Annotated in this window: 196 protein-coding genes and 4 tRNA genes; 109 read left to right on the forward strand and 91 right to left on the reverse strand. The window is 71.1% G+C overall.

Annotation, left to right across the window (positions count from 1 at the left end; genetic code table 11):
• Positions 1–856: 856 nt before the first annotated feature.
• Positions 857–1,441: a recombinase family protein gene (locus EDF23_RS13875; RefSeq protein WP_131921971.1), complete on the reverse strand. Its 585-nt coding sequence runs from the start codon at positions 1,439–1,441 to the stop codon at positions 857–859.
• Between the two features lie 516 nt (positions 1,442–1,957).
• Between EDF23_RS13875 and EDF23_RS13880 the strand changes: the two genes are divergently transcribed.
• Together EDF23_RS13880 and EDF23_RS13885 are read left to right on the forward strand one after the other, a co-directional pair.
• Positions 1,958–2,512 carry a hypothetical protein gene (locus tag EDF23_RS13880; protein ID WP_123291680.1) on the forward strand — a complete coding sequence of 185 codons (555 nt, stop codon included), beginning with the start codon at positions 1,958–1,960 and terminating at the stop codon, positions 2,510–2,512.
• A 23-nt stretch (positions 2,513–2,535) separates the two neighbouring features.
• Positions 2,536–2,994 carry a hypothetical protein gene (locus EDF23_RS13885; RefSeq protein WP_131921972.1) on the forward strand — a complete coding sequence of 153 codons (459 nt, stop codon included), beginning with the start codon at positions 2,536–2,538 and terminating at the stop codon, positions 2,992–2,994.
• On the opposite strand, the gene EDF23_RS13890 is transcribed toward EDF23_RS13885, so the two are convergent.
• On the reverse strand, positions 2,984–3,352 hold the full coding sequence (locus EDF23_RS13890) for a hypothetical protein (protein WP_131921973.1): 369 nt from the start codon (positions 3,350–3,352) through the stop codon (positions 2,984–2,986). The two genes, EDF23_RS13885 and EDF23_RS13890, sit on opposite strands and share 11 nt — an antisense overlap.
• A 153-nt stretch (positions 3,353–3,505) precedes the next feature.
• Between EDF23_RS13890 and EDF23_RS13895 the strand changes: the two genes are divergently transcribed.
• Together EDF23_RS13895 and EDF23_RS13900 are read left to right on the forward strand one after the other, a co-directional pair.
• Positions 3,506–4,042 carry an AAA family ATPase gene (locus EDF23_RS13895; RefSeq protein WP_131921974.1) on the forward strand — a complete coding sequence of 179 codons (537 nt, stop codon included), beginning with the start codon at positions 3,506–3,508 and terminating at the stop codon, positions 4,040–4,042.
• A gap of 74 nt (positions 4,043–4,116) precedes the next feature.
• Positions 4,117–4,377: a hypothetical protein gene (locus tag EDF23_RS13900; protein ID WP_131921975.1), complete on the forward strand. Its 261-nt coding sequence runs from the start codon at positions 4,117–4,119 to the stop codon at positions 4,375–4,377.
• A 292-nt stretch (positions 4,378–4,669) separates the two neighbouring features.
• Here the strand turns inward: EDF23_RS13900 and EDF23_RS19655 are convergent, their stop codons facing one another.
• The 4 genes from EDF23_RS19655 to EDF23_RS13915 all read right to left on the reverse strand — a co-directional run bounded on the left by EDF23_RS19655 (position 4,670) and on the right by EDF23_RS13915 (position 9,026).
• Positions 4,670–5,035: a DUF1214 domain-containing protein gene (locus tag EDF23_RS19655; RefSeq protein ID WP_279388203.1), complete on the reverse strand. Its 366-nt coding sequence runs from the start codon at positions 5,033–5,035 to the stop codon at positions 4,670–4,672.
• A 27-nt stretch (positions 5,036–5,062) separates the two neighbouring features.
• Complete coding sequence (locus EDF23_RS13905; RefSeq protein ID WP_243648928.1) at positions 5,063–6,190, reverse strand: DUF1254 domain-containing protein; 1,128 nt, start codon at positions 6,188–6,190, stop codon at positions 5,063–5,065.
• 284 nt (positions 6,191–6,474) lie between these two features.
• The gene (locus tag EDF23_RS13910) at positions 6,475–7,647 is read right to left on the reverse strand and encodes a hypothetical protein (RefSeq protein ID WP_131921976.1); all 1,173 of its coding nucleotides are present in this window, start codon (positions 7,645–7,647) and stop codon (positions 6,475–6,477) included.
• Between the two features lie 68 nt (positions 7,648–7,715).
• A complete protein-coding gene (locus EDF23_RS13915) occupies positions 7,716–9,026 on the reverse strand; it encodes an MATE family efflux transporter (RefSeq protein WP_131921977.1) in 1,311 nt (436 codons plus the stop codon).
• Positions 9,027–9,200: 174 nt separating this feature from the next.
• Between EDF23_RS13915 and EDF23_RS13920 the strand changes: the two genes are divergently transcribed.
• Complete coding sequence (locus EDF23_RS13920) at positions 9,201–10,382, forward strand: ATP-binding protein (protein WP_123294496.1); 1,182 nt, start codon at positions 9,201–9,203, stop codon at positions 10,380–10,382.
• A gap of 164 nt (positions 10,383–10,546) precedes the next feature.
• Here the strand turns inward: EDF23_RS13920 and EDF23_RS13925 are convergent, their stop codons facing one another.
• Positions 10,547–11,884, reverse strand: coding sequence for a solute carrier family 23 protein (locus EDF23_RS13925; protein ID WP_131921978.1), 1,338 nt, complete (start codon positions 11,882–11,884; stop codon positions 10,547–10,549).
• Positions 11,885–11,982: 98 nt separating this feature from the next.
• Here EDF23_RS13925 and EDF23_RS13930 point away from each other — a divergent pair, with 98 nt between their 5' ends.
• From EDF23_RS13930 to EDF23_RS13940, 3 genes are read left to right on the forward strand one after another with little or no spacing between them, the layout of a single operon-like run.
• Entirely contained in the window at positions 11,983–13,431 is a 1,449-nt protein-coding gene (locus tag EDF23_RS13930) for a hypothetical protein (RefSeq protein WP_131921979.1), read from the forward strand.
• Positions 13,432–13,470: 39 nt separating this feature from the next.
• Positions 13,471–15,435 (forward strand): M13-type metalloendopeptidase, encoded by a 1,965-nt coding sequence (locus tag EDF23_RS13935; protein ID WP_131921980.1) that lies wholly within the window; start codon positions 13,471–13,473, stop codon positions 15,433–15,435.
• Positions 15,435–16,373 carry a serine hydrolase gene (locus tag EDF23_RS13940; RefSeq protein ID WP_131844979.1) on the forward strand — a complete coding sequence of 313 codons (939 nt, stop codon included), beginning with the start codon at positions 15,435–15,437 and terminating at the stop codon, positions 16,371–16,373. The genes EDF23_RS13935 and EDF23_RS13940 overlap by 1 nt, the downstream gene beginning before the upstream one ends.
• Before the next feature lie 9 nt (positions 16,374–16,382).
• Here EDF23_RS13940 and EDF23_RS13945 read toward each other — a convergent pair whose 3' ends face one another.
• The 3 genes from EDF23_RS13945 to EDF23_RS13955 all read right to left on the reverse strand — a co-directional run bounded on the left by EDF23_RS13945 (position 16,383) and on the right by EDF23_RS13955 (position 19,068).
• Positions 16,383–17,738, reverse strand: a complete 1,356-nt coding sequence (locus EDF23_RS13945) for a hypothetical protein (RefSeq protein ID WP_131921981.1) — start codon at positions 17,736–17,738, stop codon at positions 16,383–16,385.
• A gap of 59 nt (positions 17,739–17,797) precedes the next feature.
• Positions 17,798–18,217 (reverse strand): GNAT family N-acetyltransferase, encoded by a 420-nt coding sequence (locus tag EDF23_RS13950; protein WP_123294502.1) that lies wholly within the window; start codon positions 18,215–18,217, stop codon positions 17,798–17,800.
• Positions 18,218–18,354: 137 nt separating this feature from the next.
• Positions 18,355–19,068, reverse strand: coding sequence for a DUF4232 domain-containing protein (locus EDF23_RS13955; protein ID WP_131921982.1), 714 nt, complete (start codon positions 19,066–19,068; stop codon positions 18,355–18,357).
• Between the two features lie 99 nt (positions 19,069–19,167).
• Between EDF23_RS13955 and EDF23_RS13960 the strand changes: the two genes are divergently transcribed.
• Entirely contained in the window at positions 19,168–19,443 is a 276-nt protein-coding gene (locus EDF23_RS13960; RefSeq protein ID WP_123294504.1) for a hypothetical protein, read from the forward strand.
• Between the two features lie 3 nt (positions 19,444–19,446).
• Here the strand turns inward: EDF23_RS13960 and EDF23_RS13965 are convergent, their stop codons facing one another.
• Entirely contained in the window at positions 19,447–19,887 is a 441-nt protein-coding gene (locus tag EDF23_RS13965; protein WP_279388209.1) for an NUDIX domain-containing protein, read from the reverse strand.
• Positions 19,884–21,206, reverse strand: a complete 1,323-nt coding sequence (locus EDF23_RS13970) for a glutamyl-tRNA reductase (RefSeq protein WP_131921984.1) — start codon at positions 21,204–21,206, stop codon at positions 19,884–19,886. Before EDF23_RS13970 ends, EDF23_RS13965 begins: the two co-directional genes overlap by 4 nt.
• Positions 21,207–21,253: 47 nt before the next feature.
• On the opposite strand from EDF23_RS13970, the gene hemE reads away from it, so the two are divergent.
• From hemE to EDF23_RS14030, 12 genes are all read left to right on the forward strand, one after another.
• On the forward strand, positions 21,254–22,351 hold the full coding sequence (gene hemE / locus EDF23_RS13975; protein ID WP_131921985.1) for a uroporphyrinogen decarboxylase: 1,098 nt from the start codon (positions 21,254–21,256) through the stop codon (positions 22,349–22,351).
• Positions 22,348–23,688 carry an FAD-dependent oxidoreductase gene (locus EDF23_RS13980; protein ID WP_131921986.1) on the forward strand — a complete coding sequence of 447 codons (1,341 nt, stop codon included), beginning with the start codon at positions 22,348–22,350 and terminating at the stop codon, positions 23,686–23,688. The genes hemE and EDF23_RS13980 overlap by 4 nt, the downstream gene beginning before the upstream one ends.
• Positions 23,689–23,788: 100 nt before the next feature.
• Complete coding sequence (locus EDF23_RS13985; RefSeq protein WP_017887727.1) at positions 23,789–24,043, forward strand: hypothetical protein; 255 nt, start codon at positions 23,789–23,791, stop codon at positions 24,041–24,043.
• Positions 24,040–24,498 carry a phage holin family protein gene (locus EDF23_RS13990; protein ID WP_123339231.1) on the forward strand — a complete coding sequence of 153 codons (459 nt, stop codon included), beginning with the start codon at positions 24,040–24,042 and terminating at the stop codon, positions 24,496–24,498. Before EDF23_RS13985 ends, EDF23_RS13990 begins: the two co-directional genes overlap by 4 nt.
• A gap of 32 nt (positions 24,499–24,530) precedes the next feature.
• Positions 24,531–24,761, forward strand: coding sequence for a DUF3618 domain-containing protein (locus EDF23_RS13995; RefSeq protein WP_111083767.1), 231 nt, complete (start codon positions 24,531–24,533; stop codon positions 24,759–24,761).
• A gap of 67 nt (positions 24,762–24,828) precedes the next feature.
• On the forward strand, positions 24,829–25,572 hold the full coding sequence (hemQ, locus tag EDF23_RS14000; protein ID WP_228505515.1) for a hydrogen peroxide-dependent heme synthase: 744 nt from the start codon (positions 24,829–24,831) through the stop codon (positions 25,570–25,572).
• Entirely contained in the window at positions 25,569–26,804 is a 1,236-nt protein-coding gene (locus EDF23_RS14005) for a ferrochelatase (protein ID WP_123294509.1), read from the forward strand. Before hemQ ends, EDF23_RS14005 begins: the two co-directional genes overlap by 4 nt.
• Entirely contained in the window at positions 26,801–27,760 is a 960-nt protein-coding gene (gene hemC / locus EDF23_RS14010; RefSeq protein ID WP_131880877.1) for a hydroxymethylbilane synthase, read from the forward strand. The genes EDF23_RS14005 and hemC overlap by 4 nt, the downstream gene beginning before the upstream one ends.
• A 35-nt stretch (positions 27,761–27,795) precedes the next feature.
• Entirely contained in the window at positions 27,796–28,512 is a 717-nt protein-coding gene (locus EDF23_RS14015) for a uroporphyrinogen-III synthase (protein WP_279388210.1), read from the forward strand.
• On the forward strand, positions 28,509–29,564 hold the full coding sequence (gene hemB / locus EDF23_RS14020; protein ID WP_279388204.1) for a porphobilinogen synthase: 1,056 nt from the start codon (positions 28,509–28,511) through the stop codon (positions 29,562–29,564). Before EDF23_RS14015 ends, hemB begins: the two co-directional genes overlap by 4 nt.
• On the forward strand, positions 29,561–30,892 hold the full coding sequence (gene hemL / locus EDF23_RS14025; protein ID WP_131921988.1) for a glutamate-1-semialdehyde 2,1-aminomutase: 1,332 nt from the start codon (positions 29,561–29,563) through the stop codon (positions 30,890–30,892). The genes hemB and hemL overlap by 4 nt, the downstream gene beginning before the upstream one ends.
• 68 nt (positions 30,893–30,960) lie before the next feature.
• Positions 30,961–31,425 (forward strand): DIP1984 family protein, encoded by a 465-nt coding sequence (locus EDF23_RS14030; protein ID WP_123339224.1) that lies wholly within the window; start codon positions 30,961–30,963, stop codon positions 31,423–31,425.
• Between the two features lie 226 nt (positions 31,426–31,651).
• Here EDF23_RS14030 and EDF23_RS14035 read toward each other — a convergent pair whose 3' ends face one another.
• From EDF23_RS14035 to EDF23_RS14055, 5 genes are all read right to left on the reverse strand, one after another.
• On the reverse strand, positions 31,652–32,245 hold the full coding sequence (locus EDF23_RS14035; protein ID WP_131921989.1) for a hypothetical protein: 594 nt from the start codon (positions 32,243–32,245) through the stop codon (positions 31,652–31,654).
• Between the two features lie 142 nt (positions 32,246–32,387).
• Complete coding sequence (locus EDF23_RS14040; RefSeq protein ID WP_243648929.1) at positions 32,388–33,218, reverse strand: ATP-binding cassette domain-containing protein; 831 nt, start codon at positions 33,216–33,218, stop codon at positions 32,388–32,390.
• Positions 33,219–33,237: 19 nt separating this feature from the next.
• Positions 33,238–33,945 (reverse strand): GntR family transcriptional regulator, encoded by a 708-nt coding sequence (locus tag EDF23_RS14045; protein ID WP_123294516.1) that lies wholly within the window; start codon positions 33,943–33,945, stop codon positions 33,238–33,240.
• 88 nt (positions 33,946–34,033) lie between these two features.
• A complete protein-coding gene (locus EDF23_RS14050; protein ID WP_131880885.1) occupies positions 34,034–35,011 on the reverse strand; it encodes an MDR family oxidoreductase in 978 nt (325 codons plus the stop codon).
• A 142-nt stretch (positions 35,012–35,153) separates the two neighbouring features.
• Entirely contained in the window at positions 35,154–36,182 is a 1,029-nt protein-coding gene (locus EDF23_RS14055; RefSeq protein ID WP_111083779.1) for a 6-phosphofructokinase, read from the reverse strand.
• Positions 36,183–36,270: 88 nt separating this feature from the next.
• On the opposite strand from EDF23_RS14055, the gene EDF23_RS14060 reads away from it, so the two are divergent.
• On the forward strand, positions 36,271–37,287 hold the full coding sequence (locus tag EDF23_RS14060; RefSeq protein WP_243648930.1) for a DNA-3-methyladenine glycosylase 2 family protein: 1,017 nt from the start codon (positions 36,271–36,273) through the stop codon (positions 37,285–37,287).
• 96 nt (positions 37,288–37,383) lie between these two features.
• Here EDF23_RS14060 and EDF23_RS14065 read toward each other — a convergent pair whose 3' ends face one another.
• From EDF23_RS14065 to EDF23_RS14075, 3 genes are all read right to left on the reverse strand, one after another.
• Positions 37,384–38,241 carry an NAD-dependent epimerase/dehydratase family protein gene (locus tag EDF23_RS14065; protein ID WP_131921990.1) on the reverse strand — a complete coding sequence of 286 codons (858 nt, stop codon included), beginning with the start codon at positions 38,239–38,241 and terminating at the stop codon, positions 37,384–37,386.
• A 71-nt stretch (positions 38,242–38,312) separates the two neighbouring features.
• Entirely contained in the window at positions 38,313–39,323 is a 1,011-nt protein-coding gene (locus tag EDF23_RS14070) for a TerC family protein (protein WP_131921991.1), read from the reverse strand.
• A gap of 108 nt (positions 39,324–39,431) precedes the next feature.
• Positions 39,432–39,764, reverse strand: a complete 333-nt coding sequence (locus EDF23_RS14075) for a hypothetical protein (RefSeq protein WP_131921992.1) — start codon at positions 39,762–39,764, stop codon at positions 39,432–39,434.
• Positions 39,765–39,838: 74 nt separating this feature from the next.
• On the opposite strand from EDF23_RS14075, the gene EDF23_RS14080 reads away from it, so the two are divergent.
• The 3 genes from EDF23_RS14080 to EDF23_RS14090 are packed head-to-tail and all read left to right on the forward strand — an operon-like array spanning position 39,839 to position 41,744.
• Positions 39,839–40,528: a YceI family protein gene (locus EDF23_RS14080; RefSeq protein ID WP_131921993.1), complete on the forward strand. Its 690-nt coding sequence runs from the start codon at positions 39,839–39,841 to the stop codon at positions 40,526–40,528.
• Positions 40,525–41,040 (forward strand): sigma-70 family RNA polymerase sigma factor, encoded by a 516-nt coding sequence (locus EDF23_RS14085; protein ID WP_123294523.1) that lies wholly within the window; start codon positions 40,525–40,527, stop codon positions 41,038–41,040. Before EDF23_RS14080 ends, EDF23_RS14085 begins: the two co-directional genes overlap by 4 nt.
• Positions 41,037–41,744, forward strand: a complete 708-nt coding sequence (locus tag EDF23_RS14090; RefSeq protein WP_131921994.1) for a zf-HC2 domain-containing protein — start codon at positions 41,037–41,039, stop codon at positions 41,742–41,744. Before EDF23_RS14085 ends, EDF23_RS14090 begins: the two co-directional genes overlap by 4 nt.
• 145 nt (positions 41,745–41,889) lie before the next feature.
• Here EDF23_RS14090 and EDF23_RS14095 read toward each other — a convergent pair whose 3' ends face one another.
• Positions 41,890–42,366 carry a MarR family winged helix-turn-helix transcriptional regulator gene (locus EDF23_RS14095; protein ID WP_131921995.1) on the reverse strand — a complete coding sequence of 159 codons (477 nt, stop codon included), beginning with the start codon at positions 42,364–42,366 and terminating at the stop codon, positions 41,890–41,892.
• Between the two features lie 153 nt (positions 42,367–42,519).
• On the opposite strand from EDF23_RS14095, the gene EDF23_RS14100 reads away from it, so the two are divergent.
• Both EDF23_RS14100 and EDF23_RS14105 read left to right on the forward strand, forming a co-directional pair.
• Positions 42,520–42,780 (forward strand): DUF4190 domain-containing protein, encoded by a 261-nt coding sequence (locus tag EDF23_RS14100; protein ID WP_165901134.1) that lies wholly within the window; start codon positions 42,520–42,522, stop codon positions 42,778–42,780.
• Between the two features lie 79 nt (positions 42,781–42,859).
• Positions 42,860–46,432 (forward strand): bifunctional proline dehydrogenase/L-glutamate gamma-semialdehyde dehydrogenase, encoded by a 3,573-nt coding sequence (locus EDF23_RS14105; RefSeq protein WP_131921997.1) that lies wholly within the window; start codon positions 42,860–42,862, stop codon positions 46,430–46,432.
• Between the two features lie 15 nt (positions 46,433–46,447).
• On the opposite strand, the gene EDF23_RS14110 is transcribed toward EDF23_RS14105, so the two are convergent.
• From EDF23_RS14110 to EDF23_RS14125, 4 genes are all read right to left on the reverse strand, one after another.
• Positions 46,448–46,645, reverse strand: a complete 198-nt coding sequence (locus tag EDF23_RS14110) for a hypothetical protein (protein WP_123339214.1) — start codon at positions 46,643–46,645, stop codon at positions 46,448–46,450.
• Positions 46,646–46,655: 10 nt separating this feature from the next.
• On the reverse strand, positions 46,656–47,198 hold the full coding sequence (locus tag EDF23_RS14115) for a dihydrofolate reductase family protein (protein WP_131921998.1): 543 nt from the start codon (positions 47,196–47,198) through the stop codon (positions 46,656–46,658).
• 92 nt (positions 47,199–47,290) lie between these two features.
• Positions 47,291–47,632 carry a hypothetical protein gene (locus EDF23_RS14120; RefSeq protein ID WP_131844960.1) on the reverse strand — a complete coding sequence of 114 codons (342 nt, stop codon included), beginning with the start codon at positions 47,630–47,632 and terminating at the stop codon, positions 47,291–47,293.
• Positions 47,629–48,624, reverse strand: coding sequence for an SDR family oxidoreductase (locus tag EDF23_RS14125; protein WP_131921999.1), 996 nt, complete (start codon positions 48,622–48,624; stop codon positions 47,629–47,631). Before EDF23_RS14125 ends, EDF23_RS14120 begins: the two co-directional genes overlap by 4 nt.
• Positions 48,625–48,715: 91 nt before the next feature.
• Here EDF23_RS14125 and EDF23_RS14130 point away from each other — a divergent pair, with 91 nt between their 5' ends.
• The gene (locus EDF23_RS14130) at positions 48,716–49,453 is read left to right on the forward strand and encodes a hypothetical protein (RefSeq protein ID WP_131844958.1); all 738 of its coding nucleotides are present in this window, start codon (positions 48,716–48,718) and stop codon (positions 49,451–49,453) included.
• Here EDF23_RS14130 and EDF23_RS14135 read toward each other — a convergent pair.
• Genes EDF23_RS14135 through EDF23_RS14150 form a run of 4 tightly spaced genes read right to left on the reverse strand, consistent with a single transcriptional unit; the run spans position 49,425 to position 51,873 of the window.
• A complete protein-coding gene (locus EDF23_RS14135; protein WP_207895503.1) occupies positions 49,425–50,198 on the reverse strand; it encodes a DUF2071 domain-containing protein in 774 nt (257 codons plus the stop codon). The two genes, EDF23_RS14130 and EDF23_RS14135, sit on opposite strands and share 29 nt — an antisense overlap.
• Entirely contained in the window at positions 50,195–51,028 is an 834-nt protein-coding gene (locus tag EDF23_RS14140; protein ID WP_123937216.1) for a nitroreductase family protein, read from the reverse strand. The genes EDF23_RS14135 and EDF23_RS14140 overlap by 4 nt, the downstream gene beginning before the upstream one ends.
• Positions 51,029–51,050: 22 nt before the next feature.
• Positions 51,051–51,425: a hypothetical protein gene (locus EDF23_RS14145; protein WP_131922000.1), complete on the reverse strand. Its 375-nt coding sequence runs from the start codon at positions 51,423–51,425 to the stop codon at positions 51,051–51,053.
• 10 nt (positions 51,426–51,435) lie between these two features.
• Positions 51,436–51,873 carry an Lrp/AsnC family transcriptional regulator gene (locus tag EDF23_RS14150; protein WP_111083794.1) on the reverse strand — a complete coding sequence of 146 codons (438 nt, stop codon included), beginning with the start codon at positions 51,871–51,873 and terminating at the stop codon, positions 51,436–51,438.
• Positions 51,874–52,119: 246 nt separating this feature from the next.
• On the opposite strand from EDF23_RS14150, the gene ddaH reads away from it, so the two are divergent.
• Both ddaH and rocD read left to right on the forward strand, forming a co-directional pair.
• Positions 52,120–53,022: a dimethylargininase gene (ddaH, locus tag EDF23_RS14155; protein ID WP_123294534.1), complete on the forward strand. Its 903-nt coding sequence runs from the start codon at positions 52,120–52,122 to the stop codon at positions 53,020–53,022.
• Positions 53,022–54,251 (forward strand): ornithine--oxo-acid transaminase, encoded by a 1,230-nt coding sequence (gene rocD, locus EDF23_RS14160; RefSeq protein WP_131922001.1) that lies wholly within the window; start codon positions 53,022–53,024, stop codon positions 54,249–54,251. Before ddaH ends, rocD begins: the two co-directional genes overlap by 1 nt.
• A gap of 105 nt (positions 54,252–54,356) precedes the next feature.
• Here the strand turns inward: rocD and EDF23_RS14165 are convergent, their stop codons facing one another.
• Complete coding sequence (locus EDF23_RS14165) at positions 54,357–55,349, reverse strand: SDR family oxidoreductase (protein WP_131922002.1); 993 nt, start codon at positions 55,347–55,349, stop codon at positions 54,357–54,359.
• A gap of 342 nt (positions 55,350–55,691) precedes the next feature.
• Between EDF23_RS14165 and EDF23_RS14170 the strand changes: the two genes are divergently transcribed.
• On the forward strand, positions 55,692–56,702 hold the full coding sequence (locus tag EDF23_RS14170; RefSeq protein WP_131922003.1) for an aldo/keto reductase family protein: 1,011 nt from the start codon (positions 55,692–55,694) through the stop codon (positions 56,700–56,702).
• A 68-nt stretch (positions 56,703–56,770) separates the two neighbouring features.
• On the opposite strand, the gene EDF23_RS14175 is transcribed toward EDF23_RS14170, so the two are convergent.
• The 3 genes from EDF23_RS14175 to EDF23_RS14185 all read right to left on the reverse strand — a co-directional run bounded on the left by EDF23_RS14175 (position 56,771) and on the right by EDF23_RS14185 (position 57,047).
• Positions 56,771–56,843 (reverse strand) — tRNA-Phe (locus EDF23_RS14175).
• Position 56,844: 1 nt separating this feature from the next.
• Positions 56,845–56,921: transfer RNA gene (locus EDF23_RS14180), tRNA-Asp, on the reverse strand.
• Positions 56,922–56,974: 53 nt separating this feature from the next.
• Positions 56,975–57,047 (reverse strand) — tRNA-Glu (locus EDF23_RS14185).
• Between the two features lie 258 nt (positions 57,048–57,305).
• Between EDF23_RS14185 and EDF23_RS14190 the strand changes: the two genes are divergently transcribed.
• The gene (locus EDF23_RS14190) at positions 57,306–58,583 is read left to right on the forward strand and encodes a M23 family metallopeptidase (protein WP_131922004.1); all 1,278 of its coding nucleotides are present in this window, start codon (positions 57,306–57,308) and stop codon (positions 58,581–58,583) included.
• Positions 58,584–58,616: 33 nt separating this feature from the next.
• Positions 58,617–60,092, forward strand: coding sequence for an NlpC/P60 family protein (locus tag EDF23_RS14195; RefSeq protein WP_131922005.1), 1,476 nt, complete (start codon positions 58,617–58,619; stop codon positions 60,090–60,092).
• Between the two features lie 201 nt (positions 60,093–60,293).
• Here EDF23_RS14195 and EDF23_RS14200 read toward each other — a convergent pair whose 3' ends face one another.
• Complete coding sequence (locus EDF23_RS14200) at positions 60,294–60,785, reverse strand: inorganic diphosphatase (protein ID WP_123294540.1); 492 nt, start codon at positions 60,783–60,785, stop codon at positions 60,294–60,296.
• A gap of 64 nt (positions 60,786–60,849) precedes the next feature.
• Here EDF23_RS14200 and tilS point away from each other — a divergent pair, with 64 nt between their 5' ends.
• From tilS to EDF23_RS14265, 14 genes are all read left to right on the forward strand, one after another.
• Entirely contained in the window at positions 60,850–61,869 is a 1,020-nt protein-coding gene (gene tilS, locus EDF23_RS14205) for a tRNA lysidine(34) synthetase TilS (protein WP_131922006.1), read from the forward strand.
• A 9-nt stretch (positions 61,870–61,878) separates the two neighbouring features.
• Entirely contained in the window at positions 61,879–62,430 is a 552-nt protein-coding gene (gene hpt, locus EDF23_RS14210) for a hypoxanthine phosphoribosyltransferase (protein WP_111086933.1), read from the forward strand.
• A 135-nt stretch (positions 62,431–62,565) separates the two neighbouring features.
• Positions 62,566–64,554: an ATP-dependent zinc metalloprotease FtsH gene (gene ftsH, locus EDF23_RS14215; RefSeq protein WP_123294542.1), complete on the forward strand. Its 1,989-nt coding sequence runs from the start codon at positions 62,566–62,568 to the stop codon at positions 64,552–64,554.
• A gap of 9 nt (positions 64,555–64,563) precedes the next feature.
• Positions 64,564–65,430: a dihydropteroate synthase gene (gene folP, locus EDF23_RS14220; RefSeq protein WP_207895504.1), complete on the forward strand. Its 867-nt coding sequence runs from the start codon at positions 64,564–64,566 to the stop codon at positions 65,428–65,430.
• Positions 65,427–65,816, forward strand: a complete 390-nt coding sequence (folB, locus tag EDF23_RS14225) for a dihydroneopterin aldolase (protein ID WP_123294543.1) — start codon at positions 65,427–65,429, stop codon at positions 65,814–65,816. The genes folP and folB overlap by 4 nt, the downstream gene beginning before the upstream one ends.
• Positions 65,813–66,370 (forward strand): 2-amino-4-hydroxy-6-hydroxymethyldihydropteridine diphosphokinase, encoded by a 558-nt coding sequence (gene folK / locus EDF23_RS14230; protein ID WP_123339201.1) that lies wholly within the window; start codon positions 65,813–65,815, stop codon positions 66,368–66,370. Before folB ends, folK begins: the two co-directional genes overlap by 4 nt.
• Positions 66,367–66,855, forward strand: a complete 489-nt coding sequence (locus EDF23_RS14235; RefSeq protein ID WP_111086937.1) for a DUF3180 domain-containing protein — start codon at positions 66,367–66,369, stop codon at positions 66,853–66,855. The genes folK and EDF23_RS14235 overlap by 4 nt, the downstream gene beginning before the upstream one ends.
• A gap of 58 nt (positions 66,856–66,913) precedes the next feature.
• A complete protein-coding gene (locus EDF23_RS14240; RefSeq protein WP_131922007.1) occupies positions 66,914–67,435 on the forward strand; it encodes a PH domain-containing protein in 522 nt (173 codons plus the stop codon).
• A 9-nt stretch (positions 67,436–67,444) separates the two neighbouring features.
• Positions 67,445–69,202, forward strand: coding sequence for a PH domain-containing protein (locus EDF23_RS14245; RefSeq protein ID WP_131922008.1), 1,758 nt, complete (start codon positions 67,445–67,447; stop codon positions 69,200–69,202).
• Positions 69,199–69,891, forward strand: coding sequence for a Rossmann-like and DUF2520 domain-containing protein (locus tag EDF23_RS14250; RefSeq protein ID WP_165901135.1), 693 nt, complete (start codon positions 69,199–69,201; stop codon positions 69,889–69,891). The genes EDF23_RS14245 and EDF23_RS14250 overlap by 4 nt, the downstream gene beginning before the upstream one ends.
• A 217-nt stretch (positions 69,892–70,108) precedes the next feature.
• Positions 70,109–71,635 carry a lysine--tRNA ligase gene (gene lysS, locus EDF23_RS14255; RefSeq protein ID WP_131922009.1) on the forward strand — a complete coding sequence of 509 codons (1,527 nt, stop codon included), beginning with the start codon at positions 70,109–70,111 and terminating at the stop codon, positions 71,633–71,635.
• A 29-nt stretch (positions 71,636–71,664) separates the two neighbouring features.
• The gene (locus EDF23_RS14260) at positions 71,665–71,868 is read left to right on the forward strand and encodes a hypothetical protein (protein WP_111086942.1); all 204 of its coding nucleotides are present in this window, start codon (positions 71,665–71,667) and stop codon (positions 71,866–71,868) included.
• A 146-nt stretch (positions 71,869–72,014) separates the two neighbouring features.
• Positions 72,015–72,146 (forward strand): hypothetical protein, encoded by a 132-nt coding sequence (locus tag EDF23_RS19750; RefSeq protein ID WP_258373406.1) that lies wholly within the window; start codon positions 72,015–72,017, stop codon positions 72,144–72,146.
• Positions 72,147–72,524: 378 nt separating this feature from the next.
• Entirely contained in the window at positions 72,525–73,583 is a 1,059-nt protein-coding gene (locus EDF23_RS14265; protein ID WP_123294550.1) for a sigma-70 family RNA polymerase sigma factor, read from the forward strand.
• A 149-nt stretch (positions 73,584–73,732) separates the two neighbouring features.
• Here the strand turns inward: EDF23_RS14265 and EDF23_RS14270 are convergent, their stop codons facing one another.
• Positions 73,733–74,665: an NAD(+)/NADH kinase gene (locus tag EDF23_RS14270; RefSeq protein WP_111086944.1), complete on the reverse strand. Its 933-nt coding sequence runs from the start codon at positions 74,663–74,665 to the stop codon at positions 73,733–73,735.
• Between the two features lie 70 nt (positions 74,666–74,735).
• On the opposite strand from EDF23_RS14270, the gene EDF23_RS14275 reads away from it, so the two are divergent.
• Entirely contained in the window at positions 74,736–75,212 is a 477-nt protein-coding gene (locus tag EDF23_RS14275; protein ID WP_165901136.1) for a Clp protease N-terminal domain-containing protein, read from the forward strand.
• A 222-nt stretch (positions 75,213–75,434) separates the two neighbouring features.
• Positions 75,435–77,954 (forward strand): ATP-dependent Clp protease ATP-binding subunit, encoded by a 2,520-nt coding sequence (locus tag EDF23_RS14280; RefSeq protein WP_123294552.1) that lies wholly within the window; start codon positions 75,435–75,437, stop codon positions 77,952–77,954.
• A gap of 85 nt (positions 77,955–78,039) precedes the next feature.
• Here EDF23_RS14280 and EDF23_RS14285 read toward each other — a convergent pair whose 3' ends face one another.
• On the reverse strand, positions 78,040–78,492 hold the full coding sequence (locus EDF23_RS14285; RefSeq protein WP_131922011.1) for an SRPBCC family protein: 453 nt from the start codon (positions 78,490–78,492) through the stop codon (positions 78,040–78,042).
• Positions 78,493–78,590: 98 nt separating this feature from the next.
• On the opposite strand from EDF23_RS14285, the gene EDF23_RS14290 reads away from it, so the two are divergent.
• Positions 78,591–79,133 carry an amino-acid N-acetyltransferase gene (locus EDF23_RS14290; protein WP_173170102.1) on the forward strand — a complete coding sequence of 181 codons (543 nt, stop codon included), beginning with the start codon at positions 78,591–78,593 and terminating at the stop codon, positions 79,131–79,133.
• A gap of 64 nt (positions 79,134–79,197) precedes the next feature.
• Positions 79,198–79,866: a hypothetical protein gene (locus tag EDF23_RS14295; protein WP_131922012.1), complete on the forward strand. Its 669-nt coding sequence runs from the start codon at positions 79,198–79,200 to the stop codon at positions 79,864–79,866.
• A 185-nt stretch (positions 79,867–80,051) separates the two neighbouring features.
• Here EDF23_RS14295 and EDF23_RS14300 read toward each other — a convergent pair whose 3' ends face one another.
• Positions 80,052–80,261: a cold-shock protein gene (locus tag EDF23_RS14300; protein WP_017887662.1), complete on the reverse strand. Its 210-nt coding sequence runs from the start codon at positions 80,259–80,261 to the stop codon at positions 80,052–80,054.
• A 281-nt stretch (positions 80,262–80,542) separates the two neighbouring features.
• Here EDF23_RS14300 and EDF23_RS14305 point away from each other — a divergent pair, with 281 nt between their 5' ends.
• Positions 80,543–80,926: an SseB family protein gene (locus EDF23_RS14305; RefSeq protein WP_131922013.1), complete on the forward strand. Its 384-nt coding sequence runs from the start codon at positions 80,543–80,545 to the stop codon at positions 80,924–80,926.
• 4 nt (positions 80,927–80,930) lie between these two features.
• Here EDF23_RS14305 and radA read toward each other — a convergent pair whose 3' ends face one another.
• Positions 80,931–82,292 carry a DNA repair protein RadA gene (gene radA / locus EDF23_RS14310; protein WP_243648931.1) on the reverse strand — a complete coding sequence of 454 codons (1,362 nt, stop codon included), beginning with the start codon at positions 82,290–82,292 and terminating at the stop codon, positions 80,931–80,933.
• A gap of 10 nt (positions 82,293–82,302) precedes the next feature.
• Complete coding sequence (locus EDF23_RS14315) at positions 82,303–83,268, reverse strand: SGNH/GDSL hydrolase family protein (RefSeq protein WP_131922015.1); 966 nt, start codon at positions 83,266–83,268, stop codon at positions 82,303–82,305.
• A 143-nt stretch (positions 83,269–83,411) separates the two neighbouring features.
• Here EDF23_RS14315 and EDF23_RS14320 point away from each other — a divergent pair.
• Positions 83,412–83,501: transfer RNA gene (locus tag EDF23_RS14320), tRNA-Ser, on the forward strand.
• 102 nt (positions 83,502–83,603) lie between these two features.
• Here EDF23_RS14320 and EDF23_RS14325 read toward each other — a convergent pair.
• The 9 genes from EDF23_RS14325 to EDF23_RS14365 all read right to left on the reverse strand — a co-directional run bounded on the left by EDF23_RS14325 (position 83,604) and on the right by EDF23_RS14365 (position 94,551).
• A complete protein-coding gene (locus EDF23_RS14325) occupies positions 83,604–84,023 on the reverse strand; it encodes a hypothetical protein (RefSeq protein ID WP_131922016.1) in 420 nt (139 codons plus the stop codon).
• On the reverse strand, positions 84,023–84,478 hold the full coding sequence (locus EDF23_RS14330) for a hypothetical protein (RefSeq protein WP_131922017.1): 456 nt from the start codon (positions 84,476–84,478) through the stop codon (positions 84,023–84,025). The genes EDF23_RS14325 and EDF23_RS14330 overlap by 1 nt, the downstream gene beginning before the upstream one ends.
• Before the next feature lie 71 nt (positions 84,479–84,549).
• Positions 84,550–85,158, reverse strand: coding sequence for a biotin transporter BioY (locus tag EDF23_RS14335; protein WP_131880939.1), 609 nt, complete (start codon positions 85,156–85,158; stop codon positions 84,550–84,552).
• Between the two features lie 45 nt (positions 85,159–85,203).
• Entirely contained in the window at positions 85,204–85,896 is a 693-nt protein-coding gene (locus EDF23_RS14340) for a TetR/AcrR family transcriptional regulator (RefSeq protein ID WP_131922018.1), read from the reverse strand.
• A gap of 23 nt (positions 85,897–85,919) precedes the next feature.
• On the reverse strand, positions 85,920–87,677 hold the full coding sequence (atzF, locus tag EDF23_RS14345; protein WP_131922019.1) for an allophanate hydrolase: 1,758 nt from the start codon (positions 87,675–87,677) through the stop codon (positions 85,920–85,922).
• Entirely contained in the window at positions 87,674–91,339 is a 3,666-nt protein-coding gene (gene uca / locus EDF23_RS14350; RefSeq protein WP_131922020.1) for an urea carboxylase, read from the reverse strand. Before uca ends, atzF begins: the two co-directional genes overlap by 4 nt.
• Positions 91,340–91,365: 26 nt before the next feature.
• Positions 91,366–92,070, reverse strand: coding sequence for an urea amidolyase associated protein UAAP2 (locus tag EDF23_RS14355; protein ID WP_131922021.1), 705 nt, complete (start codon positions 92,068–92,070; stop codon positions 91,366–91,368).
• The gene (locus EDF23_RS14360) at positions 92,070–92,909 is read right to left on the reverse strand and encodes an urea amidolyase associated protein UAAP1 (protein ID WP_131922022.1); all 840 of its coding nucleotides are present in this window, start codon (positions 92,907–92,909) and stop codon (positions 92,070–92,072) included. Before EDF23_RS14360 ends, EDF23_RS14355 begins: the two co-directional genes overlap by 1 nt.
• Before the next feature lie 13 nt (positions 92,910–92,922).
• Positions 92,923–94,551 carry an amino acid permease gene (locus EDF23_RS14365; protein ID WP_131844901.1) on the reverse strand — a complete coding sequence of 543 codons (1,629 nt, stop codon included), beginning with the start codon at positions 94,549–94,551 and terminating at the stop codon, positions 92,923–92,925.
• 224 nt (positions 94,552–94,775) lie between these two features.
• On the opposite strand from EDF23_RS14365, the gene EDF23_RS14370 reads away from it, so the two are divergent.
• Entirely contained in the window at positions 94,776–95,795 is a 1,020-nt protein-coding gene (locus EDF23_RS14370) for a phosphotriesterase (protein WP_131922023.1), read from the forward strand.
• Positions 95,796–95,841: 46 nt separating this feature from the next.
• Positions 95,842–97,296: an aldehyde dehydrogenase family protein gene (locus tag EDF23_RS14375; protein ID WP_131922024.1), complete on the forward strand. Its 1,455-nt coding sequence runs from the start codon at positions 95,842–95,844 to the stop codon at positions 97,294–97,296.
• Here EDF23_RS14375 and EDF23_RS14380 read toward each other — a convergent pair.
• Positions 97,283–98,485: an MFS transporter gene (locus EDF23_RS14380; RefSeq protein WP_159572869.1), complete on the reverse strand. Its 1,203-nt coding sequence runs from the start codon at positions 98,483–98,485 to the stop codon at positions 97,283–97,285. The two genes, EDF23_RS14375 and EDF23_RS14380, sit on opposite strands and share 14 nt — an antisense overlap.
• Positions 98,482–98,988 carry a RidA family protein gene (locus tag EDF23_RS14385; RefSeq protein ID WP_131844897.1) on the reverse strand — a complete coding sequence of 169 codons (507 nt, stop codon included), beginning with the start codon at positions 98,986–98,988 and terminating at the stop codon, positions 98,482–98,484. Before EDF23_RS14385 ends, EDF23_RS14380 begins: the two co-directional genes overlap by 4 nt.
• Positions 98,989–99,088: 100 nt before the next feature.
• Here EDF23_RS14385 and EDF23_RS14390 point away from each other — a divergent pair, with 100 nt between their 5' ends.
• The 5 genes from EDF23_RS14390 to EDF23_RS14410 are packed head-to-tail and all read left to right on the forward strand — an operon-like array spanning position 99,089 to position 106,451.
• Entirely contained in the window at positions 99,089–100,330 is a 1,242-nt protein-coding gene (locus tag EDF23_RS14390; RefSeq protein ID WP_131844896.1) for an aminotransferase class V-fold PLP-dependent enzyme, read from the forward strand.
• Positions 100,327–101,421 (forward strand): FAD-dependent oxidoreductase, encoded by a 1,095-nt coding sequence (locus EDF23_RS14395; RefSeq protein ID WP_131922027.1) that lies wholly within the window; start codon positions 100,327–100,329, stop codon positions 101,419–101,421. The genes EDF23_RS14390 and EDF23_RS14395 overlap by 4 nt, the downstream gene beginning before the upstream one ends.
• On the forward strand, positions 101,418–102,974 hold the full coding sequence (locus tag EDF23_RS14400) for a gamma-glutamyltransferase (RefSeq protein ID WP_131922028.1): 1,557 nt from the start codon (positions 101,418–101,420) through the stop codon (positions 102,972–102,974). The genes EDF23_RS14395 and EDF23_RS14400 overlap by 4 nt, the downstream gene beginning before the upstream one ends.
• 28 nt (positions 102,975–103,002) lie before the next feature.
• Positions 103,003–105,018, forward strand: coding sequence for a primary-amine oxidase (locus EDF23_RS14405; RefSeq protein WP_131922029.1), 2,016 nt, complete (start codon positions 103,003–103,005; stop codon positions 105,016–105,018).
• Entirely contained in the window at positions 105,018–106,451 is a 1,434-nt protein-coding gene (locus EDF23_RS14410) for an amidase family protein (protein ID WP_131922030.1), read from the forward strand. The genes EDF23_RS14405 and EDF23_RS14410 overlap by 1 nt, the downstream gene beginning before the upstream one ends.
• A 102-nt stretch (positions 106,452–106,553) precedes the next feature.
• On the opposite strand, the gene EDF23_RS14415 is transcribed toward EDF23_RS14410, so the two are convergent.
• Entirely contained in the window at positions 106,554–107,249 is a 696-nt protein-coding gene (locus EDF23_RS14415; protein WP_207895505.1) for a GntR family transcriptional regulator, read from the reverse strand.
• A gap of 110 nt (positions 107,250–107,359) precedes the next feature.
• Between EDF23_RS14415 and EDF23_RS14420 the strand changes: the two genes are divergently transcribed.
• The 10 genes from EDF23_RS14420 to EDF23_RS14465 all read left to right on the forward strand — a co-directional run bounded on the left by EDF23_RS14420 (position 107,360) and on the right by EDF23_RS14465 (position 118,100).
• The gene (locus tag EDF23_RS14420) at positions 107,360–107,860 is read left to right on the forward strand and encodes a hypothetical protein (protein WP_131922031.1); all 501 of its coding nucleotides are present in this window, start codon (positions 107,360–107,362) and stop codon (positions 107,858–107,860) included.
• A 141-nt stretch (positions 107,861–108,001) separates the two neighbouring features.
• The gene (locus EDF23_RS14425; protein ID WP_111086473.1) at positions 108,002–108,763 is read left to right on the forward strand and encodes an amidohydrolase family protein; all 762 of its coding nucleotides are present in this window, start codon (positions 108,002–108,004) and stop codon (positions 108,761–108,763) included.
• The gene (locus EDF23_RS14430; RefSeq protein ID WP_131922032.1) at positions 108,760–109,311 is read left to right on the forward strand and encodes a cytidine deaminase; all 552 of its coding nucleotides are present in this window, start codon (positions 108,760–108,762) and stop codon (positions 109,309–109,311) included. Before EDF23_RS14425 ends, EDF23_RS14430 begins: the two co-directional genes overlap by 4 nt.
• Positions 109,312–109,424: 113 nt before the next feature.
• Entirely contained in the window at positions 109,425–110,030 is a 606-nt protein-coding gene (locus EDF23_RS14435; protein WP_131922033.1) for an isochorismatase family cysteine hydrolase, read from the forward strand.
• Positions 110,023–111,414 (forward strand): amidohydrolase family protein, encoded by a 1,392-nt coding sequence (locus EDF23_RS14440; protein WP_131922034.1) that lies wholly within the window; start codon positions 110,023–110,025, stop codon positions 111,412–111,414. The genes EDF23_RS14435 and EDF23_RS14440 overlap by 8 nt, the downstream gene beginning before the upstream one ends.
• A gap of 110 nt (positions 111,415–111,524) precedes the next feature.
• A complete protein-coding gene (locus EDF23_RS14445; RefSeq protein ID WP_165901137.1) occupies positions 111,525–113,105 on the forward strand; it encodes an ABC transporter substrate-binding protein in 1,581 nt (526 codons plus the stop codon).
• A gap of 86 nt (positions 113,106–113,191) precedes the next feature.
• Entirely contained in the window at positions 113,192–114,253 is a 1,062-nt protein-coding gene (locus tag EDF23_RS14450; protein ID WP_111086468.1) for an ABC transporter permease, read from the forward strand.
• Positions 114,246–115,988 (forward strand): dipeptide/oligopeptide/nickel ABC transporter permease/ATP-binding protein, encoded by a 1,743-nt coding sequence (locus EDF23_RS14455; RefSeq protein ID WP_243648932.1) that lies wholly within the window; start codon positions 114,246–114,248, stop codon positions 115,986–115,988. Before EDF23_RS14450 ends, EDF23_RS14455 begins: the two co-directional genes overlap by 8 nt.
• A complete protein-coding gene (locus tag EDF23_RS14460; protein WP_131922036.1) occupies positions 115,985–116,803 on the forward strand; it encodes an ABC transporter ATP-binding protein in 819 nt (272 codons plus the stop codon). The genes EDF23_RS14455 and EDF23_RS14460 overlap by 4 nt, the downstream gene beginning before the upstream one ends.
• A 19-nt stretch (positions 116,804–116,822) precedes the next feature.
• Entirely contained in the window at positions 116,823–118,100 is a 1,278-nt protein-coding gene (locus EDF23_RS14465; RefSeq protein WP_131922037.1) for an amidohydrolase family protein, read from the forward strand.
• Positions 118,101–118,130: 30 nt separating this feature from the next.
• On the opposite strand, the gene EDF23_RS14470 is transcribed toward EDF23_RS14465, so the two are convergent.
• Both EDF23_RS14470 and EDF23_RS14475 read right to left on the reverse strand, forming a co-directional pair.
• Positions 118,131–118,817 carry an alpha/beta hydrolase gene (locus tag EDF23_RS14470; RefSeq protein WP_111086465.1) on the reverse strand — a complete coding sequence of 229 codons (687 nt, stop codon included), beginning with the start codon at positions 118,815–118,817 and terminating at the stop codon, positions 118,131–118,133.
• Positions 118,814–119,464, reverse strand: a complete 651-nt coding sequence (locus tag EDF23_RS14475) for a cyclase family protein (protein WP_131844886.1) — start codon at positions 119,462–119,464, stop codon at positions 118,814–118,816. Before EDF23_RS14475 ends, EDF23_RS14470 begins: the two co-directional genes overlap by 4 nt.
• A 77-nt stretch (positions 119,465–119,541) precedes the next feature.
• Between EDF23_RS14475 and EDF23_RS14480 the strand changes: the two genes are divergently transcribed.
• The gene (locus EDF23_RS14480; RefSeq protein ID WP_131922038.1) at positions 119,542–120,351 is read left to right on the forward strand and encodes an N-acyl homoserine lactonase family protein; all 810 of its coding nucleotides are present in this window, start codon (positions 119,542–119,544) and stop codon (positions 120,349–120,351) included.
• 42 nt (positions 120,352–120,393) lie between these two features.
• Here the strand turns inward: EDF23_RS14480 and EDF23_RS14485 are convergent, their stop codons facing one another.
• The 3 genes from EDF23_RS14485 to ppk2 all read right to left on the reverse strand — a co-directional run bounded on the left by EDF23_RS14485 (position 120,394) and on the right by ppk2 (position 122,437).
• Positions 120,394–120,909 carry a DUF6611 family protein gene (locus tag EDF23_RS14485; RefSeq protein ID WP_131922039.1) on the reverse strand — a complete coding sequence of 172 codons (516 nt, stop codon included), beginning with the start codon at positions 120,907–120,909 and terminating at the stop codon, positions 120,394–120,396.
• Positions 120,906–121,442, reverse strand: a complete 537-nt coding sequence (locus tag EDF23_RS14490) for a hypothetical protein (protein WP_131922040.1) — start codon at positions 121,440–121,442, stop codon at positions 120,906–120,908. Before EDF23_RS14490 ends, EDF23_RS14485 begins: the two co-directional genes overlap by 4 nt.
• A gap of 86 nt (positions 121,443–121,528) precedes the next feature.
• On the reverse strand, positions 121,529–122,437 hold the full coding sequence (gene ppk2, locus EDF23_RS14495; protein WP_240347528.1) for a polyphosphate kinase 2: 909 nt from the start codon (positions 122,435–122,437) through the stop codon (positions 121,529–121,531).
• Positions 122,438–122,596: 159 nt separating this feature from the next.
• Between ppk2 and EDF23_RS14500 the strand changes: the two genes are divergently transcribed.
• Entirely contained in the window at positions 122,597–123,598 is a 1,002-nt protein-coding gene (locus tag EDF23_RS14500) for an aldo/keto reductase (RefSeq protein WP_131922041.1), read from the forward strand.
• A gap of 151 nt (positions 123,599–123,749) precedes the next feature.
• Here EDF23_RS14500 and msrA read toward each other — a convergent pair whose 3' ends face one another.
• From msrA to EDF23_RS14515, 3 genes are all read right to left on the reverse strand, one after another.
• A complete protein-coding gene (msrA, locus tag EDF23_RS14505) occupies positions 123,750–124,271 on the reverse strand; it encodes a peptide-methionine (S)-S-oxide reductase MsrA (protein ID WP_131922042.1) in 522 nt (173 codons plus the stop codon).
• A 99-nt stretch (positions 124,272–124,370) separates the two neighbouring features.
• On the reverse strand, positions 124,371–125,192 hold the full coding sequence (locus EDF23_RS14510; RefSeq protein WP_131922043.1) for an aldo/keto reductase: 822 nt from the start codon (positions 125,190–125,192) through the stop codon (positions 124,371–124,373).
• 123 nt (positions 125,193–125,315) lie between these two features.
• Entirely contained in the window at positions 125,316–125,774 is a 459-nt protein-coding gene (locus EDF23_RS14515) for a DUF4383 domain-containing protein (RefSeq protein ID WP_111086495.1), read from the reverse strand.
• 177 nt (positions 125,775–125,951) lie between these two features.
• On the opposite strand from EDF23_RS14515, the gene EDF23_RS14520 reads away from it, so the two are divergent.
• Positions 125,952–126,308: a VOC family protein gene (locus tag EDF23_RS14520; protein ID WP_123294566.1), complete on the forward strand. Its 357-nt coding sequence runs from the start codon at positions 125,952–125,954 to the stop codon at positions 126,306–126,308.
• Between the two features lie 79 nt (positions 126,309–126,387).
• Here EDF23_RS14520 and EDF23_RS14525 read toward each other — a convergent pair whose 3' ends face one another.
• Genes EDF23_RS14525 through aztB form a run of 4 tightly spaced genes read right to left on the reverse strand, consistent with a single transcriptional unit; the run spans position 126,388 to position 130,644 of the window.
• Positions 126,388–127,569, reverse strand: a complete 1,182-nt coding sequence (locus EDF23_RS14525; RefSeq protein ID WP_131922044.1) for a hypothetical protein — start codon at positions 127,567–127,569, stop codon at positions 126,388–126,390.
• A gap of 26 nt (positions 127,570–127,595) precedes the next feature.
• Positions 127,596–128,525: a metal ABC transporter substrate-binding protein gene (locus EDF23_RS14530; RefSeq protein WP_131922045.1), complete on the reverse strand. Its 930-nt coding sequence runs from the start codon at positions 128,523–128,525 to the stop codon at positions 127,596–127,598.
• On the reverse strand, positions 128,522–129,769 hold the full coding sequence (locus tag EDF23_RS14535; protein ID WP_131922046.1) for an ABC transporter: 1,248 nt from the start codon (positions 129,767–129,769) through the stop codon (positions 128,522–128,524). Before EDF23_RS14535 ends, EDF23_RS14530 begins: the two co-directional genes overlap by 4 nt.
• Positions 129,766–130,644: a zinc ABC transporter permease AztB gene (gene aztB, locus EDF23_RS14540; RefSeq protein ID WP_131922047.1), complete on the reverse strand. Its 879-nt coding sequence runs from the start codon at positions 130,642–130,644 to the stop codon at positions 129,766–129,768. Before aztB ends, EDF23_RS14535 begins: the two co-directional genes overlap by 4 nt.
• 50 nt (positions 130,645–130,694) lie before the next feature.
• Here aztB and aztA point away from each other — a divergent pair, with 50 nt between their 5' ends.
• Positions 130,695–131,327: a zinc ABC transporter ATP-binding protein AztA gene (aztA, locus tag EDF23_RS14545; protein WP_243648933.1), complete on the forward strand. Its 633-nt coding sequence runs from the start codon at positions 130,695–130,697 to the stop codon at positions 131,325–131,327.
• A 15-nt stretch (positions 131,328–131,342) separates the two neighbouring features.
• On the opposite strand, the gene EDF23_RS14550 is transcribed toward aztA, so the two are convergent.
• The 4 genes from EDF23_RS14550 to EDF23_RS14565 all read right to left on the reverse strand — a co-directional run bounded on the left by EDF23_RS14550 (position 131,343) and on the right by EDF23_RS14565 (position 135,782).
• Positions 131,343–132,584 (reverse strand): MFS transporter, encoded by a 1,242-nt coding sequence (locus EDF23_RS14550; protein WP_131922048.1) that lies wholly within the window; start codon positions 132,582–132,584, stop codon positions 131,343–131,345.
• 49 nt (positions 132,585–132,633) lie between these two features.
• Positions 132,634–133,662 carry a Gfo/Idh/MocA family oxidoreductase gene (locus tag EDF23_RS14555; protein WP_243648934.1) on the reverse strand — a complete coding sequence of 343 codons (1,029 nt, stop codon included), beginning with the start codon at positions 133,660–133,662 and terminating at the stop codon, positions 132,634–132,636.
• Positions 133,659–134,678, reverse strand: coding sequence for a Gfo/Idh/MocA family oxidoreductase (locus EDF23_RS14560; RefSeq protein WP_131922049.1), 1,020 nt, complete (start codon positions 134,676–134,678; stop codon positions 133,659–133,661). Before EDF23_RS14560 ends, EDF23_RS14555 begins: the two co-directional genes overlap by 4 nt.
• Positions 134,679–134,759: 81 nt before the next feature.
• The gene (locus tag EDF23_RS14565) at positions 134,760–135,782 is read right to left on the reverse strand and encodes a LacI family DNA-binding transcriptional regulator (RefSeq protein WP_131881010.1); all 1,023 of its coding nucleotides are present in this window, start codon (positions 135,780–135,782) and stop codon (positions 134,760–134,762) included.
• A gap of 216 nt (positions 135,783–135,998) precedes the next feature.
• Between EDF23_RS14565 and EDF23_RS14570 the strand changes: the two genes are divergently transcribed.
• The 6 genes from EDF23_RS14570 (at position 135,999) to EDF23_RS14595 (ending at position 143,098) form a co-directional block, all read left to right on the forward strand.
• Complete coding sequence (locus EDF23_RS14570; protein ID WP_131922050.1) at positions 135,999–138,032, forward strand: beta-galactosidase; 2,034 nt, start codon at positions 135,999–136,001, stop codon at positions 138,030–138,032.
• The gene (locus EDF23_RS14575) at positions 138,029–138,940 is read left to right on the forward strand and encodes a sugar ABC transporter permease (protein ID WP_123294575.1); all 912 of its coding nucleotides are present in this window, start codon (positions 138,029–138,031) and stop codon (positions 138,938–138,940) included. The genes EDF23_RS14570 and EDF23_RS14575 overlap by 4 nt, the downstream gene beginning before the upstream one ends.
• Entirely contained in the window at positions 138,937–139,887 is a 951-nt protein-coding gene (locus EDF23_RS14580; protein ID WP_243648935.1) for a carbohydrate ABC transporter permease, read from the forward strand. Before EDF23_RS14575 ends, EDF23_RS14580 begins: the two co-directional genes overlap by 4 nt.
• A 64-nt stretch (positions 139,888–139,951) precedes the next feature.
• Positions 139,952–141,292, forward strand: coding sequence for an extracellular solute-binding protein (locus tag EDF23_RS14585; protein ID WP_131844876.1), 1,341 nt, complete (start codon positions 139,952–139,954; stop codon positions 141,290–141,292).
• 136 nt (positions 141,293–141,428) lie between these two features.
• Positions 141,429–142,556, forward strand: coding sequence for an XRE family transcriptional regulator (locus tag EDF23_RS14590; RefSeq protein WP_131881014.1), 1,128 nt, complete (start codon positions 141,429–141,431; stop codon positions 142,554–142,556).
• 2 nt (positions 142,557–142,558) lie between these two features.
• The gene (locus EDF23_RS14595; protein WP_131922051.1) at positions 142,559–143,098 is read left to right on the forward strand and encodes a hypothetical protein; all 540 of its coding nucleotides are present in this window, start codon (positions 142,559–142,561) and stop codon (positions 143,096–143,098) included.
• Positions 143,099–143,147: 49 nt separating this feature from the next.
• Here the strand turns inward: EDF23_RS14595 and EDF23_RS14600 are convergent, their stop codons facing one another.
• Genes EDF23_RS14600 through EDF23_RS14610 form a run of 3 tightly spaced genes read right to left on the reverse strand, consistent with a single transcriptional unit; the run spans position 143,148 to position 146,627 of the window.
• Positions 143,148–143,888 carry a copper homeostasis protein CutC gene (locus tag EDF23_RS14600; RefSeq protein ID WP_131881018.1) on the reverse strand — a complete coding sequence of 247 codons (741 nt, stop codon included), beginning with the start codon at positions 143,886–143,888 and terminating at the stop codon, positions 143,148–143,150.
• Positions 143,885–145,450, reverse strand: coding sequence for a M81 family metallopeptidase (locus EDF23_RS14605; RefSeq protein WP_207895506.1), 1,566 nt, complete (start codon positions 145,448–145,450; stop codon positions 143,885–143,887). The genes EDF23_RS14600 and EDF23_RS14605 overlap by 4 nt, the downstream gene beginning before the upstream one ends.
• On the reverse strand, positions 145,443–146,627 hold the full coding sequence (locus EDF23_RS14610) for an ROK family protein (RefSeq protein ID WP_111085915.1): 1,185 nt from the start codon (positions 146,625–146,627) through the stop codon (positions 145,443–145,445). Before EDF23_RS14610 ends, EDF23_RS14605 begins: the two co-directional genes overlap by 8 nt.
• Before the next feature lie 216 nt (positions 146,628–146,843).
• On the opposite strand from EDF23_RS14610, the gene EDF23_RS14615 reads away from it, so the two are divergent.
• From EDF23_RS14615 to EDF23_RS14635, 5 genes are all read left to right on the forward strand, one after another.
• Positions 146,844–148,640: a peptide ABC transporter substrate-binding protein gene (locus EDF23_RS14615; protein WP_131881022.1), complete on the forward strand. Its 1,797-nt coding sequence runs from the start codon at positions 146,844–146,846 to the stop codon at positions 148,638–148,640.
• Positions 148,641–148,733: 93 nt separating this feature from the next.
• Entirely contained in the window at positions 148,734–149,693 is a 960-nt protein-coding gene (locus tag EDF23_RS14620) for an ABC transporter permease (RefSeq protein ID WP_123294582.1), read from the forward strand.
• Complete coding sequence (locus tag EDF23_RS14625; protein WP_111085912.1) at positions 149,690–150,583, forward strand: ABC transporter permease; 894 nt, start codon at positions 149,690–149,692, stop codon at positions 150,581–150,583. The genes EDF23_RS14620 and EDF23_RS14625 overlap by 4 nt, the downstream gene beginning before the upstream one ends.
• Positions 150,583–152,271, forward strand: coding sequence for an ABC transporter ATP-binding protein (locus tag EDF23_RS14630; protein ID WP_131922052.1), 1,689 nt, complete (start codon positions 150,583–150,585; stop codon positions 152,269–152,271). The genes EDF23_RS14625 and EDF23_RS14630 overlap by 1 nt, the downstream gene beginning before the upstream one ends.
• Positions 152,268–153,191: an ROK family protein gene (locus EDF23_RS14635; RefSeq protein WP_207895507.1), complete on the forward strand. Its 924-nt coding sequence runs from the start codon at positions 152,268–152,270 to the stop codon at positions 153,189–153,191. Before EDF23_RS14630 ends, EDF23_RS14635 begins: the two co-directional genes overlap by 4 nt.
• 23 nt (positions 153,192–153,214) lie before the next feature.
• On the opposite strand, the gene EDF23_RS14640 is transcribed toward EDF23_RS14635, so the two are convergent.
• Positions 153,215–153,943 (reverse strand): hypothetical protein, encoded by a 729-nt coding sequence (locus tag EDF23_RS14640; RefSeq protein WP_131922053.1) that lies wholly within the window; start codon positions 153,941–153,943, stop codon positions 153,215–153,217.
• 122 nt (positions 153,944–154,065) lie between these two features.
• Here EDF23_RS14640 and EDF23_RS14645 point away from each other — a divergent pair, with 122 nt between their 5' ends.
• From EDF23_RS14645 to EDF23_RS14665, 5 genes are all read left to right on the forward strand, one after another.
• On the forward strand, positions 154,066–155,361 hold the full coding sequence (locus EDF23_RS14645; protein WP_131922054.1) for a HupE/UreJ family protein: 1,296 nt from the start codon (positions 154,066–154,068) through the stop codon (positions 155,359–155,361).
• 114 nt (positions 155,362–155,475) lie between these two features.
• On the forward strand, positions 155,476–157,611 hold the full coding sequence (locus EDF23_RS14650) for an Ig-like domain repeat protein (RefSeq protein ID WP_131922055.1): 2,136 nt from the start codon (positions 155,476–155,478) through the stop codon (positions 157,609–157,611).
• A 251-nt stretch (positions 157,612–157,862) separates the two neighbouring features.
• Positions 157,863–158,078, forward strand: coding sequence for a helix-turn-helix domain-containing protein (locus EDF23_RS14655; RefSeq protein WP_123937260.1), 216 nt, complete (start codon positions 157,863–157,865; stop codon positions 158,076–158,078).
• Entirely contained in the window at positions 158,075–159,337 is a 1,263-nt protein-coding gene (locus tag EDF23_RS14660) for a HipA domain-containing protein (RefSeq protein WP_131922056.1), read from the forward strand. Before EDF23_RS14655 ends, EDF23_RS14660 begins: the two co-directional genes overlap by 4 nt.
• Positions 159,338–159,434: 97 nt before the next feature.
• A complete protein-coding gene (locus EDF23_RS14665) occupies positions 159,435–160,472 on the forward strand; it encodes a carboxypeptidase-like regulatory domain-containing protein (RefSeq protein ID WP_131922057.1) in 1,038 nt (345 codons plus the stop codon).
• Between the two features lie 16 nt (positions 160,473–160,488).
• Here the strand turns inward: EDF23_RS14665 and EDF23_RS14670 are convergent, their stop codons facing one another.
• Positions 160,489–160,971 (reverse strand): hypothetical protein, encoded by a 483-nt coding sequence (locus EDF23_RS14670; RefSeq protein ID WP_131922058.1) that lies wholly within the window; start codon positions 160,969–160,971, stop codon positions 160,489–160,491.
• 148 nt (positions 160,972–161,119) lie between these two features.
• Between EDF23_RS14670 and EDF23_RS14675 the strand changes: the two genes are divergently transcribed.
• The 4 genes from EDF23_RS14675 (at position 161,120) to EDF23_RS14690 (ending at position 164,039) form a co-directional block, all read left to right on the forward strand.
• Positions 161,120–161,851 carry a S1 family peptidase gene (locus EDF23_RS14675; RefSeq protein WP_131922059.1) on the forward strand — a complete coding sequence of 244 codons (732 nt, stop codon included), beginning with the start codon at positions 161,120–161,122 and terminating at the stop codon, positions 161,849–161,851.
• Between the two features lie 121 nt (positions 161,852–161,972).
• Positions 161,973–162,860 carry an SDR family oxidoreductase gene (locus tag EDF23_RS14680; protein ID WP_123937265.1) on the forward strand — a complete coding sequence of 296 codons (888 nt, stop codon included), beginning with the start codon at positions 161,973–161,975 and terminating at the stop codon, positions 162,858–162,860.
• A gap of 29 nt (positions 162,861–162,889) precedes the next feature.
• Entirely contained in the window at positions 162,890–163,195 is a 306-nt protein-coding gene (locus EDF23_RS14685; protein ID WP_165901138.1) for a Dabb family protein, read from the forward strand.
• A 94-nt stretch (positions 163,196–163,289) separates the two neighbouring features.
• Positions 163,290–164,039, forward strand: coding sequence for a hypothetical protein (locus EDF23_RS14690; RefSeq protein ID WP_131922061.1), 750 nt, complete (start codon positions 163,290–163,292; stop codon positions 164,037–164,039).
• A gap of 10 nt (positions 164,040–164,049) precedes the next feature.
• Here EDF23_RS14690 and EDF23_RS14695 read toward each other — a convergent pair whose 3' ends face one another.
• Positions 164,050–164,898 carry a helix-turn-helix transcriptional regulator gene (locus EDF23_RS14695; protein ID WP_123294637.1) on the reverse strand — a complete coding sequence of 283 codons (849 nt, stop codon included), beginning with the start codon at positions 164,896–164,898 and terminating at the stop codon, positions 164,050–164,052.
• An 86-nt stretch (positions 164,899–164,984) separates the two neighbouring features.
• Between EDF23_RS14695 and EDF23_RS14700 the strand changes: the two genes are divergently transcribed.
• A complete protein-coding gene (locus EDF23_RS14700; RefSeq protein ID WP_131922062.1) occupies positions 164,985–165,767 on the forward strand; it encodes an SDR family oxidoreductase in 783 nt (260 codons plus the stop codon).
• A 91-nt stretch (positions 165,768–165,858) separates the two neighbouring features.
• On the opposite strand, the gene EDF23_RS14705 is transcribed toward EDF23_RS14700, so the two are convergent.
• Together EDF23_RS14705 and EDF23_RS14710 are read right to left on the reverse strand one after the other, a co-directional pair.
• Entirely contained in the window at positions 165,859–167,352 is a 1,494-nt protein-coding gene (locus EDF23_RS14705) for a putative Ig domain-containing protein (RefSeq protein WP_165901139.1), read from the reverse strand.
• Between the two features lie 141 nt (positions 167,353–167,493).
• Complete coding sequence (locus EDF23_RS14710) at positions 167,494–168,336, reverse strand: helix-turn-helix transcriptional regulator (RefSeq protein WP_131922064.1); 843 nt, start codon at positions 168,334–168,336, stop codon at positions 167,494–167,496.
• 101 nt (positions 168,337–168,437) lie between these two features.
• Here EDF23_RS14710 and EDF23_RS14715 point away from each other — a divergent pair, with 101 nt between their 5' ends.
• Positions 168,438–169,121, forward strand: a complete 684-nt coding sequence (locus EDF23_RS14715; RefSeq protein WP_123339147.1) for an SDR family NAD(P)-dependent oxidoreductase — start codon at positions 168,438–168,440, stop codon at positions 169,119–169,121.
• A gap of 123 nt (positions 169,122–169,244) precedes the next feature.
• Here EDF23_RS14715 and poxB read toward each other — a convergent pair whose 3' ends face one another.
• Positions 169,245–170,969, reverse strand: a complete 1,725-nt coding sequence (poxB, locus tag EDF23_RS14720; protein WP_131922065.1) for a ubiquinone-dependent pyruvate dehydrogenase — start codon at positions 170,967–170,969, stop codon at positions 169,245–169,247.
• 89 nt (positions 170,970–171,058) lie between these two features.
• Between poxB and EDF23_RS14725 the strand changes: the two genes are divergently transcribed.
• Positions 171,059–171,757, forward strand: coding sequence for a phosphatase PAP2 family protein (locus EDF23_RS14725; RefSeq protein ID WP_131844859.1), 699 nt, complete (start codon positions 171,059–171,061; stop codon positions 171,755–171,757).
• A 96-nt stretch (positions 171,758–171,853) separates the two neighbouring features.
• On the opposite strand, the gene EDF23_RS14730 is transcribed toward EDF23_RS14725, so the two are convergent.
• Positions 171,854–173,095, reverse strand: coding sequence for a multidrug effflux MFS transporter (locus EDF23_RS14730; RefSeq protein WP_131922066.1), 1,242 nt, complete (start codon positions 173,093–173,095; stop codon positions 171,854–171,856).
• Positions 173,096–173,141: 46 nt separating this feature from the next.
• Between EDF23_RS14730 and EDF23_RS14735 the strand changes: the two genes are divergently transcribed.
• Positions 173,142–173,582, forward strand: coding sequence for a MarR family winged helix-turn-helix transcriptional regulator (locus tag EDF23_RS14735; RefSeq protein WP_243648936.1), 441 nt, complete (start codon positions 173,142–173,144; stop codon positions 173,580–173,582).
• Here the strand turns inward: EDF23_RS14735 and soxR are convergent.
• From soxR to EDF23_RS14750, 3 genes are all read right to left on the reverse strand, one after another.
• Positions 173,579–174,061, reverse strand: coding sequence for a redox-sensitive transcriptional activator SoxR (soxR, locus tag EDF23_RS14740; protein ID WP_131922067.1), 483 nt, complete (start codon positions 174,059–174,061; stop codon positions 173,579–173,581). The two genes, EDF23_RS14735 and soxR, sit on opposite strands and share 4 nt — an antisense overlap.
• Before the next feature lie 99 nt (positions 174,062–174,160).
• Entirely contained in the window at positions 174,161–175,204 is a 1,044-nt protein-coding gene (locus tag EDF23_RS14745) for a YdcF family protein (RefSeq protein WP_131922068.1), read from the reverse strand.
• 50 nt (positions 175,205–175,254) lie between these two features.
• Entirely contained in the window at positions 175,255–175,710 is a 456-nt protein-coding gene (locus EDF23_RS14750; protein ID WP_131922069.1) for a DUF1801 domain-containing protein, read from the reverse strand.
• Between the two features lie 111 nt (positions 175,711–175,821).
• Here EDF23_RS14750 and mgrA point away from each other — a divergent pair, with 111 nt between their 5' ends.
• On the forward strand, positions 175,822–176,865 hold the full coding sequence (gene mgrA / locus EDF23_RS14755) for an L-glyceraldehyde 3-phosphate reductase (RefSeq protein WP_123294639.1): 1,044 nt from the start codon (positions 175,822–175,824) through the stop codon (positions 176,863–176,865).
• An 8-nt stretch (positions 176,866–176,873) separates the two neighbouring features.
• On the opposite strand, the gene EDF23_RS14760 is transcribed toward mgrA, so the two are convergent.
• A complete protein-coding gene (locus tag EDF23_RS14760) occupies positions 176,874–177,920 on the reverse strand; it encodes an aldo/keto reductase (RefSeq protein ID WP_131922070.1) in 1,047 nt (348 codons plus the stop codon).
• Between the two features lie 206 nt (positions 177,921–178,126).
• On the opposite strand from EDF23_RS14760, the gene EDF23_RS14765 reads away from it, so the two are divergent.
• Positions 178,127–179,392 carry an MFS transporter gene (locus tag EDF23_RS14765; protein ID WP_131922071.1) on the forward strand — a complete coding sequence of 422 codons (1,266 nt, stop codon included), beginning with the start codon at positions 178,127–178,129 and terminating at the stop codon, positions 179,390–179,392.
• Between the two features lie 3 nt (positions 179,393–179,395).
• Here the strand turns inward: EDF23_RS14765 and EDF23_RS14770 are convergent, their stop codons facing one another.
• The 7 genes from EDF23_RS14770 to EDF23_RS14800 all read right to left on the reverse strand — a co-directional run bounded on the left by EDF23_RS14770 (position 179,396) and on the right by EDF23_RS14800 (position 186,774).
• Positions 179,396–179,743 (reverse strand): monovalent cation/H(+) antiporter subunit G, encoded by a 348-nt coding sequence (locus EDF23_RS14770; protein WP_243648940.1) that lies wholly within the window; start codon positions 179,741–179,743, stop codon positions 179,396–179,398.
• 5 nt (positions 179,744–179,748) lie between these two features.
• Complete coding sequence (locus EDF23_RS14775) at positions 179,749–180,093, reverse strand: sodium:proton antiporter (protein ID WP_131844853.1); 345 nt, start codon at positions 180,091–180,093, stop codon at positions 179,749–179,751.
• Positions 180,090–180,674, reverse strand: coding sequence for a Na+/H+ antiporter subunit E (locus EDF23_RS14780; RefSeq protein ID WP_123294606.1), 585 nt, complete (start codon positions 180,672–180,674; stop codon positions 180,090–180,092). The genes EDF23_RS14775 and EDF23_RS14780 overlap by 4 nt, the downstream gene beginning before the upstream one ends.
• A complete protein-coding gene (locus tag EDF23_RS14785) occupies positions 180,671–182,362 on the reverse strand; it encodes a Na+/H+ antiporter subunit D (RefSeq protein ID WP_123339137.1) in 1,692 nt (563 codons plus the stop codon). The genes EDF23_RS14780 and EDF23_RS14785 overlap by 4 nt, the downstream gene beginning before the upstream one ends.
• Positions 182,359–182,811 carry a Na(+)/H(+) antiporter subunit C gene (locus EDF23_RS14790; protein WP_243648937.1) on the reverse strand — a complete coding sequence of 151 codons (453 nt, stop codon included), beginning with the start codon at positions 182,809–182,811 and terminating at the stop codon, positions 182,359–182,361. Before EDF23_RS14790 ends, EDF23_RS14785 begins: the two co-directional genes overlap by 4 nt.
• Positions 182,808–185,720, reverse strand: a complete 2,913-nt coding sequence (locus tag EDF23_RS14795; RefSeq protein ID WP_131922072.1) for a Na+/H+ antiporter subunit A — start codon at positions 185,718–185,720, stop codon at positions 182,808–182,810. Before EDF23_RS14795 ends, EDF23_RS14790 begins: the two co-directional genes overlap by 4 nt.
• Before the next feature lie 109 nt (positions 185,721–185,829).
• Positions 185,830–186,774 (reverse strand): zinc-binding alcohol dehydrogenase family protein, encoded by a 945-nt coding sequence (locus tag EDF23_RS14800; protein WP_131922073.1) that lies wholly within the window; start codon positions 186,772–186,774, stop codon positions 185,830–185,832.
• A gap of 81 nt (positions 186,775–186,855) precedes the next feature.
• Between EDF23_RS14800 and EDF23_RS14805 the strand changes: the two genes are divergently transcribed.
• Positions 186,856–187,263 (forward strand): MarR family transcriptional regulator, encoded by a 408-nt coding sequence (locus EDF23_RS14805; protein ID WP_111085883.1) that lies wholly within the window; start codon positions 186,856–186,858, stop codon positions 187,261–187,263.
• A 4-nt stretch (positions 187,264–187,267) separates the two neighbouring features.
• Here the strand turns inward: EDF23_RS14805 and EDF23_RS14810 are convergent, their stop codons facing one another.
• Complete coding sequence (locus EDF23_RS14810) at positions 187,268–188,017, reverse strand: SDR family NAD(P)-dependent oxidoreductase (protein WP_131922074.1); 750 nt, start codon at positions 188,015–188,017, stop codon at positions 187,268–187,270.
• 45 nt (positions 188,018–188,062) lie between these two features.
• Between EDF23_RS14810 and EDF23_RS14815 the strand changes: the two genes are divergently transcribed.
• The 6 genes from EDF23_RS14815 to EDF23_RS19755 all read left to right on the forward strand — a co-directional run bounded on the left by EDF23_RS14815 (position 188,063) and on the right by EDF23_RS19755 (position 193,204).
• Positions 188,063–188,785 (forward strand): SDR family NAD(P)-dependent oxidoreductase, encoded by a 723-nt coding sequence (locus EDF23_RS14815; protein ID WP_131881067.1) that lies wholly within the window; start codon positions 188,063–188,065, stop codon positions 188,783–188,785.
• Entirely contained in the window at positions 188,782–189,441 is a 660-nt protein-coding gene (locus EDF23_RS14820) for an FCD domain-containing protein (protein ID WP_131881069.1), read from the forward strand. The genes EDF23_RS14815 and EDF23_RS14820 overlap by 4 nt, the downstream gene beginning before the upstream one ends.
• A 66-nt stretch (positions 189,442–189,507) precedes the next feature.
• Positions 189,508–190,128 (forward strand): VTT domain-containing protein, encoded by a 621-nt coding sequence (locus EDF23_RS14825; RefSeq protein ID WP_165901140.1) that lies wholly within the window; start codon positions 189,508–189,510, stop codon positions 190,126–190,128.
• A 37-nt stretch (positions 190,129–190,165) separates the two neighbouring features.
• Complete coding sequence (locus EDF23_RS14830) at positions 190,166–191,044, forward strand: SMP-30/gluconolactonase/LRE family protein (protein WP_243648938.1); 879 nt, start codon at positions 190,166–190,168, stop codon at positions 191,042–191,044.
• Positions 191,045–191,051: 7 nt separating this feature from the next.
• On the forward strand, positions 191,052–192,203 hold the full coding sequence (gene rlmC / locus EDF23_RS14835) for a 23S rRNA (uracil(747)-C(5))-methyltransferase RlmC (protein ID WP_131922077.1): 1,152 nt from the start codon (positions 191,052–191,054) through the stop codon (positions 192,201–192,203).
• A gap of 302 nt (positions 192,204–192,505) precedes the next feature.
• Positions 192,506–193,204, forward strand: coding sequence for a transglycosylase family protein (locus tag EDF23_RS19755; RefSeq protein ID WP_123294616.1), 699 nt, complete (start codon positions 192,506–192,508; stop codon positions 193,202–193,204).
• 87 nt (positions 193,205–193,291) lie between these two features.
• On the opposite strand, the gene EDF23_RS14845 is transcribed toward EDF23_RS19755, so the two are convergent.
• Together EDF23_RS14845 and EDF23_RS14850 are read right to left on the reverse strand one after the other, a co-directional pair.
• Positions 193,292–194,332: an LCP family protein gene (locus EDF23_RS14845; protein ID WP_131922078.1), complete on the reverse strand. Its 1,041-nt coding sequence runs from the start codon at positions 194,330–194,332 to the stop codon at positions 193,292–193,294.
• A 78-nt stretch (positions 194,333–194,410) separates the two neighbouring features.
• Complete coding sequence (locus EDF23_RS14850) at positions 194,411–194,824, reverse strand: MarR family transcriptional regulator (protein ID WP_131844840.1); 414 nt, start codon at positions 194,822–194,824, stop codon at positions 194,411–194,413.
• Positions 194,825–194,936: 112 nt separating this feature from the next.
• Between EDF23_RS14850 and EDF23_RS14855 the strand changes: the two genes are divergently transcribed.
• A complete protein-coding gene (locus tag EDF23_RS14855) occupies positions 194,937–197,057 on the forward strand; it encodes an efflux RND transporter permease subunit (RefSeq protein WP_131922079.1) in 2,121 nt (706 codons plus the stop codon).
• A gap of 12 nt (positions 197,058–197,069) precedes the next feature.
• Positions 197,070–197,720, forward strand: coding sequence for a GntR family transcriptional regulator (locus EDF23_RS14860; RefSeq protein WP_111085873.1), 651 nt, complete (start codon positions 197,070–197,072; stop codon positions 197,718–197,720).
• Positions 197,721–197,940 lie beyond the last annotated feature (220 nt).

A 197,940-nucleotide genomic window follows, 5' to 3' on the forward strand; every position in this document is an offset into this window, starting at 1 on the left:
CACATCTCCACCTATCGAAGGTGCTCGGGCAGATCGTCGACATCGTGCAGCAGCATAGACACCACCACCGGCGCCCTCGTCTCACTGAACGATCGACTACCGGACTCCGTCTGGTCCCGCCTTCGACTCTCTGGTCACTCGGGGTGACCGAAGATCGACAGGGGGATCCAGATGATGCCAATCATCGCAGCCCTCCAGCGAGAACACGCACGAGCCCCGGAGTCATCGCACGCTTCGGACCGCGGCAGCTCTGCTGGGCGTCAACGAAATACTGCGCGATCGGCACCCGACGCACCAACGCGGCGACCGCTACCGCAACGATTGCCGGCCCAGCGATGAGTCCGGGGATCCACAGGGACTCCACCCAACCAGGTCGACTTGATGGCAGTGAGGTGTAGCTGTCCGGTGTCGATCGTCAAGCGGCCACAGGTCAGGAGCCGGCAACTGTAAGAGCCAGAACGATGACAGTCGCGCCGATCACGACTCCGATCGCGCCAGCCCCGATCATGCCCATGCGCGCGAGTCGCGGCCGGAACGGTACTCCGAACCTTCCCCAGGATGCCTCAGAGATGGCGCGCGCAAGTCCGCGTGAGGTTGTAATCACGCCAATGCCGGCGACGATCACAAAGCACCCCATGGTGACCATCTCGACTTGCTGTCCAGACATCGGGGCTCCGTTTCTGCTCCCAAGCACGCTACCCAAACCTGGGACGCTCGTGCTTTGAGCTGTCCCGAAAGCCGGTCTTGGGTTCAGCGGACGAGCTTGCTCGAAACTGTCTGGCCGCGTCCGTTACGGTTCCGGTCGCAGGTGAGGCTCCGCTCTCGAACGCCTGCGTTTGAGAGCGGAGCTGGGGGGTTAGCGGTTGGGATGTGCTTGTCGTTCGATGCAGCGGTAGACAGTGGCTCGTCCGATACCGAACAGCTCGGCGAGTTCAGCGACCGAGTGCGTGCCGGCTTGGTGGACCTCGAGGAGGTGGCGTTGTTGCGCGTTGCTGAGTTTGGGTTGCCGGCCGCGGAGATGGCCCTTGGCTTTCGCGATCTGCATCCCTTCCCGTGTTCGGGCTCGGATCAGGTCGGATTCGAACTCGGCCACCATGGCGAGGACGTTGAACAGCAGCCGGCCGACGGGATCGTTCGGGTCGTGGACGGAACCGCCGATGTTCAGCTTGACGTTCTTCGCAGTGAGCTCGTCGACGATGTCCTTCGCGTCGCGGAGGCTTCGTGCGAGCCGGTCGAGCTTCGCGATTACGAGAGTGTCCCCGTCACGACAAGATGCGAGCGCTTCGCGCAGCCCTGGTCGAGATCTGTTCGTGCCAGTCAGGCCATGATCGGTGTGGATGTTGGGCGGGAGGACTCCAAGCCGTTCAAGCGCGACTCGCTGAGCGGTGAGGTCCTGTTCGTAGGTTGAAACGCGGGCGTACCCGATGAGTAGAACGTTCATGGCGCGAGGATCCGCCGACTTCGAGGGTCCGCCTCGTCTCGCAACGCGATCGGCTACCGGACGCCCGTAGCGTCGTGATCATCAACTGCCGCTGAAGAGTTCGATAAGCAGGAGGGTGATGCCCGTCACCGCCACAGCAGCATTGCGCGCGCACAGCGCCTTCCGGGGGCGATGGCTCGGCTGCCTTCGCTGACGAGTTTGCTGCAACTCCGATCCGCGACCTCCGAAAGGGGTACAAGCTAGTGGGGCGAAACACCCGCTCGAGACATCGCGGCTCGTCTGTACGGTTATTCAGGTACGCCGACAGCAACGAGAAAGGCTTCAACGATGAAGTTCAGAACCGCCGCCTTCAGCGCAGCGACCCTTGTCCTCCTCAGCACTCTCGGGCTTGCTGGCCCCGCCAGCGCGGCCACGTCAGCGACCGACGACAACGGCGCAGCTGGTCAAGCCTGCGTCCAAGCGGCAACCGACCTCACCAGCAGCGGTGGAACAGGCGACTTCGCCTGCCTCATCACCATGTCCTCCGAAGAGGCGGCGAACCTCGCGCCACAGTCGAACGCCCGTGCCGACAGCGTCGGCTGCTATAACAGCACCCCCGTGCGCACGATCTGGGCTCCATCGTCGAGCGACATCGTCTACGGCGTGATCTACGGACAGGCGAACGACCCGACCAACGGCTCCTGGAGCAACTGCATCGACCTCACGTTCACCATCGGACTGCAGACCGACAAGCACATCTTCGGCCTGTCCGCTTTCTCCGTCCTCCGCAACTACAACGTGGACCTCAGCGGTGGCATCACTCTTGAGCAGATGGAAGGACTCCTGCCCAGCCGGACGGTGGACTCCACGGGGTACTCGAACCTCTCCGGCGACGGCTTCAACTTCACCGGCTCGATGGGCGGAACACACAACGGCACCTACATCTTCAAGCTCGGCAACATGAAGATCCAGGACTACGAGCGTGCGCACACGTTCAACCTCAACCTCGACCTCTCCACGTACCGTTTCCTGTGCACCCCGGGAGACAGCTGCCGGTACCCGGACGGCAAGGAAGCGCCGGTCTTCGGCTGAAACACCTAAGAGGAGGAGCGCACGTGAACAACCGCATCGAGGCAATTCGTGAAGCCATCAGAGCAGACACCGACCGTAGCGTCACCGCGACAGTCCTCATGCAGGACTTCAACGGTGTCGACGAGTGGAGTGTGAAGACCGACCTCCGGGACGCCAGCTGGACCGCCATCCACGTTGCAACGCAACGCACCATCGTCTCCGACGGCTACAACGAGCGCATCGGTGAGGGGCACAGCAAGCGCCCCCATCCGGCCGCGAGCCTCATCTATCCCGACAGCATGTTCATCTGGGGTGGTGATCAGTCCGACTGGCATCCGACCGACGCAGAAGACGGGGACGGCTTCACCGTGCTCGTCCTTCGACACCGATTGGACCGTTCTCTCCTTGCTTCCATCACCTACGACCAAGAGCTGAATCTCTTTAGCAGGTTCGACTCGCCAACCCGCCTCATCCACCTTCGAGACGCCGCAGTCAGCCGGTGACAGGTACGTACGCCGTCACCCTTTCGTTGGGCGATGACGAGGGCATGAGGTCGTCCTTCTTCCCACGGATGAGGAAGATCGCCAGGAGCGATGCGATGACCATGGCGATGCCGGAGGCGAGGAACGCGGCTGAGTATTCGTCGGTGAACGCAGTCAGCTGGTCACCACCGGCGGCGAGGGTGTGCTCGACGGCGCTGGCGTAGAAGACGGTAAACACGGCCAGGCCGATCGATCCGCCGATGTGGAAGGTCGAGTTGACGGTCGCGGAAGCGACGCCGGCATCCTCGGGCTGCACACCGGTGAGGGCGAGGTTTTGCAGCGGCACGAAGAGCATCGCCAGTCCAATCCCGAGGAGCACGAGCGCAGGGAGGCTGAACTAGGACCAGCCAGTAAATAGGCGGCAGGCCAACGAATCGAGGGGTGCGATGGACCTGTCTCGGTAGACAATCCCTCAACGGTCTCCTCTCCCGAGTGACCCGACATCTCTCCGTGTGCCTGCGAGACTCGCACGATGGACCTCGACGAGCTCGGTCAACGGATCTGCATTCTCGGGCCGTCCAACAGTGGCAAATCGACCCTTGCGGCCGCCGTCGGCCGAGCCCGCTCGCTGCCGGTCGTGCACCTCGACCAGTACCGACACCTACCCGGAACAGACTGGCTCGAGCGACCGGACCTCGATTTCGAGTACATGCACAACGAAGCAATGAGCACCGATCAGTGGGTCATCGAGGGCAACTATTCGCGTTGGTTGCCGGCCCGGTTGCAGCGAGCAACCGGTCTGGTGCTGCTGGATGTCTCGACCGCCGTGGGCATCGTCCGCTACTTTCAGCGCACCTTCTTCGAGCCCGACCGTGCTGGACGCTTGGAAGGCACTCGTGACCGAGTCCGCGTCGAGATGCTGCGCTTCATGCTCGGGCCTGCCAGGAGGAACCGGCTCCGTTATCAGCAGGCCTTCGACGAGTTCGAGGGGCCGAAGGTGTTCCTGTCGGACCGCGCTGCCTTGGAGACCTTCTACCGCCGCAACGGACTGGTCCGTCGAAGCCGATGACGCTGTCCGACAGCCGATCGATCACTGGACAGCAGTCTGGACGCGCTCAGACCCGTCGGAACAGTTGCTGTCCAGTGATCGATGAGTCACCGGACGCCGCTAGTGGAGAGTTGAATGCAAGCATGTTGTCCCGTATTCAGCCTCGCGTGCTCGGCCTTGCGATCGGCGTCGGGGCTCTGGTTGCGGGACTCGTCATGGCCGTCCTCGGCGCCGGCGTCGGTTACGTCGGGCTCGTAGCCGGCGGGCTGGTCATCGCTGCGATGGGACTGCTGGCGGCAATCGTTGGTGCGATCGGCTTCGCCCGACACGGGTCCGCCCGAACCGAGCGTGAGTGAACGAAGTGAATATGAGCGACTGATAGGCGTGTCCGGTAGTCCATGGGTCACCGGGCACCCTTGAGCACGCGCAAGGGCCTAAGTGCTCCGCCATCAAGGTTCCCGGCGGTCAGGTGCCCGTTGACGGGGATCTTGATGCTGAGCGCCGTGATAGCCACGCACACGATGCGTGATCATGCGGCGGCGTCCCGTCGGCGCCGCTAACTGTGGTGTCCAGCGGGGATTGGAGATGTGGATGCGCTGGCAACTGCAATCTGGTGCGATTTACGCAAGACGGGGACGCGGACGGGACTTACCGTTCGGTGCGCACGATCGCGGGCGGGGTCCAGCGCCCGTCGAGGACCTCGTCACCTGGCTCGTACATGCGCAGGACCGGACGGAATCGTCCCGCGGGGCTCGGCAACCAGTTCGCATCGGGCGACTCGGGCTGCTGGTGCGCGATGGTGACCGTGAGTGCACCGTCGGCGTCTTGGGCGACGTCCGGCGTGCGGTCGCCGATCGAGTAGCGGTTGATGGGGTTCGCGACGAGGAAGAAGTCCGGCACTCCGTACATCGTGAGTGACCAGAACGCGCCCACCGGTGGTGGTGGTGCGAGGCGGAAGGTGTACTCGTGCGTGCCGTCGAGCTGGTCGCCGTGATCGTCGACGAACGTCATCACGTAGGCCGCTTCGTAGGCGTGGTTACCTCACAACCCGCCGAGCGCCGCACCGGCACGCTCGGCGTAGCGAACGGTCGGATCCTCGATGCGGAACCGCTCGTCGTCGAGCGCGCCGACCTCGAAGAAGTCGAGGTTGTAGTCGAACACGTGCAGCGTCATCTTCCAGCCGTTCACCTGCGGGCTGGAGCCGGACTCGAGGATCTGCCGCAGTCGGGCCGAGGCCCCCTCGAGTGCGGACGTCAGCGCCGCCACGGCATCGTCGGGCAAACCAACGTACGGCGACGCCGCCGAATTCACGCCGAGCCCCGCGAAGGACCGTTGCACTGCGGCGTCACGCGGCGCCGGCGGGAACTGCTGCGACCAGACACGGAAGCGCTCGAGAAACGCCAGCGCGTCCGGCACCTCCGGGTCGGGAACGGCCAGCCCGTGCGGTGCAGCATCAGGCGTGCGGGGAGTCAACGTCGTCGCGTCTTGGAGCGCGTGCACCGTCGGGAGGTCGGTGTCGCCGTCGACTGCCCACCGTCCGACGATGGAGGCAACCGCGGTCGGGAACCTGATGACCGTGTCGTCATCGTCAGGTTCGCCGTCCCAGTCCGGTGGCACGAGCAGGTAGTCGCCTGCGGCGGTGCCGGTGGCGCGGTGTCCGACGTAGGCGAAATTGTTCGTCCAGGCATCGACGAACTGCAGCACGTAGTACCGCCCCGCCGTGTCGGGCACGTGCAACGCCACCGGCCCGCTGCTGAGGTCGACTTGAGCCATCGAGTAGAGCGTGTCGTTGTTGATCGTCACGAAGGTGTCATCGGGGCCGGCAAGGGTCCGTCCGTGGCTGAAGGTGTTGAACGCAGCGGCCGGTACCGCGCCGATGCCGTCCGTCGTGAACCGCAGCACCTGGAGCAGGTTGAACACCAATGGGAACCCGTAGATGTACGCGTTCGTGACGAGCTGCACATCGATCTCGCCTGTCAGGGGATCATTCGATTCGGCCATGCAGCTGAGTCCATCCGCCCAGCCCGCCGAGGTCGCCACCCAAAACAGGTGGTCTTCCGTGCGGCGGCCGCGCCGCTGGTCACAGGGAGCGCGGTGCAGATCACCACTCTCCTTGGGTCGCCGGCCAACGCAGAAGGCGGGGGCGAAGCTCGCCTTTAGAAGCCCCACCCCCCTCGGCACGGCACCTGACCACCACCGTGACAGCGCAAGCGACAGTAGGCGGGCAGCGTGTCAAGCGCGGCGACTGTCCGTCGTCCCTCTCATGAGAATCGAGCCAGCGCAAACCGTCCCGGTAGCCGGTCGACTACCGCGACTTCGTGCGCAGCGGTCCAGCTCCCCCTCGAACCCCGTGCTTCCTGATGGGGGCGTTCTCGGATAGGTGGTCCGAAACGATTCCGAATGACGGGACGTCAAACGAGGCGTTCCACCGACGCCCACCACGTGCGGAGGAATCAGCGCCGCCGCACCCCGAGCCCCACCACCGCCACGAGGTTGACAGCACTCCCCACCAAGAACCCCGTCGTCCCACCCGCGACGCCGGCCACCGGCCCGAGCACCGCCATGAGCCCAGCACCGACGACGAACCCGGCGACCGAGGCCAACGCCACCTGCCGTGACCGCCCCGATGCGAGCAGCAGCGCCGCAGGCACGAGCCCGACGGTGAACACCCACACCGCGACCATCAAGTACCGCAGGTCCGCCACGGCGGCAGCGCCCTCGGCGGGGTAGACGATCGGCAGGAACCACCCGGCGAGCAGCGCCACCAGACCGAACACAACGGCAGAAGCAGCGGCGAACCCGACGACGAGCATCAGCGCTCCGCGAGACCGCAAGGACCCACCATCCGTCTGGTGCGCAAACGCCGGTACGAGCACCTGCCCCAACGCCTGCCCGAGCATCGACGCCGGCGTCGCCAGGGTGAACGCCGCCGCGTAGACCCCGGCCTCGTGCGCCGACGAGGTCACCTGCGCCGAGATCATCGTCAACTGCAGCAACCCGTTCGAGGTCACCACCGCCAGCACGTTCCACGCCGCGAACCCGAGCGCCCCGGCAGCGGGTTCACGAGCCGCAGGGCCGAAGTCGTTCCCCCGAGGCCAGCACGCGATCGCGAACACCGTGTACCCGATGGCCAGCGGCAGCAGCACGAAGGGCTCGAGCCGAGTGACGCACGCCACCACGAGCAACCCGAGCGCGAGCACGCTCGTCACCGAGTCCCAGAGCGCGACCCGCGGTGCCCGACCGTAGCCGAGCTGCGCTCCGCGGGCGTAGCAGTACAGGCCGTAGCCGACGACGACCCCGACACCACCGAGCACCATGCCGGGGCCGTTGCCCCAGGCGACCGCGACCGGCACGGTGACCGCGGCGAGCACCACGGTCGACACCAGCATCGACAGCCCGAGCACCCGGTTCACCGCGGCGTCCGACCGCCGACCCAGCAGCGCGATCGCCAGGTACCGAGAGGCGGTGTTGCCCGCGGGGTTCGGCCAGAGCAGCGCGACGAACACCGACAGGGACAGCAGCGCCGTGGTCTGCCCGAGGGTCTCGGTGCCGAACACCCGACCGACGACGACGGTCACGAGCAGCTTCGCGACGCCCTGCACCCCGATCCCGACCGTGGCGAGCACGGCCGACGACGCCACAGAAGACGACGGAGCCACAGGCACAGAAGCCCCGCTGGAAGAACCAGGCCCGCTCACCGCGCCAAAGCCTGTTCCACCCATCCACGCCGATGCGCGCGCACCCCGAGCGTCACCGCCCGGACCCCGATGTACCCGAGGGCGAACGCCGCCCACAGCCCCGCGAGCGTCCCGCCTGCCCACCACAGCAGCGGCAGGTACACGACCAGGTTCACGCCTCCCGCGATCGCCAGGTACCGCGCATCCCCTGCGCCGATTAGCACCCCGTCGAGCACGAAGACGTACCCGGCGACGGGCATGCCGACGGCGATGAGCACCAGCACGAGCGGCAGCGCGTCCCGCACAGCGGACGAGTCGGAGAACACCGGCCCGAGCACTCCGCTCACGGCCAGGGTCAGCGCCCCGAGCAGCGCCCCACCGACGATCCCGAGCAGCACGAGCCGCCGCGTCACCAGCCGTACCCGGGCCGGGTCCCGCGCCCCGAGGCCGTGCCCGACGAGCGCCTGCCCGGCGATCGCCAGGGCATCGAGGGCGAACGCCAGCGTCGAGAAGACGGTCAGCCCGACCTGCGTGGTCGCGAGTCCCGCGGTCCCGAGCCCGGCAGCGGCCCCGACGGTCGCGAGCATCGCGATCCGCAACGACGCGGTCCGCAGGAACAGCCAGGCCCCGGACCGCAGCGCCCGGACGACGCCCGAGGCGCCGGGCCGCAGCGGCGCTCCCGACGATCGCGCGGCGCGCACCGCGATCCGGACGTAGACGATCGCCATGGCCCACTGCACGATGACGGTGCCGGCGGCGGACCCCTCGACGCCCCACCCCGCGCCGTAGATCAGGACGGCGTTCAACAGCCCGTTCGCGACGAACCCGATGGTCGCGACGACGAGCGGGGTCTTCGTGTCCTGCAGCCCGCGCAGCAGCCCGGTCGAGGCGGTGACGACCAGGATCCCGGGCAGCCCGATGAGCGACACCGTCAGGTACGCGGTCGCCGCCGCCGAGACGTCGGGCGACGCACCGAACAGGTCGACGAGCGGCCCGGCGAGCGGCCACCCGACGAGCGCGAGGACCACTCCCAGCACGAGCGCGAGCCACATCCCGTCGATGCCGGCGTGGACTGCGCCGCGACGGTCACCACCGCCGAGCGCGCGCGCCACGGCCGGAGTCGTCGAGTACGCCAGGAACACCAGCAGCCCGGTCACCGTCGACAGCACGGCACTCGCGAGTCCGACGGCCGCCAGGGGTGTCGCACCGAGGTGGCCGACGAGTGCGGTGTCGGTGAGCAGGAAGAGCGGCTCGACCACGAGCGCGCCGAGCGCGGGTACCGCCAGCCGCACGATGTCGCGATCGACCGCACGCCGTTCGCTGGTCAATGCGGGTCGCGTCGGTCGGGGCACCGGCCCATTCTGGCGGCGATGCGCACCCGTCGTGTCGGCAAGCAAGGTGAGTGTGGCCGCAGGGCGGGCAAGGGGCCTACCGTCGCGAGGAGTCCTGGTGTCGGACGCTCCTCCTCGATAGAATAAAATAAATACGATTCGGAGGCCCCGATGGTCGAGACAGCACCGTCCCCGTTCACACCGGGCTACGGCAGGAAGCCTGTCATCTTCGGCGGGCACAGGGAAGAGCTCACGGATCTCCGTGCCGTGTTCGACACGCTCGACTTCGGCGAGAACCATTCCGTCCTCGTCTCTGGACTGCGTGGTGCTGGCAAGACCTCGTTCATGACGACCCTCGAAGATCATGCCCGTGACGCTGGTTGGCTGGTCATCAGCGATGACGCCAGTGCGGGGCTCATGGGACGGGTGATGGACTCAACCATCCCTACCCTCATCAACGACATGACCCCGGCGAGTCGAGCGCGACTGACCTCGTTCGGGGTCTGGGAGTTCAGCGCGGACATCGAGTACGTGAACCGGCACCGCAGTGTGAAGCCGCAGCTGCGCTCCGACCTCACCGCCCTTTCTTCTGCGCTCGGAACGAGCGGGGGCATCCTCATCACCATCGACGAGGTGTCCTCCGGCAAGGTCCGTCTCCGTGAACTGAGCCGTTTCGCTCTGCAGATCTCGCACGCACTCCGTGACGGTGCGCAGATCATGGTCGTGTTCGCCGGGGTGAAGGTGAGCCTCGACGCACTTCTCGCAGAAGAGCACACCACCTTCTTGCGACGCTCACGCGAGGTGGAGTTCGAGCGCCTGACCGCACCGGAGACGCGGCGGGTGTTCGCCGAGACAGCGCGCGTCGGTGGTCGGCGCGTAGAAGATGAAGCGCTTACCAAGCTCGTCTCCCTCTCCCAGGGCTACCCCTACCTTGTGCAGCTCGCTGGCGACTACGCGTGGCGGAACAACTCGACAGCACCCACCATCACCCTCGCCGACGCCAGCGTCGCCCACGACAAAGCCATCAGGGCGGTCGAGAGTCGAGTCATTAGCCGTGTCTACGGCGACCTCTCCGATGTCGATCAGAAATTCCTTGACGCAATGGCCCAGGACGACGATCGCACGAAAGTCGCCGACATCGTCAAGCGCATGGGTGTGTCCGATGCGTACGTGCAGGTCTACAAGAAGCGCCTCATCGACAGTGGGTACGTCCACGCAGCCGGACACGGGTACGTGCAGTTCTCCCTGCCTTACCTCGGCGCCTACATCCGCCGCCAGCTTGCTGCCGAAGCACGCGACGGCGGTGGCAGCGGCGGGTGGGACGCCTATCCGGCGCCTGACTTGCCCTCGTGAGCAGACAGGGCACGGCCAGCGGCGTCGTTCCGTTCCGCGCGTGACGCGGGATCTCCGACCCGCGCCGTGACGGACGGGAGGCCCGTGGCCGTGTCCGCCACGGGCCTCCCGTCCGGTGGTCCCACGTCGTCAGGCCGGACGCGCGTTCCGGCCGACCACTCGCGTCAGTCGGCGCGTGGTTCGGCGGGGACACCGCCGGTGGCGGCGTGCGCGTCTTCGGAGGCGACGGGCGTCGCCTCGTCGGTGCCGCGCGCCCGCCCGATCAGGTCCATCAGGTGGTACACGACGATCGCGGCGATGGTGCCGAGGATGATGCCGCCGAAGCTCGCCTGGCCGAACGCGAACGTGAAGTCCGCGATGCCGATGATGAGCGCGATGCCAGCGGTCAGCTGGTTCTTCGGCTTCGAGAAGTCGACCCGGTTCTCGACCCAGATCCGGATGCCGATGACACCGATCAGACCGTACAGGGCGGTGGTCGCGCCGCCGAGCACGCCGGCGGGGACGGAGGAGATGACCGCACCGATCTTCGGGGAGAGGCCGAGCAGGACGGCGGCGATCGCGGCGACCCAGTACGCGGCGGTGGAGAAGACGCGGGTGGCGGCCATGACGCCGATGTTCTCGCCGTAGGTGGTGGTGGCGGAGCCGCCGCCGGCACCGGCGAGCACGGTGGAGATGCCGTCGGCGAAGAGCGCCCGGCCGGTGAGGGGCGTGAGGTCGCGTCCGGTGAGCTGTCCGACGCCCTTCACGTGGCCGACGTTCTCGGCGACGAGCGCGAGGACCACCGGCACGAACGCCAGGTAGATCGCGAGCTGCGACGGGTCGAACGCGGGAGCGGTGAACGTCGGCAGGCCGATCCACTTCGCGTCGGCGACCTTCGAGTAGTCGACCTGGCCGCCGATGAGCGCCGCCACGTAGCCGATGAGCACGCCGATGACGATGGACAGGCGACCGATCAGCCCCTTGAACAGGACGGTGACCAGGATGATCGCGGCGAGGGTGATGACCGCGACGACCGGGGCCGCGGTGAAGTTGTTCTTCGCCGCAGGCGCCAGGTTGAACCCGATCAGGGCGACGATCGCACCGGACACCACCGGCGGCATCAGGCGGTCGATCCACCCGGCGCCAGCCAGGTGCACGACGAGCCCGACGATCGCGAGCAGGGCGCCGACGACGATGATGCCCGACAGGGCGAGGGGGATGCCGCCGATCTTGGTGGCAGCACCGATCGGTGCGATGAAGGCGAACGACGAACCGAGGTAGCTCGGCAGCCGGTTGCCGGTGATGAGCAGGAACAGGATCGTGCCGATGCCGCTGAACAGCAGGGTCGTCGACGGCGGGAAGCCCGTCAGCAGCGGCACCAGGAAGGTGGCGCCGAACATCGCGACGACGTGCTGCACGCCGAGACCGATCGTCCGGCCCCAGGTCAGTCGCTCGTCCGGTGCCACGATCGTCGTCGCGGAGACGGTCTTGCCGTCGCCGTGCAGCTTCCACGGAAGTCCCATGCGATGACCGTACCGGCAGCCGTGGGCCCGTGACGTCCCGCGATTCCCACCTGTGGACAACTTGTATATGGTGTGTGGAGTACCACCGGAGGAGCACCATGCCGCATTCGTCCCCGTCCATCTCCCCAGCACGTCGCGCCCTGGCGACCGTCGCCGTCGCGGCGGTCGCGCTGTCGCCTGTCGTGGCTGCCACATCGGCCAGCGCCGCGAACGGGTCCAGTGCCGCTGCGACGCGGCAGACACCGCGGGCCGACTTCACCGCCGGCGTGCGGTCGATCGACCACGGACTTGGTGTCGTCACACTCGTCGGGACCGGGCCGGCCGGGGGCAGCGTGGGCATCACGGGCGACGGCGTCGAGACCAGGTGGACCGAGGCCGGCCCTGACGGGTCCTGGAACACCCCGGTCCGGGTGCGATCGGGCGCACGCGTGCTGCACGTCACCTCGCAGGTGACCGGACGACAGGTCGACGTCCCGGTGGACGTCCTCGTGCTCACCCCGCCGGAGATGCTCGCCACCGTCGACGGCCTCGCCCGCACGATCACCCTCGACGGCTCCGGGTACCCCAGGGCGCACATCGTGATCAAGGACGACGGGGAGACCGTCGCCGAGGCCGATGCGGATGCGGACGGTGCCTGGTCCGCCACCCTGCGGGACCTGGCCTTCGGCGACCACCACATCGAGGCGTGGCAGTACTTCGACGGCACGCACAACGGGGGTGTCGACGACGTCTACACGGTCTCGGGCGCCGCGATCGTGTCCACCGCGACCGCTTCGCGTGAGATGGAACGGGTGTCGATCGCCGGACGGGCACCGGTCGGGACGACGCTGCGGTTCGCGGACGCCGACGGGCCGGTCCTCGACCCCGACGGCCGCCCGGTGACGGCGACGACCGCGGCGGACACCTCGTGGTCCGTCGAGCTGCCCATCCCGGCCACGGCCCGCTTCTACTCCGTCACCGTGACGACCTTCGACGGCGCGACCGAGCTCGGCGCGACCGAGGCGCGGGTCACCGTCCCGCTCGCACTCACCGGCACGGTCGACGTCCTCGCCGACGGGTCCGTCCGGCTCGCGGGCACCGGCGAGATCGGTGGGGTCGTCGCGCTCGAGGCCGAGGACGGCACCGCGATCGAGAGCGCCGACGGACACCCGATCGCGACGTCGATCGGACGCGGCTGGGAACTCACGGTCCCGCGCACGCTGCTGCCGGGCGACGTGGTCGTCGCGCGACAGCGGGTGGACGGCGTCGAACAGGGCGCGCTCCGCCTGGTGCTGCCGAAGCTCCCGGTCCACCCGACGCCGCGGCCGGAGCCCGGCCAGGGCCCCGGTCACGGCACGGGCTCCGGACCCGAGGTGTCCACCGGGACCCACCCGACGGCCCAGCACGCGGCAGCGGGCCGGATCACCGTCGCCTCGGCGAAGCAACTGGCGTACACGGGAACCGACCCCGGCGTACCCATCCGGATCGCCGCTGCACTCCTGGCGTCCGGCCTCGGGGGGCTCGTCGTGGCCCGCCGGTTGCGTGGTCGCGCAGCCCACCGCGACTGACTCCGCTCGAACATGGCGTCGGTGGCTATCGTGGACGGCATGACCGACGTCGCACGTGCCTCCGGCATCCACACTGACGAACTCGACCCCGCGGTGCGCCCCCAGGACGACCTGTACCGCCACGTGAACGGCACCTGGATCGCCGAGACGCCGATCCCCGACGACAAGGCCCGCTACGGCTCGTTCACGGTGCTGGCCGAGGCCGCCGAACTCGCCGTCCGCGCGATCATCGAGCGCTCGCAGCAGGCCGCCCCCGGCACCGAGGAGCGCAAGGTCGGTGACCTCTTCTCGTCCTTCACCGACGAAGCACGGCTCGAAGAGCTCGCCACCGCGCCGATCGAGCCGCTGCTCGCCGAGATCACGGCCATCGAGTCCGTGCCCGAGCTCATCGCCACCGTCGGACGCATCGAGCGCCTGGGGCTGCCGAGCTTCCTGCAGCTCTTCGTCGACAACGACCCGGGCGACCCCGAGTCCTACGTCGTGTTCCTCGAGCAGTCCGGTCTCGGCCTGCCCGACGAGTCCTACTACCGTGAAGAGCGCTTCGCCGACATCCGGACGAAGTACCGCGAGTTCGTCGCGGCGATGTTCCCGCTCGCCGGGTTCGAGGACGGCGGCGACCGCACCGAGCACGTCATCGCGCTCGAGACGGCCCTGGCGTCGAAGCACTGGGACAACGTCACCACCCGCGACAGCCAGAAGACCTACAACAAGCTGCCCTGGGCCGAGGTCGCGGCGCTCGCCGAGGGCATCGACCTGCAGACGTGGTGGCAGGCCATCGACGCACCGGCCGGCGCGTTCGAGACGGTCGTGGTCCGCGAGCCGTCGTTCATCACGGGCCTTGCCGAGCTCCTGCGCGACCAGCCGCTCGAGGTCTGGAAGGACTGGCTGCGCTGGCAGGTCATCCGTGGCTCGGCCGCGTACCTGACGAGCGCGTTCTCGGCCACGAACTTCTCGTTCTACGGCACCGCCCTCACCGGGGCGCCGAAGCAGCGCGAGCGCTGGAAGCGCGGCGTCTCCCTGGTCGAGGGCGCGATGGGCGAGGCCGTCGGCCGGATCTACGTGCAGGAGCACTTCGACGAGACCTCGAAGGCCACGATGGACGACCTCGTCGCCAACCTGGTCGAGGCGTACCGGCAGAGCATCACGGCGCTCGACTGGATGACCGACGAGACCCGTGCGCGTGCCCTCGACAAGCTCGACAAGTTCACGCCGAAGATCGGGTACCCGGTCAAGTGGCGCGACTACTCGGCGCTGCCGGTCGTGCCCGACGACCTCGTCGCGAACGTCCGCGCCGTCGCGTCGTTCCAGGTCGACCGCGAGCTCGGCAAGATCGGCAAGCCGATCGACCGCGACGAGTGGTTCATGACCCCGCAGACGATCAACGCGTACTACAACCCCGGTTTCAACGAGATCGTGTTCCCCGCGGCGATCCTGCAGTTCCCGTTCTTCGACGCCGAGCGCGACGCCGCCGCCAACTACGGGGCGATCGGTGCCGTCATCGGCCACGAGATCGGGCACGGCTTCGACGACCAGGGCTCGCAGTACGACGGCGACGGCAAGCTCGAGAACTGGTGGACCGAGGCCGACCGGACGGCGTTCGAGGAGCGCACGAAGGCCCTCATCGCCCAGTACGACGCGCTCGTCCCGACCGAGGTGCCGGACGGCCACGTCAACGGTGCCCTGACGATCGGCGAGAACATCGGCGACCTCGGTGGCCTGTCGATCGCGTGGAAGGCGTACCTGCTGTCGCTCGACGGCCAGGAGCCCCCGGTCGTCGACGGCCTGACCGGTGCCGAGCGGTTCTTCCTGAGCTGGGCGCAGGCGTGGCAGATGGCGATCCGTCCGGAGGAAGCCGCGCGCCTGCTGTCGATCGACCCGCACTCGCCGAACGAGTTCCGGTGCAACCAGGTCGTCCGCAACATCGACGGCTACTACGACACGTTCGGCGTGACCGAGAAGGACGCGATGTACCTCGACCCCGCCGAGCGCGTCGCGATCTGGTGATGGTGGAGCCGGACGCGGCTCGGTCGTCACGCCGTCGGCGGCCGGAGGACCGCTCGGGTGGTGGCGGTCGGGCGCGCGGCCGGCACAGCGGTCGGCCGGACGACCGGTTCGGCGCCACGACCGAGGCCCTCGGCGCGCTCGCCCTCGACGGCGCCGGGGTCAGTGCCTCGGTGATCGACACCTCGACCGGCAAGGCCCTGCTCGCGATCGACGACACCGTCGTGCAGCCCGTCGCGAGCCTCGGCAGGGTGCTGCTGCTGATCGAGGTCGCGGCGCAGCTCGAGGACGGCCGCCTGCACGGTGACCGCCTGCAGCGCATGGCGCGGGACACCGCGACCGGCGCCGGCCTGTGGCAGTTCCTGCAGGAACCGACGATGCAGGTGCCCGACCTGGCGACCCTGGTCGGTGCCACCGGCGACACCTGGGCGATGAACGCACTCTTGTCGACGGTCGGCATCGACGCCGTCCGCGAGCGTGCCGAATCGCTCGGCATCGAGCGGACCGCGCTGATCGACCGGGTGCGCGACCGTCGTGGTCCCGATGACGCCCCGGATGCCTCGGTGGCCCCGACGGGTGAGCTCGCGTGGGTGATGCGCGGACTGGCGCTCGGAGAGGTCGTGGACGAAGCGGTCTCGAACCGGGTGCTCGGCTGGCTGTCGCTGGCGAGTGACCTGAACCTGGTCGCCGGCTCGTTCGGCCTCGACCCCCTGGCACACCGTGCGCTCGACCACGGGTTGCAGGTCGTCGCGGTCACCGGATCGAGCACCGGCGTCCGCGCCGAGGCCGGGATCCTCCGCGGCCCGGGCTCGTCGGTCAGCTACGCCGTGACGGTGACGTTCGACGACGCCTCGTTGCAGCGGCGCCTCGCGGTCATCGAGGCGTTGCGGACCATGGGCACCGAACTGCTCGAGGCAGTGCACGCCCCGGCGCGCCGCTGACCGGGTCGCTCAGTTCCCCTCGGACGTTGCGTCGGGTGGCGGCACGCAGGCCGACTCGGCGGTGAGGCTCAACCCGTCGACGGTGCCGCGGATGCTGGCGGTGGCCGGGTCTGCGCCGGAGGAAGACGACCAGGAGTCGCGGCCCATCGCGCGGTCACTGACCCCGAGGCCCTCGGACGTCCAGAGCGCGGTCACGGCGTCGAACGGCTCCTGGGCGTCGTCGACCACGTCGAACACGGGCACCACGCTGAGCGCCGTCGCCCGGGTGCCGGTCGGGTCGGACGACCCGGACGTCGCGCACTGTTCGGTGCCCGTCGTCACGGTCGCCGGGACCCCGGCGGCGGCTGCTGACCGCTCGAGGAACGCGCGGAGCACGGTGGCGCGGTCGTCGACGTCTGCAGGGACCCACGGGGTCGGCGTGGGACTCGTCGGTGCGTCGCCGTCCGGACCGGCATCCCGCGGCTTGGGTGCGTCGAGGGGGAGCCCGAGCCACCCACTGACCGCGCCGCTGCCCAGGTCGAAGGCGGTCCGCGGTGCGCGGTGTGCATCGGCTGCCTCGTCCGTCGTCGCGGCGAGGGTCTCGGCGACGTCGCCGAGCGGACGCACGCCGATCGACAGGGACGGCCGATCGGCCACTGCCGGGAGGCCGGAAGCGTCGTCGGGGGCCCGCGCCGCGTCTGCGTACGTCGTCCCGGGCGAGTAGTAGAGGCGCTCCACGTGGTGGTCGTCGGCGAGTGTGTCGATCATGCGCATCAGGGCCCGGCCGGGGTGCGTGGCCGTGACGTCGACGGACACGTCGCCGCGGCTCAAGGTCGTCGTCCTCGTCGTACTCGTGTTCGTCGGCTCTGGACCGGTGATCGTCCGCGCACGTTTCGCTGCATCGCTGAAGCTGACGTCCCGCACGAGCCCGATCCTCGAACCGGTCGGGGTCATCCACAGCTGTCGCACGAAGGTCCGCGTGCGCAGCCGACCGGCCAGGCCGACGACCCTGCGGTCCATCGGATCGAGGCTGACCGGAGCGGTCTTCCGCGCAGACGGCACGTCGAGTGTCACCTGCAGCGTCGTGCCGGTGACACCGCGCTCGGCCGTCCGCCGGACCCGCTCGGCGACGGCGAGGTCGGCGGTGTCCGCGGTGACCCGGAGCGAGGTGAGCCAGTTGTCCGGGTCGTCCTTGGCGTCGAACTGGCGGATCTCGCCCTCGGTCGAGCCCACGCCGGGCAGCCGATCGACGTCCGCGATCAGGTCCGCGAGCGCCGACTCCGACCCGTGCGGCGGCGGTGGCATCGTGCACGCTGCGAGTGCCAGCAGGGCCCCGAGTGTGGTCGCGATCGCTGCCGCGGACCGTGTTCGTCTTCGAGCCCCCATGCCGTGAGTCTAGGAACGGGCCGTCGCAGTGCGGTATCGGTCGCGAGACCCATCGGTGCTCAGCGGAGGACCACGAACGACCGCAGCGGCTGCGGGGCGACGTCGTGGACCTCGACGAAGCCACGTGACTCGTAGAACGCGCGCTGACCTGGCTCCGCATCGGTGAGCAGGACCGTCTGGCGGACACCCGCGTACCGCTCGAGGACGGCGTCGAGCAACGCGCCGCCGACGCCGGACCGGTGCGCTTCCGGCACCACGAGCAGGTCCTGGACGTAGACGATCGTCACGCCGTCGGACACCGTGCGGACGAGCCCGAGCATGCGGTCGTCGTCGTCGCGTGCGGTCAGCACGGTGTGGGAGCCGGCGCTCGCCCTGGCGAGGGCGGCGGGGTCCTGCGTGTACACGGTCCACCCGACGGCGTCGTAGAGGGTGAGGAGTTCGTCGGTCCCCGGTCGTTCGTCCCTGATGGCGAAGGTCATCGGTCCATCGTGCACGAGGCCCGAGGCGGCCAGGCCGAGGCCGACACCGCCGCCGGGCCTCCGGTGAACTGCCGGAGGTGCCCTTCGTGGGCATCACGGCGATCCGGCTGCCTGACGAGCCAGCCGTCACCCACCCGCTACGACGTCGCCTGCCCCTCCGGCACGAGCGCCTGCACGGACAGCAGCGACGCATCGGCGGACGAGCACGCCTGGTAGTCGGCGTCCTTCACGAACAGCGACTGCTTGGATCCGGGCGGGTACACGCGGAAGCCGTCCGGGGTCTTCGGTGAGCAGTCGGCCTTCGAGTAGTTCCCGGCCTGGACGATCTTGAGCGGTGCCACGGCGGTCTGCCCGGCGGCCAGGGTCACGGTCGGGTGCGGTGAGCTCTTCTCCTGCGTCGCCGCAGCACCGATCTGGGTGCCGTTGCCGCCGCCGACGAACGAGACGCCCGGCCAGCCCTGCAGGGTGCAGGTGGTCGACCCGGTGTTCTGCAGGGCGAGGTGCACGATGACGCTGCCGGCCGCACCGCCGCTGCCCGGCTCGATGCTGGCGGCGAGCGAGGACGCGGCACAGCGACTGCCGGCGGCCGACCCGGACCCCGACGACCCGGACCCCGACGAGCCGGATCCGGAGGACCCGGAACCGGTGCCGGCCGACGCCGACGAGCCGGACGACGGGGTCGCGGACGACGACGCCGCCGACGAGGACGACGACGCGGACGGCGACGGCGCGGGTGCGGTCACCGTCTCGGTGGCGGAGGGCTCCCCGCCGGAGGCACAACCCGCCAACGCCCCGACTGCGACGAGCCCGGTGACGGCGAGCAGGAACTTCGATCGACTGCTGCGTTGCATGGTGCACAGGCAACCACCACCGGGAGATCGCGGTTCGGTCGGCATCCAGGGACCGCGAGCACACTCCGGAGCAAGGAACCCGAGCAGCGGAGGTCGGACATGACGGGCAAGCACGAACAGGCACGTGGCGACGAGGGCCGAGCGGACGGGGTCGAGACCCGCGCAGGTGCCTTCACGGACAGCGACATCCCCGGCGAGGAGCGCGTCACGACGACGGAACCCGTCGGCGAGTTCGTCGCGAGCGACATCCCGGGCGAGGCCCGCCCGGAGTCGAGCGGACCCGACGGCGAGTACGTCGAGTCGGACATCCCCGGCGAGGCCGAACCGACGCAGGACGGCGAGACCGGTCACTACGTCGACAAGGATCAGGCCTGACGACTAGTCGATGCGCTCCGCCGCCACCAGGCGGCGGAGCGTCTCCACGCCCGCTGGCGGGCAGCGACCGGCGTCCGCCGAGGTCACCCACTCGACCTCGTCGACCTCTGCCGAGGCGACGGGCGTAGCGGAGTCCAACGGGCCTCCTGGTCGGACCAGGAACAGGGTCATCGCGACCATGGTGCCTGGTGCCTGCCCGTGGGCCGGCTCGAGGACGACGCCGAACGGGTCGACGTCATCGGCGGTCACCCGCAGGCCGGTCTCCTCGTGGGCTTCGCGGATGGCGGCGTCGAGGTCGGTCTCGCGCGGCTCGGCCTTGCCGCCGGGCAGGTAGAGCACGTCGCGCGATCGCGCGCGCACCATCAGCACACGTCGATCACGGATCAGCAGGAGCGCACTGACACGCAGCGTGGGTGGCTGGGTCGTGTCGGCCGGGAGGCTCAGCTCGCGTCCGCCTCGTCGGCGCGCTTCGAGACGGTCGGGTCCAGGGCGGTGCGGTCGGCGAGCGGGACGACGGGCGCCGGCAGCTCTGCCTCGGGCTCGGGTCGCACGCCGAACAGGGCGTCGATGGCCCCGACGAACTCCTCGCCACGGCCGGCGCGGCCGAGCTCGCGGGCGCGGACCGACGGGCGGTGCAGCAGGACGCCGACCAGGTGCCGGAGGGCGCGCTCGGTGTGCTCAGCGGACTCGCCGTCGGCGTCACCGCGGCGCTTCGCACGGTCGATCTCGTCGTCGAGGATGTCGAACACGTGCTTGCGGAAGGCGACGAGGGCCGGGGTGGTGGACTGCTCGAGCGCCTGCGCCCGGAAGCGGGACACGGCGTCGTCGACCATCGCGCGGGCCTCGGACTCGGCGTTCAGCTCGGAGATCGGGGCGTGCAGGCTGATGGTCTCGAGGTCGAGCAGCTCGACGCCGTCCACACCGGCAGCGGCCGGGTCGACGTTGCGGGGGAGTCCGAGGTCGATGACGATACGGCGGATGCCGTCGTCGAGGTCGGCCGGTGCGACGACCGGGAGCTCGCTCGACGTGCAGGTGATCACGACGTCGCTGGTGCCGATCGCGTGGCGCAGGTCACGGGCGGCGACGAGGTCGTGCTTCGCGGCGAACCAGGCGGCACGGCCCGAGGGCGAGAACACCTGGATGTGCACGGCGCCGCGGTCGCGCAGGGCCGCGATGGTGGTGGCCGCGTAGCTCCCGGTGCCGATCAGCAGCACGCGGGTGTCGGCCCAGTCGGTGACGCGCGACGACGCGAGCTGCAGGCCGAGGCGCACGAGCGAACGACCGGCGGCACCGATCCGGGTGCGGGTCTTGACGCCGCGCGAGGTGTGGGCGGCTTCCTGGAACAGCCGCTCGAGGTCCGAGGTGGTGGTGCCGTTGCTCCGGGCGTCCTCGAGCGAGCGGCGGACCTGGCCGGAGATCTCGGTCTCACCGACGACGACGGACTCGAGTCCGCTCGACACGGCGAACAGGTGCTGCACGACGTCCTTGCCGCCGAGCACGTTGACCGAATCACGCAGTTCGGTGGCGTCCAGGTCGCTCGCAGCGGCAACGGCCTGCACGGTGGCGGCGACGGCGGAGTCGCGGTCGTCGCCGGCGATGTCGAGGTAGGCCTCGAAACGGTTGCAGGTGGCGAGGACGACGGCGCCGTCCAGGACGTCGGAATCCGTCACGAGGTGGCCTGCTGCGGCCGGGGCAGCGATGCTCAGTCGCTCCAAGAGGTCGAAGCTGGCGTTGCGATGCGACGCCGTGAGACAGATGAGCACGTAGCCAATGGTAACGCGCTCGATGGGACAATCATCCGGTGACCGACGTGACGACCACATCCCTCCCCGACTCCCACCCCCTGGCATCAGGGCGGACGAGCGGGTCCCGCCTCGTCCGGGCCCTGCGGGGTGACCGTCCGGAGACGCTGCCGGTGTGGTTCATGCGGCAGGCCGGTCGGTCGTTGCCCGAGTACCGCGAGCTCCGGGTGGGCACGGCCATGCTCGACGCGTGCCTCGACCCCGAGATGGCGTCGGAGATCACGCTGCAGCCCGTCCGCCGGCACGGGGTGGACGCCGGCATCTTCTTCAGCGACATCGTCGTGCCGATCAAGCTCGCGGGCGTGGACGTCGAGATCGTCCCCGGTCGCGGCCCCGTGCTCGGCTCGCCGATCCGCACCGCGGCGGACGTCGACGCCCTCGAGCCGCTGGACGCGGCGGCCCTCGAGCCGATCCGGCAGGCGGTCGCCCGCACGGTCGAGCAGCTCGGCGACACCCCGCTGATCGGATTCGCAGGCGCACCCTTCACGCTCGCCGCGTACCTGGTCGAGGGCGGCCCGTCGAAGGACCACATCCGCGCACGCACCCTCATGCACGCGGAGCCGGAGACCTGGTCGCGGCTGCTGGCCTGGGCGGCCGAGGTGTCGGGGGCGTTCCTCCGGGCCCAGGTGCTCGCCGGGGCCTCGGCCGCACAGCTCTTCGACTCGTGGGTCGGGTCCCTGTCGCGCGCCGACTACGTCCGGTACGTCGCACCGCACTCGGCGCAGGCGCTGTCCCACGTGACCGACCTGGGCGTGCCGCGCATCCACTTCGGCGTCGGCAGCGGCGAGGTCCTCGCCGACATGACCACGCTCGGCACCGACACGGTCGGCGTCGACGCGGTCGGGGTCGACTGGCGGCTCCCGCTCGACGAGGCCGTCCGCCGCGTCGGCACCGGCGTCAGCGTGCAGGGCAACATCGACCCGGCGATGCTCGCGGCCCCGTGGGAGGTCCTCGAGGCCCATGTGCGCGAGGTCGTCCGCCGCGGTGGCGCCGCCCGCGCCCACGTCGTGAACCTCGGCCACGGTGTGCCGCCCGAGACCGACCCGACGGTGCTGACGCGCGTCGTCGAGCTGGTCCACTCGCTCGGTGACGGGTCTGCCGCGTGACCGACGTCGTCGTGGTCGGCGGCGGGATCGCCGGACTCGTCACGGCCCGTGACCTGGCGAAGGGCGGCGCGGACGTCGTGCTCGTCGAGTCGTCCGGCGTGCTGGGCGGCATGATCCGGCGGCACACGGTCGGCGGCCTCGACCTCGACATGGCGGCGGACTCCTTCGCGACCCGCACGGACGCCGTCGGCCGCCTGGCGATCGAACTCGGGCTCGGCAACGACGTCGTCGCCCCGGACCCGCGCGGTGCCTGGTTGATGACCCGTGACGGCCGGACGTCGCCGATCCCCGCGACCGGGCTCCTCGGCATCCCGAGCACCCCGATGGCCGCCGACGTGCTCGCCGTGGTCGGGCAGAAGGGCGGGCTCCGTGCACAGATGGACTCGCTGCTGCCCGGACCGGTCGGCGCCAAGGCAAAGTCCCTGGGCGAACTCGTCCGGCGGCGCATGGGGGAGCGGGTCCTCGACGACCTGGTCGTCCCGATCGCCGGCGGGGTGCACTCCACCCACCCGGACCAGCTCGACCCGGAGCGGGTGGCTCCCGGCCTCCGTGCGGCACTGCTCCGCGAGGGCTCGCTGGCCCGCGCGGTCCTGGCACTCCGGGCCCGCGCGGCCGCCGGTACCCCGGTGCAGGGGATCCGCGGCGGGATCGTCCGGCTCGTGGACGAACTCGTCGCCGACATGGAGACCTACCGCGTCGACGTCCGGCTGCACACCCGGGCAACCCGGATCGAGGCGCACGCGGTCGAGGTCGTCTCCGCCGACGGCACGGTCGAACGCCTGCCCGCGCAGCACACCCTGTCGTCGGTGCCCGATCCCGAGCGCACCGTGGCGCCGGACCGGACCGGGATCGAGCTCGTCACGCTCGTCGTCGACCAGCCCGAGCTCGACGCAGCCCCCCGCGGGACCGGGATGCTCGTGCACCCGGACGCGCAGGCCGTGTCGGCGAAGGCCCTGACGCACGCGACGGTGAAGTGGCCGTGGCTCGCCGAGGCGGCTGCCGGCCGCCACGTGCTGCGCCTGAGCTACGCGACGCCCGCCGACGCGACCAGCGCACCGGGCGCGAGCGGTCCCGACGACGCGGCCACGAGCCTCCCGGTCGACCCGGACGGACCCGTCGGCACCCGAGCGCTGCACGACGCGGCCACGCTGCTCGGCGTCCCCCTGACGGCGACGCACGTCGTGGGCGCTGCGCGCGTGCGCTGGCACGGTCCGGACCTGACCGCTGCCGGCCTCGGAGCAGGGGTCATCGGCATCGGTGAGGTCGCGACCGGACGGGGCCTGGCCGGGATCATCGTGGCCGCCCGCACCGCCGCTGGACAGATCCTGGATTCCTGAGCGGACCCCAGACCGCCCGGGGGCTACTGTTGGTGAGACCGTCGGACGTATTCCGTTCGGCGCATGACCACCGCACACTGAACCAACGGAGGAATCGCACATGCGCGGAAAGCTCCTGTTCGTCGCCGGCGCCGCACTCGGGTACGTCCTGGGATCGCGAGCCGGACGGGCGCGGTACGAGCAGATCAAGACCGTCAGCGGCAAGGTCTGGAACAGCAACGGCGTCCAGAAGGGCGTGCACGTCGCCGAGGACTTCATCGCCGACAAGACCCCGGACGTCGCCGAGTTCATCGGTGAGACGACCAAGAAGGCCGTCCGCAAGGTCGGTCAGAAGAAGGACACCACCACCTCATGACCGACACCCGCGACCGCAAGTCGCGTTCGCTGTTCGGTCTGGTGGGCGACGTCCCGAAGCTCGTCAAGGGCCTGGTCAAGGGTGAGATCGACCTGCTCAAGGCCGAGATGCTCACGAAGGCCAAGATCTTCGGGCTCGCCGCGGGGCTGCTGGTCGGAGCACTCGTCATCGTGCTCTACGCGATCGGTGTGCTCCTGACCGCCGCCGTGATGGGCCTGGCGACCGTGATGCCGGCCTGGCTCGCAGCGCTCGTGATCGCCGTGGTGATGCTGATCGTCGCCGCCATCCTCGGGTGGATCGGCTGGAAGCGCCTGAAGAAGGGCCTCCCGATCACGCCGAAGCGCACGATCGACAGCGTCAAGAACGACATCAACGCGGTGAAGGGGATGGGCAAGAAGCCCACTCCGCCGAGCCAGTACGGCAGCCGCAAGCCGGACGTCGGCGGCCGGTTCTGAGCCCCGACAGCCGCACCACCGACGGAGGAACCGTGACCGATCCGCACGACGATCTCGCAGACCGCGTCGCCGCGACCCGCGCCCAGCTGTTCGACACCCTCGACGCGATCGAGGACAAGCTCAACGTGCCGAAGCAGATCGGCATCGCGGCGTCGAAGGTCAAGCGTGGCATCGACGAGAAGCCGGTCCCGTACCTGGCCGGCCTCGCAGCCGGGGTAGCGGTGGTCGGGGGTATCGTCGTGATGGTGCTCCGACGGCGGTAGACCGCCCGAGCGCGGTCCACCGGGTGCGGGGCGGCCACAACCCTGGCAACCGATAGGACAAGGACCCATGAGTTCCGACGCGCCCGCTCCTGCAACCGCGCACACCTCTCCGCACGAGACCGACCCCGCGACGGGGATCGATCCCAACCTCATGACGGCGTACGCCCTCTGGGCCGTGTTCCGCAGGCCGCTCGGCCCGGTCCACCGCGTCGGTGACGACGCCGTGGCCGAGCTCGACGCCGTGGTCGCGTCCGCCGCTGAGCGCGGGGTGACCGTCCGTGGCTTCTACGACGTCTCCGGCTTCCGTGCCGACGCCGACGTCATGATCTGGCTGCACGGCGACGACGCGCAGGTCATCCAGGCCGTGCTGCGCGAGATCCGCCGCACCGGGCTGTTCCAGGACACCGAGCCGGTGTGGCACGTCATGGCGATGCACCGCGAAGCCGAGTTCAACAAGCGGCACACGCCCGCGTTCCTGCGTGGCAAGGACCCCGAGGCGTGGATCACGGTGTACCCCTTCGTCCGTTCCTTCGAGTGGTACCTGCTGCCCGAGGACGAGCGCTCGAAGATGCTGCGCGACCACGGGATCGCCGGCGCCAAGTACCGCCGCGTCCTGACGAACACCATCGCCACCTTCGCCCTGAGCGACTACGAGTGGATCCTGCCGCTCGAGAGCCCCGAGCTCGTCGACCTCGTCGACCTCATGCGCGACCTGCGTGCCACCGAGGCCCGTCTGCACGTGCGCGAAGAGGTCCCCTTCTTCACGGGTCGTCGCGTGACGACCGCCGAACTCCCGGAGGTGCTGTCATGACCGACACCAGCCTGATCACGAACGGTCAGCCCGTCCTCGCCGCCACCCCCGCGGCCGCTTCCGGCCCGGAGCACGTCGAGGTCCCGACCGCGTACGACGCGATCCTGCTCGCCGGCTTCGGTGGCCCCGAGGGCCAGGACGACGTCATCCCCTTCCTGCGCAACGTCACCCGCGGCCGCGGCATCCCCGACGAGCGGCTCGAAGAGGTCGCGCACCACTACCGGCACTTCGGCGGCGTGAGCCCGATCAACGCGCAGAACCGCGCGTTGAAGGCGGCGCTCGAGGCCGAGTTGGCCTCGCGCGGCATCGACATGCCGGTGCTCTGGGGCAACCGCAACTGGGAGCCCTACCTGGAAGGCGCCTTCACCGAGGCCGCCGACAAGGGCTACAACAAGCTCATCGCGATCGCCACGAGCGCCTACTCGTCGTTCTCGAGCTGCCGCCAGTACCGCGAGGACTACGCGCGCGTGCTCGACGAGACCGGTCTGCTCGGCACCATCGAGATCGACAAGATCCGGCAGTTCTTCGACCACCCCGGCTTCGTCCGCCCGTTCGTCGACGGCGTCCGTGACGGCATGGCGAAGGCCATCGCCGAGAACGACGGCCTCGACGTCGCGACCGAGCTGCACGTGCTGTTCTCGACCCACTCGATCCCGTCGACCGACGCTGCGAAGTCCGGCCCGGACTACCGCGGCTTCGACGAGCACGGCGCCTACGAGGCCCAGCACCTCGCCGTCGCGCAGGTCGTCCTCGACCAGGCATGGGCGGAGCTGCTCGAGCAGCCCGAGCACGCGCACCTGCAGGGCACGTCCAAGCCCGCGTGGAAGCTCGTCTACCAGTCGCGCTCCGGCCCCCCGACGCAGCCGTGGCTCGAGCCCGACATCAACGACTACATGAACGAGGAGCTCAAGGGCGGCTCGACCCGCGCCGTGCTCATCGTCCCGCTCGGTTTCGTGAGCGACCACATGGAGGTCATGTGGGACCTCGACGAGGAAGCCACCGAGACCGCGCAGGAGCTCGGCTTCTGGTCGGTCCGCACGCAGACCCCCGGTGTCGACCCGGCCTACGTCTCCGGTCTCGTCGACCTGGTGCTCGAGCGCGTCAACGGCACCCCCACCAGCGAGCGTCCGCACCTGACCGACATCGGCCCCTGGTACGACGTCTGCCGCCCGGGTTGCTGCGAGAACGTCCGCGCCGGCTTCAAGCCCGCCGCCGCTGGCGTCGCTCCGTGACCGACGCACCGACCCCGATCCGGCTGGGCACCCGCGCCAGCCGGCTCGCGGTCGCGCAGTCGCAGGACGTCGCCGACCGCCTGGCAGCGGCGTCCGGTCGCCCGGTCGAGCTCGTCACCGTCACGAGCGAGGGCGACACGAACCGCGCCTCGCTCGCGTCGCTGGGGGGCACGGGTGTGTTCGCCAGCGCCCTGCGTGAAGCCCTGGTCGCCGGCGAGGTCGACGTCCTGGTGCACTCGCTCAAGGACCTGCCGACCGCGCCGTACCCGGGCCTGACGATCGCGGCCGTGCCGAAGCGTGCCGACGCCCGCGACGTCCTCGTGGCGCGGAACGGCGCGACCGTCGAGAGCCTGCCCGAGGGGGCGAAGGTCGGCACGGGCTCACCGCGTCGCGTCGCGCAGCTCAAGGCGAAGCGCCCCGACCTGGACGTCATCGACATCCGCGGCAACATCGACACCCGGCTCGGTCGCGTCGACGACGACCTCGACGCCGTCGTGCTCGCCGCCGCCGGGCTCACCCGCATCGACCGCCTGTCGGCCGCCACCGAACTGCTCGACCTCGGTTTCTGGCCGAGTGCTCCGGGGCAGGGCGCGCTGGCGATCGAGACCCGTGCTGCTGAGACCGACACGAACCTGCTCGCCGCGCTGCGCAAGATCGAGCACGCCCCGACCCGCCTGACGGTGTCGGCCGAGCGCGAGGTCCTGGCGAAGCTCGAGGCCGGCTGTTCCGCCCCGATCGGTGCGACCGCGGTCGTGGACGCCGAGCTCCTGCTCGTCTCCGCCACCGTCTACAGCCCCGACGGCGCCGAGTACCGCACGGCGTCGCACGCGGCGGTGCTCGAGGGATCCGCGCAGGACCGTCTCGCCGAAGCACTCGAGGTCGGTGGCCGCGTGGCCGCCGAGCTGCTCGAGAACGGTGCCGGCGACCTGGCGGACCTCACCGACTCGGTGAAGTAGAGCCCGTCACGGACACGCCCGCTCCCGTCGTAGTCATCCCCCGGGGTGGCGCGTGGGGCGAGCGCGTCGCGACGGCGGCTCGGCAGCGCGGGCTCGACCCGCGGGTCGTCCCGCTCATCACGACCGAGCCGCCGCTCGACAGCGGCCCGCTCGACCGTGCCGTCGCCCGCGTGGCCGGGTACGCGTGGGTGGTGGTGACCAGTGCGACGGCCGTGACGGTGCTCGCAGAACGCGTGGCGGGCCTCCTGTCCGGTGTCCGCGTTGCGGCGGTCGGTGAGCCGACCGCCCGTGCCGCGCGTGCTGCGGGCTGGGTCGTCGACCTCGTGCCGGAGCAGGCCTCGGCCGCTGCCCTCGTCGACGCGCTGCCGGACACCGACGGCACCGTGCTCTTCCCGCGCTCCGAGATCGCCGCGCCGACCCTCGTCGACGGACTGCGGGCCCGCGGCATCGACGTGGACGACGTGGTCGCGTACCGTACCGTGGGGACCGGCGACGAGCCGATCACCCTCGACGCGGTGCCCGACGCGGTGCTCGTGACGAGCGGCAGCGTCGCCCGCGAGATCGCCCTCCGGATGACCCCGCTCGACCCCCGCACCCTCGTGGCCTGCATCGGCCCCGGAACCGCCGCCGACGCGCGCGCGGCCGGACTGCCGGTCCACGTCGTCGGACCCACCCGGTCCGCAGAAGCCCTGCTCGACGCCGTCGTCGAGGCCCTGAACCCCACCGCCCCCGAACAGGAAGGCCACCCGTGACCGGCCGTTTCCCCCAGGTCCGCCCCCGTCGACTCCGCGCCACCCCCGCGATGCGACGGCTCGTCGCCGAGACCCGGCTGCACCCCGCCGAGCTCGTGTTGCCGATGTTCATCCGCGAAGGCGCCACCGACGCCGTCGACATCTCGAGCATGCCGGGCGTGCAGCAGCACTCGCTCGACTCGTTCCGTCGCGCACTCGTCGAGGCCGCGGAGGTCGGGATCGGCGGCGTGAACCTGTTCGGCGTCCCGACCACGAAGGACGCCACCGGTTCCGGCGCGACCGACCCCGACGGCATCCTCAACGTGGCCATCCGCGTGGCGAAGGAAGAGGTCGGTGACGACCTGGTCGTGCAGTCCGACCTGTGCCTCGACGAGTTCACCGACCACGGCCACTGCGGCGTCCTGGCGGCGGACGGCTCCGTCGACAACGACGCGACCCTGCTGCGGTACCGCGACATGGCCGTCGCGCAGGCCGAGGCTGGCGCCGAACTGGTGTGCCTGAGCGGCATGATGGACGGCCAGATCGCCGCCGCGCGTGACGCGCTCGACGTCGCCGGGCACACCGGCACCGCGCTGCTGGCCTACGCGGCCAAGTACGCCTCCGCCTTCTACGGCCCCTTCCGCGAGGCCGTGTCGTCGTCGCTCGTCGGCGACCGGCGGACCTACCAGATCGACGCCGCCAACGGTCGTCAGGGGCTGCGCGAGGTCGCGCTCGACGTCGACGAGGGTGCCGACGTCGTCATGGTGAAGCCGGCGATGAGCTACCTCGACGTGCTCGCCGAGACCGCTGCGACGTCGCCCGTGCCGGTCTGGGCCTACCAGATCTCCGGCGAGTACGCGATGATCACGGCAGCCGCGCAGAACGGCTGGATCGACCGTGACGCCGCCGCGATGGAGTCGCTCATCGGCATCAAGCGTGCCGGCGCCGACGCGATCCTGACCTACTTCGCCGTCGACATCGCGCGGAAGCTCAACCAGGAGGCCGGTCTCCGCACCTCCGGCACCACCGCCGCTGTCGCCGGCATCGCCTCGACCGGGAAGGCCCCCGAATGACCACGAACGACCAGCTGTTCGGCCGCGCCAAGAACGCGATCCCCGGCGGCGTGAACTCGCCCGTCCGTGCCTACGGATCGGTGGGCGGCACCCCGCGCTTCCTGGTGTCGGCGAAGGGCGCGTACGTCACCGACGCCGAGGGACGCGAGTACGTCGACCTCGTGGCGTCGTGGGGGCCCGCGATCCTCGGACACGCACACGCCGGCACCGTCGAGGCCGTGCAGCAGGCCGCCGCGCGCGGACTGTCCTTCGGCGCCTCGACCCCGGGCGAGACCGAGCTCGCCGAGCTCGTGAAGCAGCGGGTGTCGGTCGACGGTGACGGCCCCATCGAGAAGCTCCGCATGGTCTCCACCGGCACCGAGGCCACGATGACGGCGATCCGGTTGGCCCGCGGCTACACCGGCCGCGACCTGCTCGTGAAGTTCGCCGGGCACTACCACGGGCACTCCGACTCCCTGCTCGCCGAGGCCGGTTCGGGTGTCGCCACCCTGGCCCTGCCGGGCAGCGCGGGCATCACCGAGGAGACCGCGGCGCAGACCCTGGTGCTGCCGTACAACGACCTCGACGCCGTCCGCCGCGCGTTCGACGAGCACTCCGAGCGCATCGCCGGCGTCATCGTCGAGGCCGCCGCGGCGAACATGGGCGTGCTCGCCCCCGAGCGCGGGTTCAACCGTGCGCTCGCGCAGATCGTGCAGGCGCACGGGGCGCTGCTCATCGTCGACGAGGTCCTGACCGGGTTCCGCGTCGGGTCGGCCGGCTGGTGGGGCCTCGAGGCGTCGAAGGTCGTCCCCGACGGCGCCGGGTGGAAGCCGGACCTGATCACGTTCGGCAAGGTCATCGGTGGCGGCATGCCCCTCGCCGCGCTCGGCGGCCGACGCGAGGTCATGGACTTCCTCGCCCCGCTCGGCCCCGTGTACCAAGCGGGCACCCTGTCCGGCAACCCGCTCGCGGTCGCCGCCGGCATCGCCACGCTCCGAGCCGCGACGCCGTCGGTGTACGAGTCGCTGAACCGCACGGCGTCGGTCATCTCCGCGGCCACGTCGGACGCACTGTCGGCCGAGGGCGTCGCCCACACCGTGCAGCGCGCCGGCAACCTGTTCTCGTTCGCCTTCACGGACACCGCACCGCGGAACTACGACGACGTGCGGGCACAGGACGTGTTCCGGTACGCCCCGTTCTTCCACGCGATGCTCGACGCCGGGGTGACCCTGCCGCCGAGCGTGTTCGAGGCGTGGTTCGTCACGGCCGCCCACGACGACCGGGCCGTCGGACGGATCCTCGACGCCCTGCCCGCCGCGGCGAAGGCAGCGGCCGCCGCGGCGGCGTAGGCAGGAGCCGCCGCGGCGGGATAGGGGTCGGTGCTCCGTGCCGGAGCCTCGGCTGGTTGACTGGCCGCATGCAACTCGCCGAGGCCCTGATCGAGCGCGCCGACCTGCAGAAGCGCATCGAACAACTGCGCGGCCGCATCGCCGCGAACGCCCGCTACCAAGAGGGCGAGGAGCCCGACGAGGACGCCCGCGAGCTCCTCGCCGAGGCCGAACGGTCGATCGACGCGCTCGAGGTCCTGCTCGCCCGCATCAACGCGACGAACGCCAGCACCACCGTGGCGTCCGGACAGACCGTCACCGCACTGCTCGCCCGACGCGATGCCCTCCGGCTGCGGCACGCGCTCGTCACCGGAGCGGCGGACGCCACGGCCGGCACGAACGGCGGTTACCGACAGCTCCGCAGTGAACTCCGCACGTTCGCCGCGCTGCCGACCGCCGAGCTCCGGTCGCGGGCCGACGCCCTGGCGAAGGAGATCCGCGAACTCGACGCGGTCGTCCAGCGCACCAACTGGGAGGTCACCCTGGTCGACTGAGCAGCGGGCGGTGCGTCGGTAGACGGACCGGGGCGGGTACGGACCCGACGACCGGCGGGCAACCCGGTCACCTGTCGGCGCAGTGGGCAGCGCCATGGCGAGAGCCGTGCACATCGCAGCCCAGCACGTCGCACCAGGTACGGTGCACACCGCACCACGCACAACCGCGTACCGACCGGACCGACGAGGGCGGGACAGGGGACAGCACCGCCCCACCCTCGACGGGTCAGGAGCAGTCGGCCTTGGTGAAGGTCGTGTCGAGCGTCTTCGAGGTGCCGTCGAACGCGTAGGTGTACCGCATGTCGACGCCCTCGTCGAGGAGGTCCTTGGTGTCGCTGTTCGAGCAGAGCGTCGGGCCGACCGAGTCGCGGATGGCGCTCTCGGTGATCGACGCCGGGTCGACGCTGGACGACACCGTGTAGTCGTAGTGGATCGCGTTGCCCTCGGCCTCGACGCCCGTCCACGACGTCACGGAGTCGACCTGCTTCGGCAGGTCGCTCTGCTCGCGGATCTGCACGACGGCCTTCGAGACCTTCTCCTCCGTCGAGTCGCTGAACGCGGCGGTGAGCGCCTGGCGGACCAGGAACGCGACGACCACGGCGACGACGACGCCGAGCAGCGAGATCAGGACGCGCTTGCCACGGGACTGCTTGGGCGGCGGGGCGTACGGAGCGCCGGCGGGAGCGGGCTGCGCGTACGGCTGCTGGCCGGGCTGCTGCTGCGCCCAGGGCTGCTGGCCCGGCTGCTGCGGACCGGGCTGCTGTGGGCCGGCGTTCGGCTGCGGCTCGGACCCCGGGTAGGGCGGCGGCGTGGTCGTCATGGTGTTCCCCCTCGTTGCGGTGCGCGGCCTGACACCGTCGTCCGGCATCGGGTCCCTCCCCGAAGCGGGCCGCGGACACCTGAGCAACCATCCAAGCACAGGCCGGAGCGCCGCAACGCGCCTGTCCGGCCCACGCGACGCGTCAGGCGGAACGGCGAGCTGCCCAGCGCCCCTCGGAGCGCAGGATCGCGAGCGGGAAGTCGAACGCGTGCGACACCGCCGACGACGTGATGACCTCGTCCGCCGTGCCCTGTGCCACCACGGCACCGTCACGGAGCAGCATCGCGTGCGAGGTCGACACCGGCAGGTCCTCGAGGTGGTGCGTGACCATGACGCTGCCGAGCTCGGGGTGTCGGTGCCGCAGCGCGTCGACGGTCTCGAGCAGGTGCTCGCGCGCGGCGACGTCGAGCCCGGTCGCTGGTTCGTCGAGCAGCAGCAACTGCGGCTCGGACATCAGCGCCCGGGCGATGAGGGTCCGTCCGCGTTCGCCCTGGGACAGCACGGGCCAGCGTGCGTCGCGTCGTGCGGCGAGCCCGACGTCGGCGATGTGCTGCTCGGCCAGTGCGACCTGCGCGGCCGTGGGCTCCCACCGCATCATGAGGTCGGTGGTGCCGGTCAGGCCCGTCAGCACCGTCTCGAGCACGGTGAGCGGGGAGAGCATCCGGTGCCGCGGGTCGACGTGGCCGATGTGCTCACGCAGCTCGCGGACGTCGACGCGTCCGAGGCGTCGGCCGAGCACCTCGACCGTGCCGGCGGTGGGGTGGCCCGTCGCGCCGAGCACCGCGAGCAGCGTCGACTTGCCGGCGCCGTTCGGCCCGAGGAGCGCCCAGTGCTCGCCCCGCCGGACCGTCAGGTCGACGTCGTGCAGCAGGTCGCGGCCGGAGCGCGTCACACGGACGCCCTCGGCACGGAGCAGGACGTCGTCGGCGCGGAACTGGGCGCCCGCGGCGCGGAACTGGTCGGTGTCGGTCACGACTCCATCGTGGCCGACGTCAGCGCCGTTCGGTGCCGTCGGCCAGCGCGCCGCCCTCGGCGACGAACGCGCGGGCCTGCACGGTGTGCTCCTCGACGGTGCTGCTGAGCGAACGGATCACCGCGGCCGCTGCTTCGCCGTCTCGCTTCGAGATCGCCGCACGGAGCGGGTCGACGAAGTGCTTGACGTCCCAGAACATGCCGCTCTGGTGGGTCAGGGCGAGGAAGTTCGCGCGGGGCAGCAGCGAGGTCGACAGCTGGACAAGCAGGTCGTTGTCCGCCGCACCGATCAACTGGGTGACGACCGCGCCGACCTGCGTCGAGACGTCGCCGGCGCGCTCCTGCTCGGCGGCAGTGCGCAGGGCTTCCAGCGTGTCGACGAGGCGTGTGGCCGCTGCGTCGTCGAGCTTCGGGACGGCCCAGCGGGCGGCGAGCTCCGTGACGCCGGCGAGCACCTGGATGGTGTCGTCGAACTGCTTGGCGGTGGGCGACGCGACCCGGGTGTACCGGTTCGCCTCCATCTCGACCAAGCCGTAGTCGACGAGCTTGGCGATCGCCTCACGGATGGGCGTGCGACTGACGCCGAGCCACTGGACCAGTTCGTCGTCGTTGAGCCGTTCGCCGGCCTGCAGCGTGCCGTCCTGGATCGCGGCCAACATCTTCTCGAGGACCACGTCGCGGAGCAGCTTGCGCGGCGAGTTCTCGACGGTCGACTTGGGTACCGGCATGACGGACTCCTCGTATCACGGACGTTTGGTATCCAAACCCTAACGTGTCAATATGCAATCGTTTGCGGAATAACAGCATCCCAGAACATCAGCCACGCACGTCGACCACCGTGCGTCCGTGCACCCGACCGGCGACCACCTCGGCGCCGATCTCGATCGCCTGCTCCGGGGTGACGGTCCGGGTGACACCCGCCAGCAGCGCCGGGTCGAGGTCGGTCGCCAACCGCTCCCACGCTCGGTGCCGCAGTTCCGACGGGGCGTCCACCGAGTTGATGCCGAGCAGCGACACCGCACGCAGGATGAACGGCAGCACCGTCGTCGGCAGCGCGGAGTCCTGCGCGAGCCCGCACGCCGTGACGGCTCCACCCCACCGGGTGCCGGCCAGCACGTTCGCCAGGGTGGCCCCGCCGACGCTGTCCACGGCGCCGGCCCACGCGGCACGCTGCATCGGCTTGCCGGGCTCGGACAGGGCACCCCGGTCCACGACCTCGGTCGCGCCGAGGCGTCGGAGCGAGGCCTCGTTGGTGCTCCGTCCGGTCGACGCGGTCACCTCGTACCCGCGCGCGGCGAGCAGGGCGATCGCCACCGTCCCCACCCCGCCGGACGCACCCGTGACGAGCACCGGCCCGGCACCGGGCTCGACGAACCGTTCGAGCGCGAGCACGCTGAGCATCGCCGTGAACCCCGCCGTGCCGATCGCCGCCGCGAACGAGTCCTCGATCGCCTCGGGCAGGACCACGAGGGAACCGGACGGCACCACGGCGTGCTGCGCCCAGCCACCGTGCCGGGTCTCACCGAGCCCGGCACCGTTCAGCACGATGCGGTCGCCGATCGAAACGTCGTGCACACCCGGTCCGAGCGCCGACACGGTCCCGACGACGTCGATGCCGGGCACGAGCGGGTCGACCCGCGCGACGCCGGGGTTCCTGGCGAGGGCGAGGCCGTCCTTGTAGTTGACGCTCGAGTACGTGACGTCGACGAGGGCTTCGCCCTCGGTCGGATCGGGCAGGTCGACGTCGGCGACGGTGGGCGGGGCTGAACTGGACACGACTACGGCGCGGGTCATGCGCCGGACGCTACCCCGGGCCTCCCGGCCAGCGGTCCGTTCTTTCCCAGAACGCGTGCGATCCCTGGCGGAACCGGGCGTACCGGGCCGGAAAAAACGACCAGGTACGCCCGAAACGGCCAGGTACGCGTGCAGCGAGCGCTCATCCGAACATGATGGCGGCCTCGTCGAAGCGCGCCTGCGGCACGGTCTTCAACTCGCCGAGCGCCTCGTCGAACGAGACGTGCACGATGTCGGTGCCCTTCAGGGCGACCATCCGGCCCCATCGTTCCTCGACCACCGAGTCGATGGCCGCCAGGCCAAGCCGCGTCGACAGCACCCGGTCGTACGCGGTCGGCGTTCCGCCGCGCTGGATGTGCCCGAGGGTCGTGGCACGCGTCTCGATACCCGTCATCTCCTCGATGAGCGGCGCGAGGCGCTCGCCGATGCCACCGAGCCGCGGACGCCCGAAGGCGTCGAGCCCGCGCTCGGTGTGCGCGTTGTCCTCGTGGTCGGGGACGAAGCCCTCGGCCACCACGACGAGCGGTGCACGCCCGCGGTCGTAGGCGGCACGCACCCACTTCGCGATCTGCTCCATGCTCGTCTTCTGCTCCGGGATCAGGATCGCGTGCGCGCCCGCGGCCATGCCGGAGTGGAGGGCGATCCAGCCGACGTGCCGGCCCATGACCTCGGCGACCATGCAGCGGGAGTGCGACTCGCCGGTGGTGCGGAGGCGGTCCATCGCTTCCGTCGCGATCGCGACGGCGGTGTCGAAGCCGAACGTGTAGTCGGTGGCGCCCAGGTCGTTGTCGACCGTCTTCGGGACGCCGACGATCTTCAGCCCGGCGTCGGTCAGGCGCTTCGCCGCGGCGAGCGTACCCTCGCCGCCGATCGCGACGATGGCGTCGATGCCGTGGCGGTCCAGGGTCTTCGAGATGTTCTCGACGCCGCCGTTCGGGCCCTCGAAGGGGTTCGTGCGGCTGGTGCCGAGGATCGTGCCGCCCTGCTTCGCGATGCCCTGGATGTCCTTGCGGCCGAGCGGGACGATGTCGCCGTCGACGACGCCGCGCCAGCCGTCCCGGAACCCGACGAACTCGTGGCCGTGGATGGCGATGCCCTTGAGGACGATCGCGCGGATGACCGCGTTCAGACCGGGGCAGTCGCCTCCGGAGGTGAGGATGCCGATGCGCATGGGAACTCCGTCGTCGGGTGGTGCGGGTGGGGGTCGTGGGGGACTGCGACCATCATGACTGACGGTGGTTGCGCATTACCATCCCGGTGTGACCCTGCTCGACTCCACCTCGTCGTCCGGCGACGCGTCCGGCGATGCGTCCGCCGGTGCGTCCGGCGACGCGTCTGGTGCTCCTGGTGCGTCCGTCGATGCGTCTCGCGTCGACACCGTGTACCGACCGGGAGGCCCGGTGAACGTCACGTCGACCCTGCGGCCCCTGCAGCGCGGCTCCGCCGACCCCGCCTACAAGGTGGTCGGGTCGGTCGTGTGGCTCGCCCTGCGGACGCCCACCGGCCCCGCTGCCGTGGCGATCCGGCCGGCTGGCGTCACCATCGCGGTCTCGGCCTGGGGCGACGGCGCTGCGTGGGCGGTCGAGCACGCGCCGGAGCTGCTCGGTCGCGGCGACGACTGGGACGGGTTCGACGTCTCCGGGCACGCGTTCCTCGCTGCCGCCCGACACCGGCAGCCCGGACTCCGGCTGCTCCGGACGAACACCGTCGTCGCGATGCTCGTGCCGGCGATCATGGAGCAGAAGGTGACCTCGCGGCAGGCGTGGGGCGCGTGGCGGTACCTGCTCCGCCGGTACGGCACGCCCGCGCCGGGTCCCGCGCCGGACGGTCTCATCGTGCCGCCGACGGCCGACGAGTGGGCGCGGATCCCGAGCTGGGAGTGGCACAGGGCCGGCATCGAGCCCGGACGGTCGGCGACGGTGATGCGCGCGGTGCGTGTGGCTCCGGCGCTCGAACGGACGCTGACGCTCGGTCGCGGCGGTTCGGTCGTGTCAGCGCGGCTCCAGTCGATCCCCGGCATCGGGAAGTGGACGGCTGCCGAGACCGCGCAGCGCTCCCACGGCGACCCCGATTCGCCGAGCGTCGGGGACTTCCACGTCCCCGCGCTGGTCGGGTGGGCGCTGACCGGGGGACCGGTCGACGACGACGGGATGCTCGAGCTGCTCGAGCCGTGGCGGGGGCACCGGGAGCGGGTCGTGCGGCTGATCGGCGGCTCGGGGTTCCGGAAGCCGTCGTTCGGGCCGCGGCTCACGATCCAGGACCACCGCGGGCACTGAGCGGTCGCGCGCTGCTCGCTTTCGTCCGCACCTGTTTCGCGACACGACACCAGGTGATCACGTGGTGTCGTGTCGGAGAACCGGTGTCGCGCCGGGTCAGGGGTGACGGACGCCCTCGCCGGCCAGCACGGCGCGGTAGCCCTCGCGGAACGTCGGGTACTGCGGCGCCCAGCCGGTGGACCGGAGCAGCGCGTTCGACAAGCGCTTGTCACCACCGGACTGCCGGGCACCGCCGTCACCGGTGACGGGCTCGGGAACGCCGAGCTCGTCGGCCAGGAACCGCAGCACGTCGTCGAGGCGGCTCGGTTCGTCGTCGGTGCCGAGGTACGTCGGCGCCGGGTCCTCCACGGTCGCCAGGTGCACGAGCGCGGCGGCGGCGTCGTCGCGGTGGATCCGGTTCGTGTGCGGCGAGGCACCCGGAGCCAACCGGGCCGAACCGGAGCGGACCTGGTCGATCAGACGCTCACGACCCGGACCGTAGACACCGGACAGCCGCACGAGCACGGCGTCGGGAGCACGGTCGCGCAGCAGTGCCTCGGCCTCGACCAGGACCTCGGCGGTCGGGGTCGCACCGTGCGCCGGGGTGTCCTCGGTCACCTCGCTGCCGTCGTCGACGTCGTACACCGCGGTCGACGACACCACGAGCAGGCGTGGATCGGCGTCCGAGGCGTCGATGCCATCGAGCACGTTCCGCAGGCCGTCGACGTAGGTGGCGCGGTACTCGTCGACGTCACGGCTGCCCGCGGCGAAGGCCACGACGACGACGGAGGTGTCGGCGGGGATCTCGGGGACCTCGTGCCGCAGGTCGGCGCTGCGGCCGGTGATCGGGGCCGGGACCAGTTCGGCGCGGCGTCGGAGGCCGATCACGTGGTGTCCCTGCTGCGCGAAGCGGAGGCCGGCTTCGGTCCCGAGGTCGCCGCAGCCGGCGATCACGACGGTGTCGTTGTTGTGCACCCGTCGACCTTGGCACGGGCAGCTGGTGGACGCTCCAGCGCCCGGCCTGCTGCCGCTCAGAGCGCCTTCCGTCAGTCCGAGGTGCGAGCGGGTTCTTCGTCCTTCGCCTCCACGCCGTCGTGGCGCATCCGCACGACGCTGGCCAGGGTCGACAGCGCCATCGCGGCGATGATCACGATCAAGGAGACCCACGTGTTGATCTCCGGCGCCCACTCGATGTGCTCGCCGCCGTTCAGGAACGGCAGCTCGTTGTCGTGCAGTGCGTGCAGGACGAGCTTCACACCGATGAACGCGAGGATCACCGCGATCCCGTACTTCAGGTAGACGAGCCGCTCGAGCAGGCCGCCGAGCAGGAAGTACAGCTGCCGCAGACCCATCAGGGCGAAGACGTTCGCGGTGAACACGATGAACGGGCTCTCGGTGATGCCGAAGATCGCCGGGATCGAGTCGAGTGCGAACAGCAGGTCGGTGGTGCCGATGGCGATCAGCACGATCAGCAACGGGGTGAAGTGCCGCACGCCGTCGTGGGTGGTCCGGAACTTCATGCCGTCGAACGTGTCGGTGAGGCGCACGCGACGGCGGAGCAGCCGGACGATGAAGCTGTCCTTCTGGTCGTCGTCATCGTCCTCGCCGCGGAGCTGCTGGATCGCCGTCCAGATCAGCCAGGCGCCGAAGATGTAGAAGATCCACGAGAAGTTCTCGATGAGCTGGGCGCCGACGAGGATGAAGATGCCGCGCAGCACGAGCGCGATGATGATGCCGAGCATCAGCACCTCTTGCTGGATCTTCTTCGGCACCGAGAACCGCGCCATGATGATGACGAAGACGAACAGGTTGTCGATGCTCAGGCTGTACTCGGTGAGCCAACCGGCCAGGAACTCACCCGCCGAGTCGCCGCCCGCGAACACGAGCATCAGGACCGCGAAGACCAGCGCGAGCCCCACGTAGACGCCCACCCACGTCGCCGACTCGCGCAGCGTCGGCACGTGCGGCCGGCGCGCGACGATGAGCAGGTCGGCGAGCAGGATCGCGACGATCGCGATCAGCGAGCCGACTTCGAACACGACGGGGAGTTCGGGCATCTGGTGCGTTCCTTGCTGGTGAGGGCGGGCACTCGAGCACGGCCGGGCTCGGGTGCTGTCCCCTCTAGTGTCGGGGACGTTCGCGCGCTGAGCGACCGCGTCCCGCGTTCAGCGACCGGGGCCGTCGATCGGTGGGCGCGGTGGGAACGGCCGTCGTGCGACCCAGATCTGTACTCCGACGAGCACACCGAGCATCCCGCCGAAGCACAGGAACACCCATCCGGCCGCCGGGTGGCCGCCACTGATGAAGACCGCACCGATGACGAACCCCGCTGCGGCTCCGAGCCCGTGGAACACCAGCGAGACCACCGTCCAGCCCGGACTCGCGTTCATCGACAGCTGAGCGTCCCGGACCCATCCCGCATCCCGCGTGCGCCGGAGCACGACGACCGTCGTGGCGATCGAGACGCCGACGGCCACCAGCAGCATGACCAGTTCCACGGCGCATCGACCTCCTCCGGCATCGTCGTCACGTCGACGATGAACGATCCAGCCTGCCACCTCGTTGACCGGGTATGGGACTCCGCACACGCACCAAGGTCATCATCGGCATCTCCACCGGCGTCGTGGTCATCGCGGCCGCCGCCGTCATCGCCGGTCCGTCCATCTACGCGAGCACCGTCAACGGACAGGCCGCCGCAGCTCCCTCCCTGGAAGCGACGTCGTCGGCCAGCCTCGACGCAGCGGACGCCGACGGCACCTGGACCAGCACGAAGACCTCGTACGCCGGCTACCGGGTGCACGAGGTCCTGCAGGGGAATGATGTGAACGTGGTCGGACGCACGAAGGACGTCGAGGGCACCGCCGAGGTCGACGGCGGCTCCCTCGCGACGGCGACGGTCACGGTCCAGGTCGCGAAGATCTCAACGCCCGAGTCCGCGCGCGACGCCTACTTCCGGGACACCGCGCTGGAGACGGACAAGTTCCCGACGGCGACGTTCACGCTGACGAAGCCCGTCGACGTCTCGAAGGCGCTCGACGGCAGCACGCAGGACGTCACCCTGACCGGCACGATGGACCTGCACGGCGTCACGAAGGCCGTCACCGCCGACGCGCAGGTGGCGGTCGGCACGGGAGGCACCGTCCAGGTCGCCGGCTCGGTGCCGATCACGTTCGCCGACTACGGCGTGAAGGCTCCCTCGCTCGGCTTCGTCACCGTGGACGGGAAGGGCTCCGTCGAGTTCTCCCTCGACCTGCAGAAGTGACCGTGTCGAGTCGTTCCGCCGACGAGCTGCTCGCGACGCTGTACCGCGAGCACGGTGACGCGCTCACCCGGTACGTCCGGCACCTGACGCGGGACGGCTCGGCGGTCGAGGACGTCGTGCAGGAGACCATGGTCCGCGCCTGGCAGCGCCCAGCGGTGCTGGAACGCGCGCCGGACAGCGCCCGCGCCTGGCTGTTCACGGTCGCGCGGAACCTGGTCGTCGACGACGCGCGATCAGCTCGGAACCGCCGGGAGTTCGGCACCGAACACCCCGTCGACCGCGCCGAGTCGGACCGCACCGACGCCGTGCTCGACCGCATCGTCGTGGCCGACGCGCTCGCATCGCTCTCCCCGGACCACCGCCGCGTGGTCGTGGACGCCTACTGGCTCGGCCACACGGTGCCGGAGATCGCACGACGACACGACATCCCCGAGGGCACCGCGAAGTCGCGGTTGCACTACGGGCTGCGAGCCCTGCGGCTCGCACTGCAGGAACGAGGAGTGACCCGATGAGCGACGACCGGCACGCAGAGTGGGACGCGGCGTACGTGCTCGGGTCCCTGAGCCCGGACGAGCGGCTCGAGTACGAGCAGCACCTGGAGACCTGCGACCGTTGCACGGCCGCCGTCGCCGAGCTGGTCGGCCTGCCCGGGCTGCTCGCCAAGCTGCCGGCCGACCAGGCGATCGAGATCGCCGAACCGGACGGGAGGCCCGACACCGGTTCCGAGAGCACCCTCGCCTCGGTCGCGCACCGCGTTCGACACCGTCGCCGCCGTCGCCGGGTCTGGGTCGCCGCCACCGCGGGGCTCGCGGTGGTCGCTGCCGTCCTGGGCGGACTCGCCGTCGGCACGGCGGGGGACCGCGGCTCGGTGCAGGCCGGTCGTGACGTCTCAGCATCGGCGACCGCGGACCGCTACGACATGACCGGCGCCCAGGGGCTCGACGTCGACCTGGCCGTCAGCGGTGAACAGTGGGGCACCCGCTTCGACTGGGGTTGCTCCTACGGCGGCAAGGAGTGGGCGGCGGACGGCTCGGTCATGTACGACCTGGTCGTGGTGCGGTCGGACGGCACCGCGCAGATCGTCGGCTCGTGGACGGCCGCAGGCGAGGACGCGAAGGGGCTGTCGGCGTCGACGGACATCCCGCGCGACGACATCGCGAGCGTGCAGGTGCGGCTCCGTGGCGAACAGGGAGCCCTCGCCGTCGTCGACCTCTAGCTCCCGTCCCGCCCCGCCGCCCGCCCGCCCCCGAGCCCCCGAGGTTCCGAAATCTCGGCATCTCGGCGCAGCTCAGGGGCGTTCGTGGAACCTCGGCGCTCCCCGGACGGCGAGTCGTGGAACCTCGGCGGACGTGCGGGGGCAGCTAGCCCGAGACGGCCTCGTCCGACACGTCGGGGCCGATCGCGTCCTGGACGCGCGCGCTGACGGACCGGAGGATGTCCGCGTCGGTCCCCACGGGCCTCCAGAACAGGTCTTCCAGCGCACCGGTGTGCGCGCGGATGCCGGCGAGCACCGCGCGGCGGCCGTCGGGGGTCATCTCCACCCAGCTGCCGCGGCCGTCGGTCGGGCAGTCGGCGCGTCCGACCAGGCCGCGGGAGACCATCCGTGTGACCTGGTGACTGACGCGCGACTTCTCCCAACCGATGCCAGCGGCGATGTCGCGGACGCGCAGCCGGTGGTCCGGCTCGCGCTGCAGCCCGATCAGGATCTCGAACTCGGGGATGGAGATGCCGGCGCCCGCCTGGACGGCCTGGTCGAGCGCTCGGTCGAGGCGTCGCCAGACGTCGTGGTAGGCGTCCCACGTCGCCCAGTCGTGGCCATCGTTGCCCTGCGTCGACATGCCGACCAGCGTATCCACCGTGGGGACCGACCGACCCCGCCGCCGCGTCTTTCATCCGTCCGGATGACCCGAACGGGGCGCTGCGGAGCGATCCGCACGGCCCGTACGATGACCGGGCCGTGCAGCGCTCGGCGCGACGAGACAGGAACCCGCATGACGAACCCGTACGCACAGCCGCCGATCACACCGGTCCGCCCGACGAACACCCTGGCGATCATCGCGCTCGTGCTGGGGTTCGTGGTGCCCATCGGCGGGGTCGTCGTGGGGCTCATCGCGCTGCCGCAGCTGCGGCGGACGGGCGAGGCCGGACGCGGTCTCGCGATCACGGGCATCGTCGTCGGCGCGGTCATCTCCGTCTTCACGGTGCTGCCGCTGCTGCTCATGCTGCCGGAACTGATCCGGGTCTTCGGCTGACGTCATCCCCCAGGACGGTTCCGAGCCGACGTGCGGCGCGCTCCAAGGTGAGGTCGGAGGTGCGGCATACGATCGGAGCATGCCGAGCGCCCGCCTCCAGGACTGCACCGACGACGCCGTTGCGCTGGTCCGCAAGTGGCTGGCGGCGTCCGCCGGGGCGAAGCCGGACGCCGGTGCCGCCCGTCTCGCCGAGGCCCTGCGCGACGAGCGTGGCCTCGACTTCACGCGCAGCTTCGTCGACAAGGTCATCCGCCCCGAAGACCCCCGGGTCGCGGCCCGCAACCTCGAGCAGGTCAGCCGCGACGTCCCCGACTTCCTCGCCTGGTACCTGCGCGGTGCGGTGACCCTCGGCGGCGGGTTCGCGACGATGGCGCCGTGGGCGGTCATCCCCACCGCACGGCGGATCCTGCGCCGGATGACCGGCCACCTGATGATCGACGCGAGCACGGCGAAGCTCGGTCCGGCGCTCGCCAAGGTCGGTGGGCCGGGCACCCGGCTCAACGTGAACCTGCTCGGCGAAGCCGTGCTCGGCAGCGCTGAGAGCGACCGTCGGCTGCAGGGGACGATGGACCTGCTCGCCCGCGACGACGTCGACTACGTGTCGATCAAGGTCAGCTCGGTCGTGCCGCAGATGTCGATGTGGGCGTTCGACCAGACGGTCGAGCGGGTCGTCGACCGGCTCGTGCCGTTGTACCGGCTGGCGGCGGCTCCGCTGGCCTCCGGCGGTCAGGCGAAGTTCATCAACCTGGACATGGAGGAGTACCGCGACCTCGACGTCACCCTCGCGGTGTTCCGGACCCTGCTCGACCGTGACGAGTTCGCGGGGCTGCAGGCCGGCATCGTGCTGCAGGCCTACCTGCCCGATGCCGCCGGGGCGCTCGAGTCCCTGACGACCTGGGCGCAGGAACGCCGGGCCCGGGGTGGCGCTCCGATCAAGGTGCGGCTCGTCAAGGGCGCGAACCTGGCGATGGAGCACGTCGACGCGATCGTGCACGACTGGCCGCTCGCGACCTGGGGCAGCAAGCGCGAGACCGACTCCGCCTACCTGCGGCTGCTCGACGCCGCGCTGACCCCGGAGCGCACCGACGCCGTGCGCATCGGGGTCGCCGGCCACAACCTGTTCGACCTGGCGACCGCGTGGGTGCTCGCCCAGCGCCGCGGGGTGACCGACGCGGTCGACGTCGAGATGCTGCTCGGCATGGCGTCCACGCACGCCGACGCCGTCCGCGCCGACGTCGGACAGATCCTGCTCTACACACCCGTCGTCCAGCCGGACGAGTTCGACTCCGCGATCGCGTACCTCGCCCGCCGCCTGCAGGAGAGCTCGAGCCCCGAGAACTTCATCGCCGCGGCGTCCGACATCGACCACGACGCCAGCGTGTTCGACCGCGAACACGGCCGGTACCTGGCGTCGGTCGCGGCACTCGACGAGCCGGTGCACGCGACGCACCGCACCCAGGACCGCCACCGGGCACTCGGCGAACCGGTGCTGCGCGACGCGTTCCGGAACGCCCCGGACACCGACCCCGCCGTCCCCGCCAACCGTGCGTGGGCGCTCGACGTCCTGCGCCGGGTACCGCGCTCGCAGCTCGGCGCGCAGACGATCCGCGGGGCCAAGGTGGCCGACCGCTCCAAGCTCGAACGGATCATGGCCCGCACCGCGCAGGCCGGCGTCAACTGGGGGCGGCAGGACCCCTCCGACCGTGCTGAGCTCCTCGACCTGATCGGGCACGAGCTCGAGACCCGCCGCGCCGACCTGATCGAGGTGATGGCGGCGGAGACCGGCAAGACGTTCTCCGAGGCTGACACCGAGGTCACCGAAGCCGTCGACGCCGCCCACTACTACGCCGAGCGCGCCCGCCGCCTCGGCGACATCGAGGGTGCCCGCTACGTCCCGCCACGCCTGACGGTCGTCGTGCCGCCGTGGAACTTCCCCGTCGCGATCCCCGCCGGTGGGGTGCTGGCGGCGCTCGCCGCGGGCAGCGGAGTCGTGCTCAAGCCGGCACCCGAGGCGAAGCGCAGTGGTGCGCTGCTGGCCGACGTACTCTGGGACGCCGGCGTGCCGCACTCGTTGCTGCAGCTCGTCGACCTGGCCGAGGACGAACTCGGCCGTGACCTCGTCGGACACCCCGCAGTCGACCGCATCATCCTGACCGGTTCGGCCGACACCGCGCGATCGTTCCGCTGGTGGCGCGCCGGTCTGCCACTGAGCGCCGAGACGAGCGGCAAGAACGCGATCGTCGTCACGCCGAGCGCCGACATCGACCTCGCGGTGCAGGACATCGTGCAGTCCGCCTTCGGCCACGCCGGCCAGAAGTGCTCGGCGGCGTCCCTGGTCGTCCTGGTCGGCACGGTCGGCGAGAGCGAACGCTTCCGTCGGCAGCTCGTCGACGCCACGCGCACGCTCCGGGTCGCCTGGCCCGACGACCCCACCGCCCAGGTCGGCCCGGTCATCGCCGAGCCCGAGGGCAAGCTGCGGCAAGGGCTCACCGAGCTCGGGCCGGGGGAGTCCTGGCTCGTGCAGCCGACGGCCCTCGACGACTCCGGGCGGCTCTGGTCACCCGGCATCCGTGACGGCGTCCGGCCGGGCAGCGACTTCCACCAGATCGAGTACTTCGGTCCGGTGCTCGGCATCATGCGCGCCGAGACGCTCGAGCAGGCGATCGCGATCCAGAACGGCACGGACTACGGCCTGACGGCGGGGATCCACTCGCTCGACGCCGACGAGGTGGCGGACTGGCTGGCGAGCGTGCGCGCCGGCAACCTGTACGTGAACCGCGGCATCACCGGTGCGGTCGTCGGCCGGCAGCCGTTCGGCGGCTGGAAGCGGTCGTCCGTGGGCACGGGCACGAAGGCGGGCGGACCGATGTACGTCGCGACGCTCGGCCGGTGGGAACCGGTCCCGCGCACGGTGCACAAGAGCATCCAGCTGCACGGTCTCCCGCCGCGCGTGACCTCGGTGATCGAGGCCGCACGCAGCGGCTTGTCGTTCGAGGAGTTCGACCAGGTGCGGGCCGGTGCGCTCAGCGACGTCCGTGCGCGCGAGGAGCTGTACGGCGGCTCGCACGACCTGTCGGGGCTCGTGGTGCAGCGGAACGTGCTGCGCCACCGACCGCAGTCCGTCATCGTGCGGCAGGCCGAGGACGCCTCGGCGGGCGACCTGGTCCGCGCGCTCGTCGCTGCCACGGCTGCACGCGCCCACGTCCTGCTCAGCACCGCCCGCCCGTTGCCCGGCCCGCTCAGTCAGCTGCTGGCCTCGAGTCGGTCGCCGCTGGACGTCGTCGACCACCTGGTCGAGTCGGACCAGGACTTCCACGCCCGCGCTTCGTCCGGCGCCGTGTTCCAGGCGAACTGGACGAGTGGTGAGGACGACGAACCCGTCGACGCACTCGGGGACATGCTCGCGCAGGGGCAGGACCGACCCGTGCACACGGCGTTCGGCGGCCCCGGAGCTCGGATCCGGCTCATCGGTGGCGATGCCCTGGCGCTCGAGGAGGCCCTCGGGGCGAGCATCGACGTCGCGATCCACGACGCACCCGTCGTCGAGGCCGGGTTGATCGAGATGCTCCCGTTCATCCGTGAACAGTCGGTCTCCATCACCGCGCACCGGTTCGGGGACGTCGACGCGGACTTCGCTGACCTGCGCGTCTGACGTCCCCGGCTCGGGTCAGTCCTCGGTGTCGCCTGCTTCTTCGTCCTCGACGCCGGTCTCGTCCATCCGGTCACGCAGGTGGTCGGCCATCGCTCCGGCGCCCTCGCCGTGGTGGTCGTGGTCGACCTGTTCGATCAGGCCGTGCAGCTTCTCGTGGTTCGTGGCCTCGTTGGCGCCGTCCATGACGGGCTCGGTCTGCTCGTTGTCGCTCATGGCTCGGACGCTACGCCGGGGTTGCTGCGGACCGGTAGTGCAGCTCGACGGCACCGCCGGTGAACGGCGTCGTCCCGACCAGCTCGAACACCTGGGTCGGTGCCGCGACCGGTAGCAGCGGCGCACCGGCGCCGAGCGCCACCGGCATCACGGTGACGCGGAGCTCGTCGAGCAGCCCTGCTTGCTGGTACTGCGCCGCGAGCAGTCCGCCGCCGACGACCCAGACGTCGCGCTCGCCGGCGGCCCGTTCGAGGTCGGCCTGGTGGTCCGCGACCTCGCCCGACACGAAGTGCACGTCGGCGCCGTCCGGCACCGGCAGGTCACGCGTGGTGAACACCCACGTCGCCAGGTCCGGGTACGCCCACGTGTCGTCGTGCTCGAGCAGCCACTCGTACGTGGTCGAGCCCATGACGATCGCGCCGATGCCCGCGAAGAACCGGTCGTGGTGCTCCTGGAACGGCTCGAAGCCGAACTGCAGCAGCCAGTCGAGGTCGTCGTCCGGTGCAGCGACGAAGCCGTCCAGCGAGGACGCGACGGAGTAGGTGGTACCCATGCCCCGGACGCTACCGAGCACCCCCGACAGATGTCAGCGCCGCCCGCCGTCAGCGCCGTCAGCGCCGTCAGCGCCGCCCGCCGTCAGCGCCGTCAGCGCCGGCTGCCCCGACCGACGACGGCGACCTCGGCGACGGTGAGCACCGTGGCGATCCACACCTGCTGCAGGGCGAACCCGCGGCGTCGTGGGTCGAGGGCGAGCGGCACCATCGTCACGCCGTGCACCGCGTCGACGGCTGCGCTCAGCGTGTGTGCGTTCCCGGTGCCCGTGCGTGCGACGAGGGCGGCCTGCACGAGCTGCCGGACGCCGAGCACGCCGTGCAGCACGGCCTGGTCGCGACCACGAGCCGCTCGGCCCAGGTGCCACAGGCCGAGTCCGGCCCGGCACAGCTCGACGACGGCTGCACCCCGCACCGACGATCCGTGGCGGCTCATCGTCGTCGTCCGGCCACGAGTGCGACGGCCCCGGCCGCGCCGAGTGCCGCCCCGATGATGCCGTTGCCGATCCGTCGGTGTTCCACCCACCAGGTCTGCGGCGACCAGGCGTGTGCGGACTCGTCGAACACACCGTGCGCGCCGTGGTCGCCCGGCACCGGCTCGTACAGGTTTTCCTGCAGCTCCTGCCCGTCCTTGTCGGGCGCCTGCTGCCCGGAGACGAGCGTCTTGGCGGCGTACCAGTCGGCGAAACGCCCGCTGATCCGGTTGCCGAGGATCGTGTAGACGGTCGACTCGCCGACCCAGGTGCGACGGCGCGGCCGCTCGGCCACGGCAGCGATCGCGCGGGCACCGACCTCGGGCTGGATGATCGGGGCGACCGGCTGCGGGTGGTGCGGCAGCTTCGACTTCACCCAGCCGAACTGGATCGTGTTCAGGGCGGGCATGTCGACCCGCGACACCTTCACCTTGCTGCCCTGTTCGAGCAGCTCGGAGACGACGGACTCGGTGAACCCGACGATCGCGTGCTTCGCGCCGCAGTACGCGGCCTGCAGCGGGATGCCCCGGAAGCCGAGTGCTGAGCCGACCTGGACGACGTGTCCCTGGCCGCGGGGCACCATCCGGGAGAGCGCGGCACGGGTCCCGTTGACGAAGCCGAGGTAGGTCACGTTGAGCGCCCGCTCGAAGTCCTCGGGCGCGGTGTCCAGGAACTTGCCGAACACCCCGACCATCACGCCGTTCACCCACAGGTCGATCGGCCCGAGTTCCTGCTCGACGCGGTCGGCCGCGGCCTCGACGGCCTCGCGGTCGGACACGTCGGCGACCAGGGCCAGCCCGCGACGCCCCGCGGCCTCGACCTCGGCGACCGCGGCGTCGACGCCGTCCCGTCCGCGGGCGAGGACGGCGACGTCCCACCCCCGCGCGGCGAGCTCCCGGACGGTCGCACGCCCCAGTCCTGCGGATCCACCGGTCACCACTGCCACTCGAGTCATGGCTCACTTGTACCTGCGGCCGACCATGCACCACTCAGCCGGTGTCCCCCGACGGCCCGTGCCTGCGGACGGTGGCGAGCATGATGGTCGCGTGGACACGCGAGACGACCCGGTGGAACCCGAGCCGGACGCGGAGCCGCAGCCGCGCTGGATCCGCCGGGCGCCGATCCTCCCCGAGCAGTGGTGGGGTCCTCCGATGGCCCAGGCAGTCGGGGCGCTGGCGGTCGTGGCGATCGGCATCTGGCTGCAGCGTCCCGCCCTGCCCGTCGCGGTCCTCGTCGGTGTCGTCGGGCTGGTCGGCGCGGTCGTGCTCGCGTTCGCCGGACGACGGGCGTACTGGTACCCGAGTTGCACGACGGCTTGGCGCTTGCACCGCACGCGTGTCGTCGTCTGGAGCGCCGCCGGAGTCGCGTTGGCGGTGTTCGCCCTCGCGGTGGGCGCGCAGACGCTCCTGATCGGCTACCTGGCTGCCGCGACGGGCCTGTACACGGTGCGGCGGGACGAGCCGACGCGGTTCGAGCTGTGGGGGCGTTCGGCGGCGTCGGCTGCTGTCGCGGTCGTGTCGGCTGTGTACGCGGTCGTGGCGTTGACGGTCCCGAGCGTCGACGAAGCACACTCATCGCGGTGGATCGGGTGGAGCATCGTCATCGTCCCGGTCGCTGTCGTCACTGCGGTCCTGCAGTGGCGAGCCGCCTCTGGGACGGCCGACCCCGACCAGAACGGAGCGGCGGCGGACGCCGGCGAACCGGAACCGGGACCAGAACAGCGACCGGGACCGGAGCCGCCGGCCGACGACCCGCTCAGCGCCCCCGACCGAACCGCGTCGTGACCCCCGCCGAGTAGAGCACCGAGTCCGGCTCGAGCTCCGTCAACCCGAACGGCAGCCCCGCAGCGCCGACCAGGTCGTCCCGCAACGACACGACCGAGGCCCGGTGCAACGGCCACGCGTCGTGCTCGTTCGGCCAGAACCGGGTCCGCCCGGCCCGGTGCACGTGCATGCCCCACCGCGCGGTCAGGAACGTCTCGAGCAGCCCTGGCTCGTCCAGTACCTCGCCCACGCGGACGTCTAGCATCGACCGCAGGTGCGTCCCGTGCCGCCGCATCGCGTACCCGACGCGGCCGTCGCCGCTCCGCGACTCGGCGTCCGCCCACCAGTAGGGCAGTCCGGTGGCCACGCGTGCGCCGAGGGTCGGCAGCAGCTTGCCGGCGTCGAGCGACAGGAACACGACACCGTGCTGGCCCTGCTCGTCGACCGTGTAGACGCGGACGTTCACCTCGACGAAGTCGCCGATCGAGCCGGTCCGCCCCAGCGCCCCGAGGGGCGGGAACCGGGTGTCCTCGAACCGGAACCCGATGAGGCCCACCCAGGTGGTCACCCCGTCGTCCGTCCCGTCGAGCGCCATCGTGTCGGGTCGCGTTCCGGCTGGCAGCAGCGGGGCCACCGCCGACACGTCGACGCGCCAGTGCACGAAGACGACGTCGAGCCAGTCCTGCGAGATCCAGGGGCGGCCCGGCAGGCCGGGGGCGGTTCCCGGGAGGCCCGGGGCACTCTGGGTGGGTCGGGTGTCGGTCACGATGTGGTCGCCTCCGGTTCGATGTGGCCCGCGACGGGCGCGTCGTCCCACCCCTGCTGCGGGGTGTCGCAGGTGCCGCGGAACACGTACTGCGATGGCCGCTTCCGCTCGCTCGACGTCCAGTCGATCGCGGGGCGGCGCCGTTCGGGCGGTAGGTACCCGATCCGGTAGACGGCCATGAGCTCGAGCGACTCGGGCACCCGGAGCAGCCCCTCGATCTCCGCCCAGGCGCCCGGGGTCTCCATCGGGAAGGACACGAACTGGATCCCCAGCCCGAGCTCGGTCGTCGCGAGCCAGATGTTCTCCATCGCCGCGCCCATGCTGAACACGGAGTAGAAGCCGGACAGCTCCTGCTGCCGGTACTCGTGGCGGTCGAGCATCACGCCGAGCAGCAGCGGCGACCCGGCGACGAGCTTCCGGTTCTCCTCACCCAGGCTCTGCGGCACGCGGAGGGTGTTCATGAGCAGCTGCCCACGCTTCGTGAACACCTGCTTCGTGAACGGCCGGAGCGGCCCGGGCAGCTTGTCGAACAGCATGCCGTCGCGCCGCTCGTCCATCTCGGCCTTCGAGAACCGGAAGTACGGCTTGTACCGCTCGAAGAACGTCCCCTCGGCCATGGTGCGGGTCATCGAGCTGCCGCTGATCGCGGCGACCCGGTCGATCGTGTCGCGCTCCTCGACCAGCACGAACCGCCACGGTTGGCTGTTCAGCTGGGACGGGGCCCGGCCGGCGAGCTCCATGAGCAGCCGTTGGTGCCCCTCGGACACCGGGTCGGGCAGGAACGCCCCGTTCGTGGTCCGTCGGCGTCGGATGGCCTCGAAGAGCTCCACTGCTTCCCCTCGTGTCTCGTGGTCACGGTCGGCGCCGCACCAACAGCGCCCCCAGGTAGGACGGCACGGCGGCCACCGCGATCTTCCAGTGTGCTCCGGAGCGCGGGTTCGTGCGGGGCGCGAGCGCGAGCGGGACGAGTGCGGGCAGCAGGAACAGCGCCGAACGGTCACGGGTCCACAAGAGCGTCGTCGCGGCGGCCCCGGTGAGCGTCGCCGTCACGACGAACAGGCCGTGGTGCACGACGCGGAGCTTCCTCGTCCGGATCAACCGGACGGCGACGGCCGTGCCCCAGAGGCAGTTCGCGACGTAGGCGAGGCCCGCAGCGGTGACCAGCCGACGGGCGGGACGCGATCCCGTGGGCGGTGATCCGCGCCTCCCGGTCGTGTTCCGTGCCATCTGCCGGACGTTACGCGGTGTCGCGACTGACCAGCTTGGAGAGCACGATCGCGGACCGCGTGTGGTCCACCTGCGGCGCGAGGCGGACCTTGTCGAGCGCCTCCTCGAGCGCGGACAGGTCCTTCGAGCGCATGTGCACGACGGCGTCGGCGCTCCCCGTGACCGTGCCGGCGTCGATGACCTCGGGCACGGTGTCGAGCAGCGCACGGAGCTCGTCGGGGGAGACGGTGCCGCGGCAGTACAGCTCGACCCAGGCCTCGGTGCCGCGGTCCTCGACGGCGGGGTCGACCTTGATCGTGAAGCCCTGGATGACACCATCGCCGACGAGTCGGTCGACGCGGCGCTTGACGGCCGATGCCGAGAGTCCGACCACCGACCCGATGTCGCCGTAGCCGGCGCGGGCGTTGTCCCGGAGTTGATCCAGGATGCGGTGGTCGAGCGAATCCATTGCACCCATCGTACGCGGACTTCTTGCGAGGTCGGCGGTTCGGACGCACGAAACGTGCGTCACCCGAACGGGTGCCACGACGCTTCGCTCCCGGTACTGCACTTGCCGGACGGTCTGTGTCAGGATCGACGTGGCGTCGACCTGGTCCGCTACGGCGAGTGAGCCTGCATCTCGCCGGAGCACCTCTCCTTCGTTCCGTTTCGGTTCCTGGCAGGCTCGGGCCCCGGTCCCTTCTCAGGAGGACTGATGTCGAACACCGCACCCTCGACCACCGATGCACCGGCCCGTACCGCCACCAAGCGGACGATCCTGATGTGCAAGCCGGACTTCTACACGGTGAGCTACCGGATCAACCCCTGGATGCACCCGGAGGAGCCGACCGACACGTCGAAGGCCGTCGCCCAGTGGCAGACGCTCGTCGACGTGTACGAGCAGCTCGGCTTCGACATCTCGTACATCGACCCCATCGACGGCCTGCCGGACATGGTCTACGCGGCCAACGGCGGGTTCGTGCTCGACGGCATCGCCTACGGCGCGAAGTTCCAGTACCCCGAGCGCCAGCCCGAGGGCCCGGCGTACATGGACTGGTTCCGTCAGGCCGGCCTGACGGTCGCCGAGCCCGAGCAGACCAACGAGGGCGAGGGTGACTTCCTGCTCATCGGGAACACGATCTTCGCGGGCACCGGCTTCCGGTCGGACAGCACCTCGCACGACGAGCTCGCGACGATCTACGGCCGTGAGGTCGTCACCCTGAAGCTCATCAACCCGAGCTTCTACCACCTCGACACCGCCATCGCCGTGCTCGACCCGGAGCCCGACGCTTCCGGCCGGTCGAACATCGCGTACCTGGAGAGCGCCTTCGACGAGCCGTCGCTGGCGATCCTGCGCGAGCGGTTCCCGGACGCGATCATCGCGACGGAGGAGGACGCTGCGATCCTCGGCCTGAACTCCTACTCCGACGGGTACAACGTCGTGATCGCCGCGCGGGCTGTGCGGTTCGCCGAACAGCTCAGGGAGAAGGGGTACAACCCGATCGGCGTCGACCTCTCCGAGCTGCTGCTCGGCGGTGGCGGCGTGAAGTGCTGCACGCTCGACCTGCACCCGGTCGGCACCGGCAACTCGGTCGCCCGCTCGCTCGGGGTCAGCTGATGTCGGCGGCAGCGTCGCTCGGGGTCAACACCGCGGCGGCGCTCGCCGTCGAGGACCGCGCCCTCGCGCACAACTACAGCCCGCTGCCCGTCGTCATCGCGTCGGGGGCCGGAGCGACCGTCACCGATGTCGACGGCAAGCAGTACCTGGACGGCCTCGCCGCGTACTCCGCGGTGAACTTCGGCCACGGCAACCCGCGGCTGCTCGACGCCGCCCGGGCGCAGCTCGACCGGGTGACGCTCACGAGTCGTGCGTTCGTGAACGACCAGCTCGGGCCGTTCGCCACGGCACTGGCGGCGTTGACGGAGACCGAGATGGTCCTGCCGATGAACACCGGTGCCGAGGCCGTGGAGTCCGCGATCAAGGTGTCCCGCGCCTGGGGCTACCGCGTCAAGGGGGTCCCCGCGGACCGCGCGACGATCATCGTGGCGTCCGGGAACTTCCACGGCCGCACCACCACGATCATCTCGTTCTCGGACGACCCCTCGGCCCGCGATGACTTCGGTCCGTACACCCCGGGGTTCCGCACCGTGCCGTACGGCGATGCCGCTGCCCTGCGCGCAGCGATGGACGAGACCGTCGTCGCCGTGCTGCTCGAACCCATCCAGGGCGAGGGCGGCGTGGTCATCCCGCCGGCGTCGTACCTCCCGGAAGTCCGGGAGGTCTGCGACGAGTTCGGTGCGCTGTTCATCGCCGACGAGATCCAGTCCGGCCTCGGACGCACCGGCCACACCCTCGCCGTGCAGCGCGTTGGTGTCCGTCCCGACCTCATCACGCTCGGCAAGGCACTCGGCGGCGGCATCGTGCCGGTGTCCGCGGTCGTCGGCTCGGCTTCCGTCCTCGGGGTGCTGCGTCCTGGCGAGCACGGTTCGACCTTCGGTGGCAACCCGCTCGCCGCTGCCGTCGGCGCCGAGGTCGTGGCGATGCTCGGTGAGGGCACGTTCCAGCAGCGCGCCCTCGACGGCGAACCGTTGCTGCGCGGGCTGCTCGACGACCTGCTCGGCAAGGGGGTCGTGTCGCACCGCGTCGCCGGACTCTGGGCGGGGATCGACATCGACCCCGCGCTCGGCACCGGCAAGGAGATCTCGAAGGACCTGGCCGACCGCGGGCTGCTCGTGAAGGACACCCACGGTTCGACGATCCGCTTCGCCCCGCCGCTCGTCGTCACCGACGACGAGCTGCGCACGGCGATCGGCACGCTCGCGTCGGTCCTGGCCGCGCGCGCCTGAGCCGCGTGCTCGGCGCCACGCGCTCGGCGCCACGCGCTCGCTTCGTGAGCAGAAATGGTCGGGTCGCCACACGGCGCCCGACCATTTCTGCTCACCAAGTGCGGCTCACACCGCCCAGCGCGCCGCCAACTCGTCCATGAGCGCATCGAGGCGCTCGTCGACGACCTGCGCGTCGGGGTTGGCCTCGAACCAGGCGATGACCTCGCGCACACCCTGCCGGTAGGGCGTCCGCGGCCGGTACCACGGCACGAGCGACCGGATCTTGCTGTTGTCGAACACCGAGCTGTTCGCCTTGTCGCCGAGCAGCGCCGCACCCCACTCCGGGTCCACGGCGTTGATGGCGTCCGCCGGCACGTGCACGATCTGCAGGTCGGACACCCCCGCCGCCGCCGCGATCTCGTGTGCGATGGCGTTCCACGTCGGCGCCTCGTCGCTCGTGATCGTGAAGGCCTCACCGATCGCCGACCCGTTGTCGAGCAGCCCGGTGAACCCGACCGCGAAGTCACGGCTGTGCGTCAGCGTCCACAGCGACGTGCCGTCACCGGTGATGATGATCGGCTTGCCGGCGCGCATCCGCGCCACCGCAGTCCAGCCACCGGTGAGCGGCAGCTTCGTCTCGTCGTAGGTGTGCGACGGCCGCACGATCGTCACCGGGAAGTCCTGCTCCCGGTACGCCTCCATCAGCAGTTCCTCGCACGCGATCTTGTCGCGCGAGTACTGCCAGTAGGGGTTCTTCAGCGGCGTCGACTCCGTGATCGGCAGGTGCGTCGCCGGCGTCTGGTACGCCGAGGCCGAGCTGATGAAGACGTACTGCCGCGTCCGTCCGGCGAAGAAGTCGATGTCGGCCTGCACCTGGTCCGGCGTGAAGGCGATCCAGTTCACGACCACGTCGAAGTGGCGGTCGCCGAGTGCGTCCGCCAGGGCGCTGCGGTCCGACACATCGGCCTGGAGGCGCGTCACACCCTCCGGGATCGGCCTGCCCCCGGTGGTCCCCCGGTTCAGGACGGTGACGACGTGGCCTTGTTCGGTCGCCTCCCGCACACAGGAGGCGCTGATCACGCCGCTCCCGCCGATGAACAACACGCTCGCTCCGGTCATGGATGCTCCCTCGCTCTCCGCGGCGCAGCCCTGCGCCGAACCCCTCCGATCCTGCACCTCCTTGTCGGAGCGGGCGCGGAGAACGGCGCGGAGCCGAGTGGCTTGTGTCCTACAGCGAGGTACTTGGAAGAGCAACTCGATGAGTCCATGGGCCGTAGCCCTGACTACTTCAGCTGTGACAGTTTCCATCATCTTTTCGAGGTCCATACCGATCATGTGCCCGGTTCCTCGAAAACCGCGGACGTGTGGTCGGGGGAGGACCGCTGTGCTTTGGCTCCGACCTGGGGACTACCGTCACGGGTCGAGCCGCACCGACGCGGCCACGACAGGAGTGACACGCACATGGAGTACCGCTACCTCGGCAACTCGGGCCTCAAGGTCTCCGAGATCACCTACGGCAACTGGCTCACCCACGCATCCCAGGTCGAGAACGATGCGGCCATCGCCTGCGTCAGGGCCGCCCTCGACGTGGGCATCTCGACGTTCGACACCGCCGACGTCTACGCCAACACCGGCGCGGAGACCGTCCTCGGCGAAGCCCTCAAGGGGGAGCGTCGCCAGTCGCTCGAGATCGCCACGAAGGTGTTCGGGCCGACCGGGCCGAAGGGGCACAACGACACCGGGCTGTCTCGCAAGCACATCCTCGAGTCGATCGACGGCTCGCTCGGCCGCCTGCAGACCGACTACGTCGACCTCTACCAGGCACACCGCTTCGACCACGAGACCCCGCTCGAGGAGACGATGCAGGCCTTCGCCGACATCGTGCGCCAGGGCAAGGTCCTGTACGTCGGCGTGAGCGAGTGGACCGCGGAGCAGCTCCGTGCCGGCGCCGCGCTGGCCAAGGACCTCGGGTTCCAGCTCATCTCGAACCAGCCGCAGTACTCGGCGCTGTGGCGGGTCATCGAAGAAGAGGTCGTGCCGACCTCGAAGGAGCTCGGCATCTCGCAGATCGTCTGGTCCCCGATCGCCCAGGGCGTCCTGACCGGCAAGTACAAGCCGGGTCAGCCGCTGCCCGAGGGCTCACGCGCCACCGACGACAAGGGCGGCGCGGACATGATCAAGCGGTTCATGCGCGACGAGGTGCTGTCCTCGGTGCAGGAGCTCGAGCCGATCGCGAAGGAGCTCGACCTGTCGATGGCACAGCTCGCCGTCGCCTGGGTACTGCAGAACGAGAACGTCGCGAGCGCCATCATCGGGGCGTCGCGTCCGGAGCAGGTGCACGACAACGCCGGCGCTGCCGGTGTCACGATCCCGGCGGAGCTGCTCACCCGGATCGACGACGCCCTCGGTGCCGTGGTCGAGCGTGACCCGGCGAAGACGAACGACAGCAGCCCGAAGACCCGCGAGGCCTAGCGCCGACCCGGGCCAGACGGCTCAGACAACGGAAAAGGCCCCCTGCCGAAGCAGGGGGCCTTCACCGGTGGCTGGACACGGCATCGATCCGTGGACCTTTCGATTTTCAGTCGAACGCTCTACCAACTGAGCTATCCAGCCGTGGCGACCCTGACGGGACTTGAACCCGCGACCTCCGCCGTGACAGGGCGGCACGCTAACCAGCTGCGCTACAGGGCCATGTTGAATTGCTGTGGTGTTGCTCAGTACTACTTGCTCGCTCACTCGGAGAGTGACCCCAACGGGATTCGAACCCGTGCTGCCGCCGTGAAAGGGCGGTGTCCTAGGCCACTAAACGATAGGGCCGCAAGTGGTGCTTCGCGCTACCGATGGACAAGCATACGGATGCCCCCGGGGGTTCGCAAATCGGGCCGCGTTCCCGCGGAATCCCCGGCGTGTCGCGCCCGCCCGGCACCGGGTGTCGAGGTTGCGGTGCGAGCATCGTCACCGGCTCCACGCCCCTCGTCCGAGGGGCTGTGGGGCTGCGACACCTGTTGTTACTGTTGCGTCTGTTAACAGTGTTACGTGCGTGAGCCTTGCCGCGCTGTTACGAAATCGAGATACATGTCGACCTCACCTTCGCTCTCCCTCCGCAACCGCAGCCGCCTCGTCGCCGCCGCGGTCGCCGTCGCGCTCGCCGGAAGCACCCTCGCGGTCCTCGCCCCGGCGACGTCGGCCAGTGCCGCGAGTTACCCGAGCTGGTCCGAGGTGCAGAAGGCCAAGTCCTCGACGAGTGCCCAGCAGGCGAAGGTCACCGAGATCAAGTCGCTCATCTCGACACTGAAGTCCGAGGCCGCTGCGAAGCAGAAGGCCGCACAGGCCGCCGGCGAGGCCTACCAGGCGGCACAGAACAAGTACGACGAGGCGACCCTCGAGCAGAAGACGCTCCAGTCCCAGGCGGACGACGCCGAGCAGACCGCCGCACAGTCCGAGGAGCAGGCCGGTCAGCTCGCCGCGCAGCTCGGTCGGGCCAGCGCCAACGACGTGACGACCGACATCCTCACGCACCCCTCGGACTCCGGTGACCTGCTCTACGAGCTCGGCGCCATGTCGAAGCTCAGCGAGCAGGCCGACGGCATCTACTCGCAGGCGTCGCAGGACCGGGGCACCGCGCAGGCGCAGGCCGACAAGGCGGACAAGGCAAAGGCGGCGCTGGGCGACCTCGCCGACGCGGCCCAGTCGAAGATGCAGCAGGCGCAGGGTGCTGCCGACGCGGCGCAGACCGCCGTCGACGCCCAGAACGACAACGAGTCGCGGCTCGAGGCCCAGCTGACCGCTCTCACCACGAAGCAGCGCGGTGTCGAGGCCGACTACCGCAAGGGCGTCGCCGCCGAGAAGGCCCGACAGGCCCGCATCGCCGCTGCTGCCGCCAAGGCAGCCGCGAAGGCCGCGGCGACCAGCCAAGGTGGTACCGGTGGCGGGACGGCCAACTCTGCCGGGTGGGTCCGTCCGGCCGGCGGCTTCCAGACCAGCGGCTACGGCATCCGCGTCGACCCGTACACGCACTACACGGCACTGCACGCCGGGGTCGACCTCGCTCCCGCCTGCTACGCCCCGATCTACGCGGCCCACGACGGCACCGTGACCTTCGCGGGCAACGGCGGCGGCTACGGCAACGAGGTCATCCTCGACAACGGCGGCGGCATCTCGACGGCCTACGGCCACATCGTCGACGGCGGGATCATGGTCGCCAGCGGCCAGCACGTCACCGCCGGGCAGCAGATCGCCAAGATCGGTTCGACCGGCTGGTCGACCGGGTGCCACCTCCACTTCGAGACCCGGATCAACGGTGCTGCCGTCGACCCGGTCCCCTTCATGGCAGCGCGGGGGATCTCGGTATGAGCATCAGCGCAGCCGGGATGCGTTGACCCCGCCATGACCCTGTCCGCTCGCTCGTTCTCCTGCGGGATCGCCACCGTCGCCGTGCTCGGCATCGGACTGTCGGTCGTCATCGCCGGACCCGCCCAGGCCGCGCCGTCGGCACCGTCCTGGGACGACGTCAAGGCCGCGAAGTCGGATGCCGCCGACGCGCAGCAGACGGTGGACGAGCTGAGCGACCGGCTGACCTCGCTGCAGGCCGCCGCGGACCGCGCCGGCATCGTCGAGCAGCAGGCCGGGCAGGCGTACGCCCTCGCCGCCTCGCAGCAGCAGGAGGCGAAGGACACCCTCGCCGACCTGTCCGCGCAGTCGAAGCGGGCCAAGGGCAAGGCGGACGACTCCGCGGGCCAGGTGGCCGCGCTCGTCGTCGAGCTGTCCCGCACGGGCGGCGGCGACCTGTCGACGACGATGCTCACGGACGCCTCGGACTCCGGCGACCTGCTCTACCGCGTCGGCACGATGTCGCACCTGTCCGAGCGGTCGGCGACGATCCTCGCCCAGGCCCGCTCCGACCAGAAGACCGTGGACTCGCTCGCCGACCAGCAGTCCGTCGCCACGACGGCGCTGAGCAAGGCGACCGAGGCGACGAAGACCGCCTTCGCCACCGCCAACGACGTCTCCGCCGACGCCCAGGCCCGGGTGCAGAAGCAGCAGGACCAGCAGGACGAGGTCCTCCGTCAGCTCGCGTACCTCAAGGGCACGAGCGTCGCGACGGAGAGTGCGTACTGGAGTGCGCAGCAGGCCAAGGCGGCCGAGACCGCCCTGGCGGCCCAGACGAGCAGCAGCGGCACCGGCACGGCCAGCGGCAGCGGCAGCGGCAGCGGCAGCGGCACCAGCACCGACAACGGCACCAGCGGCGGCACCAGCAACGGCAACACCTCGACCGCCAACCCGAGCACCGGCGGCGGTAGCGGCAGCGGCACGACCACCCCGTCGCGCCCGAGCACCCCGTCGAAGCCGAGCACGCCGGCGGCGCCCGCTCCCGCGCCCGCCCCGGCTCCCGCCAAGCCGAGCACGCCGACGCCGTCGAAGCCGAGCACCCCGGCGCCCAGCACTCCGGCACCCGCCCCGAGCAGCCCCTCGAAGGCCGCCGGTGCGATCTCGTACGCCCGCGGGCAGCTCGGCAAGCCCTACGTCCTCGGTGGTGCCGGCCCGAGCACCTGGGACTGCTCCGGCCTCGTCATGATGGCCTACAGCTCGCAGGGCATCGCGACCGGTGGGCACAACGTCGTCTGGCAGTACAACTACTTCGGCTCGATCGGTCGCCTCGTGCCGCTCTCGCAGCGCCAGCCCGGCGACATCCTCTTCTACTCGTCGAACGGAACCGCTTCCGGCGGTTACCACGACTCGATCTACACCGGCAACGGGATGATGGTCGAGGCGGCCCGACCGGGCGTCGGCGTGGTCGAGCGCGCGGTCTGGACCCCCAGCCAGCTCCTGCCCTACGTCGCCCGCCCGAGCGGCTCCCTGTAGCTCGCAGCCCGGTCTTTCCCAGAACGGCTGCGGTAGCAAGCGGGATCGGGCATACCTGCCCGGATCAGAGCACCAGGTACGCCCGTTTCCACCAGGTACGCCCCCGACCCCTCCCGACACCGCACGGCAAAGCACCCCACGAACACAGAACGGCGCCCGCCCTCCGGATGGAGAGCAGGCGCCGTTCGGCGTCCGGAAGCGTCAGTGACCAGCGGGCACGTAGGCCTTCTGGCCGGCCTGCACGATCGCCTCGGCCTCGGCGGCGTCGCCCCAGCCCTCGGCCTTGACCCACTTGTTCGGCTCGAGGTCCTTGTAGCGCTCGAAGAAGTGCGCGATCTCGGCCTTCGTCTGCTCGTCGACGTCCGAGATGTCCTGGATGTGCGTCCAGCGCGGGTCCTTCGCGGGGACCACGAGGACCTTCTCGTCCTTGCCGGCCTCGTCGCTCATCTTGAACACGCCGACCGGACGGACCTTGACACCCACGCCGGGGAACGTCGGGAACTCGAGGAGCAGCAGCGCGTCCACGGGGTCGCCGTCGTCGGCCAGGGTCTTCTCGAAGAAGCCGTAGTCGGTCGGGTAGACGAACGACGTGAACAGCACGCGGTCGAGGTAGACACGACCGGTCTCGTGGTCCACCTCGTACTTGTTGCGGCTGCCCTTGGGGATCTCGACGACGACGTCGTACGCGGCCATGTCTGTACTCCTGGTGTGTCGGTGGGGCTGTCGGTGGTCCCGAGAGCGCGGCTAACGTTACCGGGTGAACTCTCCGCGTCCCCGGCTGGACCCTGCCGTCGCCGAGACCCGCCTGGCGGTCCGCGACCTGCTCGCCACCGCGCTCGACGACGGCGTCGTCACCGCGGGTGACCTCGTGCTGGTCGCGCTGAGCGGCGGACCGGACTCGCTCGCGCTCGCCGCGGCCACCGCGTTCGAGGCGGGCAGGCAGGGGCTCCGAGCCGGGGCAGTGGTCGTCGACCACGCGCTCCAGGCGGGCTCCGAGGCGGTCGCGAGCCGCGCCTCCCGGCAGGCATCCGAGCTGGGTCTGGACCCGGTCGAGGTCCGCAGGGTCGCGGTCGGCTCCGACGGTGGTCCGGAGGGCGCCGCCCGGGAGGCCCGCCACGCGTCGATCGCCGAGGTCGCGTCCGCCACCGGGTCGCCTCTCGTGCTGTTGGGACACACCCTGGACGACCAGGCCGAGACGGTGCTGCTGGGCCTGCTGCGCGGCAGCGGGCCGGACAGCCTGTCGGGCATGCTGCCGCTCGCACGGCGCGACCAGGGGCCGGCCTACGGCCGCCCGCTGCTCACCGTGCGTCGGCACGCGACGCGGCAGGCGTGCGCCGCCGCCGGGCTGGCGCCGTGGCACGACCCGCAGAACGACGACGCGGCCTACGCCCGTGTCCGCGTGCGGAACACCCTCATGCCGGTGCTCGAGCGCGAGCTCGGTGCCGGGGTGCCCGAGGCGCTGGCGCGCACGGCCGACCAGCTGCGCGAGGACTCGGCGGCACTCGACCACTTCGCCGAGGAACTGGCGGAGGACATCGCCGAGCACTCCGAGGCCGGCATCTCCCTGTCCGTCCGGGCGCTCGGGGCGAACCCGCCGGCGCTCCGGCAGCGACTCGTGCGCCTGGCGGTGGAGAGCGAGTTCGGCGTGACGCTGTCGCGCGTGCAGACGCTCGAGGTCTGCCGGCTCGTCACCGACTGGAGCGGACAGGGGCCGATCGACCTGCCGGGCGTCCGGGCGTCGCGATCCGGTGACCGCCTGTCGTTCAGTGCCGGTTAGGCTGGACCGGTGGAACTCTCCGACGTCCAGGCAGACCTGTCCGAAGTCCTCTTCACCCCCGAGCAGATCGACGACAAGCTCGCCGAACTCGCGGCGGTCGTCGACGCCGACTACGCGGGCCGCGACCCCCTGCTCGTCGGTGTCCTGAAGGGTGCCGTCATGGTGATGGCCGACTTCTCGCGGCACCTCAAGATGCAGGCACGGATGGACTGGATGGCGGTGTCGTCGTACGGCTCCGGCACGAAGTCGTCCGGTGTGGTGCGGATCCTCAAGGACCTCGACACCGACCTGCACGGCCGCGACGTCCTCATCGTCGAGGACATCATCGACTCCGGTCTGACGCTGTCCTGGCTCAAGCAGAACCTGCAGTCCCGCGGCGCCGCGAGCGTCGAGATCGTCGCCCTGCTGCGCAAGCCCGAGGCCGCCAAGGTCGAGGTCGACGTCAAGTACGTGGGCTTCGACATCCCCGACGAGTTCGTGGTCGGCTACGGCCTCGACTACGACGAGCGCTACCGGAACCTGCGCGGTGTCGGCGTCCTGGCGCCGCACGTGTACTCGTAACCCGTCCAGGGGGTACTTGCCTCGGGTTGAGTTCGCCCGCAGAGGACACCCATTCTCGCCACAGAATCGCGGCCGTATGCTGACCTGCACGCAACTTCGGCAGAGAAAGGTGTCGGGCACTCGCGCCCGGATCACATGAACTTCAAGCGCATCTTCCGCGGCCCGTACCTCTACGTGCTGATCGCGCTGGCGGGCATCTTCATCGGCTGGAGCGTCATCAGCCAGGGCAGCACGACCGAGGTCAGCACCCAGAAGGGCCTCGAGCAGCTCGCCGACGGCAAGATCTCGTCCGTCATCGTCAACTCCACCGAGCAGCGGGTCGACATGATCACCCGCGACGGCGACAAGCAGGAGCAGTTCTACTACTCCACGCCCCGTGGCGAAGAGGTCATCCAGGCCGTCAACGACGCCAACCTGCCCAAGGGCTACGACGACCACGTGAACACGGGCAACTGGTTCCTGTCGCTCCTCGGCGTCCTGCTCCCCTTCCTGATCATCGGTGCCCTGTTCTGGTTCCTGCTCTCGAGCGCCCAGGGCGGCGGCTCGAAGGTCATGCAGTTCGGCAAGTCGAAGGCCAAGATCAACAACAAGGAGAACCCGCAGGTGTCGTTCGCCGACGTCGCGGGCTCCGACGAGGCGATCGAGGAACTCCACGAGATCAAGGAGTTCCTGAAGGAGCCGGCGAAGTTCCAGGCCGTCGGCGCCAAGATCCCGAAGGGCGTGCTGCTGTACGGCCCTCCCGGAACCGGCAAGACCCTGCTCGCCCGCGCCGTCGCCGGCGAAGCGGGTGTGCCGTTCTACTCGATCTCCGGTTCGGACTTCGTCGAGATGTTCGTCGGTGTCGGTGCGAGCCGTGTCCGTGACCTCTTCGAGCAGGCCAAGGCGAACTCGCCGGCCATCGTCTTCATCGACGAGATCGACGCCGTCGGTCGTCACCGTGGTGCCGGCATCGGCGGCGGCAACGACGAGCGGGAGCAGACGCTCAACCAGCTGCTCGTCGAGATGGACGGCTTCGACGGCAAGACGAACGTCATCCTCATCGCCGCGACGAACCGCCCCGACGTGCTCGACCCCGCGCTCCTGCGTCCGGGCCGCTTCGACCGCCAGATCGGTGTCGACGCCCCGGGCATGGCCGGCCGCAAGCAGATCCTCGAGGTGCACGCGAAGGGCAAGCCGCTCGCCGCGAGCGTCGACCTCGAGCTGCTCGCCCGCAAGACGCCGGGCTTCACCGGCGCCGACCTGGCGAACGTCCTGAACGAAGCCGCGCTGCTCACCGCCCGGTCGAACGCGCAGCTCATCGACAACCGTGCGCTGGACGAGGCCGTCGACCGCGTCATGGCGGGCCCGCAGCGTCGGACCCGGATCATGTCCGACCAGGAACGCCTGATCACCGCGTACCACGAGGGCGGCCACGCCCTGGCGGCAGCGGCGATGCGGCACACCGACCCGGTCACCAAGATCACGATCCTGCCGCGCGGCCGTGCCCTCGGGTACACGATGGTGCTCCCGCTCGAGGACAAGTACTCGGTCACCCGCAACGAGCTGCTCGACCAGCTCACCTACGCCATGGGTGGACGCGTCGCCGAGGAGATCGTGTTCCACGACCCCACCACCGGCGCCTCGAACGACATCGAGAAGGCCACCGGCACCGCCCGCAAGATGGTCACCGAGTACGGCATGAGCCAGGCCGTCGGGTCCGTCAAGCTCGGTTCCGGGTCGAGCGAGCCGTTCGTCGGCCGTGACATGAGCGGTGGGACCGGGCGCGACTACTCGGAGAACATCGCGCAGACCGTCGACGCCGAGACCCGTGCGCTGCTCGAGGCCGCGCACAACGAGGCCTACCAGGTGCTCAACGACAACCGCGACATCCTCGACCGCCTTGCCGGTGAGCTCCTCGAGAAGGAGACGCTGGACGCCCCGGAGCTCGTGGAGATCTTCAAGGACGTCCGCAAGCTGCCGGAGCGCCCGCAGTGGCTCTCCAGCGACAAGCGTCCGGTGAGCAACCTGCCCGCGATCGACGTGCCAGGGCAGGCCGCCGCCACCGCAGCGGACCAGTCGGACAGCGAGTCGACCTCGAAGCCCCGTCGTCGCCCCTTCGGCAACCCGGGTATCGCCCCGGCGTAGGGGGCCGGCATGACCGACCTGCCGACGAGACGTGCTCGTCGGCTCGACACCCGCGGCGGTCCGACACCGGACCGCACGCGGGTGTTGGGCATCCTCAACGTGACGCCCGACTCGTTCAGCGACGGCGGGCTGCACCAGGCCTACGACGCCGCCGTGCAGCACGCGCGTGACCTCGTCGCCACGGGCGCCGACATCATCGACGTCGGTGGGGAGTCGACGCGGCCGGGCTCGGAGCGCGTGCCGGTGCCGGTCGAGCACGAGCGCGTCCTGCCGGTCGTCCGACAGCTCGTCGCCGAGGGCATCCCGGTGAGCGTCGACACGATGAACGCCTCGACCGCCGAACGGGCCGTCGAACTCGGGGCCGCGATCGTCAACGACGTGTCCGGCGGCCTGGCCGACCCGGACATGGCCCGCGTGGTCGCGTCGACCGGGGCCGGGTTCGTGGTCATGCACTGGCGTGGCCACAGCGACCGGATGTACCGCAACGCCGAGTACGTGCACGCCGTCGACGAGGTCCGTCGCGAGGTCGAGATGCGGGTCGCCGAGCTCATCGTCCTCGGGGTGCGCCAGGAACAGGTCGTGATCGACCCGGGCCTCGGCTTCGCCAAGCAGGGCGTGCAGAACTGGGAGATCCTGGCCGGCTACGAACGGTTCGCCTCGATCGGCCTGCCGGTGCTCGTCGCCGCATCACGCAAGCGGTTCCTGGACGGAGTGGGCAGCCCCGAGGGCGCCCCGCCGAAGGACCGCGACCTCGCCACCGCCGCCATCAGCCTGCTCGCCGCCGAACGCGGCGCGTGGGGGGTGCGCGTGCACGACCCGGCACCGACCCGTGCCGTGCTCGACGTCTGGGACGCCTGGAGGGCAGCTCGCTCGTGAACGACACCATCCGCCTCGTCGGGGTCCGTGCCCGCGGCCACCACGGGGTCTTCGACCACGAACGTGCCGACGGTCAGGACTTCGTCGTCGACGTCGCCGTGGAGCTCGACGCCCGCGCGGCCTCGGGCAGCGACGACCTCGACGCCACCGTGCACTACGGCGTGCTCGCCGAGCAGGTCGTCGCCGAGATCGAACGCGACCCGGTGGACCTGATCGAGACCCTCGCGGAGCGCATCGCGGCCGCGGTGCTCACCCACCGTGCGGCCCTGGCGACCGAGGTCACCGTGCACAAGCCGCAGGCACCCATCACCGTGCCGTTCACGGACGTCTCGATCACCATCCGCCGTGCCCGCGGGGCGACCGTGCCGGACGAGGAAGAAGAGTGAGCCGCGTCGTCGTCGCGCTCGGCGCCAACCTCGGTGACCGGGGGAGCACCCTCCGCGCCGCCGCCCGAGCGGTCGCCGCGCTGCCCGGGGTCCACCCGGTGGCGTCGAGCCACGAGGTCGAGTCGGTCGCCGTGACCCTGGACGGCCGCGACGACACCAAGCCGCGGTACCGCAACGCCGTCGTGGTCGTCGACACCGACCTCGAGCCGCAGGCGTTCCTCGACGCACTGCACGGCATCGAGGACGAGCACGGCCGCACCCGCGACGTCCGCTGGGGCGACCGGACCCTCGACCTCGACGTCGTCGCCGTCGACGACCTGCGCATCGACACCGCCACGCTCACCGTCCCGCACCCCCGTGCCGCCGAGCGGGCGTTCGTGCTCGCACCGTGGCTCGACGCCGACCCCGCGGCCGTCCTGCCCGGCGCCGGGCCGGTGGCCGACCTGCTCGCCGCCGTGGGGGACGACACCGAGCGCGTCGACGAGCCGCGCCTGTTCGCGGACGTGCCCCGCGCCTCCCGGGCCACCACCGAAGGGAACGTGACCCAGCCGTGAAGCCGACCCGTCCCTCCACCCTGCTCAGCATCGCCGTCGTGACCGCGGTGGCGGGCTTCGCGTTCGACGCGGTGCTCGCGTCGCGACAGTCGCCGACGCTGCTGCTCGCCGTGCCGCTCGGCATCACGCTCGCGTTCATCGGCGTCGCCGTCGTGCTCATGGCGCGTCCCGTCCGCCGGCACGCCCGCGAGGGCGCCGGCCGGCAGCGCCCGGTCGACCCGCTCTACGCCACGCGCGTGGTGGTGCTGGCGAAGGCCTCGAGCATCTGCGGCGTCCTGTTCGGCGGCTTCGCGATCGGCCTGGTCGTGTACCTCCTGACCCGCTCGGTGACGCCTTCGCTAGGCTCGACCCTGCCGAACGTGGTCGCCGTCGGGGGCGGGATCGTGCTGACGGTCTGCGCACTCGTGGCAGAGCGCATGTGCATCGCTCCTCCGGGCGACGACGACGAGCCGGGCGACCCCCGGAACGGCACGACGGCGAACTGACCCGAGCGCACCCGGCACGACGGCGAACTGACCCGAGCACACCCACTGGAGGCCCGCGATGGCGCGTGAACGACTCGACGAGCCGGGCCTCGGCCTGACCGGCATCGACTGGACGAGGGTGTCCGCGAAGCTCGTGTGGACCGAACTCATCACGACCCTGGTGATCGGCCTCGTGGTGACCGCCGGCCTGGTCCTGATCGGGGTCGTGAACGACGGCTTCGGCTCGGGCGCCGGCACGGTCTGGCTGCTCATCGGCATCGCGGTGCTCGTCATCACGCTCGTCACCGCGGCGCTGACGCCCCGCCGGGTCCGTGCGATCGGCTACGCCCTGCGCGACGACGACCTGGTGGTCCGCCGCGGCCTGATGTGGCAGCGCTTCACGGCGGTGCCGTACGGACGCATGCAGCTCGTCGACGTGGCACGTGGTCCGCTCGACCGGGCGCTCGGCATGAGCGAGCTGAAGTTCGTGACCGCCGCGGCCGCCACGAACGTCCGCATCCCCGGCATCCCCGCGACCGACGCCGACGAACTGCGCGACCGGCTCGTCGAGCTCGCCGAGTCCCGCCGCGCCGGGCTGTAGGGGGTCGCGGTGACCTTCCGACCCGGCCCGCCGCCGCCCGCCCCGCCGACGCGTGGGAACGCCGCTGCCGCAGCGCCCCTGACCGACGGCGAGTGGCACCGCCTGCACCCGCTGACCCCGCTGCTCAAGGGCGGGATCTTCCTGATCGTCATCCTCGGCTACGTGCTGAACAGCCTGCGCGACCAGCTCGTCGAGTTCTTCATCCCGGGTGGCGAGCAGCAGGACGGCGACCCCGTCCGCTACGTCTACGAGCACGGCGTCGTCGGCTGGGTGCTGCTCGGCGTCGCGGTGTTCCTGCTCGTGCTGATCGGGCTCTTCTACCTGTCCTGGCGCATGCACGAGTTCCGGGTCACCGGCGAGATCGTCGAGGTCCGCTCGGGCGTGCTGTTCCGGAACCACCGCAAGGCCCGGCTCGACCGGATCCAGGGCATCAACATCTCGCGTCCGCTCATCCCGCGGGTGTTCGGCACGGCGAAGCTCGAGATCGCCCAGGCCGGCAACGACGCCAACGTGCAGCTCGCCTACCTCGGGGTGAAGGCCGCGGACGACCTGCGGCTGCGCATCCTCGTGCTCGCCTCGGGTGCGAAGGACGACGACCGTGGCAGTGGTCCGGCGCGCGCGTCGAACGGTGTGCTGCAGGACCGCGTCGACGAGATGTTCTCGCCCGAGCTCGACCCCGCCGCGGTGCAGGCCACCCGGATCGTCAAGGTGAAGCCCGGCCGGCTGATCGCGTCGATGCTGCTCTCCGGCACCACCGTCTTCATCCTGCTGGCCGTGGCGGCGATGATCGTCAGTGTCGCGCTCACCGGCGAGTACGGGATCCTGTTCGGCCTGTTCCCCGCCGTGATCGGTGCGGGCAGTTACTACGTCCGCAAGTTCTCGCGGTCGCTGCAGTACACGATCGCCGAGACCCGCGACGGCATCCGGATCGGGTTCGGGCTCGTCTCGACCTCGAACGAGACGCTGCCCCCGGGCCGCATCCACGCCGTCAGCGTCGCGCAGCCGCTGCTCTGGCGCCCGTTCGGTTGGTGGGACGTCCGGATCAACCGTGCGACGAACGCGGGCAACGGGGCGTCGAGCAACCAGCAGGCCTCCGCCATCGTGCTGCCCGTCGGCACCGCGGCCGACGTCCGCGAGGTCCTCGACATCATCCTGCCCGGCCTGGTCGGCACTGCCGTCGCCGGCCCCGAGGCGTCGCAAGAGGCCCTGCGGGAAGGCTCCGCCGAGGCCGTCAGCGTCGTCGACGACAGCCTCACCACGAGCGGCGACGAAGGTGGTTTCGTGCACTCCCCGCGCCGCGGTGCGTGGCTCCGGCCGTTCGCGTTCCGGCGCAACGGGTACCGGTTCGTGCAGGGCGCGGTGTTGCTCCGGCTCGGCGCCGTCTGGCGGTCGCTCGTCATCGTGCCGTTGCCCCGGGTGCAGAGCGTCAAGGTCGAGCAGGGTCCGCTCGAGCGTGCCCTGCGGCTCGCCGCCGTCCACGTGCACACCGTCGCCGGGCCGGTCTCGGCCCGCGTCGGTGCGCTCGACGCACGGGACGCGCAGCGTCTGTGGTCCGAGACCACCCACCGCGCCGTCGAGGCCGCTGCGGTCGACACGTCCCACCGGTGGCGCGAACGGGAGGCCCGTCCCGCGTCCGCCAGGCACGCTGCGGACGTGCCGTGGCCCGGGACCGGAGCCCCTGCCGGACCCGACGCCGACCACCGGCCCGGCACCGTGCCTCCCGGCCCGGGGTGGAGCGACGTCCCGCCCACCGGGGCCGTCCGATGAGGGCCGGGCGCCTCGGCGTCGGCGTCGTCGGGGCCGGACGGGTCGGACCCGTGCTCGGCGCCGCACTCGCGAACGCGGAGCACGCGGTCGTCGGCGTGACCGCCGTGTCCGCCGAGAGCCGTGACCGCGCCGAGGCGATGCTGCCCGGCGCTCCCGTGCTCGCGACGCCGGACCTGGTCGAGCGGAGCGAACTCGTGCTGCTCGCCGTGCCGGACGACCAGCTGGCCTCACTCGTGCAGGGCCTGGCGGACGCCGGCATCTGGCAGCCCGGACAGCTCGTCGTGCACACCAGCCCGGACCACGGCGTCGGCATCCTCGCTCCCGCGATGGCGGCCGGCGCCATCCCGCTCGCCATCCACCCCGCGATGGCGTTCACCGGCACCAGCGTCGACCTGTCGCGGCTCCGTGACGCCTACTGCGCGGTCACCGCTCCCTCGCCCGTGCTGCCGATCGCGCAGGCCCTGGTGGTCGAGATGGGCGCCGAGCCGTTCGTCATCGCCGAGGGGGACCGGCCCGCCTACGCCGACGCCGTCCGCGCCGCCGTGAGCTTCTCGACGGCGATCGTGGACCAGTCGGCGGGCACGCTCTCCGGCATCGGTGTGGACCACCCCGGCCGGGTGCTCGGTGCGCTCGTCCGCTCCGCCGTCGACAACGCGCTGACGGCCGCCGACGGGCAGTCCACGCTGTAGGGGCATGGCAGTCGGTCACGACTCCCCGCTCAGTTCCGCCGAGTGGTCACGAACCGTCGGCCCGCAGCGCTCCGGCCGACGGAACGTGACCGGTCGGCGCCGCGCCGGCCGGGAGTCGCGACCAGTCGAGGGGACCCGTCCGGGCACGGTTCGGGGGCGGGAGCGCGGCGCGGGTAGCATTTCCCCCGACCCCCACGACCATCGGAGCCGCACCCGCATGACCGACGAGACCGCCACCACCGACACCGCGATCGCCGACGCCGCCGCACTGGCCGAGCAGGAGACCAGCGAGCAGCGACAGGTCCGGCTCGACAAGCGCGCGAAGCTGCTCGAGTCCGGCATCGAGGCGTACCCCGCCGAGCTCCCGATCACGACGACGATCCCGGCGGTCCGCGACCAGTACGCGCACCTCGAGACCGGCGAGGAGACGCAGGACGTCGTCGGTGTCGCCGGCCGCATCGTGTTCTCGCGCAACACCGGCAAGCTCTGCTTCGCGTCGCTGCAGTCCGGCGACGGGTCCCGCATCCAGGCGATGGTGTCCCTGGCCGAGGTCGGTGACGAGTCCCTCGCGCGCTGGAAGGAGTTCGTCGACCTCGGCGACCACGTCTTCGTGCACGGCCGCGTGATCTCCTCGCGCCGCGGTGAGCTGTCGATCATGGTCGACGAGTGGGCGATCGCGGCGAAGGCGATCCTGCCGCTGCCGAACCTGCACAACGAGCTGAACGAGGAGACGCGGGTCCGCCAGCGCTACCTCGACCTCATCGTCCGCGACGAAGCACGCGCCACCGTCCGCGCCCGCGCCGCCGTGATGTCCTCGCTCCGCCAGACCTTCACCGAGCACGAGTACCTCGAGGTCGAGACGCCGATGCTGCAGACCCAGCACGGTGGCGCCTCGGCTCGTCCGTTCGTGACCCACTCGAACGCCTTCGACACCGAGCTCTTCCTGCGCATCGCACCCGAGCTCTTCCTGAAGCGCGCGGTCGTCGGCGGCATCGACCGGGTGTTCGAGATCAACCGGAACTTCCGCAACGAGGGTGCCGACTCGTCGCACTCGCCCGAGTTCGCGATGGTCGAGGCCTACCAGGCGTACGGCAACTACGAGCAGATGGCCGACCTGACGCAGGAGCTCGTGCAGCGCGCTGCGCGGGCCGTGACCGGCGGCTCGCTCGAGGTCACCCTGCCCGACGGCAGCACGTACGACCTCGGCGGCGAGTGGCCGCGCATCGACATGTACGGCTCACTGTCCGAGGCAGCCGGTCGCGAGATCACCCCGGAGACCCCGCTGTCCGAGCTGCAGGAGCTCGCCGCTGCCGAGGGCGTCGAGGTCGCGCACGCCACGCACGGCAAGTACGTCGAAGAGCTCTGGGAGCACTTCGTGATCGACTCGCTCGACCGCCCGACGTTCGTGATGAACTTCCCGGTCGACACCTCGCCGCTCACCCGCGAGCACCGCACCCGACCGGGCATCGTCGAGAAGTGGGACCTGTACGTCCGCGGCTTCGAGCTCGCGACGGCGTACTCCGAGCTCGTCGACCCGGTCGTGCAGCGGGAGCGCTTCGTCGAGCAGGCGAAGCTCGCAGCCGGCGGTGACCCCGAGGCGATGCGCGTCGACGAGGAGTTCCTGCGAGCCCTCGAGCACGCGATGCCCCCGTCGGGTGGCATGGGCATGGGCGTCGACCGCCTGCTCATGGCGATCACCGGCCTCGGCATCCGCGAGACGATCCTGTTCCCGTTGGTGAAGTAAGACCCGGTTCCCCGGGGTACGATGCTCCGGTGCCGCATGGAGTCGTGACCGGGATCATCTTCGCCCTGACGCCGACCATCGTCGTCGGCCTCATCTTCTGGTTCGTGATGCGCGCCATCATGCGGGCCGACCGCACCGAGCGTGCCGCGTACGCCAAGGTCGAGGCCGAGGAGCGTGCCCGGTTCGAGCGCGAGCACGGCGTCCCCGCGCCGGCACCGGCCTCGGCCGAGTAGCGCCGCCCGACCCAGTCCTGTCCGAAGGCCGTCGCCCCATCGTGGGCGGCGGCCTTCGACGTCGGTGCACCCTCGACGTCTGTGCGCCCTCGACCGGTCACGCGCCGTTCACCTCGCCGTCGCGCGCCGGGGTGAGCATCGTCCGCATGGCAACCACACACCCCTTCACGGGTCGCAGCCTCGTCGGTGACATCGAGAGCGAGTACGACGAGTTCGACCGAGACGCCGACCTCGAGGCGTCCAAGCGCCGGGACGGGTGGCTCGAACCCTCCTGGTGACCCCCACCCACTCGGTTTTCGGGGTACGACCACCGGATCGCATCGATCCGGCCGGACGTACCCCTTTTGCATGTCCGGAAGGCGCGGCGGTGCGGGGTACAGGTTCGGAAACGCGTGAGAAACACTCCTGCAACGCCGGAAACATCACGTCATACCCTTGATCCGCGGCAGTTCGGGGGACCACACTGGCAGCATCGCTGTACCCCACGGGGGACGGTTTCGATGACGAAGCACGGAGAAGCCTGAGAATCATTCCGATCGGTTTGTGGGGTACACCTCTGGACCGCTTTACTCGTGAACACCCCAAGCAGCACCCAGAAGCAACACCCCCAGCACCACCGCACGAAGCCATCACCGCCGAACGCAGGGAGCAACACCATGACGATCGCACCGGCTGCACCGAGCACCACCCGCCGCGCCACCACGAAGAAGGCAGCGGCATCGAAGACCCAGGGCGCCGAGTCCGCGACGACCTCCCTCGACACCGAGGTCGAGGCCGACGAGCAGCTCGCCGGCGTCCGCGGTGCCTCCGTCGACCAGGTCGGCGACTACCTGCGCCACATCGGTCGCCTCTCGCTCCTCACCGCCGAGGAAGAAGCGCAGATCGCCCGTCGCATCGAGGTCGGCCTGTTCGCGGAAGAGAAGCTCGCGACCGAGAAGGGCCTCGCGAAGACCCTGCAGCGCGAACTCCGCTGGCTCGTCCGCGACGGTGAGCGCGCCAAGGAGCGCATGATCACCTCGAACCTCCGTCTGGTCGTCAGCATCGCGAAGCGCTACTCGCAGCGTGGCCTGCCGTTCATGGACGTCATCCAGGAGGGCAACCTCGGCCTGGTCCGTGCGGTCGAGAAGTTCGACTTCACGCAGGGCTACAAGTTCTCGACCTACGCCACCTGGTGGATCCGCCAGGCGATCTCGCGTGGTCTCGCCGACAAGGCCCGCACGATCCGCATCCCGGTCCACACTGTCGAGCTGATCAACAAGATCTCCCGCACCGAGCGCGACCTGACCGTCGACCTCGGCCGTGCGCCGATGCCCGACGAGGTCGCCGCCGAGCTGAGCATGACGGTGGAAGAGCTCGTCGACCTCAAGGGCCGCTCGCACGAGCCGGTCTCGATCCACACCGTGGTCGGCGACTCGGACGACAGCGAGCTCGGTGACTTCATCGAGGACGAGGACGCTGCGTCCCCGAACGAGCTCACCGAGACCACGCTCCTGCACCGCGACATCCGTTCGATCGTCGCCGAGCTGCCGAGCGAGGAAGCCAACGTGATCCGCATGCGCTACGGCCTCGACGACGACAAGCCGATGACGCTCGACGAGATCTCGAAGATCGTGCACACGACCCGCCAGGCCGTCAGCCGGGTGGAGTCGCGCGCCAAGCTGCGTCTGTTCGCCAAGGCGGTCTCGCAGGACATGCAGCTGTACCTGACCGACTGAGGTCAGCAGGCTTCGGCCGGCGCTCGCGTCGGCAGGGGAACCCGGGTCGGTCTGTGGGAAGACGATCCGGTGGGGTGATGGGAAGGCCCGCTCGAGCACTGCTCGAGCGGGCCATTCACGTTCGTGGGCGTAGGCACCTGCCCGGACCGCTACTGGTCGAGTTCGCGCCCGAGCTTCTGCCGCAGGTCGCTCGGGATCAGCTCGATGAGCTGGTCGGGTCGTACCGGCAGGTCGAGCAGGCTCAGCTTCACCCGACCGGTGCGTCCGTGCCGCTCGGCGTCGAGTCGCACGACGCTGCCGGCGTCCTTGCGGAGGCGGACGTCGATCTGCGCTCCGGTGGCGACCTCGCCGACGACGAGTCCGTCGACCTCGAGTGCGGCGCTCCTGGTGCCCTCCGCGATGTCGAACCGGTAGCGCTCGCGGGCGGCGAGCACCACGGCGCGGTCGATGCCCGCCATCGGGGCGACCGGGGTGACGACGGACCCGGAGAGTGCGGGGGAGAGCACCGGGCCACCCGCGGCGTAGTTGTACGCGGTGGAGCCGGCCGGGGTCGCGGCGACGATGGCGTCGGCGCGGTAGTAGCCGTAGCCGAGCCCGCCGACACTGAGGTCCGCCGACACCTGGCCGGAACCGGGGCGCCGCACGATCGTCAGGTCGTTGAAGGCCAGGTAGTCCGTGCGCGCGCCGCTCCAGGACAGGCGGGCCTCGAGCGCGTGGTGCGGCTCGAGCTGGTACTCGCCGGCCGACAGCCGGTCGAGCGCGGCTTCGAGCTCCGGAGGTTCGATCTCCACCAGGAACCCGACGTTGCCGTAGTTCACGCCGAGCACCGGCACCGGACGCTTCGCCACGAGTCGCATCGCGCCGAGCATGGTGCCGTCGCCGCCGAGGGCCACGACGAGGTCGACGCGTGCGGTGAAGTCGTCGTCCTCCACGGCGGTGATGCCCCCGCCGATCCGCTGTGCGTCGGCTCGGCGGGCGACGAGCTCGCCCCGGCCGGACGCGTTCCATCGCTGCAGGGTCGTGACGGACTCCTGCACGTTCTTGGTCGGGTGGACGACGAGGCCGACGACGGGCTGATCCATGACCGGATGGTACCGAGCCGCGCTGAACCGAGGGCTGTTCAATTGCCATCGCATGCGATATTCTGAATACATGCAGATCGCTCAGCTGTCCGTCGCCCTCCCCACCGTCCGGCAGGGTCGCGAGATCGTGCTGCTCGCCGACCTCGAGTCCCACGAGACCGGCTTCGGCTTCGTCGACGCGGAGCACCTCCTGCTCGCCTCCGTCACCCTCTGCAACGGGATGCCCCGGTTCCGCCCGGTCCTCGAGGCGCACGGGGTCAGCCCCGAAGCCGTCCGCTCCGAGATCAGCGTCTTCGTCGGTGCGCGGGCGGCGTGCCCCGACGAGCACGATCGGGTCGCCTGCACACCGGCGGCCGCCCGGGTCCTCGCACGAGCAGCCGTCCTCGCTGGTCCGGCCGAACGTGTCCGCCCGGTCCACGTCGTGCTGGCCGTCCTCGACGGCGTCGACGACCCCTTCATGGGGTCGGCGCACGACGTCCTCGACGCCCTGGGCGTCGAGCCGCGCCGCTTCCGGCGTGCCCTGCGCCGGGCAGCGCGCCGCGCCTGACACGCGACCCAGGAGCGATCGGGAGGCCCGTGGCGGACGCCGCCACGGGCCTCCCGTCGTCTGTTCCGTTCGCTCACTGCGCACATCGCGCAGTGAGGTCACGCCCACGGCGAACAGGGGCAGCCCGCACGGGGAGCGCTGGTTACTCTCGGAGTACGTGACCGGACTCAGACGAGACCGGACCAGCTGTCGGCTCCGTCAGAAAGGGCCAAGGGAGAGCACATGTTCGAGAGATTCACCGACCGAGCCCGTCGTGTTGTCGTCCTCGCTCAAGAAGAAGCGAAGATGCTCAACCACAACTACATCGGCACCGAGCACATCCTCCTCGGCCTGATCCACGAGGGCGAGGGCGTTGCTGCCAAGGCGCTGGAGTCGCTCGGCATCTCGCTCGACGCCGTCCGCGAGCAGGTCCAGGACATCATCGGCCAGGGTCAGCAGCAGCCGACCGGGCACATCCCGTTCACGCCGCGTGCCAAGAAGGTGCTCGAGCTGTCCCTGCGCGAAGCGCTGCAGCTCGGCCACAACTACATCGGTACCGAGCACATCCTGCTCGGCCTGATCCGCGAGGGCGAGGGCGTCGCAGCCCAGGTTCTCGTGAAGCTCGGCGCCGACCTCAACCGGGTCCGCCAGCAGGTCATCCAGCTCCTGTCCGGCTACCAGGGCAAGGAAGCGGTCGCCGTCGGCGGCGAGCAGCAGCAGAACGCGCAGCAGGGTTCGCAGGTCCTCGACCAGTTCGGTCGCAACCTCACCCAGGCCGCGCGCGACGGCAAGCTCGACCCCGTCATCGGGCGCGAGAAGGAGATGGAGCGGGTCATGCAGATCCTCTCCCGCCGCTCCAAGAACAACCCCGTCCTGATCGGTGAGCCCGGCGTCGGCAAGACCGCCGTCGTCGAGGGCCTCGCCCAGGCGATCGTCAAGGGCGACGTGCCCGAGACGCTGAAGGACAAGCAGCTCTACTCGCTCGACCTCGGATCGCTCATCGCCGGGTCCCGCTACCGCGGTGACTTCGAGGAGCGCCTGAAGAAGGTCACGAAGGAGATCCGCACCCGCGGCGACATCATCGTCTTCATCGACGAGATCCACACGCTCGTCGGTGCCGGTGCTGCCGAAGGTGCGATCGACGCCGCATCGATCCTCAAGCCCCTCCTCGCCCGCGGTGAGCTCCAGACCATCGGTGCCACCACGCTCGACGAGTACCGCAAGCACTTCGAGAAGGACGCCGCACTCGAGCGTCGCTTCCAGTCGGTGCAGGTCAACGAGCCGTCGCTGCCGCACACGATCAACATCCTCAAGGGCCTGCGCGACAAGTACGAGGCGTTCCACAAGGTGTCCATCACCGACGGTGCGATCGTCTCGGCCGCCAACCTGGCGGACCGCTACGTGCAGGACCGCTTCCTGCCGGACAAGGCCATCGACCTGATCGACGAGGCCGGCGCACGCCTGCGCCTCTCGATCCTGTCGGCGCCCCCGGAGCTCCGCGAGTTCGACGAGAAGATCTCGACGGTCCGTGGGTCGAAGGAAGCCGCCATCGAGGAGCAGGACTTCGAGAAGGCAGCCAGCCTGCGTGACGAGGAGAAGAAGCTCCTGGGCGAGCGACTCCGCCTCGAGAAGCAGTGGCGTGCCGGTGACGTCGCCGCGTCCGGCACCGTCGACGAGGGCATCATCGCCGAGGTCCTGGCGCAGGCCACGGGCATCCCGGTGTTCAAGCTCACCGAAGAGGAGACCTCGCGTCTCGTCTTCATGGAGAAGGCACTGCACCAGCGCGTGATCGGTCAGGAAGAGGCCATCTCGGCCCTGTCCAAGACCATCCGCCGGACCCGTGCCGGTCTGAAGGACCCGAACCGCCCCTCGGGCTCGTTCATCTTCGCCGGGCCCACGGGTGTCGGCAAGACCGAGCTCGCCAAGGCGCTCGCCGAGTTCCTGTTCGACGACGAGGGCGCACTGATCTCCCTCGACATGTCGGAGTTCGGCGAGAAGCACACCGTCTCGCGTCTGTTCGGTGCCCCTCCCGGGTTCGTCGGGTTCGAGGAGGGCGGCCAGCTCACCGAGAAGGTGCGCCGCAAGCCGTTCTCCGTGGTCCTGTTCGACGAGATCGAGAAGGCCCACCCGGACATCTTCAACTCGCTGCTGCAGGTGCTCGAGGAAGGCCGTCTCACCGACGGTCAGGGCCGCGTGGTCGACTTCAAGAACACCGTCATCATCATGACCACGAACCTCGGTTCGCAGGGCATCGCCGGTGGCCCGGTGGGCTTCCAGGTCGAGGGTGACTCGGCCGTCGGCTACGACCGCATGCGCGGCAAGGTCAACGAAGAGCTCAAGAAGCACTTCAAGCCGGAGTTCCTGAACCGCGTCGACGACACGATCGTGTTCCCGCAGCTGTCGCAGCCCGAGCTGCTGCAGATCGTGGACCTGTTCGTGAAGCGTCTGGCGGACCGTCTGCTCGACCGCGACATGACGGTGGAGCTCACCCTCCCCGCCAAGGAGCAGCTCATCAAGGTCGGGTTCGACCCGTCCCTCGGTGCACGCCCGCTGCGTCGCGCGATGCAGCACGAGGTCGAGGACCAGCTGTCCGAGCACATCCTGCAGGGTGAGCTCACCGCCGGTGACCACGTCAAGGTCGACTTCGTCGACGGTGCGTTCCACTTCGAGACCGGGCGTCAGCCGGGCCGCGAAGAGGTCCTCGCCGGCGCAGCCGCGGTCGAGACCGCGACCGACGCGCCCCAGGGTGAGATCGAGTCCTAGGACACGACACCAGACAGACGGGAGGCCCGGTGCCAGCTGGCACCGGGCCTCCCGTCTGTCCGTGTGCGGACGTGTCAGGCCGTGATCACGCCTGCACGTCGCCGCGCCAGCCCGTGTCGGTCGGAGCCGACTCGACGCGCTCCTTGTAGTTCTGCAGGTCCTTCTTGATGGCGAGGCCACCGACGCCGACCGCAGCGCCGAGCTTCTCGAGGAAGCCGGACGGCTCCCAGTCGATCTGCGCGGTCACGCGCGTCTCGTCGTCGGAGAGCTTGTGGAAGGTGACGACGCCGGCGTGGTCGGTCTCGCCGTCCTTGACGGTCCAGGCGACACGCTCGTCGGGGTGCTGCTCGGTGATGACGGCGCGGAACTCGCGCTCCTGGCCGGCGACCTTCACGGTCCAGTCGGTGGTCTTGTCGTCGACCTGGACGATCTTCTCGACCTCGTCGAGGAAGTGCGGGAACTCCTCGAAGCGGGTCCACTGACCGTACGCTGCGGAGACGGGGACGTTGACGTCGACGGTTTCGATGATCTGAGGCATGGTGTGGACGGTAGGCGGCCGCGCCTGGGCGCAGTACAGCGGGATGTCCCCCGGAGCGGTCGGCTGCCGCTCGTCCACGCGCGGCTATGGTTGTCGGGATGACAGAGCACGGGAAGCACGCGTTCCACGAACGTGACGAGCACGGGATCCTGGTGCGTCCGGCACTCGCCTCGGACGTCCCGCACATCCAGCGGCTCATCGCCCCCTACGTCGACCGGCGCATCCTGCTCGGCAAGGAGAACGTCGCGCTCTACGGCTCGATCCAGCAGTTCCGGATCGCCGAGGGCCCAGACGGCGTCCCGATCGGCTGTGGTGCCCTCGCCGTCTTCTGGGACGACATCGCCGAGGTCCGCACGCTCGCCCTCGACGCCGACTGGATCCACAAGCGCGTCGGACACCGGATGCTCGAGGCGCTCGAACACGACGGCCGTGAACTCGGCGTCGCGCGGATCTTCTGCCTGACGTTCGAGGTCGACTTCTTCGCGAAGCACGGCTACCTGGAGATCGGCGAGCAGGTCGTCGAACCGGCGGTCTACGCCGAGCTGGTGCGGTCGTCGGACGAAGGGGTCGCGGAGTTCCTCGACCTCGCCCGGGTCAAGCCGAACACCCTCGGCAACACCCGCATGCTGAAGATCCTCTGACGCTTTCGCGCGGCACCCGGCGGGGGTCCCGCACCGGGCATCCGCGGTTGTCTACCCTGTGCGCATGTCGTCGTTGCGTCACCCCGTCGGGCCCGAGAAGCCGGTCGTGTACTGGCGCCGTCGTGCAGCCGTGCTCGGCGCGCTCGTGATCATCATCGTGGTGGTCGTGCTCATCGTCGTCGGACGAGGGAGCGCGTCGACCCCGACGGCAGCGCCCACGTCCTCTACGTCCGCTTCGGCCCCGGCTTCGGCCGGTGGTGCGTCGTCCGCTGCCCCGTCCCGTTCGGCGTCGGCATCCGCGTCGGCGTCTGGGTCGGGCGCTGCCGACGGGTCGACGTGCAGCAAGGACCAGGTCGTCCTGACGCCCGTGCTCGACAAGGAGGCGTACGGCCCCACCGAGGACCCGAAGATCGCCATGTCGATCAAGAACACCGGCACGAACTCGTGCCACCTCGACCTCGGGTCAGCGCAGCAGGTGCTGACGATCAGCTCGGGCGAGGAGCAGTACTGGTCGTCGAAGGACTGCCAGACCGGCGGCACGAACCAGGACGTCACGATCAAGTCCGGGCAGACCCTGACCACGCCCGCGATCGCTTGGGACCGCACCCGGTCGTCCACCACGACGTGCGATGCGTCCCGCCCGGCGGTCTCGGCCGACGGGGCGAGCTACCACCTGCAGGTCGCGGTGGGGAACCTCGAGTCGAAGGCCTCGGTGCAGTTCATCCTGCAGTAGCCCGGGCGTCGCGTCGCGTCGCGTGGCGGTTCGCGGTCCGGCCGGCGGAACCAGGTTCCGGACACGGCACCACGTGGATCCGCGGTGCTGTGTCCGGAACCTGGTTCCCGGAGCGCGGGCGACTCTGGGGACAGCAAACGACCCCGCCGTCCAGAGGACGACGGGGCCGTTCGAAGCTGATGTGATCAGCCGAGGACGGTGATGTTCTCCGCCTGCGGGCCCTTGCGGCCCTCGGTGATGTCGAACTCCACCTTCTGGTTCTCCTCCAGCGACTTGTAGCCGTTGCCGGCGATCGCGGAGAAGTGCGCGAAGACGTCAGCGCTTCCGTCGTCCGGGGCGATGAAGCCGAAGCCCTTTTCGTTGTTGAACCACTTGACGGTACCGGTAGATGCCATGATGGCGTTTCCTTAGCTTTCTTGCGTTCCGCCATGGTGCGATCGCACCTGCGGAGCCCCGACGTACGTCGACGGGGGTGATGCGCCACGCGGGCAGGTGCCGGCGGGACGGGTTCGGGGTCAGGCCTGATGGCCAGTGACCCTGGTAGTCCGAGTTGAGGGGCAAACCACCTCGCTCGAACGTTGAGCGCCGCCGAAGCGGTTCCATCAGGCTAGCGTGCTCTGGGCCGACTGGCTACCCGTGCGTCACTGAACGACGAAAATCTGGTGGAATTGCTCAGATGGCAGACAAGGAACAGCGCTTCCGGAGTGAACAACTCGAGGAAGCCCTCGCGAAGCAGGACGTCGCTGCGGTGGCGTTCGCGCTGCGCAACGACATCGTGATCGTCCCCCGGCTCGTGACCGGCAAGAAGGACATGCAGGTGCGGGTCTTCGGGCGCGAAGGCTCTGAACAGCGCATCCTGCTGCTGTTCTCGTCGGCGGACGCCTACACGGCGATGGTGCCGGACGAGAAGATCCGGCAGGTCATGGTCTACGACGGACCGCGGCTCGAGGAGTTCCTCGCCGCCCACCTCGACATGCTCGAGGGCGTGTTCTTCGACATCGCCGGGCCGAACACCATGCAGGCGACCCCGGGGGACCTGCTGGCCGCATTGCGCGCTTAGGCGATCAGAACGCGCGGTCGAGCTCGCGCTCACGGGCCGACTGCGTCATCGAGAACGCCACACGCAGTGCTTCGCGCAGATGCCCGGAGTCGGCACCGAGGACGGTCGTGAAGCCGAGTCGGCTCGCCTCGTTCACGCGCTGCTTGGTCCCCGTGGCCGGACGGATCTCGCCCGCCAGGCTGATCTCGCCCACGGCCGCGAGCGTGTGCGGGTACGGGCGGTCTCGTGCCGCACTCGCCAGGGCCAGGGCGATCGCCAGGTCGGCGCCGGGTTCGGTGAGCTTCATGCCGCCCACCGTCGAGACGTAGACGTCGGCATCGGAGAGCTTGAGGCCGGCTCGGCGTTCGAGCACCGCGAGCAGCATCGCCACGCGTGAGGCATCGACACCGTTCACGACCCGACGGGGCTGCGGCGCGGAGCTCGGCACGATGAGCGCCTGGACCTCGACCGGGAGCGCCCGACGCCCCTCGAGCGCCACGGTCACGCACGTGCCGGAGACCGGGGTCGCGTTCTTGGACATGAAGAGGCCGCTGGGGTCGGGGACCTCGTGGATGCCGTCGCCGCCCATGTCGAAGCACCCGACCTCGTCCGTGGGGCCGAAGCGGTTCTTCAGTGCCCGGACGAAGCGGAGCGCGGTCTGCCGGTCGCCCTCGAAGTGGCAGACGACGTCGACCAGGTGCTCGAGCAGGCGTGGCCCGGCGATCGTGCCGTCCTTGGTGACGTGGCCGACGATCAGGACGGGGAGGGCGCGGTCCTTCGCGATGCGGATCAGGGTCGAGGCGACCTCGCGCACCTGGGAGGTCCCGCCCGCGATGCCGTCGATCGAGCTGGACGAGATGGTCTGGACGGAGTCGGCGATGAGCAGGTCCGGCTTGACCTGGTCGATCTGGCCGATGATGACGCCGAGGTCGACCTCGCTCGCCAGGTAGAGGTCGTCGTGCATCGCCCCGGTGCGCTCGGCGCGGAGCCGGACCTGGTCGACGGACTCTTCCGCGCTGACGTAGAGGACGCGTTTGCCGGAAGCGGCCGCGCGCGAAGCGACCTCGAGCAGGAGCGTGGACTTGCCGACACCGGGTTCGCCGGACAGCAGCATCGCAGCGCCGGGGACGACACCGCCGCCGAGCACGCGGTCGAACTCGCCGATGCCGGTCTGCCAGCGCTGCACCGTCGTGCCGCGGGCTTCGGTGATGGGCCGTGCCGCTCGGGCACCCGTGACGGCGACGGCCGCGGTGCCACGAGTACTCGCCGAGACCGCTGAGGAGTCCTCGACCGTGCCCCAGGTCTGGCACTCGCCGCACCGGCCGACCCACTTGACACTGGTCCAGCCGCACTCGGTGCATCGGTAGAGGGACTGCGGGCGCGCCATGTCGTCGAGGCTAGGCCGTGCCGCCGACATCGCCGGAGCGGTGCACCGGCTCGTCGGGCAGGGCGATCGACCCCGTCATCCGGTTGCGGATCCGTTCGACGGGACTCGGTCGGTTGGCGTGGTCGAGTGCCTCGGCGCCGTCGGTGTCCTGCTCGGCACGAGCGTTCGCGACCGCCCCGGCCTCACGCCCGAGGTTCTCGGCCTCACGCGCCGAGAGGTAGTGCCGGATCGCCGCGACCGTGTCGACCCGGGCATCGGCCGCCGGCTCGAACGCGCTCGCCCAGACCTCGTATCCCCGGTCGTTCGGGTGGAACAGGTCGCCGTAGCTGTTGAAGAACGTGCGGCGCACCCCGACCCGCTTCGTGATGGTGTGCAGCGGCGCCACGGTCAGCCCGAACTCGGCGGCCACGCGGTGCACGATCTCGTTCGCCACCGCCACCTTGCGCTCACGGTCCGGCACGAACATGCACGGCAGCTCGGCGACCACGGCGTGCGACGGCACCGCGCCGTAGATCGCCCGGATGTTCCGCTCGAACTTGTCCGGGTCGAAGTCGGCGATGTCGTTCGCCCCGATCGACACCGTGCAGATGTCGGGCGTGTACTGCCGGAGCTTCGGCAACTGGTCGCGCTTGGCGCCCCAGGTCGTCGAGCCCGAGACGCTCAGGTTCACGACCCGCACCGACTCGTGGGAACGGTGCCGGATCCGTCGCGCCAACAGGCCCACGTACCCGCGCGACGGCACCGTCGCGCCGACGCCCTGCGCCGCCGAGTCGCCGATCGCCACGTACAGGAGCTGCCCCTCGTGCTGCTGTCGCTCGTGCCACCAGTCGGCGTGGATCGGCAGCATGTCGACCACCCGTTGCGCAGCCGCCCGTTGGCCCTTGACACCGGCCCGGGCCCCGACGGCGGCTGCCCCGAGGACACCGGCCCCACCGAGGACGGACGTCAGGAGTGCGATGAGCGTGCGGGTCTTCATGCCGTGGACGGTACGCCCGCAGGCCGAGTCGACGACGTGGGCGGCCTGTGGGTGTGGGAAGAGCCCTGAGGGTGACCGCCTGTGGAGGGCGAGCCGACGTCGGGTGGCGTGACGGGCCTCCCGGATCGTGTAAACTCTTTCCCGGTACCGTGTCCGAGCGGCCGAAGGATCATGTCTCGAAAACATGTGTGGGGGCAACTCCACCGTGGGTTCAAATCCCACCGGTACCGCCACCTCTCAGAAAACCCCCGTTCACGCGGGGGTTTTCTGCATTTCCAGATGCAGCACCGATCGTTCTCGAGGACGTGAGTGACCGGGGCGCTCTGCAGCCGGGCTCAGCGCCGCTTGCGGAGCGCGTTCGTCGCCCAGAGCGCGACGGCGATCAGCACGGGCTGGAACAGGAGCCGGACGAACCGCTTCGTGTCCGTGTCCAGGCCGAAGCCGTCACGGTGGTGCATCCACTGCGCGATGTTTCCGGGGAAGATCGCGGTGAAGAACACCGCTGCGACCCACCCGACGGTGGCCTGCCGGCGGACCAGCAGCATCAGGGCGGCACCGAGGGAGATCTCGGCGATGCCCGATGCCAGGACCGTGACGTCCGGGTCCAGGGGGACGAACTCCGGCACCTGGGCCCGGAACTCCTGGCGTGCGACCGTGAGGTGGCTGATGCCGGCCCAGGACATGGCCGCACCCAGCAGGATGCGGACGACGGTGCGGGGCTTGGTCGAGCGGGAAATGCGGCGGCGGGAGGTCATCAGGGGCACGTGCCTTTCACAGGGGAGGGTGGAGCGGTGCGTCGACCGACGCTGCGGATGCGACGCCGGCGGGTGAGCTCGAACACGATCACTGCACCGGTCGCCGCGAGGAGGCCGACGCGATGCGCGCGGGCCACCGCCGTCGCGCCGGAGACGGCCAGTGCTGCGGCGGCGACGGTTCCCGCGGTGACGGTGCGGTCCTCGAGGTCGATGCCGGTGCGCACTGCTCCGAGTGCGGTCGCTGCGGCAGCGGCAGCGACCGCTGTCGTCGACCGTCGTTGGCTTCGCACGAGGGCTGTGCCGGCGGCGATCTCCAGCAGGGGCACCAGCACGGCGTGCGGGAGGCCGGGGGCGAAGCCACGCTCCACCATCCGGTGCGCCCGGACGCGCAGGGGTCGCGTCGTCGACGTGCCCGCTCCGTGCAGGGCGAGGAGGATCCCGGCGGTCCGGGTCATCGGTTGTGCTCGATCATGTTGTGCACAACCTAACACGACGCCCGACCTCACACACCCCAGCGAGCGACGCTTCAGCGCCCGACGTCTCGACCACCGACGCGTCGCCGGACCGCCGCCGTCCACCCGAGCGAGATGATCCCGGCACCGAGCAGCGCCTTCACCGCACCGCCGAGGACGAACGGGTACAGCCCGAAAGCGAGCGTCTGCTGCAGGTCCAGCCCGAGCGACACCGCGAGCCAGACCATGCCGGCCGCGAAGGTCACGACGGTGCCGAGCGCGAAGGACAGCACGGAGTTGCGCAGGGGGCGGTCGCCGAAGCGTTCGGCGATCCACCCGACGAGGGCAGCGGCGGCGACGAAGCCGACGATGTACCCGCCGGAGGGACTGACGAGCACGCCGACCCCGGCCGAGCCACCCGCGAAGACCGGCAGCCCGACGACTCCGAGCAGTGCGTAGACGAGCATCGACAGGGCACCGCGGCGCGCACCGAGGGCACTGCCGACCAGCAGGACGGCGAGCGTCTGCCCGGTGATCGGGACGGGCCAGAGCGGGACGGACACCTGTGCGGCGCCGGCGGTGAGCAGCGCACCACCCAGGACGAGCGCGGTGCTCACGACCGCGGTGCGGGGGAGCAGGGCGTCGGCGAGTGGACGGTGTGCGGCGGGGGAGAGTGCGGTCATGGCAGAACCTCCAGATGGGGCGACGGAGACGAACGGAAGAGCTGGTCAGACGGTGACGGCGGCGAGCAGTGACCCGGCCTCGCGGCGGGCATCCGCCACGGCAGTGGTGTCGAGCCCGCACGCCCGCAGGCAGGTCGCGACGATGGCGTCGCGGTCGGCCTCCTCGACACCTCCGACGCGGCGGAGCTGGATGACGGTCTCGGCGAGCTGGATGAGGATCCCGCCGAGCCGGGCGGGATCAATCGAGGCATCGACGTCGGCGGCGGCGGCGAGCGACCCGAGGCGCCCGTAGGCGTCTCGCAGCTCGACCCGCTCGGCCCGGAACCCGTCGTAGCGCTCGCCCTGCACCTCGGGCAGCAGGTAGAGCGTGCCGATGTTGTGCGGGGTGCGGGCGAGGGTCTCCACGTCGATCAGGACGAGCGCGGCCAGGGCACCGGCGGCGGTGGCGGACGCCGGGACCCGCTGTTCGAGCTCGCGGACGAGCTCGAGACTCGGCCGGACCGAGGTCGTCAGGAGCTCGACGAGCATGTCGTCCTTGCCGGCGAAGTGGTAGTACAGCGAGGCCTGGCGGATGCCGACCCGCTCCGCGATGGCTCGGGTCGAGGTCGCGCTGATGCCGTTCTCGACGAACAGGGCGGCGGCGGCGTCGAGGATCTGGTCGCGGGGACTGAGCGCCGAGTCGGCGTTCGGGACGGCCCTCGGGCGACCGGGCTTGGCCGGTCGGTCGTCCGAGGACATGGAGTCATCCTCCCAGCGCGGCGTCATGCCTGCTCGCGGTAGGCCCGCCAGCCGCCGAACGCCGTGATGTCGAGTGCGCCCTCGACGGCGAAGGGTTCGACCAGGAAGCCGGTGACCTCGGCGCCGTCGTCGAGTGCCACGGTGCCGATGGCCATCGGCTCGGGCAGGGACGCCACGAAGGTGCCGAACCCGGCGGCGGGCAGCCGCCAGACCTCACCGGCGATGCCCGAGCCCGAGCCCGACCCCGAAGCCGACCCCGACTCGGGCGCGTCAGCGCCGGACGCGACCGGCCCCACCCGGACCAGCCCGGGCTTTGGCGGCACCGTGTCGAGGGCGTACAGCCGGTAGTCGGACGCGGTGCGGGCCTCCCGGACGAACGATCCGCCGGACGCGACCAGCTGGCCGTTCAGCGGCTGGTCACGGAGGTGCGCTCCGACGACCAGCAGGTCGACGGTGGGTGCGAGGAACGCGGCGCCGAGCGCCGCGAGCCGTCGGTCGGTGAACGCGGGACCGGTCAGCATGACCCCGAACGGCAGGCCGTCGACGAACCCGGCAGGGACGGCGAGCGAGGCCATGTCGAGCAGGTTGGCGAAGTTCGTGTACCGACCCATCCGGCTGTTCGCGCCGATCGGATCGGCCGCGACCTCGTCGAGGGTGGGGTGCCACGTCGTGGTGGGCGTGAGGAGCGCTGTGGTGCCGGCGAGGGCGGCGCGTCCCGCGGCGCCGAGCACGTCGAGGCGTTCCTGGTCCGCGAAGAGGTCCGCTGCCGTGGGTCGGGCGCCACCCAGGACGATCGTGGCGACCGACGGGTCCAGGTCGTCGCCGACCAGGTCGCGGTGCGCCTCGACGTGTGCGCCGACGGCGGCGTACCGCTCGGCGACGAACGCGCCGTCGTAGAGCAGCGACGCTGCGTCGAGCAGGGGTGCGATGTCGACCTCGACCACCTGGTGGCCGAGGGTGCGGAACCGGTCGACGGCCGCCGCGAACGCGTCGGCCCAGCCGGGGGCGAGGCCCTCGAGCTGCGACGGCAGCGGGACGGCGATGCGTGGGACGGCCGGCAGGTCGGCGAGGGCGAGATCGACGCGGGCGAGCGGGTCGACGTCGTCCGGGCCGGCCATCAGCTCGGCGGCGGTGCGGGCGAGGTCGAGCGACCGAGCGAAGACCGTGACGCAGTCCTGCGAGCGGCAGGCGGGGACGACCCCGGTGTTCGGGACGAGCCCCTTGGTCGGCTTCACGCCGACCAGGTTGCCGAGCGCGGCCGGGACGCGACCGGAGCCGGCGGTGTCGGTGCCGAGCGCGAAGTCGACGATGCCGAGGGCGACCACCGTGGCGGAGCCGCTCGACGAGCCGCCGGAGATGCGGGTCGGGTCCCAGGCGTTCCGGACGGCGCCGAAGGGTGACCGGGTGCCGACCAGGCCGGTGGCGAACTGGTCGAGGTTCGTCTTGCCGACGACGACCGCGCCGGCGGCGCGCAGGCGGGCGACGGCGGTCGCGTCGGCGTCGGGTTCGTACGCGTAGGAGCGGGCGGCTGCCGTCGTGGGCAGGCCGGCGACGTCGATGTTGTCCTTGACGGCGAACAGGAGGCCGGCGAGGGGGAGCGTCGGGTCGACGGCCTCGACCTCCTGCAGGACCGCGGCGCGGTCGCGCAGGGTGATCCAGACCTCGGGCCGGTCGACGGAGTCGATGCGGTCGAAGGCGTCGCGGACGCGGTCCGCAGCGGCGGTGGCGGCACCCGCCGCCCCGCCTGCGCGGGCGCTCGCCGTGCGGTTGGTCCCGCTCACGCTCCCGCTCCGATCGCGGCCAGGACCTGCCCCGGTGCGACCTGGTCGCCCGGCTTGATGTAGACCTCCAACACGTGGCCTTCCACCGGTGCGTGCACCATCGACTCCATCTTCATCGCCTCCACTGCCAACAACTTCTGTCCCTCGTCCACCCGGTCGCCCGGTCGCACGTCCACCTGCCACACCGTCGAGGTGAAGGGTGCGGTCACGGCCGTCGCCCCGGCGGGAAGGACGACCTCGTCCGCCACGACGGCGGCCGGTTCGTCGCGCACGTCGAACTCGCCGGAGGCTCGCCACCGCTCCTTCTCCTCGCCGAACGCTCGCGCTTGCTGCGCCCGGAAGTCCGCGATCGAGCCCGCGTTCGCCTCGAGGAAGCGGTTGTACGAGGCGATCGAGAACTCGCCGTCGACGGTCTCGAACGAGCCCCGTCCGGCGTCGGTCTCGGCCCGCAGCTCGAGCAGCTCGTCGGCACCGACCGGGTACCACTCGATGCGATCGAAGAAGCGCAGCGCCCACGGGTCCTCCTGGAACAGCCCGCCGCGGCGGAACCGGTTCCAGATCTGCACGGTGCGCCCGACGAACTGGTAGCCGCCCGGCCCCTCCATGCCGTAGATGCAGAGGTACGCACCGCCGATCCCGACGGAGTTCTCGGCGGTCCAGGTGCGGGCCGGGTTGTACTTCGTCGTCACGAGACGGTGCCGGGGGTCGAGCGGTGTGGCGACCGGGGCGCCGAGGTAGACGTCGCCCAGGCCGAGGACGAGGTAGCTCGCGTCGAAGACGGTGCGGAAGACGTCGTCGACGCTCTCCAGACCGTTGATGCGCCGGATGAACTCGATGTTCCAGGGGGTCCACGGAGCGTCGTTCCGCACGCCGTTCATGTAGCGCTCGATGGCGAGGCGTGTGGCGGGGTCGTCCCACGACAACGGGAGCTTGACGGTGCGCGACGGCACGACGAGCTGGTCGGTGGGCGGGATCTCGTCCTCGAGTTCGCGGAGGAGCCCGGCCACGTCACGGGCCTTCAGGACCGACGCGTCGGTGTGCACCTGCAGCGAGCGGATGCCCGGGGTGATGTCGAGGACGCCCTTCGGCGCCTCCTGCTGCAGCTTCGTCATGAGCGCGTGCACGCGCATGCGCAGCGCGATGTCGAGCGTCATGTCGCCGTACTCGACGAGCACGTTGTCGTCGCCGTCGCGTCGGTAGGCGACGCTCGGACGGACGTCGGTCGCCTCCAGGCGGGTGATCACGCCGTCGTCGCCGTCGCCCCCGGTGCGGGGGACGGTCCGGGAGGCCCGGTTCGCCTCGAGCGCGGCGGCGTCGGCTTCGCGGACGGGGACGAACCGGACCGTGTCACCTGGTCGGAGCTGGCCCAGCTTCCACAGGTCGCCGCTGGCGACCACGGCGGGGCAGACGAAGCCGCCGAGCGAGGGCCCGTCCGGACCCAGGATGATCGGGGTGTCGCCGGTGAAGTCGATCGCACCGACCGCGTACGGGGTGTCGTGGATGTTCGAGGGGTGCAGACCGGCCTCGCCGCCGTCCGTCCGCGCCCACTCGGGTCGGGGCCCGATGAGCCGGATGCCGGTGCGCGCCGAGTTGTGGTGCACGCCGTAGTCGGTGGCGTAGAAGACGTCCAGGTCCGCGCGGGTGAAGAAGTCCGGGGCGGCGTGCGGCCCCTCGGTCACGGCGATCTCCCACGCGTCGGTGAGTGCCGTGCGATGCTCGGCCGGGGTCGGGCCGCCGACCAGGCCCAGTCGGGCGTCGCCGGGGAAGGCGGGGTGCGCCGCGTCGGAGTCCGGGGAGCCCGGCCGCAGGACGTCGCCGGCGAGCAGCGCGCGACCGGCGTGGCCGCCGAAGCCGCCGAGCGTGAACGTGGCGGTGGAGCCGAGGTAGGTGGGGACGTCGAAGCCACCGCGGACGGCCAGGTAGGTGCGCAGGCCGGGCCCGGGCGCCGTCCCGACCGCCAGGGTCTGTCCGGCGCCGACGTCGATCGGCTCCCAGAGCGGGACGGGGTCGCCGTCGAGGGTCGCGGGCGCCGGTGCGCCGGTGAGCGCGACGACGGCGGCGGTCGAGAAGTGCAGCGTCGGACCCGTCGCCGTGATCTCGAGCGCGGGAGCGCCGTCGGGGTTGCCCACGGCGCGGTTCGCCTCGGCGAACGACGCGGCGTCGAACGGGCCGCTCGGCGGGACACCGACCTGCCAGTACCCGACCCGGCCGGGCAGGTCCTGGATCATCGTCATGGTGCCCGGTGCGAGGACGTCGATGCGCGGGTCCGGGTCGTCGGTCTCGTCGAGCGTCGAGGTGGAGTGCGTGGCGGTGCGGAGCTCGAGGTCGTCGGTCAGTGCTCGGAGCAGCCCGGTGTTCGTCACGATGCCGTCGATCCGCGTGGCGGCGAGGCCGTCGCGCAGCCGGTCGAGGGCGTCGTCGCGGGTCTCGCCGGTGGCGATGACCTTCGCGAGCATCGGATCGTAGAACGCCGAGACCTCGGAGCCGGTCTCGACCCAGCCGTCGACGCGGAGTCCGCTCGGGTCGCCGGACTCGGTGGTCGCGCTCGGGAACACGGCCTGGGTGACGAGGCCGCTCGAGGGCAGCGAGCCCTTCGCCGGGTCCTCGGCGTAGACACGGGCCTCGACGGCGTGGCCGTTCGGGGTCCAGGTGCGGTCGAAGACGTCGTCGCCGATGCCGTTGGCGCCGTCACGGGCCAGGCGGAGCATGAGGTCGACGAGGTCGACTCCGAACACCTCCTCGGTCACCGGGTGCTCGACCTGCAGGCGGGTGTTCACCTCGAGGAACGACGCCTCTTCTCGGACCGGGTCGTAGACGAACTCGACGGTGCCGGCGCTGCGGTACCCGACGCTCGCGGCCAGGCGACGGGCGGACTCGTGCAGCTCGCTGCGGACGTGCTCGGGCAGCGCGGGCGCCGGGGCCTCCTCGATGACCTTCTGGTTCCGACGCTGCAACGAGCAGTCCCGGTCGCCGATCACCGCGACGCGCCCGTGGCCGTCGCCGAAGAGCTGGACCTCGACGTGCCGGGCCGGTCGCACCAGGCGTTCGAGGAAGATGCCGGCGGACCCGAAGGCCGCGGTGGCCGTGCGGGTGACGCTCGTGTAGGCCTCGCGGACCTCGTCGAGGGTCGCGCACGCCTGCATGCCGATGCCGCCGCCGCCACCGGTGGCCTTGAGCATCACCGGCAGGCCGATGCGCTCGGCCTCGGTCACGGCGTCGTCGACGCTCTCGAGCAGGCCGGTGCCGGCGAGCATCGGGACCCCGGCTGCGGCGGCGAGCTCGCGAGCGGTGTGCTTCGCGCCGAAGCGGACGATCTGGTCGGCGGTCGGCCCGACGAACCGGATGCCGGCGTCCTCGCAGGCGCGGGCGAAGTCCGTGTTCTCCGACAGGAACCCGTAGCCGGGGTGGACCAAGCCGGCGCCGGTGTCCTTCGCTGCCTGCACCACGGCGTCGATGCGCAGGTAGGAGTCGCGGGCGGGCGCCGGGCCGAGGCGGACGGCGACGTCGGCTTCGCGGACGTGCGGCGCGGCCCGGTCGGCGTCGGAGTAGACGGCGACGGTGCGCATGCCGAGTGCCTTGGCGGAGCGGATCACCCGGCGGGCGATCTCGCCGCGGTTGGCGACGAGGACGGTGTCGGTGGAGAGCGCGGGTGGCTGGGGCACGGTGTCCTCCGTGTCGGGTGCGGCGATCACGGCTGGACCACGATCATGCGCAGCGGGGTGCAGGAGAAGTCGTTGCACGGGTTGTTCATCTGGGGGCAGTTCGACACGATGACGAGCACGTCGCGTTCGGCCCGGACGGCGACGCGCTTGCCCGGTGCGCTCATGCCGTCGACGATCCCGAGGGCGCCGTCGGCCTCGACCGGGACGTTCATGAACCAGTTGAGGTTCGAGACGATGTCGCGGGCGCCGAGGCCGTGCCGGCCGGCCTCGGCCAGGAAGTTCTCGCGGCAGCCGTGCTGGTACTGGGTGTGGTGGCCGTACCGCAGGGTGTTGGACTCCTTCGAGCATGCGCCGCCGATGGTGTCCTGCCGGTCGATCTCGTTGGCGACGACCGTCATGAGCGGGTGCCCTTCGTTCGACATCAGCACGGTGCCGGTGCGGACGTAGGCGTTCCCCTGGGCCGCGAGGGTGTCCGGGACGCTGTAGCGCTCGTCGGGGTCGTGCGCGTCGTAGACCAGGCAGTCGGCGCTCTGGTTGCCGCCGACGTCGACGATCGTGAGCACCTGGCCGGCGCGGACGACGGCGGACCACGGTGCGAGCGGCTCGACCCGGTCGTCGCGGACGACGTCGCCGGGCACGAGGGACTCGCTCCAGTCCAGGGCGACGTCGGGGGCGTGGACGGCGCCGACCGGGACGGTGGAGGTGCGGGTGTGCGTCGTCGTGTCGGGCATCAGAGGCCTCGTGCTTCCGCGTAGTCGATGGCGTTCAGGTAGGCGCGGGTGAGTTCCGGCGTCGCCGTGAACCGCTCGTCCGCGTCGGTCGTCGGTGCCCCACGCCAGGCGTGCACCCGGAGCGGGCCGACGGCGTACTCCGGCCGGGGGTCGATGGGGTGCGCGACGTTCGCGACGAGCACGAGCAGCGGCAGCTCGGCGACGAGGGTGACGTGGTGCCCGGCTCCGGCCGACCCCGTGAAGGTCATCGCCCCCTCGTCGTCGATCCGGACGCCCTGGAAGAACGAGACGCTCGGCGGCAGGTCACGCCTCGTCAGCCCGTGCTTGGCGGCGGCCTTCACGAAGAGCGACCGGCCGCTCGGGCTGGGCCCCTCGGGTGCCGCACCGCCGTACTTCCGCTCGTTCCAGGCGTCGGTCGACGTGCCGCAGAAGGCGTCGTGGTGCCCCGAGGTGTCCTCGACCACCGTCGCCAGGGCACGGCCGTCCCCGCTGAGCAGCGGCGTGCCGACACCGAGGTAGGCCTGCCACGGGATCTTCTGCGTGTCGGCGACGTTCAACCGCTCCCACGGTTCGAGCGCGTTGAACACCAGGAGGTTGGCGCATGCCTGCCCCGTCGGGTCGTCGAAGCGCAGCCGCGAGCCCCTGGCCAGGACCTTGTGCGTGTACCCGCCGGGAGCCACCGTCTCTGCCCAGACGAGCTGTGCGCGGTCCACGCCGTCGGGGGCGAACGGTGACGTCGAGGCCGGCAGGTACGGCATGTACTCGGACTGCGTCCCGGCCTGGGCGCGCGCATCGGAACGCGAGGCGAGCACGCTGTCGGTCTGGTGGAGGTCGCGCATGGGGTTCCTTCGGTCAGGCTTCGACGGTCGCGGTCGCGGAGGCGGGTGCCTGGACGGCGGGGACCGACGCGGTGGACGGGACCTCGGCGAGGGTGATCGGTCCGTGCGCACGGTGCCGCCGGGCCGACCACACCCAACCCACGAGCAGGACGGCGCCGATGAACAGCAGTGCGCTGTACTGCAGCCACCACGAGTTCCCGGTCAGGTCGTAGATCTCCGGGCGCGGCCAGATGAGGTTGACCGCCATGCCGATCTGGAAGGCGACGGCGAGGGCGTTGAGCGGGATGCCCCACCGGCCGAGTGTGAACAGCGGCTTGCCGTCCTCGTCCACGCCGGCGGGGAAGCCGGACCGTCGGAGCCGGATGCGTTGGACCAGCAGGGGGCCGGTGACGCCGAGGTAGGCCAGGTAGAGCATCGCGATGCACAGGCTGGACAGGGCGGTGAAGATCGCGGACTGACCGATGTTGACGGCGAGTGCGAGGCCGGCACCGACACCGACGACGATCGACGCGGCGATCGGGGTCCCGGTCCGGGGTGAGACCCGAGCGAGCGTGCGGTGGAACGGCAGGGCCTTCTCGCGGGCCATCGAGTAGACCATGCGCGCACCGGCGGTCTGCACGGCGAGGGTGCAGGCGAACACGGCGACCGCGACGGTGCAGAGCAGCAGCCGGCCGAAGACGTCGCCGAGCGTCGAGGTGATCACCCAGGCGAGTCCCTGCGTCGCCAGCTTGCCGTCGGTCAGGCTCGGGGCGGCAACCAGGGCACCGATGATGAGCAGCCCACCGCCGAGGCCGGAGACGGTGAGCGCGCGGACGATGGTCTTCGGGGTGGTCCGGCGGGGGTTGTGCGTCTCCTCGGCGAGCTCACCGGCGGAGTCGAAGCCGACCATCACGTAGGCAGCCATCAGGGACGAGGCCAGGAACGCCCAGACGTACGGTTCGGTGCTCGTCGAGCCGGCGGTCGTGAACACCACCGCAGGGCTGCGGTGCGGCAGCAGGAAGAGGGCGCCGATGAGCACGACGACGCCGATGATCTCGATCAGCACGCCGAAGCTCGTGACCCGCGCCATCAGCCGGACGCTCGTGATGTTCACCAGGGTCGTCACGACGAGCATCACGATGCCGAGCACCACCGCGTTCGCAGCACCGGTCGACGAGGCGAGGGAGGGGTCGGCTCCGGGGCCGCCGACGACCTGGAACCCGTTCCAGATCGCAGGGAGCACGGCCTGCACCGCGATGGCTGCGACGGCCACGGTGAGGATCTGCCCGATGATCATCGTCCACCCGGTGAACCACCCGAAGCGCGCGCCCGCCAGACGACTGGACCACTGGAAGATCGCGCCCGAGATCGGCCACCGGGCGGCGAGCTGCGCGAAGTTCAGCGCGACGAGCAGCTGGCCGCCGAAGACGAGCGGCCAGGCCCAGAAGAACGCAGCACCGCCGAGTCCGAACCCGAGGCCGAACAGCTGGAAGACGGTGGTCAGGATCGAGACGAACGAGAACCCGGCCGCGAACGACGAGAACGAGCCGACCCCGCGGTGGAGTTCCTGCTCGTAGCCGAGTCGGGCGGAGCCCTGGGTGTCGACGGGGTCGACGCTGGACGTGGCGCGCGGTGCGTGGAGCGGTGACTCTGGAGAGCGCATGGCTGCAGACCTTTCGCGGAGTACCTGTCGGGCGACAGGTAGTGCGACCAGTGTCGTGCGGACCCGTGTCGCCGTCGTTGCCCGGCTGTTTCGGGCACGTGACGGAAGGGGGCCGCGTGTAAACGTTCGGAGTCGAGCGAAGAGCTCGCCGACACGTGTGGACAAGAGGGATCCAAACCGATGTAGATTGGATCCGTCAAGTCCGCCACCGCGAAAGGCACGTCGTGATCCAGACCGTCCTCGGCCCCGTCGAGTCGTCCGGGATCGGTGCGGTGTCGATGCACGAGCACCTGCTGACCGACGCGAGTGCCCTGCAGCGACCCGGTGTCGAAGCGCTGGAACCGAGCCTCGCGGTCACCGCGGACCTGGCTGCCGCCCTCCGGTGGAGCCAGCTCGCACTCGCGGACAACCTGCGCCTCGACGACGTCGACCTGCTCGCCGACGAACTCCGCACCGCGCGGAGCAGCGGCCTCGGGCTCGCCGTCGACCTGAGCTCCCTCGGCTTCGGCCCCGACCACGCCCGGCTGCCCGAGCTGTCACGGGCGAGCGGCGTCGGGATCGTCGCCGGCTACGGGGCCTACCTGCCACGACTGCTGCCCGAGTGGTACCTCGACCTGGACACCGACGGGCGACAGGGGCTCTTCGAACGGGCACTGACGGACTCGGTACCCGGCGCCACGTACCGCGCCGGGCTGCTCGGCCTGATGGGGACGACGACTGCGTTCGCGACCGCCGACGGACTCGAGGAACGCCGCAGTCTCACGGCGGCTGCACGAGCGGCGGCGACCACCGGCGCGGCCGTCGTCGTCCGGCTGGCCGCCGACGCCCGGAACGGCCTCGAGGTGCTCGCGCACGTCGTGGCCGAGGGGGTCGACCCGAGCCGGGTCGTGTTCTCGACCGTCGACGAGTTCCTCGACCTGCCCTACCTGCGCGACCTCGGCCAGGCAGGAGCCGTGCTCGAACTCTGCTTCGGCAACGAGGGCTCGCACGTCGGTCGCATCCGCAACGCCAGCGATCCGCAACGGCTCGACGCCTTCCTGGCCCTGCGCGAGAGCGCCCCCGACACCCGCTGGGTCTTCGGTCACGCCACCTGGACGAAGGGCCAGCTCCGTCGGTACGGCGGACACGGCCTCGACCACCTGACCGCCCGGGTCGTCCCCGGTCTCCGCGCACTCGGCGTACCCGACGAGGTCCTCACCCGGATCACGGTCGATGAGCCCGCTCGACTGCTCGACCGTTCCTGACCGAGCACCCCGACCCACCGCACCCACGTCCCACGGAGGAACCGTCATGAGAGACACGCTCGCACCCCTGGCCCCGCTCGAGCCGTTCCTCGTCGACGGCACCTGGACCGCACCCGACGGCGCCGAACTCCTCGACGTGCTCGACCCCGCCACCGAGGTGCTGCTCACCCGGGTGCCGCAGGCCGGTCCCGCCGACGTCGACGCCGCCGTGGCCGCCGCGCGCCGGGCACACGAGGACCGCCGGTGGAGCGGGATGAGCCCGCACGACCGCAGCCGCATCCTGAACCGCGTCGCGGACCTGATCGAGGAGCGGCTCGAGGAACTCGCCGTGCTCGAGACCCGCGACAACGGCAAGCCGATCGAGCGCTCCCGCGCCGACACCGCGACCTCGGCCCGGGTGTTCCGCTACTACGCCGGCGCTCCCTCGCGCCTGACCGGCACGGTCGTCCCCGTCGACGGCGGAGCGCACCACGTGTACACGACCCTCGAACCGGTCGGCGTCGCGGCGCTCATCCTGCCCTGGAACTTCCCGATCATGACCGGCGCGTTCAAGCTCGCACCGGCGCTCGCCGCGGGCTGCACGGTGGTCGTCAAGCCGGCCGAGCAGACCCCGCTCACGATGCTCCGGGTCGCCGCGATCTGCGAGGAAGCCGGTGTACCCGCCGGCGTCGTCAACGTCCTGACCGGCGACGGCCGGGTCGGTGCCGCGCTCACCGCGCACTCCGGTGTCGACAAGGTCTCGTTCACCGGCAGCACCGAGGTCGGCCGCAAGGTGATGACCGCCGCGAGTGCGGACTTCAAGCGCCTGACCCTCGAGCTCGGCGGCAAGAGCCCGAACATCGTGTTCGAGGACGCCGACCTCGACGCCGTCGTCCTCACCGCCATGCGTGCGTCGTTCGGGCACTCCGGCCAGATGTGCACCGCGGGCAGCCGCCTGCTCGTGCAGCGGTCGGTCCTCGACGAGGTCACCGAGCGCCTGGTCGCCGCCGTCCGGAAGGTCCCCGTCGGCGACGGGCTCGACGGCGGGATCACCGTCGGACCGCTCGTGTCCGAGGAGCAGCGGCAGCAGGTGCTCGGGTACATCGAGCAGGGCAAGGCCGAGGGGGCGACGGTCGCGGTCGGCGGCGGCGTGCCCGAGCGCCCGGGCTACTACGTCGAGCCGACGCTCTTCACCGGCGTCTCGAACACGATGACCATCGCGCGCGAGGAGATCTTCGGGCCCGTCGTCGGTGTCATCCCGTTCGACGACGAGGACGAGGCGATCGCCATCGCGAACGACCAGACGTACGGCCTCGCCGCCGGGGTCTGGACCCGCGACCTGTCCCGCGCCCACCGGATGGGCCAGCGGCTGCACGCCGGCACCGTGTGGGTGAACACCTACAACCTGTTCGACCCGGCACTGTCCTTCGGCGGGGTCGGCGAGTCCGGCCTCGGTCGCGACCTCGGCGAAGAGGCCCTGCGCGCGTTCTGCGAGTCGAAGAGCGTCGTCATCGCGCTCTGAGGTCGCGACCGGTGCCGCCGCCGTCGTGCCTGCCGAGTGCGGGCACCGCGGCGAGCTGCAAGGCGGCGAGGACGACGAGCGCCCACCCGGAACCGACCGCCGACACCAGGACCCCGCCCACGAGTGAGCCGACGGCGTAGCCCGCGCTGGTGACGGCCGAGAAGACGCCGACGCCGGTGGCCCGGGTGCGGTCGTCGAGCGTCCGGGTGCTCAGGATCGTGAGCGTCGGGAACAGCGGCGAGTACCCGGCACCGACCAGGACGGCACCGGCGGCCGCGGTCGGGAAGTCGTGTGCGACCGCGAGGACGACCAGCCCTGCGGCGAGGACGACCAGGGCTCCTCGTGCGGTGCGGACGGGCCCGATCCGGTCCGGCAGTCCGCCGAGGAGCAGTCGCACCCCGACGACGCTCGCTGCGAAGACCGTGAAGACGTTCGCGGCCCCGGTCAGTCCCTGCGCGCCGACGCCCTGCCCGACCAGGTGCTGGATGAGGAACGCGATCATGAAGCCCTCGGCCGCCCAGGCCACGAGTCCCGCCGCGCCCGGTCGTACGACGGCCCGCAGCACCGCCGCGAGACCCGCACCGGCCGGTCGCGCCGGGCTGCGGTGCACCGGGGCCGATCCGCCCCGCGTGAGCAGTGCCACTCCGAGCCCGGCGAGCTGGATGCCGATCGCGACGACCCACACGGTGCGGTGTCCGGCCGACTGGTACAGGTTCTCGCCGACCACGGGCCCCAGGGCGAGACCGATCCAGACGGCGAGCCCGAACAGGCCGAGTGCGCGGCTCCGCTGGGTCACCGGCACCTCGGCGACGACCCAGGCAGTGAGGGCGGTGGCGGTGGCCGCGTTGCCGGCGCCGAAGACGAGCCGGCTGACCGCGAGGCTCGGGACGCTCAGCGCGACGAGCACGATGCCGAGTCCGGCTGCCGCCAGCAACCCGGCACCGAGGAGGACACGTCGTGGACCGAGCCGGTCGCTCAGGATGCCGGCGAGTGGCATCGCGCCGATCGCCACGAACCCCGCGAGCGACACGAGCAGCCCACCGACGGCGGGGTCGGCGCCGAGCTGGTCCGTCGCCACCCGTGGCACCACCGGGGTGCTCGCACCGTTGACGACGTAGCCGGCGGTCGACGCCACGACGAGGAGCCAGAACGCGGTCCCCCGCGTGCCGGTCTCGGCGAGCGGTCTCACTCCCCGGCTCGGCGGGGGCGGCACTCCAGGCTGAGCCAGAGCTCGAAGCAGGCGCTCCGTGACAGGGCGGTCGCACCGATCGACGCGCGGCCCATCCGGCCGACGTCCGGTCCGAAGACGTCGAACAGCAGGTCGCTGGCCGCGTTCGACACCTGGTTGAGCTGCTCGAACCCGGGCGGGCAGAGGACGAAGCACAGCCCGCGGGACAGCGCAGTGACCTCGTCGAGCGAGCCGAGGGCGTAGCGGATCATGCCGAGGGCGTTGACCGCGGTGTAGCGGGCCGCTTCACGAGCCTGCTCGAGGGTGATGTCGACCCCGACCGACCCCGGGTGCAGCATCGTGCCGTCCCGTGACTCCGGGGTCATGCCGCTCAGCTCCAGCAGGTCGCCGGTGCGGTGGAACGCGCGGAGCGAGCTGCCGTACCGGCCACCGTAGGGCGGGTTCGCGTAGTCCGGGATGACGAGTCCGAGTTCCTGCGCGCGGGCTTCAGCGGAGTGCTCCATGGGACAACAGTATCCGGCGGTGGCGGTAATGGATACAACCTGTTTATAATGGGATCCATTAGGCGTCCGGGGGTGACGCGCACGAGGGAGGACCCGCGACATGACGATCGGTCTCGAGGACGGCACGATGGCCGCCCAGGCAGTGACGGCGATCGACGTGGCCGCCGAGCGGTCCCGCACCGCCGGCACCGCAGGGCGCCACTACTTCAACGCGGCCGGCGCGGGCCTGGTCAGCGACGGCGTCCTGGAGGCAGTGGTCACCCACCTGCGCCGGGAACAGCGGGTGGGTGGGTACGAAGCCGCCAACCAGGTCGCCGACGAGGTCGCCGGCGTCTACACCGCGGCCGCCACCCTGCTCGGGTCGGCGCCGGACGAGATCGCCCTGTTCGACAGCGCCACGAGCGGCCTGCGCGGTGTCTTCGACGCGCTGCGGCTCGGTGCCGGGGACACCGTCGTCGCACCCCGCTCCAGCTACGTCAGCCAGGCGCTCCGGTTGTTGGCCATGCAGCGGCACGACGACGTGCGGCTCGAGGTCGTGCCGAGCGACGCCACCGGTGCCATGGACCTCGAGGCCCTGGACCGCGCCGTCGCCGGAGCGAGCGGCCGTGTCGTCGTGAGCGCGGTGCACGTGCCGACCTCGTCCGGCCTCGTCGAACCGATCGCGGAGATCAGCGCCGTCGCCCGTCGCCACGGCGCCCTGACCGTCGTCGACGCCACGCAGTCCGTCGGCCAGATCGACATCGACGTGCGCGCCGTCGACTGCGACGCCCTCGTCACCACCGGCCGGAAGTTCCTGCGTGGGCCGCGCGGCACCGGGATCGCCTACCTGCGCCGCGGGATGCTCGAGGGCGTCGGTGCGTGGGCGCCGGATGTCCGCGGAGCCGTCTGGACCGGCGAGGATGAGTGGACGATGGACGGCACCGCGCGACAGCTCGAGACGTGGGAGTGCTCCGTCGCCGCACGGCTCGGCCTCGGAGTGGCGCTGCGCGAGGCCCTCGACCGCGGGCCGGCGGCGACCGAGGCACACCTGGTCGGCCTCGGCGCCCACCTGCGCACCGCGCTCGACGCCGTGGACGGCGTCACCGTGGCGGACCCGTCCGCGTCAGCGTCCGCGATCGTCACCTTCACGGTCGACGGCGTCGCCGGCAAGGAGGTCTCGGCCCGGCTCCGGCAGCGCCGCATCGACTCCATCTCCGTCCCCGCGAGCCACGCGCAGTGGGACCTGGGCGCCCGTGGCCTGCCGAGCGTCGTCCGCGTCTCGCCGCACGTGTACAACGACGACGAGGACGTCCGGGTCCTGCTCGAGGGCGTCGCGGACGTCGTCGCCGAGGTCCGCGCGTGACGGCCGTGCACGACGTCGTCGTCCTCGGACTCGGCATCCACGGATCCGCCGCCACGTACGAGCTCGCGCGTCGCGGCCTCGACGTCGTCGCGGTGGAGCGCTTCGCACCGGGGCACGAGCGCGGCTCGTCGCACGGCGCCACCCGGATGATCCGCCGCGCCTACCCACACCCGGTGTGGAACGACCTCGTCGACCGTGCGTACCGCGGGTGGGACCGCTGGGGGACCGCAGCCGGCGCGCCCTTCCTGCACCGGACCGGTGGACTGTACGCGCACCGGGGCGAGCCGACGATGCAGGGTGGGGCGAGCCTCCCGGTCGACCGCGCAGCCTGGCCGACGCTCGCGCCCTCGCTGCGTCCGCCCGAGACGTACGGCGCGGTCCACGACCCCGACGCCGGTGTGCTCGAGGCCGCACGGGCACTCGCGTTCGCGCAGTCCGCCGCCGCGGCGGCCGGCGCCGACCTGCGGTACGGCGAGACCGTGCTCGACTGGCAGGTCGACGACGGCGTCGTCACCGTCCGGACCGACGCCGGCAGTGTCCGCGCGCGACGGCTCGTGCTCGCCGGCGGCGCCTGGGCGTCGCACCTGGTACCCGAGGCCGCCGCGTTCTTCGAGGTCTGGCGCATCGTCACGCTCACCGCGCCGACGGGGCAGACCGTGGCGCAGCCACCCGCGCTCGGGTGCTTCTCGGTCGACCTGCCGGAGGGGCTCGTCTTCGGGCTCCCGGAGACCGCCGGATCCGGCGCGAAGATCGGCATCGACGCCGGACCCGTGTGGGACCCGGACGTGCCCGTCGCACCGCCGACCGAGGCCGAGGTCGCGCACCTGGCCGAGCTCCTCGAAGGGTTCGTCCCCGGCATCGTCACCGACGGTGCCCAGGCAGTCGCGTGCCTGTACACGATGACCCCGGACAAGCGGTTCGTCGTCGGCGCCCTGCCCGAGCAGCCCGAGGTGCTCCTCGCCGCAGCCTGCTCCGGCCACGGCTTCAAGTTCGGGCCGGCGATCGGTGCGGCCGTCGCCGACCTGGTGCAGGGCATCGACCGCCCCGACCTCGCGTTCCTCAGCCCCGCACGGATGGTGACCACCGCATGACCGCCCCAGCAGCACCCTCCACCCGACGCGTCGCCGTCGCCGCACCGCACCCGGCCGCCCTCGACGCCGCCGCCGAGGCGGTCGCGGCCGGCGGGGACGCCATCGACGCCGCGCTCGCTGCGGCCACCGCACTGACCGTCGTCTACCCGCACCAGTGCAGCATCGGCGGGGACCTCGTCGCCCTCGTCCGTCGGCCAGGACAGCCCGTCGTCGCCGTGGTCTCCGCCGGCGCCGCACCGGCCGGCATCGACGTCGCGGCGCTCGCGCAGCAGGACCGGATGCCCCGGCAGGGTGCCCAGACCGTCACGGTCCCCGGCGTCGTCGCCGGGTGGCAGGCGATCGACGCACTCGGCGGCCGGCTCGGGCTCGGCGACCCGTTGACCCGCGCAGCACGACTCGCGGCCGACGGGGTCCCCGTCTCCGCCGGACTCGGCCGTGCGATCGCGGTCCGGACCGACGAGCTCCACGTCGATCCCGGGATGCGCGAGGTCTTCACCGACGACGCCGGGGCGCTCCTGGCCGAAGGCGACGCGCTCGTGCAGCCGGCACTCGCCGCGACCCTGACCGAACTCGCTGCCGACCCGGGCGCGATGTACCGGGGACGGATCGCCGCCTCGATCACCGCTCGGCTGCGGGAGCTCGGTGGCACCCACACCGAGGCCGACTTCGCCGCGCACGACGCCGAGCTCGTCGAGCCCCGCGGCACGACGATCGGCGGTGCCCGATGGTGGGTCGCGCCGCCACCCACGCAGGGCGTCGTGCTGCTCGGGATCCTGCCGGAAGCACTCGCCGGCGGCAGTGAGCACGGCACCGCGACCTCCGCGGCCGCCGACCTCGTCGACGCCGTGCACCGTGCCGCGCTCGTCCGCCAGGCCGAACTCGGCGACCCCCGCGGCGGCTCCATCGACGTCGCAGCGATGCTCGACCCACGCGACTCCGGTCGGGTCGGCGCACTGCCCCGCGCCGGCCGTGCCCTCGGCGACACGGTCGCGGTGACCGCTGCGGACAGCGACGGCACCGTCGTCACGCTCATCCAGAGCGTCTACCAGCTCTTCGGCTCCGGCATCCTCGACCCGGGGACGGGCGTGGTCCTGCACAACCGCGGCTCCGCCTTCAGCACCGACCCCGCGCACCCCGCCCACGTCGGAGCGGGCCTGCGACCGCCGCACACCCTGTTGCCGGTGATCGCCGAGACGGACGACCTGGTGCTCGGCCTCGGCTGCCAGGGCGGCAGCGCCCAGCCGTGGATCCTCGCCCAGCTCGCCCGTGACCTGGTCGCCGCGGGCAGTGATCCCGACGAGGTCCTCGGCCGACCGCGGTTCGTGATCGGTGCGCGCGACCTCGGGCACGAGGTGATGACGCTCGTCGCCGAACCCGGTTCCGAGGACGCGATCGCCGCGGCCGAAGCCCTCGGCCTGCCGGTCGCCCGCACCGACGGCCCCGTCGACGAGGCCGGGCACGTGCAGATCGTCCGGCTGCACGCGGACGGACACCTCGACGCCGCGAGCGACCCCCGCGCGGACGGCCGCGCCGTCGTCCTCGACGCCCACTGACCGCACGATCCACCCGAGAAGGAAGCCCATGAGCAGCACCCACGTCCTCGATCCGCTGACCTCCGTCGAGATCGCCTCCTTCGTCACCGCCGTCCGTGCCTCCGGGCGCATCGGGGCCCGGCCGCGCTTCTGGGGGATCGCGCTCGACGAGGAGAAGGCCAGGGGCACGACCGCCGGTGGCGCCCGTCCGGTGCGGATCGTCGTGATGGACCCGGACGCCCACGCCGCGTGGGAGGTGCGCGGGTGGACCGCCGGCCCGGACTCGCCCGCGATCGTCGAGCTGTGGACCGACGTGGACCACCGTCGCCCCGGCGTCTCGAGTGACGAAGCACGGCTCATCGCGCAGGCCGCACGGAAGTCGCCGCTCATCATCGAGGCGCTCGCGAAGCGCGGGATCACCGACACGTCGCTCGTCTGGGTCGACCCGGAGTCGATCACGGGCTTCGTGCCCGAGGACCTCGCCGACCGCCGCCTGAGCTGGGGCACGGTCTGGTACCGCGAGTTCCCCGAGGACAACGGTTACGCACGACCCGTCGCCGGGCTCGTCCCGATCCTCGACCTCGACACCCTCGAGGTCATCCGGATCGAGGACCACGGCGTCATTCCGATGGCGAGCGAGACCGGCGTCTACACCTCCGGCACCTGGGGTCCCGACCGCGAGGTCTCCGCGCTCGACATCGTCCAGCCGAACGGTCCCGGCTTCACGATCGACGGGCACGAGGTCCGCTGGCAGAACTGGACGTTCCGTGTCGGCTTCTCACACCGCGAGGGGCTCGTGCTGCACGACCTGTCCTACCGTGACGGCGACGTCGAGCGCTCGGTGCTGCACCGTGCGGCCGTCAACGAGATGTACGTGCCGTACCTGGACAGCGACCCGACCGCGTACCGGAAGAACTTCTTCGACTGGGGCGAGTACGGCGCCGGCCCGCTCACCGCGAGCCTCGAGCTCGGTTGCGACTGCCTGGGGGAGATCCGCTACTTCGACGTCGACTTCCTGGACGGCCACGGCGAACCGCAGACCATCGTCAACGGCATCTGCCTGCACGAGGAGGACGACTCGATCCTCTGGAAGCACGTCAACACCCGCACCGGCAGCGCCGAGGTCCGTCGCAGCCGCCGACTCGTGATCTCGAGCTTCGCGACCGTGGCGAACTACGACTACGGCTTCTACTGGTCGCTGTACCAGGACGGCTCCGTCGAGCTCGAGGTGAAGCTCACCGGCCTGATGTCGGTGTCCGGCATCGCCGACGGCGAGACCCCGCGGTACGGCCGGATGGTCGCACCGAACGTGCAGGCCCCGACGCACCAGCACTACTTCGCCGTCCGGCTCGACACCGCCGTCGACGGGCCGTTGAACCGGCTGGTCGAGGTGCACGCCGAGCCCGAGCCCGACGAGGCCCTGAACCCCTACGGCAACGCCTGCATCGCGGTCGAGACGCCGATCGGTTCCGAGGCCGACGGCGCCCGGATGACCGACCCGGCCCGCGCGCTGCACTGGCGCATCGAGAGCGAGTCCGCGCAGAACCGCTACGGCGAGAGCACGGCCTACCGACTGGCGGTCCAGAACACCGCGCAGCTGCACGTCCGCCCCGGCAGCATCGTCGAGCGGAAGGCGCCGTTCGTCGCGAAGCACCTCTGGGCGAGCGCCTTCGACCCCGAGGAGCGCTTCATCGCCGGCGAGTACCCGAACCAGGGCGAGCTCGGCGACGACGGGGTGCACGTCTGGCAGCAGGCGGACCGGTCCCTCGAGAACGAGCGCCTCGTGCTGTGGCCCGTCCTCGGCGTGCACCACTTCCCGCGTCCCGAACAGTGGCCGATCATGCCCGTCGACACGATCGGCTTCCGGCTCGAACCGGACGGCTTCTTCGACCGGAACCCCTCGCTCGACGTCCCGCCGTCGGCGACCGACCACTGCGCGCCGGGTTCCGGCCACGACCACGACCACGCGGCGCACGACCACGCGGCGCACGACCACCACACCGACGCCGCGCACGACGGGCACGTCCACGCCGAGCAGCAGCACGACCACGAGGGCGGCCGCTGATGCCCGCGCCCGAGCACACCCCGGAGCACCTCGCCGACTGGTCCGCCGTCCGCCTGGCCGACGCCGTCGCGAACCGCGAGGTGTCGGCGGTGGAGGTGATGCGCGCCCACCTGGACCGGATCGAGGAACGCAACCCGCGCCTCCAGGCCGTCGTCTCCCAGCAGCCCGACTCGGTCTCGTTGGCCGCGGCAGAAGCGGCGGACCGCCGCACCGCCGCGGCACGCGCCGCGGGCGAACCGCTCCCGCTCCTGCACGGCCTGCCCACCGCGGTGAAGGACCTGATGGACGTCGCCGGCCTGCCGACCACGAACGGGTCGGCGGCGTTCGCCGACGCGCGCCCCGCCGAGCACGACAGCGTCCTCGCGACGCTGCTCCGCGATGCCGGCGCGATCATCATCGGCAAGACGAACACGCCGGAGATGGGCCAGGGCGTGCTGACCTTCAACCCGGTGTTCGGCACGACCGTGAACCCGTGGGACACCTCGCGGCACGCGGGTGGGTCCAGTGGTGGCGCCGCAGCGGCCCTCGCCGGGCGGATCCTGCCGATCGCCGACGGCTCCGACAGCGGCGGGAGCCTGCGCTACCCGGCCGCGTTCTGCAACGTCGTCGGCGTCCGGCCGAGCCCGGGCCGGGTGCCGAGCGGCCGGACCGGCAACGCCTGGACGCCGCACGGCGTCACCGGCCCGATGGCACGCGACTCCGCCGACGCCGCACGCTTCATGGAAGCCCTGGCCGTCGAGAAGACCGTCTGGCCGATGTCCGCCATGACGCAGCACCCGGTCCGACCGGTGGAGCTCGACGGCCTGCGCGTCGCGTGGAGCGAGGACGCCGGCGGCCTGCCGATCGACCCGGCCGTGCGTGCCGTGCACCGCGCGTTCGGCGAGCAGCTCGCCGGGCTCGGCGCGGTCGTCGAGGCGGACGAGCCCGACTTCGCGGGTGCGGACGAGGCGTGGGAGACCATCGAGACGTTCGAGTTCTTCCTGGGTGGCCGGCACGCCGTCGACGCCGGTGCCAGCGGGTTCCGTCCCGACTACGTCCGGAACGTCGAGCAGGGGCGCGCCACCACGGCGGCGCAGCTCGCCGATGCGTACGAGCGTCGGACCCGGATGTACCGGGACACGGCTGCGGTGCTCGACCGGCACGACGTGCTCGTGCTGCCGGCGACGCCGGTGGTCGCACCGCCGGCCGAGGTCGAGTGGGTCGACGAGGTCGACGGCCACCGCTTCGACCGCTACTTCACGTGGCAGATGCTCGCGAACCGGCTGACGTTGACGGCGCACCCGGTCGTGGTGACCGCAGCCGGGTTCACGCCCGAGGGGCTGCCGGTCGGCGTGCAGGTCGTCGGGCGGTACGGCCGCGAGGACCAGCTGCTCGCGGTGACGCGCGCGATCGAGGAGGCCACCGGCTGGATCCGGCGGGCGCCGGTCCTGTAGACGGCCGGCGCGGTCCGGTCGGGAGGCGCGGGTCGACCCCGCCCCGTCGGTGCAGGGCCGCGCGGTCCGGTCTCTCGCGCCGCTTCCGCTGGTCGCGCCGGGTCAGCCGGTGAAGACGGTGGACGAGCGGCGCTCGTACCAGTGCGCCAGGTGCTCGCCGGCGCGCAGGACGTGGTCGCGCATGAGCTCGGCGGCGCGCTCGCGGTCCCAGGCGACGAGCGCCTCGATGAGCTCCTCGTGCTCGCGGAAGTTCTCCTCGCGGTGCCGGGAGTTCTCGCGGAGCACCAGGGCCGAGACGTTCCGGGGGAAGGCGTCGTTGATCTCGACGAGCATCCGGGTCAACCGGGTGTTGCCGGAGGCCTGGTAGATGAGCCCGTGGAACTGGTCGTTGTCGCTGCCCTCGCGCTGCTTCGGCTGCTCGCCCTCGGCCGCCGCCAGGGAGCGCTCGTACATCGCCTGGTTCACCGAGCGGAGCTGCGCGATCGTGGCGTCGTCGAGCCGGTCGACGGCGCGACGGGCTGCGAGCGACTCGAGCTCGGCGCGGACCTCGTACGCCTCGCGGACCTCCCACGGCACCGGCACCCGGACCACCGCGCCACGGTTCGGCACGACCTCGATGAGGCCGCCGGTCTGCAGCTGCCGGAGCGCTTCGCGGACCGGGGTGCGGCTGATGCCGAACTGCGCCGCGAGGTCGGCCTGACGGAGCGGTGCGCCGATGGGGATCTCGCCGGACATGATCTTCGCGCGGATCCGGGCGGCGAGGTCGTCGACGAGTGCATTGCCGTCGCTGGTGGTCACGTCGTGGTCTCCCTCGGTACGTCGTCACAGCGAACCCCCGCTGCGGATCCAATCCTGCCAGGTGTTGGATCCCGTTGCCGTATCCGACTCGCTCGTGATTGGATCCAATCATGTCCGTGTTGCTCGTCGTCATGCTCGTCGCAGCCGTCGGTGCGCTCGGGCTCGGCATCGCTGGCGGGCGACGGGTCGGGCCGGTCGCCCTCGTCGCCGAGGCGGTGATGCTCGTCGCGATGCTCGACGTCCACGTGCTGGCACTCCACGTGGTGCCGGCGCCGTTCTGGGCACTCCTGCTCGGTGGCTGCGCGATGGGCACGGCTGCGGTGGACCGGTGGCGTCGCCGGAGTCGGCCCGGTGGCGACCACCTGCACGCGCTCGGGATGCTGCTCGGCGCGGTGTTCGTGCTGCTCGCAGGTGGCCATGCAGGTGCTGGTGCCGGCGCGGGGCACTCCCACGGTGCGGTGCTGCTGCCGGTCGGGGTGGCGGTCGCGGTGCACGCCGGTGTGGTGCTGTGGAACGTCGTCGGCGGCCGGGTGCCGCGGGTCGAGTCCGTGCGCCGGGCGGCGTCACTGGTGAGCGTGCTGGCCATGGGCGCGATGGTCGTCGTGCACTGAGCCGGCGCGGCGGGGGTGTGTCGCGCCTCCAGGCTGGGTGTCTCGCACCCCAGTGCTACCAAATTGGATCCAATTCTGGCAGTATCGGATCACATGTGCGGGAGTTCCGCCCCACGAGCCGCCGACGAGGAGACGCCCACGATGATCATCGACGCCTACAACACCACGCAGGACCGCCGCGGCCGCAGTGACTACCTGAGCGGCGTGCGCCCGGGCGAGGAGCCGCCGGCGTACACGCCGTTCGACGCGAACCGGATCCTCGACCGCATGGACGCCGCGGGGGTCGACCGCGCCATGGTCTGCTCGCTCGCGCAGGGGATCGAGAACGACTTCCTGATGGACCTGGTCGCCGCGCACCCGGACCGGCTGTTCGGCTTCGGCCAGGTCATGCCGCAGTGGGAGAACGCGACCGACGAGATCCGTCGCTTCGCCGAGGGCGGGCTGGTCGGCCTGAAGCTGCACCCCAGCCTGCACGGCTACCACGTCGCGGACCACGGCCTGCTCGACCCGCTGTTCGAGGTCTGCGCCGAGCTCGGCCTGCCCGTGCTGATCAACGCACTCGACGACGCGTTCTGTGCACCGTTCTCCATCGAGGAGATCGCGAAGAACTTCCCGACGGTGCCGACGATCATCGCCCACATGGGTGCGGTGTGGAACGTGCCCGAGGCGATCATCGTCGCCGAGCGGAACCCGCACGTGTACCTCGAGACCTCGGCCACCCTGATGTCCGACGTCAAGCGGGCGTACGCGCGCCTCGGTGCGGAGAAGATCCTGCTGGGGTCGGAGTGGCCGGGCAGCGACTTCGACCTCGAGCGCATGAAGATCGCGAAGGCGATCCCGGACGAGGCCGACCGGGCCCTGGTCGAGGGTGGCAACATGGCGCGAATCCTGGGCTGGTCGTGAGCGACACGACGGGCGGGGCTCCGTCCGGCGGCAGTGACCGTCCGGTGCTCGCCGGCCCGCCGTCCGGCATGGACGCCGCGGACCAGGAGCTGCTCCGGATCGCGACGGACGTGCTCGACCGGCGGTACCGCACGGGGGTGCACGAGGTCGCCGCGGCACTCCGGCTCGCCGACGGCAGTGCGGTCACCGGGCTGCACGTCGAGGCATCGGCCGGTCGCGCGTCGGTCTGCGCCGAGTCTGCTGCGCTGAGTGCAGCCGTCGTCGCCGGGTCGCCGGTGGTGTCGGTCGTGGGGGTGCTCCGCAGGCCGGGCGGGACGATGCACCTGATCGAGCCGTGCGGGGTCTGCGCGGAGCTGCTCGGAGACCACGCGCCCGACGCCCGGGTGTGGGTCGCGGTCGGGAACGGGTTCGGGCCGGTCGGGGTCGCCGAGCTGCTGCCCTTCCGGCGGCGGCGGAGCGCGCGGGCGGCGGCTGGAGCGGTGACGGCGCCCGCGGGGACACCGCCCGGTTCGGCGACACCGCCCGGTTCGGCGACACCTGAGGTTTAACACCGCGGAAACACCCCGGACCCCTGCGGTGCCGGATCCCGCCAGAGGATGACGGCGACGGCGCGCACCGGTCCCCACCCGCTGCACGATCCGTCCCGGAAGGAACCACCAGCATGCTCGCCGTCTCCGGCAACCCCGTCCTGATCGTCGTCGACATCCAGGGCGGAGCTGCCTCGACGATGCCCACGCCCGGCATCCCCGTGATGGGCGGCCGTGCCGAGCGCGCACCGCGCGTCCGTGACCTCATCGAGCACTGCCGCTCCTCGGGTGTGCCCGTCGTCTTCATCCAGGAGGTCCACAAGCCGGACCTCGTCGACATCGGCCGTGAGCTCGACGGTGCCGAGGGCCCGCACTGCATCGAGGGCGAGGAGCAGACCGAGCTGGCCTCGTGGATCGACCCTCGGCCCGAGGAGTTCGTCATCCGCAAGCGGCGCTACTCGGCGTTCTTCGGCACCGAGCTCGAGATCGTGCTCAAGGCGTACAGGGCCGGCACCGTCCTGCTCGTCGGCGGACTCACCGACGTCTGCATCCACTACACGGCGGCCGACGCCCACCAGCACGACTACGCCGTCCGGGTCCTGACCGACTGCGTCGCCGGGTCGAGCGAACGCGCGCACGACGCGGCACTGGAGGCGATCGGGTACCTGCAGCGGGACGCCCTCGTGACCGCTGCGGACGTGCGCACCTGGCTCGACGAGCGGGAGGCCGTCGGTGTGTGAGGCGGCCGGCCGGTCCGCGCGGCTCGTCGTCGGACACGTCCGGACGATGGACCCCGGGGTGCCGACCGCCGAGGCCCTGCTCGTCGTCGGCGACCGGATCGCGGCGGTCGGGACGCTCGACGACGTGCGGGCGGCGGCTCCGGAGGGCACGGCCGAGGACCACGTCGAGGGCACCGTCCTGCCGGGGTTCACCGACGCCCACGCGCACGCGCAGCGCGCCGGACTCAAAGCGCTGCAGCTCGTGGACGGCGACGCCGACGCCGCGACGTTCTCGGCCGCGATGCTCGCCGACGGCGACGCGGACCCGGACGCCCCGGACTGGATCGGGGACGCACCGCCGACGCTCGGGGACCGGCTCGCCGCGATCCGCCGCATCCAGCCGCTGCTGCACGCGATGGGGTTCACCGGTGTCGTCGACCCGGCCGTCACGCTGCCCGAGCTCGAGGGATACCGGGAGGCGCACCGGCAGGGACTCCTGACCCTGCGCGTGGTCGCGATGCCCTACCCCGAGCTCGGCAGTGCAGCGGTTCCCGACGTCGATGCGGCCCTGGCGGTGCTCGACTCGATCGACGGCGTGACCGGTGACGGCGACGAACGCCTCCGGCTCGGCCCGGTCAAGGTCTACTACGACGGCGAGGGCATGAAGGGGCAGGCGCTGCTCGAACGGCCCTGGACCGGCGACGACCACGGCGTGCAGCGGATCTCGGTGGCTGACTTCGCACGCCTTGCAGCGTCGTGCGTGGCCGCGGGGTGGGGGCTCGGCGTCCACGCGGTGGGCAGTCGTGCGGTCGCCGAGGTGCTCGACGGGCTCGAGGCAGCGGAACGGGACACGGGACGATCGGTCGCCGGACTCCGCTGCCAGCTCATCCACGCGTACCTCGAGCCGAGCGTCGCGAGCGCCGACCGTGCCGCACGCCTCGGTGTCGTGGCGTCGCTGCAGCCCTCGATCGCCTGGAAGAACGCCGCCGGGCTGCAGCGCCGGCTCGGCAGCCGTGTCGACGAGGTCAACCCGATGCGGACCTGGGCCGACGCCGGTGCTACGGTCGCCATGGGCTCGGACGCGCCGTACTTCCCCTTCGACCCGCGCGAGGTGGTCCCCGTCGCCGCAGCCCGTCGGATGCGCGGCCTCGACGAGCCGATCGGCCCGGCACAGGCACTCTCGGTGCTCGAGGCGGTCGAGGCCTACACGCGCGGTGCGGCACACGCGTCCTTCGCCGAGGATCGCCGCGGCGTGCTGCGCGCCGGCGCCCTGGCGGACTGGGTGCTGCTCGATGTGGACCCGGCCGCGTGCACGGTCGACGAGTTCGCCGCGGCGCGGGTCCTGCGCACCGACGTCGGCGGCGTGACGGTCTTCGACGCCGCGGCTCGTCCCGGGCAGATGTAATCCACTCGAAACATAGTTGGATGCGGATTGTTCTAAATTGGATCCAAGTTGGACCCGCCCCTGGGACTGACTCCCTGGCATCACCCCGAATCCCACTGGAGGACAGCACCATGGTGAGGAAGCGCATCCTCGTCGGCGTCGCGTTGGCGACCGCCGTCGGACTCTCCCTGAGCGCGTGCACCGCGTCCGGCTCCGCTGACGGCGGCGACAGCTCGTCGAGCACCGACACGATCAACGCAGAGCTCTGGTACGCCCCGGCCACCTTCGACCCTGCGAAGGCCTCGGCCAGCTCGGACGTCGAGGTCGCACGACTCGGCTTCGACACCCTGCTCCGGCAGGGCGAGGGCGACGACGGCGGCTACATCGGCGGGCTCGCGACGAAGTGGGACGCCGAGTCGGCGTCGAAGTACGAGTTCACGATCCGCGACGGCGCCACGTGCTCCGACGGCACCGAGATCACGCCGACGGTCGTCGAGAAGTCCTTCGAGTACCTGGTCGGCCTCGACGACTCGGGTGCGCAGACCTGGAAGAACCAGGCCTTCGGCTCGGGTGAACCGAAGTTCACCGCCGACGACGCCGCCGGCACGCTGACGATCTCGCTCAGCGAGCCGTACTCGCAGCTGCTCGGCGGCCTGACCCGCCCCGGTACCGGGATCATCTGCCCGGCCGGTCTCGCCGACACGAAGGGCCTCGCGGCCGGCACCGTCGACGGCGCCTGGTCCGGCCCGTACACGCTCGCGAAGTCCTCGGCCGGCAAGAGCGTCTCCTACGCGCTGCGGTCCGACTACGACGCCTGGCCGGCGTGGAAGACCGTCACCGGTGAGCCGGCCAAGACGATCAACCTGACCGTGCAGGGCGACTCGAACACGAGCGCCAACCTGCTGCAGTCCGGCGGTGTCGACGTCGCACGCTTCTACGACTCGAACGCCGAGCGCTTCAGCGGCGACGACTACTCCACCGTGAAGTTCGCCAGCTCGGCCTACAACCTCGTGTTCAACGAGGCAGAGGGCTCCGGCTCGGTGTTCGCCGACGACCAGCCGCTCCGTGCCGCGGTCGCTCAGGCGATCGACACGAAGGGGTTCAACAACGCCGGTCTCGACGGACTCGGGGTCGAGCAGAACACGGTGAACGCGGCGAGCTACCGCTGCGCGGTGGACGACTCGTCGCTCGTGCAGTCCTACGACGCGAAGGCCGCGACGAAGGAGCTCACGGGCAAGACGATCCGCCTGCTCATCATGTCGAACTGGGACCCCGCCGCCGACTTCCTGGCGGAGTCGCTGCGGAACGCCGGTGCGACCGTGAAGGTCTCGGCACCGGACCCTGCCGACTGGACCAAGCAGATGCGCACCGAGCCCAAGACCTGGGACGTCGCCGTGGCGGCCGAGGACGCGCAGACCGGGCTGATCAACACCTCGATCGCGCGCTACGTCGGACCGACCTACGCCGAGGGCGGCACGAACGTGTCCTCGAGCGACAACCCCGAGGGACTCGCGGCCTACCAGGCGGCGATGGCCACGTCGGACGCCGACCAGCAGTGCGAGGACTTCGCCACCGCGCAGAAGTCGATCCTCGAGCGCGTCGACATGACCCCGCTCATCACGGACACGCACCGGTACGTCGCCCGCAAGGGCTTCGAGACCCACGTGTTCTCGGGCTACTGGGACGTCTCCGCGATGCGGATCGTCTCCTGATCGCCTGACCGAACGAGCACCACGCACCACGCACCACGCACCACCGCACCACCCCAGCCCGGACCGGAGCACCAGGAGGACCCGCGATGAGCACCACCACCGTCGACCATCTCCCCGTGCCCGGTCCGGGCACCCCCGGGTCTCCGGGAACCCCGACCGCCGCCGCACCCCGGGCCGCGAGTCTCGGTGGCGCATGGCGCCGCTTCCTGCTCCGCCGTGCCGTCGGACTCGTCATCAACCTGGCGCTGCTCGTCCTCGTGACGTTCCTCATCGTGCAGCTCATCCCCGGCGACCCGGCAACGGCCATCGCCGGCGACACCGCGACGCTCGCCCAGGTCGAGCTCGTCCGGCACCAACTCGGTCTCGACCAGCCGATCCCCGTCCAGCTGTGGCACTACGTCGCCGGCGTCGTGCAGGGCGACTTCGGTGACTCGTACAAGTACCGCGCACCGGCGATGGACATCGTCATGACGGCCGTGCCGTACACGCTGACGATCACGATCGCCGCGGTCCTGCTGCTGCTCGTCCTCGGACTCGCACTCGGCATGACCGTCGGTGTCCTCACCCGCGGCGACCGGCACCGCTGGCTCGACGTCTCGTTCTCGGCGGTCACCGGCCTGATCTCGTCGATCCCCACGTACGTGCTCGCCACCGGGTTCGTCGTCGTCTTCGCGGTCCTGCTGCACGTGCTGCCGCCCGCGTACTCGCCGGCCTACGACTTCGGCGCGGCGGCGGTCCTGCCGATCGCCTCGCTCACCGTGGGCGGCACGTGCTCGGTGGCCCGCATCGTCCGCCGTGAGACCGCCGTCATCCTCGAGCAGGACTACATGCGCACCGCCCGCGGGTGGCGGCTGCCGGCGCTGTCGATCTACGCCAAGCACATGCTGCCGAACCTGCTCACCACCGCACTGACGCTGTCCGGGATCATCCTGACGGCCCTGCTCGGCTCGGCACTCATCACCGAGGCGGTCTTCGCGTGGCCGGGCCTGGGCGGCGTCATCGTGCAGGCGATCGCGGTGGACAAGGACTACCCCGTGATCCGCGCCGCGGTCTTCGTGATCGGGCTCATCTCGCTCGTGATCACCCTGGTCATCGACATCATCCTGGGTCTCATCGACCCGCGCACCCTCGGGGAGAAGCGTGGCTGACACCATCACCGCCGTCCAGGCGGCCTCGACCGACCCGGCATCGCGTCCCCGCACCTTCGCGTGGAACGGCGGGCTGATCGTCGGCTTGGCGATGTTCGGGCTGATCCTGATCGTGGCGGTCGTCGCACCGTTCGTGTTCGGCGCCCAGGCCACGGGCATCGGCGGTACCTCTGGGCTGGGGTCCACCGCCGAGCACCCGCTCGGTACCGACACCCTCGGCCGCGACATGCTCGCGCGCACCCTGGTCGCCACCCGGGCCACGGTCCTGATGGCGCTCGCCGCCACGGCCCTGTCCGCGATCGTGGGCATCGCGCTCGGTATCGGCGTCTGGCTCGCCCCCCGCCGGGTGCGCGAGCTCGGGCTGCGCGGGATCGAGTTCGCGGTCAGCTACCCGACGATGCTCGTCGCGATCATCGTCGCCGCGATCCTCGGGCAGGGCATGGTGCAGGTCGTCGTGGCCATCGCCGTCGCGAACATCGCCGGCTTCGCCCGTCTGACCGCCAACCTGGCGGCGAAGATCTCCACCAGCGAGTACGTCACCACCGCACGCCTGATGGGGGTCCCGGCGCACCGGGTCGCCATGCGGCACGTCCTGCCGAACATGGCCGAGCCGACGCTGATCCTGATCGCCGGTGCCTTCTCCGGCTCGCTCGTCGAGATCTCCGGACTGTCCTTCATCGGCCTCGGCGCGCAGACCCCCGCGTTCGACTGGGGAACCCTGCTCAACGACGGGTTGGACCGGATCGTCGTGAACCCCGTCGTCATCGTCGGCCCCGCGGTCGCGCTGACCTTCGCCTCCCTCGCCGCCCTGCTCGTCGGGGACGGACTGGCCGCTGCCGCGAACCCGCGGTCGAACACCACGCGGTCCCGCACCACCCGCGCGACCGGCCCGTCGACGCTCGCGGTCGAGCACGACGCCGTGCTCGTCGCGGACGGCATCTCGGTGCAGCACGCCGCCAGTGGACGCGCCCTGGTCAAGGACGTTTCGTTCACCATCCGGCGGGGCGAGGTGCTCGGGATCGTCGGCGAGTCCGGTTCGGGCAAGTCGTTGACGGCCTCGCTCGTCGCCAAGCTGCTGGGCGAGGGGCTCGAGGGCTCCGCGCGGCGGCTCGAACTCGGCGGCGTCGACCTGCTCGGTCGTGTGCCGGACCGCGTGCTCGCATCCCGCATCGGCCTGGTCTACCAGGACCCGGGCACCGCGCTGAACCCGGCCATGGTGCTCGGCATCCAGTTGTCCGACGTGCTGCGGATGCGGCTGCGACACAGCCGACGGGACGCGATCCGACTCCTGACGCAGGGCTTCCGCGCCGTGATGCTGACCGATCCCGAGGGTCGACTGCGCCAGTACCCGCACCAGCTCTCCGGCGGCATGAAGCAGCGCGCGATGATCGCGTCGGCGATGAGCACGAAGCCCGACCTGCTCATCGCGGACGAACCGACCACCGCCCTCGACGTCACCGTCCAGCGCGAGGTGCTGACGGTGCTGAAGCGGATGAACGAGGACTCCGGCACCGCCGTGCTGTTCATCTCCCACGACCTCGGGGTCGTCCGAGCACTGTGCGACCGGGTCCTGGTGATGCGGAACGGCGAGATCGTCGAGCGCATCGACGACGTCGCCGGGCTCTCCCCGGACACCGTCGACCACCCGTACACGAAGCAGCTCCTGGCGGCCACTCCGGTCGTGACGCTGCCCACGGAGTCCACGCGCACCGAGCAGGCGGAGGCACACGCATGACCGACACCACGACGACGCGCGAACGCCGCGCAACCGACACCGGCACGGCCCCCATGATCGACGTCCGCGCCCTCGACGTCGCGTTCGGCTCGACGACCGTCCTGCACGGCGTCGACCTCCGCCTCGAGCGAGGTCGCACCGTCGGCGTCGTCGGCGAGTCCGGCTCGGGCAAGTCCACCCTCGCCAAGGTCCTGGTCGGCACCGTGAAGCCCGCCTCGGGCAGCGCCGCGGTGGACGGCGTCGACCTGACCGCGGCCGACCGGTCGACCCTGCGCCGCTACCGTCGCCGGATCCAGATGATCCCGCAGGACCCGTACTCGTCGCTCTCGCCGCGACGGACCGTCGCGCAGACCCTGGCCGAGGCGATCGACCCCGTCCGCCCCCGGGTCGCCACCCACGAGGACCGCATCGGCGGCTGGCTCGAGCGGGTCGGGCTGTCCCGGGACATGATGCACCGCTACCCGCACGAGTTCTCCGGCGGGCAACGGCAGCGCATCGCCATCGCCCGCGGTCTCGTCATCGACCCGCACCTGGTCATCGCCGACGAGATCACCTCGGCGCTCGACGTCTCGGTGCAGGCGCAGATCCTGGAGCTGCTCGCCGACATCAAGGAGTCCCTCGGCCTGACGATGATGTTCATCTCGCACAACCTGGCGGTCGTGCAGCGTGTGAGCGACGAGGTCGTCGTGCTGTACCAGGGTGAGGTCGTCGAGGCCGGTCCGGTCGAGCAGATCTACGCCGATCCGCAGCACTGGTACACGCGTCGTCTCCTCGACGCGGACCCCGGTTCCGCCCGTTTCAGCCTGGCCGGCTGACCGACCCGGAAGGCCCGCTGTGGCGGCACGACTCCCGACGACCCCGCACGCCGACGGCGTGCTCCGACTGGTCGGCGCGACCCTGGTCGACGGCACGGGTGCGCCGCCCCGCGCCGACGCCGAGGTCGAGCTGCGTGACGGCGACGTCACCTACGTCGGTCCACGGCGCGCCCCGGCCGCGGACGTGCCGACGGTCGACCTGACCGGCCGGTGGCTGCTGCCCGGCTTCGTCGACGCGCACGTGCACCTCAGCATGGTGCCGACGACGCCCGAGGAACAGCGGGCACGGTTCCCGGAGGAGCACGTGCTCGAGGTCGCCGAGGTGCTCCGGAGCACCCTGCACGCCGGCGTCACGACCGCGCGGGACCTGGACGGGCTGACCCCCGGCTACCGCGACGCCGTCGCCCGGGGCACCGTCGTCGGTCCGCGCCTGCACCTCGCGATCGCCATGCTCTCGCCGACCGGTGGCCACGCCGACCCGGTCCGGCCGAACGGGTCGCTGCCGGCCTGGGCCGTCCGGCCGGGCATGCCCCCGCCGGGCGTCGTCGACACCGACGAGGACGTCGTCCGGACGGTCCGCTCGCTGCTCCGCACCGGCGCCGACGCGATCAAGGTCTCCACGTCCGGTGGGGTCGGTTCGCCGACCGACGACCCGGACGACGTCGGCATCACCGAGGACCAAGTGCGGCTCGTCGTCCACCTGGTCGGCGAACGCGGCGGCCGCCCGGTCACCGCCCACGCGCTCACCGACGCCGCGGCCCGTGCCGCCGTGCTCGGCGGAGCCGCCAGCATCGAACACGGCTACGACCTGCACGACGACACCATCGCGCTCATGGTCGAACGCGGCACGGTGCTCGTCCCCACCCTCAGCACGCTCCTGCGCGAACTCGACCCGTCCACCGCCTCTGCGGAACGCCTCGCACAGCGCGCGGCACTGCACGCTCGCGGCCTCGACAGCGTGCGACGTGCCGTCGCCGCCGGCGTGCCCGTCGCGCTCGGCACCGACGCGGGTGTGCACCCGCACGGTCGGAACCTCGCCGAGCTCGCCCGCCTCGTGCAGGTCGGGCTCTCGCCGCTCGACGCGATCACGGCCGGCACGCTGCAGGGTGCCCGGCTGCTCGGTCTGGAGGCCCGGCTCGGCTCCGTCGAGCCGGGCAAGGCCGGTGACCTGGTCGTCTCGGGCGTCGACCCGCTCGCCGACGTCGGCGCGCTGGCCGACGCTGCCAGCGTGCGCGCGGTCCTGCAGGCGGGTCGTGTGGTCAAGGACTTGGACGGACTGGTGACCACGGCCTCCTGACCGTGGCACCACCCCCGCAGCCGACGGTGGTCAGCGCAGCGCGGCCACCGCGCGCTCGATGACGGCGACGACCCGGTCCGGAGCGGCGTGCGCGACCGCGTGGCTCGTGTCGACCTCGTCGACCACTGCACCCATCCGGGCGACGAAGTCGCGCTGGATCGCGGGCAGCAGGTGCCGGTCGCTCGTGGCGACCAGGTACCAGCTCGGGCGGGTCCGCCAGGCGGGCTCTGCCGTGGGCTGCTGGAAGGCGGCGTCGGCGGTGACCCGCCCCTCGGCACGTGCGGCGAGCAGCACGTCCTCCGGGACGTCCCAGGCGAGCGCCAGCCGCGACTCCTCGTCGTCCTGTGCGATCCACTCGCCGGCCGGGCCGCGGTGCATGTACTGCGAGACGAGAGCGGGTTCCCGGGTCTCGACGATCCCGGAGACCGACTCGCCCGCGTCCGGAGCGAAGGCCGCGACGTAGACCAGCCCGACGACGCGGTCGTGCGTGCCCGCGTTCGTGATGACGGCGCCGCCGTAGGAGTGGCCGACGAGCAGGACCGGGCCGTCGATGCCGTCGACCAGGGCGCGGACCGAAGCCTCGTCGTCGCGGAGCGAGGTCATCGCGTTGTCGGCGAGCGTGTACGGGATGCGGCGGTCGCGCAGGAGCGGGGCGACGGACGACCAGGTGGACGGCGAACCGCCGGCACCGTGGACCAGGACCACGTGGACGCTCATGCGTGGGTCGCCACGGCGAGGGGGAGCAGGACGGTCGGAGCGGGAGCGGCCTCGCGCCCCGCGAACGGCACCGGCTGGCAGACCATCAGGTAGTCGCCGGGCTCGACCTCGGACAGGTCCGCGTTCTCGAGGATCACGACGCCGGCGCCGCACAGGGCGACGTGTGTCGGCCACGCCTCGGTGTGCGCCGGGGCCTCCATCGTCATGTAGTCGATGCCGGCGAACCGGACCCCGCGGTCGACCAGCCACTGCGCGCCGCTCGGGCCGAGGCCGACCCACGTCTCCGACCGCTCGTTCCGGGTCAGCGCGTCGGTCGAGTTGCGCGTGCGGAACAGCACGCGCTCGGCGCCGGCCGCACCCGCCTCCTCGAGGTCGTCGGCGGTGATCTCCTCGACGACGTGTCGCAGGTCGAGGACGCGGACCGGGCCGACCACGCTCTCGAGCGCGATCTCGTCGACGGTCGTCGCACCGGGCACGAAGTGCGACGGCGCGTCGACGTGCGTGCCCGTGTGTGCACCGATCAGCCAGCGGGAGACGTCCGACGGGTACCCGTCCGCGATCTCCTCGACCATCTCGAAGGTGGGGCGCCGGCCCCAGTGCAGCATCTCGGGGGAGATGGGGATGTTGATGTCGATCGCGTCGGTCATGGCGTCCTCCCGGAACTCCGGCACAATGGATTCGGATTGGCACAAATTGTATCCAATCAAGCCGGAGGTGCAAGGGCATGGCGAAGACGTTCGACGGGGCGGTGTGGACCGGAGCCGCACTCGGGGGCCGGCCACGCGGGCTCGTGCCGCTCGTGCTCGGGTGGGAACCGATCCCCGAGTCGATCTCCCTGCGGGGCGGCGATCCCGCACGCTTCCTGCTCGAACCCGTCACCGCCGCGGCCGTCGTCTTCGACCACGGCTGGGTGCTCCTCGACGGCGGGTTCAACGTCGACCGCGTGCGCGACCCCGAGGAGCGGGCCGCGCACTACGAGTACGAGAGCTACACGGCGGTCGTGCCGCCCGGCGACGCGCTCGCCGAGGGGGTCGCGGCTGCGGGACTGGCGTGGGACGACCTGGCGCTCTGCGCGATCTCGCACGTGCACCTCGACCACACGGGCGGCCTCCGGCTCGTCCCACCGGGCACCCCCGTCGCGCTGCAGCGACGGGAGTGGGACTGGTTGCAGAGCGGCATCGGTCGGCGGGAGACGGTCGTCGTCGACGACGTGCTCGACGCCGACGTCCGGGTGTTCCTGCTCGACGGGGACACGGGACTGGCATCCGGCCTGACCGCACTCGACACCCGCGGTCACACGCCGGGGCACCAGTCGTTCCGCGTCGACCTGCCGGATCGGACCGTGGTGCTCGCGTGCGACGCCGCCGACCTCGAGCGGAACCTCACCGAGCGGACTCCGTGTGGGTGGGTGGGGAGGGCCGGGGACGAGCTCGAGGCGCAGCGTTCGATCGACCGGCTGGCGGACCTGGCCGCCGAGCCCGGCGTCGAGGTCTGGCCCGGGCACGACCCCGAGTGGGCGGCGTGGCGGCGCTGAGCCTGCGGGTCCGAGCCAGCGGGGCACCGTGCTCGGGATGGGTCACCCTGCCCGCGGTGGTTGCTCCGGCAGTGCGGCCCACACATCCGCCCAGACGAGCTCGAAGTCGACGGGCGCGAGCCGATGCGCCCGCACCGCCCGCTCCAGGATCGAGAGCGCGTCGAGCGACCCGGCGAGGAGCCGCTCGTCGCCGTGCACCTCCGGCCGACCGTTGCCCAGGAACGTGGTCACGGTGACCGATCGCACCCGCGGACGGAGCCGCCGGGTCGCCCGGCGGAGGACGACGAACCCCGCGGCGTACAGCGCGAGTCCGACGGGCATGCCCGCCGCCGGCACCGAGACCGCCAGGACCACGACCACGAGCGCGGTGAACGCCCCGACGGCGGGCCAGACGTGCCACGCCCGGAGCAGCAGGCGTTCACTCCTGCTGGTCCCGGGCGGGAACACGACGAGCGTCCGCGAGGCCCACAACGTGCGCCCCACCGGCCGGATCGTGTACCGGCCCCACAGGTGCGGCCCGTCGACCAGGCGGTCGCGGACGGCCGTCGCCGTGGTCACCGCTCCACCGGCAGGAGCTGCGCGCGGACGGGGACGACGTCGCGGTGCCGGACGGTCGTCAGGCAGGGGAAGCAGACCAGGTCGCCATCGCGGACGTCGGCCGGCAGCGGAGCCGGGAGGCGTTGGAACGGACCGTCGGCCTGACCGTCACATCGGGACACGACGTACATCGTGGCGAGGGGAGCGGTGCTCCGGCGTCCGATCAGGCGCACCTGGTCGAGCACGGCGCAGGTTGGCAGGACCGCGTCCAGTTCCAGGAGCACCACCCCGGTGCGCGGCCGTCGGACCCGGGTGACCGACGCGACCGCGACGCTGACGTCACGAGGGGTCCAGCCGCGGGGGCGGTAGCGCGGCGGCGACTGCTCCGCGGTGTGCACGCTCGGGGTGCCGGTCAGGTCGGCGAGCCGGACCATCGAGATCGCGGCGACCACCAGGTCGTCGGTGGTCGCCACGGTGTGGGCCGGCCACAGGACCGGGTCCATCGGATCCGGCAGGGACGCACGGAGCGTCGGCATGATCGCTGTCAGTGTCACACCGGACACGTTCCCGCGCGGACGGGCAAGGGGGAAGGCGCCCTGACGGAACCCCTACGCCCGAGTGCCGACTCCTGACGGTCCGCTCACTCGATGTCGACGTCCCGCTTGCCGCGCCGCACAATGAGCGGGTCCGGCTTGCCGATCACGTCGACCGCCTTGTCCGGGTAGTCGAACTGCGTCAGGAAGTACCGCATCGCGTTGAGTCTGGCGCGCTTCTTGTCGTTCGACCGCACGATGGTCCACGGCGCGTACCGCTTGTCGGTGCGCGTGAACATCGCCATCTTCGCCTCGGTGTAGTCCTCCCAGCGGTCGAGGGACAGCAGGTCGATGTCGGACAGCTTCCACCGGCGCACGGGGTCGAGCTGCCGCATCGCGAACCGGGTGCGCTGCTCGCGGCGGGTGACCGAGAACCAGAACTTCGTCAGGTGGATGCCGGAGTCGACGAGCATCCGCTCGAACTGCGGCACCTGGGTCATGAACGACTCGTACTGGTCGTCGTCGCAGAACCCCATCACCCGCTCGACGCCGGCGCGGTTGTACCAGGAGCGGTCGAACAGGACCATCTCGCCGGCCGACGGCAGGTGCTGCACGTAGCGCTGGAAGTACCACTCACCGCGTTCCCGTTCGCTCGGCTTGCTGAGCGCCACCACGCGCGAGGTGCGGGGGTTCAGGTGCTCCGTGAACCGCTTGATGGTGCCGCCCTTCCCCGCGGCGTCACGCCCCTCGAACAGCACGACGACCTTCTGGCCGGTGTCCTCGAGCCAGTACTGGCACTTCAGGAGCTCGATCTGCAGCTGGTACTTCGCGTACTCGTACTCCTCGCGCGGCAGCCGCTCGTCGTACGGGTAGTCGTCGCGCCACGTCAGGACGGGGTTGCCGTGCGGGTCGATGAGGTCCGGGTCGGCGGTGTGCCCGTCGGCGACGCTGTAGCCCTCGGTCCGGAGCTGCTCGATGTACTCCCGGAGTGGTTGCGAGTACGGCGCTGTGTCCACGGTGTCTCCTCTGCCCGCCGATCGGTCGGCTGGTCCCATCCTGTCCTGTGTGACCCGACAACTGCCCAACCGGACGTGTCCCTCAGGTGACCAAGCGGCTGCGTGACCCGAAGCGGTAGCGTTCTCGATGGCCTGTCCCCGACCCCGGATCGAGCAACGATGCCTGACGTCCACCTGCCTGCCGCCGACCGCTACGAGCAGCTCCCGTACCAGCGCGTGGGAAGGAGTGGCCTCATGCTGCCGCGCATCTCCCTCGGCCTGTGGAACAACTTCGGCGCCGACCGTGCACTCGCCACGCAGCGCGACATCGTGCTGCACGCCTTCGACCGCGGGATCACCCACTTCGACCTGGCGAACAACTACGGTCCGCCTCCCGGGTCGGCCGAGGAGCAGTTCGGCCGCATCCTCGAGTCGGACCTGCGTCCGTACCGTGACGAGATCGTGGTGTCGACGAAGGCCGGCTACGACATGTGGCCAGGCCCGTACGGTGACCGGGGATCGCGCAAGTACATGCTCGCGTCGCTCGACCAGTCGCTCGGGCGCCTCGGGCTCGACTACGTCGACGTGTTCTACTCGCACCGTCCGGACCCCGAGACCCCGATCGAGGAGACGGTCAGCGCGCTCGTGACCGCGGTCCGTTCGGGCAAGGCGCTCTACGCGGGCATCTCGAACTACGACCCGGCGCAGACCGCTGCGGCAGCCGAGGCGCTCGCCGCCGAGAACATGCACCTGCTCATCCACCAGCCGCGCTACAACATGTTCGACCGGGTCCCCGAGGACGGGCTCTTCGACGAGCTCACGCGACTCGGCACCGGTGCGATCGTGTTCTCGCCGCTGGCCGGTGGGCTGCTGACGGACCGGTACCTGGACGGATCGGTTCCGGTGGGGTCACGTGCAGCCGAGGGCCGCTGGTTCGGCGCGGACCGCATCGACGACGAGTACCTGACCACGGCGCGGGCGCTCAACGACATCGCTGCGGCCCGCGGGCAGACGCTCGCGCAGCTCGCGATCACGTGGGTGCTCCGGCAGCCGGCCGTCACGTCGGCGCTGGTCGGGGCATCGAGCGTCCGTCAGCTGGACGGCACGCTCGACTCGCTCGCGGGTACCCCGCTCACCGACGAGGAGCTCGCGGCGATCGACGCACTGGTGCCACGCGGCTGACGTGCGCCGGATGCAGTGGGCGTGACCCAAGAGCAGACGGGAGGCGCGGTGCCAGCTGGCACCGTCCCTCCCGTCACGGCCGTCGCCCCGCTGGCGCGGTGCGCCGGTACCGGCGGGTGGGGCCCACCTCCCGTCGCTTGGTGGGTTGCCCCTAGACCGCCGCGGTCGCCTCGTCGCGGTGCGGGAGCTTCCAACCCGGACGCACGAAGTGGCACGTGTACCCGGCGGGGTACTTCTCGAGGTAGTCCTGGTGCTCCTCTTCGGCCTGCCAGAAGTCACCAGCGGGCTCGACCTCGGTGACGACCTTGCCGGGCCAGATGCCCGACGCGTCGACATCCGCGATGGTGTTGCGCGCGACCTGCTCCTGCTCCGGCGAGGTGAAGAAGATCGCCGAACGGTAGGCGCGGCCGACGTCGTTGCCCTGGCGGTCCTTCGTCGACGGGTCGTGGATCTGGAAGAAGAACTCGAGCAGGTCGCGGTACGAGATCACCGACGGGTCGAAGACGATCTCGACCGCCTCGGCGTGATCACCGTGGTTGCGGTACGTCGCGTTCGGTGTGTCGCCACCCGAGTAGCCGACGCGGGTGCTGATGATGCCGGGACGGCGGCGGAGGAGCTGCTGCGCTCCCCAGAAGCAGCCGCCGGCGAGGATGGCGGTTTCGGTGGTGGTCATGGTGGCCTCCTGAGGTCGTCGTGCCGCTGGCTGCGGCACCGTGTGGTGCAACCGGCAACGGGGCTGCGGTGTTCCCGCGTCGCCCGATGTCCGATCGCGTCAGTTCGTGGTGTCCTCGAGTGCGTCGAGCGCGGCCACGTCGTCGGCGGAGAGCACGAAGTCGACGTCGGCGTTCGCGGCGATGCGCGACGGGGTCGTGGACTTCGGCAGCGGCAGGACGTCCTTCTCGAGCAGGTAGCGGATCGCGACCTGGGCGACGGACTTGTCGTACTTCGCCGCGATCTCGGCGATCTGCGTGTTCTCGAGCAGGCCACCGGTGGCGAGCGGCGAGTAGCCCTCGGTGAGGATGTCGTGCTCGCGGTCGAACGCGGTGGTCTCGTCCTGGGTGTTGCCGATGAACCAGCGGATCTGGTTGGCGTGCGGGACGACGTCGGTGCGGCCGAGCAGGTCCTCGAGGTCGGCGACGGCGAAGTTCGAGACACCGATCGAGCGGGTCCGGCCGGCGTCGTAGACCTCTTCCAGCACCTTCCACACCTCGACGTTGCCGTCGCGGTGGTCGGAGCCGATGGCGTCCCAGGGCCACGGTGCGTGCACGAGGTACAGGTCGATGACGCCGACGTCGAGGTTGCGGCTCGAGGTCTCGAAGGCCTCGCGGGCACCGTCGGCGGTCTTGATCTCGGCGGGCAGCTTCGTCGTGACGAAGACCTCGTCGCGGGGGACGGCGCTGTCACGGATGGCCTGGCCGACGCTCGCCTCGTTGCCGTACGCCAGGGCGGTGTCGATGTGGCGGTAGCCGGCTTCCAGGGCGGTCTTCGTGGCGTCGTAGGCGTCGTCGCCGGACGGGATCTGCCAGGTGCCGAAGCCGATCTTCGGGATGTGCAGGCCGTTGGACAGGGTGAACGTGTCGGTGAGAGCAGGCATGCGTCGGACAGTACGCCGCCCGGTTCCGGGGGCGGTCACGGGACGCAACGCGGAGACGGACGGGAGGCCCGTGGCGGTGTCGCCACGGGCCTCCCGTCGGTCGTCTGGTCGCGTCCGGAGCGATCAGCGCGTGCGCGCGCCGATGCGCGGCAGCACGAAGCCGAGGACGATCATCGCGACGGCCAGGAACGCGTGCAGGACGTTGTCCGCGCTGTTCAGGGGGACGAAGTTCGCGGGGTCCGCCATGCCGGCCGTGAACAGGCCGTAGACGAACAGCACCGCGTAGACGATGCCGCCGACGATCAGGTAGAGGCGAGCGCCGGATGCCGAACGGGCTGCGATGAGTCCGACGATGCCGAAGAGCAGGTGCACGATGTTGTGCAGGACCGACACCTGGAACAGGCCCAGGAGCAGGGCCATGGAGCCGTGACCGGCCATCGACATCGAGCCCATGTCCATCGTGAGTCCGGGGATGAAGCCGGCGATGCCGACGATCAGGAAGACGACACCGAAGAGGAGCGCACCCTTCTGGGTCCACGTCGAGCCGGTGCGGTTGCGAGCGGTTGCTGCGTTGCTGGTCATGGTGAGACCTCTCTTGTCGAGCGCGCCACGGATGTCGCGCACAGGGCATTCGAGGCCGATGCGCAGTCGGATTGCAGGTGCCATCCGATTTCCGAACGCGCGAGGGACCGCTGAGTCGGTGCGCATCGCGTGCTGCCTACGCTCCGCCGTACGGCAACACCGACGGAAGGCAGCACCATGGCAAGCGGAGTCGCAGCGGTATGGGTCCCGGTCACCGACATGCAGCGGGCGGTCGCGTTCTACCGCGACACCCTCGGACTGACGGTCACGGACGAGTCCGACGACTGGAGCGAGATCGACGCGAACGGTCTGATGATCGGGCTGAACGGCCGTGAGTCGGCGAGTCCGTCGAGCGGCGGGGGAGCGGTCATCACGTTCCAGCCGGACGGGTCGATCGAGGACGAGTTGGCCAGCATCCGCGAGCGTGGTGCGGACGTGCAGGGCGAGATCAGTGAGCACCCATGGGGCAAGATCGTGCCGTTCAAGGACAGCGAGGGCAACGACCTGCAGTTCTACGCGCCGCCGCAGGGCTGACGCGACCCCAGGACGGACGGGAGGCCCGTGGCGGTGTCGCCACGGGCCTCCCGTCCGTCATACGGTCCCGTCGAGAGCGCTACGCGACCGCGATCTCGTTGGGCACGCCCGGCAGTGCGTCGCTGGAGGCGACGACCTTCCCGGTGGTCAGGTCGACGGCGTGGACCTTCCGCTCGGCGGGGTCGGTGACGTAGGCGATGTCGCCGGTGACCTTCACGGCGGGGTGGGCGTCCTGCCACTCGGCCGGGCCCTCCCACGCGTCGATCACGGGGAACGAGTCGAGCTGCTCCCCGTTGGTCTCGTCGAAGGTGTGCAGGGCGCCGTCGTCGCCGAGGACCACCGCTTCGTCGCCGGGGCCGCGTGCGAGGTCGCGGAACGTGAAGCCGACGCCGTCGGGCATGTCCGCGACGGTGTACTTCCCCGAGGCCGCGTCGATCAGGGCGATCTGGTCGAGCAGGTAGCCCTCGCTGTCCGGGTCGTCGTTGTAGTCACCGACCGCGACCGACGAGTGTGGCGTGGTGAACAGGTTGCCGGTGCGGCCGTACTCGGTCGGGGCGTCGAGCTTCTCGAACGCGCCGTCAGCGTAGACGAGGGCGCCGTCGGTGCAGCCGAAGACCGCGACCTCGTCCTGGACCGCACCTTCGCCGTGCACGTCCGGGCACGATTCGGAGCGGGTGAGTTCCTCGCCGTCGGCGTCCAGGGCTCGGACGCCACTCCGGCCCTCCTCGGTGCCGATGGTGGTCAGGAGCGTGCCGTCCTCGAGCTCGATCGCGACGCCGTGGTGCGCCGCCTCGGACTCGGTGGTCCGGGCGTCGGGCAGGGCGTCGCCGTCGAGGTCGGTGTTGTCGAAGGTCGTCACGTCGCCGGTTCCGTCGGCGAACAGGGCGGTGCGGTCGCCGTGCACGACGGCGTGCCCACCGGTGTCGGCCGGGAAGACCGCGTCGGTGAGGGCCGGGTCCGCTGCGGTGTCGAGCACCCGGAAGCCCTCGGGCACCGTGACGAGCACGTGGCGGCCGTCGCCGGCGGGGTTCACGCGGGTGAAGCCGTCGACGGCGTCGTCGGCCACGACCTGCAGGTCCTGGTCGAGCACGAGCAGGCCGCCGTCGTAGGTCAGCGTGATGCGGGTGCTGTCCGCCTTCGGGGCCGAGGTGCTGCTCTCGGCGTCGGCGGCGTTCGTGGTGCACCCGGTCAGGGCCAGGGCAACGGCGCCGAGCAGCGCGACTGGCAGTGTCGCGGCGCGGAGGGTCTTGGTTCTGGTCATGGACAACACTGTACTGATTCTCATTCTCATCTAGAAATCGGAGCCGTCAGGCCGTCGACGATCGACTCGGTGTTCGAGCGCATCATCCCGAGGTAGGTCGACGTGGCGCCGTCCTCGGTCAGGGACTCGGTTGCCAGCGAGCGGATCGAGACCTGCACGTCGACCTCGTCCGCCAGGACCTCGGCCAGGCGTGCGGGTTGCGAGGCGTCGGCGAAGATCGTCGGGACGCCCGCCTGCTCGATCGCGTCCGCCAGGTCACGCAGGTCGGCGGCGCTCGGGGAAGCCAGCGTCGTGCCGCTCGGGATCACCGCACCCACCACGCGGAACCCGTAGCGGTCGGCGAGGTAGCCGAACACGTGGTGGTTCGTCACCAGGGCCTTGCGATCGGCGGGGATGGTGTCGAACGCGGCGGTCATGTCGTCGTCGAGGGCATCGAGCCGGTCGGTGTAGGCCGCGGTGCCGGGAGCGTCGATGCCGACGGCGTCCAGCTCGTCGTCGAGGGCCTCGACCACGTCGACCATGCGCGCGGGGTCCGTCCAGAAGTGCGGGTCCGGGCCGCTCTCGTCGTCGGCGGTCCACTCCAGGGCGTCGATCGCGTCGCCGGCGGTGAAGACGGGTACGCCGTCGTCGGCCGCGGCGCGGACGTGCTGGGCCACGCCTTCCTCGAGCCCGAGGCCGTTCTCGACCACCAGGTCGGCGCTCCGGAGTCGCGCCGCCTGCTGCGCGGACACCTCGAACGAGTGCGGGTCGCCGCCAGGGGGCATGAGCACCATGACGTCCACGCCGTCGCCGACGACCTCGGTCACGACGTCGCCCAGGATGTTCGTCGTCACGGCGACGAGTGGACGGTCCGACCCGGCGGCGGTGCAGCCGGCTGTCGTGACGGCAACGGCTGTGACGACGAGGGCCACTGCCACCGCCCGCGCGGTGCGCCCGACCGGCGTGGTTCCGCTCACAGTCCCACCTCGGCGAACGCGACGGGCGCGAACGGGAGCTCGATGGTCCGGGCCACGCGGGCGCCGTCCGCGAAGTCGATCTCGTGCACGACGGCGGCCGTGGGGTCGGCCACGTAGGCGCGCTGCGCGTCGACCTGCAGCAGCGGCGCGGTGTCGGTGTCGGTGTCGCTGTCGCTGTCGACCAGGGGATCAGTCGTCGCGACCTTCCCGGTCGAGGCGGTCACCACGACCACCCGACCGGTGTCGTCGACCCCGACCACGTGCTCGTCCTGGTCGTCGACGGCGACCACCGCACGCAGCGGTCGTTCGGTCGCGACGTGCTGCCACGCGCGTTCCCGCACGTCGAGCAACCAGAAGCCGGTGTCGCCCGCGAGTCCGGCGACCGTGGGGCGGCCGGCCCGTGCGGCGAAGGCGGTCGGACGCTCGGCGTCGTCCGGCAGTGCGACGAACGAGGTCGCGCCGGCATCGTCGACGACGACCGCTCCGTCGGCGCAGCCCACCACGGCGCCTGCGCGGGTGACGATCCCACCAGCGGGGTCGGTGCAGGCCTGTCCGGCGCTGGTCGACCCGGTCGGCTCGGTCGACCCGGTCTGCTCTCCGTCGGTGTCGAGGACGCGGACGGTGTCGCCCTCGGCAGCCACCAGGTGCTCGCCGAGCGGCAGCAGCACGGTCGCGTCGAGTCGTGCGGTCTCGTCGAGCTCGCCCTGCCCGAGTGCTGCGCGGTCGAGCACCACCGCCTCGCCGCGCTCCGGCCAGGCGATCGTGGTCATCGTCTCCGACGAGTGCACCTGGACCGGACCGCCGCCCTCGAGCGTCCCGACGACGCGCGGCTCGGCGGCGTAGTAGTGCGTGTGGTCGCCGTGGTCGACGGTCCAGGAGCCCCCGTCGATGACCGTGGTGCGGTTGCCGCCGCTCGTCACCAGGAACCGACCGTCGGTCGCGGAGTGCTCGGCGGCGCCGACGCGGTCCAGGTCGGTCGTCTCGCCGGTGAGCAGGTCGTGCAGCGCCGTCTCGCCGGTCGCGGAGACGGCCAGGAGGCCCAGCTGCGGTTCCTGGGACTCGGTCGCGCCCGCCACCCAGCCGTGTGGGGCCGTGGTCGCGCTGGCGTCGTCGGCCGGCGGTGTCGACGCGGTGGAGCACGCCGTGACGGTGAGCGCGAGGCCGGTCGTCAGGCCCAGGGCGCCCAGGAGTCGCGTGCGTCGTGCGCGTGTGTGTGGGCGGTCGGTGGTCGGGTCGTGGTTCATGGTGCCTCTCGTGCTGGTGCTCGGACGGGGTGTTCGACGGGCCTGGTGGTCGCGCGCGCGGTGCTGCGTGCGATGGCTGCCAGCCCGTGGGACAGGGCGACCCCGGCGACGGCGACGGCCGCGATGCTGGCGCCGGCGGCGGTGCCGGCGTGCCACGAGACGAGCAGGCCGACCAGGACGGCGACGACACCGAGCACCGCGCCGAGGAGCATCGTCGAGGCCACGTGCTTCGTCCAGGCGCGGGCCGCGGCGGCGGGCGCGAGCAGCAGCCCGACGACCAGCAGGGTGCCGACGGCACGGTACGAGGCGACGACGGCGAGTGTGACCAGTCCGATGAGGACCACCTCGGCGAGGCGGGGGTGCAGGCCGAGCGTCGCGGCCTTGCGGACGTCGAAGGCCAGTGCCGTGAACGGTCGGTGGAACACGGCGGCGACGAGCAGGGCGACGGCGACGGCGATCGCCAGGCCGACGAGGTCGGCGCGGGTGACGGCCAGCACGTCGCCGAACAGGATCGCGGTGACGTCGGTGGCGAAGGACCGCGATGCCGACACGATGATGACCCCGAGCGCGAGCATGCCCACGAAGAGCAGCCCGATCGAGGTGTCGTAGGACAGGCCACCGCGCCGTCGCAGCGCCCCGACGCCGAACACCATCACCCCGGCGCTCACGGCGGCGCCGAGCACTGCGGGGACTCCGGTGAGCGCTGCGATCGCGACGCCGGGCAGCATGCCGTGCGACAGGGCCTCGCCCAGGAACGCCATCCCGCGCACGAGCACCCACGTCCCGACGACGGCGCACAGGACCGCGGCCAGGGCGCCGCCGGTCAGGGCGCGCACCATGAAGTCGACGGTGAAGGGGTCGGTCAGCCAGGTCACGATCCGAGACGCTACATGAAAACGACTATCGATACTGATAGCGTGTTCAGGTGCCAGCAGCCGACACGCGACCAGTCGTCCGCCTCGAGCAGGTGACCGCCCTGCGCGGGGAGCGGACCGTCCTCGACGGCCTCGACGCGGCCTTCCCGGCCGGCCGGGTCACCGCGCTGACCGGACCCAACGGATCCGGCAAGTCGACGCTGCTCGACGTGGTGGCTGGCGTGCTGCGGCCGACCGCCGGGCGCATCACGGGCCTCCCGTCCGACGGCGTCGCCCACGTGAGCCAGTCCGTCCCGCCGACCACGCTCCCGCTCACGGTCCGCGCGGCCGTCGCGATGGGGCGGTGGCGTCACCGGGCCTGGTGGCGTCCGCTCGGACGCGACGACCGCGTCGTCGTCGACGCGCAGCTCGAGCGGATGGCGATCGCGGACCTGGCCGACCGGCCCCTCGACGCGTTGTCCGGCGGGCAGCGGCAGCGCACACTCGTGGCACTCGGACTGGCGCAGCGGGCTCGGGTGCTGCTCGTCGACGAACCGACGGCCGGCGTCGACGCAGCATCCGCGGCGCTCGTGGTGGCGGCGCTCGCCGCCGAGGCTGCCGACGGCGTGGTGGTCGTGCACGCCGCACACGATCCGGTGGCGATCGCCGCAGCCGACGCCGTGGTCACCCTCCCCGCGCTCTGACGGCGCGGATGGCGGTCAGGGGCAGGCGACGGCGACGGAACCCGTCGAGGTCGTCACCGGAACGGGTGCCGGAGCCTCGTCGGCGACCGGCGCTGCGCTCGAGCGGCGCAGCCCGAGGGAGACGAGCACGATCGCGCCCACGACGGCGACCCCTCCGGACAACCAGAAGTCCGCGGCGAGGCCGAACGACGACACCGCTGCGCCGCCGAGCACCGATCCCGCGGCGATCGCGAGCTGGATGGTCGTGACGAACAGCGCGAGCCCGGTCTCGGACCCGGCGGGCGAGGCGGTGGACATCCACGTCTGCATGCCGAGCGGCAACGCGCCCCAGACCAGCCCCCACACCACGAGCAGCACGAACACCCCGACGACGGAGTGCGCGAGCAGGGGGAGCAGGACCACGGCGACCGCGAGGGCGATCTTGGACACGCTGATCGTCCCGAGCACGCTCCGCCCCAGGGTGAAGCCGGCGGCGAAGTTCCCGACGATCCCCGCGACGCCGAACACCAGCAGCGCGAGCGTGACGGTGTCCGGGCCGACCCCGACCAGGTCCTGCAGGTACGGCGCGATGTACGTGTACGCGGCGAACTGTGCGGCGAACAGGAACGCGGCGGCGATCAGACCGACACGGGCACGGGGGACGCGGAGCAGCGAGCCGAGCGTCGCGAACCGGACCTGCTGCTGCGCGGGGATGCGCGGCAGCATCGCGAGCTGCAGGACGAGCGCGACCAGACCGAGCACGCCGCCGATGACGAACGCGAGCCGCCAGGTGGCGAGCGACGAGACGAGGGCGCCGAGCGGCAGGCTCACGACCGTCGCGACCGAGACGCCGGCGGTGATGAGCGAGGTCGCCCGGATCGTGGCGGCCGGCCGCACCAGTCGACCGGCGATGCCGGCGCCGATCGCCCAGAACCCGCCGATGCCGACGCCCAGGAGCATCCGGGCCACGAGCAGGACACCGAACGAGGGCGCGATCGCCGCGAGCCCGTCCGCCACCACGAGCAGCACGGTCAACGAGACGAGCACGACACGGCGGTCCACGCGCGAGGTCAGGACCGTGACGACCGGCGCCGCGACGGCACCGACCAGCCCGGTGGCGACGACCATGAGCCCGGCCGTGCCGATCCCGACGTCGAGGTCGGCGGCGATGGCGGGCAGGAGTCCGATCGGCAGGAACTCGGAGAGCACGAGGACGAAGGATCCGAGTGCGACGGACGTGACACCGAGCCACCCGCGGCGCTCTGCTGACGAGGTCATGGGTTCGTCAAGCAGTGCCGGTCGCGGGCCATTCCCGCGTGTCGTGTCGCTACTCGGCGGGTACCGGCACGGTGCGGCCCGACACCACCGACTCCTGCGCCGCGAGCACGATCGACAGGGTCCGCAGCCCGACGTGCACGTCCGGCTGCGGCTGCACGCCCGCCCGGACGGCGTCGACGAACGTCCGGAGCATCGCGGCATCGGGGTCGGCGCCGTAACGGGACTCGATCGGCAGCCCGGTCTCCGCGACGATCCCGCGAGCAGCCGCCCCGAAGAAGTCGAGCGACACCGTGCCGCCCGTCCCGGCGACGTCGAGCGTCAGTCCACCCCACACCGCCGAGGTGTCCGGCTTGCTCCACGAGCAGTCGATCGCGGCGACGACGCCGTTCGCGTACGTGATCGTGACGAGTCCGGCGGTCTCCGCCTGCGCCCGGGCCGCGTGCAGTGTGCGGTTCGCCACCGCGGTCACGGTGACGGGTGCCGACCCCATCAGGCCCTCGAGCAGGTCCGCGATGTGCACGACGTGGTCGACGATCGCGCCGCCGCCGGACAGCTCCGGCTCGGTGAACCACGACCGGGTCAGGGGGAGCATGCCGTTGTTCGCGCCGCGGACCGAGAACAGCTGCCCGAGTGCTCCGGAGTCGTGCGCCGCGCGGAGCTTGTCGAACGCCGAGGTGAACCGCACCGGGAACGCCACCATGAGCATGACGCCCGCCGCCTCGACGGCGTCGCGGATCGCGAGGCCGTCCTCCCACGTGGTCGCGAGCGGCTTCTCGCACAGGACGTGCGCACCGGCGGCGGCCGCGGCCTCGACGAGTTCGCGGTGCCGGGCGTTCTCGCTCGTGACGACGACGGCGTCCGGGCCCCAGGCGAGTAGCTCGTCGTAGGTGTCCGCGTAGTCGACCCCGAGCTCGTCGGCCAGGTCGCGGCCGCGGAGCTCGACGACCGTCTCGCCCGTGCTGACGCCGCCCGGATCGGCACCGCGGACCTCGACCCCGGGCATCGCGGCGAGGGCGGTGAGGTAGCCGATCGCGTGGGTGTGGGCGAACGACATCACGGCGATCTTCAGAGCGGTCACGCGCGCGCCTCCGTCGTCAGGGACACCGGCTGCCCGGTGTCCATCGACTCGAGTGCCGCGTTCGCGATCCGGACCGCCTCGGCGCCGTCCGCCGCCGTCACCCGCGGAGCGGCACCGCCGGCGAACGCCCCGAGGAACTCGGCCAGCTCGAGCCCGTACGGGTCGTCGGCGGGGTCGACCTCGGGCAGGAAGCCGTCCGCGGCGTCGGGCACCGCGAGGTCGGCGACGTAGTCCTGTTCGTCGAGCGACCGGTGCGCCAGGCTGCCGCGCGTGCCCGTCACCGAGTACTCGGTCGAGAACGCGAGGTGCTGCGGTCCCCAGATCCCGGCGACGTGGCTGATCGCCCCGGACTCGTGCGTGAGCAGGACGTGTGCTGCCTCCACCGGCTCGGCCTCGGTGCCGGCACGGACTCCGACCGCCGACACCGTGCTGACCGGCCCGGCGACCCACCGCGCGATGTCGAGGTCGTGGATCATCTGGTCCATCACGATGCCGCCGGACAGTGCCCGGTCGGCGAACCACGCGGTGCGGATCGGGAACGCCCCGGAGCGCACGAACCGCAGGACGGCCAGGTCGCCCAGGAGGCCCGTGGTGACGGCGTCGTGCAGGCGCACGTACGCGGGGAAGAATCGCACCACGTGGGCCGGGAAGAGCTGTCGGCCGGCGTCCCGCGCACGGGCCACCAGGTCCGCAGCGTCGGCGTCGGTCCGGGCGAGGGGCTTCTCCGACACGACGTCCTTGCCGGCGGCGAGTGCGGCCCGCACGACCTCGGCGTGGGCGAAGGTCGGCGTCACCACGTCCACGACGTCGACGGCCGCGAACAGGTCGTCGAGCGAGTCGACGACGGTGATCGACGACCCCGCGGCGGCGGCTGCCGCGGCGAACGCGGCGGCCAGATCTTGCGCACCGTCCTGCGCGTACACGACGACCGGGCCGAGCCGGAGCAGGCCGGGCATGTGCGCGTGGGCGATGCCGCCGGCGCCGACGAGGCCGATCCGGGGAGGGGTCGGGGGCATCGGGGCTCCTTCGCGGGCTGGACCGGTCGACGGTGACGGGGACCGGGCCATGCTACCGAGCCGACGGTCGGAGGGTGGTGCTCAGGCGGAGCCGCGCCAGACCACCTCGGTCGGCAGGATGAGTCCGTGCGGGCCCTCGTCGGCACCGGCGATCTGCGCGAGCACCTGCTGCGCCGCGCTCTCGCCGAGGGTGTGCGCGGGTTGCCGGACCGTCGACAGCGGCGGGTCGCAACGCAGTGCCCAGGCGCTGTCGTCGAAGCCGACGACGCCGACGTCGCCCGGCACGGACCGGCCGCTGCGCTGCAGGACGTCCATCGCGCCAGCGGCCACGGCGTCCGAGGCGGCGAACACCCCGTCGAGGTCGGGGGCCCGGTCGAGGAGCTCACGCATGCCGTCGGCGCCTGCGGTGTAGCTGAACAGGGGGTTCCGGGCCACCAGCTCGGGGTCGAAGCGGTCGCCGAGGGCCGCGGTGAAGCCGGCCAGTCGGTCCTGCCCTGAGTCGCGGTCGAGCCCGGACGCGAGCATGCCGATCCGCTTCCGGCCGGTGGCGACCAGGCGCCGGGTGATCTGCTCGGCGGCCGCGCGGTTGTCGATGCCGATGTACGAGATGTTCGCGGCGTCGGACGGGTGGCCGACGAAGCACGCCGGCATGCCGATCTCCTCGATCGCCCGGGTGATCGGGTCGCCGTCGCGGGCGGACAGCACGATGGCACCGTCGACGAACCCGCCGCGCAGGTACTCGACGACGCGCTCGTTGTCGCGGGCCGAGTCGACCATGATCGTGACGAGCTGCTGGTCGGCCTGCGACAACACCGTGTTGGTGCCGATCAGGATGTTGCCGATGTTCGGGTCGTCGAGCACCTGGACCGACGGCTCGTGCACGATCAGGGCGATCGCTCCGGAGCGTCGGGTGACCAGGCTCCGGGCCGCCGCGCTGCGCACGTAGCCGACGCGCCGGACGGCTGCCTGCACGGCTTCGCGGGCTTCGGGCGACACGTACGGTTCGTCGTTCAGGACCCGTGAGACGGTACCCCGGGAGAGTCCTGATTCGTCGGCGACGTCCTGGATCGTGGCGCGCTGGCGTGCGGTTCGGACCTCGGACATGCGGCAACCATATCCGCCCCACGACGGGCTCCAGCACGCGTCTTGTTGACAGCGGTCCGCTTCTGGTGTTCACTCTGGGAGCGCTCCCAGAACGATCCGGACCCGTTCGATCCGGCTGGACTGGGAGCGCTCCCAGAACCTGGGTGACCTTCGCCGTCGAAGGGGTCGTCAACGACCGGAGCGGCAGCGGTCGCCCCGATCAGCGAGGACCCTGACGTGACCACGACCACCCTGCCGACGCCCGCCACCGGGGCGCTCGGGCTCGGCTCGACCGGGCTCGCCTTCGGGTGCGACTACAACCCCGAGCAGTGGGACCCTGCGGTCTGGGTCGAGGACGTCCGGCTGATGCGCGAGGCCGGGGTGAACCTGGTCGCGATCAACGTCTTCGGCTGGTCGCACGTCGAGCCGCGTCAGGGCGAGTACGACTTCACCGCGCTCGACACCGTCATCGAGCTGCTGCACGGCGCGGGCATCGGCGTCGACCTCGGCACCGGCACCGCCTCGACCCCGCCGTGGCTCACCACGCTGCACCCCGAGGTCCTGCCCGTCGTGGCGGACGGCACCACGCGCTGGCCCGGCGGGCGGCAGGCGTTCTGCCCGAGCTCCCCGGTGTACCGCGAGTTCGCCCTCGCCCTGGTCCGCGCCACGGCGGAGCGCTACGGCGACCACCCCGCGGTGAAGCTCTGGCACGTGTCGAACGAGCTCGGCTGCCACAACGCGCACTGCTTCTGCGACGTCTCGGCCGAGGCGTTCCGTGGCTGGCTCCGTGCCCGCTACGGCACCGTCGACGAACTGAACGCCGCGTGGGGCACCTCGTTCTGGAGCCAGCGGTACTCGGCGTGGGAGCAGGTGCTGCCGCCCCGCGCGACGCTGTCGTCCACGAACCCCGCGCAGACCATCGACTTCGACCGGTTCTCGTCCGACGAACTCCTCGGCCACCACCGTGCCGAGGCCGCCGTGCTCCGTGAACTGAGCGACAAGCCCGTCACCACGAACTTCATGGTCGCCGCGCACATCACCGCGCTCGACTACTGGTCGTGGACGGCCGACATGGACGTCATCGCGAACGACCACTACCTCGACCACCGCCTGCCCCGCCCGCACGCCGAACTCGCCTTCGCCGCGGACACCACCCGCGGACTCGCCGGCGGAGCCCCGTGGCTGCTGATGGAGCACTCGACCGGCGCCGTGAACTGGCAGCCGCACAACGTCGCGAAGGCACCGGGCCAGATGCTGCAGGACACCGTCGCGCACATCGCCCGGGGCGCGGACGGCGTCTGCTTCTTCCAGTGGCGCGCGTCGGTGCAGGGCTCCGAGAAGTTCCACTCCGCACTGCTGCCGCACGCCGGCACCGATTCGCGCACCTGGCGCGACGTCGTCGCCCTCGGGTCGCTCGTCGAGCGGCTCGGCGAACTGCGCGGATCCCGGGTCGTCGCCGAGGTCGCGCTCGTCTTCAGCTGGGAGAACCAGTGGGCCGCCGACCTGGAGGCCCACCCCACCACTGCGCTCCGGTACCTGCAGCAGGTGCACGCGTTCCACGCCGCGCTCCGGGACCTCGGGGTCACGGTCGACGTCGTCGCGCCGGGCGCCCCGCTCGACGGCTACGCCGCGGTCGTCGTCCCCGAGCTCTACCTGGTGCGCGACGAGCACGCCGCCGTGATCGCCGACCACGTCGCCGCCGGTGGCCACGCGGTCGTCACCTTCTTCAGCGGGATCGTCGATGAACGCGACCGGGTCCGCACCGGCGGCTACCCCGGCGCCTTCCGCGACCTGCTCGGCCTCCGGGTCGACGAGTTCCTGCCGCTCGCCGCGGACCAGGCGATCGCGCTGTCCGACGGCACCACCGGCACCGTGTGGTCGGAGCCCGTCGCGCTGCGCGGCGCCACGAGCGTCGTCGAGTACGCCGAGGGCCCGCTCGCCGGCTCCGCCGCGGTCACCCGCAACGACCACGGCGCCGGATCCGCCTGGTACACGTCCACCGTGCTCGAGGCCGACGCGCTGCGCGACCTGCTCCGCCGCGTGCTCGCCGAGGCCGGCGTCTCCCCGGATCCCGCGACCGCACCGGGTGTCGAGGTCGTCCGGCGCCGCGACGACCAGCACGAGTGGGTGTTCCTGCTCAACCACTCCGACCAGCCTGCCTTGCACACCGTCACGGGCCACGAGCTCGTCACCGACCGACCCGTCGACGGCGTCACCGTCCTCGACGCCGGCAGCACCCAGATCATCCGCACCGACAGGAACCGATCATGACCACCACCACCCAGCGGCCCCGCGCCGTCCGTCGTCGGGGCGGGGGCTCCCGCTACCGCCTGGCGATCGCGATCTTCGTGGTCCCGTTCGCCCTGCTGTTCACCGCGTTCTACCTCGTCCCGATCCTGTACGCCGTGTGGCAGTCGCTGCAGAAGATCGAGCGCCAGGGCACGTTCGGCGCCCCGACACAGGTGTTCGGCGGGCTGAGCCAGTACGCGCTCGTGTTCCAGAACAGCGCGTTCTGGGACTCGGTGCTCCGCGTGCTGCTGTTCGGTGTCGTGCAGGTCCCCGTGATGCTCGGGCTCGCGCTCCTGTTCGCGCTGCTGCTCGACTCCCCGCTGCTGCGTGGCAAGCGGTTCTTCCGCCTGGCCTTCTTCGCGCCGTACGCGGTCCCCGGTGTCATCGCCGCGATCATGTGGGGCTACCTCTACGCCCCGGACCTGTCGCCGTTCTCCGCCGTGACCTCGAAGGTCGACTTCCTGGGGTCCGGCACCGTGCTCTGGGCCGTCGCGAACGTCGTGACCTGGGTCTTCGTCGGCTACAACATGCTCATCATCTACTCGTCGCTGTTGGCGATCCCGGCCGAGATCTACGAGGCCGCCAAGCTCGACGGGGCCTCGCAGCTCCGGATCGCGCTGTCGATCAAGATCCCCCTGGTCGTGCCGGCGATCGTGCTGACCGCGGTGTTCTCGGTGATCGGGACGCTGCAGCTGCTGACCGAGCCGACCGTCTTCCGGCAGTTCACCTCGACGATCTCGTCGACGTTCACGCCCAACATGCTCGTCTACTCGACCTCGTCGGTGCCGAACTTCAACCTGGCGGCTGCGTTCTCGGTCGTCCTCGCCCTCGCCACGTTCATCCTGTCGATCGGGTTCCTCCGACTGACCCAGCGGAAGGCCGCCCAGTGACCGTCCACGCACCCACCCCGGGCGACACCGTGCGCGACGCGGGCCGACCGCTCGAGCCGAACCGAGCCTCCCGTCCGCACCAGCACGGTGCACGCGGGCCGCGGGAGAGCGTCATCTCGCGCAGCGCCGCGATGATCGTGATGGGTGTCTTCACCCTGTACTTCCTGCTGCCGATCTTCTGGCTGCTGGTCTCGTCGACCAAGACGGCAGCGAACTTCAACACCACGTTCTCGCTGTGGTTCAGCGCGACCTCGGTGCAGGACTTCTTCGCGAACCTCGCTGAGCTGTTCACGCGGCAGGACGGCATCTACCTGCGCTGGCTGCTCAACAGCATCGCCTACGCCGGTGTCGCCGGGCTGCTCGGCACCGTGCTGTCGGCGATGTGTGGGTACGCCCTGGCCAAGTACCGGTTCCGCGGTCGTGAGGCACTGTTCAACACGTTCCTCGGCGGCGTCCTCGTGCCGGCCACGGCGCTCGCCCTGCCGCTGTTCCTCATCTTCAGCCAGGTCGACCTGACCGACACGTTCTGGTCGGTGTTCCTGCCGAGCATCGTCAGCCCGTTCGGCGTCTACCTGTCGCGGTTGTTCGCGGCGTCGAGCGTGCCCGACGAGATCATCGAGGCCGCGCGCATCGACGGCTCCGGCGAGGTCCGCACGTTCTTCACCGTCGCCGTCCGGCTCATGTCGCCGGCGCTCGTGACGATCTTCCTGTTCCAGTTCGTCGCCGTCTGGAACAACTTCTTCCTGCCGCTCGTGATGCTCCGCGACTCGTCGCTGTTCCCCGTCACGCTCGGCCTCTACACGTGGAACTCGAGCGTGAACCAGTACCCCGACCTGCGCACCCTCGTGCTCATCGGGTCCTTCGTCTCGATCATCCCGCTGCTCATCGCGTTCCTGAGCCTGCAGCGCTTCTGGCGCTCCGGCCTCGGGTCCGGCGGTCTGAAGTAGCCACCCGACCAGCACTCCCTCCGCACACCAGCCCTCCCCACACCACATCCCGAACGGAAACAGCATGAAGACAACGAAGTTCCTCAGCGTCGCCGCCCTGGCGGTCGCCGCGACCGTCGCCCTCGCCGGTTGCAGCGCCGGCGGCAGCGGCAGCGGCGGCGGTTCCTCCGACACTGCAGCCGCGAGCTGCAAGCCCTCGAGCGGCAAGGTCACGCTCGACTTCACGACCTGGGTGCCGAACATGGACAAGGTCGTCGCCATCTGGAACAAGGCGAACCCGGACATCCAGGTGAAGACCTCGATCGTCGCGAACGGCAACAGCGGGACGTACCAGAACTTCTTCAACCAGCTCAAGGCGAAGCAGGCGCCCGACATCGGCCAGGTCGAGTACGACACCCTGCCGGCCTTCCGGGTGCAGGGCGGCCTCGAGGACATCGGTGCGTGCTCCGGCATCTCGGCGGCGAAGAAGGACTTCTCCGACGGCCTCTGGAACCAGGTCACCTTCGGCGAGTCGAAGTCCGTCTACGCCGTGCCGCAGGACTCCGGTCCGATGGCGCTGTACTACCGCAAGGACCTGTTCGAGAAGGCCGGGCTCGACGCCCCGAAGACGTGGGAGGAGTACGCCGAGGACGCCGTCAAGATCAAGGCGCTCGGCGGCAACATCACGAACTTCGCCAAGGGTGACGTCAACCAGTTCGCCGGGCTCGTGTCACAGGCCGGCGGCCAGTGGTTCGCGAACTCGGGTGACTCGTGGAAGGTCGACCTGACCGACGCGAAGTCGAAGAAGGTCGCCGACTACTGGCAGGACCTGATCGACAAGAAGCTCGTCAACACCCTGCCGAGCTTCACCGACCAGTGGAACGCCGCGTACGACAGCGGCCAGGACTGGACCTGGGTCTCCGCCGTCTGGGGTGCGAACACCATCTCGAGCGGTGCGCCGTCGACCTCCGGCAAGTGGGCCGTCGCGCCGATGCCGCAGTGGAGCGAGGGCGAGTCGAAGTCGGCCGCCTGGGGCGGTTCGTCGAACGTCGTCTTCGCCGGCAGCGAGCACCCCGCCGAGGCGTCGAAGTTCCTGGTCTGGCTGAACACCTCGACCGAGGCGCTGTCCGCACTGAACAAGGAGGCCAACCTCTACCCGGCGTCCTCCACCGGCGCCGAGCTCCCCGCGCTGACCGAGGGACTCCCGTTCTACGGCAACCAGAAGATCTACGAGGAGTTCGCGACCGCAGCGAAGGACATCCAGCCCTTCACCTGGGGTCCGACGATGACGCAGACCTACTCGGACGTCTCCGACGGTTTCGGCTCGGCGGCGTCCGGTGACGGCACGCTGCTCGAGGCACTCGAGTCCGGGCAGTCCAAGACGGTGGCGGCGCTCAAGGCGCAGTCGATCCCGGTCAAGGGCTGACAGCGCTGACGCGCTGACGGCGGACGGGAGGCACGGTGCCAGCTGGCACCGTGCCTCCCGTCCGTTGCTCGGTCACGCTGGCAAGCGCGGCATGTGATGTGTTGCCGTTTGCGATAATCGCAAGTACGCTGGCGACATGGCCGGATCCCTGGAACAACGTGTCGAAGCCGTCATCACATCGGTCGACCTCGGGCGAGCGGACTTCGCAGCCTCCATCGGCATCGACGCGAGCAAACTCTCGAAGTCGCTCTCGGGTCGGCGACGGTTCTCCTCCCTTGAACTGGCCAGGATCGCCGACGTGGGCCGTCGCAGCGTCGATTGGCTGATCACTGGACGTGAGCCGTTCCGACCGGTGTTCGCCCAGCGCGCCCGGCTCGCTGGTGTCGATGACGAAGCGGGGGCGAGGACGGTCGAACTCCTCGCCACTGGCGTTCGTGGCCTCGCAGCGGTCGACCGCCCGTTGGTCCTGCCTGAGCTCCCGCAGCTCGCCCAACGGTCGAGCTGGTACACGGTCGAGGCGGCTGAGCTCGCGCGTCGCTTCGTCACGGAGATCGGTCGACCGCTCGGCGGCCTGTCGACGCACGATCTCATCTCGGCCATCGAACGCGTCTTCGGCGTGATGGTCGTCGTCACCGACCTGCCGGAGGGGATCGACGGTCTCTCGTACGAGGACGCGCACTGCCGGGTGATCCTCCTCGCGACCACCGACCGGCCCCTGCGTCAGCGGTTCACGCTCGCGCACGAACTCGCGCACATCGCCTTCGGTGATGCTCGTCAGGGCATGCTCCAGGAACGAATGGGGACGGCGCGCTCGAACGTCGAGCGGCGCGCGAACAGCTTCGCCGCGGCATTCCTCGCCCCCGCGGACGAACTCAGCGCGGCGATCGGCGGGCGCTCGACGGCAGCGGCGTTCCCGGAGCTGGTCGGGCACTTCCAGCTCTCGCCCGAGTCGATGGCATGGCGGCTCTTCAACGAGAAGCACATCGGCGAGACCGACCGAGCAGGTCTGATCGGCCTGCGCGCTCGCTCGATCTACATGCAGCTCGGGAAAGCGGCCGAGTACGTCGACCTGTCGCACGCTGCGGGGGAGCCACGTCCGAGTTGGCTGCTCGTCAACGCTGCCCTCGATGCCTACCGCGACGGTGACACGACGGTGAAGCCCGTCGCGACGCTCCTTGGGTGGGCACCGCAGGATGCCGAGGAGTTCTTCGCGCTGGACGACGGATCGACACCGGTCCCAGAAGCCGGCATGACCGAGAACTGATCGTGGCGCTCCACTGGTTTCCGGACAACTCGCTGATCTGCAACTTCGCTGCCGTCGACGAACTCGACCTCTTGCGTGCCAGCCTCCACGGTGCAGGGAGGGTTGTGGAAGCCGTTGCGTTCGAGATCGAGCGTTCCACAGCCCATGTTCCGAACCTCGCCCGGCTGGACCTCCACGACTGGTTCGGTCCGGCGATCGAGTTCCGCGATGTAGTCGATCAGCTGCAGATCGAAGCGGTGCGCACGGGCCGCTTCGGCGGTAGCGACGAGAAGCCCCTCGAACACCTCGGTGAGAGCCAGACGCTCCACCTGCTCCGGACCCGCGCGGAGTTCGCGGGAAGCGTCTGGATGAGTGAGGACGGCGGGTCGCTCAGAGTGGCCGGGCGCATGGGCATCGTCACTCGAGACACGCGTGCTGTCCTCGAGGAACTCGTCGCGTTCGGTGAGGTGACGGCGCAGCGGGCTTACACGATCGCCGTCGCGATCGAGCAGGCCGATCGGCCGATCCTCAGGATGCCGACGTCCTCCCGCGACCTGTCGTGATCGGACCGGAGGCGCGCTGCGAGCTGGCGCAGTTGTTCTGAGACCAGTGTCAGGCGTCGAGGGCGCGTCGCGCGGCCGCGACGACCTCGGCGTCGGTCACGAAGTGCGCGGAACCGTCGTCGGCGCCGCCCATCGGGACCCCGGCGTGGGCGCTGTCCGGCGCGGCACGCTTGGCCGACAGGTGCACGGCGGCGGCGCCCGTCGCGACCAACGCCCGGATGTCGGCCGGGGTGACACCGGCACCGGCCATGACCTGCACGGGCCCGGCGGCGTCGACCATCCGGGCGATCGTGGCAGCGCCGGCTCCCGCGGTGGGGGCGCCGCCGGAGGTCAGCACGCGGGTGAACCCGAGGGCGGCGAGCGTGGCTGCTGCGGCGACGGGGTCCACCGCGTGGTCGATCGCCCGGTGCAGGGTGATCTCGGCGGTCGTGCTGACCGAGCGGGCGGCGTCGACGAAGCGGCGCAGGGCGTCATCGTCGAGGGTCCCGTCCGGGCGCAGCGCACCGACGACGACACCGGCGGCACCGGAGCGCAGGACCGTCCGGACCTCGCGCACCATGAGCTCGACCTCGTCGGGGGTGTGCACGAACCCGCCGGGGCGGCACCGGACCAGCGCGTGCGCCGGGATCCCGGTCTCGTGGGTCGTCTCGACCAGGGCCTGCGACGGGGTCAGCCCGCCGAGCTCGAGCCCGACGCAGAGCTCGACCCGGTCGGCCCCGCCGTCCCGTGCGACGACCGCACCCTGCGGCGAGGTGACCGCGATCTCGAGTGCAACGGGCGAAGGGGTCATGCAGAGGCTCCGAGTGGCTGGTCCGAGGCCGGGATGATCCTGGCGGTCAGGTCCGGGGCCTCGGGGAACACTCGATCGTAGGGGAACATCGGCCGCTCGATCCTGTGGTGCCCGAGGCGGAGCAGGTCCTGGTCGACACCACCCGGGGTGAGCGCGAGCATCCAGTCGGCGGCCATGTCGAACAGCTCCGGCTCGAGGTACCCGATCTTCACCACGACGACGTCGGCCTGCCGTGGTGCGAGGTCGAGGTCGGTGAAGTCGTGCTCGTGGTGGTACGGCTTGCGCAGCTTCGTCAGGATCGCGAAGACGCTGCCGACCTGCAGCACGACCTCGGTCTCGGCGTCGCGGTCGCCGTGCTTGACCGCGTGGACCCGCCCGGTCATGGTGATCGGTCCGGCGTGCACGGCATCGACCGACGCACCGGCGGTCACCGTGACGGTCGCACCCACACCGGCCTCGACCGCGGTCGCCACGGCGGCGGCGCCGGGGACGCTCGCGTAGATCAGGGTGGGGCCGTCGGCGCTCGCGAAGGCCGGGTTCGCGAGCACCTGTGTCAGACCCCAGGTCATGTCGCCGGAGCCGCCCGCGGTGGGGTTGTCGCCGGAGTCGGACACGAAGTAGGGGTGTGCGGCGCCGGGCGCGAGCGCGGCGGCCAGGCACTCGTCGAACGTGCCGGTGGGTGCGACGAAGACGAAGTCCTCGCGGACGTCCCAGAAGGCACGGGCGAGGCGCTCGGCCCCGGCGGCGACGGCGGCCTCGTCCCACCCGGTGACGACGGTGACGGCCTGGTCGCGGGGCTGGTCCGCCCAGGCGTAGCCGACCCAGATCGCGGCGTCGAGCACGCCGTCGGTCTGCTCGACGAGCGGCACCTGGGCGTACAGCGAGGCGGCGGGTTCGAGGCGGGTCGAGGTCTGCTCGCCGGGCAGCAGGACGGGGATCGGGATCCAGGCCTTCACGGGGCGCTGCGCTCCGGCAGGACGCGCGGTGAGCACGTCGACCAGGTTCCGGACGGCACGTTCCTTGGTCTCCATGGCGTCCTCGTGCGGGGCCATCCGGTAGCAGGTGACGAGGTCGACCTGGTGGGCGAGCTCGCGCGTGACGTTGCCGTGCAGGTCCATCGACGCCGACACGATGACGTCCGGGCCGATCACCGCACGGATCCGGCCGAGCAGGTCCGCCTCGGCGTCGTCGAGGCCCTCGACGACCATCGCGCCGTGGATGTCGTACCAGAGGCCGTCCACGTGCTCGGCGTCGACGATCGCGCGCAGTCGCGTGACGATCTCGGCCGCGAGCTCCTCGTAGGACGCCCGGTCCACGATGCCGCCGGGCAGCGCGTGCCCGATGAGCGCCCCGCGGAAGTCCGCCGCGTCCGACATCGCGGACAGGAACGGGTACCGCGCCACGACCTCGTCGCCACGGTCTGGGTGGAACGCCGGTGCGTGGGTGCGGGTGGGGGTGAAGGTCGACGTCTCGATGGCCAGTCCGGCGATGGCGACGACCGGACGACGGGCACCGGCGGGGACGGCGGGGACGGCGGGGGTGGCGGGCACGGTCTCAGACACGGACGCTCCTGTTCCTGGTGGTGGACTGCGGGATGGGGGTGGACAGCTCCTCGAGCGACGCGGCGAGGCCCCGCTGCAGTGCGAACTGCCCGGCACCGACGAGCCCGGCATCGGCACCGAGCGACACCGGCTCGATGGCCAGGTGCTGCGTCATGAGCGGGTGGCAGCTCTCGTAGAGCTGACTGCGCACGGCCGCGATGAACGGGTCGAGGGTGGAGAGGATGCCGCCCAGGTAGACGGCGTCCGGGTTGAAGAAGTTCACGTTGGCCGCGAGCACCTCGCCGAGGTACCGACCGGCCAGGCGCACGGCACGGGTGGCCTCGGGGTGGGCGTCCGAGGCGAGTCGGACGACGTCGGCGGTCGAGGAGACGTCGACCCCGGCGCCCGACAGGATCCGCACCAGGGCAGCTCCGGACGCGACGGTCTCGAGGCACCCGGTGTTCCCGCACGAGCAGGGGGTGTCACCGGCGGCGTCGATCCGCACGTGGGTGATGTCCCCGGCCGAACCCGTGGACCCGCGGTACAGGCGGCCGTCGATGACGATGCCCGCGCCGATCGCCGATCCGGCCTTGATCGTGATGGTCTGCCGGCGTCCCGGAGGCTGCACGCTCTGCTCGCCGGCGGCCATGCAGTTCGCGTCGTTGTCGACGATCGCCGGCAGGCCGAAGCGGTCGGACAGCCAGGCGGCCACCGGGAACCCGTTCCAGCCCGGCATCCGGCTCGGCAGGTCGACGACACCGGCCTCGACGTCGACGGGACCGGGCAGGCTGAGCCCGACCCCGCGTAGACCGGCGCGGCCACGGTCGTCGGCGAGCCGCTCGAGCAGGCCGGCCAGTCGCTGCAGGCCGGCGGTCGGACCGTCGGAGAGTGCGAACGGGACGTTCGCGACCGACTCGAGCGCGCCTCCCGGCAGCACGATCCCGACCCGCGCGTGCCCGCCGCCGACGTCGGCGGCGACCGCGTACTCGTCGACGCCGCCGATGCGGAGGACCTTGCGGGGACGCCCGCCGGTCGAGACGTCGGTGCCCTCTTCTGCGAGCAGCCCGTGCGACAGCAGCTGGGTGACGACGTGCGACACCGTCGACGGAGCGGCGCCGAGCAGTGTGGCGATCTCGGTGCGACTCGCGGCCTGACCCGAGGCGACGAGTTCGAGGACGCGAGCAGAGAGGTCCGTCACGACTTTCTCCAATCCGGGGGAAACGACGGTCGAACCGACCGAACACCCGGAGCCTAACCGGCGGAACGGCCCGTTCACCCTTTCGTCCAAACGGCAGAAACGCAGTTTTTACACGAAGATGTTTGTTTTTCCAACGGCTTTGGCCATTGACTGTGTCCGTGCCGCTCGGCACGCGTGCTCCACCTCCCCAGAACTCCCACGCACCAGGAGACACACATGACCAAGCCCCGCCGCTGGGCGCTCCTCACCGGAGCAGCGATCGCCGTGAGCGCCCTGCTCGCCGGATGTTCCGGGGGCGGTTCCGCCACCTCGAACGCGAATCCGGACGAGATCAACTACGCCCTTCCTGCGAACTTCACGCCCAACTGGATCCTGCCGATCGGCACCGCCGCGCACCTCAACACGAACAACGGTTCCATCGCGCAGTCGCTGTACGAGCCGCTCGTCGCGTACGACGGCTCCACCGGCAAGATCGCGTGGAACAAGGACGGGTCCGTCGCCACGGACGCGGAGTTCGCCGACGACGGCAAGAGCGTCGAGATCACCCTCGGTGACCGGCACTGGTCCGACGGCGAGGCGATCACGAGCCGCGACGTCGAGTTCTGGTTCAACCTGATCAAGGCGAACAAGGACCAGTGGGGCTCGTACTCGAAGGGCAAGGCGCCGGACAACTGGACCTCGTTCAAGACCGTCGACGACACCCACTTCACGATCACGTTCGACAAGGCGTACAACTCGGACTGGATGCTCGCCAACCAGCTGAGCCACATCATCCCGCTGCCGCAGCACGCCTGGGACAAGACGAGCGCGAGCGCCAAGGTCACCGACGCCGACGAGACCACCGCCGGCGCGAAGCAGGTCTGGAAGTACCTGAACACCGCGGCCGGCAAGATCTCCGACTACGCCACCGACGACCTGTGGAAGACCATCTCCGGTCCCTACGGCGTGAAGGCGTTCACCACCGCCGGCAAGGTCACCCTCACCGCGAACACGAAGTACGACGGCGGCGAGAAGCCCTCGATCACGACCGTCAACCTGCTGCCGTTCACGACGGCCGACGCCGAGGTGAACGCGGTCCGCTCCGGCGAGGTCGACTACGGCTACATCAACGCCACGGACATGGACCAGGAGTCCTCGTTCACGGCGAAGGGCTACGAGGTCGAGCCGTGGACCGGCTGGGCCATCACCTACATGCCGTACAACTTCAACAACCCGGACATGGGCGCCGTCTTCAAGCAGCTGTACGCCCGCCAGGCCGTGCAGATGTCGATCGACCAGAAGTCCCTGTCGAAGGTCGTCTTCAACGGCACCGCCACCTCGACCTACGGCCCGATCCCGCAGGCGCAGGAGTCCGACTACGTCTCCGACGTGCAGAAGGACAACCCGTACCCGTTCAGCACGTCGAAGGCCAAGGACCTGCTGACCAGCCACGGCTGGGAGGAGCAGGGCGGCACGATGGTCTGCACCGACCCGGGCACGTCCGACAGCCAGTGCGGTGAGGGCGTGAAGAACGGCACGAAGTTCACCATGGGTGTGCTGTCGCAGTCCGGTTCGACCGTGACCGACAACATGATGAGCGCGATCCAGTCCTCGCTCGCGAAGACCGGCATCGGCTTCACCATCAAGACCGCGCCGGTGTCGAGCGTGCTCTCGCAGACCCCGACGTGCACGAGCGACGAGGCCAGCTGCGACTGGGACCTGTCGTTCTTCGGTACCGCGGGCAGCTGGTACTTCCCGGCCTACCCGACCGGTGAGTCGCTCTTCTCGACCGGTGGTTCGGCGAACTTCGGCAGCTACTCGAACAAGCAGGTCGACGACCTCATCGATGCGACCACCACCTCGACCGACGCCACCGCCGTGCAGGACTACAGCGCCGCGGTCGCGAAGGACCTGCCGGTGATCTGGCTGCCGAGCCCCGACTACCAGATCTCGGTCGTCAAGAAGGGCCTGTCCGGGTTCGACCAGGACTCGCTCGCCAACTTCCACCCGGCCCAGTGGAAGTGGAACAAGTAGGACCGTGACCACGGACGGAAGGCGCGGTGTGCGCCCGACGCGCACCGCGCCTCCCGTCCGCTCCGACGCAACAACCCAGACGACGGAAGCCGCATGACCACAGCTCTCTACCTCACCAGGCGCGTCCTGCAGGCGCTCGCGGTGATCCTCATCGTCACGATCGTGGTGTTCTGCCTGCTGCACGCGCTGCCCGGCGGACCCGCCCGCGGTGTCCTCGGCGTCTCCGCGACGCCCGCGCAGATCACCGCGTTCAACCAGGCGCAGGGACTCGACCAGGCGCTGCCGGTGCAGTACCTGCGGTTCCTCGGTCGTCTGCTCACCGGTGACCTCGGCACCTCGTACACGCTCAACGAACCGGTGTCGCAGCTCATCGCCGAACGCCTGCCGAAGACCCTCGTCCTCACCGGCATCTCCGCCGTCCTCGGCCTCGTCATCGCGATCCCGGTCGGCATGCTCCAGGCCGCCCGCCGCAACGGCGCGGTCGACTACGCCGCCACCGCGCTGGCCTTCGTCTTCTACTCGACGCCGGCCTTCTTCCTCGGCCTCATCCTGATCATCGTGTTCAGCCAGCAGCTGCCGTGGCTGCCGTCGCAGGCGCCGAGCGGCACCACGCTCGCCGAGGTGTTCCAGGACCCCGCCGGGCTCGTCCTGCCCGTCGTCACCGGAGCGCTCGCGATGATCGCCGTGTTCAGCCGGTACATGCGGGCCTCGACCCTCGAGAACCTGCAGGAGGACTACGTCCGCACCGCCCGCGCCGGTGGTGCCTCGACGATGACGATCCTGCGCCGGCACGTGTTCCGGAACTCGCTGACGCCCGTCGTCGCGATGCTCGGCTACTACCTGCCCGTGCTGTTCGGCGGCGCCCTGGTCACGGAGCAGCTGTTCAACTACCCCGGCATGGGGCTCCTGTTCTGGAACGCGGCGCAGTCGTCGGACTACCCGACGCTGCTCGGCTGCGTCCTCGTCATCTCCATCGCGACCGTCATCGGCACCCTGCTCGCCGACGTCGCGCAGTCCCTCATCGATCCGCGAGTGAAGGCGAGCCGCGCATGAGCGCCGTACAACTGGCACCCGAAGCACCGGGCGCTCCCGTCACCGTCGCGGCCACCGGGTTCCGGCTCGCCGCCCGCCGGTTCCGCGGCAACACGCTCGCCGTGATCGGCCTGGCCGTGATCGTCGTCATCGTCCTGTTCTGCTTCGTCGGGCCGTTCCTGTACCCGACCGACCAGACCCACACCCTGCTCGAGCAGGCGAACCAGGGTCCGAGCGCGGCGCACTGGCTCGGCACCGACGCCGTCGGCCACGACGTGCTCGGCCGGCTGATGTACGGCGGCAAGGTCTCGCTCATGGTCGGCATCGCCGCCGGGGTCCTGGCCACGGTCGTCGGTACCCTGTGGGGTTCCGTCGCGGGCTACGTCGGCGGCTGGGTCGACGCGCTGATGATGCGCGTCGTCGACGCGGGCATCGCGATCCCGGCGCTGTTCATCCTGCTCGTCATCTCGGCCATCACGACCCCCGGCGTCGCCGGGCTCATCCTGATCCTCGGGCTGGTGTCGTGGCTGGTGCCGTCCCGCCTGATCCGCGCCGAGACCCTGACGCTGAAGAACCGCGACTACGTGCTCACCCTGCGCGCGATCGGCGGCTCGCACGCCCGCGCGATCGGCAAGCACCTGCTGCCGAACTCGGTGTCCACGATCGTCGTCGCCGCCACGTTCCAGGTGGCCGACGCGATCCTGCTCGTCGCCTACGTCTCGTACCTCGGGCTCGGCGTGCAGCCGCCCGCGACGGACTGGGGCGGCATGCTCTCGGCGGGACTCACCGCCGCGTACTCCGGACGCTGGTGGCTCATCGTGCCCCCGGGTCTGGCCGTGATCCTGATCGTCTGCGCGTTCAACGCCGTGGGCGACGGACTCCGGGACGCCTTCGACGTGAGGGGCCGCTGATGACCACCGAACCGATCCTGCGGACGACCGACCTCGGCGTCTCGTTCAGCACCGAGTCCGGTACCGTGTCGGCCGTTCGGGGCGTGTCCCTGACGGTCGCGCCGGGCGAGACGCTCGCCCTGGTCGGCGAGTCCGGCTCCGGCAAGTCCACGGTGGCGCTCGCCGCGATGGGGCTGCTCTCCGGCAACGCGACGGCGACGGGCAGCGCGCTCGTCGCCGGTCACGAGGTCGTCGGTGCTCCCGAACCGTCGCTCCGTGCCCTGCGGGGCTCGACGGTGTCGATGGTCTTCCAGGAGCCCGCGACGGCCCTCGACCCGCTCACCCGGGTCGGCGCGCAGATCGCCGAGGTGATCCGGAACCACCGAACGGTCACCGCTGCGCAGGCCGCGGCCGAGGCCGTCGACCTGCTCCGCCGCGTCGGCATCCCCGACCCCGAGTCGCGCACGCGGTCGTTCCCGTTCCAGCTGTCGGGTGGGCAACGCCAGCGCGTGGTGATCGCGATGGCGATCGCGAACTCGCCGAAGCTGCTCATCGCGGACGAGCCGACGACCGCCCTCGACGTGACCGTGCAGGCCGAGATCCTCGAACTGCTCCGCAAGCTCGCCGTCGACACCGGCACAGGCGTGCTGCTCGTGACGCACAACATGGGCGTCGTCGCGGACTTCGCAGACCGCGTCGCGGTCATGCTGCAGGGCGAGATCGTCGAGACCGGCAGCGTCGAGGACGTCCTGCTCCGTCCGGAGCACGAGTACACGAAGCGGCTGCTCGCCGCGGTGCCGCGGCTCGACGTGGCGGGCGACCGTCCCGCCGCTCCGGTCGACACGGGGTCCGCTGACGCGGCGGCCGGGAGGCCCGGAGCGGCCCCGGTGGTCGACCTGCGGGACGTCACGGTGACGTTCGGGCGCGGGGCGCGCGCCGTCCACGCGTTGCAGGGGATCGACATCGCCGTGCACGCGGGCGAGACGGTCGGCCTGGTCGGCGAGTCCGGCTCCGGCAAGTCCACCGCGGCCCGGGTGGCGCTCGGGCTCATCACGCCGACGTCCGGCACGGTGTCGCTGTTCGGGCAGGACCTGCGCAGCGCCCGAGGTCGTGACCGCCGTGCACTCCGCGCCGGCATCGGCGTCGTGCTGCAGGACCCGGTGGCTTCGCTCGACGCCCGGATGTCCGTGGCGGAGTGCATCGCCGAACCGCTCGCCGTGCACCGCCGTGGGATGTCGTCGGCGGACCGTCGTCGGCGGATCGACGAGGTGCTCGACGCCGTCCGGTTGCCGCGGTCGCTCGCCTCGCGTGCACCCCGCGAGCTCTCGGGTGGCCAGCGCCAGCGGGTCTCGCTCGCCCGCGCCCTGGTGCTCGAGCCGCGGTTGCTCGTCGCCGACGAACCGACCTCGGCGCTCGACGTCAGCGTGCAGGAGACCGTGCTCGAGGTCCTCGGTGAACTGCAGGACGACCTGGGGTTCGCGTGCCTGTTCGTCTCGCACGACCTGGCCGTCGTGCAACACTTCGCCGAACGCGTCGTGGTGATGCGCCAGGGCGTCGTCGAGGAGCAGGGCACCACCGGGACGACCCTGCTCCACCCCACCACCGACTACACCAGGCGCCTGCTCGCCGCCGTACCCGTGCCCGACCCCGTCCTGCAACGGCAGCGTCGGACGGCGCGTCTCGCCTCGCTCGCGGCGGTGACCGCGTGACCCGGGTGATCGCCGGCGTCGACGTCGGTGGCACGAACACCAAGGTCGTCCTGACGACCCCCGACCTCGAGGTCATCGACCGCGTCGACCTACCGACGCCCGCCCACGCGGGTGGGGCGGCGATCGTGACGGCCGCCGTCGGGGCGGTGACGGGCCTGCTCGTCCGGCACCGGGCCTCCTTGACGGGTGTCGGGGTGGGCGCGGCCGGCGTGGTCGACGCGGCCACGGGCACCGTCCTGGTGACGGGCAACTCGTTCACCGGCTGGGCCGGTTACGGCGTGACCCGCGCGGTCAACGACGCCCTCGGCGTGCCGGCGACGCTCGACAACGACGTGAACGCGTTCCTGCTCGGCGAGATCGCCACGGGTGCCGTCGCGGGGGAGTCCGACGTGCTCGGGATGACCCTCGGCACCGGGGTCGGCGGTGCGTTCGTGCTCGGCGGACGGCTGTTCGCGGGGCCGCGCGGCGCCGCCGGTGAGATCGGCCACGTGCCGGGCTTCGGTGACGCGCTGTGCACCTGCGGACAGATCGGACACCTCGAGACGATCGCGGGCGCGCGTGGCATCGCCGACCGGTACGCCGAACGATCCGGCCGGCGGCTGTCGGCGCGTGACGTCGCCGTCGCCGCACGTGCCGGTGACACGGACGCCGCTGCCGTCTTCCAGGCCGCGGGGTGGGGCCTGGCGCGCGCCGCCCTGCTCACCGCGGGGATCCTCGACGTCACGACGATCGTGATCGGCGGCGGCATCGCGCGGTCGTGGGACCTGCTCGAACCGGCCATCACCGCGGCGATCGCGGCCGAGCCCCCGGTGAGCGGTGCGACGATCCGGCTGGCGCAGTCGACCCTCGGGTCGGACGCCGTGGCGCTCGGTGCCGCGTCGCAGGTGCGCGCGCTCGTGCTCGAGGCCGAGCCGGCGTAGCGACGGACCCGCGCCGGCTCGGGTCAGCGCACCCAGACGACGATGCCGCGCAGGTCGTGCAGCACGGCCGCCAGACCCGCGTGCAGTGCGCGGTCGGCGCGCTCCTCCGTGAAGGTGGACGGGTCGTAGTGGCTCGACGGTCCGAGTCCTTCGCCACGGAAGCCGCCGCCGGTCCAGTCCGCGGCCGTCACGTTCGACGTCGGCTCGGCGATCTCGGCACCCACGACCAGGAACTGCTGGTGGAGCGCCGTCGGCGACACCGCGGCGAGCGGGTCGACCATGTGGTTGCCGACGCTGATCACCAGGTCGGACCGCTCGTCGATCGCCCGGGTGACCGCCGCGATCCGGTCGTCGGCGTCCGTCGCCGACACCCTCGTGACGGTGACGTCCTCGTCCGCCGCCCACGACGCGACGGCGTCGAGCAGGGTCCGGGTCGGGGCGTCGTCGGCGTCACCGGCGTCCGACAGCAGCACGACGTCGTAGTCGTCGGGGGCGTGGACCCCGGACCACGAACCCGGCTCCGGGTGGATGGTGGCCTCGGGTGCCGGCGGCTGCGTCGGGTCGGAGAAGCCCGCGCCGAGGGCACCGGCCGTGGCGTGCGCCGTCGCCGACGTGCCGGTGCCGGCGTCGGTGCCGGCTCCTGCGTCGGTCCCGCCGGGCGTCGCCGAGCACCCGGCCAGCAGGGCGACGCCGGTGCCGACGAGGGCGACGGTGGTCAGCAGGAAGGTCGTCCGGGCAGCGAGGCGGGTCACTGCATCATCGAAACACGTCGGTGTGCCGCACCGGGCCGGCTCCGGCGGCTGTCCGGCACCTGTCCCACTGCTGGTCACCACCTGTTCACCTGCCGGTCGTCCGAGGGCCGGATCGTCTGCGCGTGCCTTCCGGAACCCCCGTCGCGCTGCTGCGCGCCCGCCCTGCCCGCCCTGCCCGTCCGTCCCGCCCGTCCGCGCTGATCGCACGGGTCGTCGCCGCGCTCCTGCTGCTCGGGGTGGTCGTCGTCGGCGTGCTGGCCGGGGCGTCGCCGGCATCGGCGCACGGCTTCAGCTCGGTCGTCTACGCGAAGGTGACGTCGACGGAACCGACCGTCGTGCACGCGGAGCTCGGGCTCGAGTACGACCTGATGCTCGTGTCGGTCGCCACGAGCGAGCACGACGACGCGTTCCACACGCAGGGTCAGGCGGCCTGGGACGACGGCGACTTCCCGGGGATGGTGTCGGCGGCCGAGGCGCACACCGACGCGCTCGGGAAGTACGTGTTCGACCGGTTCTCGGTGACCGGCGCGGGTGGGCAGGCCTGCACGGGCGTGCTCGGGAAGACGGTGACGGTCGACCTGCAGGACGAGGTGCCGTACGCCCACGTGACGGCGGACTTCACCTGCCCGGAACCCTCGGAGACGCAGACCGGACACGTCGTGACGTCGACGTTGTTCCCGGACAGTGAGACCTTCGTGCGCGACACCAAGACGATCGTCACCTACGACGTCGACGCGAAGCAGGGATCGGCGACGCTCGACGCCTCGCAGCCGTCGTTCTCGACCGAGCAGTCGGCCGGGCAGCGCTTCTGGGAGTTCTTCCGCCTCGGTGCCGAGCACCTGCTGACCGGCATCGACCACATCCTGTTCCTCGTCGCGCTCATCGCCGGGTCACGGCGCCTGCGCGAGGTGGTCTACACCGCGTCGGCGTTCACCATCGCGCACTCGATCACGTTCATCCTCGCCGCGCTCGGGGTGGTCAGCCCGCCCGCGATCGTCGTCGAGCCGCTCATCGCCCTGTCCATCGCCGCCGTGGCCGGCTGGTACCTGTGGCGGCTCTGGCGGCGCCGGTCGCGGGCCGACGAACTCGTGGTCGGTGAACACGGGCACTTCTCGCTCGACCGGGCCGGCTGGACACGCCTGGCCGTCGTGTTCGCGTTCGGGCTCATCCACGGGCTCGGGTTCGCCGGGGCGCTGGGCATCCACGAGGCGTTCTCGTGGCAGCTGCTCGTGTCGCTCCTCGTCTTCAACGTCGGCATCGAGGCCGTGCAGCTCGCGATCATCGTCATCGTCTTCCCACCGCTGTCCCTCCTGCGTCGGAAGGCCCACCGGGTCTCGCTCTGGGGCACCGGAGTCGTGACCGCCGGGGTGTTCGTGATGGGGATGATCTGGTTCGTCGAGCGGCTCGCAGCGGGATGACGGTGGTCCGCTCCTGAACAGCGACGACTTGTCACTCAGCGTTTACCAAGACGTTTCGCAGTGCATGCAGAGTCTTCCGTGCTGCACCATCCCACGTCTGAGAAACGGACCACCATGAGTCTCCTGTCCGGCGCCACCACACGGCGCAGAACCACCACCCTCCGCGTGTGCGGAGCCGTCCTCGGGGCCGCGCTCATCGCCGGCGCCTCGATGGTCGGCACGAACGTCGCCTCCGCCGCGACGAACACCCCCACCACCAACATCTCCACCGGCGGCCCGCTCCACATCCTGCTGGGCGTCGGTGCCACCGAGAGCCAGCGCATCGCCTCGTGGTACTTCCCGACGAACGTCGCGCAGTCGCTCGAGATCCAGAAGACCGCGTCGATGACCGACGGGGTCTTCACCGACGCCAAGTCGACGATCGCCGCGTCGAAGGCCGCGAACACCGCAGTCGACACGAGCACGACGGACTCGAACACGAAGAGCATCGACGGCATCGCCGCCGAGTCGGGCTACATCAACGCCCACGCCACGATCTCTGACCTCGAGCCGAACACCTCGTACACGTACCACGTCGGTGCGGCGGACGGGTCGGCCTGGTCGGCGTCGTACACGTTCACCACGAAGAGCTTCTCCGGCGACTTCGACTTCCTGTTCTTCGGTGACCCGCAGATCGGTTCGTCGGGCTACGTCGACGACGACGGCGCCGGCTGGGCGGACACGCTGCGGTACGCCACGACGACCGAGCCGGACGCCGAGCTCCTGGTCTCCGGTGGCGACCAGATCGAGCACGCCAACAACGAGTACGAGTGGGGTGCGTTCGCCGACAGCAGCGACGTCCTCAAGCGCTACCCGTGGGCCTCGACCATCGGCAACCACGACGTCGGCGGCAAGGCGTACGAGCAGCACAACCAGGTGCCGAACTCGCTCAAGGTGCCGGACTTCTACCCGGGCGGCAACACCACCGCGAACTCGGGTGGTGACTACTGGTACATGTACAAGGGCGTCCTGTTCATCGACATCAACTCGAACGCGTACGCGGCCGGATCGGACGCTGCCCACGTGAACTACGTGCGCGACGTCATCAACCGCTACGGCGACGACGCGAAGTGGACCACGCTGGTCTACCACCACTCGATCTACTCGCCGGCCGACCACGCGAACGACAAGGACAACCAGCAGCGCCGGTTCGACTTCACGCGTGCGTTCTCCGACATGGGCGTCGACCTCGTCCTGCAGGGCCACGACCACTCCTACTCGCGCAGCTACGCGATCAAGAACGGCAAGAAGGCCAACGTCAACGAGCAGCCCGCTGCTCCCGAGGTCTTCTCCGGCCCCGGCGGCGTCATCTACATGACGGCGAACTCGGCCTCCGGCTCGAAGTACTACGACCTGACCGCTCCGGACGCCACCCAGAGCGGCTACGGCGCAGACCCGCTCGACCCGACCGGCAAGCGCCACTGGGCCAACTCGGTCGAGAACCAGGAGCACGTCCGCTCCTTCGTCAAGGTCTCGGTCACCGACGAGAAGCTCTCCGTGCAGGACATCCGCGCCGGCGACTGCACCACGCTCAACTCGGCGGTCCAGCACGGCAACGTCGACAGCTGCGGCGTGACGCTCCAGCCGACCGCCACCGCCGACCCGGCCGCGATCGGATCGACCGTCGACCAGTTCGACCTGCACGCCACGCTGCCCGCGACGACCACGACGCTTGCCGTCTCCGCCGCGTCGCAGACCGTCAACGCGGCGAAGCCGGCCACGGTCACCGCGACCATCGCCGGTGGCATCGGCAAGCAGCAGGGCACGCTGACGGTCTCGGACGGCAAGAAGGTCCTCGGCACCGTCCCCGTCAAGAACAGCACCGCGACCATGACGCTCCCGAGCGCCCTGGCCATCGGCACGCACTCCCTCACCGCCAAGTTCGTCAACGCGGACTCGACCTTCTCGGGCACCGACTCGGCGACCGCGAAGGCCACCACCGTCACCGTCACGAAGGCCCCGTCCCGCACGGCGCTCAAGTACAGCGGCGGCAAGGCGACCGTGCAGGTCAAGGCCACGGGCTTCACCGTGAACGGCACCGCGCGGATCTACCAGGGCACGAAGCGCCTGGCGACCGTCACCGTCAAGAACGGCAAGGTCACCTCGGCGCTCTCGCTGAAGAAGGGCACGCACAAGCTGCACGCCGTCTTCGCCGGCACCGACACCCTGACGACGAGCACCAGCCCGGTGCAGTCGATCGTCATCAAGTAACACCAGTGCACCGAGCGAGGGCCCCGCGACTCCGGTCGCGGGGCCCTCGTGCGTCGTTCAGGACTGCGCGATCGTGAAGCGAGGACGACGATCGCCACGGGCGTGCCGACCACGGCGACCACCACGACCACAAGGCTCCGTGGGATCGATCGGTTCCGAACACGTTGTGTAAGCGATGGGTTACTGGTGGTACTTGTAAGCGATCGGTGACAGGGTTACGCTGTAACCGGACGATTACAGCGGAGGCGCACATGCGAGTCGACACTGCCCTTGCACTGGGCGATCTCGTGCACGAACGCCGCACGCGTCTCGGTTGGTCCCAGGCTGAACTCGCCGAGCGGATGGGTGTCAGCCGCCGATGGGTCAACGAGTTCGAGGGCGGAAAGGGCACCGCGCAGCTCCGTCTGGCCTTCGACGCGCTGACCGTCCTCGGCCTGGTCCTCGAGGCGAACGAGCGTGACCGATGAGCGAGCTGCGCGCGTTCCTCGACGGTGTGCCGGTCGGCACCTTCGAGATGAGCACCGGTGGGAACACCACCTTCACCTACGACGAGGCGTACCGGAACCTGCCCGACGCGACCCCGGTGTCGTTGTCGATGCGAACCGGCCGCGCCAGATGGAAGGCAAAGGCGGCCGGACCGTTCCTCGCGGGACTGCTTCCCGACAGCCCGGAGCGGCTGCGCGAACTCGCTTCGGAGCACCACGTCACCGAGAACCCGTTCCGGCTGCTTGAGCGCCTCGGCCGTGATGCCGCTGGTGCCGTGCAGCTGCTCCCTCCGGCGACGGACTCCTCGGACGCGGCGGTCCGGCGTGGTGCCGTGCACCGCCTGACGGGCGACGACTTCGACGGCTTGGTCGACGCGCTCGCGCGCAACTCGGGATCGTGGGGCGGCACGATGAACGCCGGACGGTGGTCGCTCGCGGGCGCGCAGAGCAAAGCCGCCCTGTTCCGCTTCGACGACGGGACCTGGGGTGTGCCGCAGGACTCGACCCCGACGACCCACATCATCAAGCCGGTCATCGCAACGATGCCTGACCACGACGTGAACGAGTACGTGTCGATGGAGGCCGCTCGGCTCCTCGGACTGCACGTCGCGGACCATGAGTTGCTTCGGACGTCGACCGGCGCCCGGGTGTTCGTCAGCAAGCGGTACGACCGGGTCCGTGACGAGGACGGGTCGTGGCGCCGACTCCACCAGGAGGACCTCTGCCAGGCGCTGTCGGTCTACCCATCCAGAAAGTACCAGGAAGAGGGTGGGCCATCGGCGAAGCAGATCGCGGTACTCCTCCGCGGAGCCATCGCGCAGCCCGACGAACGCCGTGACGCGCAACGGCGGTTCTTCGAGGCGCTGGTGCTGAACGTCGCGATGCTCGGCACGGATGCGCACGCGAAGAACTACTCGCTCCTCCTCGAAGGCTCCTCCGTCCGACTGGCGCCGCTGTACGACCTCGGCTCACACGCTGCGTACCCGTCAGCTGACGGTTCGACGCTGCGCGGCGCGATGTCCGTCGGCGACGAGTACCGCTTCGACGGGATCGGTGAGGAGCAGTTCCGTGACATCGGCAGGTCCCTGGACATCGCTCCGGACGAGGCAACCGATCGCTACCGAAACATCACCTCCGGCGTCGCCGCAGCGTTCGCACAGGCGGCGGCAACGGTGGAGGAGCCATTCGGTCGAGAGCTCGCCGACGCTGTGGCACGGAACGCGACGCGTCGCGGTTGGTGAGCTGAGCGGAGAGCGACCGCGCGCTCCGCGCGGGTCGCGGCTACGCTCCACTCCACCGGGGCCAGGGGTGGCCCCACCAGGGGATCAGGGGCACACCATGACGGCACGACGACGCGCAACGGTCGGGATCACGATCGCACTCACACTGATCGGCGTGCTCATCGCGCCCGTCACCGCGGCGGTGGCCGCTCCGGACGACGGTGCGCTCACCGTCATGCTGACCGACCTGGAGAAGCGGCCGCTCGCGATGGAGGGCGTGGTCGTCGACCTCCGCACCCCGGACGGCGGGACCGCTGACTCGGCGACGAGCGACCGCCGCGGCCGGATGACGTTCGACGCGGTCCCGGCAGGCACCTGGACGCTGCACGGTGAACGCGAGGGCTCGTACGGCTTCGACGACGTGGTCCCGGCGGAGCGGACCGGCGTCGTGGTCAGCGCCGGTGGGCACGAGACCGTCGTGCTCGTGGTGCGGCGGGGTGCCTCGATCGGCGGCACCGCCCACAACCCGTACGGCGCGGACCTGTCCGGCGCAGCGGTCGTCGTCCGTGGCTGGAACACCGGCACCGTGCGGCGGACCGTCACCTCGCCCGACGGTCACTACTGGGTGCATGGCCTGCCGAGCGACGACTACAGCGTGCAGGTCAACGCGCACGACGAGACGCTCGACTCGTGGCCGGCGTTGCGCAACGAGTCGTGGGGCTTCCACCGTGATCCCGACTCCACCGCTGAGCGCTCGTACGTCCGGGTCGCGCACCAGGCCGGGGGCCGCACCGAGACGGTCGTGGACGGCATCGATGCGAGCTCGACCCGGGGCGTCACCCTGACCGGGATCCTCAACCCGCAGCTCGACACCGACTTCACCGGCGCCACCGTGCACGTGTACGGGGAGTCGATCGGCAGTACCTTCGACACGCACCTGAGCTACTGGTCTCCCGGTCGGGGCGGGACCTTCGGCGCGGTGCTGAGCCCCGGACGCTACAAGGTCGAGGTCGTCGGCTGGTCGCCGAGCCAACGGCGGTACGTGTCGTACTGGTACGGCGGCGAGGGCAACCGTCCGGTGGCGGACCGTGCGGCGTCGCACACGATCGTCATCCGCGACGAGAGCCGCTCGATCTCGTTCTGGAGCACCCGCTGACGGGGCCGCTGATCCGTCAGCCGGCGCGTCCGTCGGTGGGTGCCGGCTCGGTGATGCGTTCACCTGTCGTCGGGTCCCAGCCGACCGTGCGGGGTTCGGCGGGTCGAACGCGGCGCTCGGTCTTCGGGAAGAACCCTCGCGTGGTCGGCAGGTAGCTCAGGACCGTCGCGGCGACGAGGGCGATCGGGTAGAGGAAGCCCACGGCCCCTGCGCCGAGCACGAGCCCGACCACGGTGTTCACCACGGCGAAGCCAGCCACGATGGCGAGCCAGAGCCGCGCGGACCCCGATCCGCGGGCCATCCGGATCGCCAGCCAGACGAACAGGGCCGCGAAGGCGAGGCCGATGAACGCGCCGACCAGTGCGACGGCGAGCCCACCGTCGGTGTTCACCACCGCGACGACCAGGAACCCGAGGCGGACGAGCACCACAGCGCACCAGATGCCGGACGCGATGGTGACGACGGTCGGGCGCGTCCTCCGAGCGGTGTTCGTGCTCATGTCGCTCCTTCGGTTTCCCGGTCGACACGATCCTAGGGCGGCCCCGTCCGCCGAAGTGCGGACTGGCGCGGCCCCCGAACGAGGGTCAGGATGCTGACCAGTTGCACAGCGCAACGGGTCAGGTGCTTCCCCCGACAGAGGAGTCGTCATGAAGAAGTCCATCGCAGCCGCGTTCGCCGCCGCGGCCGTCATCACCGCGGGTGTGTTCGCCGCGTCACCCGCCTCGGCCCTGCCGGCCAGCACCAAGGTCGTCGGCGGCGAGAAGGCCCCCACCACCTCGTGGGCGGTCCAGCTCGAAGCGTCGGGCGGCTCCATCCCGTCGGGCTACGTCAGCAACTGCACCGGCGAGCAGATCAACGCCTCGTGGATCCTCACCGCCCGCCACTGCATCGACGGCATCGGCGCGATGAACGTCTACCACTCGAACTCCACGACCAACCGGGGCACCGCCGTCGCCGTCGACCAGGTCTCCGCCGCACCGGCCGGCGACATCGCGCTCGTGCACCTGAAGAGCGCCTACTCGCTGTCCACCTACGCCCCGCTCGACCTCACCGCGACCGCCAAGTCGAGCGGCACCGGCACCATCCAGGGCTACGGCCTGCGCGCGAACGCGACCCAGTCCGACGGGCTCTACCAGGCCACCGTCTCGCTCACCGGTGCGAGTACCGACGCCTACAGCGGGCGTGCGCAGCACCTCACCGGCGTGACCGGCGCCTCGAACCACGGCGACTCCGGCGGCCCGCTGCTCGTGAACGGCAAGGTCGTCGCCGTCTGCTCCACCGGTGACAGCGCCGACCCCGGCGCCGACACCAAGGCCGGCTCGAACTACGCCCTGCTGTCGCAGGCCTCGTCCTGGATCCGGACCACGGCCGGCGTCTGAACCACGTGGCGGACGGGAGGCCCGTGGCGACGCCGCCACGGGCCTCCCGTCCGTCATCAGCCGTGTCCCAGGACCGCAGCGGCTGAACGCGCGTCCACGCGCGACGACGACAGTGGAACGCATGAGCCAGTACGACAAGCGCGACCCGAACACCCTCTACCCGGCCCCGCCGTACCCGAAGCAGGAGCAGTCGCTGCCGGGTGCCGCGTGGAAGATGGACCCGAAGCCCGACCACGGCGAAGAGAGCTACGTCGGCCGGGAACGCCTCACCGGCTACCGGGGCATCATCACCGGCGCCGACTCCGGCATCGGTCGCGCCGCCGCCATCGCCCTCTCGCGTGAGGGTGCCGACCTGGTGCTGTCCTACCTGCCGGACGAGCAGCAGGACGCCGAACAGGTCCGCGACCTGCTCGAGTCCGAGGGGCGTCGCGCCGTCCTGTTCCCGGGGGACATCTCCGACGAGCAGTACTGCAAGGACCTGGTGCAGAAGGGCGTCGACGAGTTCGGCGGCCTCGACACCCTGGTCATGGTCGCCGGCCGCATGGACAGCAACGAGGACATCCTGACCCTCGACACATCGATGTTCGACTCGACGTTCAAGACCAACATCTACTCACTGTTCTGGCTGACCAAGGCAGCGGTGCCGCACCTCGAGCCGGGCTCCACCATCGTGACGACCGGTTCGATCCAGGCATCGACGCCCTCGGCCGACAAGATCGACTACGCCGTGTCGAAGGGTGCGATCAAGCTCTTCACCGAGGCCGTCGCCCAGCAGCTCGCGCCGAAGGGCATCCGTGTGAACTCCGTCGCCCCCGGACCGGTCTGGACGCCGCTGCAGCCGGGCTCCGACGACGCCGAAACCGTGTCGCACTTCGGCGAGACCTCGCCGTTCGGCCGCCCCGGACAGCCGGCCGAGCTCGGTGCCGCGTACGTGCACCTGGTGAGCCCGGAGTCGAGCTACCAGTCCGGGTCGACGATCACGATCGCCGGCGGAACGCCCGCGTTCTGATCGGCGTCGTGACAGACGAAGGAGACCACGTGTCAGGAGTGACGCACACCGTGCTGGTCGAGTGGGACGGAGCGGACCGGTCGTCCGAGGCCGACGCCCTGTCGCGCGAGCACCTGCCGCGGATCGACGGTGTCGAGTCCGTGCAGTCGGGGACGAGCGTGAGCACCGAGGGGCTGGAGGGCGGGTTCCACTGGATGCTCGTGGTCCGGTTCCGCGATCGGGCAGCGCTCGCTGGGTACCTGCCGCACCCGGAGCACCGTCCGGTGGCCGAGTTCATCGGCGGGGCGAGTGCCCGGGTCGTGGTGTTCGACGTCGAGGACGCAGCCGCCAAGTAACGCTCTGGTTGCGATGGACGCCGGGGGGCCCGTTGCCCGTCGGGCGTCGACGTACGGTGGATTGCTCGACATCCGCCGTCGGAGGGAACAGACGATGCCCGGCAACCAGAACCCGCGCGTGCAGGACGGTACGAAGCCACTGCTGGACGACGGTGGCGGTCTTGTGAAGGGTGCCGTCCGGACCACCGGGATCATCATTGCGCTCATGGCATCGACTGTGCTGGCAGCATGCTCCGGAGCGCCGGTTTCGACGCCGACCCGGACCGTTATCGCGACCGCGACCGCGAGTGCCGTCGCGCCGCCGGAGCCGACGGCAGACACGAGCACGCCGACCCCCACCGCGACGGAGGCGGCGTTCAGCCTGTCGGACCCCGCCACCTGGACGATCTCGGCGGAGGAGGTCGGCCCGATCGCCCTCGGTGGCGAACTCCAGGGGGAGATCGACGACCTGTCTGCGGCCTACACCCGCAGCTCGGATGCGTGCCCGGCCAGCCCGGAGACTTCGTTCTGGGAGAGCGCCGATGCGCCTTGGCTCGCTGTCGTCCCGCGCGGCGGCAACGTGGCCGGTGTCGCCGTCGGCGGTCTGAGCCCGGAACCGGTGACGACGAACTCGCCCGAGACCGCAGCCGGGATCGGTGTCGGCACTGCGCTGGCCGAGGTGCAGTCCGCGTACCCGGACCTGCAGTACACGGGCACCTACGGCGAGGAACAAGGACCGTTCTCGCTGTGGAGTGTCCAGATCGGCGGAAGTTACATCACGTTCCAGCTCGGGGAGGACGGCGCGACGGTCGGCATGATCTGGGTGGGTGCGGTCGCCATGCCGCCGTACGAGTACTGCGCCTGACGGGCCGTCGTTACCGACTGGGGGAATCGACACCCAGCAGGCCGAGGAGCGCGAGCGCGTCGGCATCGGGTGACCCGGGCGGGGCCGTGTAGAGGACGAGGTGCTGGTCCCGATCCGTCAACGCGAGGCTGTCGCAGTCGACCGTCACCGCCCCCACCGCCGGGTGGTCGAACGTCTTGGTGAGCACCGGTGTCGTCTGCACGTCGTGGCGATCCCACAGGCGCGCGAACACCGGGTTGCCGTCACGGAGTTCCTCGACGAGACCGACGACGTCAGGGTCGTCCGGGTACCGCGTTCGGCTCGTCCTAAGTTGCATGACGACGTGCCGCTGAAACTCGGCGCCGTCCGAGATTCCGTAGGGCCGAGCTGCCTGGTGGACGGCTTCGGTCGGGAAGGCGCGGCGGGCGAGGTTCCGGTCGGCCGGTGCGAGCAACGCGAAGTCCTCCATGAGCGCCGCCGCGAGGGGGTTCCAGGCGAGGACCTCGAAGCTGGCGGACAAGACGATCGCAGCGGTCTGCGGCAATCGTTCGACGAGCGCGAGGATGCTCGGGCGCACGTCACGCTGGACTCGGCCGACCTGCAACGGTGCCGTGCCGGACAAGGCGTGCAGGTGCTCCGACTCCGCCGATGTCAGCAGGAGCGATCCTGCGATTCCGGCGAGTACTTCTGCTGACGGGCGGGGCGCACGCCCCTGCTCGAGCCGGACGTAGTACTCCGTGGAGATGTGGGCGAGGACCGCTACTTCCTCACGGCGGAGGCCAGGCGTCCGGCGGCGCGACCCGGTCGGCAGTCCGACGTCCTCGGGGCGCAACCGCTCACGTCGTGAGCGGAGGAAGGCGGCGAGTTCCGGCTTGTCCATGACCCGAGTCTCCACCGGTTCCGGCCGGAGATCCTGGTACCGCTCGTACCTGTATCCGCACGCTCCCTCGGCGTGACGCTGAGCGCATGACGAACGACATCACATCCAACCCGATCGGCCTCTTGTCCGACAAGGTCATCCTCATCACCGGCGCGAGCCGTGGCATCGGCGCCGCGGCTGCTCGGCTCTTCGCGGATGAAGGCGCCCGTGTGGTCCTCGCTGCCCGCAGCGCCCACGCACTCGAGGGGATCGTCGCCGAAGTCCGTGCGGCCGGGGGCACGGCAGACGCTGTCGCACTCGACCTCGCGGACCCGGACAGCATCCGCGCGGCCGTCGAGCAGGTCGACGAGCTGCACGGCCGACTCGACGGGGCGTTCAACAACGGCGCCGCGATCCAGCAGCCCGGACCGCTCGACACCACCAGCGACGAGGACATCGATACCCAGTTCGCCGTGAACTTCCGCGGTCACTGGGTGGCGATGACCGCCGAGGCCGCGCTGATGCGTCGCGCCGGCGGCGGCGCGATCGTCAACACGTCGAGCATCGGCAGCCGCCGCGCGAACCCGGCGCTGCCGGCGTACGGCGCGATGAAGCGCGCACTGAACAGCATCACCGAGACGGCCGCGGTGACCTGGGCGCCCGAGCACATCCGGGTGAACGGGATCACGCCGGGTGGCACCGCGACCGAGATGATCGAAGCGTGGGAGGCGGCGACGCCTGGCGTCACCGCCCAGATCACCGCTTCGGTCCCACTCGGGCGGATGGCTGAGCCAGCGGAGGTCGCCGAGGTCGCCGCGTGGTTGCTCAGCGACCGCGCGGCGATGGTGACGGGGGCGATCGTTCCGGTCGACGGGGGTGCCGGGGCCTGACGCCCACCGCTACGCTGGAAGCACGACGGGCCGGCTACCGGAACGTCGCCAGCCAAAGGCCCCGCTTGCGGGGCCTTTGTTCGTGCACCCGTCAGTGCTGCTTCCGGCGGCGGACGGCCTGCAGTGCGACGACCGCGGCACCGATGACGGCGAGACCGCCGGCCCAGGGGAGCAGGTGCATCGCGTCCGACCCCGTGTAGGCGAGCTCGCCCGTGGTCACGGTCGGAGTGGCGACCGTGCCCGTGGGGGAGACGGCCAGAGCCGCGGTGGGCTGGACGTCGACCGTGAAGGCGGTCGCGAACCCGCTCGAGGCGACCTCGAGGGAGTGCGTCGACGCCTCGGGGAACGTGACGTCGGTCGCGACCCACGGATCGCGGCTCGGCGTGATGACGTCGGAAGCGTGATCCGAGGTCACCGTGAACGGCACCGGGTAGCCGTCGGCGTCGTCGACCTCGTTGCCGAAGCGGTCGACCAGGTGGCCGCTGACGAGCAGGGTCCCGCCCTGGTCGATGGTGGGCTGGCCGCCCTCGAACCCGACCCCGAACCCGATGTACCCACCGTCGGGCTGACGGGTGGTCTCGTTCTCGAACGTCCAGACGGTGCCGTCGCGTTCGATGACCCAGCTGGTGGAGTGCGCGGTGAGGAAGGTGTCCTTGTCCTCGGCGGTGACCTCCACGCCGAGCGGTGCGGCGGCGTCGATCGTGATGTTGACGTACTGCGAGGCGGTCGTGGTGCCGCTCGTCGCCACGATGCGGAACGCGTAGGTGCCGGAGTAGCGGGGTTTCCCGGAGAGCGCGCCGGTGGCGTGGTCCAGGGACAGGCCGTACGGCAGGTACCCGGACTCGTCACCGTCGTCCTCGCTCGCGTACGGATCGTCGAGCGAGTAGTAGGCGGCCGAGTACGTCGGTGCGGGGAAGCCCTCGGCGGCGAACGTGTGGGTGAAACGCTCACCTGCGACCGCGGAGAACGTGATCGGGTCGTCTTCGGTCGAGGCCTCCGGGAAGGCCGCCGCGTGCGTGACGACGGCCGTCGTGGTCGTCGCGGACTCGTCGGTGTCGCTGGTGATCGTGACGCTGATGGTCTTGCCGGCGTCCGCGGCAGCGACGACGTACGAGTCGGTGGTGGTCGGCAGGATCGCGTCGCCGCTGGCCCACGTGTAGGTCAGCTCGCCGGTGAAGTCGTGCCCGGTCGCCGTCAGGGTGCTGCCGACGGTCGCGTCCCCGGCGATCGTCACGGTCGGCGTCGCGGCCGGTTCTGCTGTGACGGGCGCGGTGGGATCGGGGGTCGCAGTCGCGGCCGGCGTGCTGACCGGCAGGGACGGTTCCGCGGTGGGATCAGCTGTCGCCTCGGCCGTCGGCGTGGACGTCGCCGCGGGAACCGGCGGAGCCGACTCGTCAGCGCCGTCGGCCGTGCTGTCAGTGCCCTGCGCCGGGGACGCGGTCGCGGTGCTCGTCGGCGCGACGGGCTGCTCGTCGGCGAAGGCGGTCGTGGCCGTCAACGCGCCGAAGCCGGTGCTCAGGCCGATGACGGCGATGGTCGCGCCGATCGCGCAGGCGCGTCGAAGTGTTGCAGTGCTGTGCTGCACGGGTGGTCCCCTCGGGTGTGCAGTCCGGCAGGAGACCGGACGTCTGAGATCGCCGGAAGCCGGCGCTCTCGGATCGTAGCCAACCTTGGAACGGGCTGAGGGCCACGTCGCGAGCATCCCCCACGAATTGGGGGCGAGTGCTCACTCCACCAACGACTGCGTCCCCAGCACGATCGCCAGCGCCAACCGCTCGGCGTCCACCGACCCGGGCACCGCCGTGTACGCCAGGATCCGCAGGTCTTCCGGCCCGACGACCAGGGTGTCGCAATCGAGTGTGATGAGCCCGACGTCGGGGTGGTCGATCACCTTGCGGCGGGCCGTCTCGCCCAGGGCCGTCGCACCCGAGTCCCACAGTTCGACGAACCGCGGGCTCGCCGCCCGCAGGTCCCGCACGAGCTGCTGCAACTGCCGATCGAGCGGGTAGCGGGCCGCGGTCATCCGGAGTCCGGCGACCAGGTTCTCCTCGAACGCCGCCTGTTCCGCGGGCGTGTGCACGGCGCGGCTACCGGAGCCGACCAGGTGTCGCCAGGCCGTGTTGCGTTCGTTCCCGCGCATCCCGCCGATCGGCCCCATCAGGGCTTCGTGCGGAGCGTTGGTCACGAGCAGGTTCCCGGCGGCGTCGAGCACCGCGACCGGGGTGTCCGCCAGCCGGTCGAGCAGCTGCTGCACGCTCGGCGGGATCCGCGACGGCACGACGTCCGCGCCCGGGGCCGCGTGCCCGGCGAGCCGGTACAGCAGCTCGCGCTCGGCGTCGGACACCCGGAGCGCCCGCGTCAGTGCCTCGACCACCTGGGCGGACGGCGACGTCGCGCGACCCTGCTCCAGGCGGGTCAGGTAGTCGGCGGAGATCCCCGCGAGGCCCGCGAGTTCCTCGCGCCGCAGCCCCGCCGCCCGACGTCGCGGCCCGACGGTCATGCCGGCGGCCGCGGGGGTGACGTGGTCGCGGAGCCGTCGCAGGGTGTGCCCGAAGTCCGTGTCCGCCATGCCACCAGTCTGCGCGCACGTCGCGGCCCCGTCCTGGCCCCACCAGTCCTACGACAACCGGGCGACTCCCTGCCGACCGCGTCGAGCGTGACGCTGGACCCATGACAACGACACTCATCACCGGCGCCACCCGTGGCCTCGGCAAGGAAACCGCCCGCCAACTCGTCGCAGCCGGCCACACCGTCTGGATCGGCGCCCGCGACGCCGACCAGGGAGCGGCCGTCGCCGCCGAGATCGGCGCCCGCTCCGTGCAGCTCGACGTCCGCGACGACGACTCGGTCGCCGCAGCCTTCGCGCACATCGACGCGAACGGCGGCCTGGACGTCCTGGTCAACAACGCCGGCATCGCGATGTGGGGTCTCAACGGACCGGACGCGCTCGCCGTGTTCGACACGAACGCCGTCGGCATCGTCCGCACGACCGAGGCCGCGTTGCCGATCCTGCGCCGATCGGCCAGCCCCCTCGTCGTCAACGTCGGCAGCGCGCTCGGCTCGTTCACGGCGGTCCACGACCCGGACAGTGCGGCGTCGACCGTGCAGGCCGCGGTCTACGGCGCGAGCAAGTCGGCCGTCTCGATGCTCACGGTGCAGTACGCCCGCATCGCACCCGAGGTGCGCTTCGTGGTGCTCGAGCCCGGCTACACGGCGACCGAGCTCGGTGGGGTGCCGAACCCGCACGGTCGCCCCGTCGAGGTGAGCGCGGCGACCGTCGCGGCCGCCGCGAGCGTGGGCCCGGAGGGCCCGACCGGCGTGTTCCTGGAGGACGGCCAGCCGCTCGGGTGGTGACGACAGAGCGGACGGGCGCGCCCCGCTCAGCGGCGACGCGAAGCGTTGTGCGGGGCGCGCCGACCCAGCCTGCGAGGGAGGGGCTGCGCAGCCACGTGCCTCCCGTCCGCCGTGCGGTCGCGTCTACAGCAGCTGGCGCGCGTTGGTCGACGCGAGGTCCAGCAGCTCGTCACCGCGACCGGACAGCACCGTGCGGATGGCGTAGAGCGTGAAGCCCTTCGCCTGCTCGAGCGTGACCGCCGGGGGCATCGACAGCTCCTGCCGGTTCGCGCGGACGGACACGAGCGCGGGGCCGTCGTGCGCGAGTGCGGCGGCCATCGCGTCCTCGAAGTCGTCGGAAACGTCGACCTTGAAGCCCTTGATGCCGATCGCCTCGGCGACCGCGGCGAAGTCCGGGTTCTGCAGCTCGGTGCCGTAGTTCACGAACCCGGCGGCCTTCATCTCGAGCTCGACGAAGTTCAGCGACGAGTTGTCGAACACGACGATCTTCACGGGCAGCTTGTTCTGCACGATCGTGATGAGCTCGCCGAGCAGCATCGTCAGCCCGCCGTCACCTGCGAGGGCGATCACCTGGCGGTCCGGGAACGCCGTCTGCGCACCGATCGCCTGCGGGACGGCGTTCGCCATCGTGCCGTGCACGAACGAGCCGATCAGACGACGCTTGCCGTTCATCGTGAGGTAGCGCGACGCCCACACCACGGGGGAGCCGACGTCCGGGATGAACACGGCGTCCTGCGCGGCGATCCGGTCGAGCACCCGGGCGACGTACTGCGGGTGCAGCGGCTTCTTCTTGCCGGCGGGGACGGCCAGGTCGTCGAGCTTCTCGCGGGTCTTCCGGTAGCGCTTCAGCGATTCCTCGAGGTGCTTCGTCGGGTGCGAACCGGTCAGCAGCGGGATGAGCGCGAGGGCGGTGTCCTTGACGGTGCCGACCAGGCCGATGTCGACGGGGTGTCGTCGGCCGAGCTGCGACCCGCGGATGTCGACCTGCACGTGCTTCGCCTTGGCGGGGAAGAACTGCTGGTACGGGAAGTCGGTGCCGAGCATGAGCACGACGTCGGCGTCCTCCATCGCGCGGTACCCGGACGCGAAGCCGAGCAGGCCCGTCATGCCGACGTCGTAGGGGTTGTCCCACTCGATGTGCTCCTTGCCGCGCAGGGCGTGCACGATCGGGGCCTGCAGGCGCTCGGCCAGCGCGATGACCTCGTTGTGCGCCCCGGCGACACCGGCACCGGCCAGGATCGTGACCTTGTCGGCGCCGTTCAGCAGCTCGGCGGTGCGGAGCAGCTCGGCCTCGCTCGGCACGATGCGCGGCGTCGTGCGCTCGATGCGGGTGGTGCGGTCGTCCTTCGCCTCGGCGAGCAGGACGTCGCCGGGGATCACGAGCACCGCGACCCCGCGCTTCTCGACGGCCTCGCGCATCGCGATCTCGAGCAGGCGGGGCATCTGCGTCGGGTCGGCGACGTACTCGACGTAGACCGAGCACTCGCGGAACAGCTCCTGCGGGTGGGTCTCCTGGAAGTAGCCGGAGCCGATCTCGGCGGTGGGGATGTGCGCGGCGATCGCGAGGACCGGGACGCGCGACCGGTTGGCGTCGAACAGGCCGTTGATCAGGTGCAGGTTGCCCGGGCCGCAGCTGCCAGCGCAGACCGCGAGCTCGCCGGTCAGTTCGGCCTCGGCGCTCGCGGCGAACGCAGCGGCCTCCTCGTGGCGGACGTGCTCCCACCGGATCGTGCCGTCCTTTCGCAGGGCGTCGGTGAAGCCGTTGAGGGAGTCCCCCGGCAGGCCGTAGACGCGGGCGACGTCGTTCTTGCGGAGGGTGGCGACGATGTTCTCGGCAACGGTTGGCATGCCTCCTGTCTACTCGCGGGCGGCTGCGCTGAGTGCTTTCAGAGGCTCGCCGGACCCGTGGTCGGAGTCCGGGCTGGGACGATGGTCGGATGACCGACGCGCCGCTGCTCCGCCCCCGCCGACCGGAGTCCGACGGCACCGGGATCCTCGAGCCGTCGCCCTACCCGCTCGTCTCCGTCGCGATCGCGGTCATCGCCGTGGTCGTCATCACGCTCGTCGGGTTCGCCCTCGGCACGGTCGACCTCGGACTGTCGAAGGCCCTGAACGCCCTGCACACCGGCGCGATCGGGGCGTTCACCACGGCGGTCTACCACGTCATCAGTCCTGGGCCGGCGATCGGGATCACCGTCGTCGTCGTGGCCGTGATCTGGTGGCGCACCCGGAGTCTCCGTCCGGCCCTGGCCTTCGGCGGCACGATCGCCATCACGTGGGTGCCGTCCGCGGTCGTGAAGGAGATCGTCCACCGCGCGAGGCCCGACGTCGCCGTGCTGCCGCACCCGTTCCCGGTGCAGCCCGACCCCGGGTACCCGAGCGGGCACACCGTCTACATCACGGCGTTCGTGATCGCGCTGATCTGGCTGCTGCGCGAGACCCGGTGGCACCGACTCGCACTGACGCTCGGGGTCGTCGCGATCGTGGTCGTGTTCTTCTCGGTGTCGATCGACGCGGTGCACTACCCGACCGACGCGGTGGCCTCGATCCTGTGGGCGCTCGCCGTGGCCCCGGGGGTGCGGGTGGTGTGGGTCGACTGGCTCATGCCGCGGATCCCGTTCCTGCGGGGGCGGTAGTCGACGGGGCTGCCGACCCGGAACGACGTCCTGGTTGTCGTGCGACGTCGATGATGTCGTTCCGAGTCGGCCCCGACCGAGTCGGCGCCGACCGGGTCAGGCCAGGCGGGTGCGACCCCGGGCGACGAGCAGCGCCACGACGGCCACCACGGCGGACGCGAGCATCACGATCGCCAGCGGTGCCGCCGTCACCGAGCCGCCGATGCTGACGAGCGGGGACACCAGCGCCGCGAGCCCGAACTGCAGCGCACCGAGCACGGCCGACGCGCTGCCGGCAGCGGCGGGGACCGCACCGAGCGCCAGCGCCGTGGCGTTGCCGAGCACCAGTCCGAGCGACCCGACCGCGGTGAACAGCGGGACCGCGAGCCAGAACACGGGGGCCGCGAAGACGACGAGCAGCGCGAACGCGACCGTCGACGCGAACACCAGGGTGATGCCGAGCGACAGCACGCCGGTCACGGAGCGGGTCTCGGTGAGCTTGGCGGACACGATGCTCACCCCCATCAGGGCGAGCGCGTTCAGGCCGAACGCCAGGCCGTAGCCGACGGTGCCGAGCCCGATCATGTCCTGGTACAGGAACGGCGACGCCGAGATGTACGCCATCATCACGGCGAACGCGAAGCCGAACACGGCGATGTAGCCGAGGAACGTGCGGGAGCGGAGGGCGCGGAGCGGCGACCCGGACCCCTGTCGCTCCAGACGCAGCTCGTCGCGGTGCGCCTTCAGATGGGTCTCGCGGATGACGGCGAGGACCGCGACGAGCATGACCACGGACAGGCCGAGCACGATCGACAGCAGTCCGCGCCAGCCGATCGGGCCGGTGAGCAGGCCGCCGAGCAGCGGTGCGACGACCGGAGCGACCCCGCCGACGATCATCATGAGCGAGAACGCGCGGGCGGCGGGCTTGCCGGTCGCCAGGTCGGAGATGACCGCACGGCTGATGACCATGCCGGCCGCGCCGCCCAGGCCCTGCAGCAGTCGGGCCACGATGAGCACGCCGATGTTCGGTGCGAACACGGCCGCGACGCTCGCGAGGACACACAGTGCCGCCCCCGCGATGAGCGGCGGCACGCGGCCGAACCGGTCGGACAGCGGACCGAAGACGAGCTGCCCGGCGGTCACACCGACCAGGAACGCGGTCAGCGTGAGCTGCACGGTCGTGGCGCTCGCACCGAGCTCGGTGGTCATCTGCGGGAAGGCCGGCAGGTACAGGTCGGTGGCGAAGGGGGCGACGGCGCTGAGCAGGCCGAGCACCAGCAGCAGCGGGGTCGTGATGCCCTGCTGCCTGGTCGTGGGTGTCGCGACGTGCGCGCGGATGGTTCCGGTGTCCGTGGTCATTGTTATGAAAGCATAACTCATTGCCGAGCGCCGGTACAGTACGGCCATGCCCTCCGTCGTGTCCGACCACGTCCTCGCCGAGTTCGCCGACGTGGTGCTCCGGATCTCACGGGAGATCGACCCGCACGGCGCCGGGGCACTCGACATCGTGCCGCTCACCGGGACAGAGGCCCTCGTGATGCGCTGGGTCGACCGGAACCCTGGCACCTCGCCGAGCGCGACCGCGGAGGCGACCGCCCTCAAGCGCAGCAACCTCAGCGTCGCCCTGCGCTCCCTGGTGGCGAAGGGGATGGTCGAACGTCGGCCGGACCCGGACGACGCACGCGTCGTGCAGCTGCACTCCACCGACGTCGCCAGGGAGAGCATCGGACGCCTGCACGCGCACTGGGCCGGCAAGCTCCGCACGGCGCTCGGTGGCGACGGCGACGGGCTGCCCGAGGCGCTCGCGCTGCTCGGACGACTCGACGAGGGCCTGCGGAGGGTCTAGTCCTGCGCCGCGTCGTCCTCGATCGGCAGCAGTCGCCGGGCGCCGTGCCCCTCGTCGCCGAGCGTGTCGCCGGGGTTCACGACCGAGCACGCCCCGAGCGAGACGCACCCGCAGCCGATGCACTGCGTCATCTCCTGCTGCAGGCGTTCGAGCTCCAGCTGGCGGGCCCGGAGTCGCGCCCGCCACCGCTCGTTCAGCCGGTTCCAGTCGCGCAGGGACGGCATCCGGTCGGCCGGCAGCGTCTCGAACTGCTCGGCGACCTCGCTCAGCGGGATCCCGAGGCGCTTCGCCACCTGGATGATCGCGATCCGGCGCTCGACGTGCCGCGGGTACATCCGGGTGCCACCGTCGGTCCGCTCGGGCCGGATCAGGCCCTTGCGCTCGTAGAAGTGCAGGGCCGATGCGGCGACGCCGGTGCGTCGGACGATCTCGCCGATCGGGAGCAGGTCGGTCGGGCGGGGCGGCTGGATCTCGACCATGGTCGAGATCCTACGGGGGATCTCGACGCGACGAACGGCTGGTCGGGAGGCCCGTTGCGGGCCCGCCACGGGCCTCCCGGTCGACCGTCTGCCAGCGGTCTACTGCTGGAACGACTCCCAGAGCAGGAACGCGGTGAACAGGACGAACGGCGTGCACGCCACCACGTTGAGCCAGCGGTGCTCGACGACCACCGCGACGAACTCGCGCAGGAACGCGCTCGGCACGTAGTAGGGCGCCGTCCGCGAGCCGACGACCTGCGCCGGCAGGTCGAGCCGACGGGCCAGCGTGGCGGCGCGGAGCACGTGGTAGTCGTTCGTGACGACGACGATCTGGCCGTCCCGTCCGGCCGCCGTCTGCACGGTGCGCGAGAACCGCAGGTTCTCGCGGGTGTTGCGGGACTCGGTCTCGGGCCGGACGTCATCCGGGTCGGCGCCGTTCGCCAGCAGGTATTCCGCCATCGCGGTGCCCTCGGGGCGTGGCTCGTCGTCGCCCTGCCCGCCGGAGGGGATGAGCAGCGGCCGACGACCGGCGGCCCGCTCGGCCCGGTACACCACGAGCGCTCGGTCGAGGCGACTGCGGAGCAGGGGCGGGACCTCGCCGCGGACCAGCCCGGAGCCGAGGACGACGATCGTGTCCGGCACGATCCCGTGCCGCATCCGGCCGTAGACGACCGAGTAGATCGCGAACGCCACCAGCGAGACCGCGAAGTACCCGCAGACGAACACCATGAGCACGGCGAGCGCGATGCGGGTGCCGTCCCAGAGCGTGAAGCCCTCGCCGCTGGCGGACACGAACAGGGCGATGGCGACCGCGGGCAGCACGAACACGAGCACCCCGGCGGCGAGTGACAGCGTGTTGCCCAGGCTCCGGCCCTCGGAGCGGAGCATCCGGAAGCCGTTGGCGATGAGGGCCACACCGAGCACCGCGATCGCGAGCGGCACGAGCAGGAACACGGTGCCGACGACCAGGCTGAACCCGGGGGCCACGAGCGTCAGCGCGGTCACGGCCGTCGCGAGCGCGAAGAACGCGGCCGCCGTCAGGAACACCCCGTTCCGGAGCATCCGCGGGTCACGCCGCCTGCTCGCGACGTACAGCAGCAGGAAGACCAGCGCGAAGCAGGCCGGCACCCCCACGGAGGTCATCGGTCGGCCGAACGGAGCGCGGTCATGCGCTCACGGTACCGGCCGCGGGGTCAGGCGACCGCGCGGCGGATCAGGTCGGCGACGGTCGCCTCGTCCGCCTCGGAGAACTCCGGCGTGATCGCCCACGACGTCGGCCAGAACGTCCCGTCGTCGAGTGCGGCAGATTCCTGGAACCCGAGCGTCGCGTACCGGGCCTTGAACTTCGCGGCGTCCTGGAAGAAGAACGCCGCCTTGCCGTCCTGGTAGTACGCGGGCATGCCGTACCAGAGCTTCGGCGCGAGGTCGGGCGCGACCTCGAGCGCGATGCGGTGGATGCGTTCCGCGAGTCCGCGATCCGGCTGGGGCATCTCCGCGATCTTCGCCTCGACGGCGGCGGCGTCCGCTGCCGCCTTCTCCGCCTTGGTGCCCTTCGTGCCGCGGGTGCGTTTGACCTCGGCGGCGTGCTCCTGCATCGCCGCGCGTTCCTCGTCGGTGAAGGTGCCCTCGGTCTTCGTCGTCCGTGCCATGGTGGTGCCCTTCCGTGTCGGTGCGTCGATCATGCACCCGATCGCGCTCGTCGCGCTCGTCCGATGGTGCTGGTTGCGCCCGTCCGATGGCGCTGGTGGCAGGCTCGGACCATGACCTACATCGCCAGCGACGACCGCTACGACTCGATGACGTACCGCCGCACCGGCCGCTCCGGGCTCGACCTGCCGCTGCTCTCCCTGGGGTACTGGCACAACTTCGGTGACGACGTGCCGTTCGAGACGCAGCGCGCGATCAGCCGTCGGGCCTTCGACCTCGGCATCACGCACCACGACCTCGCGAACAACTACGGCCCGCCGTACGGAGCCGCCGAGGTGAACTTCGGGCGCCTGATGCGTGAGGACTTCCGGCCGTACCGCGACGAGATGGTCGTGTCGACGAAGGCCGGGTGGGACATGTGGCCGGGGCCGTACGGCCAGGGCGGCGGTTCGCGGAAGTACGTGCTCGCCTCGCTCGACCAGTCCCTGCAGCGGACCGGCCTGGACTACGTCGACGTCTTCTACTCGCACCGCCTCGACGCCTCGACCCCGCTCGAGGAGACGATGGGTGCGCTGCACACGGCGGTCCAGCAGGGCAAGGCGCTGTACGTCGGCATCTCGTCGTACGACGCGGAACGCAGCCGCCAGGCCGCCGCGATCCTGCGCGACCTCGGTACCCCGCTCCTCATCCACCAGCCGTCGTACTCGATGCTCAACCGCTGGATCGAGACCGAGGGGCTGCTCGACGCCGCCGGCGAGCTGGGCTTCGGCGTGATCGGGTTCACCGCGCTCGCCCAGGGCCTGCTCACCGGCAAGTACCTGGACGGGGTGCCGTCTGATTCCCGAGCCGCCGCCGGCAAGTCGCTCGACGCGTCGAGCATCACCCCGGAGGTCGTCGGGCACCTCCGGGCACTGAACGACGTCGCCGCGGCTCGTGGACAGTCCCTGGCGCAGCTCGCCCTGGCCTGGGCGCTCCGTGACGAGCGGGTGACCTCGCTCGTGATCGGGGCGTCGAAGGTGTCGCAGCTCGAGGACAACGTCGCGGCGCTGGCGAACACGTCGTTCACCGACGAGGAGCTCCGCACCATCGACGAGCACTCCGTCGGCATCACCGACGTCGACCTGTGGGCGGGAGCGCGTGCCGGCGAGGTCTCCTGACCGCGGACCTACGAGCGGTTCGGTCGGGCGCCCACCGGGGTGCGACCGCGGAGTCGCTCGCGGCTGAGCGCCGGCAGCGCGAATCCGGTGTCCCGTTCGAGCACGTGGGTGCCCGGCGCGACGATCGCGTCGATCGCGTCGAGCAGCCCGTCGTCGAGGACGATCTCGGACGCCTGCACGTAGGCGTCGACGTGCGAGACGGTGCGCGGCCCGATCACCACCGAGGACACGTCCGGGTGGGTCAGGGCGAAGGCGACCGCGAGCTCCGACACCGTGAAGCCGGAGTCGTCGGCCAGGCGTCCGAGCCGGTCGGCGACCTCGAGCTTCCGACGGTTCCGCGGGGCGCCGATGTCGTACGCGTCCGGGTGCTCGTCGACGTGCGGTGAGCGTGGTTGGACGGTGCCGTTGCGGTAGGTGCCCGCGAGCCAGCCGCCCGCGAGGGGTGCTCCGGCCAGGACCCCGAGACCGAAGCGGCGGGCGACCGGGAACACCGTGCGCTCCGCCGTGCGGGTGAGGATCGAGTAGGGCACGTGCGTCGCGGTGGCGCTCTTCGACCCGGACCGCAGCCACTGCGCCTCGACGAGCTCCTCGGCCGGGAACCCGGGGAGGCCGAACGCGCGGATCTTGCCCTGTGCCACCAGGTCGGCGAGGGCGTCGAGCGTCTCGTCGAGCGACGTCGCCGGGTCCGGCAGCGCCGGCTGGTACAGGTCGATGACGTCGGTGCCGAGTCGCTGCAGGCTCCGCTCCACGGCACGGAACATCCACCGCCGCCCGTTGCCCCGGTGCGCCGGGTCCTGGTCGACCGGGGCGCCGAACCGCACCGACAGGAACACGTCCTCGCGCCGTCCGGCGATCGCCGCGCCCACAGCGGTCTCGGCCAGGCCAGCGCCGTCGGCGTCCGAGACGTCGACCGACGTCACACCGCGGGTGAGCGCCTCGAGCACGAGGGTCACACCGGCCGACGGGTCGTGGGCCGCGACGCCGGCGACGGCACGCGTCCCCAGCGTCAGCGAGCTGACGGGCGCCCCCGTGCGCCCCATGCGTCGCTGTTCCATGCGCGCCACGATATGGGCCGAGCGGGCCGCAGGACGGTCCGGTGACGAAGCATTACCCCTGGCCCCGACCGGAACGGTTGGTACGATGGGCGCAGTTCTGAAACACGCAGTGTGTATCTACCGGCCGCCGGCTCCCCGGCGGACAACGGCGGCACCCGATGGGTCCGCCCCCACCGAACCGGGCCGGGCCGAGAAGGCACACCCCCATGCTCCACACCAGTCCCACCCCGTCCGCGCCCGCCCCGGAGCGCACGGACACCGCGACCGCCGGAGACGCCTCGCTCGTCTCCCTCGCCGGACGCTGGTACTTCCCGGTGGCGTTCATCGCCCGCCTGCCGTTCGCCATGATGGTCGTCGGGGTCCTCACCCTCGTCGTGGCCGCGCGTGACTCCGTCGCCCTCGGCGGCGTCAACTCCGCCTCGGTCGGCATCGGTGCGGCGGTGTTCGGACCGATGGTCGGCGCCGCCGCGGACCGGTTCGGCCAGCGTGCCGTGCTCGTCCCCGTCGGCCTCGTCAACGCGGCACTGCTCGGCGCGTTCCCCTTCGTCGTCAGCGGCAGCGCGCCGGACCTCGCCGTGCTCGCGATGGCGTTCTGCATCGGGGCGTCCGCGCCCCAGGTCGCGCCGATGTCCCGGACTCGGCTCGTCGCCATCATCGCGCAGCGCATGAGACCGGCCCGCCGCGAGAAGACCCTCAGCGGCACGATGGCGTACGAGTCCGCCGCCGACGAGACCGTCTTCATCATCGGCCCGTTCCTGGTCGGCATCCTCGCCAGCGCGATCGCCCCGTGGGTCGCCGTGGCGGGCGCCTCGGCCCTGACCTTCGTGTTCGTGACCGCCTTCGCGCTGCACCCCACCGGCAAGCTCGTGCTCGGGCAGCACGAGGAACTGACCCAGGCCCCGGCGCGCCAGCTCCTGCGTCCGCGGCTCGTCGTCGTGGTCGTCGGGATCCTCGGCATCGGCCTGTTCTTCGGCTCGACGCTGACGTCGCTGACGGCGTTCATGGAGACCCACGGCGAGGCGTCCCAGGCTGGCCTGCTCTACGGCCTGATGGGCATCGGTTCGGCCGGACTCGCCCTCGGGTCCGCAGCGTTCCCGCGGTCGTTCGGCCTCGGCTGGCGCTGGCTCGTGTTCGGTGTCTTCCTGCTCGGCGGCGCGATCGCGTTCTCGCAGGCCGACTCCGTCGTGGCGGTCGGCATCGTCCTGGCGATCATGGGCGTCGGCATCGGCCCGACCCTCGTCGCCCAGTACAGCCTCGGGTCGGACCGTTCACCGGTCGGCCGGTCCGCGACCACGATGACGATCCTCGGATCCGCCGTGATCGTCGGGCAGTCGATCGCCTCCGCCATCACCGGCGACCTGGCCGAGCAGCACGGCACGTCCGTCGCGATGGTGCTCCCCGCGGCCTCGGCAGCGGTCGTCGTGCTCGCGGCCGTCGTCAACCTGCTGCTGCGGCGCCGTACCGCCGCCTGACGATCAGGACTCGGTGTCGTCGACCAACAGGTCCTCGTGCCGGTAGTCGTCGGCACGCAGCCCGGCGCGGGCGATCATGTGCGTCGAGACGGGCACCAGGAACAGCTGGAACACCATGATGGGCAGGACGACCCAGAACGCCGTCCAGGTCCCCACCGCGACGACGATCGCGGCCAGCCCGAACGCCAGCCCGAGCACCTGCGGCTTCGCCATGGCGTGCAGGCGGACGAGCGGGTCCGGGAAGCGCACGATGCCGACCCCGGCGCCGAGGGACAGCAGCGAGCCGATGAGCAGCAGGGCGAGCGCGATCCACGCCCGCACGCCGGCGCCGTCGAGGAACGCCTGGATCATCTCGGTCACGACTGCTCCTCTTCTTCGGCGGCGTGCTCGGGGGTGGTGACGCTCAGGCCTTCGTCCGACGGGTCCGACGACGGCGTGACCGCTCGGGCCACGGCGACGGTGGCGAACACGCTCGTCGCCGCGATCACCACGAGCACGGGGATCCCGGTCAGGTCGCGCCGGACCACCATCGACGCCGCGATCACCACGAGCACGGTCGTCAGGACCATGTCCGATCCGATCATCCGGTCGAGGATCGTCGGGCCGCGCACGATCCGGAACACCGCGAGCGCGAGGGTGGCACCGAGCAGGGCCAGGACCAGGGCGATGCCGATCCCCATGACGACGACGGCGGCGCTCATCGGGTGACCTCCGGCAGCGGTTCGGAGAGTTCGGAGACGTCCTGCTTCGAACCGAGGGCACGGATGACCATGGCCTCGATGCCGAGGGCCTCACGACGGGCGGCCTCGACCTGCTCGACCCGCTCGGTGTCGAGCACGTGCAGCAGCAGGCGCCGGCGGCGGAGGTCGACGTCGGCGACGTACGAGCCGGGCACCAGCGAGATCGCGAGGGTCGCCAGCGTGAAGGTCATCTCGGCGGTGGAGTGCAGCTGCACGAGCGTGATGGAGCTGCGGCGGACGCCCCGCGGGCGGAACGCGACCCAGGCGACCCGGAACGATGCCGTGATGACGAGTCCGGACCACACCACGAGGAACCGGACGGCGTGCACGATCGAGAACCGGGCCGACAGCGGGACCGGCGGGAGCGGCAGCGCCTGGGTGACCAGGAGCGCCACCACGATGCCGCAGAGCAGGGTCAGTGGCGTCCACGAGCCCCAGAGCAGGGCCCACAGGACGGTCAGTCCGGCGACGAGCGGGACGTCGTACCGCCATGCCACCGCGATGCGGCGGGCGTTCGCGACGTGTCGGGTGTCGGTGTTCACCGGTCACCCCCGAGGACGGCCTGCACGTACCGGTCCGGCGATTCGAGCGACTCCGCTGCGCGGCTCGCGTACCCGTAGAGCGGGCCCGCGACCACGGTGAGGGCGACGGATCCGAGGACCGCGACCGTCGTCACACCGACGAGCATGCGCGGCAGCCGGACCTTGGTCGGCGCTTCGCCGACCGTCTCGGTCGACCCGGTGGTCGGACGGGAGGCACTGCTCGCGTGGGGTGCGTCGGTGACCGTCACCGAGCCTCCTGGGTGGAAGGCCTCACCCGTCTCCTCGGAGACGGTCAAGGGGGCGGGTTCCGGCGACCGCAGGGCTGCGTGCGGTTCGGCGGTCGTCGCGTGCGGCGCCGCGGCCTCGGCCGCGGGCTTCGGCCGCCAGAAGGCGGCGTCCCACACGCGCATCAGCGCGTACAGCGTCAGGAGGGACGTGACCACGCCGGCGGCGATCGTGACGTACGCCAGCGGGGAGCCGTCCTCGGCGGCGGCGCGGAACAGCCCGAGCTTGCCGATGAAGCCGGAGAACGGCGGGATGCCGCCCAGGTTGAACGCCGGGATCAGGTACAGCGCGGCCAGCAGCGGCGCGGCCTTCAACAACCCGCCGAGCGACCGGGTCGACGTGGTCCCCCCGACGCGTTCCATCAGGCCGGACACCAGGAACAACGTGGTCTGCACGACGATGTGGTGCACCGTGTAGAAGACCGCAGCCGCCGTCCCAGCGACCGTCCCGAGCCCGACACCCATCACCATGAAGCCGATGTGGCTGATGAGCGTGAAGGACAGCAGGCGCTTGACGTCGGTCTGGGACACCGCACCGAGCACCCCGACGACCATCGTCAACACCGCCACCACGAGCAGCACGTTGTTCAACTGCGGCCCGGGGAAGATCACCGTCTCGAGGCGGATGATCGCGTAGATGCCGACCTTCGTCAGCAGGCCGGCGAAGACGGCCGTGACCGGGGCCGGGGCGGTCGGGTACGAGTCCGGCAGCCAGAACGCCAGCGGGAAGACCGCCGCCTTGATGCCGAAGCCGATGAGCAGCATCGTGTGCAGGAGCAGCTGCACGTGCTCGGGCAGATCGGCGACGCGCTCGCTGATCTGGGCGATGTTGACCGTGCCGGTCGCGCCGTACACCAGGCCGATCGCGGCGAGGAAGATCGCCGACGCGATCAGGCTCGTGACGATGTACGTGGTGCCGGCCCTGACCCGCTGCTCGCTGCCGCCCAGGGTGATGAGCACGTAGCTCGCCACGAGCAGCATCTCGAACGCCACGTACAGGTTGAACAGGTCGCCGGCGATGAACGAGTCGAGCACGCCCGCGGCCAGCACGAGGTAGGTCGGGTAGAAGATCGTGACCGGGGCTTCACCGTCGTCGGCTGCGAGCCCCTGGCCGATCGAGAACAGCAGGACGATGAGCAGCACGCTGGCGCTCACCGTGAGGAGCAGGGCGCTGAGGCGGTCGACCACCAGCGAGATGCCGTACGGGGCGTCCCACCCGCCGACCTGCACGACGATGGTGCCGTGGTGGTCGACGAGCACCATGAGGGTCGCGGCCACGGCGAGTGCGACGACGAGCACCACGACGGTGATCGCTCGCTGCAGCTTCTGGTGCCGCAGGAGGCCGAGTGCGACGGCGGCGCCGAGCAGCGGGACGAGGACGAGGAGCGGGACGAGCCAGGTCATCGGTTCACTCCGTCCTGGTGCGGTTGGTGTTCGTGCGGATCGTCGGCGTCCTCGGGGGACTTCGGGTCGAAGTCGGCTTCCGGGTCGTCGTCGGGGTCGTCGCGCGTGCGGCCGATGGCGACGTCCGCTTCGTCGACCTCGACCTCGTCGGCACGGGACAGCTGCCACGAGCGGTGGATGAGGGCGAGCAGGAACGCGCTGACGGCGAAGGTGATGACGATCGCGGTCAGGGCGAAGGCCTGGGGGAGCGGGTCGGTGATGCCCTCGGCGGACTTGCCGATCGGCGGGTTGCCGGCGGCACCGGACATCACCAGCAGGAGCAGGTTCAGGGCGTTGCCGAGCAGCAGGAAGCCGAGCAGCATCCGGGTCAGGGACCGTTCGAGCAGCAGGTAGACGCCGCAGGAGAACAGCACGGCCATCGCGATCACGAGGACGAGGGTGACGGTCATGTGGCGCTCCCTTCCGGGGTGGGGGCCTCGAGGGTGTCGCGGACGGACCCCTCGGTGGTGTCGCGGGTGGGCGCCCCGGCATCCTCGAGGCGCTGCCGGTCCACCTCGGCGCCGAGGCTGCGGAGCACGTCGAGCACCAGGCCGACGACGACCAGGTACACGCCGATGTCGAAGAACGTCGCGGTGACGAACTCGACGTGGCCGAGGATCGGGACGGTCGCCTCGAAGAACTCGGAGTACAGCGCTTCGCGGCCGAAGAACAGCGGCACGATCGCGGTGATCGCTGCCGTCGCGACACCGAGTCCGAGCAGTCGACCGGCACGGACCGGGGCGGCGGCGCCGAGTTCGGCCGGGCCGCCCGCCAGGTAGCGGGCCGCCAGCGCGATGCCGGCGACGAGGCCACCGGCGAAGCCGCCGCCGGCCGCGTTGTGCCCGGCGAACAGCAGGTAGACCGACAGGACGATGAGCCCGTGGAACAGCAGTCGGACCACGACGTCGAGGAGTGCCGAGCGGCCGGTCGGGATGGCGGCGCTCGTCGGCAGCCAGGCGCGCGGCTCGCCGTCGGTGCGCTGACCGTCGGCCGTCAGCTTCTCCGGCAGGTCACGGAGCCGGGGCAGCGTGTCCTCGCGGGAGTTCACGAAGATGAGGCTCGCGACGCCCGTTGCCGCGGCGACGACGACGGTGAGCTCACCGAGGGTGTCCCAGCCGCGCAGGTCGACGAGGGCGACGTTCACGACGTTGAGGCCGTGCCCGAACGAGCTCGTGAGCGCCGGCAGGTCCGGCCAGATCGGGTCGGCGGTGCGCGCCGAGGCGGCGACGATGACGACGATCGCCAGCGTGAGGCCGGCGAGCCCCGCGAAGAGCGCGCGCACGATGCGGAACCGGCTCGGGTTCGTCGTCGCGATGCGCGGGGGAAGGCGCCTGAGCACCAGGACGAACGCGATGAGGGTGACGGTCTCGACCACGAGCTGCGTGAGGGCGAGGTCGACCGCACCGTGCAGGACGAACAGGACGGACATGCCGTAGCCGGTCACGCCCACCAGGACGGCGGCGGCGAACCGGGTCTTCGCGGTGAGGACGGCGATGGCGCCGACGGACATCACGATGACGACCGGGATCTGCCCCCACGAGTCCGAGAACCGGACGTGGAACTCCCACGGCCCGCCGAGCACGAGGTTCGCGAGCGCACCCGCCACGAACACCGACAGGATCACCGTCAGGTAGTAGGGGAGCGAACCCCGCTGCACACCGGCGGTCAGGCCCGTCGCGAACCGGTCGAGGCCGCGCATGAGGTGCCGGTAGGTGCCCGAGGCACTCGGGAACCCGGCGAGCTGGTGCTGCAGCGCCTCGACCGGACGTCGGAGGGCGAACAGTGCGAGACCGCCGACCAGGGTGACGGCCGAGATGCCGAGCGCCGGTTCGAGGCCGTGCCAGAGCGCGAGGTGGGGGACTTCCTCGCCGGGGAGCGAGGCCGCCGTCGCGGCGGGCTCGATGCCGTGCGCGACGACCGGGGTCAGCAGGCCGAGGGCGAGACCGGTCAGCGCCAGGATCGACGGCACCACACCCAGGCCGTGCAGGGCGTGCGGTTCCGTCTGGGCGACGTCGGGCTTGCGGGCGAACGCTCCCCAGAAGAAGCGGAGCGAGTACGCCACGGTGAGCACCGAGCCGAGCGTCACACCGACGAGGGCGAACCAGGCCCAACCGGCGTCGGGGCCGTGCAGCGACTCGGTGAACCCGGTCAGCACGGCTTCCTTGGCGACGAAGCCGATCGTCGGCGGGATGCCGGCCATGGACACGAGCGCGAGGGCGGCCACGACGGCCAGCCACGGTGCCTTCCGGCCCAGGCCGCTCAGGCGCCCGAGGTCGCGGGTGCCGGTGGTGTGGTCGATCGCCCCGACGACGAGGAAGAGTGTGGACTTGAACGCGGCGTGCGCCACGAGCAGGGCGACCCCGCCGAGCGCCACCGCGGGCGCGCCCCACCCGGCGGCGAGCACGAGGAACCCGAGCTGCGCGACGGTGCCGTAGGCGAGCAGGAGCTTGAGGTCGGTCTGGCGGAGCGCTCGGTAGCCACCGATGAGCATGCCGAGGACACCGAGCACGGTGATCGTCTCGCGCCAGCCGTCGAGCAGTGCGAACGCCGGAGCGAGCCGGGCCACGAGGTAGATGCCGGCCTTCACCATCGCTGCGGCGTGCAGGTACGCGCTGACCGGGGTCGGAGCTGCCATGGCCGCGGGCAACCAGAAGTGGAACGGCACGATCGCCGACTTCGTCAGCGCGCCGAGCAGGACGAGGACCACCGAGACGGTGACGATCGGTCCGGTCGGCGGGGCGGCGATGATGCCGGAGAGCGAGGTCGTGCCCGCCGTGACCGACAGCATGACCAGACCGGCAAGCATCGCCAGACCGCCGGCGGTGGTGACGACGAGGGCCTGCATCGCGGCCGCACGGCTCGCACGCTTGTCGGCGTCGTGTCCGATGAGCAGGTAGGAGAAGACCGTGGTGGCTTCCCACAGGACGAAGAGCACGATGACGTCGTCGGCGAGGACGAGCCCGAACATCGACCCGGCGAAGGCGGTCAGCACGCCCGCGAACCGGCCGATCCCCGGTTCGTCGCGCCCGAAGTACGAGGCGCAGTAGACGAGCACGAGGGCCCCGACGATCGACACCACGAGCGCGAGCACCCACGACAGGGCGTCCATCCGCAGCGTGATCTCGAGGTCGAGCTGCGGGACCCACCGGTGCCGTTCGACGACGCTGCCGTGGAGGGCCGCGTCCGTCTGCAGCACCGTCAGCACGGCGGCGGCTGCGGGCGCGAGGGCGGCCACGGAGAACACGCGGCGGCCGAGGACGGGGGTCAGGGCGGGGACGATCAGGGCGACGATCGCGAACGCGACGAGGACGAGGACCATCGGGCACCTCCTCGGGGTCGGGCTGCAGTCCGGCTCACTGGGCCCTCACAGCCTACGAAGAGTGGGATGTGGAGAACCTGTGCGACCGGACAGCCTGCTCGCGCTCGGTTCACACTGTGAACACCACTCTGCCCGTGCTCCCGGCGGGCTGTCCGGCCCACGTCGCCTCGACGTCCGCCAACCGCACGGCCGTCGCGTCCACCCGGACGGTGCCGTCCGCGATCGCACCGACGATGCCCGGGAGCTCGGCGACGAAACCGGCACGCCCGACCGACCCCTGCCCGCTGCCGACGATCGTCAGGCCCGAGGCGCGCAGTGCCGCGGACGGGATCGTCGCCTCGTGGCCCGCGGTGGAACCGATCGCGATCCAGTCGAGTCGGCGACCCGGTTCGGTGCGGGCGGTGACGACGGCGCGCATCACGTCGGCCGCGGGCTGGCCCCAGACGTAGTCGATGACCACGTCGACGTCGGCTGCCGCTGCGCCGAGGGCGTCGACGTCGGCCAACGGCAGCACGACGTCGGCGCCGAGGGCGGTGAGCGCCGCCAACCGCTCCGGGTTGCGCCCGCTCGCGACGACGTGTGCGGCACCGAGGTGCTTCGCCACCTGCACCGCCGCGGTGCCCGAGGCCCCGGTAGCGCCGAGCACGAGGACGCGGCTGCCCGGGGCGAAGTCGATCCGCCGGCGCAGGGCCACCCACGACGACAGCACCGGGTTCACGCCGGCGGCCACGGTGACCGGGTCGGCACCGTCGGGCAGGACGACGCTCGCCCGCGGGTCGACCGCGACGCGCTCGGCCATGGTGCCGCGGGTGTCGCTCGCGACGGCCACGTAGCGGAGCGTGCCGTCGGGGAACCGGGCGACGCCGTCGACGCCGGGGACCAGGGGGAGCGCGCCCTCGCTGGTGTAGTGCGAACCGTCGGCCTGCGAGCGGACCCGCGGGTGGAGACCGGCCGCGACGACGTCGACGACGACCTCGCCGGGTCCGGGAGTCGGTTCGTCGAACTCGTGCCAGGTCGGGGCGTGGCCGAACTCGGTGACGACTGCTGCGTGCATGGTGTCCTCCATTTGCTTCGTGTTACGAACAAAGTAGTTCGCATCACGAAGTTCGTCAACTAGGCTGGAGTGGTGCAGGAGATGACCGAGGACGAGCAGCTCGTCGATGCCCTGGGCGAGGCCGCGTTCCGGACGATGGGGCCGCTGACCGGGCTCGCGGCCGATGCCGGGCTGTCGCTGACGCAGCTGCGGGTCCTCGCGATCCTGCGTGACCGTCGTCTGCGGATCGGTGACCTGGCGCAGTACCTGGGGCTCGAGAAGTCGACGATGACCGGGTTGGTGGCGCGCGCGGAGAAGAAGGGGTTGCTCGCGCGGCAGCCGAACGCGGACGACGCCCGCGCGGTGGACGTCGTGATCACCGACGCCGGTCTCGAGGTGGCGCGCTCGCTCGAGGGCGCGATCCGCGATGCACTGCTGCCGCTCACCGCCCGGTTGCCGGAGCGGGACCGGCGGCAGCTGCGCGCACTCCTGGAGCGGATGCTGCGCTGAACCCTCAGCGGCCGTGCGCGCGTGCCGGGATCTGTGTCGCGAGCTTGCCGCCGGAGACGTCGAGCAGGGTGCCGGTGACGTAGCCCGAGGCGTCGCTCGCCATGAAGACGAGCAGGTCGGCGACGTCGTCCGCGGTCTCCCACCGGCGCAGCGACAGGGTGTCGAGCAGGCGGTCCTGGGCCTCGGCCGGCATGGTCGCGAACCCGTTCATCGCCGTCGGGACCATGCCCGGCGCGTACGCGTTGACGGTGATGCCCCACGGGCCGAGCTCCGACGCCAGCACCCGGGTGAACGAGACGACCGCGGCCTTGGACGCCGCGTAGGCAGCGCTGCCGACACTCGGGACGATCGCGGCGAACGAGGCGGCGTTGATGATCCGCCCCCGTCCCGCGGCCTGCATCACCGGCGCGACGGCCTGGCTCATCAGGAAGGTGCCGCCGAGGTTGACGTCCATGCACCGGCGCCAGGCATCCCACTGCAGCTCGGCGACGGTGCCCTCGACGTTGATGCCGGCGTTGTTCACGAGCACGTCGATCGTGCCGTGCCGGGTGACGACCTCGTCGACGGCGGCCCGGACCGACTCGGGGTCGGCGACGTTGCACACGACGTGGTCGAGCGGGAAGTCGGGCTCGAAGGCCAGGTCGAGGGCGACGACGCGACACCCCTCGGCGACGAAGCGGTCGGCGAGCGTGCGTCCGATCCCGCGTGCTGCGCCGGTCACGACCACCACACGGTCGGTCAGGTCGAGGTGCATCGTTGCTCCTGTCGTTGGTCACTGCAATAGGCATACTATTGCAGCATGGCGAAGCAACGGGTGCTCTGGGTCACCGGCGGCGGCAGCGGCATGGGCGCCGCGAGTGCCGAGGCCGCTGCGCGCGACGGGTGGACGGTGGTCCTGAGCGGGCGGCGCGTGGACCGGCTCGAGCAGGTCGCGGCGACGATCACGGCCTCCGGCGGCACGGCGGCGGTCCTGCCCCTCGACGCTGCCGATCCCGCTGCCGTCGCGTCTGCGCGGGACACCGTGCTCGAGCGGTTCGGACGACTCGACGCGGTCGTGCTCGCCGCCGGGCTGAACGCGCCGCGGCGCCGGTGGGACGACCAGTCGTTGCCGGACTTCCGCGCGATCGTGGACACGAACCTCACCGCGGTGGTCGCGGTCGTCGACGCCGCACTGCCTGCGCTCCGCGAGTCCGGCGGCGTGGTCGTCGTGGTGTCGTCCTACGCCGGGTGGTCCTTCCAGCCCGGCGCCGGCGTCGCGTACTCCGCCTCGAAGACCGCGCTCGGTTCGGTCGTCCGGAGCCTCAACCAGCAGGAGGCAGACCACGGGGTCCGGGCGACGCACCTGTGCCCCGGTGACGTCGCGACCGACTTCCTCGACCAGCGGCCGTCGGTGCCCGACGCCGCCGCACGATCGGCGATGCTGCAGCCGGAGGACATCGCCCGCGCGGTGTCGTTCGTGCTCGAGGCGCCGTCGTACATGCGCGTCGACGAACTCGTGGTCAGCCCGGTGTCCCAGCGGTGACCAGCACGTTCGACCGCGTCCTCGACCAGATCGGTGCCGACGTCGTCTCCGGCGCCATCGCCGTGGGCAGCCGCCGGAGCATCGACGACCTGGTGGCGTCGACCGGGGCCAGTCGCAGCATCGTCCGCGAGGCCGTCCGCGTCCTCGTCGCCCTCGGCCTGGTCACCGCGCGGCGCCGGGTCGGCGTGACCGTCCTCGGCGTGCTGGAGTGGGACGTCCTGGATCCGCGGGTCGTGCGGTGGCGTCTCCGGGGCCCGGACGGTGACCGCGTGGCGGTCGAGCTCCGCGAACTCCGCGCGGCGGTCGAACCCGCCGCAGCCGCCGCAGCAGCCCGGCGGGCGCCCCTCGACGAGTGCGCGGACCGACGGGAGGCGCTCCGCACCACCGCGGACGAGCTCGCCGCCGCAGCGGCCCGCGACGACCGCCTCGACTTCGTGGCCGCGGACGTGCGGCTCCACGCGCTCGTGCTCGACCTGTCCGACAACACGCTGTACCGACGCCTGCACCGCGTCGTGGGCCAGGTACTGCGCGAACGCGGGAGCATCCGCCCGGACCGGCACGACGTCGGCCTCCACCTCGCGCTCGCCGGTGCCGTCGTCGACGGCCACCCGGACGACGCGGCCGCGGCGATGCGGGCGATCGTCGAGCGCACGTGAGCGGTGCCCCGCCGACCTGGGAAGATGGAGTCCGGTGCGCTCCTCCGGCGCCCGTGGAGGGTGAGCGTGGACGCAGCACAGGACCTGGTCGTCCAGCTCATCGGCACCCCGTGGACGTTCGTCGTGGTCGGCCTCGTGCTCGCCGTCGGCAGTGTCGCGGTCTTCCTCCCCAGCCAGGCGCTCGTCGTCGCGGTCGGCACGCTCCTGGTGGGCGGTGACGGCGGCCTCCTGCCGGTCCTCGTCCTCGTCGTCGCGGCCTCGATCGGCATGGTCCTCGGCGACCTCGGGCTGTACCACCTGGCGCGCTCGGTCGACCTCGGCTCGAGGTCGTGGTTCGCGCGTCCGAAGGTCCGCAAGGCCCGGGACGCCATCGACGGCCGCTACCGTGCCGCTCCCGGGCGCATCGCGGTCCTCGGACGCTTCATCCCGATGGGCCGGCTGACGACGAACCTGGTCGGCGCGGACAGCGGGCTCGACGTTCGGCGGTTCCTGGTGAGCTGCGTGCTCGCCGACGTCGTGTGGGCCGCGTACTGCGTCGGCATCGCGGCGGCCACCGGGCGCTGGAGCCGCGAGCAGCCCTTCCTCGTCACGACCCTCGCGGTCGTGGCGTCGATCCTGCTCGGCCTCGCGATCTCGGCGATCGAGAAGGCCGTGCGACGACGCAGCGAGGCGGCGGCTGCGGCCTGACGAACGTAGGGTGGGGACACCGTTCGAAGGAGAACCCGTGCTGCTCGACGACCTCGTACCGGACCCTGACGCGCTCGAGCGCATCGCCACCGGCAGCACGTGGGCCGAAGGACCCTCCTGGATCCCGGCGTCCCGCACCCTGCGCTGGTCGGACATCCCCGGCGACCGGGTCCTGCAGTGGCACGCCGACTCCGGCGAGACCTCGACGTACGCCGAGGGCGTCGAGTTCACCAACGGCCGGACGCTCGACCGCGACGGCAGTGTCGTCCAGTGCTCGCACGGACTCCGGCGGGTGGAGCGCGACCGCGACGGCGTCGTCACGCCGATCGTCGACGCCTGGGCCGGCGTGCGGTTCAACTCGCCGAACGACGTCGTCGTCGCGCGGGACGGCAGCGTGTGGTTCACCGACCCGGCCTACGGCATCACCCAGCCGCGCGAAGGCCACCCCGGCGTGCGCGAGTACGGCGACCACTGGACGTTCCGCTGCGGACCGTCCGGTGAGGACCTGCGCCCCGTCGCGACCGACGTCGACGAGCCGAACGGACTCGCTTTCGACCCGTCCGAGCGGGTCCTGTACATCGCGAGCTCGTCGGGGGACGAACCGGTCATCCGCGCCTACGACCGCGGCGGTGACGGCGGCGACCTGCTCAAGAACGGCCGGGTGTTCGCACGACTCGAGCCGGGCGAGGGCGCACCGGACGGCATCCGGGTCGACGTGCACGGCAACGTGTGGTCGTCGTCGCACCGCGGCGTCGTGGTGTTCGACCCCTCCGGCGAGCGGATCGGCGAGGTGGCCGTCCCCGAGGTGACGTCGAACCTGTGCTTCGGCGGCGACGACGGCACGACGCTGTTCCTGACGGCGACGACGTCGGTCTACCGGATCACCACGACGACGCGGGACGCTGCCGTATCCTGACTCGGCCATGCAGTGCGACTACTTCGACCGCGGGGTGTGCCGGTCCTGCACGCTCATGGGGCAGCCCTACGCCGACCAGGTCCTCGACAAGGAGCTCCGCACCCGCGAACTCCTGCACGACGCCGTCGAGGCGGCTGGCGGCCCCGGAGCCGTCACGTGGTCACCGGCGATCACGAGCCCCGAGTCCGGGTACCGGAACAAGGCGAAGATGGTGGTCGGCGGCTCGACCGAGCACCCGACCGTCGGCATCCTCGACCACCGGCAGCGCGGCGTCGACCTGCGGCACTGCGGGATCTGCACGCCCGGCATCCGACACGCGCTGCCCCTGCTCGCCGACTTCGTCCAGACCGCGGGGTTGATCCCGTACGACGTCGCTGCCCGACGCGGCGAGCTGAAGTACGTCCTGGTCACCGAGTCGCCCGACTGCGAACTGATGGTGCGGTTCGTCCTGCGGTCCGAGGGGCAGGTGGCTCGGATCCGGCAGTACCTCGATGTGCTGCGCGACGCGCTGCCGAACGTGGTGGTCGTCACGGCGAACCTGCTTCCCGAGCACAAGGCCGTGACCGAGGGCGACCGGGAGATCGTGCTCACCGAGCAGGAGACGCTGCCGATGCGCCTCGGCGGGATCACGATGCACCTGCGGCCGCAGAGCTTCTTCCAGACCAACACCGCCGTCGCCACCGAGCTGTACGCGCAGGCCTCGGCGTGGATCGACGAGCTCGACCCGGCGTCGATGTGGGACCTGTACTGCGGCGTGGGCGGGTTCGCCCTGCACGCTGCGCGACCGGGCCGAGCGGTGACGGGCATCGAGACCAGTGCCGAGGCGATCCGTTCGGCGAAGCAGTCCGCGCGCGAGGCCGGGCTCGAGGGGCTCCGGTTCGCCGCCGACGACGCCACCGAGCACGCACTCCGCGCCCGACCCGACACCGTGCCCGAGCTCGTCCTGGTGAACCCGCCACGACGCGGGATCGGCGAGGCGCTGTCGACCTGGCTCGAGGAGTCCGACGTGCAGCACGTCGTCTACTCGAGCTGCAACCCGGTGACCCTGGCGAAGGACCTCGCGCGCATGCCCTCGTTCCGGCTGCGCCGCGCTCGTGTGCTCGACATGTTCCCCCAGACCGGCCATCTCGAGGCCGTCACGCTGCTGTCGCGGGCGTGATCCGGGCCTCCTGGCCGGCATTGCCAGGGAACTGCCAAGGTGACGTACCCGGGTACGGCTCGATGACCATGGCCATGGGCATCGAGGCGTACAGGTTCGAGTGCGGGGTACATAGCACCAACGGGTAGAACCGTTTGTCTCGGTTTGATAACGGTGAAGAGTTTCCTATGGTTGCCGACCGAGGTGCCGCCGGCCCGATGACCACTGCCCCCGGTGGCGCACCCCACAACTGACCGCGATCGGTCGGGGTGGGCAGTGGATTCCGCGTTCGAAGCGGCTCGTGACCCCGGTGGAGCAATCACATGAAGAAGCTTTCCCGTACCCGCACCATCGTCGGCGGCCTCGCGTTCGCCGGCATCGCCGCGACCGGTGTCGGCCTCGCGGCAACCCCCGCGAACGCTGCGTCCGGCTCGACCTGGGACGCCCTCGCGCAGTGCGAGTCCGGCGGCAACTGGGCCATCAACACCGGCAACGGCTACTACGGCGGCCTGCAGTTCAACCTCGGCACCTGGCAGGCCAACGGTGGCGTCGGCAGCCCCGCCGGCGCGAGCCGCGAGGCCCAGATCGCCGTCGCCGAGCGTGTCCTCGCCACGCAGGGCTGGGGCGCCTGGCCTGCCTGCTCGGCCCAGCTCGGACTGAGCGGCACGAGCGGTGCCGCACCGGCCGCCGCTGCTCCGGCTCCGGCAGCCCCCGCTGCTCCGGCCCCGACGCAGCAGGCCGCACCGGCCCCCGCTGCCCCGGAGCAGGCCGCGCCGAGCACCCCGGCTCCTGCTCCGGCACCCGCGCAGGAGGCCGCCCCGGCAGCCACCACGCCGAGCAAGCCCGCCGCCGTGAAGACGAGCGGCAAGACGTACACGATCGCCTCGGGCGACACGCTCGACACCATCGCCACCAAGCTCAAGATCGACGGTGGCTGGAACAAGCTGTGGGCCGCGAACACGTCGACCATCGACGACGCGAACCTCATCTACTCGGGCCAGGAGCTGCAGCTCCCCGCCTGATCGTTCCACCGGACGAACACGTCGACGCCCCGCGACCTCGGTCGCGGGGCGTCGTCGTGCGTGACCGGTGGTGGGAGCCTGCGGGCGCTACTGCCGGTTGTCGGCCAGCCAACCGGCGACGTCGTCGGACCGCAGCGCCTGTGACAGCGAGCCGACCGCCAGGTCGTTGAGCGTGACGTAGGACTGCCCGTCCGGCGAGGTTCCGGACCCCGCAGTCGGCACCGTGAACGTCTTGAGGTCGTCGGTCTGGACGTCGCGCAGCGACCATCCGAGGCCGACGAGGGTCGGGAAGGTCAGTCCGGCATCGACCGCCAGGTGCTCGCTCGTCGCGGTCACGAAGTCCTGGATACGCCCGGGGTTCGTGATCGTGCCGCGGGAGAGCAGCCCGCCGACGACCCCGCGCATGAACGCCTGCTGGTTCAGCACGCGGGTGTGGTCCGCGTCGGCGAACGAGTACCGCTCGCGCACGAACGCGAGTGCGGCGTCGCCGTCGAGCCGGTTCGCGCCGGCGACGAACTCGTGCTTGCCTGCGGCGAACGCCTGCCCGGAGTCGACCGTGACACCGCCGAGGGCGTCGGTCATGTCCTTGAACCCGGTGAAGTCGATCTCGGCGACGTGGTCGATGCGGACGTCGAGCAGCTGCTCGACGGTCTGCACGGTGAGCGGGACGCCGCCCCACGCGTACGCGGCGTTGATCTTGGCGCTCCCGTGACCCGGCACGTCGACCCACGAGTCACGCATGATCGACATCAGGTACACGGCCTGCCGGTCGGCCGGGACGTGCGCGAGCATCAGGGTGTCCGAACGGCCACCGGCCTCGGATGGCTTGCCGTCCGGTCCGCGTGCAGCTCGTGAGTCGGACCCGATGAGCAGGATGTTCTCGCCGCCGGACGCAGCGGGTCGGGTCCCGCTCGGGAACGGGTTCGCGATCGTGTCGTGGCGGGCGTCGAAGCTGCGCGCCAGGCCGCCGACGAAGATGCTCGCGACGACGGCGATCACGGTGGCGATGCCGACCAGCGAGCCGACCGTCGCGAGCAGTGCGACGAGGAGCGGGCGTCGGCGCCGCGGGTGGCGTCCGCTTCGGGTGGCGGTGTCGGCGGCCAGGCGGGCCGCCCGTCGTTCGGACATGCGGGACTCCAACGGGTTCGCGTCGGCGTGCCACCGACCGACCCATCGTACCGCATCTGGTATTTCAGGTACAGCGTTTCAGTTGTTCGGTTGCCGTGACTTCCCGAGCAGTTCCGTGAGTGCCGTCCGCAGTGCCGGGTCGTCCGGCAGGACCTCGCGCTCGATGTGTCGAGCGGTCTCCCACGCTCGGCGTCCGTGATCGGTCACGGTCACGAGGCGCCGGCGTCGGTCGTCGGGGTGCGGGGTGCGCTCGACCAGGCCGTCCCGCTCCATGCGCTCGAGGGTCCGTGACATCGTCTGCGGTTGCACCCGTGCCGTGCGGGCGATCGTGTCGGCACCGGTGGGGCCCGTGCGGATCAGGATGTCGACCGCGATGAGGGCTGCGTGCGGCAGCCCGATGGCGCGGAGGCGTTCATCCCAGTCCCGCTCGACCGAGCGTGCCGCGGCCGACAACAGCCGGCCGAGGGGCCACTGCTCGGTCGTGTCGTCCATGGGCGCAGTCTACGGTCGCCAGCTGTCGCGGTCGGCGTCGCAGTCGGCGTCGCAACCGGCGTCGCAGCCGTCTAGTAATCAGCATGCTGACGATCGGTGTACGCTCACCGTCGTGTCCCGCTTCCTCCGCATCGTCCTCCCCGCGCTCGTCATCGTGGTCTGGCTCGCGATCGCCTCCGTCGGCGGTCCGTACTTCGGCAAGATCTCCGAGGTGTCGACGAACGACCAGACCTCGTTCCTGCCGGCGTCGGCCGACGCCACGAAGGTGCAGGAGCGCTCGTCGGAGTTCCGGCAGGAGTCGGGCGCACCCGCGATCATCGTGCTCGAGCGCGACGGCGGCATGTCGTCCTCCGACCTGAGCGCGGCGAAGGACCTCGCGACCCAGCTCGGTGACCGCGACGACGTCGAAGCCGTCAGCCCGGTGATCCCGAGCGAGGACGGCGACGCGGTCGAGATCGTCGCGACCCTCACCACGGCAGCCGACACCGGTGACGCGGTCGAGGCGATCCGCGCCGACGTCGACGACGCCCTGCCGAGCGGCGTCAGCGGGTACGTCACCGGACCGGCCGGGTTCACCGCCGACCTGACCGAGGCGTTCGCCGGCATCGACGGCCTGCTGCTCGGGGTGGCGCTCGCCGCGGTCTTCGTGATCCTGATCATCGTCTACCGGTCACCGCTGCTGCCGATCCTCGTGCTCGGCACCGCGACGTTCGCCCTGTGCGCCTCGATCCTCGTGGTGTGGTGGCTCGCCAAGGCCGACATCGTCACCGTCAACGGCCAGGTGCAGGGGATCCTGTCGATCCTGGTGATCGGCGCCGCGACGGACTACGCCCTGCTCTACACGGCGCGCTTCCGCGAGGCGCTGCGCGACCACCGCACCGGCTGGGGTGCGACGAAGGCGGCCCTGCGGGGGAGTCTCGAGCCGATCCTGGCCTCGGGCGGCACCGTCATCGTGGGCGTGCTCTGCCTGCTGCTCTCCGACCTCAACTCGAACAAGGCGCTCGGTCCCGTCGCCGCGATCGGCATCGCGTTCAGCCTGCTCGCCGCCCTGTCGCTGCTGCCCGCCCTGCTGCTCGCGTTCCGTCGCGCCGCGTTCTGGCCGCTCCGTCCCGCGTACGGCAGCGCCCACCCGGTGCTCACCGGTCCGGACGCGCGCGGCATCTGGGCTCGCGTCGGTCGGCTCGTCGCCAAGCGTTCCCGGGTGGTGTGGATCGTCTGCACGGTCGGGCTGCTCGCGATGGGCACGGGCCTGGTCGGGCTCAAGGCCGACGGGGTCCCGCAGAGCGACCTGGTCATCGGGGCCTCGCAGGCACGCGACGGGCAGGACGTCCTGGCCGACCACTTCCCCGGTGGCTCCGGCAGCCCGGCGCAGGTCATCGGGTCGGAACGCGACCTCGACGCACTCGTCGACGCCGTCACGGGGGTCGACGGCGTCGACGGGGTCGTCGCCGCCGCGAAGGACGCCCCGTCCGGCACGGTGCCCGTGACGGGCGACTCGCCCTCGAACGGCGCCGCCACTCCGACGGTGTCGCGCGGCGACGTGCTGCTCGAGGCCACGTTGACCGACCCGGCCGACTCGGACGCCGCCGAGCAGACGGTCCGCGACCTCCGCACCGCCGTCGAACAGGTCGATCCCGGCGCGATCGTCGGCGGCGTCACCGCGACGGCCGTCGACACGAACGACACCGGGATCCGCGACCGCACGCTGATCATCCCCGTGGTGCTGGTCGTGATCCTGCTCATCCTGATGCTCCTGCTCCGCAGCGTCGTCGCCCCGCTCGTGCTCATCGGCAGCGTGATCGTGTCGTTCGCCGCCGCACTCGGCGTCGGAGCGCTCGTGTTCGACCACGTGTTCCACTTCCCCGGTGCGGACCCGAGCGTGCCGCTGTACTCGTTCGTGTTCCTCGTCGCGCTCGGGGTGGACTACAACATCTTCCTCATGACGCGGGTGCGGGAAGAGGCGCTGCGGCACGGTCCGCACGAGGGGGTCCTGCGCGGACTCGGGGTCACCGGCGGGGTGATCACCTCGGCGGGGGTGGTGCTCGCGGCGACGTTCGCGGCCCTCGGCGTCATCCCGATCCTGTTCCTCGTGCAGATCGCGTTCGTCGTGGCGTTCGGCGTCCTGCTCGACACGATCGTCGTCCGTTCGCTGCTCGTGCCGGCGATCGCGTACGACCTCGGTCGGCGCGCCTGGTGGCCGTCGCGCCTCTCGCGCGCGAACCATCACATGTGACACGCTGGGTGCATGCCAGTTCCTTCGACGCAGCCCGCCGCCGAGCGCAAACTCCTCCGTGACACCGTGCAGGACAAGATCCGCGACGCGATCATGGACGGCACGCTGGAGCCCGGCGAGCGACTCAACGACGACGACCTGATCGCGTGGCTCGGCGTCTCCCGCACCCCGATCCGCGAGGCGCTCGCGGAACTCGCCCGCGCCGGCCTGATCGAGATGGCACCGAACCGCTACACCCGCGTGGCGGCCCCGACGAAGGACGAGCTCCTCGACGCCTACCGCACGCTCGGCGTCATCTACGGGGGCGTCGTGCGCCTCGCGGTGCCCAACTTCACCGAGCCGCAGCGCAAGAAGATCGTGAAGATGCTCGACGACGTCATCGCGCGGGTCGGCGCCGACGAGCAGGACCAGGTCGCCCGCAACGGCGCCGACATCTACTCGCAGTGGGCGGACGCCTGCGGCAACCCGTCGCTCGTGCAGCTCTGCCGGTCGACCACCGACGGGCTGTCCTTCAAGCTCCGGGTCCCCGAACTCGCCGAGCTCATCCCGGCCGCGGTGATCCTGCCCGAACTCGAGAACCTCAAGGCTGCCGTCCTGGCGAAGGACCCGATCGCGGCAGAGCTCGCGATGGAGGCCATCCACCTGCTGCCGTCGCGCGCGTAGCGCCCCGTCGCCCAGCGCGACCAGGAGCCGGACGGGAGGCCCGTGGCGATCCCGCCACGGGCCTCCCGTCCGCCGTCACGCGCGTCTCGGGCGCGAAAGCGACAGATGTCCGCGAACATTCCGCGGGTGGATTCAAGTGGTCGGTGCAACACCGCCTGTCAGTGACGCCGAGAGTAGCTCGTCGAGAGCTTCTCTCGGCGTCATGGCGTCGAGGCGTTTG

It is taken from the genome of Curtobacterium sp. PhB128, assembly GCF_004340725.1.
In the GTDB taxonomy this organism is placed as follows: domain Bacteria; phylum Actinomycetota; class Actinomycetes; order Actinomycetales; family Microbacteriaceae; genus Curtobacterium.

What these genes read in the sequence shown, in the direction of transcription:
- EDF23_RS14735 (WP_243648936.1), top strand. Translation starts at nt 173,142, where the DNA reads ATGCCCTCCGTCGTGTCCGACCACGTCCTCGCCGAGTTCGCCGACGTG.
- radA (WP_243648931.1), bottom strand. Translation starts at nt 82,292, where the DNA reads ATGGCGCGCCCGCAGTCCCTCTACCGATGCACCGAGTGCGGCTGGACC.
- EDF23_RS14315 (WP_131922015.1), bottom strand. Translation starts at nt 83,268, where the DNA reads ATGAAGACCCGCACGCTCATCGCACTCCTGACGTCCGTCCTCGGTGGG.
- EDF23_RS14325 (WP_131922016.1), bottom strand. Translation starts at nt 84,023, where the DNA reads ATGACCTCCCGCCGCCGCATTTCCCGCTCGACCAAGCCCCGCACCGTC.
- EDF23_RS13920 (WP_123294496.1), top strand. Translation starts at nt 9,201, where the DNA reads ATGGTCGAGACAGCACCGTCCCCGTTCACACCGGGCTACGGCAGGAAG.
- EDF23_RS14550 (WP_131922048.1), bottom strand. Translation starts at nt 132,584, where the DNA reads ATGACCTCGTCAGCAGAGCGCCGCGGGTGGCTCGGTGTCACGTCCGTC.
- EDF23_RS14650 (WP_131922055.1), top strand. Translation starts at nt 155,476, where the DNA reads ATGAGTCTCCTGTCCGGCGCCACCACACGGCGCAGAACCACCACCCTC.
- EDF23_RS14250 (WP_165901135.1), top strand. Translation starts at nt 69,199, where the DNA reads ATGAGGGCCGGGCGCCTCGGCGTCGGCGTCGTCGGGGCCGGACGGGTC.
- EDF23_RS14765 (WP_131922071.1), top strand. Translation starts at nt 178,127, where the DNA reads ATGCTCCACACCAGTCCCACCCCGTCCGCGCCCGCCCCGGAGCGCACG.
- EDF23_RS14860 (WP_111085873.1), top strand. Translation starts at nt 197,070, where the DNA reads ATGCCAGTTCCTTCGACGCAGCCCGCCGCCGAGCGCAAACTCCTCCGT.
- EDF23_RS14390 (WP_131844896.1), top strand. Translation starts at nt 99,089, where the DNA reads ATGACGATCGGTCTCGAGGACGGCACGATGGCCGCCCAGGCAGTGACG.
- EDF23_RS13935 (WP_131921980.1), top strand. Translation starts at nt 13,471, where the DNA reads ATGACCGACGTCGCACGTGCCTCCGGCATCCACACTGACGAACTCGAC.
- EDF23_RS14190 (WP_131922004.1), top strand. Translation starts at nt 57,306, where the DNA reads ATGTCGACCTCACCTTCGCTCTCCCTCCGCAACCGCAGCCGCCTCGTC.
- EDF23_RS14565 (WP_131881010.1), bottom strand. Translation starts at nt 135,782, where the DNA reads ATGTCCGAGGTCCGAACCGCACGCCAGCGCGCCACGATCCAGGACGTC.
- EDF23_RS14035 (WP_131921989.1), bottom strand. Translation starts at nt 32,245, where the DNA reads ATGACGACCACGCCGCCGCCCTACCCGGGGTCCGAGCCGCAGCCGAAC.
- lysS (WP_131922009.1), top strand. Translation starts at nt 70,109, where the DNA reads ATGACCGACGAGACCGCCACCACCGACACCGCGATCGCCGACGCCGCC.
- EDF23_RS14690 (WP_131922061.1), top strand. Translation starts at nt 163,290, where the DNA reads ATGCCCGGCAACCAGAACCCGCGCGTGCAGGACGGTACGAAGCCACTG.
- EDF23_RS14620 (WP_123294582.1), top strand. Translation starts at nt 148,734, where the DNA reads ATGACCACAGCTCTCTACCTCACCAGGCGCGTCCTGCAGGCGCTCGCG.
- EDF23_RS14340 (WP_131922018.1), bottom strand. Translation starts at nt 85,896, where the DNA reads ATGTCCTCGGACGACCGACCGGCCAAGCCCGGTCGCCCGAGGGCCGTC.
- EDF23_RS14655 (WP_123937260.1), top strand. Translation starts at nt 157,863, where the DNA reads ATGCGAGTCGACACTGCCCTTGCACTGGGCGATCTCGTGCACGAACGC.
- EDF23_RS14745 (WP_131922068.1), bottom strand. Translation starts at nt 175,204, where the DNA reads ATGACCTCCGTGGGGGTGCCGGCCTGCTTCGCGCTGGTCTTCCTGCTG.
- EDF23_RS14500 (WP_131922041.1), top strand. Translation starts at nt 122,597, where the DNA reads ATGCCTGACGTCCACCTGCCTGCCGCCGACCGCTACGAGCAGCTCCCG.
- EDF23_RS19750 (WP_258373406.1), top strand. Translation starts at nt 72,015, where the DNA reads ATGGCAACCACACACCCCTTCACGGGTCGCAGCCTCGTCGGTGACATC.
- EDF23_RS14125 (WP_131921999.1), bottom strand. Translation starts at nt 48,624, where the DNA reads ATGACTCGAGTGGCAGTGGTGACCGGTGGATCCGCAGGACTGGGGCGT.
- EDF23_RS14295 (WP_131922012.1), top strand. Translation starts at nt 79,198, where the DNA reads ATGTCGTCGTTGCGTCACCCCGTCGGGCCCGAGAAGCCGGTCGTGTAC.
- EDF23_RS14800 (WP_131922073.1), bottom strand. Translation starts at nt 186,774, where the DNA reads ATGCACGCAGCAGTCGTCACCGAGTTCGGCCACGCCCCGACCTGGCAC.
- EDF23_RS14585 (WP_131844876.1), top strand. Translation starts at nt 139,952, where the DNA reads ATGAAGACAACGAAGTTCCTCAGCGTCGCCGCCCTGGCGGTCGCCGCG.
- EDF23_RS14510 (WP_131922043.1), bottom strand. Translation starts at nt 125,192, where the DNA reads ATGCCTGCTCTCACCGACACGTTCACCCTGTCCAACGGCCTGCACATC.
- rlmC (WP_131922077.1), top strand. Translation starts at nt 191,052, where the DNA reads ATGCAGTGCGACTACTTCGACCGCGGGGTGTGCCGGTCCTGCACGCTC.
- EDF23_RS14365 (WP_131844901.1), bottom strand. Translation starts at nt 94,551, where the DNA reads ATGCGCTCTCCAGAGTCACCGCTCCACGCACCGCGCGCCACGTCCAGC.
- EDF23_RS14385 (WP_131844897.1), bottom strand. Translation starts at nt 98,988, where the DNA reads ATGGAGCACTCCGCTGAAGCCCGCGCGCAGGAACTCGGACTCGTCATC.
- EDF23_RS14790 (WP_243648937.1), bottom strand. Translation starts at nt 182,811, where the DNA reads ATGACCGTCACCCTCGTCCTCGTGATCGCGATGGCCGTGCTGTTCTCC.
- EDF23_RS14615 (WP_131881022.1), top strand. Translation starts at nt 146,844, where the DNA reads ATGACCAAGCCCCGCCGCTGGGCGCTCCTCACCGGAGCAGCGATCGCC.
- hemL (WP_131921988.1), top strand. Translation starts at nt 29,561, where the DNA reads ATGACCACGAACGACCAGCTGTTCGGCCGCGCCAAGAACGCGATCCCC.
- EDF23_RS14280 (WP_123294552.1), top strand. Translation starts at nt 75,435, where the DNA reads ATGTTCGAGAGATTCACCGACCGAGCCCGTCGTGTTGTCGTCCTCGCT.
- EDF23_RS14375 (WP_131922024.1), top strand. Translation starts at nt 95,842, where the DNA reads ATGAGAGACACGCTCGCACCCCTGGCCCCGCTCGAGCCGTTCCTCGTC.
- EDF23_RS14145 (WP_131922000.1), bottom strand. Translation starts at nt 51,425, where the DNA reads ATGGCACGGAACACGACCGGGAGGCGCGGATCACCGCCCACGGGATCG.
- EDF23_RS13950 (WP_123294502.1), bottom strand. Translation starts at nt 18,217, where the DNA reads ATGACCTTCGCCATCAGGGACGAACGACCGGGGACCGACGAACTCCTC.
- EDF23_RS14360 (WP_131922022.1), bottom strand. Translation starts at nt 92,909, where the DNA reads ATGCGCGACCTCCACCAGACCGACAGCGTGCTCGCCTCGCGTTCCGAT.
- EDF23_RS14715 (WP_123339147.1), top strand. Translation starts at nt 168,438, where the DNA reads ATGACAACGACACTCATCACCGGCGCCACCCGTGGCCTCGGCAAGGAA.
- EDF23_RS14410 (WP_131922030.1), top strand. Translation starts at nt 105,018, where the DNA reads ATGCCCGCGCCCGAGCACACCCCGGAGCACCTCGCCGACTGGTCCGCC.
- EDF23_RS14400 (WP_131922028.1), top strand. Translation starts at nt 101,418, where the DNA reads ATGACCGCCCCAGCAGCACCCTCCACCCGACGCGTCGCCGTCGCCGCA.
- EDF23_RS14070 (WP_131921991.1), bottom strand. Translation starts at nt 39,323, where the DNA reads ATGCCCGAACTCCCCGTCGTGTTCGAAGTCGGCTCGCTGATCGCGATC.
- EDF23_RS14770 (WP_243648940.1), bottom strand. Translation starts at nt 179,743, where the DNA reads ATGATCCAGGCGTTCCTCGACGGCGCCGGCGTGCGGGCGTGGATCGCG.
- EDF23_RS14625 (WP_111085912.1), top strand. Translation starts at nt 149,690, where the DNA reads ATGAGCGCCGTACAACTGGCACCCGAAGCACCGGGCGCTCCCGTCACC.
- EDF23_RS14750 (WP_131922069.1), bottom strand. Translation starts at nt 175,710, where the DNA reads ATGGCACGGACGACGAAGACCGAGGGCACCTTCACCGACGAGGAACGC.
- EDF23_RS14460 (WP_131922036.1), top strand. Translation starts at nt 115,985, where the DNA reads ATGACCGACACCACGACGACGCGCGAACGCCGCGCAACCGACACCGGC.
- EDF23_RS13930 (WP_131921979.1), top strand. Translation starts at nt 11,983, where the DNA reads ATGCCGCATTCGTCCCCGTCCATCTCCCCAGCACGTCGCGCCCTGGCG.
- EDF23_RS13875 (WP_131921971.1), bottom strand. Translation starts at nt 1,441, where the DNA reads ATGAACGTTCTACTCATCGGGTACGCCCGCGTTTCAACCTACGAACAG.
- EDF23_RS14450 (WP_111086468.1), top strand. Translation starts at nt 113,192, where the DNA reads ATGAGCACCACCACCGTCGACCATCTCCCCGTGCCCGGTCCGGGCACC.
- EDF23_RS14150 (WP_111083794.1), bottom strand. Translation starts at nt 51,873, where the DNA reads ATGGATTCGCTCGACCACCGCATCCTGGATCAACTCCGGGACAACGCC.
- EDF23_RS14680 (WP_123937265.1), top strand. Translation starts at nt 161,973, where the DNA reads ATGAGCCAGTACGACAAGCGCGACCCGAACACCCTCTACCCGGCCCCG.
- EDF23_RS14665 (WP_131922057.1), top strand. Translation starts at nt 159,435, where the DNA reads ATGACGGCACGACGACGCGCAACGGTCGGGATCACGATCGCACTCACA.
- EDF23_RS19755 (WP_123294616.1), top strand. Translation starts at nt 192,506, where the DNA reads ATGAAGAAGCTTTCCCGTACCCGCACCATCGTCGGCGGCCTCGCGTTC.
- EDF23_RS13945 (WP_131921981.1), bottom strand. Translation starts at nt 17,738, where the DNA reads ATGGGGGCTCGAAGACGAACACGGTCCGCGGCAGCGATCGCGACCACA.
- EDF23_RS14845 (WP_131922078.1), bottom strand. Translation starts at nt 194,332, where the DNA reads ATGTCCGAACGACGGGCGGCCCGCCTGGCCGCCGACACCGCCACCCGA.
- EDF23_RS14725 (WP_131844859.1), top strand. Translation starts at nt 171,059, where the DNA reads ATGACCGACGCGCCGCTGCTCCGCCCCCGCCGACCGGAGTCCGACGGC.
- msrA (WP_131922042.1), bottom strand. Translation starts at nt 124,271, where the DNA reads ATGACCACCACCGAAACCGCCATCCTCGCCGGCGGCTGCTTCTGGGGA.
- EDF23_RS13880 (WP_123291680.1), top strand. Translation starts at nt 1,958, where the DNA reads ATGTCCTCCGAAGAGGCGGCGAACCTCGCGCCACAGTCGAACGCCCGT.
- EDF23_RS14590 (WP_131881014.1), top strand. Translation starts at nt 141,429, where the DNA reads ATGGCCGGATCCCTGGAACAACGTGTCGAAGCCGTCATCACATCGGTC.
- EDF23_RS14660 (WP_131922056.1), top strand. Translation starts at nt 158,075, where the DNA reads ATGAGCGAGCTGCGCGCGTTCCTCGACGGTGTGCCGGTCGGCACCTTC.
- EDF23_RS14030 (WP_123339224.1), top strand. Translation starts at nt 30,961, where the DNA reads ATGCAACTCGCCGAGGCCCTGATCGAGCGCGCCGACCTGCAGAAGCGC.
- EDF23_RS14165 (WP_131922002.1), bottom strand. Translation starts at nt 55,349, where the DNA reads ATGACCGGAGCGAGCGTGTTGTTCATCGGCGGGAGCGGCGTGATCAGC.
- EDF23_RS14265 (WP_123294550.1), top strand. Translation starts at nt 72,525, where the DNA reads ATGACGATCGCACCGGCTGCACCGAGCACCACCCGCCGCGCCACCACG.
- EDF23_RS14110 (WP_123339214.1), bottom strand. Translation starts at nt 46,645, where the DNA reads ATGAGCGACAACGAGCAGACCGAGCCCGTCATGGACGGCGCCAACGAG.
- EDF23_RS14695 (WP_123294637.1), bottom strand. Translation starts at nt 164,898, where the DNA reads ATGGACAAGCCGGAACTCGCCGCCTTCCTCCGCTCACGACGTGAGCGG.
- EDF23_RS14115 (WP_131921998.1), bottom strand. Translation starts at nt 47,198, where the DNA reads ATGGGTACCACCTACTCCGTCGCGTCCTCGCTGGACGGCTTCGTCGCT.
- EDF23_RS14080 (WP_131921993.1), top strand. Translation starts at nt 39,839, where the DNA reads ATGGGACTCCGCACACGCACCAAGGTCATCATCGGCATCTCCACCGGC.
- EDF23_RS14275 (WP_165901136.1), top strand. Translation starts at nt 74,736, where the DNA reads ATGCAGATCGCTCAGCTGTCCGTCGCCCTCCCCACCGTCCGGCAGGGT.
- EDF23_RS14850 (WP_131844840.1), bottom strand. Translation starts at nt 194,824, where the DNA reads ATGGACGACACGACCGAGCAGTGGCCCCTCGGCCGGCTGTTGTCGGCC.
- EDF23_RS14700 (WP_131922062.1), top strand. Translation starts at nt 164,985, where the DNA reads ATGACGAACGACATCACATCCAACCCGATCGGCCTCTTGTCCGACAAG.
- EDF23_RS14045 (WP_123294516.1), bottom strand. Translation starts at nt 33,945, where the DNA reads ATGCCGGTACCCAAGTCGACCGTCGAGAACTCGCCGCGCAAGCTGCTC.
- EDF23_RS14290 (WP_173170102.1), top strand. Translation starts at nt 78,591, where the DNA reads ATGACAGAGCACGGGAAGCACGCGTTCCACGAACGTGACGAGCACGGG.
- ddaH (WP_123294534.1), top strand. Translation starts at nt 52,120, where the DNA reads ATGTCGAACACCGCACCCTCGACCACCGATGCACCGGCCCGTACCGCC.
- EDF23_RS14785 (WP_123339137.1), bottom strand. Translation starts at nt 182,362, where the DNA reads ATGACCTGGCTCGTCCCGCTCCTCGTCCTCGTCCCGCTGCTCGGCGCC.
- EDF23_RS14525 (WP_131922044.1), bottom strand. Translation starts at nt 127,569, where the DNA reads ATGACCAGAACCAAGACCCTCCGCGCCGCGACACTGCCAGTCGCGCTG.
- EDF23_RS14095 (WP_131921995.1), bottom strand. Translation starts at nt 42,366, where the DNA reads ATGTCGACGCAGGGCAACGATGGCCACGACTGGGCGACGTGGGACGCC.
- EDF23_RS14795 (WP_131922072.1), bottom strand. Translation starts at nt 185,720, where the DNA reads ATGGTCCTCGTCCTCGTCGCGTTCGCGATCGTCGCCCTGATCGTCCCC.
- EDF23_RS14405 (WP_131922029.1), top strand. Translation starts at nt 103,003, where the DNA reads ATGAGCAGCACCCACGTCCTCGATCCGCTGACCTCCGTCGAGATCGCC.
- EDF23_RS14810 (WP_131922074.1), bottom strand. Translation starts at nt 188,017, where the DNA reads ATGCACCTCGACCTGACCGACCGTGTGGTGGTCGTGACCGGCGCAGCA.
- EDF23_RS14445 (WP_165901137.1), top strand. Translation starts at nt 111,525, where the DNA reads ATGGTGAGGAAGCGCATCCTCGTCGGCGTCGCGTTGGCGACCGCCGTC.
- EDF23_RS14710 (WP_131922064.1), bottom strand. Translation starts at nt 168,336, where the DNA reads ATGGCGGACACGGACTTCGGGCACACCCTGCGACGGCTCCGCGACCAC.
- EDF23_RS14005 (WP_123294509.1), top strand. Translation starts at nt 25,569, where the DNA reads ATGACCGACACCAGCCTGATCACGAACGGTCAGCCCGTCCTCGCCGCC.
- EDF23_RS14630 (WP_131922052.1), top strand. Translation starts at nt 150,583, where the DNA reads ATGACCACCGAACCGATCCTGCGGACGACCGACCTCGGCGTCTCGTTC.
- EDF23_RS14520 (WP_123294566.1), top strand. Translation starts at nt 125,952, where the DNA reads ATGGCAAGCGGAGTCGCAGCGGTATGGGTCCCGGTCACCGACATGCAG.
- EDF23_RS14475 (WP_131844886.1), bottom strand. Translation starts at nt 119,464, where the DNA reads ATGACCGACGCGATCGACATCAACATCCCCATCTCCCCCGAGATGCTG.
- ftsH (WP_123294542.1), top strand. Translation starts at nt 62,566, where the DNA reads ATGAACTTCAAGCGCATCTTCCGCGGCCCGTACCTCTACGTGCTGATC.
- EDF23_RS14600 (WP_131881018.1), bottom strand. Translation starts at nt 143,888, where the DNA reads ATGACCCCTTCGCCCGTTGCACTCGAGATCGCGGTCACCTCGCCGCAG.
- EDF23_RS14270 (WP_111086944.1), bottom strand. Translation starts at nt 74,665, where the DNA reads ATGGATCAGCCCGTCGTCGGCCTCGTCGTCCACCCGACCAAGAACGTG.
- EDF23_RS14470 (WP_111086465.1), bottom strand. Translation starts at nt 118,817, where the DNA reads ATGAGCGTCCACGTGGTCCTGGTCCACGGTGCCGGCGGTTCGCCGTCC.
- EDF23_RS14760 (WP_131922070.1), bottom strand. Translation starts at nt 177,920, where the DNA reads ATGGAACAGCGACGCATGGGGCGCACGGGGGCGCCCGTCAGCTCGCTG.
- EDF23_RS14200 (WP_123294540.1), bottom strand. Translation starts at nt 60,785, where the DNA reads ATGGCCGCGTACGACGTCGTCGTCGAGATCCCCAAGGGCAGCCGCAAC.
- EDF23_RS13960 (WP_123294504.1), top strand. Translation starts at nt 19,168, where the DNA reads ATGACGGGCAAGCACGAACAGGCACGTGGCGACGAGGGCCGAGCGGAC.
- EDF23_RS14100 (WP_165901134.1), top strand. Translation starts at nt 42,520, where the DNA reads ATGACGAACCCGTACGCACAGCCGCCGATCACACCGGTCCGCCCGACG.
- EDF23_RS14355 (WP_131922021.1), bottom strand. Translation starts at nt 92,070, where the DNA reads ATGCCCGACACGACGACGCACACCCGCACCTCCACCGTCCCGGTCGGC.
- EDF23_RS14670 (WP_131922058.1), bottom strand. Translation starts at nt 160,971, where the DNA reads ATGAGCACGAACACCGCTCGGAGGACGCGCCCGACCGTCGTCACCATC.
- EDF23_RS14515 (WP_111086495.1), bottom strand. Translation starts at nt 125,774, where the DNA reads ATGACCAGCAACGCAGCAACCGCTCGCAACCGCACCGGCTCGACGTGG.
- EDF23_RS14730 (WP_131922066.1), bottom strand. Translation starts at nt 173,095, where the DNA reads ATGACCACGGACACCGGAACCATCCGCGCGCACGTCGCGACACCCACG.
- EDF23_RS13955 (WP_131921982.1), bottom strand. Translation starts at nt 19,068, where the DNA reads ATGCAACGCAGCAGTCGATCGAAGTTCCTGCTCGCCGTCACCGGGCTC.
- EDF23_RS14120 (WP_131844960.1), bottom strand. Translation starts at nt 47,632, where the DNA reads ATGAGCCGCCACGGATCGTCGGTGCGGGGTGCAGCCGTCGTCGAGCTG.
- EDF23_RS14170 (WP_131922003.1), top strand. Translation starts at nt 55,692, where the DNA reads ATGGAGTACCGCTACCTCGGCAACTCGGGCCTCAAGGTCTCCGAGATC.
- EDF23_RS14535 (WP_131922046.1), bottom strand. Translation starts at nt 129,769, where the DNA reads ATGAACCACGACCCGACCACCGACCGCCCACACACACGCGCACGACGC.
- poxB (WP_131922065.1), bottom strand. Translation starts at nt 170,969, where the DNA reads ATGCCAACCGTTGCCGAGAACATCGTCGCCACCCTCCGCAAGAACGAC.
- folP (WP_207895504.1), top strand. Translation starts at nt 64,564, where the DNA reads ATGACCGACCTGCCGACGAGACGTGCTCGTCGGCTCGACACCCGCGGC.
- hemQ (WP_228505515.1), top strand. Translation starts at nt 24,829, where the DNA reads ATGAGTTCCGACGCGCCCGCTCCTGCAACCGCGCACACCTCTCCGCAC.
- EDF23_RS13990 (WP_123339231.1), top strand. Translation starts at nt 24,040, where the DNA reads ATGACCGACACCCGCGACCGCAAGTCGCGTTCGCTGTTCGGTCTGGTG.
- EDF23_RS14305 (WP_131922013.1), top strand. Translation starts at nt 80,543, where the DNA reads ATGGCAGACAAGGAACAGCGCTTCCGGAGTGAACAACTCGAGGAAGCC.
- EDF23_RS13985 (WP_017887727.1), top strand. Translation starts at nt 23,789, where the DNA reads ATGCGCGGAAAGCTCCTGTTCGTCGCCGGCGCCGCACTCGGGTACGTC.
- EDF23_RS14285 (WP_131922011.1), bottom strand. Translation starts at nt 78,492, where the DNA reads ATGCCTCAGATCATCGAAACCGTCGACGTCAACGTCCCCGTCTCCGCA.
- EDF23_RS13940 (WP_131844979.1), top strand. Translation starts at nt 15,435, where the DNA reads ATGGTGGAGCCGGACGCGGCTCGGTCGTCACGCCGTCGGCGGCCGGAG.
- EDF23_RS14105 (WP_131921997.1), top strand. Translation starts at nt 42,860, where the DNA reads ATGCCGAGCGCCCGCCTCCAGGACTGCACCGACGACGCCGTTGCGCTG.
- EDF23_RS14435 (WP_131922033.1), top strand. Translation starts at nt 109,425, where the DNA reads ATGCTCGCCGTCTCCGGCAACCCCGTCCTGATCGTCGTCGACATCCAG.
- rocD (WP_131922001.1), top strand. Translation starts at nt 53,022, where the DNA reads ATGTCGGCGGCAGCGTCGCTCGGGGTCAACACCGCGGCGGCGCTCGCC.
- EDF23_RS14335 (WP_131880939.1), bottom strand. Translation starts at nt 85,158, where the DNA reads ATGACCGCACTCTCCCCCGCCGCACACCGTCCACTCGCCGACGCCCTG.
- EDF23_RS14240 (WP_131922007.1), top strand. Translation starts at nt 66,914, where the DNA reads ATGGCGCGTGAACGACTCGACGAGCCGGGCCTCGGCCTGACCGGCATC.
- EDF23_RS13895 (WP_131921974.1), top strand. Translation starts at nt 3,506, where the DNA reads ATGGACCTCGACGAGCTCGGTCAACGGATCTGCATTCTCGGGCCGTCC.
- EDF23_RS14055 (WP_111083779.1), bottom strand. Translation starts at nt 36,182, where the DNA reads ATGCGCATCGGCATCCTCACCTCCGGAGGCGACTGCCCCGGTCTGAAC.
- EDF23_RS14330 (WP_131922017.1), bottom strand. Translation starts at nt 84,478, where the DNA reads ATGACCCGGACCGCCGGGATCCTCCTCGCCCTGCACGGAGCGGGCACG.
- EDF23_RS14090 (WP_131921994.1), top strand. Translation starts at nt 41,037, where the DNA reads ATGAGCGACGACCGGCACGCAGAGTGGGACGCGGCGTACGTGCTCGGG.
- EDF23_RS14805 (WP_111085883.1), top strand. Translation starts at nt 186,856, where the DNA reads ATGACCGAGGACGAGCAGCTCGTCGATGCCCTGGGCGAGGCCGCGTTC.
- EDF23_RS14195 (WP_131922005.1), top strand. Translation starts at nt 58,617, where the DNA reads ATGACCCTGTCCGCTCGCTCGTTCTCCTGCGGGATCGCCACCGTCGCC.
- EDF23_RS14300 (WP_017887662.1), bottom strand. Translation starts at nt 80,261, where the DNA reads ATGGCATCTACCGGTACCGTCAAGTGGTTCAACAACGAAAAGGGCTTC.
- EDF23_RS14560 (WP_131922049.1), bottom strand. Translation starts at nt 134,678, where the DNA reads ATGCCCCCGACCCCTCCCCGGATCGGCCTCGTCGGCGCCGGCGGCATC.
- EDF23_RS14815 (WP_131881067.1), top strand. Translation starts at nt 188,063, where the DNA reads ATGGCGAAGCAACGGGTGCTCTGGGTCACCGGCGGCGGCAGCGGCATG.
- EDF23_RS14050 (WP_131880885.1), bottom strand. Translation starts at nt 35,011, where the DNA reads ATGACCCGCGCCGTAGTCGTGTCCAGTTCAGCCCCGCCCACCGTCGCC.
- EDF23_RS13925 (WP_131921978.1), bottom strand. Translation starts at nt 11,884, where the DNA reads ATGGGACTTCCGTGGAAGCTGCACGGCGACGGCAAGACCGTCTCCGCG.
- EDF23_RS14775 (WP_131844853.1), bottom strand. Translation starts at nt 180,093, where the DNA reads ATGAGCGCCGCCGTCGTCGTCATGGGGATCGGCATCGCCCTGGTCCTG.
- mgrA (WP_123294639.1), top strand. Translation starts at nt 175,822, where the DNA reads ATGACCTACATCGCCAGCGACGACCGCTACGACTCGATGACGTACCGC.
- EDF23_RS14425 (WP_111086473.1), top strand. Translation starts at nt 108,002, where the DNA reads ATGATCATCGACGCCTACAACACCACGCAGGACCGCCGCGGCCGCAGT.
- EDF23_RS14480 (WP_131922038.1), top strand. Translation starts at nt 119,542, where the DNA reads ATGGCGAAGACGTTCGACGGGGCGGTGTGGACCGGAGCCGCACTCGGG.
- EDF23_RS14675 (WP_131922059.1), top strand. Translation starts at nt 161,120, where the DNA reads ATGAAGAAGTCCATCGCAGCCGCGTTCGCCGCCGCGGCCGTCATCACC.
- soxR (WP_131922067.1), bottom strand. Translation starts at nt 174,061, where the DNA reads ATGGTCGAGATCCAGCCGCCCCGCCCGACCGACCTGCTCCCGATCGGC.
- EDF23_RS14420 (WP_131922031.1), top strand. Translation starts at nt 107,360, where the DNA reads ATGTCCGTGTTGCTCGTCGTCATGCTCGTCGCAGCCGTCGGTGCGCTC.
- EDF23_RS14575 (WP_123294575.1), top strand. Translation starts at nt 138,029, where the DNA reads ATGACCACCACCACCCAGCGGCCCCGCGCCGTCCGTCGTCGGGGCGGG.